The organism is Actinacidiphila glaucinigra (assembly GCF_035918135.1).
Classification (GTDB): domain Bacteria; phylum Actinomycetota; class Actinomycetes; order Streptomycetales; family Streptomycetaceae; genus Actinacidiphila; species Actinacidiphila glaucinigra.
In genome coordinates this window covers 2,449,606-2,676,230 of record NZ_CP109144.1, presented here as the reverse complement: position 1 = coordinate 2,676,230, position 226,625 = coordinate 2,449,606, and the positions used below count along the sequence as shown (strand labels likewise).

General features: G+C 73.3%; 209 protein-coding genes (2 of these 209 only partly in view). 106 read left to right on the top strand and 103 right to left on the bottom strand.

Going from position 1 to position 226,625, the window contains the following annotated elements:
- Positions 1–2,284, bottom strand: partial view of a CHAT domain-containing protein gene (locus OIE69_RS11735; RefSeq protein WP_326571916.1) — the 5' portion only. 1,370 nt of this gene lie to the left of the window's left edge; only the first 2,284 of its 3,654 coding nucleotides appear in the window; the start codon lies at positions 2,282–2,284; its stop codon lies off the left edge, out of view.
- A gap of 220 nt (positions 2,285–2,504) precedes the next feature.
- Between OIE69_RS11735 and OIE69_RS11730 the strand changes: the two genes are divergently transcribed.
- The gene (locus OIE69_RS11730; protein WP_326571915.1) at positions 2,505–2,891 is read left to right on the top strand and encodes a nuclear transport factor 2 family protein; all 387 of its coding nucleotides are present in this window, start codon (positions 2,505–2,507) and stop codon (positions 2,889–2,891) included.
- A 43-nt stretch (positions 2,892–2,934) separates the two neighbouring features.
- Here OIE69_RS11730 and OIE69_RS11725 read toward each other — a convergent pair whose 3' ends face one another.
- From OIE69_RS11725 to OIE69_RS11690, 8 genes are all read right to left on the bottom strand, one after another.
- Positions 2,935–4,011 (bottom strand): carboxylate-amine ligase, encoded by a 1,077-nt coding sequence (locus OIE69_RS11725; protein WP_326571914.1) that lies wholly within the window; start codon positions 4,009–4,011, stop codon positions 2,935–2,937.
- 45 nt (positions 4,012–4,056) lie between these two features.
- A complete protein-coding gene (locus tag OIE69_RS11720; RefSeq protein ID WP_326571913.1) occupies positions 4,057–5,340 on the bottom strand; it encodes a condensation domain-containing protein in 1,284 nt (427 codons plus the stop codon).
- Between the two features lie 28 nt (positions 5,341–5,368).
- A complete protein-coding gene (locus tag OIE69_RS11715) occupies positions 5,369–6,280 on the bottom strand; it encodes an NAD-dependent epimerase/dehydratase family protein (RefSeq protein ID WP_326571912.1) in 912 nt (303 codons plus the stop codon).
- Positions 6,277–7,425, bottom strand: coding sequence for a GNAT family N-acetyltransferase (locus tag OIE69_RS11710; RefSeq protein WP_326571911.1), 1,149 nt, complete (start codon positions 7,423–7,425; stop codon positions 6,277–6,279). The genes OIE69_RS11715 and OIE69_RS11710 overlap by 4 nt, the downstream gene beginning before the upstream one ends.
- The gene (locus OIE69_RS11705) at positions 7,422–8,663 is read right to left on the bottom strand and encodes an aminotransferase class I/II-fold pyridoxal phosphate-dependent enzyme (protein WP_326571910.1); all 1,242 of its coding nucleotides are present in this window, start codon (positions 8,661–8,663) and stop codon (positions 7,422–7,424) included. Before OIE69_RS11705 ends, OIE69_RS11710 begins: the two co-directional genes overlap by 4 nt.
- A gap of 16 nt (positions 8,664–8,679) precedes the next feature.
- The gene (locus tag OIE69_RS11700; RefSeq protein ID WP_326571909.1) at positions 8,680–9,927 is read right to left on the bottom strand and encodes a cytochrome P450; all 1,248 of its coding nucleotides are present in this window, start codon (positions 9,925–9,927) and stop codon (positions 8,680–8,682) included.
- A 303-nt stretch (positions 9,928–10,230) separates the two neighbouring features.
- Positions 10,231–10,962: a hypothetical protein gene (locus OIE69_RS11695; RefSeq protein ID WP_326571908.1), complete on the bottom strand. Its 732-nt coding sequence runs from the start codon at positions 10,960–10,962 to the stop codon at positions 10,231–10,233.
- Positions 10,963–10,986: 24 nt separating this feature from the next.
- Positions 10,987–11,598 carry a hypothetical protein gene (locus tag OIE69_RS11690; protein WP_326571907.1) on the bottom strand — a complete coding sequence of 204 codons (612 nt, stop codon included), beginning with the start codon at positions 11,596–11,598 and terminating at the stop codon, positions 10,987–10,989.
- A 414-nt stretch (positions 11,599–12,012) separates the two neighbouring features.
- On the opposite strand from OIE69_RS11690, the gene OIE69_RS11685 reads away from it, so the two are divergent.
- The 8 genes from OIE69_RS11685 to OIE69_RS11650 all read left to right on the top strand — a co-directional run bounded on the left by OIE69_RS11685 (position 12,013) and on the right by OIE69_RS11650 (position 18,181).
- Positions 12,013–13,119: an LLM class flavin-dependent oxidoreductase gene (locus tag OIE69_RS11685; RefSeq protein ID WP_326571906.1), complete on the top strand. Its 1,107-nt coding sequence runs from the start codon at positions 12,013–12,015 to the stop codon at positions 13,117–13,119.
- Positions 13,120–13,121: 2 nt separating this feature from the next.
- Positions 13,122–13,748, top strand: coding sequence for an FMN reductase (locus tag OIE69_RS11680; RefSeq protein ID WP_326581092.1), 627 nt, complete (start codon positions 13,122–13,124; stop codon positions 13,746–13,748).
- 8 nt (positions 13,749–13,756) lie between these two features.
- Positions 13,757–14,080: a GNAT family N-acetyltransferase gene (locus OIE69_RS11675; RefSeq protein WP_089222942.1), complete on the top strand. Its 324-nt coding sequence runs from the start codon at positions 13,757–13,759 to the stop codon at positions 14,078–14,080.
- 129 nt (positions 14,081–14,209) lie between these two features.
- On the top strand, positions 14,210–15,199 hold the full coding sequence (locus tag OIE69_RS11670) for a pirin family protein (RefSeq protein ID WP_326571905.1): 990 nt from the start codon (positions 14,210–14,212) through the stop codon (positions 15,197–15,199).
- The gene (locus tag OIE69_RS11665) at positions 15,196–15,564 is read left to right on the top strand and encodes a tetratricopeptide repeat protein (protein ID WP_326571904.1); all 369 of its coding nucleotides are present in this window, start codon (positions 15,196–15,198) and stop codon (positions 15,562–15,564) included. The genes OIE69_RS11670 and OIE69_RS11665 overlap by 4 nt, the downstream gene beginning before the upstream one ends.
- Positions 15,565–15,704: 140 nt before the next feature.
- Positions 15,705–16,430 carry a VC0807 family protein gene (locus OIE69_RS11660; RefSeq protein WP_326571903.1) on the top strand — a complete coding sequence of 242 codons (726 nt, stop codon included), beginning with the start codon at positions 15,705–15,707 and terminating at the stop codon, positions 16,428–16,430.
- A 118-nt stretch (positions 16,431–16,548) separates the two neighbouring features.
- A complete protein-coding gene (locus OIE69_RS11655; RefSeq protein WP_326571902.1) occupies positions 16,549–17,934 on the top strand; it encodes a carboxylesterase family protein in 1,386 nt (461 codons plus the stop codon).
- A 49-nt stretch (positions 17,935–17,983) separates the two neighbouring features.
- Positions 17,984–18,181: a hypothetical protein gene (locus OIE69_RS11650; protein ID WP_326571901.1), complete on the top strand. Its 198-nt coding sequence runs from the start codon at positions 17,984–17,986 to the stop codon at positions 18,179–18,181.
- 173 nt (positions 18,182–18,354) lie between these two features.
- Here the strand turns inward: OIE69_RS11650 and OIE69_RS11645 are convergent, their stop codons facing one another.
- Together OIE69_RS11645 and OIE69_RS11640 are read right to left on the bottom strand one after the other, a co-directional pair.
- Complete coding sequence (locus OIE69_RS11645; RefSeq protein ID WP_326581090.1) at positions 18,355–20,577, bottom strand: MMPL family transporter; 2,223 nt, start codon at positions 20,575–20,577, stop codon at positions 18,355–18,357.
- 438 nt (positions 20,578–21,015) lie between these two features.
- Positions 21,016–22,227: a pyridoxal phosphate-dependent aminotransferase gene (locus OIE69_RS11640; RefSeq protein ID WP_326571900.1), complete on the bottom strand. Its 1,212-nt coding sequence runs from the start codon at positions 22,225–22,227 to the stop codon at positions 21,016–21,018.
- Positions 22,228–22,334: 107 nt separating this feature from the next.
- Between OIE69_RS11640 and OIE69_RS11635 the strand changes: the two genes are divergently transcribed.
- Together OIE69_RS11635 and OIE69_RS11630 are read left to right on the top strand one after the other, a co-directional pair.
- Entirely contained in the window at positions 22,335–22,946 is a 612-nt protein-coding gene (locus OIE69_RS11635) for a winged helix-turn-helix transcriptional regulator (protein WP_392567492.1), read from the top strand.
- A gap of 20 nt (positions 22,947–22,966) precedes the next feature.
- Positions 22,967–23,761: a class I SAM-dependent methyltransferase gene (locus tag OIE69_RS11630; protein WP_326571899.1), complete on the top strand. Its 795-nt coding sequence runs from the start codon at positions 22,967–22,969 to the stop codon at positions 23,759–23,761.
- 603 nt (positions 23,762–24,364) lie between these two features.
- On the opposite strand, the gene lepB is transcribed toward OIE69_RS11630, so the two are convergent.
- Positions 24,365–25,036, bottom strand: a complete 672-nt coding sequence (gene lepB / locus OIE69_RS11625; RefSeq protein WP_326571898.1) for a signal peptidase I — start codon at positions 25,034–25,036, stop codon at positions 24,365–24,367.
- Between the two features lie 114 nt (positions 25,037–25,150).
- On the opposite strand from lepB, the gene OIE69_RS11620 reads away from it, so the two are divergent.
- Positions 25,151–26,626: a glycosyltransferase family 39 protein gene (locus OIE69_RS11620; RefSeq protein ID WP_326571897.1), complete on the top strand. Its 1,476-nt coding sequence runs from the start codon at positions 25,151–25,153 to the stop codon at positions 26,624–26,626.
- A 492-nt stretch (positions 26,627–27,118) separates the two neighbouring features.
- Positions 27,119–27,970, top strand: coding sequence for an LLM class flavin-dependent oxidoreductase (locus tag OIE69_RS11615; RefSeq protein WP_326571896.1), 852 nt, complete (start codon positions 27,119–27,121; stop codon positions 27,968–27,970).
- Between the two features lie 39 nt (positions 27,971–28,009).
- Here OIE69_RS11615 and OIE69_RS11610 read toward each other — a convergent pair whose 3' ends face one another.
- From OIE69_RS11610 to OIE69_RS11540, 15 genes are all read right to left on the bottom strand, one after another.
- Positions 28,010–28,765 (bottom strand): sirohydrochlorin chelatase, encoded by a 756-nt coding sequence (locus OIE69_RS11610; protein WP_326571895.1) that lies wholly within the window; start codon positions 28,763–28,765, stop codon positions 28,010–28,012.
- Positions 28,766–28,767: 2 nt separating this feature from the next.
- Positions 28,768–29,661 carry an ABC transporter permease gene (locus OIE69_RS11605; RefSeq protein ID WP_326571894.1) on the bottom strand — a complete coding sequence of 298 codons (894 nt, stop codon included), beginning with the start codon at positions 29,659–29,661 and terminating at the stop codon, positions 28,768–28,770.
- Positions 29,648–30,442 carry an ABC transporter ATP-binding protein gene (locus OIE69_RS11600; RefSeq protein WP_326571893.1) on the bottom strand — a complete coding sequence of 265 codons (795 nt, stop codon included), beginning with the start codon at positions 30,440–30,442 and terminating at the stop codon, positions 29,648–29,650. The genes OIE69_RS11605 and OIE69_RS11600 overlap by 14 nt, the downstream gene beginning before the upstream one ends.
- Before the next feature lie 52 nt (positions 30,443–30,494).
- Positions 30,495–31,571, bottom strand: a complete 1,077-nt coding sequence (locus tag OIE69_RS11595; RefSeq protein ID WP_326581086.1) for an ABC transporter substrate-binding protein — start codon at positions 31,569–31,571, stop codon at positions 30,495–30,497.
- Between the two features lie 275 nt (positions 31,572–31,846).
- On the bottom strand, positions 31,847–33,199 hold the full coding sequence (locus OIE69_RS11590) for a sulfate adenylyltransferase subunit 1 (RefSeq protein WP_326571892.1): 1,353 nt from the start codon (positions 33,197–33,199) through the stop codon (positions 31,847–31,849).
- A gap of 2 nt (positions 33,200–33,201) precedes the next feature.
- The gene (gene cysD / locus OIE69_RS11585; protein ID WP_326571891.1) at positions 33,202–34,137 is read right to left on the bottom strand and encodes a sulfate adenylyltransferase subunit CysD; all 936 of its coding nucleotides are present in this window, start codon (positions 34,135–34,137) and stop codon (positions 33,202–33,204) included.
- On the bottom strand, positions 34,134–34,679 hold the full coding sequence (cysC, locus tag OIE69_RS11580) for an adenylyl-sulfate kinase (RefSeq protein WP_326581085.1): 546 nt from the start codon (positions 34,677–34,679) through the stop codon (positions 34,134–34,136). Before cysC ends, cysD begins: the two co-directional genes overlap by 4 nt.
- A gap of 32 nt (positions 34,680–34,711) precedes the next feature.
- Entirely contained in the window at positions 34,712–35,419 is a 708-nt protein-coding gene (locus tag OIE69_RS11575; RefSeq protein WP_326571890.1) for a phosphoadenylyl-sulfate reductase, read from the bottom strand.
- On the bottom strand, positions 35,416–35,595 hold the full coding sequence (locus tag OIE69_RS11570) for a hypothetical protein (RefSeq protein ID WP_089222926.1): 180 nt from the start codon (positions 35,593–35,595) through the stop codon (positions 35,416–35,418). The genes OIE69_RS11575 and OIE69_RS11570 overlap by 4 nt, the downstream gene beginning before the upstream one ends.
- On the bottom strand, positions 35,592–37,289 hold the full coding sequence (locus OIE69_RS11565) for a nitrite/sulfite reductase (protein ID WP_326571889.1): 1,698 nt from the start codon (positions 37,287–37,289) through the stop codon (positions 35,592–35,594). The genes OIE69_RS11570 and OIE69_RS11565 overlap by 4 nt, the downstream gene beginning before the upstream one ends.
- Positions 37,290–37,459: 170 nt before the next feature.
- Complete coding sequence (locus OIE69_RS11560) at positions 37,460–37,543, bottom strand: putative leader peptide (RefSeq protein WP_322975673.1); 84 nt, start codon at positions 37,541–37,543, stop codon at positions 37,460–37,462.
- A 93-nt stretch (positions 37,544–37,636) separates the two neighbouring features.
- The gene (locus tag OIE69_RS11555; protein WP_326571888.1) at positions 37,637–38,674 is read right to left on the bottom strand and encodes a carbohydrate kinase family protein; all 1,038 of its coding nucleotides are present in this window, start codon (positions 38,672–38,674) and stop codon (positions 37,637–37,639) included.
- Between the two features lie 26 nt (positions 38,675–38,700).
- Entirely contained in the window at positions 38,701–39,279 is a 579-nt protein-coding gene (locus OIE69_RS11550; protein WP_326571887.1) for a GNAT family N-acetyltransferase, read from the bottom strand.
- A gap of 72 nt (positions 39,280–39,351) precedes the next feature.
- Positions 39,352–40,644, bottom strand: a complete 1,293-nt coding sequence (locus OIE69_RS11545; protein WP_326571886.1) for a helix-turn-helix domain-containing protein — start codon at positions 40,642–40,644, stop codon at positions 39,352–39,354.
- A 356-nt stretch (positions 40,645–41,000) separates the two neighbouring features.
- Positions 41,001–42,635: an acyl-CoA dehydrogenase family protein gene (locus OIE69_RS11540; protein ID WP_326571885.1), complete on the bottom strand. Its 1,635-nt coding sequence runs from the start codon at positions 42,633–42,635 to the stop codon at positions 41,001–41,003.
- 18 nt (positions 42,636–42,653) lie between these two features.
- Here OIE69_RS11540 and OIE69_RS11535 point away from each other — a divergent pair, with 18 nt between their 5' ends.
- Entirely contained in the window at positions 42,654–43,814 is a 1,161-nt protein-coding gene (locus tag OIE69_RS11535) for a YihY/virulence factor BrkB family protein (RefSeq protein WP_326571884.1), read from the top strand.
- A 41-nt stretch (positions 43,815–43,855) separates the two neighbouring features.
- Entirely contained in the window at positions 43,856–44,533 is a 678-nt protein-coding gene (locus OIE69_RS11530) for a helix-turn-helix transcriptional regulator (protein WP_326571883.1), read from the top strand.
- 581 nt (positions 44,534–45,114) lie between these two features.
- Here OIE69_RS11530 and OIE69_RS11525 read toward each other — a convergent pair.
- From OIE69_RS11525 to OIE69_RS11505, 5 genes are all read right to left on the bottom strand, one after another.
- Positions 45,115–45,507, bottom strand: coding sequence for a VOC family protein (locus tag OIE69_RS11525; RefSeq protein WP_326571882.1), 393 nt, complete (start codon positions 45,505–45,507; stop codon positions 45,115–45,117).
- 63 nt (positions 45,508–45,570) lie between these two features.
- On the bottom strand, positions 45,571–46,035 hold the full coding sequence (locus OIE69_RS11520) for a hypothetical protein (RefSeq protein ID WP_326571881.1): 465 nt from the start codon (positions 46,033–46,035) through the stop codon (positions 45,571–45,573).
- Entirely contained in the window at positions 46,019–46,537 is a 519-nt protein-coding gene (locus tag OIE69_RS11515) for an RNA polymerase sigma factor (protein ID WP_392567491.1), read from the bottom strand. The genes OIE69_RS11520 and OIE69_RS11515 overlap by 17 nt, the downstream gene beginning before the upstream one ends.
- An 81-nt stretch (positions 46,538–46,618) precedes the next feature.
- Positions 46,619–47,251, bottom strand: a complete 633-nt coding sequence (locus tag OIE69_RS11510; RefSeq protein WP_326571879.1) for a class F sortase — start codon at positions 47,249–47,251, stop codon at positions 46,619–46,621.
- Entirely contained in the window at positions 47,248–47,577 is a 330-nt protein-coding gene (locus tag OIE69_RS11505; protein ID WP_326571878.1) for an LPXTG cell wall anchor domain-containing protein, read from the bottom strand. The genes OIE69_RS11510 and OIE69_RS11505 overlap by 4 nt, the downstream gene beginning before the upstream one ends.
- A 287-nt stretch (positions 47,578–47,864) precedes the next feature.
- Here OIE69_RS11505 and OIE69_RS11500 point away from each other — a divergent pair, with 287 nt between their 5' ends.
- Together OIE69_RS11500 and rsgA are read left to right on the top strand one after the other, a co-directional pair.
- A complete protein-coding gene (locus OIE69_RS11500) occupies positions 47,865–48,929 on the top strand; it encodes a hypothetical protein (protein WP_326571877.1) in 1,065 nt (354 codons plus the stop codon).
- Between the two features lie 231 nt (positions 48,930–49,160).
- Positions 49,161–50,282: a ribosome small subunit-dependent GTPase A gene (gene rsgA, locus OIE69_RS11495; protein ID WP_326571876.1), complete on the top strand. Its 1,122-nt coding sequence runs from the start codon at positions 49,161–49,163 to the stop codon at positions 50,280–50,282.
- 42 nt (positions 50,283–50,324) lie between these two features.
- Here the strand turns inward: rsgA and OIE69_RS11490 are convergent, their stop codons facing one another.
- From OIE69_RS11490 to OIE69_RS11470, 5 genes are all read right to left on the bottom strand, one after another.
- A complete protein-coding gene (locus OIE69_RS11490; protein WP_326571875.1) occupies positions 50,325–50,459 on the bottom strand; it encodes a hypothetical protein in 135 nt (44 codons plus the stop codon).
- A gap of 141 nt (positions 50,460–50,600) precedes the next feature.
- Positions 50,601–52,016 carry a GH1 family beta-glucosidase gene (locus OIE69_RS11485; RefSeq protein ID WP_326571874.1) on the bottom strand — a complete coding sequence of 472 codons (1,416 nt, stop codon included), beginning with the start codon at positions 52,014–52,016 and terminating at the stop codon, positions 50,601–50,603.
- A 1,015-nt stretch (positions 52,017–53,031) separates the two neighbouring features.
- A complete protein-coding gene (locus OIE69_RS11480) occupies positions 53,032–53,937 on the bottom strand; it encodes a carbohydrate ABC transporter permease (protein WP_326571873.1) in 906 nt (301 codons plus the stop codon).
- Positions 53,934–54,878: a carbohydrate ABC transporter permease gene (locus OIE69_RS11475; RefSeq protein WP_326571872.1), complete on the bottom strand. Its 945-nt coding sequence runs from the start codon at positions 54,876–54,878 to the stop codon at positions 53,934–53,936. The genes OIE69_RS11480 and OIE69_RS11475 overlap by 4 nt, the downstream gene beginning before the upstream one ends.
- A 103-nt stretch (positions 54,879–54,981) precedes the next feature.
- Positions 54,982–56,286 carry an ABC transporter substrate-binding protein gene (locus tag OIE69_RS11470; protein ID WP_326571871.1) on the bottom strand — a complete coding sequence of 435 codons (1,305 nt, stop codon included), beginning with the start codon at positions 56,284–56,286 and terminating at the stop codon, positions 54,982–54,984.
- Between the two features lie 474 nt (positions 56,287–56,760).
- Between OIE69_RS11470 and OIE69_RS11465 the strand changes: the two genes are divergently transcribed.
- From OIE69_RS11465 to OIE69_RS11455, 3 genes are all read left to right on the top strand, one after another.
- Entirely contained in the window at positions 56,761–57,795 is a 1,035-nt protein-coding gene (locus OIE69_RS11465) for a MarR family transcriptional regulator (protein WP_326571870.1), read from the top strand.
- 60 nt (positions 57,796–57,855) lie between these two features.
- Positions 57,856–58,296 carry a roadblock/LC7 domain-containing protein gene (locus tag OIE69_RS11460; RefSeq protein WP_326571869.1) on the top strand — a complete coding sequence of 147 codons (441 nt, stop codon included), beginning with the start codon at positions 57,856–57,858 and terminating at the stop codon, positions 58,294–58,296.
- An 85-nt stretch (positions 58,297–58,381) separates the two neighbouring features.
- A complete protein-coding gene (locus tag OIE69_RS11455) occupies positions 58,382–58,771 on the top strand; it encodes a hypothetical protein (RefSeq protein ID WP_326581084.1) in 390 nt (129 codons plus the stop codon).
- Between the two features lie 11 nt (positions 58,772–58,782).
- On the opposite strand, the gene OIE69_RS11450 is transcribed toward OIE69_RS11455, so the two are convergent.
- From OIE69_RS11450 to OIE69_RS11435, 4 genes are all read right to left on the bottom strand, one after another.
- Complete coding sequence (locus OIE69_RS11450; RefSeq protein WP_326571868.1) at positions 58,783–59,832, bottom strand: LacI family DNA-binding transcriptional regulator; 1,050 nt, start codon at positions 59,830–59,832, stop codon at positions 58,783–58,785.
- A gap of 145 nt (positions 59,833–59,977) precedes the next feature.
- Complete coding sequence (locus tag OIE69_RS11445; RefSeq protein ID WP_326571867.1) at positions 59,978–60,784, bottom strand: polysaccharide deacetylase family protein; 807 nt, start codon at positions 60,782–60,784, stop codon at positions 59,978–59,980.
- A 159-nt stretch (positions 60,785–60,943) separates the two neighbouring features.
- Complete coding sequence (locus tag OIE69_RS11440) at positions 60,944–61,426, bottom strand: DUF456 domain-containing protein (RefSeq protein WP_326571866.1); 483 nt, start codon at positions 61,424–61,426, stop codon at positions 60,944–60,946.
- A gap of 79 nt (positions 61,427–61,505) precedes the next feature.
- On the bottom strand, positions 61,506–62,495 hold the full coding sequence (locus OIE69_RS11435) for a helix-turn-helix domain-containing protein (RefSeq protein ID WP_326571865.1): 990 nt from the start codon (positions 62,493–62,495) through the stop codon (positions 61,506–61,508).
- 224 nt (positions 62,496–62,719) lie between these two features.
- On the opposite strand from OIE69_RS11435, the gene OIE69_RS11430 reads away from it, so the two are divergent.
- On the top strand, positions 62,720–64,123 hold the full coding sequence (locus tag OIE69_RS11430) for a protein phosphatase 2C domain-containing protein (protein ID WP_326571864.1): 1,404 nt from the start codon (positions 62,720–62,722) through the stop codon (positions 64,121–64,123).
- Here OIE69_RS11430 and OIE69_RS11425 read toward each other — a convergent pair.
- A complete protein-coding gene (locus tag OIE69_RS11425; RefSeq protein WP_326571863.1) occupies positions 64,081–67,260 on the bottom strand; it encodes an alpha-mannosidase in 3,180 nt (1,059 codons plus the stop codon). The genes OIE69_RS11430 and OIE69_RS11425 overlap by 43 nt on opposite strands.
- A gap of 90 nt (positions 67,261–67,350) precedes the next feature.
- Between OIE69_RS11425 and OIE69_RS11420 the strand changes: the two genes are divergently transcribed.
- Entirely contained in the window at positions 67,351–68,766 is a 1,416-nt protein-coding gene (locus OIE69_RS11420; RefSeq protein WP_326571862.1) for a glycoside hydrolase family 47 protein, read from the top strand.
- A gap of 20 nt (positions 68,767–68,786) precedes the next feature.
- Here the strand turns inward: OIE69_RS11420 and OIE69_RS11415 are convergent, their stop codons facing one another.
- Both OIE69_RS11415 and OIE69_RS11410 read right to left on the bottom strand, forming a co-directional pair.
- Positions 68,787–69,281 carry an OsmC family protein gene (locus OIE69_RS11415; RefSeq protein ID WP_326571861.1) on the bottom strand — a complete coding sequence of 165 codons (495 nt, stop codon included), beginning with the start codon at positions 69,279–69,281 and terminating at the stop codon, positions 68,787–68,789.
- A gap of 2 nt (positions 69,282–69,283) precedes the next feature.
- A complete protein-coding gene (locus OIE69_RS11410; RefSeq protein WP_326571860.1) occupies positions 69,284–69,937 on the bottom strand; it encodes a GntR family transcriptional regulator in 654 nt (217 codons plus the stop codon).
- A 156-nt stretch (positions 69,938–70,093) separates the two neighbouring features.
- On the opposite strand from OIE69_RS11410, the gene OIE69_RS11405 reads away from it, so the two are divergent.
- Complete coding sequence (locus OIE69_RS11405) at positions 70,094–70,543, top strand: ATP-binding protein (RefSeq protein ID WP_326571859.1); 450 nt, start codon at positions 70,094–70,096, stop codon at positions 70,541–70,543.
- 93 nt (positions 70,544–70,636) lie between these two features.
- Here the strand turns inward: OIE69_RS11405 and OIE69_RS11400 are convergent, their stop codons facing one another.
- Entirely contained in the window at positions 70,637–71,674 is a 1,038-nt protein-coding gene (locus tag OIE69_RS11400; protein ID WP_326571858.1) for a DUF2637 domain-containing protein, read from the bottom strand.
- Positions 71,675–72,060: 386 nt separating this feature from the next.
- Between OIE69_RS11400 and OIE69_RS11395 the strand changes: the two genes are divergently transcribed.
- On the top strand, positions 72,061–72,873 hold the full coding sequence (locus OIE69_RS11395; RefSeq protein ID WP_326571857.1) for a GntR family transcriptional regulator: 813 nt from the start codon (positions 72,061–72,063) through the stop codon (positions 72,871–72,873).
- Positions 72,874–72,876: 3 nt separating this feature from the next.
- Here OIE69_RS11395 and OIE69_RS11390 read toward each other — a convergent pair whose 3' ends face one another.
- Positions 72,877–73,671, bottom strand: coding sequence for a hypothetical protein (locus tag OIE69_RS11390; RefSeq protein WP_392567490.1), 795 nt, complete (start codon positions 73,669–73,671; stop codon positions 72,877–72,879).
- A gap of 225 nt (positions 73,672–73,896) precedes the next feature.
- Here OIE69_RS11390 and OIE69_RS11385 point away from each other — a divergent pair, with 225 nt between their 5' ends.
- Entirely contained in the window at positions 73,897–74,280 is a 384-nt protein-coding gene (locus OIE69_RS11385) for a peptidoglycan-binding domain-containing protein (RefSeq protein WP_326571856.1), read from the top strand.
- 40 nt (positions 74,281–74,320) lie between these two features.
- Here the strand turns inward: OIE69_RS11385 and OIE69_RS11380 are convergent, their stop codons facing one another.
- Positions 74,321–77,227, bottom strand: coding sequence for a BTAD domain-containing putative transcriptional regulator (locus tag OIE69_RS11380; protein ID WP_326571855.1), 2,907 nt, complete (start codon positions 77,225–77,227; stop codon positions 74,321–74,323).
- Positions 77,228–77,342: 115 nt separating this feature from the next.
- Positions 77,343–78,989: a PucR family transcriptional regulator gene (locus OIE69_RS11375; RefSeq protein ID WP_326571854.1), complete on the bottom strand. Its 1,647-nt coding sequence runs from the start codon at positions 78,987–78,989 to the stop codon at positions 77,343–77,345.
- Between the two features lie 265 nt (positions 78,990–79,254).
- Between OIE69_RS11375 and OIE69_RS11370 the strand changes: the two genes are divergently transcribed.
- The 5 genes from OIE69_RS11370 (at position 79,255) to OIE69_RS11350 (ending at position 85,806) form a co-directional block, all read left to right on the top strand.
- Positions 79,255–80,142 (top strand): FAD binding domain-containing protein, encoded by an 888-nt coding sequence (locus OIE69_RS11370; RefSeq protein ID WP_326571853.1) that lies wholly within the window; start codon positions 79,255–79,257, stop codon positions 80,140–80,142.
- The gene (locus tag OIE69_RS11365) at positions 80,133–80,693 is read left to right on the top strand and encodes a (2Fe-2S)-binding protein (protein WP_326571852.1); all 561 of its coding nucleotides are present in this window, start codon (positions 80,133–80,135) and stop codon (positions 80,691–80,693) included. The genes OIE69_RS11370 and OIE69_RS11365 overlap by 10 nt, the downstream gene beginning before the upstream one ends.
- A gap of 5 nt (positions 80,694–80,698) precedes the next feature.
- Positions 80,699–83,080: a xanthine dehydrogenase subunit D gene (gene pucD / locus OIE69_RS11360; protein ID WP_326571851.1), complete on the top strand. Its 2,382-nt coding sequence runs from the start codon at positions 80,699–80,701 to the stop codon at positions 83,078–83,080.
- A gap of 144 nt (positions 83,081–83,224) precedes the next feature.
- Complete coding sequence (locus OIE69_RS11355) at positions 83,225–84,691, top strand: NCS2 family permease (RefSeq protein WP_326571850.1); 1,467 nt, start codon at positions 83,225–83,227, stop codon at positions 84,689–84,691.
- Between the two features lie 14 nt (positions 84,692–84,705).
- The gene (locus OIE69_RS11350; RefSeq protein ID WP_326571849.1) at positions 84,706–85,806 is read left to right on the top strand and encodes an XdhC/CoxI family protein; all 1,101 of its coding nucleotides are present in this window, start codon (positions 84,706–84,708) and stop codon (positions 85,804–85,806) included.
- A gap of 1,229 nt (positions 85,807–87,035) precedes the next feature.
- Here the strand turns inward: OIE69_RS11350 and OIE69_RS11345 are convergent.
- Positions 87,036–89,732 (bottom strand): SpoIIE family protein phosphatase, encoded by a 2,697-nt coding sequence (locus OIE69_RS11345; RefSeq protein WP_326571848.1) that lies wholly within the window; start codon positions 89,730–89,732, stop codon positions 87,036–87,038.
- Positions 89,733–89,807: 75 nt separating this feature from the next.
- Here OIE69_RS11345 and OIE69_RS11340 point away from each other — a divergent pair, with 75 nt between their 5' ends.
- Positions 89,808–90,917, top strand: a complete 1,110-nt coding sequence (locus tag OIE69_RS11340) for a winged helix DNA-binding domain-containing protein (protein WP_326571847.1) — start codon at positions 89,808–89,810, stop codon at positions 90,915–90,917.
- A gap of 118 nt (positions 90,918–91,035) precedes the next feature.
- Here OIE69_RS11340 and OIE69_RS11335 read toward each other — a convergent pair whose 3' ends face one another.
- Positions 91,036–91,596 carry an NADPH-dependent FMN reductase gene (locus OIE69_RS11335; protein WP_326571846.1) on the bottom strand — a complete coding sequence of 187 codons (561 nt, stop codon included), beginning with the start codon at positions 91,594–91,596 and terminating at the stop codon, positions 91,036–91,038.
- Positions 91,597–91,713: 117 nt separating this feature from the next.
- Here OIE69_RS11335 and OIE69_RS11330 point away from each other — a divergent pair, with 117 nt between their 5' ends.
- Positions 91,714–92,220 (top strand): MarR family winged helix-turn-helix transcriptional regulator, encoded by a 507-nt coding sequence (locus tag OIE69_RS11330; RefSeq protein ID WP_326571845.1) that lies wholly within the window; start codon positions 91,714–91,716, stop codon positions 92,218–92,220.
- 468 nt (positions 92,221–92,688) lie between these two features.
- Here the strand turns inward: OIE69_RS11330 and OIE69_RS11325 are convergent, their stop codons facing one another.
- Positions 92,689–95,493, bottom strand: a complete 2,805-nt coding sequence (locus tag OIE69_RS11325; protein WP_326571844.1) for a helix-turn-helix transcriptional regulator — start codon at positions 95,491–95,493, stop codon at positions 92,689–92,691.
- 435 nt (positions 95,494–95,928) lie between these two features.
- A complete protein-coding gene (locus OIE69_RS11320; RefSeq protein WP_326571843.1) occupies positions 95,929–96,777 on the bottom strand; it encodes a helix-turn-helix transcriptional regulator in 849 nt (282 codons plus the stop codon).
- Between the two features lie 94 nt (positions 96,778–96,871).
- Between OIE69_RS11320 and OIE69_RS11315 the strand changes: the two genes are divergently transcribed.
- From OIE69_RS11315 to OIE69_RS11300, 4 genes are all read left to right on the top strand, one after another.
- Positions 96,872–98,548 (top strand): AMP-binding protein, encoded by a 1,677-nt coding sequence (locus OIE69_RS11315; protein WP_326571842.1) that lies wholly within the window; start codon positions 96,872–96,874, stop codon positions 98,546–98,548.
- Positions 98,545–100,170, top strand: a complete 1,626-nt coding sequence (locus OIE69_RS11310) for an AMP-binding protein (RefSeq protein WP_326571841.1) — start codon at positions 98,545–98,547, stop codon at positions 100,168–100,170. The genes OIE69_RS11315 and OIE69_RS11310 overlap by 4 nt, the downstream gene beginning before the upstream one ends.
- Before the next feature lie 175 nt (positions 100,171–100,345).
- Positions 100,346–100,870: a hypothetical protein gene (locus OIE69_RS11305; RefSeq protein ID WP_326571840.1), complete on the top strand. Its 525-nt coding sequence runs from the start codon at positions 100,346–100,348 to the stop codon at positions 100,868–100,870.
- Positions 100,871–101,096: 226 nt separating this feature from the next.
- A complete protein-coding gene (locus OIE69_RS11300) occupies positions 101,097–102,197 on the top strand; it encodes a ricin-type beta-trefoil lectin domain protein (protein WP_326571839.1) in 1,101 nt (366 codons plus the stop codon).
- A 34-nt stretch (positions 102,198–102,231) separates the two neighbouring features.
- On the opposite strand, the gene OIE69_RS11295 is transcribed toward OIE69_RS11300, so the two are convergent.
- Complete coding sequence (locus OIE69_RS11295; RefSeq protein WP_326571838.1) at positions 102,232–103,008, bottom strand: LppU/SCO3897 family protein; 777 nt, start codon at positions 103,006–103,008, stop codon at positions 102,232–102,234.
- A gap of 235 nt (positions 103,009–103,243) precedes the next feature.
- Here OIE69_RS11295 and gcl point away from each other — a divergent pair, with 235 nt between their 5' ends.
- Positions 103,244–105,031: a glyoxylate carboligase gene (gcl, locus tag OIE69_RS11290; protein ID WP_326571837.1), complete on the top strand. Its 1,788-nt coding sequence runs from the start codon at positions 103,244–103,246 to the stop codon at positions 105,029–105,031.
- Positions 105,032–105,146: 115 nt separating this feature from the next.
- Here gcl and OIE69_RS11285 read toward each other — a convergent pair whose 3' ends face one another.
- The 4 genes from OIE69_RS11285 to OIE69_RS11270 all read right to left on the bottom strand — a co-directional run bounded on the left by OIE69_RS11285 (position 105,147) and on the right by OIE69_RS11270 (position 108,615).
- Positions 105,147–105,692 carry an EF-hand domain-containing protein gene (locus OIE69_RS11285; protein ID WP_089222876.1) on the bottom strand — a complete coding sequence of 182 codons (546 nt, stop codon included), beginning with the start codon at positions 105,690–105,692 and terminating at the stop codon, positions 105,147–105,149.
- Positions 105,693–105,820: 128 nt separating this feature from the next.
- Positions 105,821–106,549 carry a hypothetical protein gene (locus tag OIE69_RS11280; RefSeq protein ID WP_326571836.1) on the bottom strand — a complete coding sequence of 243 codons (729 nt, stop codon included), beginning with the start codon at positions 106,547–106,549 and terminating at the stop codon, positions 105,821–105,823.
- A gap of 320 nt (positions 106,550–106,869) precedes the next feature.
- Positions 106,870–107,769 (bottom strand): 2-hydroxy-3-oxopropionate reductase, encoded by a 900-nt coding sequence (locus OIE69_RS11275; protein ID WP_326571835.1) that lies wholly within the window; start codon positions 107,767–107,769, stop codon positions 106,870–106,872.
- A 15-nt stretch (positions 107,770–107,784) separates the two neighbouring features.
- Complete coding sequence (locus OIE69_RS11270; RefSeq protein WP_326571834.1) at positions 107,785–108,615, bottom strand: TIM barrel protein; 831 nt, start codon at positions 108,613–108,615, stop codon at positions 107,785–107,787.
- 118 nt (positions 108,616–108,733) lie between these two features.
- On the opposite strand from OIE69_RS11270, the gene OIE69_RS11265 reads away from it, so the two are divergent.
- From OIE69_RS11265 to OIE69_RS11230, 8 genes are all read left to right on the top strand, one after another.
- Complete coding sequence (locus OIE69_RS11265; protein ID WP_326571833.1) at positions 108,734–108,985, top strand: hypothetical protein; 252 nt, start codon at positions 108,734–108,736, stop codon at positions 108,983–108,985.
- Entirely contained in the window at positions 108,982–109,362 is a 381-nt protein-coding gene (locus OIE69_RS11260; RefSeq protein ID WP_326571832.1) for a helix-turn-helix domain-containing protein, read from the top strand. Before OIE69_RS11265 ends, OIE69_RS11260 begins: the two co-directional genes overlap by 4 nt.
- Before the next feature lie 104 nt (positions 109,363–109,466).
- Positions 109,467–109,979 (top strand): 2-oxo-4-hydroxy-4-carboxy-5-ureidoimidazoline decarboxylase, encoded by a 513-nt coding sequence (gene uraD / locus OIE69_RS11255; protein ID WP_326571831.1) that lies wholly within the window; start codon positions 109,467–109,469, stop codon positions 109,977–109,979.
- On the top strand, positions 109,976–110,368 hold the full coding sequence (gene uraH / locus OIE69_RS11250) for a hydroxyisourate hydrolase (protein WP_326571830.1): 393 nt from the start codon (positions 109,976–109,978) through the stop codon (positions 110,366–110,368). Before uraD ends, uraH begins: the two co-directional genes overlap by 4 nt.
- A 7-nt stretch (positions 110,369–110,375) precedes the next feature.
- Entirely contained in the window at positions 110,376–111,263 is an 888-nt protein-coding gene (pucL, locus tag OIE69_RS11245; RefSeq protein WP_326571829.1) for a factor-independent urate hydroxylase, read from the top strand.
- A gap of 11 nt (positions 111,264–111,274) precedes the next feature.
- Positions 111,275–112,660 carry an 8-oxoguanine deaminase gene (locus OIE69_RS11240; RefSeq protein WP_326571828.1) on the top strand — a complete coding sequence of 462 codons (1,386 nt, stop codon included), beginning with the start codon at positions 111,275–111,277 and terminating at the stop codon, positions 112,658–112,660.
- Between the two features lie 283 nt (positions 112,661–112,943).
- Positions 112,944–114,386 carry a hypothetical protein gene (locus tag OIE69_RS11235; protein ID WP_326571827.1) on the top strand — a complete coding sequence of 481 codons (1,443 nt, stop codon included), beginning with the start codon at positions 112,944–112,946 and terminating at the stop codon, positions 114,384–114,386.
- Positions 114,383–115,528, top strand: a complete 1,146-nt coding sequence (locus OIE69_RS11230; protein ID WP_326571826.1) for an ARPP-2 domain-containing protein — start codon at positions 114,383–114,385, stop codon at positions 115,526–115,528. Before OIE69_RS11235 ends, OIE69_RS11230 begins: the two co-directional genes overlap by 4 nt.
- Here the strand turns inward: OIE69_RS11230 and OIE69_RS11225 are convergent.
- Positions 115,472–116,521 carry a hypothetical protein gene (locus OIE69_RS11225; RefSeq protein WP_326571825.1) on the bottom strand — a complete coding sequence of 350 codons (1,050 nt, stop codon included), beginning with the start codon at positions 116,519–116,521 and terminating at the stop codon, positions 115,472–115,474. The genes OIE69_RS11230 and OIE69_RS11225 overlap by 57 nt on opposite strands.
- A 161-nt stretch (positions 116,522–116,682) precedes the next feature.
- Entirely contained in the window at positions 116,683–117,789 is a 1,107-nt protein-coding gene (locus tag OIE69_RS11220; RefSeq protein WP_326571824.1) for a PP2C family protein-serine/threonine phosphatase, read from the bottom strand.
- A 187-nt stretch (positions 117,790–117,976) separates the two neighbouring features.
- Between OIE69_RS11220 and OIE69_RS11215 the strand changes: the two genes are divergently transcribed.
- Positions 117,977–118,297: a nuclear transport factor 2 family protein gene (locus OIE69_RS11215; RefSeq protein WP_326571823.1), complete on the top strand. Its 321-nt coding sequence runs from the start codon at positions 117,977–117,979 to the stop codon at positions 118,295–118,297.
- A gap of 19 nt (positions 118,298–118,316) precedes the next feature.
- Here the strand turns inward: OIE69_RS11215 and OIE69_RS11210 are convergent, their stop codons facing one another.
- The 4 genes from OIE69_RS11210 to OIE69_RS11195 form a co-directional block, all read right to left on the bottom strand.
- Positions 118,317–118,928: a class I SAM-dependent methyltransferase gene (locus OIE69_RS11210; protein ID WP_326571822.1), complete on the bottom strand. Its 612-nt coding sequence runs from the start codon at positions 118,926–118,928 to the stop codon at positions 118,317–118,319.
- Entirely contained in the window at positions 118,918–119,529 is a 612-nt protein-coding gene (locus OIE69_RS11205; protein ID WP_326571821.1) for a 3'-5' exonuclease, read from the bottom strand. The genes OIE69_RS11210 and OIE69_RS11205 overlap by 11 nt, the downstream gene beginning before the upstream one ends.
- Before the next feature lie 122 nt (positions 119,530–119,651).
- Positions 119,652–121,274 carry a malate synthase A gene (aceB, locus tag OIE69_RS11200; RefSeq protein WP_326571820.1) on the bottom strand — a complete coding sequence of 541 codons (1,623 nt, stop codon included), beginning with the start codon at positions 121,272–121,274 and terminating at the stop codon, positions 119,652–119,654.
- A 175-nt stretch (positions 121,275–121,449) separates the two neighbouring features.
- Positions 121,450–122,094, bottom strand: a complete 645-nt coding sequence (locus OIE69_RS11195; protein ID WP_326571819.1) for a nucleotidyltransferase family protein — start codon at positions 122,092–122,094, stop codon at positions 121,450–121,452.
- 44 nt (positions 122,095–122,138) lie between these two features.
- Here OIE69_RS11195 and OIE69_RS11190 point away from each other — a divergent pair, with 44 nt between their 5' ends.
- Complete coding sequence (locus OIE69_RS11190; RefSeq protein WP_326571818.1) at positions 122,139–122,792, top strand: histidine phosphatase family protein; 654 nt, start codon at positions 122,139–122,141, stop codon at positions 122,790–122,792.
- 176 nt (positions 122,793–122,968) lie between these two features.
- Complete coding sequence (locus tag OIE69_RS11185) at positions 122,969–123,277, top strand: DUF5955 family protein (RefSeq protein ID WP_326581082.1); 309 nt, start codon at positions 122,969–122,971, stop codon at positions 123,275–123,277.
- Positions 123,278–123,299: 22 nt separating this feature from the next.
- Here OIE69_RS11185 and OIE69_RS11180 read toward each other — a convergent pair whose 3' ends face one another.
- Together OIE69_RS11180 and OIE69_RS11175 are read right to left on the bottom strand one after the other, a co-directional pair.
- Positions 123,300–124,181 carry an LLM class F420-dependent oxidoreductase gene (locus OIE69_RS11180; RefSeq protein ID WP_326571817.1) on the bottom strand — a complete coding sequence of 294 codons (882 nt, stop codon included), beginning with the start codon at positions 124,179–124,181 and terminating at the stop codon, positions 123,300–123,302.
- 800 nt (positions 124,182–124,981) lie between these two features.
- Positions 124,982–125,746 carry an IclR family transcriptional regulator gene (locus OIE69_RS11175; RefSeq protein ID WP_326571816.1) on the bottom strand — a complete coding sequence of 255 codons (765 nt, stop codon included), beginning with the start codon at positions 125,744–125,746 and terminating at the stop codon, positions 124,982–124,984.
- A gap of 259 nt (positions 125,747–126,005) precedes the next feature.
- Here OIE69_RS11175 and allB point away from each other — a divergent pair, with 259 nt between their 5' ends.
- On the top strand, positions 126,006–127,367 hold the full coding sequence (allB, locus tag OIE69_RS11170) for an allantoinase AllB (RefSeq protein ID WP_326571815.1): 1,362 nt from the start codon (positions 126,006–126,008) through the stop codon (positions 127,365–127,367).
- Entirely contained in the window at positions 127,364–128,473 is a 1,110-nt protein-coding gene (alc, locus tag OIE69_RS11165) for an allantoicase (RefSeq protein WP_326571814.1), read from the top strand. Before allB ends, alc begins: the two co-directional genes overlap by 4 nt.
- 233 nt (positions 128,474–128,706) lie before the next feature.
- Here alc and OIE69_RS11160 read toward each other — a convergent pair whose 3' ends face one another.
- From OIE69_RS11160 to OIE69_RS11140, 5 genes are read right to left on the bottom strand one after another with little or no spacing between them, the layout of a single operon-like run.
- On the bottom strand, positions 128,707–130,662 hold the full coding sequence (locus tag OIE69_RS11160) for an RICIN domain-containing protein (protein ID WP_326571813.1): 1,956 nt from the start codon (positions 130,660–130,662) through the stop codon (positions 128,707–128,709).
- Positions 130,663–130,707: 45 nt separating this feature from the next.
- Positions 130,708–132,066 carry a GH1 family beta-glucosidase gene (locus OIE69_RS11155; protein WP_326571812.1) on the bottom strand — a complete coding sequence of 453 codons (1,359 nt, stop codon included), beginning with the start codon at positions 132,064–132,066 and terminating at the stop codon, positions 130,708–130,710.
- 41 nt (positions 132,067–132,107) lie between these two features.
- Positions 132,108–132,968 (bottom strand): carbohydrate ABC transporter permease, encoded by an 861-nt coding sequence (locus OIE69_RS11150; protein ID WP_326571811.1) that lies wholly within the window; start codon positions 132,966–132,968, stop codon positions 132,108–132,110.
- Positions 132,961–133,971, bottom strand: a complete 1,011-nt coding sequence (locus OIE69_RS11145) for a carbohydrate ABC transporter permease (protein WP_392567489.1) — start codon at positions 133,969–133,971, stop codon at positions 132,961–132,963. Before OIE69_RS11145 ends, OIE69_RS11150 begins: the two co-directional genes overlap by 8 nt.
- Before the next feature lie 14 nt (positions 133,972–133,985).
- The gene (locus tag OIE69_RS11140) at positions 133,986–135,302 is read right to left on the bottom strand and encodes an ABC transporter substrate-binding protein (protein ID WP_326571810.1); all 1,317 of its coding nucleotides are present in this window, start codon (positions 135,300–135,302) and stop codon (positions 133,986–133,988) included.
- A gap of 139 nt (positions 135,303–135,441) precedes the next feature.
- Between OIE69_RS11140 and OIE69_RS11135 the strand changes: the two genes are divergently transcribed.
- Together OIE69_RS11135 and OIE69_RS11130 are read left to right on the top strand one after the other, a co-directional pair.
- Positions 135,442–136,713: an ROK family transcriptional regulator gene (locus OIE69_RS11135; RefSeq protein WP_326571809.1), complete on the top strand. Its 1,272-nt coding sequence runs from the start codon at positions 135,442–135,444 to the stop codon at positions 136,711–136,713.
- A 34-nt stretch (positions 136,714–136,747) separates the two neighbouring features.
- Positions 136,748–137,563 (top strand): AIM24 family protein, encoded by an 816-nt coding sequence (locus tag OIE69_RS11130; RefSeq protein ID WP_326571808.1) that lies wholly within the window; start codon positions 136,748–136,750, stop codon positions 137,561–137,563.
- A gap of 175 nt (positions 137,564–137,738) precedes the next feature.
- Here OIE69_RS11130 and OIE69_RS11125 read toward each other — a convergent pair whose 3' ends face one another.
- On the bottom strand, positions 137,739–138,341 hold the full coding sequence (locus OIE69_RS11125) for a TetR/AcrR family transcriptional regulator (protein WP_326571807.1): 603 nt from the start codon (positions 138,339–138,341) through the stop codon (positions 137,739–137,741).
- Positions 138,342–138,449: 108 nt separating this feature from the next.
- On the opposite strand from OIE69_RS11125, the gene OIE69_RS11120 reads away from it, so the two are divergent.
- From OIE69_RS11120 to OIE69_RS11100, 5 genes are all read left to right on the top strand, one after another.
- The gene (locus OIE69_RS11120; protein ID WP_326571806.1) at positions 138,450–138,932 is read left to right on the top strand and encodes a peroxiredoxin; all 483 of its coding nucleotides are present in this window, start codon (positions 138,450–138,452) and stop codon (positions 138,930–138,932) included.
- Positions 138,933–139,179: 247 nt separating this feature from the next.
- On the top strand, positions 139,180–140,208 hold the full coding sequence (gene tdh, locus OIE69_RS11115) for an L-threonine 3-dehydrogenase (protein WP_326571805.1): 1,029 nt from the start codon (positions 139,180–139,182) through the stop codon (positions 140,206–140,208).
- 62 nt (positions 140,209–140,270) lie between these two features.
- Positions 140,271–141,464, top strand: coding sequence for a glycine C-acetyltransferase (locus tag OIE69_RS11110; RefSeq protein ID WP_326571804.1), 1,194 nt, complete (start codon positions 140,271–140,273; stop codon positions 141,462–141,464).
- Positions 141,465–141,468: 4 nt separating this feature from the next.
- Positions 141,469–142,392 (top strand): LysR family transcriptional regulator, encoded by a 924-nt coding sequence (locus OIE69_RS11105; protein WP_326571803.1) that lies wholly within the window; start codon positions 141,469–141,471, stop codon positions 142,390–142,392.
- An 84-nt stretch (positions 142,393–142,476) separates the two neighbouring features.
- Complete coding sequence (locus tag OIE69_RS11100) at positions 142,477–142,902, top strand: ribonuclease domain-containing protein (RefSeq protein WP_326571802.1); 426 nt, start codon at positions 142,477–142,479, stop codon at positions 142,900–142,902.
- Positions 142,903–142,969: 67 nt separating this feature from the next.
- Here the strand turns inward: OIE69_RS11100 and OIE69_RS11095 are convergent, their stop codons facing one another.
- Positions 142,970–143,791 carry an HAD family hydrolase gene (locus tag OIE69_RS11095; RefSeq protein ID WP_326571801.1) on the bottom strand — a complete coding sequence of 274 codons (822 nt, stop codon included), beginning with the start codon at positions 143,789–143,791 and terminating at the stop codon, positions 142,970–142,972.
- 638 nt (positions 143,792–144,429) lie between these two features.
- Here OIE69_RS11095 and OIE69_RS11090 point away from each other — a divergent pair.
- The 14 genes from OIE69_RS11090 to OIE69_RS11025 all read left to right on the top strand — a co-directional run bounded on the left by OIE69_RS11090 (position 144,430) and on the right by OIE69_RS11025 (position 158,295).
- Complete coding sequence (locus OIE69_RS11090) at positions 144,430–145,722, top strand: ABC transporter substrate-binding protein (protein WP_326571800.1); 1,293 nt, start codon at positions 144,430–144,432, stop codon at positions 145,720–145,722.
- A 2-nt stretch (positions 145,723–145,724) separates the two neighbouring features.
- Entirely contained in the window at positions 145,725–146,621 is an 897-nt protein-coding gene (locus tag OIE69_RS11085) for a carbohydrate ABC transporter permease (protein ID WP_326571799.1), read from the top strand.
- Positions 146,621–147,544: a carbohydrate ABC transporter permease gene (locus OIE69_RS11080; protein WP_326571798.1), complete on the top strand. Its 924-nt coding sequence runs from the start codon at positions 146,621–146,623 to the stop codon at positions 147,542–147,544. Before OIE69_RS11085 ends, OIE69_RS11080 begins: the two co-directional genes overlap by 1 nt.
- A complete protein-coding gene (locus OIE69_RS11075) occupies positions 147,541–149,652 on the top strand; it encodes an alpha-galactosidase (protein WP_326571797.1) in 2,112 nt (703 codons plus the stop codon). Before OIE69_RS11080 ends, OIE69_RS11075 begins: the two co-directional genes overlap by 4 nt.
- 55 nt (positions 149,653–149,707) lie before the next feature.
- Positions 149,708–150,466 carry an SDR family NAD(P)-dependent oxidoreductase gene (locus OIE69_RS11070; protein WP_326571796.1) on the top strand — a complete coding sequence of 253 codons (759 nt, stop codon included), beginning with the start codon at positions 149,708–149,710 and terminating at the stop codon, positions 150,464–150,466.
- Between the two features lie 49 nt (positions 150,467–150,515).
- Entirely contained in the window at positions 150,516–151,277 is a 762-nt protein-coding gene (locus OIE69_RS11065; RefSeq protein ID WP_326571795.1) for a FadR/GntR family transcriptional regulator, read from the top strand.
- Entirely contained in the window at positions 151,274–152,419 is a 1,146-nt protein-coding gene (dgoD, locus tag OIE69_RS11060) for a galactonate dehydratase (RefSeq protein ID WP_326571794.1), read from the top strand. Before OIE69_RS11065 ends, dgoD begins: the two co-directional genes overlap by 4 nt.
- Positions 152,413–153,210, top strand: a complete 798-nt coding sequence (locus tag OIE69_RS11055; RefSeq protein WP_326571793.1) for a hypothetical protein — start codon at positions 152,413–152,415, stop codon at positions 153,208–153,210. The genes dgoD and OIE69_RS11055 overlap by 7 nt, the downstream gene beginning before the upstream one ends.
- Before the next feature lie 26 nt (positions 153,211–153,236).
- Positions 153,237–153,872 carry a bifunctional 4-hydroxy-2-oxoglutarate aldolase/2-dehydro-3-deoxy-phosphogluconate aldolase gene (locus OIE69_RS11050; RefSeq protein ID WP_326571792.1) on the top strand — a complete coding sequence of 212 codons (636 nt, stop codon included), beginning with the start codon at positions 153,237–153,239 and terminating at the stop codon, positions 153,870–153,872.
- On the top strand, positions 153,869–154,759 hold the full coding sequence (locus OIE69_RS11045; protein ID WP_326571791.1) for an SMP-30/gluconolactonase/LRE family protein: 891 nt from the start codon (positions 153,869–153,871) through the stop codon (positions 154,757–154,759). The genes OIE69_RS11050 and OIE69_RS11045 overlap by 4 nt, the downstream gene beginning before the upstream one ends.
- A 9-nt stretch (positions 154,760–154,768) precedes the next feature.
- On the top strand, positions 154,769–155,746 hold the full coding sequence (locus OIE69_RS11040) for a sugar kinase (protein ID WP_326571790.1): 978 nt from the start codon (positions 154,769–154,771) through the stop codon (positions 155,744–155,746).
- 81 nt (positions 155,747–155,827) lie between these two features.
- The gene (locus OIE69_RS11035; protein WP_326571789.1) at positions 155,828–157,039 is read left to right on the top strand and encodes a cytochrome P450 family protein; all 1,212 of its coding nucleotides are present in this window, start codon (positions 155,828–155,830) and stop codon (positions 157,037–157,039) included.
- Between the two features lie 57 nt (positions 157,040–157,096).
- Entirely contained in the window at positions 157,097–157,294 is a 198-nt protein-coding gene (locus OIE69_RS11030; RefSeq protein ID WP_326571788.1) for a hypothetical protein, read from the top strand.
- Between the two features lie 230 nt (positions 157,295–157,524).
- Positions 157,525–158,295, top strand: coding sequence for an SAM-dependent methyltransferase (locus OIE69_RS11025; RefSeq protein ID WP_326571787.1), 771 nt, complete (start codon positions 157,525–157,527; stop codon positions 158,293–158,295).
- On the opposite strand, the gene OIE69_RS11020 is transcribed toward OIE69_RS11025, so the two are convergent.
- From OIE69_RS11020 to OIE69_RS10990, 7 genes are all read right to left on the bottom strand, one after another.
- Positions 158,273–158,941, bottom strand: coding sequence for a hypothetical protein (locus OIE69_RS11020; RefSeq protein WP_326571786.1), 669 nt, complete (start codon positions 158,939–158,941; stop codon positions 158,273–158,275). The two genes, OIE69_RS11025 and OIE69_RS11020, sit on opposite strands and share 23 nt — an antisense overlap.
- A gap of 117 nt (positions 158,942–159,058) precedes the next feature.
- Entirely contained in the window at positions 159,059–160,096 is a 1,038-nt protein-coding gene (locus OIE69_RS11015; RefSeq protein ID WP_326571785.1) for a Gfo/Idh/MocA family protein, read from the bottom strand.
- Between the two features lie 106 nt (positions 160,097–160,202).
- Positions 160,203–161,222 carry a Gfo/Idh/MocA family protein gene (locus tag OIE69_RS11010; protein ID WP_326571784.1) on the bottom strand — a complete coding sequence of 340 codons (1,020 nt, stop codon included), beginning with the start codon at positions 161,220–161,222 and terminating at the stop codon, positions 160,203–160,205.
- A 31-nt stretch (positions 161,223–161,253) separates the two neighbouring features.
- Positions 161,254–162,165, bottom strand: a complete 912-nt coding sequence (locus OIE69_RS11005) for a sugar phosphate isomerase/epimerase family protein (RefSeq protein ID WP_326571783.1) — start codon at positions 162,163–162,165, stop codon at positions 161,254–161,256.
- A 193-nt stretch (positions 162,166–162,358) separates the two neighbouring features.
- Entirely contained in the window at positions 162,359–163,234 is an 876-nt protein-coding gene (locus OIE69_RS11000; RefSeq protein WP_326571782.1) for an ATP-binding cassette domain-containing protein, read from the bottom strand.
- A 5-nt stretch (positions 163,235–163,239) separates the two neighbouring features.
- Positions 163,240–164,313, bottom strand: a complete 1,074-nt coding sequence (locus tag OIE69_RS10995) for an ABC transporter permease (RefSeq protein ID WP_326581080.1) — start codon at positions 164,311–164,313, stop codon at positions 163,240–163,242.
- A gap of 5 nt (positions 164,314–164,318) precedes the next feature.
- Positions 164,319–165,332 (bottom strand): sugar ABC transporter substrate-binding protein, encoded by a 1,014-nt coding sequence (locus tag OIE69_RS10990; protein WP_326571781.1) that lies wholly within the window; start codon positions 165,330–165,332, stop codon positions 164,319–164,321.
- Positions 165,333–165,606: 274 nt separating this feature from the next.
- Here OIE69_RS10990 and iolC point away from each other — a divergent pair, with 274 nt between their 5' ends.
- From iolC to OIE69_RS10925, 13 genes are all read left to right on the top strand, one after another.
- Entirely contained in the window at positions 165,607–166,554 is a 948-nt protein-coding gene (iolC, locus tag OIE69_RS10985; RefSeq protein ID WP_326571780.1) for a 5-dehydro-2-deoxygluconokinase, read from the top strand.
- Positions 166,555–166,586: 32 nt separating this feature from the next.
- Positions 166,587–167,465, top strand: coding sequence for a Cgl0159 family (beta/alpha)8-fold protein (locus tag OIE69_RS10980; protein WP_326571779.1), 879 nt, complete (start codon positions 166,587–166,589; stop codon positions 167,463–167,465).
- Between the two features lie 38 nt (positions 167,466–167,503).
- Positions 167,504–168,409, top strand: a complete 906-nt coding sequence (gene iolB, locus OIE69_RS10975) for a 5-deoxy-glucuronate isomerase (RefSeq protein ID WP_326571778.1) — start codon at positions 167,504–167,506, stop codon at positions 168,407–168,409.
- Positions 168,409–170,280, top strand: a complete 1,872-nt coding sequence (iolD, locus tag OIE69_RS10970; protein ID WP_326571777.1) for a 3D-(3,5/4)-trihydroxycyclohexane-1,2-dione acylhydrolase (decyclizing) — start codon at positions 168,409–168,411, stop codon at positions 170,278–170,280. Before iolB ends, iolD begins: the two co-directional genes overlap by 1 nt.
- A 183-nt stretch (positions 170,281–170,463) precedes the next feature.
- Complete coding sequence (locus OIE69_RS10965) at positions 170,464–171,183, top strand: GntR family transcriptional regulator (protein WP_089223115.1); 720 nt, start codon at positions 170,464–170,466, stop codon at positions 171,181–171,183.
- Positions 171,184–171,317: 134 nt separating this feature from the next.
- Positions 171,318–172,280, top strand: a complete 963-nt coding sequence (locus OIE69_RS10960) for a sugar ABC transporter substrate-binding protein (protein ID WP_326571776.1) — start codon at positions 171,318–171,320, stop codon at positions 172,278–172,280.
- Entirely contained in the window at positions 172,277–173,299 is a 1,023-nt protein-coding gene (locus tag OIE69_RS10955; protein ID WP_326571775.1) for an ABC transporter permease, read from the top strand. The genes OIE69_RS10960 and OIE69_RS10955 overlap by 4 nt, the downstream gene beginning before the upstream one ends.
- Positions 173,296–174,075 (top strand): ATP-binding cassette domain-containing protein, encoded by a 780-nt coding sequence (locus OIE69_RS10950; RefSeq protein WP_326571774.1) that lies wholly within the window; start codon positions 173,296–173,298, stop codon positions 174,073–174,075. The genes OIE69_RS10955 and OIE69_RS10950 overlap by 4 nt, the downstream gene beginning before the upstream one ends.
- A 198-nt stretch (positions 174,076–174,273) precedes the next feature.
- Entirely contained in the window at positions 174,274–175,392 is a 1,119-nt protein-coding gene (locus OIE69_RS10945) for an ROK family glucokinase (protein ID WP_026251715.1), read from the top strand.
- 5 nt (positions 175,393–175,397) lie between these two features.
- Positions 175,398–175,919, top strand: coding sequence for a hypothetical protein (locus tag OIE69_RS10940; RefSeq protein WP_326571773.1), 522 nt, complete (start codon positions 175,398–175,400; stop codon positions 175,917–175,919).
- 84 nt (positions 175,920–176,003) lie between these two features.
- The gene (gene pcaDC / locus OIE69_RS10935) at positions 176,004–177,284 is read left to right on the top strand and encodes a bifunctional 3-oxoadipate enol-lactonase/4-carboxymuconolactone decarboxylase PcaDC (protein WP_326571772.1); all 1,281 of its coding nucleotides are present in this window, start codon (positions 176,004–176,006) and stop codon (positions 177,282–177,284) included.
- Between the two features lie 127 nt (positions 177,285–177,411).
- Entirely contained in the window at positions 177,412–178,059 is a 648-nt protein-coding gene (locus OIE69_RS10930; protein ID WP_326571771.1) for an MBL fold metallo-hydrolase, read from the top strand.
- A gap of 84 nt (positions 178,060–178,143) precedes the next feature.
- On the top strand, positions 178,144–178,923 hold the full coding sequence (locus OIE69_RS10925; protein WP_326571770.1) for an exodeoxyribonuclease III: 780 nt from the start codon (positions 178,144–178,146) through the stop codon (positions 178,921–178,923).
- On the opposite strand, the gene OIE69_RS10920 is transcribed toward OIE69_RS10925, so the two are convergent.
- Positions 178,848–179,729 carry a hypothetical protein gene (locus OIE69_RS10920; protein ID WP_326571769.1) on the bottom strand — a complete coding sequence of 294 codons (882 nt, stop codon included), beginning with the start codon at positions 179,727–179,729 and terminating at the stop codon, positions 178,848–178,850. The two genes, OIE69_RS10925 and OIE69_RS10920, sit on opposite strands and share 76 nt — an antisense overlap.
- A gap of 108 nt (positions 179,730–179,837) precedes the next feature.
- Here OIE69_RS10920 and OIE69_RS10915 point away from each other — a divergent pair, with 108 nt between their 5' ends.
- Together OIE69_RS10915 and OIE69_RS10910 are read left to right on the top strand one after the other, a co-directional pair.
- On the top strand, positions 179,838–180,176 hold the full coding sequence (locus OIE69_RS10915) for a cupin domain-containing protein (RefSeq protein WP_326571768.1): 339 nt from the start codon (positions 179,838–179,840) through the stop codon (positions 180,174–180,176).
- Positions 180,177–180,181: 5 nt separating this feature from the next.
- Entirely contained in the window at positions 180,182–180,622 is a 441-nt protein-coding gene (locus tag OIE69_RS10910) for a DUF6278 family protein (protein ID WP_018563013.1), read from the top strand.
- 27 nt (positions 180,623–180,649) lie between these two features.
- On the opposite strand, the gene OIE69_RS10905 is transcribed toward OIE69_RS10910, so the two are convergent.
- The gene (locus OIE69_RS10905) at positions 180,650–181,504 is read right to left on the bottom strand and encodes a helix-turn-helix domain-containing protein (RefSeq protein WP_326571767.1); all 855 of its coding nucleotides are present in this window, start codon (positions 181,502–181,504) and stop codon (positions 180,650–180,652) included.
- A gap of 141 nt (positions 181,505–181,645) precedes the next feature.
- On the opposite strand from OIE69_RS10905, the gene OIE69_RS10900 reads away from it, so the two are divergent.
- Positions 181,646–182,167: an ATP-binding protein gene (locus OIE69_RS10900; RefSeq protein WP_326571766.1), complete on the top strand. Its 522-nt coding sequence runs from the start codon at positions 181,646–181,648 to the stop codon at positions 182,165–182,167.
- 29 nt (positions 182,168–182,196) lie between these two features.
- Positions 182,197–182,481 (top strand): TfoX/Sxy family DNA transformation protein, encoded by a 285-nt coding sequence (locus OIE69_RS10895; RefSeq protein ID WP_326571765.1) that lies wholly within the window; start codon positions 182,197–182,199, stop codon positions 182,479–182,481.
- 51 nt (positions 182,482–182,532) lie between these two features.
- On the opposite strand, the gene OIE69_RS10890 is transcribed toward OIE69_RS10895, so the two are convergent.
- Positions 182,533–183,279 carry a GntR family transcriptional regulator gene (locus OIE69_RS10890; protein WP_326571764.1) on the bottom strand — a complete coding sequence of 249 codons (747 nt, stop codon included), beginning with the start codon at positions 183,277–183,279 and terminating at the stop codon, positions 182,533–182,535.
- A 457-nt stretch (positions 183,280–183,736) separates the two neighbouring features.
- Between OIE69_RS10890 and OIE69_RS10885 the strand changes: the two genes are divergently transcribed.
- Positions 183,737–184,651, top strand: coding sequence for an SGNH/GDSL hydrolase family protein (locus OIE69_RS10885; protein ID WP_326571763.1), 915 nt, complete (start codon positions 183,737–183,739; stop codon positions 184,649–184,651).
- 51 nt (positions 184,652–184,702) lie between these two features.
- Here OIE69_RS10885 and OIE69_RS10880 read toward each other — a convergent pair whose 3' ends face one another.
- On the bottom strand, positions 184,703–185,458 hold the full coding sequence (locus OIE69_RS10880; RefSeq protein ID WP_326571762.1) for a hypothetical protein: 756 nt from the start codon (positions 185,456–185,458) through the stop codon (positions 184,703–184,705).
- A gap of 88 nt (positions 185,459–185,546) precedes the next feature.
- Between OIE69_RS10880 and ggt the strand changes: the two genes are divergently transcribed.
- Positions 185,547–187,361, top strand: a complete 1,815-nt coding sequence (gene ggt, locus OIE69_RS10875) for a gamma-glutamyltransferase (RefSeq protein ID WP_326571761.1) — start codon at positions 185,547–185,549, stop codon at positions 187,359–187,361.
- On the opposite strand, the gene OIE69_RS10870 is transcribed toward ggt, so the two are convergent.
- Entirely contained in the window at positions 187,343–188,089 is a 747-nt protein-coding gene (locus tag OIE69_RS10870; protein WP_326571760.1) for a phosphodiesterase, read from the bottom strand. The two genes, ggt and OIE69_RS10870, sit on opposite strands and share 19 nt — an antisense overlap.
- Before the next feature lie 91 nt (positions 188,090–188,180).
- On the opposite strand from OIE69_RS10870, the gene OIE69_RS10865 reads away from it, so the two are divergent.
- The 4 genes from OIE69_RS10865 to OIE69_RS10850 all read left to right on the top strand — a co-directional run bounded on the left by OIE69_RS10865 (position 188,181) and on the right by OIE69_RS10850 (position 192,712).
- Positions 188,181–188,774: a CGNR zinc finger domain-containing protein gene (locus OIE69_RS10865; protein WP_326571759.1), complete on the top strand. Its 594-nt coding sequence runs from the start codon at positions 188,181–188,183 to the stop codon at positions 188,772–188,774.
- A gap of 194 nt (positions 188,775–188,968) precedes the next feature.
- Complete coding sequence (locus tag OIE69_RS10860; RefSeq protein WP_326571758.1) at positions 188,969–190,420, top strand: hypothetical protein; 1,452 nt, start codon at positions 188,969–188,971, stop codon at positions 190,418–190,420.
- 130 nt (positions 190,421–190,550) lie between these two features.
- Positions 190,551–191,396, top strand: coding sequence for a nitrilase-related carbon-nitrogen hydrolase (locus OIE69_RS10855; protein WP_326571757.1), 846 nt, complete (start codon positions 190,551–190,553; stop codon positions 191,394–191,396).
- Positions 191,397–191,404: 8 nt separating this feature from the next.
- Positions 191,405–192,712, top strand: coding sequence for an aspartate aminotransferase family protein (locus OIE69_RS10850; RefSeq protein ID WP_326571756.1), 1,308 nt, complete (start codon positions 191,405–191,407; stop codon positions 192,710–192,712).
- 49 nt (positions 192,713–192,761) lie between these two features.
- Here OIE69_RS10850 and OIE69_RS10845 read toward each other — a convergent pair whose 3' ends face one another.
- The 3 genes from OIE69_RS10845 to OIE69_RS10835 are packed head-to-tail and all read right to left on the bottom strand — an operon-like array spanning position 192,762 to position 194,351.
- On the bottom strand, positions 192,762–193,331 hold the full coding sequence (locus tag OIE69_RS10845; protein ID WP_326571755.1) for an endonuclease/exonuclease/phosphatase family protein: 570 nt from the start codon (positions 193,329–193,331) through the stop codon (positions 192,762–192,764).
- Positions 193,324–193,602, bottom strand: a complete 279-nt coding sequence (locus OIE69_RS10840) for an endonuclease/exonuclease/phosphatase family protein (RefSeq protein ID WP_326571754.1) — start codon at positions 193,600–193,602, stop codon at positions 193,324–193,326. Before OIE69_RS10840 ends, OIE69_RS10845 begins: the two co-directional genes overlap by 8 nt.
- Positions 193,599–194,351, bottom strand: coding sequence for a hypothetical protein (locus OIE69_RS10835; protein ID WP_326571753.1), 753 nt, complete (start codon positions 194,349–194,351; stop codon positions 193,599–193,601). Before OIE69_RS10835 ends, OIE69_RS10840 begins: the two co-directional genes overlap by 4 nt.
- A gap of 293 nt (positions 194,352–194,644) precedes the next feature.
- Here OIE69_RS10835 and hydA point away from each other — a divergent pair, with 293 nt between their 5' ends.
- The 6 genes from hydA to OIE69_RS10805 all read left to right on the top strand — a co-directional run bounded on the left by hydA (position 194,645) and on the right by OIE69_RS10805 (position 201,999).
- Complete coding sequence (hydA, locus tag OIE69_RS10830) at positions 194,645–196,051, top strand: dihydropyrimidinase (RefSeq protein WP_326571752.1); 1,407 nt, start codon at positions 194,645–194,647, stop codon at positions 196,049–196,051.
- A 17-nt stretch (positions 196,052–196,068) separates the two neighbouring features.
- Positions 196,069–197,088: a TIGR03842 family LLM class F420-dependent oxidoreductase gene (locus OIE69_RS10825; protein WP_326571751.1), complete on the top strand. Its 1,020-nt coding sequence runs from the start codon at positions 196,069–196,071 to the stop codon at positions 197,086–197,088.
- Positions 197,089–197,105: 17 nt separating this feature from the next.
- On the top strand, positions 197,106–198,644 hold the full coding sequence (locus OIE69_RS10820; protein ID WP_326571750.1) for an NCS1 family nucleobase:cation symporter-1: 1,539 nt from the start codon (positions 197,106–197,108) through the stop codon (positions 198,642–198,644).
- 57 nt (positions 198,645–198,701) lie between these two features.
- A complete protein-coding gene (locus OIE69_RS10815; protein WP_326571749.1) occupies positions 198,702–199,520 on the top strand; it encodes an inositol monophosphatase family protein in 819 nt (272 codons plus the stop codon).
- Positions 199,517–200,947 carry a phytoene desaturase family protein gene (locus OIE69_RS10810; RefSeq protein WP_326571748.1) on the top strand — a complete coding sequence of 477 codons (1,431 nt, stop codon included), beginning with the start codon at positions 199,517–199,519 and terminating at the stop codon, positions 200,945–200,947. The genes OIE69_RS10815 and OIE69_RS10810 overlap by 4 nt, the downstream gene beginning before the upstream one ends.
- Before the next feature lie 68 nt (positions 200,948–201,015).
- Positions 201,016–201,999 (top strand): aldo/keto reductase, encoded by a 984-nt coding sequence (locus OIE69_RS10805; protein ID WP_392567488.1) that lies wholly within the window; start codon positions 201,016–201,018, stop codon positions 201,997–201,999.
- 61 nt (positions 202,000–202,060) lie between these two features.
- Here OIE69_RS10805 and OIE69_RS10800 read toward each other — a convergent pair whose 3' ends face one another.
- The gene (locus tag OIE69_RS10800) at positions 202,061–202,801 is read right to left on the bottom strand and encodes an SIR2 family NAD-dependent protein deacylase (RefSeq protein WP_326571747.1); all 741 of its coding nucleotides are present in this window, start codon (positions 202,799–202,801) and stop codon (positions 202,061–202,063) included.
- A 284-nt stretch (positions 202,802–203,085) separates the two neighbouring features.
- Between OIE69_RS10800 and OIE69_RS10795 the strand changes: the two genes are divergently transcribed.
- A complete protein-coding gene (locus tag OIE69_RS10795; RefSeq protein ID WP_326571746.1) occupies positions 203,086–203,898 on the top strand; it encodes a cupin domain-containing protein in 813 nt (270 codons plus the stop codon).
- A gap of 163 nt (positions 203,899–204,061) precedes the next feature.
- Here the strand turns inward: OIE69_RS10795 and OIE69_RS10790 are convergent, their stop codons facing one another.
- Entirely contained in the window at positions 204,062–204,880 is an 819-nt protein-coding gene (locus tag OIE69_RS10790; RefSeq protein ID WP_326571745.1) for a nucleotidyltransferase domain-containing protein, read from the bottom strand.
- A 41-nt stretch (positions 204,881–204,921) separates the two neighbouring features.
- On the opposite strand from OIE69_RS10790, the gene OIE69_RS10785 reads away from it, so the two are divergent.
- Positions 204,922–206,721 (top strand): gamma-glutamyltransferase family protein, encoded by a 1,800-nt coding sequence (locus tag OIE69_RS10785; RefSeq protein WP_326571744.1) that lies wholly within the window; start codon positions 204,922–204,924, stop codon positions 206,719–206,721.
- Here the strand turns inward: OIE69_RS10785 and OIE69_RS10780 are convergent.
- The 3 genes from OIE69_RS10780 to OIE69_RS10770 are packed head-to-tail and all read right to left on the bottom strand — an operon-like array spanning position 206,703 to position 209,288.
- A complete protein-coding gene (locus OIE69_RS10780) occupies positions 206,703–207,224 on the bottom strand; it encodes an NUDIX domain-containing protein (protein ID WP_326571743.1) in 522 nt (173 codons plus the stop codon). The genes OIE69_RS10785 and OIE69_RS10780 overlap by 19 nt on opposite strands.
- A complete protein-coding gene (locus OIE69_RS10775; RefSeq protein WP_326571742.1) occupies positions 207,221–208,213 on the bottom strand; it encodes a ketopantoate reductase family protein in 993 nt (330 codons plus the stop codon). Before OIE69_RS10775 ends, OIE69_RS10780 begins: the two co-directional genes overlap by 4 nt.
- A 10-nt stretch (positions 208,214–208,223) precedes the next feature.
- Complete coding sequence (locus OIE69_RS10770; RefSeq protein ID WP_326571741.1) at positions 208,224–209,288, bottom strand: ADP-ribosylglycohydrolase family protein; 1,065 nt, start codon at positions 209,286–209,288, stop codon at positions 208,224–208,226.
- Positions 209,289–209,383: 95 nt separating this feature from the next.
- Here OIE69_RS10770 and OIE69_RS10765 point away from each other — a divergent pair, with 95 nt between their 5' ends.
- Positions 209,384–210,487 (top strand): glycerate kinase, encoded by a 1,104-nt coding sequence (locus tag OIE69_RS10765; protein WP_326581078.1) that lies wholly within the window; start codon positions 209,384–209,386, stop codon positions 210,485–210,487.
- A 69-nt stretch (positions 210,488–210,556) separates the two neighbouring features.
- On the opposite strand, the gene pssA is transcribed toward OIE69_RS10765, so the two are convergent.
- From pssA to OIE69_RS10725, 8 genes are all read right to left on the bottom strand, one after another.
- Positions 210,557–211,408, bottom strand: a complete 852-nt coding sequence (pssA, locus tag OIE69_RS10760) for a CDP-diacylglycerol--serine O-phosphatidyltransferase (protein WP_326571740.1) — start codon at positions 211,406–211,408, stop codon at positions 210,557–210,559.
- A complete protein-coding gene (locus OIE69_RS10755; protein WP_018561003.1) occupies positions 211,395–212,051 on the bottom strand; it encodes a phosphatidylserine decarboxylase in 657 nt (218 codons plus the stop codon). The genes pssA and OIE69_RS10755 overlap by 14 nt, the downstream gene beginning before the upstream one ends.
- A gap of 171 nt (positions 212,052–212,222) precedes the next feature.
- On the bottom strand, positions 212,223–213,434 hold the full coding sequence (locus tag OIE69_RS10750; protein WP_326571739.1) for an acyl-CoA dehydrogenase family protein: 1,212 nt from the start codon (positions 213,432–213,434) through the stop codon (positions 212,223–212,225).
- Positions 213,435–213,446: 12 nt separating this feature from the next.
- Positions 213,447–213,950, bottom strand: coding sequence for a MaoC family dehydratase (locus OIE69_RS10745; RefSeq protein WP_089222785.1), 504 nt, complete (start codon positions 213,948–213,950; stop codon positions 213,447–213,449).
- A gap of 55 nt (positions 213,951–214,005) precedes the next feature.
- Complete coding sequence (locus OIE69_RS10740; RefSeq protein WP_326571738.1) at positions 214,006–216,018, bottom strand: protein meaA; 2,013 nt, start codon at positions 216,016–216,018, stop codon at positions 214,006–214,008.
- Positions 216,019–216,032: 14 nt separating this feature from the next.
- Positions 216,033–217,370, bottom strand: a complete 1,338-nt coding sequence (gene ccrA, locus OIE69_RS10735) for a crotonyl-CoA carboxylase/reductase (protein ID WP_326571737.1) — start codon at positions 217,368–217,370, stop codon at positions 216,033–216,035.
- Between the two features lie 397 nt (positions 217,371–217,767).
- Positions 217,768–218,544: a TetR/AcrR family transcriptional regulator gene (locus OIE69_RS10730; protein WP_326571736.1), complete on the bottom strand. Its 777-nt coding sequence runs from the start codon at positions 218,542–218,544 to the stop codon at positions 217,768–217,770.
- A 106-nt stretch (positions 218,545–218,650) separates the two neighbouring features.
- Positions 218,651–220,438 carry a 3-hydroxyacyl-CoA dehydrogenase family protein gene (locus OIE69_RS10725; RefSeq protein WP_326571735.1) on the bottom strand — a complete coding sequence of 596 codons (1,788 nt, stop codon included), beginning with the start codon at positions 220,436–220,438 and terminating at the stop codon, positions 218,651–218,653.
- Positions 220,439–220,761: 323 nt separating this feature from the next.
- Between OIE69_RS10725 and OIE69_RS44750 the strand changes: the two genes are divergently transcribed.
- A complete protein-coding gene (locus tag OIE69_RS44750) occupies positions 220,762–222,249 on the top strand; it encodes a HEAT repeat domain-containing protein (protein WP_392567487.1) in 1,488 nt (495 codons plus the stop codon).
- Here OIE69_RS44750 and OIE69_RS10715 read toward each other — a convergent pair.
- The 3 genes from OIE69_RS10715 to OIE69_RS10705 all read right to left on the bottom strand — a co-directional run bounded on the left by OIE69_RS10715 (position 222,215) and on the right by OIE69_RS10705 (position 225,157).
- Positions 222,215–222,730: a GNAT family N-acetyltransferase gene (locus OIE69_RS10715; protein ID WP_326571734.1), complete on the bottom strand. Its 516-nt coding sequence runs from the start codon at positions 222,728–222,730 to the stop codon at positions 222,215–222,217. The two genes, OIE69_RS44750 and OIE69_RS10715, sit on opposite strands and share 35 nt — an antisense overlap.
- Positions 222,731–222,781: 51 nt before the next feature.
- Positions 222,782–223,828: an Rv2578c family radical SAM protein gene (locus OIE69_RS10710; protein ID WP_326571733.1), complete on the bottom strand. Its 1,047-nt coding sequence runs from the start codon at positions 223,826–223,828 to the stop codon at positions 222,782–222,784.
- 162 nt (positions 223,829–223,990) lie between these two features.
- A complete protein-coding gene (locus OIE69_RS10705; protein ID WP_326571732.1) occupies positions 223,991–225,157 on the bottom strand; it encodes an alanine--tRNA ligase-related protein in 1,167 nt (388 codons plus the stop codon).
- Between the two features lie 380 nt (positions 225,158–225,537).
- On the opposite strand from OIE69_RS10705, the gene OIE69_RS10700 reads away from it, so the two are divergent.
- Positions 225,538–225,981 carry an SRPBCC family protein gene (locus OIE69_RS10700; protein ID WP_326571731.1) on the top strand — a complete coding sequence of 148 codons (444 nt, stop codon included), beginning with the start codon at positions 225,538–225,540 and terminating at the stop codon, positions 225,979–225,981.
- Positions 225,982–226,226: 245 nt separating this feature from the next.
- Positions 226,227–226,625, top strand: the beginning of a protein-coding gene (locus tag OIE69_RS10695; protein WP_326571730.1) for an MFS transporter. 1,989 nt of this gene lie beyond the right edge of the window; 399 of the gene's 2,388 nt are visible here — the first part of the coding sequence; its start codon is at positions 226,227–226,229; the stop codon falls past the right edge of the window.

The following is a 226,625-nucleotide window of genomic DNA, read 5'->3' as shown; positions in this document are numbered from 1 at the left end:
GCGCCGCGGCGCAGCCGGTACGGCCCAGGCTGGTGCCCGCCAACGGGTCGGGCCGGCCCGCCCCCGCAGGGTCGCCGCCGTCCGTCCGCAGGTGCGCCATGGCGTAGCGGCGGCCGAGCAGCGCGCCGCCGACGAAGGCCCGGCGGTCCTCCCGGGCCAGGGCGCGCGAGGCCACCGACGGCAGGGTCTCCAGAGCCCGCGCCGCCGCGTCGGCGGCGGCCGCCCAGTCGTGGTGCTCCAGCGCGTCGGCCATCGCGATGCGCGCCACCTCGAAGCGCAGCGCCGGCAGCTCGCCGCCGGGCTCCGCCGCGAACGCGACCTCGGACGCCCGCGCCGCCCGCAGGTCCCCGCGGACCGTGGCGTCGGTGTAGTCCGCCCAGTGGCCGTAGGAGCTCACCAGCCCGCCCAGCAGGTCCGTCAGGCCCGGGGTCCGCTCCACGCGCTGCGAGGCGTCGGCGATCCTGCGGCGCGCCTCGGCGGACAGAACGGGGTCCTGGGTGAGCCCGGCGAGGTTGGTGAGCGCGTTGGCGTACTCGGCCTCGCCAGCGGCGCGTTCCGGTGCGTCGTCGGGCAGCAGGTCGAGCGCCGCGCGCAGTTCCGCGCAGCAGGCGCGCAGTGCGGCGGCGTCCATGGCGAGCACGGCCCGCATGTGCTGCCACGGCGCCGAGGCGAGGAGCAGGCGGGCGTGTTCCAGGGAGCCGTGGGGGAGTTCGGCCAGGACGCGGTCGCCGAGCGCCGCCGCCTCCTCGATCACGGCCGCGTCCTGGTCGGCCGTGTAGCGCATCGCGATGAGCGCCATCAACAGGCCGGCCGTCTGCGCCCGTTCGGGGCTTCCGGCCGCCGTCCGCTCCAGGGCGCCGCGCAACTGCCGCTCGGCGTCGGCGAGGAAGGCGGGATCGATGCCCTGGGGGGTGCCGGGGCCCTTGGCCATGGCCCGCAGCAGGGGCTGCAGGTCGGGAGGGACGGGGAAGGCCGAGGTGAAGCGCGTGAGGAGGCCGTCGCCCGCGTCGTCACCCGGTTCCGGCCCGGGCGCCGCTTCCGGCACCGCTTCCGGTTCGGGAGCGGGGCCGGCGCGGACGCCGTCCCGCGGCAGGGGGGTTTGCAACCGCACCGGCGGCAGCGCGGGCGCGAACCGCACCATCATCGGCAGGAACCGGGTCGCCACCGAGCCCAGAGCCCGCGGCAAGAGCCGCATCCTGCCGCGGAGTTCACCCACCGCGGCGGCCTTCTCCGCGATGTGCGGCAGCAGCGGATGGCCCGGCGGCAGCCGCTCCAGGAGCGCGCGCAGCATCCGCTCCGCCTCGGCGGCGTCCGCGACCTCCCAGGCGACGACCGCGCGGGCGGCCAGCAGCGAGGCCGTGTTCACCTCGTAGGCCCCGTCCTCGTCCGGCAGTCCCTCGGCCCGGTACGCCTCCAGATGACCCATCGCCTCGTCGATCGTCGCGCGGGCCGGTGCCCAGGGCAGCGTGCACATCAGCGCCACCGCCAGCGCGAAGTGGACGCTGCGCATCTCGTGCCGGTCCCGGAGCCCGCCCATGGTGCGCCCGCTCGCCGCGGCCAGCGCCAGCCGCCCGCCCCGCACGGCGACGTCCACCGCCTCCCGGTCCCGCGGGTGCGCCCGGACCCGGGCGACCCCGGCGAGCACCGCCACCCGGCCCGCGTCCGGGGCGTCGACGTGCCCGGGGGTGACCGCCGCGAAGGCCTCCTGGGCGCGCGCCCACAGCGCCGGCAACTCGTCTGTGGCCCCGCACTCGTAGCGGACGAGCGCGGAGTGCGCGAGCCGGGCGAGCAGCCCGGGGCGGCTCAGGTCGTCCGGGGGCAGTGTCGCCAGCAGCTCCGCCACCCTGCCCTCCAGGGGGTCCGCGGGCCGGAACGGCTGCTGCGCGGGGCCCGACGGGTAGACGGCCGCGACCGCCACGAGGTCGTCGGGCGAGCGGTGCTGGGTCTGCGCCCCCAGGTGATGGCGGACCTCGGGAGCGGTACGGAAGTCGCCGTGCACATGCGCAAGGGTGCGGTCTGCCAGTTGCAGATGCAGGACGAGCCGGGCCCGCGACGGATCGTCGCGGGCCGCCGTGTCCAGGCCCAGCACCATCAGCGCGAGCGCGGCGGCGGCCGGGGCCCGTCCGTCCCCGCCCCGCCACGATTCCCGCAGCAGGCCCTCCGCCGCTTCCAGCAGGCTTCCGGGCGTCGTGCCGGCACCGTCGACCAGGCGCGCGGTGCCCGGCGGCTCCGCCAGCCCGAAGCGCGTCAGCATGCGGTCCACGGCCGCCCGCGCGTCCCCCATCAACCGCCCCCGATCCCCCTCGCCGACGTCGCGGCAGGATAGCGCGCCACCCGTGACCGCCCCCTCGCTCCGCGGTACAGAGGAGCAGGCTTCCGGCTGATGAGAACCCGCGCCCCTCGCCGCTTACGATCGGTGCAGAGCCCACACCTTGTGGCGGCCCTCAAGGCCTCGTCGAGGCCGTCCATGGATCATCCGACGAATCCGCAACCGGAGGGGCGCGATGGAAGACCGCGGTATCCGAGAGGCGCTGGACCGGCACTGGGCAGCCTCTGCCGCCGGGGACCAGGACATCGAGCACGAGATCTATCACGACGACGTGATCACGGACTATCCCCAGTCGGGTGAGCGCATCCACGGCCGCCGCAATCTTCAGGCTCTGCGCTCGGGCCACCCCGCCAAGCTCGACTTCACCGTCCGCCGGATTCTCGGCAGTGGGGATCTTTGGATCACCGAGTACGTGATCGCCTACGACGGGAAACCGACACCGACCATCAGCATCATGGAATTCCGCGACGGCAAGGTCGCGCACGAGACCCAGTACTTCGCGGACACGTTCGCCCCGCCCGCCTGGCGGGCCCGATGGGTGGAGTCGATGCCCCACTCCTGAGTCCGCGGCGATCCGCCCGCGTGGTGCGCTTCCCGGCGCGTGCTCACGCCGCCGTACGGCGCACCGCGTCGCGCAGGACCGCGGAGCCGCCGCCGCGGGCGTACACCTCGCGCTGCCGGCGTGCGCCGGAGCCCTGCGAGGTCAGGCGGTCGACGCCGGCGCGCACGGTGTACAGGTCGCCCGCGTCCTTCAGGGCGTCCTCGACGTGGGCGACCAGGGTCTCGACGACGTCGTGCGCGCCCGCCGGGCGGAAGGTGCGCGGATCGAGCAGGGCGCCGTCCAGCCCGGAGCGGCTGGCGCGCCAGGAGGCGAGCCGGAGCAGGGCCAGGTCGTCGTCGGGCGCCGGGCGGCCGTCGGCCCACTCGCGGGCGGCGGTCTCGACCAGGCCGCGGACCAGCGCGGCGAGCACCACCGCGTCCTGGTACTCCGGGCACACGTCGCAGACGCGCACCTCCACCGTGGGGAACTTCGCCGAGAGCCGGGCGTCGAAGTAGAGCATGCCCTGGTCGATCAGGATCCCCGTGGCCAGCAGCCGCGACACCGCGGCGCGGTACCCCTCGGCGGAGCCGAAACCGCGCGTCGGGCCCGCGGTGGGCCAGCGGCCGAAGACCTGGTAGCGGTAGCTCGCGTACCCCGTGTCGGCACCCTGCCAGAGCGGCGAATTGGAGCTGAGCGCCAGCAGCGGCGGCAGCCAGGGGCGGATGCGGTCGACGACGGCCACGCCCTCCTCGTCCGACTCCACCCCCACGTGGACGTGGCAGCCGCAGGTCAGGGTCTCCTGCGCGGTGAGGCCGAAGGCCTGGGCCATCCTGCGGTAGCGGCCCCGCGGGGTGAGCCGGGGTGGCACCGCCACGGGGGAGGTCCCCAGCGCCGCCACCGCGACGCCCTCCGAGCGGGCGAGGCCGGCCGCCCTCCGGCGCCAGGCGCGCAGCTCCCCCCTGAGCTGGTCGAGGGTGACGCAGGGGGAGCTGTTCAGTTCGAGCTGCTGCTGCTGCAGCTCGGCCACCAGTTCCCGGGTCCAGGGGCCGCCGTCCAGCACAGCGTCCGCCACCGCGCGCGGTTCCCCGGACCGTGCGTCCACCAGGAGAAGCTCTTCTTCCACTCCCACGGTGCGTGCCACCCCCTTCCGATACCCGCTGAGTCCGCCGCTATCCGTCCGCGGGCGTCACTCGGCGGACAGCAGGTGGTCCATGGCCCGCCGGCACAGCGCTCCTGCCTCCTCGCCCGCCGTGGACGTCACGCTGAGGAACAGCCGCCCGCCCAGCCCCACCACGATCACCAGCGGCGCCCCGGACAGGCTGGTGTGCGCGGCGCCGTGGACGGCGGCCAGCCGCAGCGGCCCGTACGCCTCGGGGAGGTCCAGGCGCGTGTTGCTCACGGACACGTCGAACCGGGGGCCGCGCGACTCGCCGCGCCGCAGCAGGGCGCCGACGGCGCGGTGCGGGAGGAACGAGGTCAGCCGGAAGACGCGTACGAGCGGCCGCAGCTCCTGCGGGGTGAGCCGGGCATGGATCCCGGTCCTGGCCTCGCGCGCGGCCGCCCACAGGTCGTCCGCCGCGCCGTCCACGGGCACGACGAAGCTCGCCGCGTACAGGCCCATGGCCTCCCCGGGCGGCGGTTCGAGCACCCGGCGCAGGTCCGCGGCGACGGCGATCCGGGCGGGGCGGCCGGGCGCGGCGGCCCGTGCGAAGGCCGCGCACAGGGCGGCCTGCAGCGTCGCGCCCTGTGCCCGGCACCGCTTGAGCAGCAGCTCCGTCTCCTCGCGCTCCAGCGACCACGCGCGGTAGGCGAGCCGTCCGTCCCGGGGGTACGGCGGCCGTACGGGCCCGCCCAGGGCGCGGGCGGTCTTCAGCAGGTCCCCGGGGCGGGCGCGCGGGCCCGGGATCAGCTCGTCCGCGGGCGCCGCCAGCACCGGCACCGGGCCGGCACCGGACCCGTCCGCCCCCGCCCGCCGGTGCGCGCCGGCCGGCCCCGCGGGGCCGGGCGGGGGAGCGTCCGCCGGGTCCGGCCCGCCGAGGCGGGTCAGCAGGTCGCGCATGACGACGCCCGCGGACACGGCGTCGGCGACCAGGTGGTGGTAGACGGTGACGAGGTCGAAGGCCTCGCCCGCGTCGACGAGCACGAAGCGGGCGAGGGGACCGGTGCGGGTGTCGAAGGGCCGCGGGAGCTCCTCCTCCACCACGCGGGACCAGGCGTCCGCGCCGGCGTCCCGGACCACCCGCACCTCCGGGTCCGGCACCCCGGCCGTGGTCAGCCGTCCCTGCCACCACCCGGGGTCGGCGACACGGACGCCGAGCAGGGGGTGGCGTCGCCGGACGGCGGCCACGGCCGCGCGGACCCGCCCGGGCGTGGTGCGGCCCTCGACGCGGGCCACGGCGGCGATGTTGACCGGGAGCCGCTCACCGGCGGCCCAGATGACGCGTTCGTACGGGGACAGTCGGCGGCGCACGGGGTGCTCCCCCTTCCTCGCGGGGCGGTCAGCGGTTCAGTGCGGCGCGCAGCCCCTCGGGGAGCGTGACGGCGGGGCGGTACGGGAGCCGGCCGCCGGGGGCGCAGGTCCACGCGGGATGCAGCGCCTCGGCGACCTTGTCGGGGTTGAGCGCCGACGCGCGGCCGAACAGCCGCGCCGCGGCCATCGCCAGCGGCCCGGGGATGTGCACCACCCGCGGCGCGCGGCGGCCGAGCGCGGCCGCGACGGCGGCGCCGATGTCCTCCCAGCGGTGCTCGGTGCCGTCGCACACGTGGTAGGTGCCGACCTCCGTGGTGCCGGGGTCGGCGGCGGTGATCAGCGCCCGGCACAGGTCGTCGACGTGGATCAGCGAGTAGTGCCGCGGCCCGGGCCGGCCGACCGCCGGCAGCAGGCCCGTGCGCACCGCCGCCACCAGCCGCGGCAGGAACTCCGGGTCGCCGGGCCCGTAGACGATCGGCGGCCGGACCACGACCGCCGGCAGCCGGTCCGCGGCGTCCCGCACCGCCCACTCCCCGCCGAGCTTGCTGCGCCCGTACGCGGAGACCGGCTCCGGCGGCGCGTCCTCGTGGCGCCGCCGCCCGGGGCCGGAGGCGGCCAGCGACGAGCAGTACACCAGGCGGGGCGGTACGGCGAGCGCCGCGGCGGCCTCGCACAGCCGCCGCGTCCCGGCGGCGTTGACGGCCGCGTAGGCCCGCGGGTCGCCTGCCTTGGTGACCCCCGCCAGGTGGACGATCCGGTCCACGCCCCGCAGCGCGACGGCAAGCCCGGCGCCGGTGACGAGGTCGCCGGGGACGCAGCGGGCACCGGGCACGTCGCGGCCGCCGCGCACCAGCGCGGTCACCTCGTGGCCGCGGGCGGTGAGATGGCGTACGAGGTGGCCGCCGACGAAGCCGGTGGCGCCGGTCACGAGGTACCTCACCGCAGGCCCCCGCCCTCGCGCTCGAACAGCCGGTGCGTCCTGAAGTGCACCCCGCCCATGGCCTGCGCGTGCCGGTTGGAGCCGCGGTTGTCCTCCAGGATCCAGGACAGGTCGGTCTCGGTGTAGCCGAGCCGGAACGCGGCGCGCTGCGCGTCGGCGAGCAGCACCGCGACCAGCCCGCGGCTGCGGTGCTCCTTCCGCACGCCCGACGTGCCGCCCCTGACGCGGGTGATGCGCCCCATCGCCCGGCTGATCCGCAGCATGCCGATCGGCAGCCCCCAGGTGGTGAGCCTGCCCCGCGCGGCGCGCAGCGCCTGGTTCACGTCGGGCACCCACAGGGTGAAGGCGGCCGGCTCCCCGTCCACCTCGGCGATCCGCACCAGCTCCGGGTGGACGACCGACTTCAGCTGCGCGGCCATGTGCAGGAACTCGGCGTCGGTCAGCGGGACGGAGGCGTAGTTCTCGGCCCAGGCGTCGTTGTAGATGTCCCTGATGGCGGCCATGTCGTCCTCGTAGCGGTCCCGGTCGAGCGGCCGCACCCGCACGGCGGGGTCGGCCAGGGTGCGCGCGGCGACCCGGGCGATCGCGGCGGGCGGCTCGCCGTCCGGGGGCATCGGCACCAGCCAGGACAGCAGGTCCTTGGCCTTGCCGAAGCCGCAGCCGGTCAGCAGGTCCGCGTAGTACGGCGGGTTGTACGGGATGCCCACGCTCGGCGGCCCGTCGAATCCGTCCACGAGCACCCCGCACTCGTCGTTGACGGAGAAGCTGAGCGGGCCCAGCATCCGGGTCAGCCCGCGCCCGGCGAGCCACGCCGCCGCCGCGTCGAAGAGGGCCCCGGCGGCCTCGAGGTCGTCGGCGCACTCGAAGAGCCCGAAGTGACCGCACGTGAAGTCGTGCCGCTCCTGGAAGCGCGGGTCGGCGACGGCCGCGATCCGGCCGACGGTCCGGCGCCCCCGGCGGGCGAGGAAGAGCCGTGCCTCGGCCGTGTCGAAGAAGGGGTTGCGGCGCGGGTCGAGGAAGGCGCGCATCTCCCGCTCCAGCGGCGCGACCCAGTACGGGTCGTCGCGGTGGAGCGCGTACGGAAGACGGACGAAGGCCGTCGTGGCGGCGCGGTCATAGACGGGGGTGACGGTGACCGCGTTCACCGGGCCACCGCCTGGGCGGGCAGGTCCGGGACCAGGCCGACCCGGCGCCCGGCGGCGGCGAAGGCGTCCAGGATCCGCTCCAGGTGGACGTCGGAGTGGGTGGCCTGCACCGTCACCCGGATCACGCACCGCCCCTCGGGGACCGCGGGGGCCCCCACCGCGTTGGTGAACACGCCCTCGTCGAGAAGGGCCTGCCACATGAGCGCGCACGTGGTGGCGTCCCCGATGAGGACGGGCACGACGGGGGTGACCGAGTCCCCCGTGTCGTAGCCGAGCGCGCGCAGTCCCGCGCGCAGTGCCTCCGCCAGGGCGAGCACGCGCCGGCGCCGCCAGGGCTCGGCCGCCGCGATGCCGAGCGCGGCGATCCCGGCGGCGAGGGCGGCCGGCGGCATCGACGCGGAGAAGAGGATGGAACGCGCGCTGTAGCGCAGGTAGTCGATGACGTGCGCGGGCCCGGCCAGGAACCCGCCGGTGGAGCCGAAGCACTTGGACAGGGTGCCGGTGAACAGGTCGACCCGCTCCATGAGCCCGAAGTGCTCCGCGACCCCGCGCCCGCCCGGGCCGAGCAGCCCGATGTCGTGGGCGCCGTCCACGACGAGGCGGGCACCGTGCCGGGCGGCGAGCTCCGTCAGCGCGGGGAGCCGGCACAGGTCGCCGTCCATGGAGAACATCCCGTCGGTGACGAGGACCTTGCCGGCGGTCGGTTCGACGGCGGTGGCCTGCTCCAGGAGGATGTCCAGCCGCGCGGTGTCCGAGTGCGGGTACAGCACGCGGCGCCCGGCCCCGAGACGGATGCCGTCGACCAGCGAGGCGTGGTTGGACATGTCGCTGAAGACGATGTCGCCGCGGCCGATCAGGGCGGCCACCGCCAGGTTCGCCTGGAAGCCGGTGGTGACCACGGCGGCCGCCTCGGTGCCCAGGAAGTCCGCGATCCGCGCCTCCAGTTCGCCGTGGAGGGGGAGGGTGCCGTTGAGGGTGCGCGCACCGGAGCAGGACGCGCCGTAGCGGGTCAGCGCCTCGATCGCGGCCGCCGTCACCCGGGGGTCGGTGGACAGGCCCAGGTAGTCGTTGCAGCCCGCCATGACGACGTCCCGGCCCTCGACGACGGCCTCCCCGCCGCCCGTCATGTGCATGGTGCGGTAGAAGGGCCGGACGCCCGTCTCCACCATGGCCCGCACGAAGGTCGACGACGACAGGTCCTTGCGGAACGCGTCCGTGGCGTCCTGGATTTCGGTCACTGGCCTTCGGTCTCCCTTAGGTGAGGGGCGAGTGGATGGTCAGCCGGGCGATGTCGGCCATGCTCGGCCCGGCGTGCCGCACCGGCGGGGCGGCGGCCCGGGCGCCGGGCAGCTCGCGGGCGAAGGCCCGGGCGAACGCGAGCGCCTGCGCGCGGGCCAGATGGGACCCGAGGCAGTAGTGCAGGCCGCCGCCGAAGGCGAGCAGCCGCTGCGCCGGCCGGTCGGGGTCGAAGACGTGCGGGGCGGCGAAGCGCTCCGGGTCGCGGTGCGCCGCGCCGATGAGCGCGTGGACGACCCGCCCGGCGGGCACCGGGCGGCCGCCCAGTTCGGTGTCCGCGCCCGTCACACGGGTCACCACCCGTCCCGGCGGGTCCCAGCGCAGCAGCTCGTCCGTGAGCGGCCCCGCGAACCCCGGGTCCTGGCGGATCCTTTCGGCAAGCGCGGGGTCGGCGGTCAGTGCCAGCGCCGTCCCGGCCAGCAGCGCCGCCGTGGTGGGCACTCCCGCCGAGAACAGCGTCAGCAGCAGGTAGCGGGCCCCCGCCGGGTCCTCCGCGGCCCACCGTGACAGCAGGTCCTCCGCGGGGTGCCGCAGCCGCTCGGCCAGCGCGCGGTCGTACGCGTCGAGCAGGGCCAGGGCGGCGGCGTCCGCGCGCCGTACGACGCTGGGCGGCGCGGCGAGTTCCTCCACCCGCACCATGGCGGCGCTCTCGGCGGCGAGCCACCCCCGGTCGATCCACTCCGGCAGCCCGGTCATCTCCGCCAGGACCGCGGTGGGCAGCGGCCGGCAGACCCGCGCGACGACGTCCGCGGCGCCGTCGCGGCGCACGGCCGCGGCGAACTCGCCGACGTGGCGCCCGGTGAGCGGCTCCACGAGCCGTTCCGCCGCCTCCCGCACGACCCGGGGGGCCAGCACCGCGTTGAGCGGGCGGCGGCGCACGGTGTGCTCCGGCGGATCCTGCTGCAGCGGCGTCTCGCACAGCCCGACCGTGCTCGCGCTCTCCCGCCACCCGGGGCGGTGGGCGTCGCGCCACCGGGCCCCCAGGGTGAGCCATTCGCGCCCCGTCAGCACCTGCCGGCACTCCTCGTACCCGGTGACCAGGAACGCGCCCCACGGCGTCGGCACCAGCGGCCCCGCCGCGGCCAGCGCGTCGTACGCCGCGGCGAGCGCCTCCGGCTCCACGGCCCGGCGCCACTGCCGGACGAGGCCCGCCGCGGAACGCGCGTCAAGGGCGGTGGGCTTCGGGGGCAGCATCACGTGGCTCATGTGTCAGGAACGGACTTCGGCTCGGAGGCGGGCGGGACGCGTCGCGGGGCACGGCGCACGAGGCGGTGTAGGAGCGGTGTACGCCGGGCTGGCGGCGCCCCCGAGAGTGCTCTGCCGGAGGTGTTCCGATCCAGTCACACAGGCGCTTTTCACCCACCCGTGAACGTAATTCGCCTTTCCCTCACGCGGTCCGCTACGGTCGACCGTCCGTGTCCGGACCGCCCCGTGTCCCCCGCAGGTGGTTCGTGAGCGGCCCACGACACGGCCCAGGCACGTCGTCGCGGCAGCTCCTCGCCGGCCCCGTCACAGCCTCACCGACACCTCGACCTGGGTGTGGGTGACGACAAAGCCGTTGACATGCACTTTGATCACCGACATGAAGTCGTCCCCGTCCACGCGCCGAGCCATGTCGAGGAGCGGTGAGCGATCGGTCGCGGCGAGCACGGCCCCCTCCGTTCCGATTCCGTGCAGCCCCATGAACATCAGCAGGGTCCGGGCCTGGGACTGGTAGTGGCGGAACGGATTGGCAGCCTTCACGATGAGCGCGTAGTCCGCGGTGAGGGCACCTGAACCGTCGTACTCCGGGGCGTAGCTGCGCCCGTTCAGATGGATGGTGCGCCCGGCGGGGTCGAAGGATAACCCGGCGGGGCTGAGGGACCGGATGGCGCGCGCGGCCACCACGTTGGCCTTTCCGGACCCCAGGACGATGAGGTTCTTCGAGCGCAGTTCGTCATCGGAGACGTCGGTGCTGACGCGGAAGTAGTTCTGTGTGCGGAACCGTTGGAGGAGCGCCGTCGCCTTCACCAGGGCGCGTACCTCGCTGGCACTGCAGCGGGGCACGTCGTTGGCGTGCCGTGCCGCGCGGGCCGACAGGATGATCAGACTCTCCGCCCGGAAACGAAGCGCCTCCGCCCAGATCTTTCTGTAGCGCCTCGCCCGGAACCTCCACAGGGAGATCGCGATCGTGGCTCCGGCCAGTGAGTAGAGCAGACTCGAGATGATTCCGGTGGCTATAGAGGAGAATGCGGCTCCCACTGGTCGGCTCCTCCTGGGTTGCGTCTACGCGGTGAAGGTCTCTTCCATGCTGTTCCTGACCGTGTTCAGCAGGTGACGCGAGAATTCTCCGGCCTTTTGCTCGGACCGGGGGGAGCGGGAGTCGACGTAGTATTCGGTGGCGTCCAGGATGTGGTCGAAGACTCCGGGATCGGGCCCGTACTCGATGCCGTACAGCGAGCGGAATCTGGCCTGGGAGTCGGCGTCCTTCCTGTCGATGATGTCCGCGTAGTGCCGCAACGGACGCCGCTCGCCCGGTGAATGGGCCAGCCGTGCCTTGCGGCACCGGGTTTCGTGGCTGCAGGAGAGCCAGATCCTGAGCGCGCCCCGGGGGGCGAACCACGGGAGGGCCCAGGAGTCGAACACCGTGTTCTCCTGGATTTCGGCGAGGCGGGTCATCTCCGTGTCGAGCCATCGGTCCGGGTCTCCGGATTCGCGCATGCGGGCGACCGCGTCGAAACCGTCGCCCCAGATGTCGTGCCGCATTCGCGGAGGGATTCCGAGCCGTTGCATCAGGGTTTCGGAGGCGGATACATAACGGAAGCCGAGTTGCCGTGCGAGTTCCAGGCCGAACCGTGTTTTTCCGCTGGCTGTCAATCCGGAGATGACGACATTCAAGCTGGGGACTCCTCGGCTCGTCGCGTGCTCTTGCACCATAGTGTTCCCCAGGCGCGTCGCACGGCAGGCGTCCGACGTGGATTCGCACGACTTCGGTCGGCGGGCCGGGACGCGACGCCCCCGGCGGCGGATCCGGGCGCCTCCGTCCTCCGCCGCCCCCGGATCCCGGTGTCACTCCCGCTCCGCACGCCCCGCGGGCCAGGCGTTTCGGCGCGTGCCCGCGGCCGGAGGCCGGCACCTGCGCCCATGCCGAGGGCCCCGGAAACGGCCCCGGAAGGCGCCGCGCCCCGGGTCGCCGGGCCCGTGGGGCCCCGGGGTGGGGCGGGGGCGGAATAGCCCGGTGGGGCATCCGGTTGAAAGGGGTGGTTGAATAATCAACAAACATTGGTGAGACGACGGAGGAGAGTGAAGCCGGTGCAGTTCGGGATCTTCACCGTGGGTGACGTGACCATGGACCCCACGACCGGCAGGACGCCGACCGAACACGAGCGGATCAAGGCCATGACGGCGATCGCGCTCAAGGCCGAGGAGGTGGGGCTGGACGTCTTCGCGACCGGTGAGCACCACAATCCGCCGTTCGTGCCCTCGTCCCCGACGACCATGCTCGGGTGGATAGCCGCCCGCACGGAGAGGCTGGTCCTCTCCACCTCGACCACGCTGATCACCACGAACGACCCGGTGAAGATCGCCGAGGACTTCGCGATGCTGCAGCACCTGGCCGGCGGTCGCGTCGACGTGATGATGGGCCGCGGCAACACCGGACCGGTCTACCCCTGGTTCGGGCAGGACATCCGGCAGGGCATCCCGCTGGCGATCGAGAACTACGCGCTGCTGCACCGGCTGTGGCGTGAGGACGTCGTCGACTGGTCCGGCCGCTTCCGCAGCCCGCTGCAGGGCTTCACCTCGACGCCCCGGCCGCTGGACGACGTGCCGCCCTTCGTGTGGCACGGCTCCATCCGCTCGCCGGAGATCGCCGAGCAGGCCGCGTACTACGGTGACGGCTTCTTCCACAACAACATCTTCTGGCCGTCCGACCACACCAAGCGGATGGTCGAGCTGTACCGCACGCGCTACGCGCACTACGGCCACGGCACTCCCGAGCAGGCCATCGTCGGCCTGGGCGGCCAGGTGTTCATGCGGAGGAACTCGCAGGACGCCGTCCGGGAGTTCCGGCCGTACTTCGACAACGCGCCGGTGTACGGGCACGGCCCGTCGATGGAGGACTTCACCGAGCAGACCCCGCTGACCGTCGGCTCGCCGCAGCAGGTCATCGAGAAGACGCTGGGCTTCCGCGAGTACGCGGGCGACTACCAGCGCCAGCTGTTCCTGATGGACCACGCGGGACTGCCGCTGAAGACCGTGCTGGAGCAGCTCGACCTGCTCGGCGAGGAGGTCGTGCCGGTGCTGCGCGAGGAGTTCGCCAAGGGCCGTCCCGCGGACGTGCCGGAGGCTCCGACGCATGCCTCGCTGGTCGCGCGCCGTGACGCGCGGGCCCTGGAGGAGAAGGAGGCCGCGAAGTGACCGTGGCACCCCTGAAGCTGGTGGTCGTCTCGGCGGGGCTGAGCACGCCGTCGTCCACGCGGCTGCTCGGCGACCGGCTCGCCGAGGCCGTACGGCGGGCCGTCGCCGACGGCGGCCGTACGGTCGACGTCCGCGTGGTCGAACTGCGTGACCTGGCCGTGGACATCGCCAACAACATGGTCACCGGCTTCCCCGGCCGCGCCCTGGCGGAGGCCGTCGCGGCCGTGACGCAGGCGGACGGCCTGATCGCCGTGACGCCGGTCTTCTCGGCCTCGTACAGCGGGCTGTTCAAGTCCTTCTTCGACGTCATCGACAACGACGCGCTGTCCGGCAAGCCCGTGCTGATCGCCGCCACCGGCGGCACGGCCCGGCACTCGCTGGCTCTGGAGCACGCCCTGCGGCCGCTCTTCGCCTTCCTGCGGGCCGTGGTCGTCCCGACCGCCGTGTACGCGGCGTCGGAGGACTGGGGCGGCGGCGGCGACGCGCTCACCGACACCCTGCCGACCCGTGTCGCCCGCGCCGCGGGCGAGCTGGCGGCGCTCCTGGTGACACGGCCGTCGGCCCCCGTGACCGCGGTGGATACGGTCGTTCCGTTCGAACAGCAATTGGCCGCCCTGCGGCCCGAGTAGGAGAGACGATGGCACTGCGCGTCGCCGACAACCCCGGCAAGTCCCGTTTCGAGATCTTCGACGCGGCGGAGGAGGGCGGTGCCGAGGAGGTGGCCGGCTTCGCCGAGTACCACCTGTACAGGGACCAGATCGCGTTCATCCACACCGAGGTGGACCCCCGCTTCGGCGGCCGCGGCCTCGGCGGGGCCCTCGCCCGCGCCGCGCTGGACGCGGCCCGCGAGCGCGAGCTCGCGGTGCTGCCCTTCTGCCCGTTCATCCGCGGGTGGATCGGCAAGCACCCCGAGTACGTGGACCTGGTCCCGGAGGGCGAGCGCCCGCGCTTCGGCTTCTGAGGCCACCGGCGGCGGCGCCTGAGTCCGGGGGCGGCGGGGCAGGGCGGGCGGAATGGATCCGGTTGGTTGAATGTTAAATCGACTGTGCGGGCCCGGACCGGGCCCGCCGGGACCGCCGAGGAGGGCGTCATGCCTGCCGTGACCGTGGAGAACACCCTGCTGCTGCCCCGGGTCGCCGAACCCGACCCGGTGACCGCGCAGCAGCGCCCCGTCCGCCGGGTGACCTCCGCACCGCAGGGCTTCGAGGGCGAGGGCTTCCCGGTGTACCGCGCCTTCGCGGGCGTGCCGACGCGGGAGCTCGACCCGTTCATCCACATGGACCAGATGGGTGAGGTCGAGTACGCCCCCGGCGAGCCCAAGGGCACCGCCTGGCACCCGCACCGCGGCTTCGAGACCGTCACGTACATGATCGACGGCCGCATGGACCACCAGGACTCGCACGGCGGCGGAGGCACCATCACCGACGGCGCCACGCAGTGGATGACGGCCGGCAGCGGCATCCTCCACATCGAGGCGCCGCCGGAGGACCTGGTCGTCTCCGGCGGGCTCTTCCACGGCGTCCAGTTGTGGGTGAACCTGCCGCGGGCGAACAAGTGGAACGCGCCCCGCTACCAGAGCATCGAGGGCCCGGAGTCCGCGCTGCTGTCCTCGCCCGACGGCGGCGCGCTGGTCCGCGTCATCGCCGGCGAGGTCGCGGGCCACGCGGGACCGGGGAGCACCTTCACCCCGATCACGCTGGTCCACGCCACCGTCAGCCCCGGAGCGCGTCTGGCCCTGCCCTGGCGGCCGGACTTCAACGCCCTGGCCTACGTGCTGTCCGGGCGCGGCACCGCGGGCGCCGAACGACGCCCGCTGGACGCACACCAGATGGCCGTGTTCGGCAGCGGCGACACCCTGACCCTGGAGGCCACCGACCACCCCGACAGCCGCACCCCCGCCCTGGACGTCCTGATCCTGGGCGGCCGCCCGATCCGCGAACCGGTCGCGCACTTCGGCCCGTTCGTCATGAACACCAAAGCCGAGGTCATACAGGCCGTCGAGGACTTCGAGCGGGGCCGGTTCGGACTGGAGCCGGCCGGCCGCATGCCGCACACCGCACCCGGAGAGGAGCTCGCGTGAACACCGTCACCACTCAGGGGTCCTACGCCTCCCACGAGGAGACCACGGCGGAGCGCTGGGCGCGCGCCGGGCTCTACTTCGAGGCCAAGGAGTACACCGAGGCGGCCCGGCTGCTCACGGCCGTCGTCGCCGAGGTGCCCGAGCAGGTCGCCCCGCGCCTCCTGCTCGCCCGCGCCTACTACCACTCCGCCCAGCTCGGCCGCGCCGAGGAGCAGTTGCGCGTGGTCGTCGAACGCGACCCGGTCGAGCACTACGCGCACCTGATGCTGGGCCGCACCCTCCAGCGGCAGGGCCGCGAGGCCGAGGCCGCCCCCTGGCTGCGGCTCGCCGCCGCCTTCGCGGGGGAGCCGCTCCCGGAGGACTGAGCCGGTGCCGGGCCCCGGTGCGGGGCCCGGCGGCATCTCATGGCGCCGCCGTCCTAAAGGCTGGGCAAAGTGCCCGGCAGGACGGCGGCGCCGCGCATATGTTCCCCTGCGGCTTCGGCAACAACTACGGGGGGAAAGCCGTGTCCGAACGGTCAGGCATGTCGTCCGCGCTCGGCTGGGCGCTCACCATCACCTTCAACATCGTCCTGCCCGTCCTCACCTACGGCCGGCTCACCGACGCCGGCTGGAGCGAGTTCTCCGCCCTGCTCGCCTCCGGCGTGTGGCCGGTGCTCGACACCGCCGTCACGCTCGCCTGGCGGCGCAAGGCGGACGAGTTCGCCGTCATCACCCTCGTCTTCCTGGTGATCAGCGCGGTCGTAGCCGTCGTGGGACCGCACTCCACGCGCCTGCTGCTGGTCAAGGACTCCGCCGTCACCGGCCTGTTCGGGGTGGTCTGCCTGGCCAGCCTGCTCGCGCCGCGGCCGCTGATGTTCTACTTCGGGCGGAAGTTCGGCACCGACGGCACCAAGGAGGACGCCGAGCGGTTCGACGGACTGTGGCAGTACGAGGGCTTCCGCCATGTCATCCGCACCATGACCGTCGTCTGGGGCGTCGGCTACGTCCTGGAGGCCCTCACCAGGATCGGCCTTTCGTACCGGTTGTCGACCGCCACCATGGTGACGGTCAACTCGGTGCTGTCGTACGCCGTCACCGGTGTCCTCATCGCCTGGACGGTCCTCTACGGACGGCGTGCCGCAGCCCGCGGCAAGGAGCGGGAGCGGCAGGCCGCCGAGGCGGCGGCAGTGGCAGCCGCCCAGGGAGGTGCGGAGGAGGCCGCCGCGGCGCCCGGCGCACCGGGGGTCTGACGGCAGCGGCCGCGCAGGGCGCGTGTTCGGCAGTCCGGGCGGCTTCGGGCACCCTTGCCGCCGCGTCGGCCGGGCGGGTCGTGGCCACCGGACGGCCGTTGCCGGTAGACCGGCTGCCATGGACGGCGAGAGCGGGACCGAAGGGCAGCGGCGGCCGGTGGTCGCCACGGAGCGGGGCTCCGTGCGCGGGGTGACCGGGGAGCGGGGGGTGGCGGCCTTCCGAGGTATCCCCTACGCGGCGTCGCCGGTCGGCGCGCTGCGCTTCGCCCCGCCCGCACCGCCCCCCGGCCGGCCCGGCGTCCGCGACGCCGCCCACGCAGGACCCGACGTGCCGCAGGCGCCGTCCCGGCTGGCCGTCGTCACGGGCCCGCACGAGACGCACGGGGACGAGGAGGGCTGTCTCACCCTCAACGTGTGGAGTCCCGAGGGGGCGCTCGAGCCCGGCGCCGCCCCCCGGGCGGTGCTGGTGTGGTTCCACGGCGGCGGCTTCACCACCGGTTCGGGCGGCTGGGACTGGTACGACGGCGCGCGGCTCGCCGCCCTCGGCGGCATCGTCGTCGTCACGGCCAACTACCGCCTCGGCCCGCTGGGCTGGCTGTACCTGCCGGAGATCGGTGCGAACAACCTGGGCAGCCGGGACCAGGCCGCGGTGCTGTACTGGGTGCGCGACAACATCGCGTCCTTCGGCGGCGACCCGGCGCTGATCACGGTGGGCGGGCAGTCGGCCGGGGCGTACTGCGCGCTCTGCCTCGCCGTGGACCCCGGGACGCGACCCCTCGTCCGGCGGGTGATCGCCGAGAGCGGGCCGTGGGGGCTCGCACCGCAGGAGCCCGCCGAGGCGGCCGAGGTCGCCGCCGCCTATCTGCGCCTTCGGGGCGTCAGGCACCTCCCGGAACTGCGGGAGATGCCCGCGGAACGGCTGGTGTCGGCGTACGGGCGGCTGTCGGCCGAGCGCGCCCGGCCCGGCGAGGTCGGACCGCCGATGTACCCGGTGCTCGGCGGGGCCGGCCTGCCGATCGCCCCGTTGGCAGCGGTGGCCGCGGGCGGTCTGGACGGCACGGACATCCTGCTGGGCAGAACGCAGGACGAGATGACGGCCTTCCGCGCCGCCTCGCCGGTCTGCTTCCCCATGGAGGGCGCCACCGAGCGGGTCTTCGGGGCCGGGGTGACCGACATCGCGTCCCACTGCCCGGAGCGCGGCCGGCCCGCGTACGCCTACCGCTTCACGCGGCGCCCGCCCGGGGACGACGGCACCCTCGGCGCCACACACTGCGCCGAACTCCCCTTTCTCTTCGGTAACTTGGAGGCGTTCGCGGAGGCGCCGATGCTCGGCGCGGTGGACGAGTCCGACCGGGCCCTTGCCCGGGCCTTCGGCGGGGCACTCGCCTCGTTCGTGGCGACCGGCCGCCCGGACGGCGGGGCGGGTGAGGGGAGCGGGCCATGGCGGGCGTACCAGCCGGGGGCGGGCGCGGAGGTGCGCAGGTTCGGGCCGCCGGTGAGTTGACTCTTTCGGGGGATCGCACAGATATTCGAACACGGGATACGCTGCGGGCATGTCGACTTCAGACGATGAGCGAGACCTCTTCTCGGATCCCGACCGGACCGCGCCGTTCACGGTGCGCGGTCCGGCACCCGTCCTCGACCCGTTCCGGGCCGCCGGCTCCGCGAGTGCGGCCACAGGCCCGGCCGCACGTGCGGCGGACGGCCCGGGGAGCGGGGCCATAGCCCCGCTCCCCGGCGCCGAGGGCTGACCGCACAGCCTCCGGGCGGGCCTGCGCGGGCTTAGGGTGTGGGCACGCTCGTCGTCGAGGCCGTCGCGGCGATGTTCGGCGCCGGCGGTCCCTGAGCGGGCAGCCGGTATGCCGCGGCCCGGCCCCCGTGGCGTCGGGAGCCGGGCTGGAGCGTCCTCACGGGGTCCGCCGGGTCAGCGGCCCACGCCCGAGGGCTCGACCGGTGCGGGGGCGGTGGCTTGCCGTACCGGGGCGGGTGCGACACCTGCCTCGTCGTGGGTCATGTCCGGCAGCCAGCCGAGCCACTTGGGCAGGTACCAGTTGCGCTCGCCCAGCAGGGCCATCACCGCGGGGAGCAGCACACCGCGGATGACGGTGGCGTCGATGAGCACCGCCGCGGCCAGGCCCACGCCCATCTGCTTCATGCTCTGCATGGACAGCGTGCCGAAGATCGCGAAGACCGCCACCATGATGACCGCGGCGCTGGTGACCACACCGGCGGTCGTCGTGATGCCGTGCCGGATCGCGCCCTGCGTGGTCAGCCCCCGCATCCGCGCCTCGCGGATCCGGGAGACCACGAACACGTGGTAGTCCATGCTGAGCCCGAAGAGGATCACGAACAGGAAGAGCGGCAGCCAGGCCACGATGGCGCCCACGCCCTCGGCGCCCACCAGGCCCGCGCCCCAGCCGTGCTGGAAGACGATGGTGAGGATGCCGTAGGCGGCGCCCACCGACAGCAGGTTGAGCACGATCGAGGTGATCGCGATGGTCAGCGACCGGAAGGAGAGCAGCATCAGCAGGAAGGCGAAGGCCACGACGAAGGCGAACACCGGGGGCACCGAGTCGCCGATCTTGTCGGTGAAGTCCATCGACGCCGCGGTCGAGCCGCCGATCGGCGCCGTGAGGCCGGCCACCTCGCCCAGGGTGCCCGGGCGCACCTCGTCACGTAGGACCTTCAGCGAGGCCTCGGCCTTCTCCTCGTCGGTGCCGCCCGCCAGCGGCACCTTCAGGACGGCGACGCCCTCCTTCTCGTGGAGTTCGGTCTCCACCGGGCCGGGGGAGGCGCCCTCGGCCACAGCCGCCCGGGAGAAGGCGTCGATGGCCTGACGCACCTCGGGCGAGGTGATGTCCGAGGCCTTGACGACCACCTGGGCCGGGTCCGGGCCGCCCGGGAACGCCTTGTTGATGTCCTCGTACGCCCGGACGATCGGCAGGCCGTCACCCAGTTCCTGGCTCAGCGTCAGGTTCGCGGTGTTCAGGCCGACCGCGGGGACGGCCAGCGCGACCAGCGCCCCGCCGGCGACGGCCGCCGCCACCACCGGGCGGCGCAGCACGGCCCCGAGGATCGCCCGCCAGACGCGGGACTCCCCGCCCGTCCCCTTGCCCCGGCGGCGCAGGAAGGGGATCCGGCCCTTCTCGACCCGCTCGCCCAGCAGGGACAGCAGCGCGGGCAGCACCGTGACCGAGCCGAACATCGCCACGGCCACCACCATCATCGTGGCCAGGCCCATCGCCTTGAAGTCGCCGATGCCGGTGAAGAGCATGCCCGCCATCGCGACGATCACCGTCACACCGGAGACCAGCACCGCCCGGCCGCTGGTGGCCGCGGCGATCCGCAGCGCGGTCTGCGCGTCGTGGCCCGCCTCCCGCTCCTCGCGCTCACGCCGCAGGTAGAACAGGCAGTAGTCGACACCGACCGCCAGGCCGACCAGCAGCATCACGGAGTTGGCGGTGTCGCTCATGTGGACGGCGTGGCTCACGACGGCCACCAGACCGGTCGTCGCGAGGAAGGCCGTCATGGCCAGCAGCACCGGCAGCAGTGCCGCCACCAGCGCGCCGAAGGCGATCAGCAGGATGCCGAGCGCGACCGGCAGCGCCGAGTACTCGGCGCGCTGGAAGTCGCTGCCGAATGCGTCGTTGAAGACCTTCTCCGAGCTGGCCGCGCCGAACTGCTCGACCTTCAGGTCCTTGTGCTTGTCCTGGACGCCGCCCACGGCGTCGACGACCGGTTCGACCCGGTCGGGCGCCGTCTGCGGGTCGCCGCGCATGTCGAACCTCACCAGTGCGGACCGGCCGTCCTCGGAGATCGCCCCGACGTCGTACGGCGACTCGACGGAAGTGACCTCACCGGTGCCCTCGACCGCGGCGACGACCTCCCCGACCACGGCGCGGAACGCCGGGTCGGTGGCCTTCAGGGAACCCCCGGCCGCCTGGACCAGCACCATCTCGCCGGCCGGTCCGTCGTTCAGCCCCGCGTCGTCCAGGATGGCGACCGCCTGCCCGAACTCCCCGGGCACCTCCTCCCGGTCCGTCAGGTCGACCCGCCCGGCCATCGAGCCGATGACCAGCGCGAGTACGACGAAGAGCAGCCAGCTCCCGACCGCCGTCCAGCGGTGCCGGGCGCTCCAGCCGCCCATCGCGGCGGCGATGCCCTGCCCGCGGACCGTCCCCGCGGTACGTGCCCTGCCGTGTGCGCTTGCCACGGTTGTGAACCCCCTCGAAGCCGGGCGGTGGAACCTCACCACCGCCTCGCCCCCGACGCTATGGGCCCGCGGGACACCGCCCCATCCGGCTGACAGGTGAACCGGCGGTGGGTTTCTCCTCCCCAGGGAGTGGGGAAAACCCCCGCCCACGGGAGTGTTGCCCCCTACAACGACCGCCGTCCCGGTGTCCGGCCGCACGAGAACGGGATGCGGCCGCCCCATGTCTCCCCGTTAGGGTGAGCGGCACGCGGGGGCGGCTCCGTGGTGTGCCTCCTTCTCTGGCTCCTGTGCACAAGGAATTCCAGCGCACCCGCTTCCCGCCCTCGCTTCCCGCCCGGACCTGCCCTCCGGGAACCCGGCCCCGGATCCCGGCTACTGCCGGTAGCCGGCCAGGAAGCGGCCGATGCGGCTGATGGCGGCGTCCAGGTCGTCGGCGCGGGGGAGGGTCAGGATGCGGAAGTGGTCCGGGCGCGGCCAGCTGAAGCCGGTGCCCTGGACGACCTGGATCTTCTCGCGGAGCAGCAGGTCGAGCACGAACTTCTCGTCGTCGTGGATCCGGTGCACCTTCGGGTCCAGCCGGGGGAAGGCGTAGAGCGCGCCCTTGGGCTTGACGCAGCTGACGCCGGGGATCTCGTTCAGCTTCTCCCAGGCCTTGTCGCGCTGCTCGTGCAGCCGCCCCCCGGGCAGGATCAGGTCCTTGATGCTCTGCCGGCCGCCGAGCGCGGCCTGGATCGCCTGCTGGGCCGGGACGTTGGGGCACAGCCGCATCGAGGCCAGCATCGTCAGGCCCTCGAGATAGCTCTTGGCATGCTGCCGGGGCCCGGTGACGACCAGCCAGCCGGAGCGGAAGCCCGCCACGCGGTACGCCTTGGACAGTCCGCTGAAGGTCAGGCACAGCACGTCGGGGGCGAGCTGCGCCGCCGAGTGGTGCACGGAGTCGTCGTAGAGGATCTTGTCGTAGACCTCGTCGGCGAAGACGACCAGGTGGTGGCGGCGCGCCAGGTCGAGCATCCCTTCGAGCAGTGCGCGGGGGTAGACCGCTCCCGTCGGGTTGTTGGGGTTGATGATGACGAGTGCCCGCGTACGGCTGGTGATCTTGGAAGCGATGTCGTCGAGGTCGGGGAACCAGTCCGCCTGCTCGTCGCAGAGGTAGTGCACCGCCTTGCCGCCGGCCAGGTTCGTCACGGCCGTCCACAGCGGGAAGTCGGGGGCCGGGATCAGCACCTCGTCACCGTCGTCCACGAGGGCCTGGACGGCCATCTGCACCAGCTCCGACACCCCGTTGCCGAGGAAGACGTCGTCCACGCCGACGTCGGCGAGCCCGCGCTCCTGGTAGTGCTGGGCCACCGCCCGGCGGGCCGACAGGATGCCGCGCGAGTCGCTGTAGCCGTGCGACGCGGGGAGCGTGCGGATGATGTCCTGCAGGATCTCCTCGGGCGCCTCGAACCCGAACAGCGCCGGATTGCCCGTGTTGAGCCGCAGGACGCTGTGCCCCGCCTCCTCCAGCGCGTTGGCGTGCTCGATCACCGGCCCCCGGATCTCGTAACAGACGTCGGCCAGCTTGCCCGACTGCTTGTACTCCATGCGACGGCCTCCCGATCCGGTCCCGCGGTCCTGCCCGGTGCGCTGCTCTCCTTGGTTTTACCAAGTACGCGCTTGGAAAGTCCAACTCCTTGTCTACACTGGGGATCATGCCGCGCCGAAGTTACGACCAGTACTGCTCCGTCGCCCGGGCCCTGGACACCGTCGGGGAGCGCTGGACGCTCCTGATCGTCCGGGAGCTGCTGGCGGGCCCCCGCCGGTACACCGACCTGCACGCCGACCTGCCCGGTGTCAGCACCGACGTCCTCGCCTCCCGGCTCAAGGAGATGGAGCGCGACGGCCTGGTCACCCGGCGCCGCCTCGCGCCGCCCGGCGCCGCGTACGTCTACGAACTCACCCCGCGCGGCCGAGAACTGCTCGGCGTACTCGGTGCCCTCGCCGAATGGGGCGCGCCGGAGCTGCGGGACCCCCGGCCCACCGACGCCGTCCGCGCGCACTGGGCCGCCGTGCCCCTCATGCGGCACCTCGCCGCGCTCCCCGGGGTCCCCGCGGGGGTCGTGGAGGTCCGTCTCGACGAGGGCGCCTTCCACATCGAACTCGGCGGCGGGACCCCCTCGTACGCCGACGGCCCCGCCAAGCGCCCCGACGCGGTCGTGGCACTGCCTCCGGCAGCCGTCCGCGGCCTCGCCGGCGCCCTGCGGGACGGGGGCGCCGAGATCACCGGCGACGGCCCCCTCGCGGACGCCCTGCGCGGCGCATGAACCGGGGTACGGTGCCGGGCGTGGAGCGTCGCCGCGTGGAACTCGGCCGGGTCCAGGAGACCCTGCTCATACCGCTGCGGGCGCGTGCGGCCGAGACGCACCGCCGGCGTCCGCTGACCCGCGACCCCCGGTCGGTGGAGGTGGCAGAGGCCCTCGACCGCGACCTCACGCGCGTCGGCGGCCGGCTGAGGCTGCTCGGACCCGTGTTCCGCGGCGTCGTACTCGACGACTGGGTACGGGAGTTCCTGGAGGAGCACCCGTCGGGCACCGTCGTCGAGATCGGCGTCGGCCTCAACACCCGTTACGAGCGGCTCGACAACGGCGCCGCCACCTGGGTCGAGATCGACCTGCCGGACGTCATCGCGCTGCGCCGCGAGCTCTTCGCGGAACACGACCGCCGCCGCATGGCCGCGGGCTCCGCGGCCGAACCGGACTGGGCGGCGGCCGTCGCGGCCGCCCCCGGCCCGTACCTCTTCGTCTCCGAGGCCGTGCTCATCTACCTCACCGAGGACGGCGCCCGCTCCGCCGTCGACGTCATCCGCGACCGGTTCCCCGGCTCGGTCCTCCTGATGGACACCGTCTGTTCCGCGGAGGCCCGCCGCCGGCGCGCCGTCAACGTCGGCTGGAGCTGCGACGACCCGGGTGAACTGGCCGCCTGGGGGCTGCGGCTGCGCGACTCCCGCACCCTGTGGGACCTCCCGCCGCAGGCCCGCGCACGGCTCACCCCGGGGCGCCGCCTGCTGAGCGGGCTGCTCGACCGCGCCTCGCGCGGCGGGGGCTCGCGGCTGAGTTGCTTCGACGTCGACGGGCTGTAGGCCTGCTCGGGCGGTGGCTGTGCCGGCGTGGGCAGTTCGGCTGTCCCTCCGTCCGGCGCCCTTCGGGCGCAAAGCGGCTGGCTGCGGAGGGAAGGGTGGGGGCGGGCCCTCGCGGCGGTGTGCGGGCCGGTGGTCGGCGGGGGGTTCAGGCTCCGGAGCGGTTTGCCTTTGCAGGTGGCGGGGGCTCGTGGCCGTCCGCGCGTACAGATGGTCCCTTCCACGCCCATTCCCGGTGGTGGGCGCGCCCGCCGTGACCTGCGTCTGCGGCTATTCGGGGTGCTGTCTAGCGGTCCACGGGAGATCGGGCTCGCTTTCGCCGACTATGTCGGCGGAGCAGGGCCCGAGCGGGTCACGGCGGGCGCGCCACCCACGAACGGTTAGCGTGGCAACCGGCCGTCTGTACCCGCGGAGGGCGATGAGAGGGAACCGTACGAGCAACCGGCCCTGCTCCAGCGCCTGAACCCCCGCCACCAACCGAGCCGCACCGCGTCGAGGGGAGCCGCCCCACCCTCCCCTCCGCAGCCCGCGTCTGTGCGCCCGAAGGGCGCGAGACGAACCCGCACCCACCGGTACCACCACAGGCCCCGCGTCCTCGGCGCCCCTCTAGGGCACCGGCGGTACGGGGCCCCAGACCGGCGGCACGGCCGGGCCGCGCCCGCTGCGGCGGGCGGCCCGCGCCACGATGCCCAGCACCAGGCCGGTGACGGCCGACGCGAAGCCGAAGAGCGCCGCCAGGGCCAGCAGCAGGGGCCCGGTACGGTCCTCCAGCACGCGGGCCCGGACGCCCGCGGCGGGGAGTGTGCCCGACTGCTCCCGGACGAAGTAGCGGGAGTCCATGGAGTCCGCGCGGTGGTCGCCCAGCAGGAACAGCCGCCCCTCGGGCACCGTGATGTCGAACGCGGGCGCCCCGCCGGACGGATCCCCGTCCTTCACGTACGGCTCGGACAGCTCCTCGCCGTTCACCGTCACCGGTCCGCCGCGCCGCTCCGCGACCCGGTCGCCGCCCTTGCCGATCACGCGCTCGAGCACCGGCCCGCCCTGGTAGCGGCTCTGCCCGTCGATCAGCACCACGTCGCCGCGGCGTACCTCGTCCGCCCCGATCCGCTCGAACAGGAGCCGCTCACCGGGGGAGTAGGCGGGCTCCATGGCCGCGCTCGAGACCGTGCCCGTCGTGTAGCCCGTCCGGGACGTCACCACCGCACCGGCCACGAGCACCAGCCCCACCGGTCCGAGCACCCACGCCGCGATGCGCCGCCGTCTTCCCGCGTCCGTCATGGCCCCTCCCGAGAGTCCGTGTACGACGACGGTAGGACACCGCCCTCCCGCCGGAACCATGGCCCCCCGGGCACCGCCCCGGTACCGTCGACGGGGAGCACCGGGGGGTGGGGGATGTCCGCTACGCACGTCCGCGCGCAGGTGGCGCCCTTCGCCACCGCGCCGGTGCTCGGGGTCGCGGCCGCGGTCGCCGCCGTACTGACGGCGCTGTCCGGCCGCTACGGCTTCCACCGCGACGAGTTGTACTTCCTCGTCGCCGGCGACCACCCCGCCTGGGGCTACGTCGACCAGCCCCCACTGACCCCGCTCGCGGCCCGCCTGTCCACCGCGGTCTTCGGCGACACGCCCACCGGGCTGCGGGTGGTGGCCAACCTCGCCTGCGCCGCGACCGTCGTGACCGTCGCCTCCGTCGCCCGGGAACTGGGCGGAGGGCGGGCGGCGCAGGTGCTCGCGGCGGCGTGCACGGCGGTCTCCGGATTCGTCCTCGCGGTCGGTCACCTGGTCTCCACCGCCACCTTCGACGTGCTCGCGTGGGTGGTCGTCTGCCGGCTCCTGCTCAGGCTGCTGCGCACCGGCGACCGCCGCCTGTGGCTCGCGGTGGGCGCGGCCCTCGGCGTCGGCATGCAGAACAAGTACCTGGTCGCCCTGCTCGCCCTCGCCCTGCTCGCGGCGCTGCTCGCCACCGGCCCCCGGCACGCGCTGCGCGGCTGGTGGCCGCTGGCCGGAGCCGCCGTCGCGCTCGCGGTGGCCCTGCCCAGCCTGTGGTGGCAGGCGGCGCACGGCTGGCCCCAGCTGACCGTGGCGGGCGGCATCAGCGCGGACGACGGCGCCGAGAACCGCGTGATGTTCGTGCCCCAGCAGATCGTCTTCCTCTCACCGGTGTTCGTCCCCGTGTGGATCGCGGGCGGGCTGCGGCTGTGGCGCGATCCCGCGCTGCGGTGGGCGCGCGCGTTCGTCCCGGCCTACCTCCTGCTCGCCGTCGTGGTCGTCGTCTCGGGCGGCAAGCCGTACTACTGCCTGCCGTTGCTGCTGGTGCTGCTCGCCGCGGGCTGCGTCACTTCCGTCTCCCGGCCGCGCGCCATGTGGCCGGCCGTCGCGGTGACGGCGGTCATCAGCGCCCTGATCTCGCTGCCGGTGCTCCCGCCGGGCGCGGTGGGGGCGGTGAACGGCGTCAACAAGGAGCAGGGCGAGCAGATCGGCTGGCCGCAGCTCGCCGACGCCGTCGCCGACGCCTGGTCCGGTGTCCCCGCCGCCGACCGGCCCCGCGCGGTCGTGTTCGCCCAGAACTACGGCGAGGCCGGCGCCCTGGCCCACTACGGTCCCGCCCGCGGCCTGCCCGCCCCCTACTCCGCCCACATGAGCTTCGCCGACTGGGGCCCGCCGCCCGACTCCGCGACGGGTCCCGTGCTGCTGGTCCGCCAGAGGGAGGCCGACGGCCTCGAACGGTACTTCGCCGACTGCCGCCAGGTCGGCAGCGTCGACAACGGCCACGACGTCGGCAACGAGGAGCAACTCGCCGCGATCGTCCTGTGCGCCGCCCCGAACGCGCCCTGGTCACAGCTGTGGTCATGGTTGCGCCACTACTACTAGGCCGTGTCGTCACATGAGCTCCCCCAGCTTGTGCTGGGAGGTGCCCCCACCGCCCGGAGGGCGGGCTCGGCGGTTCCCGCAGCTTGCGCTGGGAGGTGCCCCCAGTGCGGCATCGCAAGGCGGAGAGTCGTCCTTGTAGTGGGCTACTCGGACGATTCGACAACTCCCCCTGGCCGAAGGGGGGGGGAGTGCCGTGCCTGGGGGCACCTCCCAGCGAAGCTGGGGGAGCGCCGCGGGGTGGGGGCACCCCCGGCCGAAGGCTGGGGGAGGGCGTTTGACGACACGGCCCAGGCCCGTGGTACCCGCGGCGCCCGCCGACGGCCGCGACACGGGGAAATGACTCGCGGGGGCCGGTCACGGCGCGTTACGGTGAACGGACTCGACGACCACGCTCCCCGGAAGGACGCCGCAGAACGGGAGCGGCCCGCACGGCAGGTGCGTGGTGAGGGAGGGGCGGCACCACATGTCCCTGCCCTTCCGGAGGAGTTCCCCATGAAGATCGGTCTCGGCCTTCCCGTCGACGACCCCGCCGTGCTGACGACCTGGGCCCGCCGCGCCGACGACGGCCCCTTCAGCAGCCTCGGCCTGCTCGACCGCCTCGTGTACGGCAACCCCGAACCGCTGGTCACCCTCGCCGTGCTCGCCGGGGCGACCCGCAGGATCCGGCTGCAGACCGAGGTCCTCATCTCCCCGTTCCGCGACGCCGCCGTCCTGGCCAAGCAGGCGGCGACGCTGGACCGCCTCTCCGGCGGCCGCTTCACCCTCGGCATCGGAGTGGGCGCGCGCGAGGACGACTTCCGCGCCGCGGGAGCCGACTTCCGCCGCCGCGGCCACCTGCTCGACGAGCAGATGGCGGTGCTGCGCCGCCTGTGGGCGGGCGACCCGTACGGCGAGGGGGCCGGGCCGATCGGCCCCGCCCCGGTGACCCCGGGCGGGCCCGAGGTGCTCTTCGGCGGCTTCGTCCCGGCGGCGCTCGACCGGGTCGGCCGCCACGGCGACGGCTTCCTCGGCGCCGGGATGCCGCCCAAGGCGATGGACCGTCTCTTCCGTGAGGCGGAACGGAGCTGGGACCGGCACGCGCGGCCCGGTCGGCCCCGGCTCGTCGCCCAGGCCAACGTCGCGCTCGGACCGGACGAGGTGGTCGCCGCGGCCCGCGCCAACATCCGTGCCTACTACGCCTTCAGCGGGTTCGCCGACCGTGTCGCGGAGGGCCTCCTGACCACCCCGGAGCAGATCCGGGACGCGGTCGCCGGGTACGGCGGCACCGGAGCCGACGAAGTGGTGCTGTACTGCTGGGCGTCGGACCCCGGCCAGGTGGAGCGCCTGGCGGACGTCGTGTCCTGAGGGCCCCGCCCCCCGGCCCGCGCCCCGCCCCGCCCCGCCTCAGGCCAGGGCCAGCGACAGACGCGGCAGCAGCGCCTCGTCGAAGCGCCGCAGCAGCAGCCGGGCGACCTCCGGGGCGTCGCCGAGGACGTCGGCGAGGATGTCCGCCCCGGAGGCCAGGGCGCCGCGGGCGATGCGGTCGGGCAGGAAGCCCGGCGCGATGACGTACGGCGCGACGGCGACGTGCCGTACGCCGTCGGCGCGCAGCGCGCGCACCGCCTCGTCCGTGGTGGGAAGGGATGCGGAGGCGAACGCAGGCCGCACGGCGCACCAACCGGTACGCCGCCACTCCCGCGCGATTTCTGCGATCACTGCGATCGCCTCCGGGTCGGAGGAGCCCGCCGAGGCCAGGACGATCCCGGTCGAGGGGCGGTCGCCGGGGCCGAGCCCGGCTTCGCGCAGCCGCCGCTCCAGCGCGGCCTGCAGCAGCGGTGAGGGGCCGAGCACGTCGGCCCGGCGTACACGCATCCGGGCGTGGCGCGCCGCGGACTCGCCCAGCACCGCGGGGATGTCCGCCTTGGCGTGGAAGGCGCGGGTCAGCAGCAGCGGCAGCGCCACCACGTCGCACACGCCCTCCGCGGCCAGCCGGTCCACGACCTGCGGCACGTTCGGCGCGCAGTGGTCGAGGAACGCCGTCTCCACCCGCAGCCCGGGACGGGCCGCCCGGACCCGCTCGGTCAGGGCGTGGACGGTCGCGGCGTGCCGCGGGTCGCGGCTGCCGTGGGCGATGACGAGGAGGACGTGCCGGGCGGTCACGGTCAGCCCCGTGCCAGCAGGCCGCGGCTGCGCAGCACCGTACGCTCCAGCGGCGCGAACACCAGCAGCTCGATGCCGATGCCGACGACCAGGATCAGCAGGATCGCCGCCAGCACGCTCGGCATGTCGGACAGTTCACGGCCCTGCTCCAGCAACTGGCCCAGGCCCACGCCGAGGTCGGGGGAGGTGGCGATGAGCTCGGCGGCCATCAGGGAGCGCCAGGAGAAGGCCCAGCCCTGCTTGAGGCCGGCGAGGTACCCCGGCAGGGCGGCCGGCAGCAGCACGTGCCGCACCGCGTGGATTCCGGTGGCGCCGATCGTACGGCCGGCCCGCAGGAACAGCGGCGGGATCTGGTCGACGCCCGCGACCAGGCCGTTGGCGATCGAGGGCACCGCGCCGAGCAGCACCACGCAGTAGATGGTGGCGTCCGACAGCCCGAACCAGATGATCGACGCGGGCACCCACGCCACCGACGGCAGCGACTGCAGGCCCGACAGGATCGGGCCGATCGCGGCCCGCACCACCCGGACCCGCGCCACGAGCAGGCCGAGCGGCGTGCCGATCGCGACGGAGGCCACGAAGCCCAGCGCGCCGCGCGACAGGCTGGTCCAGACGTAGCCGAGGAGCGTGCCGTCGAACCACTTGTCCCGCAGGGCGCGCCCGACCTCCGCCGGACTGGGCAGCTGGTAGTGCGGTTTGAGCTCGAAGTGGTACGCGAGCTGCCACACCACCAGCACCAGGGCGATGGCGACGAGCGGGGGAACGGCCTTCTGCAGCAGCACGCGGGCCAGCGGCACGCGTGCGGCGGAGCGCGTCTCCAGGGCGTCGAGCCCGGCCTCGAGTCCCGCCAGGTCGCCGGTGTGCGTGGTGTGCGCCTTCGTCTCAGTGCTGGCCATGTCGGCGGATCTCCCCCCGGAGCTGTTCGGTGATCTCCACCGAGAGCTCGGCGACGGCCGAGTCCTCGATGCGGCGCGGCTGCGGGATGTCGACCGTCCACTCCCGGGCGATCCGTCCCGGCCGCGAGGAGAGCAGCACGACCCGCTGCGCGAGCCGCACCGCCTCGCGGACGTTGTGGGTCACGAAGAGCACCGACAGCCGGGTCTCGGCCCAGATGCGGGTGAGTTCCTCGTGCAGGACGTCGCGGGTGATGGCGTCGAGCGCCGCGAACGGCTCGTCCATCAGCAGCAGCTGGCTGTCCTGGGCCAGCGCCCGGGCCAGCGCGACGCGCTGCCGCATGCCGCCGGACAGCTCGTGCACCCGCTTGCCGTACGAGCCCTTCAGCCGGACGAGGTCCAGCAGCCGCTCGGCCTCCGGGCGCCGCTCGGCGCGCGGCACGCCGCGCATACGCAGGGCGAGTTCGATGTTCCGGCCCGCGGTGAGCCACGGGAACAGGGCGTGCTCCTGGAACATCAGGGCCGGGCGGCCGCCGGGGGTCTCGATGCCCCCGGCGGTCGGCCGGTCGAGTCCCGCGACCAGGTTGAGCAGCGTGGACTTGCCGCAGCCCGAGGCCCCCAGGAGGCAGACGAACTCGCCGGGGGCGACGTCGATGCTGATGTCGTCCAGCACGTGCGTCTCCGCGCCGGGACGGCCGAAGGACTTCGAGACGTGCTCGAGCCGTGCGGCGTACGGCGCCGCGTCGACCGTCACAGCGGGCTGCTTGGTGAGTGCGGTGGCCATGGCGTCACCTCCTGAGGGCTGGGCTGCGGTCTTCGTCGGGTGCTGCCGGGCGTCAGCCGCCGAGACCGGCGTCGTCGATCTCGGTCTTGCCCTCGGCCTTGAGGATCTTGTTGAGGATCGTCAGGTCGTAGATGCCCTTGAGGGAGGGCTTCTCCAGCAGGCCGGCGGTGACGGCGTGGTCGGCCTCGGTCTGCAGGGTGGACGCCAGCGGGTCGTCGATCACCTGGATGCTCTGCCACGCCGGGTCGATGACGTCGGCGGGCAGCGGCTTGCCGGAGAGCTTCTCCAGCTGGGCGTTGGCGTCGGCCTTCGCCTTGTCCGGGTTGGCGTTGATCCAGGCGTTGGTCTTCACCGAGCCGCGCAGGACGGCCTCGACGACGTCCGGGTGCTCCTTGAGGAACTTCTGGGAGACGATCACGTTCGTGATGACGAACTTCTTGTCCGGCCACAGGTCCCGCTCGTCCAGGAGCACCTTCGCGCCCTCGGCGACCAGCTTGGACGCGGTGGGCTCGGGCACCCACGCGCCGTCGATCGACCCGGTCTTGTAGGCGTCGGGCGTCACCTTGTTGTCCGTGCGGACCACCGAGACGTCGCCCTTGCCACTGGTGGCGTCGACCTTCCAGCCCTGCTCGGAGATCCAGTTGAGGAACGCCACGTCCTGGGTGTTGCCGAGCTGGGGGGTGGCGATCTTCTTGCCCTTGATGTCCTTCAGAGTCTTGATCTTGTCCGGGTTGACGACGAGCTTGACGCCGCCGGAGGCCGAGCCGGAGATGATCTTCAGACTCTCGCCGCCGGACTTGGCCCAGCCGTTGACCGACGGGGAGGGGCCGATCCAGCCGATGTCGATGGAACCGGCGTTGAGGGCCTCGATCTCGGCGGGGCCGGCGTTGAAGACCGACTCCTTGATGGTGGTGCCGGAGCCGAGTTCGTCGGCGAAGAAGCCCTCCTTGAGGCCCACCAGCGGAGTGGCGTGGGTGAGGTTCGCGAAGTAGCCGATCTTCACCGTCGAGGCGGACAGCTTCTTGCTGGTGCCGCTGCTCGCGGCCGCGTTGGTGGTGTCGTCCTTCTTCTCGGAGCCGTAGCCGCAGGCGGCCAGCGCCAGCAGCGGCAGAAGGGCGGCGCCCGCCATGAGGCGGCGGCGGGCGGACGTTCTCGGGGCGGTGGTGCGATCGGCAGTCACGGGAGGCGTTCCTCTCGATGGCCCCGGCTCGCGCCCTCTAGGGCGCGCCGGGGTGGTGGCTGTCTGGTTCTCGGTGGTGCGGTGCCGCCTGCGCGGCGCGGGTGCGGTGCTCGGCCGGGGTCAGCGCGCACATCGCGTGACACCGCCCGTGCCGCTGCCCAGACAGCCGCTGCCGACGCGGCCGCCCTCCTTGGCGAATCCCGAGAAGGCGTCGTCGAACGCCATCAGAAGTCCCACCCCTCGTCCTCTCCGGCCGCGTCCGCGGCGGCCGTGGTGGTGCGGGCGGCGAAGGCCTCGCCCGCCATGCCGGCGGTCAGCGTGGTGCCGTCCGCCGGGTCGATCAGCAGGAAGGAGCCGGTGAGCCGCGAGTCGGCGTACGCGTCCAGCGGCAGCGGCTCCGAGGTGCGCAGCACCACCGTGCCGATGTCGTTGACGCCGAACTCGCCCGGATCGTCCTGGTGCTCCAGCCCCCGGGTCAGGTCGATCCGGTACGGAAGCCGCCGCACGATCGCCTTGACGGTGCGCGTGCCGTGCTTCAGCAGCACGCGTACGCCGACCGCCAGCGGCCGCTCGTGCAGATGGCACACGGTCGCCTCGACGTCCCGGGTGGTCGCCGGGGCGGTGCCGGAGGGCGCGATCAGGTCGCCGCGCGAGATGTCGAGATCATCGCTGAGCAGCAGCGTCACCGACTGCGGCGCCCACGCCACGTCGACCGGCGTGCCGAGTACGTCGATGCCGCTGATCGTGCTCGTCAGCCCGGACGGCAGCACCGTCACCGGGTCGCCGACCCGCAGCACGCCCGAGGCGATCTGCCCCGCGTAGCCGCGGTAGTCCGGGTGCTCGGCGGTCTGCGGGCGGATGACGTACTGCACGGGGAAGCGCGCGGGGTGCGCGCCGGGGTCGCTGCCGACGGGGACGGTCTCCAGGTGCTCCAGGATCGTCGGGCCGCCGTACCAGTCCATGTTCGCCGACGGGGTCACGACGTTGTCGCCGGCCAGCGCCGAGATGGGGATCGCGGTGATCTCGGGGACGCCGATCGAGGCCGCGTAGGCGGTGAACTCCTCGGCGATGGCCGCGAAGACCGGCTCCGACCAGTCGACCAGGTCCATCTTGTTGACCGCGAGCACCACGTGCGGCACCCGCAGCAGCGCGGCCACCGCCGCGTGCCGGCGGGTCTGCTCCACCACGCCGTTGCGGGCGTCGACCAGAACCACGGTCAGCTCGGCGGTCGAGGCGCCGGTCACCATGTTCCGCGTGTACTGCACGTGCCCCGGGGTGTCCGCCAGGATGAACCGCCGCCGCGGTGTGGCGAAGTAGCGGTACGCCACGTCGATGGTGATGCCCTGCTCGCGCTCGGCGCGCAGGCCGTCGGTGAGCAGCGCCAGGTCCGGCGCGTCCTGCCCGCGGCGCGCGGAGGCCAGTTCGACGGCCTCCAACTGGTCGGCGAGCACCGACTTGGAGTCGTGCAGCAGCCGCCCCACCAGCGTGGACTTGCCGTCGTCGACGGAGCCCGCGGTGGCGAAGCGCAGCAGGGAGGTGGCCGAGAGCTGCTCGGCGGCGGTGGTACCGGTGGTCATGGCTAGAAGTACCCCTCGCGCTTGCGGTCTTCCATCGCGGCCTCGGAGAGCTTGTCGTCTGCCCGGGTGGCGCCCCGTTCGGTGAGCCGGGACGCGGCGATCTCGGCGATGACGGCGTCGATGCCGGCGGCGTCGGAGTCCACCGCGCCGGTGCAGGACATGTCGCCCACCGTGCGGTAGCGGACCAGCCGGGTCTCCACCGTCTCGCCGTCCTTCGGGCCGCCCCAGTCGCCCGCGGTCAGCCACATGCCGCCGCGCCGGAACACCTCGCGCTCGTGGGCGTAGTAGATCTCCGGCAGTTCGATCCCCTCACGGGCGATGTACTGCCACACGTCCAGCTCGGTCCAGTTGGACAGCGGGAAGACGCGCACGTGCTCGCCGGGGGCGTGCCGGCCGTTGTAGAGCTGCCACAGCTCGGGGCGCTGACGGCGCGGGTCCCACTGCGAGAACTCGTCGCGCAGCGAGAACACCCGCTCCTTGGCGCGGGCCTTCTCCTCGTCACGGCGGCCGCCGCCGAAGACCGCGTCGAAGCGCTGCTCCTGGATGGCCTCGGTCAGCGGCACCGTCTGCAGCGGGTTGCGGGTGCCGTCGGGGCGCTCGCGCAGCCGGCCGTCGTCGATGTAGTCCTGGACCGAGGCGACGTGCAGCCGCAGGGAGTGCTCCGCCACGGTGCGGTCCCGGTACTCCAGCACCTCGGGGAAGTTGTGGCCCGTGTCGACGTGCAGCAGAGAGAAGGGGACCGCCGCGGGGGCGAAGGCCTTCAGCGCCAGGTGGAGCATGACGATGGAGTCCTTGCCGCCGGAGAAGAGGATCACCGGCCGCTCGAACTCGCCCGCCACCTCCCGGAAGATGTGCACCGCCTCCGACTCCAGCGCGTCCAGGTGCGACAGCGCGAAGGGACTGCCGGTGCTCTCGTCGACCGCGACTACCGTGGTCACGCCAGTCCCCTCTCCACCAGCAGCGCCGTCAGCAGCGCCGCCGAGTCCTCGACGGTGTGGTCCTGGGTCTCGATCCGCAGATCGGGGATCTCGGGTGCCTCGTACGGGTCGTCGACACCGGTCAGCCCGGATATCTCGCCCGCGGCCTGCTTGGCGTACAGGCCCTTCACGTCGCGGACGGAGCAGACCTCCACCGGCGTGGCGACGTGCACCTCCAGGTATGTCGTGCCCCGCGCCTCGTGGCGCTTGCGGACGGCCTCCCGGCTGTCGGCGTACGGCGCGATGACCGGGACCAGCACCTTGACCCCGTTGGAAGCGAGGAGTTCGGCGACGAAACCGATCCGCTGCACATTGGTGTGCCGGTCCTCGCGGTCGAAGCCGAGGCCCGCGGAGAGGAACTCGCGGATCTCGTCGCCGTCCAGGACCTCCACACGGTGCCCGTCGCCGCGCAGCCCGGCGGCCAGCGCCTGGGCGATCGTGGTCTTGCCCGCGCTCGGCAGACCCGTGAGCCACACCGTGGCCCCTGTGCCCGTCACGCCCATCCGCCCCTCCAGGGAGTTCCGTTCCGTCGTCATCAGCCGTGCAGCCCGCACTCGGTCTTGGCCCGTCCCGCCCAGCGGCCGGCCCGGGCGTCCTCGCCCTCCTGCACCCGGCGGGTGCAGGGGGCGCAGCCGACCGAGGCGTAGCCGTCCATCAGCAGGGGGTTGGTCAGCACACCGTGCTCGGCGACGTAGGCGTGCACGTCCTCCTGCGTCCAGCGGGCGATGGGGGAGACCTTCACCTTCCCGCGCCGGGCGTCCCAGCCGACGACCGGGGTGTTCGCCCGGGTGGGGGACTCGTCGCGGCGCAGGCCGGTCGCCCAGGCGTCGTAGCCGGTCAGTCCCTCCTCCAGCGGCTTGACCTTGCGCAGCGCGCAGCACAGGTCGGGGTCGCGGTCGTGGAGCTTCGGCCCGTGCTCGGCGTCCTGCTCGGCCACGGTCTGACGGGGCGTCAGTGTGATGACCCGCACGTCCATGACGGCGGCGACCGCGTCACGGGTGCCGACGGTCTCCGGGAAGTGGTAGCCGGTGTCGAGGAAGACGACGTCGACGCCCGGGGCGACGCGCGAGGCCAGATGGGCCACGACCGCGTCCTCCATCGAGGACGTGACGCAGAACCGGGACCCGAAGGTGCCGGTGGCCCAGCGCAGGATCTCGGGCGCCGGGGCGTCCTCCAGGTCACGGCCCGCCTGCTCGGCCAGCGCCCGCAGTTCGTCCGCGGTGTGCCGCTGCGCGGTGGTCACGAAGGGCCTCCCTCGCCGGTCTCGGTCCGCAGCCCCCGGGCCAGCAGGCCCAGGAACTTCAGCTGGAACGCGCGGTTGCACGACCGGCACTCCCAGGCGCCGTGCCCCTGCTCCGCGGGGTGCAGGTCCTCGTCCCCGCAGTAGGGGCAGTGGAAGGGGGCGGCACGCTCGCTCACGACAGTGCCTCCTCGCTCGCCCGCGTCACCCACTGCGCGAAGCGCTCGCCGTCCGTGCGCTCGGCCTGGAAGCGCCTCAGGACACGCTCGACGTAGTCGGGCAGCTCGTCCGCGGTGACCTTCAGGCCGCGGACCTTGCGGCCGAACCCGGCCTCCAGGCCCAGCGCGCCGCCCAGGTGCACCTGGTAGCCCTCCACCTGGCGGCCGTCGTCGTCCAGCACCAGCTGGCCCTTGAGGCCGATGTCGGCGACCTGGATCCGGGCGCAGGCGTTGGGGCAGCCGTTGACGTTGATCGTGATCGGCTCGTCGAACTCCGGGAGCCGGCGCTCGAGTTCGTCGATCAGCGAGGAGCCGCGCGCCTTGGTCTCGACGATGGCCAGCTTGCAGAACTCGATGCCGGTGCAGGCCATCGTGCCGCGCCGGAAGGGGGAGGGCTGCACCTGCAGGTCCAGCGACTCCAGGCCCGCGACGAGCGAGTCGACCCGGTCCCGCTCCACGTCCAGCACGATCATCTTCTGTTCGACGGTGGTCCGCAGCCGGCCGGATCCGTGCGCCTCCGCCAGCTCCGCGATCTTGCTGAGCGTGGTGCCGTCGACCCGGCCGACGCGCGGCGCGAAGCCGACGTAGTAACGGCCGTCCTTCTGGCGGTGCACTCCCACGTGGTCCCGCCACTGCTGGACCGGCTGGTCGGGGGCGGGGCCGTCGGCCAGCGCGCGCCCCAGGTACTCGTCCTCCAGCACCCGGCGGAACTTCTCCACACCCCAGTCGGCGACCAGGAACTTCAGCCGGGCGCGGTTGCGCAGCCGCCGGTAGCCGTAGTCGCGGAAGATCGAGATGACGCCCTCGAAGACGTCGGGGACCTCCTCCAGCGGCACCCACGCGCCCAGCCGGACACCGATCTTGGGGTTCGTGGACAGGCCGCCGCCGACCCACACGTCGAAGCCCGGGCCGTGCTCGGGGTGGCGGACGCCGACGAAGGCGACGTCGTTGATCTCGTGGGCCACGTCCAGCAGCGGCGAGCCGGAGATCGCCGACTTGAACTTGCGGGGGAGGTTGGAGAACTCCTTGTTGCCGACGATGCGGCGGTGGGCCTCGTCCACGGCCCAGGTGCCGTCGACGATCTCGTCCTCGGCGATCCCCGCGACGGGCGAGCCGAGGATGACACGGGGGGTGTCGCCGCACGCCTCGGTGGTGGACAGGCCCACGGCCTCCAGCCGCTGCCAGATCTCGGCGACGTCCTCGATGCGGATCCAGTGCAGCTGGATGTTCTGCCGGTCGGTGATGTCGGCGGTGCCCCGGGCGAACTCCTGGGAGACCTCGCCGATGACGCGCAGCTGCTCGGTGGTGAGCCGGCCGCCGTCGACGCGCACCCGGAGCATGAAGAACTTGTCGTCCAGCTCCTCCGGCTCCAGGATCGCGGTCTTGCCGCCGTCGATCCCGGGCTTGCGCTGGGTGTACAGGCCCCACCAGCGCATGCGGCCGCGCAGGTCGGCGCCGTCGATCGCGTCGAAGCCGCGGTCCCGGTAGATCGTCTCAATGCGTGTCCGCACATTGAGACCGTCGTCGTCCCGCTTGAACTGCTCGTTGGCGTTGAGCGGCGTCATGTGGCCGACCGCCCACTGGCCCTCGCCGCGGTGGCGGCTGACCTTGCGGCGCGGCGCGGCGGCGTTCGGCTGGTCAGGCGTGGAAGCCATGGCGATGCAGTCCTTCTGGCAGGCTGGAAAGAGTCGGTCGTAGCGCAAATAGTCCCCGTGGCCTGCGGATACGCCGGAACGCTGCGGGCAGCGCACGGCGTGGGCGCGTCATTGCGCCCGCGAGACCTGGGGACGGCCGGATCAGTCCTGGACGGGACGGCGGCGAGTGCTCAGCACGCCTGACAGATGGCGCTGGACATGCGTCCGAGATCGACGTGCAGCCGACCTACCAAGGCGATTCCAGTGCGAGACATGTCGAAAGCGTGTCACGCGAATCTCGGGCCAGTCCACCGTTATCCATATGATGGACATCTACATCCCGCATGGTGAGACGTCCGTTGTGGCCGTCACCTGACAGGACTCGCCGGGCGCAGGAAATCGGCCGCGATGGCCCGGAATCCACCGTGCCCACGGGTCCCCACGTGCCGCAGCTTGTGGCCCGCGAGCGCCGAACCCAGCCGTACCCCCGCACCGAGCAGCGCGCGGTCCGCGACCAGCGCCGCCAGCAGACCCGCCGCGAAGACGTCGCCCGCCCCCGTGGCGTCCTCGACCTCCCCGTCGGGCAGCGGACGGTGGGCGTAGCGCTCCACGGTGCCGGGCCGGTGCACCTCCACCCGGTCCGGGTACTTCACCACGGACACGCCCTCCCGCCCCTTCCGCACATGGCCGAGTCGCTCGAACTCCCGCCCGTTGACCAGCAGGAAGTCGCTCATCGCCGCCATGGCCAGTACATCGGAGGTCGGCTCCGCCGACCAGGCGTGCCCGGGGTCGAAGCTGATCAGCGTCCCCGGCGAACGCCGCCGCACCTCCGCCAGCAGCCGGTGCAGCGCCGCCCCGCCGTCCGGATCGAGGAACGAGGTGACGTGGACCGCCCGGGCCGCCGCCAGGTAGCCGGCGATCTCATGGAAGCGCTCCCGCACATGGGCGGCGATCCGCGTGTTCGCCCCGGTGTGGGTCAGCAGCGTGCGTTCCCCTCCGTCGTGCACGGACAGGCAGATCCCGCACAGCCGGTCAGGGTCCGTGGCCACCAGCCGCCGGTCGATGCCGAGCCCGTCGAGTACGGCGAGCGGGCCGGCCGCGCCCAGCGGATCGCGGCCCGCGACGCCCACGTAGCCGAGCCGCAGCCCGCGGCCCAGGCGGCCCAGTGCGTGGAGGGTGTTGAAGGCCGAGCCGCCCGGTTCCGGCGTCAGCGGCACCCCCTCGTCCCGCAGCCACTCCAGGCCGGCGCGGACGGAGGGTTCGTCGACCATGCTCTCGCCGCCGCTCTCCGGCGGCTGCCGCAGCCGCATGTGCGCGCCGAGCCTGGCCAGTACGGGGCTGCCGTTCAGGGCGGACGCCCCTGTGATGAGGTCCAGGTTGAGCGCCCCGACCCCGACCACGTCCATACCCGCCCCTTCCCGCCGGCCGGTCCCTACCGGGCTCCGGGCCAGGGCCCGGTCACGGGCCTCTTCTCCTCTTCCCCCGTCTCGGTGCGGAAGATGCGGAAGCCGCGCTTCTCGTAGTTGGCCAGTGCGTGCGGCCCGTCCAGGCTGCAGGTGTGCACCCACACCCGCTTCGTCGGGGTGCGGTCCGGCAGGCGCTCCGCCAGGTCCCAGGCGCGGGCGATGCCCATGGAGAGCAGGTGCCCGCCGATCCGCCGCCCCCGGAAGGCGGGCAGCAGCCCGAAGTACGCGATCTCGACCTGGCCGTCGTCCTGCGGGTCCAGTTCGATGTAGCCCGCCGGGGTGTCCCGGTCGTACGCCACCCAGGTCTCCACGCCCGGGCGCTCCAGGAAGGCCCGCCACTGCTCGTACGACCACGGCAGGCGGTCCGTCCAGGCGCAGTCCGCGCCCACCGACGTGTAGAGGAAGCGGCTGAACTCCGGGGACGGCACCTCGGCCCGCGCGATGCGGACACCCGACGTCGCGGGGTCCGGCTCCAGGGAGGGCCGCAGATCGGCGTGGGAGGTCTGCTCCAGGGACCACGTGGTCACCGTGACGCTAGTGCTCATGCGCCACATTCTGCGGCCTCGCGCGTCCGGTGGGTCCCCGGCTCGCTGCCGCGGCCCGTCGGGTCCGCCCCCTCACGTCCCGAAGCGCGCCGCGCGCACCGCCGGCGCCGTCGAGTGCGGCAGCAGGTCCGCGGGGTGGGCGGGGCGCACCACCGCGACCTCGACGCCGTCGGCGAAGCGGTAGGGACGGTGGTCGAGCACCCCGGCCAGGGTGCGGCGCAGGCGGGACATCTCGGCGCGCACCGTCACCGTGCGGGACGGGTCGCCGAACAGGTCGCCGGCCAGTTCCGCGGCGCTGCGGCCGTCCCGGTGCAGGGCCAGCACGAAGAGCAGTTCGGCGTGGCGCGGGCTGAGCTCCTGCGACCAGCCGCCGGCCGCACCGGAGACGCTCACCGTCCACGTACGGGGCCGGCCGAGGTCCAGCACGACGTGCCCGGCCCCGGGCGCCACCTCCTCCGGCGGGACGACCCGCACCAGCCAGCCGCCCGGCAGCGGTTCCAGGGTGCAGGTGCCCAGCGCGGGCACCCAGGTGCGCCCGGCGCTCGGCGCGGCGGGCAGCGTGATCCGTTCCACCGGCGGCATCCCGGTCACGGCGGCCGTCCAGCCGTTGGGGTCGACGACCGCCGCCCGGCCCGGCATCCGGGCGAGCAGCGGGGCGGAGACCGAGCGCAGCCGGTCCACGGCCGCCCAGTGCAGGCTGCGCAGTTCGGCCTCGGCGACCTTGGTCACCGCGGTCACCAGCGACAGCACCGCGGGGTGCATGCCGGCCGCGGGCCCGCTGACGTCCACCGCGCCCAGCAGCCGACCGTCGCGCGGGTCTATGAGCGGTGCCGCGGCGCAGGTCCACTGGTGGTGCACCCGTACGAAGTGCTCGGAGGAGTGCACCTGCACCGGCCGCCCCGTGACCAGGGCGGTGCCGATCGCGTTGGTGCCGACGGCCTCCTCCGACCACGAGGCGCCCTCCGAGAAGCCGAGCCGGTCCGCGCTCCTGCGGACGGCCAGACTGCCGTCCCGCCACAGCAACCGCCCCTCGGCGTCCGTGACCACCATGATGTGCCGGGCCTCGTCGGCGACCGAGACCAGGCCGTCGCGCAGCGCGGGCATGACCTCGCCCAGCGGGGTGCGGCGCCTGCGCACCTCGATCTCGTCGGCGGTCAGCATGCCGGCGTGACTGCCGTTGTCGGGGTCGACACCGAGGTCCAGGGCGCGCCGCCAGGAGTCCTGGATGACCGGTCTGGCCTCGGTGCCGCCCGATCCGCCGCCCAGCGCGGCGTCCCGCATGCCGGCCAGCAGCCGTGCGGAACGACGCGGTTCCTGGACGGACTGGACCGACAACGACCGGGCGTCGATCGGAACCTGGCTCATGGTGCTCCCCGCGTCCGTGTGCGCAGCGCTTTGTGCGCCCCGGCAGTGGCCGCGCCGGTTCTCCGCTGCCACACCATGTGCATATGGTGCCGTCGGGCCGGTCCCTCCGGTGGGATATCCGGCCAATACCTTGCAACTGTCTGCAACGGTTGCGAATATGCGCGCATTCGACGGACAGTGACGGCGCATCACGCTACTCGTACGGAACCCTGAATCCGTGCGACGGTGAGGCGAGACCGGGGGTGGTGCCGAGTCGGCGCGGCACCACCCTCAGTGCGGCGCGGCGGCGGAACGTTTCCCCGAGGGTCCCGGTCCTTCCGCCGGGATCACGGGCGGACCGCCGCCGCACCCGCCCCTCACTCCCGCGGCTGTGCCCGCTCCACGATCGCCGCCAGGTCCAGGCCGCGCGGCAGCGTGCCGAAGGTCGCCCCCCAGTCCCCGCCCAGCCGCGAGGCGCAGAAGGCGTCCGAGACCTCCACCGGGGCGAACCGCACCAGCAGCGAGCCCTGCAGCACCAGCGCCATGCGCTCCACCACCCGGCGCGCCCGCGCCTCGACGCCCTCCAGATCCGCCAGTTCCGTCAGCAGCGACGTGATCGCACCGTCCAGCCGGTGGTCCGCGCCGCGCGCCCGGCCGATCTCGCCCAGGAAGGCGTTCAGCGCCCGCGGCTCCCGCTGCAGCACCCGCAGCACGTCCAGGGCCTGCACGTTGCCCGAGCCCTCCCACACCGAGTTCAGCGGCGACTCCCGGAACAGCCGCGGCAGCCCCGACTCCTCCACGTAGCCGTTGCCGCCCAGGCACTCCAGCGCCTCGGCCACCAGCGGCGCGCAGCGCTTGGTGACCCAGTACTTGGAGACCGCCACCGCCAGCCGCCGGAAGTGCCGCTCCTGCTCGTCGTCCGCGTCGTACGCCGCCGCCAGCCGCAGCACGGTCGTGGTCGCCGCCTCCGACTCCAGCGCCAGGTCCGCCAGGACGTTCCGCATCAGCGGCTTGTCGACCAGCGGCCCGCCGAACGCGCTGCGGTGCCCCGCGTGGTGCACCGCCTGCGCCACCGCCTGCCGCATCAGCGCCGCCGAACCGGTCGCGCAGTCCAGCCGGGTGGCCGACACCATCTCGATGATGGTCGCGATCCCGCGCCCCTCCTCGCCGACCCGGCGCGCCCACGTGCCGTCGAACTCCACCTCCGCCGAGGCGTTGGAGCGGTTGCCCAGCTTGTCCTTGAGCCGCTGGATCAGGAAGACGTTGCGCGAGCCGTCCGGCAGCACCCGCGGCAGCAGGAAGCAGGTCAGCCCGCCGGGCGCCTGCGCCAGCACCAGGAAGGCGTCCGACATCGGCGCCGAGCAGAACCACTTGTGGCCGGTGAGCAGGTAGGCGCCCTCCTCCGCCAGCGGCTCCGCGCGCGTGGTGGTGGCCCGCACGTCCGAGCCGCCCTGCTTCTCCGTCATCCCCATCCCGAACAGCGCCCCGGGCTTGTCCCCCGGAGCCACCAGCCGGGGGTCGTACACCCGCGACCCCAGCCGGGGCTCCCACTCCGCGGCCAGGGCCGGGTCCGCCCGCAGCGCCGGCACCGCCGCGTGCGTCATCGACACCGGGCAGCCGTGCCCGGCCTCCGCCTGCGACCACACCAGGAAACCCGCCGCGCGCCGCAGGTGACCGCCGGGGCGCGACCACGCGTCGGTCAGCCCGGACGAGACCGCCCGCCCCAGCAGCCGGTGCCACGCCGGGTGGAACTCCACCTCGTCGATCCGGTGCCCGTACCGGTCGTGGGTGCGCAGCACCGGCGGATGGGTGTCGGCGGCCTCCGCCCACCCCCGCGCCTGCGCCGAACCGGCGACCCGGCCGAGGTCGCCGAGCTCCCGGCCGACCTCCTCCCGGAGCTCGGGCGCGACATGCCGCGCCACCCCCTCCACCAGGGCGGTGTCGGCGGCGTACACGTCATACCCGACCAGGGGCGGAGGCTGGTTGGTCACGGTGTGTGTGGGGGGACTCATGACGGTTACGGTAGGCGCGTGCAGGCAGCAGACGAAACACCCGAGCGGCCCAGGCGAGGCCGTCTCCACCGGGCGCGGGCCCTCTACCGGAACGTGTCCAAGCGCAAGGTGGGCTGGCTGCTGCTCAAGGACACGGTCGACTCCTGCATGGAGTACCGCGTCACCGGACTCGCCGCCGAAGCCGCCTTCTTCGTGCTGCTGTCGCTTCCGCCGCTGCTGCTGAGCCTCGTCGGCGCCATCGGCTACGTCGACGGGATCATCGGCACCGACACGATCGACAACATCCGCCGCAACATCCTCGACGCCGCGGCGACCGTACTGTCCGACAAGGGCGTCGACCAGCTGATGCGGCCGCTGGTCGACGACGTCTTCGGCGGCGGCCGGCCCGACGTGATCTCCATCGGCTTCGTCATCGCCCTGTGGTCCGGATCGCGCGCCCTCAACGTCTTCGTCGACACGATCACGATCATGTACGGGCTGGAGGGCAGGCGCGGCATCGTCAAGACGCGGCTGCTGGCCCTGCTCCTCTACATCGTCGCCCTGGTGATCGGCGCGGTCGTCATGCCGCTGATGGTCGTCGGACCGGACGCGGTGGTGTCGTTCCTGCCGTGGAGCGAGGCCGTGATCCGGATACTGTACTGGCCGGTCGTCCTCCTGCTGTCGATCGCGTTCCTCACCACGCTCTACCACGTGTCCGTGCCGGTGAGATCGCCCTGGTACGAGGACATGCCGGGGGCGGCCGTCGCCCTGCTGATGTGGGTCCTGGGCAGCTTCGTGCTGCGCATCTACCTCACCCAGACCGTCGAGGGCCCGACCATCTACGGCTCGCTGGCCGCGCCCGTCGCCGTGCTGCTGTGGATCTTCGTGTCGGCCTTCGCGGTGCTCGTCGGAGCGGCCGTCAACGCCGCCATCGACCGGGTGTGGCCGTCCATCGAGACCGCGGCCGCCCGCGAGGAGAACGCCCGGGCCAGGGAACGCGCCGCCGCCGACCTCGTCGCCGAGGCCGCCGCCCGCCGCGCCGCGTTCGAGTCCGGCCCGGACGACGAGGTCGGCCCGGAGGACCCGCCTGCCGAATTCCCCGAGCGCTGGGCGGGCTTCCTGCCGCCGGAGGACGTACGGTCCCGGCTGCGCGGCCGCCGCCCCTCGGGCAAGGACGGCGGCAGGCCACCGCGCGGCTGACACGGACCCGGCGCGGTGCCGGCCGGTGTCATGCTGGAGCGGTGTACCGGGAACGGACCTCGACGGTGCCGGGTGCCGTGCTGTGGACGAAGACAGCGGGTGCCGGGGCCGCCCGCGTGCTGCCCGACGGCTGCATCGACCTGATCTGGGGCGAGGACACCGGGCTCTTCGCGGCGGGGCCCGACACCACCGCCCACCTCTCCGGCAGCCCGCCCGGCACGTGTTACGCGGGGCTGCGCTTCGCCCCCGGCGTCGGGCCCGCCGTGTTCGGACTGCCCGCGCACGAACTGCGCGACCGCCGCGTGCCGCTGGACGCACTCTGGCCCGGCGCCGAGGCACGCCGGCTCACCGAGCGTGTGGCCGCGGCCGCCGACCCCGCCGCCGCCCTGGAGTCCCTGGTGCTCGCGCGCGACGTCCGGCACGCGGCGCCCCCGTGGGGCCCGGGGATCGCCGCGAGGCTGGCGGCCGGCGCCCGCGTCGGCAGCGTCGCCGAGGACAGCGGGCTCAGCGAACGCCAGCTCCACCGCCGCTGCCTGGACGCCTTCGGCTACGGCCCCAAGACCCTCGCCCGCATCCTGCGCCTCCAGCGCGCACTGGAGCTGGCCCGGCTCGGCCACGCCTTCGCCGACGTCGCCGTCCGCGCAGGCTACGCCGACCAGGCCCATCTGGCCCGCGACGTCCGCGCCCTCGCCGGCGTCCCGCTCGGCGAACTGCTCTAGGCGTATCCAAGCGGTGGCGGTGGGTGCGCTGTTCGTTCGGCTGTCCCGTCGTCTCGCGCCCTTCGGGCGCAAAGCGTCTGGCTGCGGACGGGAGGGTGGTGCGTGCGGCTGGTCGGTGGTCTACGGGTGGGTTGGTGATGGGGTTCGGGCTCCGGAGCGGGGGCGTTTCCGGTGGTGGGGGTTTCCTTGCCGTCCGCGGGTGCAGATGGTCGCTTCCACGCCTTCGGTGGGTAGTGGGCGCGCCTGCCGTGACCGGCGTCCGCGGGTGCTTCGGGGTGCTGTTGAAGGGGCCGGTGTCGGGGAATCACGCGCAGACGCCGGTCACGGCAGGCGCGCCACGACGAGCGGTGGGCGTGGCAACCGGCCATCCGCACCCGCGGACGGCAACGAGACCCACGTCACCGGACAGGCACCCCGCTCCGGCGCCTGAACCCCGGCCACGTACACACCCGCACACTGCGCACGAGCCCCGGACCGCCACCCTCCCCTCCGCAGCCAGCCGCTGTGCGCCCGAAGGGCGCGAGACGAACCCGCGCCCGACCACCGGCAGTACCTCTTGGTACCCAGCCACAATTACCGGGCTAGGAGAACCTCGCGAAGAGGTCGACCGGGTTCCCGTCCGGGTCCAGGACCACGGCGTACCGCATCCCCCAGGGCGCGTCGAAGGGCTTCAGATGCCCCGCGTACCCGGCCCCGGTCAGCTCGGCGAACGTCGTGTCCACCTCCTCCGGCCCGTCGCAGGTGAAGGCCAGCGCCATCCGGTGACCGCCCTGCGGCGGCGCCCACGAGGAGTCGAAGGAGCGGACCGTCTCCACGGTGTCCCACGCCATCCGCAGCCCCCCGGGCAGCTGCGCCTCCACGTGCGGTTCCGCCTCCGCCCCGGCGGGGATCTCCAGCCCCAGCCTGCGGTAGAAGGCCAGCGAGGCGGCCATGTCGGCCACGACGATCTCGACGACATCGAAACGAAGAGTCATGCCGCAACCGTAGGCGCGCCCCGCCCGGCCCGTCTTGAACGAATCGGACACGCACCGGGCCGGTCAGCGGCGGGGGACGGCCGGGGTGTCCTCCCCGGCGTCGCCGAGCGGGGTGGCCGAGACGGACCGGGTCTGGCGGGCGGTGGAAGCGGCGCGGCGCGGATCGGGGGACCCGGTACGGCGGTCCGGGCCGCGGCTCTCGGACGGCTCCGGTACAGGGGACGTCGTCGGGCGCGATGAAGGCGGCGGATCGGCCGCCGGGGGAACGGACACCGCGGGCACGGTCGGCCCGACCGCGGGCCCCTGCCCCGGGGAGGACAGCAGGTGCAGCGGTACGGCGACCACCGCCGCCACCGCCAGGGACGCCCCGGCTCCCGCGGCCGCCCGCAGCAGCCTGCGCCGCGCCGCCGCGCGGCGGACCTCGCGGAAGCGGCCCGGCGGCGGCCCGAGGAGCACCGTGCCGGACCCGAGCAGGGCGCTCAGCTCGGGGTCGCGTTCCTCGTCCGGACCGTCAATGGGTGTGATCAAGGCTTCTCCTCAGTCCGGCTCGCAGCATTTCCCTGGCCGCGTGGAGGTCGGCCTTCACGGTTCCTTCCTTCCGTCCCGTCGCGGCCGCCACCTCCCGGACCGGCATGTCGGCGTAGTAGTAGAGCAGGATGGGCACCCGCAGCCGCTCGGGCAGCGACTGGACGAGCATCCGCACCGAGGGGTCGGTCTGCCCGTCGCGCCCCTCGCCCTGCCCGTCGACGAGGACCTCCGCGGTGGCGCGCCGCATGGCCCGGCGTTCGCGCTCCACCTTCCGCCAGTGGTCGCGCACGATGTTGGCGGCGGTGACGTAGAGGAAGCCGCGCGGTTCGTCCACGCTCGTCCAGCGCGCCCACAGCCGGGTGAAGGCCTCGGAGGCGATCTCGTGGGCCGTCTCGTCGTCGTCGACCAGCCGCCGGCACCAGCCGGCCAGGCGCGGGTAAAGGGCGGCGAACAGTTCGGACGCCGCTTCCTCCCGGGAAGACCGTTTCAACACTCTCCACATTCCGTCGTTCATCATGCCGCAGGCGTGCCGACGGGCTGCCGGGCCGGGGGCTCGCAGGCCACCGGCCCGGCAGCCCGTCGGCTAGGCGCGGCCCGCCGGGGTCAGGGAGGCGTACACCACGACGTTGTCGCGGTATCCGCTCCCGTCGGCGGTGCGGGGGCCGCCGCAGGTGATCAGGCGCAGCTCGGGGCGGTCCACGTCGCCGTAGACCTCCTCGGTCGGGAACTGCGCCTTGGCAACCGTCTGCACCCGGTCCACGGTGAACCGCGCGGACGCGCCGTCCCGCAGCCCGGCCACGACCCGGTCGCCCGGTCGCAGCCGTGCCAGGTCCCGGAAGACCCCGTCGCCGAACCGGCCGACGGTGACGTGGGCCAGCAGCACCGACGGGCCGAGCTGCCCCGGCGTGGGGGAGTGGCGGTACCAGCCGGCGGGCGAGTGGCGCGCCACCGGCGGGACCTCCACCGTGCCGTCCGGGGCCAGCCCCAGTTCCATGACCGGGGTGTCGACCCCGATCGCCGGGATCCTCAGCCGTACCGGGACCGAGCGGGCGAGCGGGGGCGGCGGGGACGGGTGCGTCCGGGCGGCCGCCGGCGGCGCGGAGACGACGGGCGGCGCGGCGATGGAACCGTCACCGGACCCGCCCGCGCATCCGCCGGCCCAGGGGAGGACCGCCAGGACCGCGACGGCCGCGGCCCACCTCGCGCCCGGGGTCATCCGGCGGTGCTGCGCCTGCGCCGCGTCACCACGAACGTGCCGCCGGCCAGGAGCAGCAGGCCGCCCGCGGCCGCCGCCACCACCGCGTCGTCGGGACCCTGCGCGGCGGCCGGGGACTGCACGCCGGTGTCGGGCGCGCCCGCCGGCACCGTGCCGACCTGGCGCGGGGACGGTGCCGTGGACGGCTCCGCGGACGGCGCCTCGGCGGGCGCGCTGCTGCGGGCCGGCGCGGGCCGCGCGCTCGGCCCGTCGGCGAACGCGGGCGCCGTTCCCGCCAGCACCGCGGTGCACGCCAGGGCAGCGGCGGTGAGAACACTCCTGCGCATCTATCGCTCTCCTTCGTCTCCCGCCCCTGCCCCGGGGCGGGGCACGGACGGGCTCTGGCAACTGATCGCGCGGAGAGACGAGGCGGCCCCGCGGCCGGTTGTAAAGAACGGGCAAAGTCGCTTTGGCGGGGCCCTTGGTGAACGGCGGGCGAAGCGGCGGCGACCGCCCGGAGCCGCCGTCCGGCCGGGCGTCACGGTTGGGCAACACCCAGTTCACGGCCGCGGCCGCACGTCCCCGCGAGCGCATCATGAGATCCGGGTGGGGACGTCAAAGGGGGCGGGGAACGGTGGAGTTCACGGTGGAGCGGACGCTCCGCAGACGCGGCCGGCGGTGGCTGACCGGGGGCCTGGTCGTGATCGGGGCGGCAGTGGTGTGGCTGGTCGCCTCACGGAGTGCGACGGGCCCCTTGACGGTCGGGTTCCTGGCGGGCCTGGCGGCCTGGAGCGGTGCGAAGGACCTGCGGAGGGCGCGGCGGCCGTTCCGGCTGCGGGTCGACGCGTTCGGCATCACCCTGCAGGACGCGGAGCTCGCCTGGGAGCAGATCGACGCGGTCTCGCTGTGGCACGTCCCCAACACCGGTGAGGACAGCGAGACCACCACGCCGCCCAAGCCGCGGCTCACCCTCTGGACGGCGCCCGGCGTCGCCTTCCCCCGCAAGCCCGATCGCGCCCGCGGCGACCGGCCGCGCTACACGCTCGTCGACTGCGAGGACCTCGACCAGAGCGTCTCGGAACTGACGGCCGTGCTCGCCGAGCACGGCGGCGCCGCCTTCGAGACCGCGCCGCGCGGCGTGCGCCCGCCGATCCCGGTGACCGTCTCGGGGCCGGAACTGCGTGTGCCCGGCGGGGAGCGGCAGTTCGTCGACGGGCGGCGGGCCGGCACCTGGACGCTGGTCTGGGCGGCGCTCTCCCTCGTCTTCGGCTACTCGTTCTGGGAACTCGTCCACGGCCGCATCGTCGGTCCCGAGCCCTTCACCGCCTTCGGGCCGCTCGGCGCGATCGGCTGCTGCTATCTCACGGGGCGCTCCTACCGGCGTTGGCGCAAGCCGCTGCGGCTGCGCGTCGGACCCGCCGGGATCGGCATGCGCGAGGTGACCCGCGAGGAGTCGTTCTTCTCCTGGCAGGACATCGCCGCCGTCACGGTGGGCCGCCCGCCGACCACCGGCGACACCCGCCCGTGGCTGGTGGTGTGGCCGCTGCCGGGCAGCCGTCCGAACGACAACCCCTCCTACCTGGTCGACGGCCACAAGGCCTTCGCCCTGGTGCGCCTCGACCGGCTGCCCGGCGGGGCGGAGGCCGTCGTCCCGGTGGTGCGGGAGTACGCGGGGGAGCGCTACGCCGAGACGGCGTGAGCCGTCCGTGGAAAATCGGTTGCGGGGTCTCCCGGAGCACCGGCTAGGGTGTGCCCGTCAGACCGCGAGTGAACCGGGAGGTGTTGGAGAGATGACTGTCGCCGTGATGGGCGCTGCCCGCATCCAGAAGATCATCAACCCCACCTCAGCGGTCGCCGGCTGACCCGGCCCGTCGCGAAGCATCCGACGGCGCAACCCCGCGCGACCGCCCTCCCGAAGGGCTCTCCTCCGTTGACCAACGGATCCGTCCCGCAGCCGTCCACCGCGCTCAGCGCCTACGGCTGGGACTCCGCACTCGACTCCGACTTCGCCGTCCACGCGGAGCGGGGACTCACACCCGGCCGCATCGTCCGCGTCGACCGCGGGCTGTGCGACGTCGTCCTCCCCGACGGCACGGGCGGTCGCAGGACCGTACGCGCCGACACCGAGGACGTCTTCACCCGCGACCCCATGAAGGTCGCCTGCACCGGCGACTGGGCCGCCGTCGACGAGACGCCGGACGCCGGCCCCGCGGTACGCGCCCTGCTGCCGCGCCGCACCACCTTCGTCCGCTCCACCTCCTCCAAGCGCTCCGAGGGACAGGTCCTCGCGGCCAACGTAGACCTGGCGGTCATCGCCGTGTCGATCGCCGCGGAACTCGACCTCGGGCGGCTCGAACGCTTTGTGTCGCTGGCGTGGACCAGCGGCGCGCAGCCGCTGGTCGTCCTCACCAAGGCCGACCTCGTCGAGGAGCCCGCCCACCTGCTGGACGACGCGCGCAGCGCGGCGCCCGGCGTGGAGGTCCTGGTCGTCAGCGCGGCCACCGGCCACGGCGTGCCGGAGGTGGCGACGGCACTGGGCGGGAACACGTCCGTGCTGCTCGGGCAGTCGGGCGCGGGCAAGTCCACGCTGACCAACGCCCTGCTGGGCCGCGAGGTCCAGGAGGTGCAGGCCATCCGCGACAGCGACGGCAAGGGCCGGCACACCACGACCACCCGCGACCTGCTGCCGCTGCCGGGCGGCGGGGTGATCATCGACACCCCGGGGCTGCGCGGGGTCGGACTGTACGACGCCGACGCCGGTCTCACCCAGACGTTCTCCGACATCGAGGCGCTGGCCGGCGCATGCCGCTTCCAGGACTGCTCGCACGACTCCGAACCCGGCTGCGCGGTCCTCGCCGCCCTGGACGACGGCACCCTGACCCACCGCCGGCTGGACAGCTACCGCAAGCTGCTCCGTGAGAACGCGTGGATCGCCTCTCGCACCGACGCCCGGCTCCGCGCCGAGATGCGGCGCGAGTGGAAACTGCGCTCCGCCGCGGGGCGCGAGATGTACGAGCGCAAGCGCGGCGGCGGCCACCGCAAGGTGTACTGACCGGACCCGGCCCGGCTCCCCGACGGGGAGCCGGGCCGGCGGTCATCCGGCTCCGTTGCGGCGCTCGCCCCCGTCGCGGCGCAGGGTCAGCGGGCTGCCCTCGTGCCAGAAGGTGTAGACGATGCTGCCGAGGCCGAGCGCGACGATGACGACGCCGAGGACGATCGAGTAGACCATGGCTCCTCCAGCCCGTTCGCGGTGCGCTTTACCGCACCTTCACCTTCGATGTCTGAACGTGACCTTCCCGTGGCCGTACCGTCTCACACGCGCGGCGGCCCAACTCGCAGTCGTACGGCCCGGGTTGTCCGCATCTGCGGCTCATTTCGACGGCAGGCCGCCCCGGGCGACGACCCCGGCGTACCAGCGGGCGCTGTCCTTGGGCGTGCGGCGCCGGCTCGCGAAGTCCACGTGCACCACGCCGAACCGCTTGCTGTAGCCGTAGGCCCACTCGAAGTTGTCCAGCAGCGACCACAGGAAGTACCCCTGGACGTCGGCCCCGTCCGTGATCGCCCGGTGCACCGCGGCCAGATGCGCGTGCAGGTACGCGATCCGCTCGGGGTCGTGGACCTCGCCCTCGGGGTCGGCGTAGTCGTCGTACGCGGCGCCGTTCTCGGTGATGAGCAGCGGGGTGTCCGGCAGTTCGTCCCGCAGCCGCAGCAGCAGTTCGTGCAGACCGCCCGCGTCCACCGGCCAGTCCATCGCCGTCCGCGGCCCCGGCACCGGCACGAACCGCACGTGCTCCTCGGCCCCCGGCCACGGCGACGGCCCCGCATGGCCGCCCGCGGCCACCACGGTCGGGGCGTAGTAGTTGAGGCCCAGCGCGTCCACCGGGCGGGAGATCACCGCGAGGTCGCCGTCCTCCACGAACGACCAGTCCGTCAGCGCGGCCGTGTCCCGCCGCAGATCCTCCGGGTAGGACCCGCGGAACACCGGGTCCAGCCAGATCCGGTTGGCCAGCGCGTCGACCCGCCGGACCGCGTCCGCGTCGGCGGCGCTCCCGGTGTGCGGGCGCACCGCCGCGAGGTTCAGCGTCAGCGACACCTGCGCCGGCACCGGAAGCCGCTCGCGCAGTACGCCGACCGCCAGGCCGTGCCCCAGCAGCAGATGGTGGGCCGCCCGCAGCGCCGCCTCCGGCTCCGTCCGGCCCGGCGCGTGCACCCCCTGCGCGTACCCCAGGAACGCGGAGCACCACGGCTCGTTCAGCGTCGTCCACAACGGCACCCGGTCGCCCAGCGCGTCCGCGACGAGCCCCGCGTACTCCGCGAAGCGCTCCGCGGTGTCGCGGACGGGCCAGCCGCCGGCGTCCTCCAGCTCCTGGGGAAGGTCCCAGTGGTACAGGGTCAGGACCGGGCGGATGCGGTGGTCCAGCAGCTCGTCGACCAGGGCGCGGTAGAAGTCGAGCCCCTTCTGCACGGCCGGGCCCCGTCCGGTGGGCTGCACGCGCGGCCACGACACGGAGAAGCGGTAGTCCATGAGGCCCAGCTCCGCCATGAGCGCGACGTCCTCGCGCATGCGGTGGTAGTGGTCGGCGGCGATGTCCCCGGTGTCGCCGTTGCGCACCTTGCCGGGCGTGCGGCTGAAGGTGTCCCAGATCGAGGGGGTGCGGCCGTCCTCGTCGGCGGCGCCCTCGATCTGGTACGCCGCGGTGGCCGCGCCCCACCGGAACCCTTCGGGGAAGCCCGGTGTGTCGTGGTGGCGCGGGGCGCTACTTGTCCGGGGTGCGGTCGTGGTCATCGGTGCTCCTTGTGTGCGGGGTGGGTTGTGGTGGCGGTCCGTTGTTGTGTGCGGGTGCGTTGCGCCTGCGGGCGGCTGCGCCGGGCTGCCCGGTGGTTGTGCGCGGGTGCGTTGCGCCTGCGGGCGGGTGCGCCGGGCTGCCGGGTTGTTGTGTGCGGGTTGGTTGCGCCTGCGGCGGGCGGTTTCCCCGCCCGCCCTCCCTCCCCCAGCCTTCGGCCGGGGGGACCCCCATCCGGCGCGGTCAGTGACCGCCTCGCGCGTGCGTGGTGGGCCGGGTGCGGGGCCTCCGGGGCTGCACGTCCTGGACTGGGTTATTTACGTGCATGGCGGGCGGTACTTGTTGTGCCGTCTGTGCCGCACACAAATATCCCGCAGCGTCCAGAACATCCACCCCTCCGACCCCGCCCCCTCCGTATCGCGGGCGACTGACGGCCGGAAGCCCCCGGCCGTCAGACCCCTTTCCAACTGATCACGGACCGGATTGGACGAAGCGGCTACAGGGCGCGCGGGCTGATGCTGGCGGAGGGGTGAGCGGGCGCCAGGTCGGCAGTTCGCTGGAGGCCAGGGGTGCGCCCCCACCCCCACGCTCGCCGTGCCCCCGGCCAGCGGTGCGTACACCCTTACTCGGGCTGCGGCCGGGGGACCCCCTGCTGGGGGCAGTTCCCTGCGGTGCGGGGAGGGGTGCCCCCGTCGCACCTCCCTCCGGCCGTTGGCCGCGACACATACGGAGGGGGCGGGGTCGTAGGGGTGGGCGTTCTGGACGCTGACGTGTATTTGTTGTGCGGCACGGACGGCAAGAACCTGGACCGCCCGTCATGCACATAAATATGCGGTACAGAATGCCCAGCCCCGGAGGCCCCGACCCCGGCCCACCACGAACCGCGCGGGGCCCGCACCAACCATCCGGGATGGGGGGGTCCCCCCGGCCGAAGGCTGGGGGAGGGTGGGGGATGCCCGCCGCAGGCGCACACAAGCCGCACACAACAACGCGCCGCAAGGGGCACCCCCCGGCCCCCTACCCCTTCACCGCCCCCTGCATGATCCCGCCCACGATCTGCCGCCCCAGGAACCCGAACACCACCAGCACCGGCACCGTCCCCAGCAACGTGCCCGCCATGATCACGGACTGGTCGTGCACATACCCCCCGCCCAGCTGCCGCAAGGCGACCTGCACCGTGGGCTCCTGCGACGTCAGCGCGATGATCGGCCAGAAGAAGTCGTTCCAGGACGCCATGAACGTGAGCATCCCCAGTACCGCCATCCCCGGCCGGGCGATGGGGACGACGATGCTCCAGAAGATCCGCGCCGTCGAGGCGCCGTCGACGCGGCCCGCCTCGATCAGCTCGTCGGGCAGCGACTGCGCGAGGTACTGCCGCATGAAGAAGACCCCGAACGCCGAGACCAGCCCCGGGAGGATGACGGACTGGAGCTGGTTCACCCAGTGCAGCTCGGCGATGAGCATGAAGAGCGGGATGACGCCGAGCTGGGGCGGGATCATCATCGTGCCGACCGTGAGCGCGAGCAGCGCGTTGCGGCCCCGGAAGCGGAGTTTCGCGAAGGCGAACCCGGCGAGGGTGGAGCACAGGACGGTGCCGACCGTCACCGAGCCGGAGACGATGAGGGAGTTGAGCAGCGCCTTGCCGATGTCGGCCTGCTCCAGGACCTGGCGGAAGTTGTGCGCGAGGTTGCCGCCGGGCAGCAGCGCCGGAGGGCTCGCGGCGAGCTCCGCGTTGGAGCGGGTCGCGGCGACGATCGTCCAGTAGAAGGGGAAGGCGGAGATCACCGCCGCGACGATCAGGATGGCGTAGGCGAGGCGGCCGCCGTGGTGCTGCCGGCCCGCCCGGGCCGGGCGGAGGCGGGGGAGGGGACGTGCGGTCCCGGCGGGGCGGCCGGACCGCGGTCGTGTGAGGAGCGCGCTCACCGGCGGGTCCCCTTCCGTGTACGGCGCCGTGCCAGCGCGGTGTTGAGCAGTACGAGCAGGACGATGACGACGAACGTCACCCAGGCGATTGCGGCGGCGCGGCCGAGGTGGAAGTAGCCCCAGCCCTGCTCGTACATGTAGAGGCCGAGGGTCTGGTACTGGTGGGAGATGCCGCCCGAGATGCTCCCCTCGAACAGCAGCGGTTCGCCGAAGAGCTGGGTGGCGCCGATCGTGGAGACCACGATCGTGAACAGGACGGTGGGCCGCAGGCCGGGCAGCGTGACGTGGAGGAACTGCCGCCAGCGTGAGGCGCCGTCGAGTTCGGCGGCCTCGTACAGCTCCCCGGGGATGGACTGCATCCCGGCGAGGTAGATCAGCGCGTTGTAGCCGGTCCACCGCCAGGTGACGATCGTGGACACCGCGATCTGCGAGGCGACCGTGTTGGACTGCCAGTCGACGGGCCCGATGCCGGCCAGCCCGAGCGCCCAGTTGACCAGGCCGAAGTCGCGGCCGAAGAGCTGGGCGAAGACCAGGGTCGCGGCGGCGACGGACGTGGCGTACGGCAGGAGCATCGTGACGCGGAAGAAGGTGCGTCCGCGCAGCCTGTAGTTGAGCAGGTGGGCGAGGCCGAGTGCCATGAGCAGCTGCGGCACGGTGGAGACGACCCCGATGGTGAAGGTGTTGCGCAGCGCGGTCCAGAAGAAGTCGTCGCGCAGGAGCGCGGTGTAGTTGTCCAGGCCCCGCCATTCCATCTCGCCGGGGGTCTGGAGCTCGACGCGGTAGAGGGAGACGTACGCGGTGTAGAGCAGCGGGAACAGCCCGAACGCGGCGAACAGCGCGAAGAACGGAGCGATGTAGGCGTAGGGCGACAACCGGGCGAGCAGTCGCCGCGGGGGCGCCTGGGCTGCGGGGGGCACCGGCGCGGTGGCGGTCAGGGTCATGGGGCGGGGCCTTCGGCTCGGGGGAGTACCGGGGCGGTGCGGCCGGGCGCGGAGGACCGGGGGGAGCGGTCCCGCGCGCCCGGTGCCGGCGGGTCGGGGGCCGTCAGCCGACGGCGTTCTCGACGCCCTTCCTGGCGTGGCTCCACGCCGTCGCGGAGTCCGTGCCCTTGCGCTCGACCTCACCGAGCGCGTTGGTGATCTGCTGGTTGACGTCGCCGTCGTGCACGCCGAGCACCTGCACCGGCGAGGCCTCGGCGGCGGCGCCGAAGATCCGCCCGATGGGCGCGTCGCTGAAGTACGGGTCGGTGACGTCCTTGACGGCCTCGATCGCCCCGATGTTGGAGGGGAAGCTGCCCTGCTTCTTGAAGAGCTTGGCCTGCTGCTCCGCGGCCGTCAGCCACTTGACCAGCGCGAAGGCCTCCTCGGCGTGCGCGGAGCCCTTGGGGACGGCCAGGTAGGACCCGCCCCAGTTGCCCGCGGCGCCGCCCGGGAGCGGGGCGATGTCCCACTTGCCCTTGCCCGCGTCGCCCGCCTGGCCCTTGATGTAGCCCAGCATCCAGGCGGGGCAGCCGATGGTGGCGAAGGAGCCGCTGCTGAAGGCCTGGTTCCAGGCGGGGGTCCACTGGGCGAGCTTGGCGCTCAGCCCGTCCTGGGCGGCCTTCACGGAGAGGTCCCAGGCAGCCTCGACCGCGGCGTTGTCGTCGTAGATCAGCTTGCCCGAGGCGTCGTAGTAACGTTCCTTCTCCTGGCCGACGATGACGGAGTAGAGGCTGCCGACGCTGTCGAGCCAGGCGCTCTTGGCCCCGGCCTTCGCCTTGTACTGCCTGCCGAGCTCCAGGTAGCCGTCCCATGTGGCCCACTTCTGCGCCAGCTCGGTCCGGTCGGTGGGCAGCCCGGCCTGCTTGAACAGGTCGGTGCGGTAGCAGACGGCCTCGGGGCCGACGTCGGTGCCCAGCCCCAGGGTGCGGCCGTCGGCGGTGGTGGCGGCGGCCCACTTGGCGGCGGAGAAGTCGCTTTTCAGGTCCTTGGCGCCCAGGGCGCCCAGGTCCTCGAACTTGTCGGCCTGCTGCTGGGTGACCGACGCGATCCGGCCCACCTCGATGCCCTGGACGTCGGCGAGGCCGCCGCCGCCCGCCAGCCGGGTCTGCAGGGCCTTCCAGTAGTCGGCCTCGTTCTCGGTGCTGCTCTGCCTGATGGTGACGCCGGGGTGGAGCTTCTCGTACTCGTCGTACAGGCCGGCTTCCTTGTAGCCGAAGGTGCCGAACAGGTCGACGGTGATCGTGACCTTGCCGTCCTTGTCCGCGGACGTGCCGGTCGAGCCGGATCCGCAGGCGGCGAGGAGTGCCCCGGCGAGTGCGACCGCCCCGAGTCGGAGGGTGGCGCGTCTGGCGGCTCGGGCAGTGGGCATGGAAGCCTCCCATGGCTTCGGGACGGGTGAGAGCACCCCCGGTTGCGGCTCTTGAGAGCGCTCTCAAGCGATGCCCAGGAGAGTGCCGCCGCAGCCGGTGATTCGTCAAGAGTCGAATGGATAACGGCCGGTGGGCGGCTCCGGGTCCCGTGCGGCTCCACGTCCTGACGGCATCGCCGGCCGGTGCCGTGACCCTCCGCGAAGCTCTCCGGATACCTGCGGTCATGGGCGCGGAAACGGTCGCGGAAGGGCACGGAATTGACATCTGTAGGACTCAAGTACGCGTCCTCGGCCATGTCGTGCGATGGCCGGAGAGGTATGTCGGAGGGCTGCTAAAAATTACCCGCCGGCGTGAATGTTCGTGCATGAGTACGGCTTTTCCGCGCCTCCCGTCCGTATCTCCGCGAGCCCGCCCGCCCGTATGCCCGAACAGACGCAGCAAGGGGAGCGATGACCTCGGCACCATCCGGTTCCGTGCCCGCCCGGAATGCCGCTCACGGCCTGCTCGGCCGCGCGCTGTCCAGGTGCCGCGACGAACGGGCCACCGGGGTGCTGCACGTACAGGGCAGCCCCGGCGGGGCCTTCCATCTGCTCGACGGTGCGGTCGTGGCCGTGGAGAGTCCCGGGGCGCCCGGAGTCGGCACCCTGCTCGTCCGTTCCGGGCGCATCGACGCCGACGAGTGGAACGCCGCCCACGACGCCGCCGGTACGGGGCTGTTGCCGGGCGCGGCGATCGCCGCCGGGGGACGGCTCGGCACGGCCGAGTTCCAGGTGCTGCACATGATGGCCGTGCAGGACGCGGTCTTCGCGGTGCTGGCCGGACGGCTGGACAACTGCGCCTTCGACCCCGACGCGCCGGGTGCCCGACCGGCCGCCCTGCCGCCGGGCCTGGCCCCGGGGGTGGAGCCGGAGGAACTGCTGGTGGAGGCCGGTCGCAGGCTTGCCGCACTGGCGTCGCTGCCGCGCCGGGTCTCCCCCGACCGCGACCGGGTCACCGCCGTGGGACCGCCCGCGTGGGCCGACGAGCCGCTGGCCCCGGTGCGCCGCGAGATCCTCGGCTGCGCCAACGGACGGCGCAGCCCCCGGGACATCGCGTTCCTCATCGGGCGCGGGGTGTACACGATCACCGTCGAGGTCGCCCGGATGTGCGCCGAGGGCCTCGTCGAGACCCTGCCGGCCCCGCCGGCGCACCCGCTGCCGCCGACCGTCGCGGACCCGGCGCCGCCGCCCCCCGAACCGTTCGCCCCGGCCCCGGCGGAGCCGGCGGGACCTGCCGCGCCGCGCCCTCCCCTCGCTCCCCCGGAGGACGTCGCGGACCCGGGCCCGTACCCGCCCCTGCCGGAGTGGGAACCGGGGGAGGCCCCCGGCGCGGCCCCGGCCGCCGAGGGCCTGCCCCGCCGTGAACCGGGCGCCAGCGGTATTCGCGAGGCGCTCGACGCGAGCCGCCCGCAATCGGGCTGGAAAGGATTTCTCCGGCCGCGAGGACGGAGCCGGACCGATTCCCCGTGACCGAAATACCCGGGGAGCGACGCAACACCGACCGAAGGGAATTCAAGGAGGTGCAGGTGCATGAATCATGACGCCCTGGTCGCTGAGATGCGCACGTTGCGGGACCAGGTGGTCGGCGTCACCGACACGGCCGTGGCGGCCGTCGACGGCCTGCTGATCGCCGCCGACACCGAGGACGCCATCGACCCCAACGGCCTTGCCGCGCTGGCCGCGGCCAGCCTCGGGCTCGCCCGGCGGATCGCCGCGGCGGCCCTGCGCGGCCCGCTCCGCAGGACCGTGACCTGCAGCAGCGGCGGCTACACCGCCGTCTACGCGGTCGGTGAGACCGCGATCCTCGTCGTCGTGGGCGACGAGGGCATGAACGTCCCCCAACTCCACGTCGAGGCCAGGTCCGCCGTCGAGCGCATCGGCGCGATCCTGCTGGCCCCCGAACCCGAACCCGGACCGGGCGCCGTGCCCGCGCCGGAGTCCGCGTACGACCCGGAGGGAGTCCTCGGATGACGACCCCGCCCCCAGCGAAGACCACCGAAGGAGTGCTGTGAGCACCACCGGAAAACGCCCGCACGGCAACCTGTCCGACCAGGTCATGGGCCTGGTGAAGAACCTGCGCCAGGAGGTCCCCGACTGCCTCGCCGCCGGTGTGGTCGACATGTCGACGGGCATGCTGCTGTCCGTCGACACCGTCGACAGCCATCCGCCGGAGGTCCTGGACCTGCTCGCCGCGGCGACCCTCGACCTCTTCCAGGGGCGCACCGTGGTGATGATCGAGGACGTCTTCAAGGAGCGCCGCGGGGTCACCAGCGACGCGCACTACTTCCAGGAGATCCTCGTCAACAGCGACAACCTGACCCACCTGTTCATGCGGATCAACCTGAACGAGGACGTCGTCGCCGTCGTCGTCTGCCGCCGTTCGGTCAACGTGGGAATGCTCTTCGCCCAGGCCCGCCGTGTGGTCAAGGAGCACAGCACGCTCTGAGCCCCGGCCGGTCAGGCGCTGGCGCGCCGCACCAGCCGGGTCGGTGTGACGAGCGAGGACAGCGGGCGGCCGCCGCTGTCCTCCTCCGACCGCCGTTCCAGGCCCCGTACGAGCAGCCGGACCATCAACCGGCCCATCTCCTCGATCTCCTGACGGACCGTCGTCAGCGGGGGGTCGGCCAGCTCCGCCACCGAGGCCATGTCGTCGAAGCCCACGATCGCGACGTCCTCCGGCACCCTGCGGCCCCGCTCGCGCAGCACCCGCAGAGCACCGCAGGCCATCAGGTCGGAGGCGACGAAGACGGCGTCGACGTCCGGCGCCCGGTCCAGCAGGTCGGCCATGGCGCGGGCCCCGCCCGCCTCGGAGAAGTCGCCCTCGACGACCAGCCGCGGGTCGGCGTCCATCAGGATGTCGTGGTAGCCGTCGAGCCGGTCCACCGACGCGGTCTGGTCCAGCGGGCCGGTGACGGTCGCGATGCGCTCCCGCCCCAGCGAGACCAGGTGGCGCACCGCCTCGCGGGCGCCGCCGCGGTTGTCCGAGTCCACGTACAGCACACTGCGGTCCCCCTCGGCCGCCGGCCAGCCCGGGCGCCCGCCGAAGACGGTGGGCAGCCCTATCCGGCGGGTGATGCCGGGCAGCGGGTCCTCGGCGTGCAGCGAGAAGACCAGCGCGCCGTCCACGTGCCCGCCGGACAGGTAACGGCCCACGCGGTCGTAGTCGGCCGTGCCCTCCACCAGCAGCAGCACCAGCTGCGAGTCGTGCACCGCCAGCTCACGGCTGATGCCGAGCAGCTGCTGCGCGAAGAAGGGGTCCGCGAAGACCCGGCTCTCCGGCTCCGCTACGACGACGGCGACCGCCCCGGTGCGCCGGGTGACCAGCGAGCGGGCCGCCTGGTTGGGCACGTAGCCCAGCTCCTCGACGGCCTTGCGGACCTTCTCCACCAGCGCCTCGCGCACTCCCGTCCCGCCGTTCACGACCCGGGAGGCGGTGGCCCGGGACACACCGGCCCGTTCGGCGACGGCCTCGAGCGTCGGGCGCGCTCCGGAGATCTGGTCGGACAAGGGGTGCTCCTCTCGGGACGGGAACAGCGTAGTCCCTCCCGGAAGGGGGAAGAGAGCGCTCTCGCCGCAGCTCGGAGGCAGTTTCTGAGAGCGCTCTCTTTCTGTTCTGCGCGAGGGGTCGGCCGGTCGGCCGACCCCAGGGCGGTCAGCGCACCGGGAAGCCGAAGGTGTAGCCCTGCTGCTTCAGCCAGGGCAGGACCTGCCGCAGCGCCTCGACGGTCTGGCCGCGGTCCCCGCCCGCGTCGTGGAAGAGCACGGTCGGCCCGTTGGAGATCTCGTTCCTGACGGTGGAGACCAGCGCGGCGGTGCCCGGCTGCTTGAAGTCCTCGGAGTCGACGTTCCAACCGAGCGGACGCATGCCGCGGGACGCCGCCAGCTGGCGGCTGTACGGGGTGAAGGCACCGCCCGGAGCGCGGTAGTAGAGCGGCCTGACGCCACCGGAGGCGCGGGTGATCATGCGTTCGGCGTCCAGGATCTCCTTCGCCTGGTACTCCCGCGGCTTGCCGTTCATCGCCGTGTCGTGTGTGACGGAGTGGTCGCACAGCCGGTGCCCGGCGGCCACCACCGCCTTCACCAGGGCGGGGTGGGCCCGGGCCTGCGTGCCGACCATGCAGAAGGTCGCCTTCACGCCGTTGTCCTGAAGCACCTGGAGGATCCGCGGGGTCCACTGCGGGTCGGGCCCGTCGTCGATGGTGATGTTGACGCCCCGCGGGCCCTTGTCGGAGGCGTGGGCGATGTCCATGTTCACCACGGGGGCCGGCAATGCGGCGTCCGGCACGGAGGTCTGCCCGGGTATCGGCCGTGGCGCGGCGGAGGCCGTGGGCTTCGCCGGACGCTGTGCCGCCTGCCGCCCGTCGGCGGTGCCGGCATGGGCGGTCCACACCGACGCCAGCGCGGCCACCCCCGCCACGCCCAACGCGGCCGCCAGTATCCGGCCGTTCGTCCCCCGCATCCCGCTCCACCCCATGTCCGCACCGCTCCCCGTGTCCTGTTGCTGTTCCGTGTCCCGTACGTGCACACGGGAGGACGGGGGCGGGGCGCCGGCGGATCCGGCTGTTACGGAGCCCTGACCGTTCCGTCGGGGGACGGCGACGGAACGGGCCGCGGACACCTATGAGGTGAGGACGGCCACCAGCCACGCCCCGGCGACGAGCAGGCACGCGAACAGCTCGGCCAGCAGCGCCGTTCCGGCGGCCCGCATCGCCGTACGGGTGGAGGACCAGGCCGCGCCGTGGGTGCCGAGCCGCATCCGCTCGCCGCCGTAGAGAGCGAGGGTGAAACCGGCCGGCGCACCCACGACCGGCAGCAGGAAGAAGCCGGCGACGGCCCACAGCCCGGCGACCTGGAACGCCTGCCGGGGCACGCCGGCCTCCCGTACCGACCGGGCGGGCAGCAGGAGTTGGACGGCCTGGTTGAGCAGCAGCACACCGGTGGCCGCCGCCAGGACGCCCCAGGACAACGGGGTGTGCAGATGCGTCGCCCACCACAGGACGGCGGCCCAGCACATCAGCGGGCCCGGCGCCCCCGGTACGAGCACACCCAGCAGTCCGGACAGCATGACGGCACCGATCAGGCACAGCTGTCCGGTCCCCATGGGCCCAGCGTGCCGGAAGCCGGGCCCCGGCGCCCCCTGGTTTTCCGGCCTCGTCGGCTGCGCCCCAAGTTCTCCTGTCTCAGCGGGGGTTGCGGTCCACCCAGCCCCGCTCGTACGCGTGCCAGCCGAGCTGCAGCCGGGTCGTCACGTCGGCCAGTTCCATCAGCCGCTTCACGCGGCGCTGCACCGTCCGCAACCCCACTTCCAGCTGCTTGGCGACGCTGGCGTCGGTGAGCCCGGCCAGCAGCAGCGACAGGATCTGCAGGTCGACGGCGTCGGGCGCGTCCGGCGACTCCTCGTACGGGGCGCCCCCGGTGTCCAGCCGGAGCGGCAGGGCCTCGCGCCAGACGCTCTCGAAGAGCGCCATCAGCGAGTCCAGCAGACCGCTGCCGTGGACGACCAGCGCGGCCGGGCCGCTCGCGTCCCGGGCCATGGGCACCATCGCCAGCGAACGGTCGGCCACCACCAGTTTGGTCGGGACCCGGTCCACCACCCGTACCCGCTCCTCGCGGCCGAGCGCCGCGGTGAGTTCGGCGATGCCGTGCGGACCGCTGATCACCTCGCGCTCGACGACCACGCGGAAGCCCACCCCGCGTTCGACGGCGCGCTCCTCGGCGGTGTTCTCCATCCCCGACACCACCATCGGGGTGCCCGTCACGAGGGCGCAGACCTCCTTCTCCGCGCCCAGTTGCAGCTGGTTGAAGCGGTGCGCCACCGCGCTCGCCCCGGTCACCACCTCCACCAGGTCGTGCGCGGAGGGCTCCGCGGCCTCGCCTCGGTACTCCTGCGCCAGCACGGCGGCCGTCAGTTCGGCCCGCTCCAGCTGGTGCCGCTGCTGGGTGAGCAGGGCGCCGAGCGCCACCGTGGGCGGGGCGGCCACCCAGCGGCCGGGCCGGGCGGAGGACTGCGCGACGAGCCCCTGCCGCTCCAGCAGCCGCAGGAGGCGGGCCGCCTCGTCCTCGGGCATGCCGAGCCGGCGCGAGAGGTCGACGACCTCGGCGGCGCCCAGCCCCACCAGGGCGCGGTACGCCGCCTCCTGGGCATCGTCCAGCCCTATGGCACCGAGCACGGGCACCCCTTCCGGATCCGGCGAACGCGACACGCGGGTATGGCGGAAATGAGCCATGGCGTAATCCCGCCGCCCGCCATCATCCCTGCTCGAACCCCTGTCCTGGCAAGGTGTCCCCACTGGATCGTCCGACGTGCGGCCCGAGGAGGGGGCCGGCCGCCCGTCGGGCCATTCGCGTTCCCGAACCCTGTTTCGCCGCGCGCCCTCCGGTGGACAATAGGGGCATGAGTCAGCAGGGGGAGACGGACGGCCGCCAAGAGGACGAGTGGTGGCGGCAGTTGTACGGGCAGCCCGACCCCGGGGGCCGCGAGCCCGGTGACACGCTCGACGACCGCTACAGCTCGGCCCTCACCGCCCTCGGCGAGGAGGCGGACGGCGGCGGTACGGTGCCGCGGCAGGCCGCCCCGCAGGACACGGCCCCGTCGGCCGCGCCCGGTGACGGCCGGTACGCCGGCGCCGATCCGGGCACGGCCCCGGGCGGCCGGTCCGGGGCGGGCCCCGACGAGGACGACGCCGGCCCGCCCGACACCCTGCGGCTGCGCCGCCCGGCCCCGCCCCCGGCGACCGCCCCGCGCCCCTGGCAGTACCAGGGCCCGCCCCACCCCCCGGCGGCGCCCGAACCGGTCCCGGAGCCGCCCGGACTGCCCCCGGGCTGGGCCCCGGCCGAACCCGCCCCGGATCCCCTGGTGTCCGAGGTGCCCCCGGCTCCCGCCGCACCGGCCGTCGGGTCCGCACCGACCGCCCTGCCGGAGCCCACCCTCGCCGAGGCGGCGTACCTCGGCGACGGCCCGCCCACGTACGACCCCGAGCCCACCGCCTGGCCGGCGGCCGACCCGGACGGCCTCGACGACCTCGTCCCGGACACCGAACTCGACGGCGCCCGCTACGGCCTGCTGACGGTCCGCACGGCCTCGGTGCGCGGCGACTCCGCCCGCTACCGGGGCGAGCCGCGCCGCGACGCCGTCCTGACCGCCCGCTTCGGCGGCGGCGACGACGCGTTGCTGCTGATCGCCGTCGCCACCGGCCCGCGCACCTCGGACACCGCCCACCGCGCCGCCCGCGACGCCTGCACCTGGATGGCGACGGCGGTGGGCCGCAGCCAGGTGCGGCTCAGCGAGGACATCCGCGCCTCCCGCCGGGGCTCCCTCAAGTCCGGGCTGCACCGGCTGACCGACCGCTGCTACGGACGGCTGCGCGCCCGCGGCGAGGACCTGGGCCTGGACCCGGCCGAGTACAGCGCCACCCTCCGCTGCCTGCTGCTGCCCGCCGACCCCGACTGCCGCATCCGGCTCTTCTTCGGCGTCGGCGACGGCGGGCTCTACCGCATCCGCGGCGGCGAGTGGCAGGACCTCGACCCCTGGCGGCCCGACGAGCGCGCCGAGACGGAGGACAGCCCGGCCGTACGCTTCCGCTTCCGCGCCTCCGTGGCCCGTTCCGGCGACACCCTCCTGCTGTGCAGCGGCGGCCTGGCCGGGCCGCTGCGCGGCGAACCCGGCCTCGCCGCCCGCCTGACGCAGCGGTGGGGTGCCGCCGGGCCCCCGGGCCTGCCGGCCTTCCTCGGCGACACCCAGACCAGGGTCAAGGGCTACGCCGACGACCGTACGGCGGTCGCCGTCTGGGACGCCTGACGCGGCCCGGGGGTGAGCCGCAGCGTCAGGATCTGGAACGGGCGCAGCGTGAGGGCGACGGTGTCACCCTCGCACCCGGCGTCCTCCAGCGGCCGTTCCAGCAGGTCGGTGACCCGGGCGCCGGCGAGCGGGAAGCCCGTGGCGAGCGGGCCCGAGGCCCGGTCGCCCCGCGACTCGTACAGGCGCACCACCACGTCGCCGGAGCGGTCGTCGGCGAGCTTGACCGACTCCACGGTGATGCCGGGGTGACCGACCCGCAGCAGCGGCCGCAGCGACGGCAGTGAATCCGCCCGCCGCAGCGGCAGGTTGAGCGCCAGCCCCTCGGCGACCGCGTCGCCCACCGTCGCGCCGGGGAGCAGCGCGTAGCGGAAGCGGTGCGTGCCCTGGTCGGTGTGCGGATCGGGACTGTGCGGGGCGCGCAGCAGGGTGAGCCGGACGGTGGTGTCGGCGCCGGAACGTCCCGCGTCGTGGCCGTACGTGGAGTCGTTGAGCAGCGCGACCCCGTAGCCGGGCTCGCCGACGTGCAGCCAGCGGTGGGCGCAGATCTCGAACCGGGCCGCGTCCCAGCTGGTGTTGGCGTGGGTGGGGCGGTGCACGTGCCCGAACTGGATCTCGGCGGTGGAGCGCTCGGCGAGCACGTCCAGCGGGAAGGAGGCCTTCAGTACCTTCTCCGACTCGTGCCAGTCGATCTCCGTGAGCACGTCCAGCCGACGGCTGCCGGCGGTCAGCCGGAGCTCCTGGACGACCCGGCTGCCGCCGAAGGCCCGTACGACCCTGACGGCGGCCCGCAGCGGCCCCTCCTCGACGAGCTCGACGGACTCCGCCGACGTCAGGTCTTCGTGCTTGCGCCGGTAGTGCCGGTCGATGTCCCAGGCGTCCCACTTGGCGGGATGGTCGGGGTGCAGCTGCAGCAGGTTGCCGCGCGCCCCCGGCGCCAGCACCTCCCGGCCGGCGGTCAGGTCGCGGACGGAGGCCAGCAGCCCGTCCGCGTCGACGGCGACCCGCAGTAGGCCGTTGCCGAGCACGACGAGCCCGTCCTCGCGCACCGCGCGCACCGGCTCCGCGGCGGAGCCCGCCCGTCGCCCGGCGGCCGCAACGCCGAGCGCCGGGACGCTGACGGGCACGACCGCCCCGCCGTCCGCCAGGGGCTGCGCGCCACTGCCCTCGGGCAGGGCGGCCGCCGTCGCGGAGTCCAGCTCGACGGCCTCCTCCCGCGCGTACGGCGAGGCGTTGAGCAGGACGGGGGAGCCCTGGGAGCCGCCGGTGCCCAGCGCCCGCACCGCCGCCGCGATCAGGGCCTCCAGCTCCTCCCGCACCTCCGCGTAGGTGTCGCGCGCCTCGCGGTGCACCCAGGCGATCGAACTGCCCGGCAGGATGTCGTGGAACTGGTGCAGCAGCACCGTCTTCCAGATCTGGTCCAGCTCCTCGTACGGGTAGGTGTAGGAGGCCGGAGCTTCCAGCGCTGCCGCCGCGCACCACAGCTCGGCCTCGCGCAGCAGGTGCTCGCTGCGCCGGTTGCCCTGCTTGGTCTTGGCCTGCGTGGTGTACGTCGCGCGGTGCAGCTCCAGGTAGAGCTCCCCGGACCACACCGGGGCCCGGTCGCCGTACTCGGCCTCGGCCGCCGCGAAGAAGGCGGCGGGCTTCTCGATCTCGACCCGGGGCGCCCCCTCCAGGGAGCGCAGCCGGCGGGCCTTCTCCAGCATCTCCCGGGTGGGACCGCCGCCGCCGTCGCCCCAGCCGAACGGAACCAGGGACCGGGTGGCGCGCCCCTTCTCGGCGAAGTTGCGTACCGCGTGGGCCAGTTCACGGCCCGCGAGCTGCGAGTTGTAGGTGTCCACGGGCGGGAAGTGGGTGAAGACCCGCGTGCCGTCGATGCCCTCCCACCAGAAGGTGTGGTGCGGCATCTTGTTGGACTGGTTCCAGGACAGCTTCTGGGTGAGGAACCAGCGGACCCCCGCGAGCTTCGCGAGCTGCGGGAAGGCGGCGGTGTAGCCGAAGGTGTCCGGCAGCCAGATCTCCTCGGTCTCCACGCCCAGTTCGTCCAGGAAGAAGCGCTTGCCGTGGACGAGCTGCCGGGCCAGCGCCTCGCCGCCGGGCATGTTGGCGTCGGACTCGACCCACATGGAGCCGACGGGCGCCCAGTTGCCGTTCCCGACGGCCTGCCGGATGCGCTGCCACACCACCGGCTGGTGCTCCTTCACCCAGGCGTACTGCTGGGCCTGCGAGCAGGAGAAGACCAGCTCGGGGTAGTCGCGGGCGAGCGCGGTGACGTTGGCGAAGGTGCGGGACGCCTTGCGGACGGTCTCCCGCAGCGGCCACAGCCACGCCGAGTCGATGTGGGCGTGGCCGGTCGCCGAGACGCGGTGCGCGCTGGCGTGCGCGGGCCGGGACAGCGCCCCGGCCAGTTCGCGGCGGGCGTCCGCGGCGGTGCCGTGCACGTCGTGCAGGTCGAGCGCGTCCAGGGCGTCCTCCAGCGCGCGCAGGATCTCGTGGCGGCGCGGATCGTCGAAGTCCAGTTCGTGCATCAGGCCCTCGAGGACCTCGACGTCCAGCACGAGGTGCCAGACCTCCTCGTCCAGGACGGCCAGTTCGGCGGTGTCGAAGCGGTAGAGCGGATCGGACCCGGCGGTCAGTACGTCGCCCAGCGGGGTCGGCCGCCAGTCGCGCAGCACGGCGGGATTGGCCGCGGCCTCCAGCAGCAGGCTCACCCGCTCGCCCCCGGCGGCGGGAGAGGCCACCGGGACATGGCGGTTGAGCGGGTGGACGCCCTTGACGGGTACCCCCTCGGCGTCGTACACCATCCCCTCGGCCACGAAACCCGGGCCGTCGTTGCCGAACCCCGGGTCGATGACGGCCTCGACCCGGCGGCCCGCCCAGGCAGCCGGCACCGTGCCCTCCAGCCGGAACCAGCTGGTCGACCACGGCGGCCCCCAGGGCGTGCCCACGGAGAACGGTTCGAACGTTCCGTCCGACCATGCCTTCAGGGCCTCACCGACCGGCAGCGGCTCTCCCCGCCGGTCCTCCACGTGCCACACCGACATGCCCAGCGGCACCCGTTCGGCGTAGCGGGCGGGCCGGACGAACTGGTTCATGGCCCTGGTCAGGCGGCCCTCGACCAGCAGACGGTCGTCGTGCATCTCAGCTCCTCGGGTCGGCTCACCGGATGGATCCCCCGTCAATGCGGTGGTGTCCCGTAACGCCCGGAAGGCGGACGGGGTTTTCGGGGCATGAGAAAAATCGCGCGTCCCCGCGGACTCTCCCGGCGCAGATTGCTCGGTGCCGCCGCCCGGCTCGCCCCGCTCGCCGCCGTCCCCACCGTGTCCCTGCCCGGGTCGGCGGCGGCCGCCACCGACCCGTACGCGGCGCTCGCCCGCGCGTCCGTCACCGAGTTCCGCAGCGCCTGGGACGCCTACCGCAGACTCGCCTGGGGCCGCGACGAGTTGCGTCCGCTCACCGGCGCCGGCTCGGACTTCTTCATCCCCGGCAGCACCCTCGGCCTGACGATCGTCGAGGCGCTGGACACCCTCTACCTGATGGAGCTGGACGAGGAACTGGACGCGGGCGTCCAGTGGGTGCGCGACGATCTCGTGCTCGCCCAGGACGCCCCCGTTCAGGTCTTCGAGACGATCATCCGCCTGGTCGGCGGGCTGCTCTCCGGGCACCTGGCCACCAAGGACACGGTCCTGCTCGACCGCGCCCGCGAACTGGCGGACCGGCTGCTGCCCGCCTTCACCCGGTCGCCCACCGGGGCCCCCTACCGCTATGTGAACCTGGCCACCGGCGCCGTCTCCGGCAAGGAGAACCACCTCGCCGAGATCGGCACCTGCATCACCGAGTTCGGCGAGCTGTCCCGGCTCACCGGGGACCGGAAGTACTACGACGCCGCGAAGAAGGCCCTGCGCGCCGTCTACGAGCGCCGCTCGCGGCTGAACCTGCTCGGCACCGGCATGAACGTCGAGACCGGCGCGTGGACCGGAACCACCGCCACCCTCGACCCGCCCGTCGACTCCTTCTACGAGTACCTCTGGGACGGCTGGGAGCTCTACCGCGACGAGGACCTGCGCACCTGGTACTCCACGCTCACCGCGGCCGTGCTCGAGCACCTGACCGAGCGCCGCTCCGGACGGCTCTGGTTCCGCCAGGCCGACATGCGCACGGGCGCCGCCACCGGGCACGCGCAGTCCGAACTGACCGCCTTCTACGCCGGACTGCTCGCCCAGAGCGGCCGTGTCGCCGAGGGCGAGGCCTACCACGACAGCTGGGCGGCCGCCCTGCGCTCCTTCCGGCTGCCGCCCGAGAGCCTCGACTACCACGGCATGCGCGCCCTGGACGCCTCCTACCCGCTGCGCCCGGAGTACGTGGACTCCTGCCTCTTCCTGTGGCTCGCCACGGGCAAGGAGCTCTACCGGCGGCGGGCCGCCGAGATGTTCCGGCGGCAGAAGCGGTACTGCAAGGTGGCCAACGGATACACCGTGGTCCGTGACGTGACCGCCCGTCCTATGAAGCTGGGCGACCTGACCCCGGCCTACTGGTTCAGCGAGAACGCCAAGTACTACTACCTGCTGTTCGCCCGGGCGCGCCGCTTCGACTACCGCTCCAACTACCTCACGACCGAGGGCAACGTCCTGCGCGGACTGCGCTGATCCGGGCCCCCGAAGGGTGCTCAGCCGCCCACCGCGACGGTGACCTCCGCCTCGTGCGCCACGGGGAAGTTGACCGAGCCGGCGATGAAGCACAACCGGTGGGCGTCGGCGTGCAGCCCGACGGCGGCGTCCACCATGGCGGCGGAGGCCACCTCCACCCGGGGCCGCAGCAGGGCCCGCGTGAAGTGGCCGACGCCGTCGCCGGTCTCCTCCATCGTGCCCTCGGCCCGGTCGGTGTAGGAGGTGACCACCACTCCGGCGACGGTGCACACGTGCAGATACGAGAGCATGTGGCACTGCGACAGCGCGGCGAGCAGCAGCTGTTCCGGGTTCCAGCGGGCGCGGTCGCCGCGGAAGGCCGGGTCCGAGCTGCCGGGTATCGGCGGCACGGGCAGACCGGGTGCGGCGACCTCGTGCTCCCGCCCGTACCCGCGGTACGTGCCGGTGCCCGTGCCCCGGTTGCCGGTCCAGACGACCTCGGTGGTGTAGGTGTGGCGCTTGCTGATGTCGGGCACGGCTAACGCTCCTCCTCCGTCCCGTCCCGCTCGTGGGCGGCACAGGTGTCCATGACGTGCTCACGGGCGGCCGTGTGGGCCTCCCCGGCGCGGCCGGCGGCGATCGCGGCGAGCAGTCGCCGGTGCTGCGCGGCGACCCGGTCGGGGCGCTCCGGCGCGGCAAGCGACCGCCGCGTGGAGACCTGGATCTGGTCCCACAGCCGCTCCAGCGACGCGGCGGCCACCGGGTTCGCCGACAGGGTGGCGATCCGGCCGTGGAAGCGCCGGTTGTGCCGGACGGCCTCGACCAGCCGGCCCGCGGCCGTGGCCTCCTGCGCGTCCGCCGCGAGCCGCTCCAGCGCGGTCAGTTCGGCCGGCGCCATCTCCCCGCGCCGCTGCCGCTCGGCGGCCAGCTCCGCCGTCAGACCCTCCAGCACGCCCCGCACCTGGTACGCGTGCCGCAGCGCCTCCGGCCCCAGCTCGACCACGCTCACCCCGCGCCCCGCGGAACGCACGAGCCCGTCGGCGACCAGCGACCGGAACGCCTCGCGCACCGGTGTACGGCTCATGGCCAGCACCGCGGCGGCCTCGAGCTCGGTCAGGCGCTGGCCGGGGGCGTACACCCCGTCCAGGATCAGTTCCCGCAGCCGCGTGCGCGCGGCGTCCGTCTGCTGCACCCCACCACTGTATCCATTGCATCCACTGCATTCAATGCATGCAATGGATACAGAAGCGCTCCGTCCCCGGCCCATGACTGGACGTGGTCGCGGTGGGGCATGCATTGCGCGTAGATGTTCGAACCCGAATGGGCGTCAGCGGCCGGAGCGGAGCCGATGGAACGTCAGCCTGTCCAGCCTGGCGGAAGGGAGGCCGGGGGGCCCGTCGAGGCGCGCCGGCTGCACCGGCCCCTCCAGCATGCCGACCTGCCGGCCGTCGCCGACGTCCGCAGGCTGCTGCGCGAGGCGTTACGGAGCTGGGGTGTGCCCGCCCTCGCCGACACCGCGGAACTCCTCACCACCGAACTCGTCACCAACGCCCTGCGGCACACCGACCGCGGCGCCGTCCTCACCGTGACGCTGCAGCACGGCCCGGCCCACTGCCTGCGCGTGGAGGTGCGGGACTTCACGACCCGTCACCCGCGACTGCGCGCCCCCTCCGACCGCCGTACCTCCGGCCGCGGACTGCTGCTCGTCCAGTCGCTCGCCGACTCCTGGGGGGTCCGCCCGGACGGTGACGGCACCGGGAAGATCGTCTGGTTCGAACTCGACGCCGCGGCCGGCTGATCCGCCCCTGACCGCCGCCCCCGACGCGCCACCGCCCCAGCCGGGGTTCCGGGCCGGGGCAGCGCACCGACGCGGCGTCGCGCACGCGCGTGATCAGCCGTACTGGCGCTCCAGGTCGGCGAGTTTGCGCTCCAGCGAGTCCAGCTTGGGGAGCGCCATGGTGTCGTCCTCGGCGGTGAGGTCGATCGTCGTACGGGCGGTCTCCTCACGCACGGGCGACAGGGCGGGCCGGGAGCGCGCGGGCAGTTCGGCCTTCTCCGGTTCTATGGCAGGCTCCGCGCCGGACTGGGCACCCGCCGCGGCCGGGGAGGACAGCTCGTACTTGCTGCCGCCGCGGTTCCAGATGCGGTGCTGCCGGTTGATCGCCTTGATGCGGGCCCGTTCCAGGCGCTCGTGCCCGCGGCGGCGCATGGCCTCCTGCTCCTGGCGGGCACGCTCCTCGCGGACCTCCTCGACGGCCTCGTCCAGGGTGCGGACGCCCTCGAGCAGCATCAGCGACCAGGCGCCGTACGTCTCGCGGGGCGCGCGCAGCCACCGGACCATGCGGATCTGCGGCAGCGGCCGCGGGATCAGCCCCTGCTCGCGCAGGGCGGCCCGGCGGGTCTGCTTCAGGGCGCGGTCGAAGAGCACGGCCGCGGAGAGCGACATGCCCGCGAAGAACTCCGGGGCGCCCGCGTGGCCGCCGCCGCGCGGCGCGTGGACCCAGTTGAACCATGCCGCCGCGCCCGCGAACAGCCACACCAGCATGCGCGAGCCCAGCGCCGCGTCACCGTGGCTCGCCTCGCGGACGGCGAGCACCGAGCAGAACATCGCGGCGCCGTCGAGCCCGAAGGGCACCAGGTACTCCCAGCCGCCGGAGAGGCCGAGGTTCTGCCGGCCGAAGCCGACCAGGCCGTGGAAGGACAAGGCCGCGGCGACCGAGGCGCACCCGAAGAGCAGGACGTAGGAGGCCGTGCCGTACAGGGCCTCCTTCTTGCGGCGCCGCTCCTCCGCGCGCTCCCAGGAATCGGCCTGGCCCGCGTCCTCCTTGCGGGCCTTGCGGTTGCGCAGGAACACCGCCGCGGCGGCGAGGACCGCCAGACCCACGGCGCACGGGAGCGCCCAGTCCAGCGTTGTGTCCGTAAGTCTCATCGTGCGATTCCTTGCGTCGCAGTACCGTCGCGCTCGGGCCGCGAGACGGCGTCCGCGCGCCATCCTGGCGAACACCTCGGACGTGTGATGCGGTTTCAGGGCAAGAGAACGCCAACGGAGCGGCGGCGTGGGGCGAGATTGCCAGAATGCTCGAACTGGGTAGCGGGACTGGTTCAGTTGGTCGAGTCGAGACCTGTGACCTGACGGGTGATCGGAGGGCATCGGTGAAAGATCCGTACGAGGTGTGCCACACCTCGGACGATCCTGCCGGGGGAGAGCGGGCCCACAGGGGGCTCGAAGCCGGTCGCCGAGCGTGTTGCAATAGATGGCGGCGCACACTCCCCGCGGAAGTGCGCCAGCGCACACGACTGCCCGAAGGAGCCCCTGTGGAGTACGCCCCCCGCGCCCAGCGGCGCCCCGCGGCGCCCGCCGCCGCGGACCCCGGGCTGCCCCCCGGTCACGACGAGCGGGTCCGGGGTGCCCATCCGCACGCCGAGCCCGGCACGGAGGCCGCCCCGGAGCGGGCCGAGGGTCTTCCCCGGCCGCGCCGGCTGCCCGAGCGGTCCACCGTGCGGGACCAGGTCCTGCGCGCCCTGCGCGGCGCCCTGCTCACCGGAGAGCTGCGCCCCGGGGCGGTGTACTCCGCGCCCGCGCTCGCCGAGCGCTTCGGGGTCTCCGCGACCCCGGTGCGCGAGGCGATGCAGCTGCTGGCCCGTGAGGGCGCGGTGGAGGCCATGCCGAACAAGGGCTTCCGGGTCGCCGAGCGCAGCAGCCGGGACCTCGCCGAGCTCGCCGAGGTGCGCGCGCTCCTGGAGGTCCCCGTCGTGCTGCGCATGGCCCGCACCCTGCCCGCGTCCCGCTGGGAGCAGCTGCGCCCGCTCGCCGAGGCCACGGTGGCCGCCGCGGCCCTGGGCGACCGCGCCGCCTACGCCGAGGCGGACCGCGCCTTCCACCGCGCACTGCTGGAGCTCTCCGGCAACCGGCAGCTCGTCGCCGTCGCCGACGAGCTGCACCGCAGGTCGCAGTGGCCCGTCACCGAGGACCACGGCCACGCCCGCCCCGGCGCCGCCCCCGTGCGCGGCATCAGCGCCCGCCTGGTCGCCGACGCCACGCAGCACGCGGCCCTGCTGGAGGCGCTGGTCTCCGGCGACCTCACCGCCGTCGAGTCACTGGTGCGCCGGCACTTCTCCGGGGCGTGACGCTCAGCCGGCGTCCGGCGCCGGCTCCCTGGCCAGCTCCTCTGCCAGCCACACGGGCACCCCGCCCAGCGTCCGGAACAACCGCGCCGCCTCCGCGCGCAGCCGTCCCGCCTCGGGATCCGGCGTCACCCCGGCCAGCGCGGTCAGGGCCGGCGCGACCCCGACGGCGTAGCCGAGCTCCACACGGATCCGCAGCGACTCCGTGAAGCCGTGGCGCGCCTCGGCGACGTCGCCCTCGCGGGCCGCCAGCCCGGCCAGGTGCCGCCAGGTGTACGAGGTCAGCAGCACGTCGTCGTGGGCCACCGCCCCCGCGTGCGCCCGGCGGTACGCGGCCCGCGCCGCGGCCGGGTCGTCACCCAGGTTCTCCGCGACCAGTCCGCGCCGGAAGTCCAGCAGCGGACGCCCCGCCGCACCGGGAGCCAGCAGCGCCGCGCTGCGCATCAGGGCCGCCCGCGCCTCGTCGGCCCGGTCGCGCAGCCCGAAGAGCGTCGCCAGGTACGCCAGGTTGCCGCGTTCGCAGGCGGCCTCGCCGCGCTCGTCGTCCGTACGGGCCAGGGCCTCCGCCGTGCGCAGGGCGTCCTCGGCCTCCGCCCAGCCGTCCAGGGTGAACATGCAGCGCTCGATCAGCAGCGCCGCCCGCCGTGTGGCCGCCGCCGGCGACCGCTCCGCATGGGGCGCGAGCAGCTGCGCGGCCTCCGTCCAGCACCCGCGGCCCCGCAGCCGCGTCACGTCGGGCGGCGTGTCGCCACCCGGCGCGTTCGGTCCCACCTCTGCGTCCGACATGGCGGTGTCCGCCACTTGCCCTCCCCGAAGCGCGTCATCGAGCCGGTTGGGCCGAAGTCCAGCACGACACCGGGTGCCACGCCAAGAGGGCGGACGTCGCCGTGATCGATTTCCTGCCCGTCAATTGATCTCCATCGCCGCAACCGCGGCGCAACCGGCGCGCAACCGCTGCGCATCCGTGCCGCATCCGGTGGGGCGGAGGGTGTTCACCGACCGCCTATGGTGTGGAGGGGACAGACCATGCGCATTTCCCGTGCCCGTATCGGTGCCGTCGGTGCCGCCGTCGCCGCGCTCTGCCTCGGGGGCCTCGTCGCGCCGAGTGCCGCCCACGCGGCGGACACCTACGGCAGATGCAACTACGTGAACGACTGGTACCGCCCGACCCTGAAGAAGGGCCCGTACAACTCGAGTACCGCGGCCGCCGTCAAGCAGGTTCAGTGCCTGATCAACGTAGGGGCCTGGTATCCCCAGCCGCTGTCGGAGGACGGCGAGTTCGGGGCGAAGACGGATGCGGCGGTCCGGTGGGTACAGGACTGCAACGAGACGACCGGCGGCGTGGACGGCATCGTCGGCTCCAACACCTGGCTCGACCTGTACCTCCCCGACCCGGACTGCTCGCTCTGATCCGGGGCGACTCCCGAGCGCCCGGCCGGCACGAAGGCCGTCATGGTGATCCCCACGGCTCGCACGGGGACCGCGGGTGGCCGCCCAGGGCGAAGGAGATCGCCTCGTCGAGGCCGAGCGAGCCGCCGGCGCGGAACGCCTCCTCGTACGCCTCGTCCCCGATCAGCTTGCGCGCCTGCTCCGCACAGAGGTCCTGTGCGGCGCGCAGTTCGGGCGAGCCGAACTGCGGTGGCCCGAACATCTCCCACACGCGGCGGCTGACGGCGAGCAACCGGACGGCGCCGCTCGCGTCGCCCGCGGCCAGTGCGGCATGCGCCAGCGTGTCGACGCACATCGCGACGCCCAGGGTGTCGCCGAGCATGCGCCGTACCGTCAGGGAGGCCCGGGCGTGGGCCACGGCGGACCCGGTCTCCCCGCGGGCGAGGTCCACCGAGCTGCGCAGGCTGCTGCTCCAGGAACGCGTCCAGATCTCGCCGCGGGACGCCGACAGGGCCTGCTGTTCGTCGATGACCTCGGCGGCCGCGTCGAGGTCGCCGTTCATCAGGAGGGCGAAGGCCTCGCCGATCAGGGCCATGGCCAGTGCGCGCTCCCGATCGGCGGTCCGGGGCAGTGCGCGGCTGAGGCGGACGGCGTCGGAGGCGAGGACGACCGCCGTGGCGGCGTCGCCCCGCTGCGCAGCCGCGGCACCGAGCAGATGGGCGGCGAAGGCCGCCGCGACGCTGTCGCCGTGTCCGGCGGCGAGGGACCGGCACTCGCCGGCCACCCGGTCGACGGTCTCGGTGTCGCCCTGGCCGAGGGCCACGTGGCCGCAGGCCCACAGCGCCTTGAGCCGTTCCCGGTCCGGCCCCCGTTCCCGTTGCAGTAGCCGGTCGAGATAGTGCCGGCCCTCCGTGAACAGCCCACAGGCCACCCAGAACGCCCACAGGGTGCCCGCCAGTTCGAGACCGGTACGCTGCTCGTCGGGCCGGGACAGGCAGAAGTCGAGGGCCGAGCGGATGTTGGCGTGCTCCTGCAGCACCCGGCGGTGCCACACGAGCTGGCGCGGCCCGTACCAGTCGTCCTCGAACCGGTGCGCGAGGGCGAGGTAGTGGTCCCGGTGGCGGCGGCGCAGGCGCTCCTGCTCGCCGTGCCCCCGCAGGCGGTCGGCACCGTACTCGCGGATCGTGTCGAGGATGCGGAGCCGGACTCCGGTTGCGTCCTCCTCGCGCAGCAGGACCGACTTGTCGACCAGGCCGGCGAGCAACTCCGGGATCGCCGCCGCGGGAAGCTCCGCGTCGGCGCAGACGTCCCGGGCGGCCTCCCCGTCGAAGCCGCCGGAGAAGACCGACAGCCTTTCCCACAGCAGGCGTTCCGCGGGCGAGCAGAGATGGTGGCTCCATTCGATGGCCGTCTTCAGCGTCTGGTGCCGGGACAGCGCCGTGCGCCGCCCGACGCCGAGGAGCGCGAAGCGGTCGTCGAGGCGTTCCAGGACCTGGTCCACCGACAGGGACCGCAGGCGCACGGCGGCCAGTTCGATCGCCAGCGGGATGCCGTCGAGGAGCGCGCACAGCCGCCCGACCGCCGCCCGGTTGAGCGGAGTCAGCGCGAAGTGCCGGTCGACGGCCCGGGCCCGCTCGACGAACAGGGCGACGGCGTCCGTGATCCCGGTCTGCGCGGCGTCGGGGACCGGCGACGGTACGGGCAGCGGCAGGACCACGTAGATCTGCTCGCCGGCGACGCCCAGCGACTCCCTGCTGGTGGCCAGGACGCGGATCCCGGGAGCGCTCTGCAGCAGGCTCTCGGTCAACAGGGCACAGGCGTCGGCCAGATGCTCGCAGGTGTCCAGTACCAGCAGGAGCCGCTTGCCCGACAGATGGTCCCGCAGCGCCTGCAGCGGCGTGCGGAGGGCCCAGTCGTGCAGGTCGAGGGCCTGCGCCACCGCGTGGGTGACCAGGTCGTCGTCGCGCACCGAGGACAGTTCCACCAGCCATGCCCCGTCGGGGAAGCCGGCACCCGCCTCGTCCGCGACGCGCAGGGCCAGACGCGTCTTGCCGACCCCGCCGACACCGGTCAGCGTCACCAGCCGGGAGCCGGCCAGCAGCGCGCCCACCGCGTCCACCTCGGCTCGGCGCCCCACGAAGCTGGTGGTCCGGGCCGGCAGGGCGCCGTGCCGGGGCGGCGGCCCGTCGGAGCGGTCGAGCGCCTCGCGCGGCCGTGACGGGCCCTCCAGCTCCCCGTCCGCGCGCAGCATGGCCTCGTGCAGTCGCCGCAGCGGTTCCCCGGGCTCGATGCCCAGGTGCTCCGCGAAGAGCGCGCGGGTCTCCCGGAACAGCTCCAGACCCTCCGCACGGCGGCCGCTGCGGTACAGGGCCAGCATGAGGTGCGCCCGCAACTCCTCGCGGTAGGGGTGCTGCCGGACGAGTCCGGCCAGCTCGCCGACGAGTTCCGCGTGGCGGCCGAGCGCCAGCTCCGCGCCCGCGCACTCCTCGTGCACCCGGGTCCGCAGCTCCTCCAGCCGGACGGCTTCGGCGGCGACCAGTGGAGCGCCCGGAACGCCGTCGAAGGCCGCGCCCCGCCACAACGCCAGTGCCTCGCGGAACAGCGCGGCAGCCCGGCCCGGCTCCCCGCGCCGCAGCTCGGCCCGCCCGCGGTCCGTGAGGTCGGCGAAGCGCCACGCGTCCAGCTCGCCGTCCAGGACGGTCAGCCCGTAGCCCTGCGGCCCGTGCCGCAGCCGGTCCCCGATCCCCAGCTCGCGGCGGAGCCGGTGCACGTGGACCTGCAGGGTCTTGCGCGAACTCGGCGGCGGCTCGCCCTCCCACAGCGCGGCCCGCAGATGCCCGACGGACACCGGGCGGCCGCCCTCCGCCAGCAGCAGGCACAGCAGCCGGCGCAGCATCGGGGCCGGCAGCGCCACCGTCCGACCCTCCCGGCGCACACGCAACGGCCCCAGGACATCGAACTCGAACACCCGGCCCCCCGAATCTCTGGGCGAGCCTGCCCGAGACGTGACCCCGGGTCAAGATCAAGCGGCAACCCGGGAACAGCCCCCGCCGAACGGCCCGCGCCGGCCCGGCGTCCCGCCGTCAGCTCATCCGCAGGGCCAGGAAGAAGTCGAGCTTGTCCTCCAGGCGCGACAGGTCGCGGCCCGTCAGTTGCTCGATCCTGCCGATGCGGTAGCGCAGAGTGTTGACGTGCAGATGCAGCCGGTTCGCGCAGCGCGTCCAGGAGCCGTCGCACTCGAGGAAGGCCTCGAGGGTGGGGATGAGCTCCGCGCGGTGCCGCCGGTCGTAGGCCCGCAGCGGGTCGAGGAGCCGGGCGGTGAAGGCGCGGCGGACGTCGTCGGGGACGAACGGCAGCAGCAGGACGTGGGAGGCCAGTTCCTCGTGGCCCGCGACGCAGACCCGGCCCGGGCGGGCGGCGGCGACGCGCCGGGCGTGACGGGCCTCCTCCAGGGCGCCGCGCAGGCCGTCGGCAGAGTGGACGGCGGCGCTGACGCCGATGGTGAGCCGTCCGTCGCCGTCCAGACCCCGGGTGAGGGGGGCGCGCAGGAAGGAGAGCAGGCCCTGAGCGGACAGTTCGGGGTCGGCGCCCTCGGACCCCGGCGACGACAGGGGGACGAGGGCCATCGCCTCCTCGCCCGTGTGGGCGACGGCGATGCGGTCGGCCTGGTCGGGGCCCACCGCGCCCGGGTCGACCAGGGCCTCCTCCAGCAGTGCCTGGGCGACCGGGCCGGCCGCGGGGCCGCCGCCGGCCCAGTCGACGCGGGCGACGACGACCTGCCACTGCGGCGCGGTGCCGAGCCCCGGCACCAGCACGGGCGCGGCCACCCGCAGCCGTGCCGCGATCTCGCCCGGCGGCGCGCCGGCCTGCACGAGGTCCATCACCTCGGCGGCGAGCCGGCGGCGCACGGTGCGCTCGGCGTCCCGCCGGTCGCGCTCGACGGCGATGAGCTGGGTGACGCCGTCCAGCAGGTCCAGGCGCTCGGCCGGCCAGTCGCCCGCGTCGGCTTCGACAGCCAGGAACCAGTCGGAGAGCAGGGTGCCGCGGATGTCGTCGTCGGGGTCGCCGCTGCGGATGGGGAAGAGCGAGTAGCGGCGGCCCGCGGTGTAGGCGCGGTGCGGCGAGGGGCGGCCGGTCCGGGCGGCGGCCAGGTGCTCGGCGGCGAGCTCGGCCGGTACGCCGGCGGGCAGCGGGTGGTCGGAGCCGGCGATCCTGCGCCCCGTCGTGGACAGGACCCAGGCGCGCAGGTCGAGGTCGCTGCCGAGCAGGTCCAGGACGGCGTCGGGACCGCCGCCCTCGGGTCCGGAGGTCATCAGGCGCCGGTGCCGTTCCACCACGGCGGCCAGGTCCCCGGCACGCTCGGTGGACACCTGGCGCACGACGTGCTCGGTGATGGAGGCGAAGGCGACGTCCTCGTCGACCGCGAACAGCGGCAGCCGGTGCCGGGCGCAGGCCAGCACCAGGTCGTCGGGGACGGAGCCCAGCTCGGCCTCGCCCGCCGCGAGCCCGGCGACACCGGCCGCCGTGAGGATCCGCACGAAGCGCTCCGAGTCGTCCGGCCCGCGGCGCCAGGCCAGCCCGGTCAGCACCAGTTCGCCGCCGGAGAGGTAGCGGCTGGGGTCCTTCAGGTCGGTGGTCATCACGCCACGGACCGTGCGGTCCAGCTCCTCCCCGCCGCCGAGCAGCCGCAGGCCGAGGGCATCGGTGTCCAGCAGTGCGCGCAGCCGCATCGTCGTCGCCTTGTCTTGAGCGCTTCCTCGTCCGGGCCGGTACCAGGGTGGCGCCCGAACGGTTGCATCGGTGTTGCCGCGTCGATGCCGACAGGTTTCGGATCCGCGTCTTTCGGAGGAATCTACAAGGCCAGCTTAGCGACCGGCGAAGTGCTTCATGTGTTCGGTGACTGCACCCGGCACCGTACCCGGACGTGTACTGGGTCACACAGCGTGAACAGGACATGAACAGCCATCCCGTCCCCTGACGAAGAAGAGAGCACTCATGGACTTCCTGCGTCCCGCGACCTGGGAGGAGGCCCTCGCCGCCAAGGCGGAGCACCCCACGGCCGTACCCATCGCGGGTGGCACCGACGTGATGGTCGAGATCAACTTCGACCACCGGAGGCCCGATGTCCTGCTGGACCTGAACCGCGTCGGCGACCTGTACGAGTGGGAGGTGGGGGAGGAGACCGTACGGCTGGGCGCCGCGGTCCCCTACACCCGCGTGATCGAGGCGCTGGGCGGGGAACTGCCCGGCCTCGCGCTCGCCGCCCGCACCGTGGGCTCCCCGCAGATCCGCAACCGCGGCAGCGTCGGCGGCAACCTCGGCGCCGCCTCCCCGGCAGGCGACTCGCACCCGCCGCTGCTCGCCGCCGGCGCCGAGGTGGAGGCGGTGTCCGTACGTGGCACCCGGCTCATCCCGGTCGAGGAGTTCTACACCGGGGTGAAGCGCAACGCCCTCGCCCCGGACGAGCTCATCCGCGCCGTGCACATCGCCAAGGCCGACGGACCCCAGCAGTTCTCCAAGGTCGGCACCCGCAACGCCATGGTCATCGCGGTCTGCGCCTTCGGCCTGGCCCTGCACCCGGCCACCCGCACGGTGCGCACGGGCATCGGCTCGGCCGCGCCCACCCCGGTCCGCGCCGGCACCGCCGAGGAGTTCCTCACCGCGGCGCTGGAGGAGGAGGGCCTGTGGGACAGCGGGAGGACCGTCCCGCCCTCCGTGGCACGCCAGTTCGCGGAGCTGGTCGCCGCCTGCGCCAGCCCCATCGACGACGTGCGGGGCAGCGCCGCCTACCGCCGCCACGCCCTGCGGGTGATGGCCCGCCGCACCCTCGGCTGGACCTGGGACGAGTACCTCGGCAACGAGAGGAGCGCCCGATGCGCGTGACCTTCACCGTCAACGGACGGCGCCAGGAGGCCGACGACGTGTGGGAGGGCGAGAGCCTGCTGTACGTCCTGCGCGAGCGCATGGGCCTGCCCGGCTCCAAGAACGCCTGCGAGCAGGGCGAGTGCGGCTCCTGCACGGTCCGGCTCGACGGGGTGCCGGTGTGCGCCTGCCTGGTCGCCGCCGGCCAGGTGCAGGGCCGTGAGGTCGTGACCGTCGAGGGCCTGGCGGACTTCGCCAAGGAGCGCGACACGGGTCAGGCGGGCCCCGGCACCGACCCGGGCGCCGCACAGCGGTGGCAGCCGCGTCCCGCCGGCCCGGCCACGGAGCTGTCGCCGGTCCAGCAGGCCTTCGTCGACGCCGGAGCCGTCCAGTGCGGCTTCTGCACCCCGGGGCTGCTGGTCGCCGCCGACGAACTGCTGGAGCGCAACGCCCAGCCCACCGACGCCGACATCCGCGAGGCCCTCTCGGGCAACCTGTGCCGCTGCACCGGCTACGAGAAGATCCTCGACGCGGTCCGCCTCGCGGCCGCCCGCACGGGGACGGAGGCCTGACCGCGATGGGCGTGACCCGTACCCCCACCCCCACCACCCAGGGCAGCGAGACCAGGGGCGGCATCGGCGAGTCCACGCTGCGCCCCGACGGCGTCCTCAAGACCACCGGTGAGTTCGCCTACGCCTCCGACCTGTGGCACGAGGACATGCTGTGGGGCCACACCCTGCGCAGCCCGCACGCGCACGCCGAGATCGTCTCCCTCGACGTCTCGCGGGCGCTGGCGCAGCCGGGTGTGTACGCCGTGCTCACCTACGACGACCTGCCCACCGACGTGCGGCACTACGGACTGGAGATCCAGGACACCCCCGTCCTCGCCCACGGCCGGGTCCGCCACCACGGCGAACCGGTCGCGCTGGTCGCCGCCGACCACCCCGAGACCGCGCGCCGGGCCGCCGCGAAGATCAGGGCCGAGTACCGGCAACTGCCCGTCGTGGTCGACGAGGCGACCGCCACCGCCCCGGACGCGCCGCTGATCCACGAGGGCCGCACCGACCACCACAGCGGCCACGTCCCGCATCCCAACGTCGTGCACCGTCAGCCGATCGTCCGCGGCGACGCCGACGCGGCCGCCCGGCGCGCCGACGTGATCGTCACCGGGGACTACGAGGTCGGCATGCAGGACCAGGCCTTCCTCGGCCCCGAGTCGGGCCTCGCCGTCCCCGCCGAGGACGGCGGCGTCGACCTCTACGTCGCCACCCAGTGGCTGCACGCCGACCTCCGCCAGATCGCCCCCGTCCTCGGCCTGCCCGAGGAGAAGGTCCGCATGACGCTCTCCGGCGTCGGCGGCGCCTTCGGCGGGCGCGAGGACCTGTCGATGCAGATCCACGCCTGCCTGCTGGCGCTGCGCACCGGCAAGCCCGTCAAGATGGTCTACAACCGCTTCGAGTCCTTCTTCGGCCACGTCCACCGGCACCCCGCCACGCTCCACTACGAGCACGGCGCCACCCGTGACGGGAAGATCACCCACATGCGGTGCCGCATCGTGCTGGACGGCGGCGCGTACGCCTCCTCCTCCCCGGCCGTGGTCGGCAATGCCTCCTCCCTCAGCGCCGGCCCGTACGTCATCGACGACGTCGACATCGAGGCCCTCGCGCTCTACACCAACAACCCGCCCTGCGGAGCGATGCGCGGCTTCGGCGCGGTCCAGGCCTGCTTCGCCTACGAGGCGCAGATGGACAAGCTCGCCGCCGCCCTCGGCATGGACCCGGTGGAGTTCCGGCGGCTCAACGCCATGTCCCAGGGCGCCGTCATGCCCACCGGGCAGGTCGTCGACTCCCCGGCGCCCGTCGCCGAACTGCTGCGCCGCGTCAAGGCGATGCCGATGCCGCCCGCGCGGGAGTGGGAGAGCGCCGGCGGCGGCGTGGACGTCCGCGCGCTGCCCGGCGGGCTGTCCAACACCACCCACGGCGAGGGCGTCGTCCGCGGCGTCGGCTACGCCGTCGGCATCAAGAACGTCGGCTTCTCCGAGGGCTTCGACGACTACTCCACCGCCCGCGTCCGCCTGGAGGTGATCGCGGGGGAACCGGTGGCCACCGTGCACACCGCGATGGCCGAGGTCGGCCAGGGCGGCGTCACCGTCCACGCCCAGATCGCCCGCACCGAACTCGGCGTCACCCAGGTCACCATCGACCCCGCCGACACCCGGATCGGTTCGGCCGGCTCCACGTCCGCCTCCCGGCAGACGTACGTCACCGGCGGCGCGGTGCGGCACACCTGCGAGGCGGTGCGCGAACGCGTCCTGGAACTGGGCCGCGCCAGGCTCGGCACCCACCACCCGGCCTGGGCCACCGCCGAGCTCCTGCTGGAGGGCGGCAAGGTCGTCACCGACGGCGGAGAGGTACTCGCCGGGCTCGCCGAGGTGCTGGGCGACGAGGCGATCGACATCGAGCGGGAGTGGCGGCACCGCCCCACCGAACCCTTCGACCTGCGCACCGGCCAGGGCCGCGGGCACGTCCAGTACTCCTTCGCCGCGCACCGCGCCGTCGTGGACGTCGACACCGAACTCGGCCTGGTCAAGGTCGTCGAACTCGCCTGCGCCCAGGACGTCGGAAAGGCACTCAACCCGCTGTCGGTCATCGGCCAGATCCAGGGCGGCACGACGCAGGGCCTCGGCCTGGCGGTCATGGAGGAGATCCTCGTCTCCGACCGGGCCACGGTCCGCAACCCGTCCTTCACCGACTACCTGATCCCCACCATCCTCGACACGCCGCCCATCCCGGTCGACGTGCTCGAACTCGCCGACGACCACGCCCCGTACGGACTGCGCGGCGTCGGCGAGGCCTCGACCCTGTCCTCCACCCCGGCCGTCGTCGCAGCGATCCGCGCCGCGACGGGCCTCGCCCTCCGGCGCGTGCCGGTGAGGCCGGAGCACCTGACCGGTACGTGAGGCAGCTCCGCCCTGCGCCGTACGGCGCCGGGCGGTCACACCGCACCACTCTCGGGCCGTCCCCCGGTCGTGCTGCGGACCATCCCAAATCCCGTACGGCGCAGGCCGTCCGGGTGTCCCTGTGAACCTTGGGAGTGGCACCGCATGACCCAGTCGACCCCGTCAGCCACGGAAAGAACCGCCCCCGACCCCACCACCGGCGCGCTGCCTCCCCGGCCGGCCGGACGAACCCGGCTCGACCGGTACTTCCACATATCCGAACGCGGCTCGACCGTCGCCCGCGAACTCCGGGGAGGTCTGACGACCTTCATGGCGATGGCGTACATCCTGCTGCTCAACCCGCTGCTGCTGTCCGGCCCCGACGTGGACGGCCACCGGCTCGGGCAGACCGGGCTGATCACGGCCACCGCGCTGGCCGCCGCCGTCTCCACGCTCCTCATGGGCCTGCTCGGCAAGGTGCCGCTCGCCCTCGCCGCGGGCCTGTCCGTCTCCGGTGTGCTCGCCACGCAGGTCGCCCCGCACATGACCTGGCCCCAGGCGATGGGGATGTGCGTGCTGTACGGCGCGGTGATCGTGGTCCTGGTGGTCTCCGGTCTGCGGGAGGTCATCATGAACGCGATCCCGCTGCCGCTGAAGCACGGGATCACCATCGGCATCGGCATGTTCATCGCCCTGATCGGGCTGGTCAACGCCGGGTTCGTGGGCCGGGGCGAGGGCGGCCCGCTCACCCTGGGCGCCGGTGGGCACCTGGCCGGCTGGCCGGTGCTGGTCTTCTGCGTCACCCTGCTGCTGATCTTCATGCTGCAGGCGCGTGAGGTCCCCGGCGCCATCCTCGTCGGCATCGTCACCGGCACCGTCCTCGCCGTGGCCGTCCACGCGGCCGGCGGCACCGACGCGAAGGCGTGGGGGCTGACCGTCCCGGAACTGCCCGGCCACCTCGTCTCCGCACCCGACTTCGGGCTGTTCGGACACGTCGAGTTCGGCGGCTGGGAGCACATCGGGGCCCTGAGCGTCGGCATGATCGTCTTCACGCTCGTGCTGGCGGGCTTCTTCGACGCGATGGCCACCATCATCGGCGTCGGCACGGAGGCGAAGCTGGCGGACGACAAGGGACGCATGCCGGGGCTCGGCAGGGCGCTGTTCGTCGACGGCGCGGGCGGCGCGATCGGCGGCGCCTGCGGGGCCTCGGGACAGACCGTCTTCATCGAGTCCGCGACCGGCGTCGGCGAGGGCGCCCGCACGGGCCTGTCGTCCGTGGTCACCGGAGTCCTCTTCGCCGCGGGGCTGTTCTTCACCCCGCTGGCGCAGATCGTCCCCGGCCAGGTCGCCGCGGCGGCCCTGGTCGTGATCGGCGCCATGATGATGGGCAACGCCCGGCACGTCGACTGGGGCGACCGCTCGGTGGCCGTACCCGTCTTCCTCACCGTGGCCCTGATGCCCTTCACCTACTCCATCACCGCCGGGGTCGGCGCCGGAGTCATCGCCTACACCGCGATCAAGTCGGCCCAGGGCAGGTTCCGTGAGCCCGGGATCTTCATGTGGGTGCTCACGGCCGTCTTCGTCGTCTACTTCGCCCTGCACCCCCTCGAGGGCTGGCTGGGCGTCAGCTAGGAGGAGTCCCCGCCATGCTCGACATCGCCGCCGCGCTCGACCGCTGGTCGGCCGAGGGCAGGCCGTTCGCCGTGGCGACCGTCGTCGCGGTCGGCGGCAGCGCACCCCGGCAGCCCGGCGCGGCGCTCGCCGTCGACGCCGAGGGCACCGCCGTCGGCAGCGTGTCCGGCGGGTGTGTCGAAGGCGCCGTCTACGAGCTCTGCCAGGAGGTGCTGGAGACCGGCGAGCCGCTGCTCAGGCGCTTCGGGTACTCCGACGACGACGCCTTCGCCGTGGGGCTGACCTGCGGCGGCGTCATCGACATCTTCGTCCAGCGGATCGCGCCCGGGGCGCAGTTCGCCGGGGCACTGGCCGCCGCCTCCCGCGGGGAGGCGGCGGCCCTGGCCAGGGTCGTCGCGGGCCCCGCCGGCCTGCCCGGCCGGGCCCTGCTGGTGCGCCCCGGCGGGACGTACGAGGGCACCCTCGGCGACCCGGAACTGGACCGCACCGCCGCGGCCGAGGCCCACGCCCTGCTGGACGCGGGCCGCACCGCCACCGTCGGCATCGGCGCGGACGGCGGGCGCTGCGGCGAGCCGCTCACGCTGCTGGTCGAGACCAGCGTCCCGCCGCCCCGCCTGCTGGTGTTCGGGGCGATCGACTTCGCCGCCGCACTGGTGCGGGTCGGCACGTTCCTCGGCTACCGGGTGACGGTCTGCGACGCGCGCCCGGTCTTCGCGACCGCCCGGCGCTTCCCCGAGGCCGACGAGGTCGTCGTGGAGTGGCCGCACCGGTATCTCGAACGCACCCCGGTCGACGGGCGCACCGTCGTCTGCGTCCTCACGCACGACGCCAAGTTCGACGTACCGCTGCTGGAGCGGGCCCTGCGCATGCCCGTCGCGTACGTCGGCGCCATGGGGTCCCGGCGCACCCACGAGCAGCGGCTGGCCCGGCTGCGCGAGACGGGCCTCGGCGAGGCCGAACTGGAGAGGCTGCGCAGCCCGATCGGCCTCGACCTCGGCGCGCGCACGCCGGAGGAGACGGCGCTTTCCATCGCGGCGGAGTTCGTCGCCGTCCGCTGTGGCGGCACGGGGCGCCCCTTGCGGGGCGCCCACACCCCCGTCCACGGGGTGCGGTGAGCCCGTGCGGGGGGTGCGGGGGGTGCCCCTTGCGGCCGGTGGTTGTGTGCGGGTTGGTTGCGCCTGCGGGCGGCTGCGCCGGGCTGCCCGGTTGTTGTGTGCGGGTGGTTTGCGCCTGCGGCGGGCGGTTCTCCCGCCCGCCCTCCCTCCCCCAGCCTTCGGCCGGGGGGACCCCCATCCGGCGCGGTCAGTGACCGCCTCGCGCGTGCGTGGTGGGCCGGGTGCGGGGCCTCCGGGGCTGCACGTCCTGGACTGGGTTATTTACGTGCATGACGGGCGGTCCACGTCCGAGCCCCGGATGCCGCACACAAATATCCCGCAGCGTCCAGAACATCCACCCCTACGACCCCACCCCCTCCGAATCGTGGGGCGACTGACGGTCGGAGGGTGGTAGAGCGCGGTCCGGGGTTGCCGCACACGTCTTACCGAACGCCCACGGCCATGGGGGTGGTGGCTGAGGCCCGCGCCGGCTCCGGCACGATCGGGTGCTCGGGCCGATGCCCAGCGGTATGGCGCCCTGCTGAGCGACCCGTTGCCGTGTGCGCGTTCCCGCCCTCCCTCAGGCTTCGGCCAGGGGCGGCCTGATGCGGTGCGGTCGGTGTGGTTCCAACGCTGAACCTGGTTGCGAGTCGGCCGCCCGCCGGAGGTCAGGGGTCGTCCCCCCATCGGCAATCGTCGTGATCTGCCGCCTGGCGACCTGCGGCGTCGCCGTGACACAGGCAAGCCCTGCGAGCACCCGTAGGCGAGGTGCGTCAGTCGTCCCGTGGGAGGTGCCGCCCCCGGCCACGGGTGCGTGCACCCTTGCTCGGCCTGCGGCCAAGAGACCCCCCGCTGAGGGCAGCTCCCAACCGTGCGGGGAGGGGCCGCCCCCCATCACCCGCCACCGGCCGTTGGTCGCCCAGCGATACGGAGGGGGTGGGGTCGGAGGGGTGGGCGTTCTGGACGCTGACGTGTATTTGTTGTGCGGCACAGACGGCACCTGCCTGGACCGCCCGTCATGCACATAAATATGCGGTACAGAATGCCCAGCCCCGGAGGCCCCGCCCCCGGCCCACCACGCACGCGCGCAGGCCCGCACCAACCATCCGGGATGGGGGTCCCCCCGGCCGAAGGATGGGGGTCCCCCCGGCCGAAGGCTGGGGGAGGGCGGGAGGGCGGGGGATGCCCGCCGCAGGCGCAAACAACCCGCACCCGACAACCGGCCGCAAGCGGAACCCCACGCCGGAGGGTCACCGCACTTGCTGCTCGGCCCAGATGACCTTCCCCTCGGGCGTGTAGCGCGTGCCCCAGCGTTCGGCGAACTGCGAGACGAGGAACAGCCCGCGCCCGCCCTCGTCCGTGGCGGCCGCGTAGCGCAGATGCGGGGAGGTGCTGCCGGCGTCGGAGACCTCGCAGATCAGCATCCGGTCGAGTATCAGGCGGACCTGGATGGGCTCGGCCCCGTAGCGGATGGCGTTGGTGATGAGCTCGCTCAGCAGCAGTTCCGTCGTGAAGGACGACTCCTCCAGCCCCCAGGCGGCCAGCTGACGCTGGACCGCCGCCCGTACCCCGGAGACCGCGGCCGGGTCGCTGGGCACGTCCCAGTCCGCGACGTTGCGGGGGTTCAGGACGCGGGTGCGCGCGACGAGCAGGGCGATGTCGTCGGACGGCCGGGCGGGCAGCATGGCCTTGAACACGTCCCGGCAGGTCTGTTCGGGGTCGCGGCCGGCCTCGGACAGGGACCGGCGCAGGAGTTCGAGGCCCTCGTCGATGTCCCGGTCGCGGTCCTCCACCAGACCGTCGGTGTACAGCACCAGGCTGCTGCCCTCGGGCAGTGTCAGCTCCACCGCCTCGAAGGGCAGTCCGCCCAGGCCCAGCGGGGGTCCGGCCGGTACGTCGGGGAACTCGACGGTCCCGTCGGGGTGCACGACCGCGGGCAGCAGGTGTCCGGCGCGGGCCACCGCGCAGGTGCCGGTCACCGGGTCGTAGACGGCGTACAGGCAGGTCGCGCCCGCGACGGTGGTGCCGGCGGGGGCGGCTCCGTCGCCGGTGGACCCGGAGTCGTCCTGGTCGATGCGGCCGACCAACTCGTCCAGGTGCCCGAGCAGTTCGTCCGGCGGCAGGTCCAGCGTGCTGAAGTTGTGCACGGCGGTGCGCAGTCGGCCCATCGTGGCGGCCGCGTGCAGTCCGTGGCCCACGACGTCGCCGACCACCAGGGCGACCCGTGCCCCGGGCAGCGGCAGGACGTCGAACCAGTCGCCGCCCACCCCCGCCTGCGCGGGCAGGTACCGGTAGGCGGCGTCCAGGGCGGTCAGTTGCGGCAACTCCCGCGGCAGCAGGCTGTGCTGGAGGGTGACCGCCATGGCGTGCTCGCGGGTGTAGCGGCGGGCGTTGTCGACGCAGACCGCGGCCCGTGCCGCCAGTTCCTCGGCGAGCGAGAGGTCCTCCTCGTCGAAGGGGTCCGGGGCCTGCGAGCGCCAGAAGTTCACCATCCCGAGGAGTACGCCGCGGGCGCTGAGCGGGGCGCAGACCAGCGAGTGGATGCCGAAGTCGACGACCCGCGCGCCGCGTTCCGGGTCCTGCGCCTGCCAGCCGGGGGAGTCGGCGAGCCGGGGTTCCAGGACGGCCCGGCCGCTGACGATGCCGGCCGCCTGCGGGCTGGACGGCACGAAGAGCAGCGGGTGCCCCGTGGGGTACAGCGGGTGGTCGTCGCGGACGCCGCTCACGGCGACCCGGCGCATCTCCACCGACGGGCCCGCCAGTGGTTCGTCGCCGCGCAGCACGCGTACCGCGAGGTCCACGGTGACGTAGTCGGCGAAGCGCGGCACCGCCACCTGCGCCAGTTCCTCGGCGGTCCGGGTGATGTCGAGTGTCGTGCCGATGCCCATGCTCGCGTCGTACAGCAGCCGCAGCCGGGTCCTGGCGGTCTCGGCCCGGCCGGACAGCGCGCGCAGTTCGGTCGCGTCGCGCAGGGTGGCCACACTGCCCGGCGGGCCGCCGTTGCGGTCGGTGTGGCGGTTGTTGAGCACCAGCAGCCGCTCCCCGGCCGGCAGCACCTCGTCGGTGGCGTCCCGGCCGGAGGCCAGCAGTTCGCAGGCCCGCTCCTCGAGTCCGAGCCCGGTGACGGGCCTGCCCTCCGCGTCGGGCGGCAGGTCCAGCAGCCGGCGCGCCTCGTCGTTGGCGAGCAGGAGCCGCCGTTCGCCGTCGAGGATGAGGACGCCCTCGCGCACGGCGTGCAGTACGGCGTCGTGGTGCTCGTACATGCGCGTCATCTCGACCGGGCCGAGGCCCCTGGTCTGCCGGGTGAGGCGTCTGGCGATCAGCCAGGTGCCGGCGGTGGCCAGGGCCAGCACTCCTGCCGCGATGCCCAGCAGGACGGGCAGTTGCTCGTTGACCGCGCCGCTGACCTTGGCGATGGTGATGCCCGAGGAGACGATGCCGACGACCCGGCCCCGGTCGTCGCGGACGGGCACGTTCGCCTGCACCAGGGGGCCGATGGTGCCCACGATGTTCTCCGTGACCACCTGGCCGCGCAGGGCCGGTCCGATGTCCCCGACGAACTTCTTGCCGATGCGGTCGGGCTTGGGGTGGGTGTAGCGCATTCCCTGACGGTCCGTCACCACGATGAAGTCCACCCCGGAGAGCCGGCGCGCCTGCTCGGCCCTCGGCTGCAGCACCGCGGTCGGATCGGGGGACTCCAGCGCCGCCACGATCCCCGGCGAGCTCGCGAAGGTCGTGGCCACCGCCACCGACCGGTTGCGGGCCTCCTGTTCGCTGTCGTGCCGCGCCTGGACGAGGAGTTCGACGACGGCCGCGACGACCAGCAGGACGACGACCACGACCTGCAGCAGGAAGACCTGCCCGGCCACGCTGCGCCCGGCGGGCAGCGCTCGCAGGCCCCGCTCCGGTGGTTTCCTCGAGGCGCGATGATCGCTCGGCCCGCCCATAGGCTATGTCTACACTCCCGGGCACTTCCGGGGCGACTGTTACCCCCGAGTTCTTCGTGGCCGTACGGTGTCCGCATGCGCAGGACGACACCGGGGGCCGTGCTGGGCCGCCGTACGCTCAACCGGGCCCTGCTGGACCGGCAACTGCTGCTGGCGCGCTCGCGGATGGGCCCTTCGGAGGCGGTCGGGCATCTGGTGGGTCTTCAGTCGCAGGCCCCGCACGCGGCGTACGCCGCGCTGTGGACCCGGCTCGACGGCTTCGCCTTCGGCGACCTGTCGCGTCTGCTGCTGGACCGCGGGGTCGTGCGGATCGCGCTGCTGCGCGGCACCGTCCACCTGGTCACCGCGGACGACGCGCTGCGGCTGCGACCGGTGCTGCAGCCGCTGCTGGACCGGCAGATCGCCCAGGGCGCCTGGGGCCCGGGGGTGCGCGGCGTGGACCGCGAGGAGGCCGTCGCCGCCTGCCGGGCGCTGGTCGAGGCGGAGCCGCGCACCCCGGGCGAACTGCGCGACCTGCTCGGCCCGCGCTGGCCGGACGCCGATCCCGCGTCCCTCGCCAACGCGCTGCGCAACTGGCTGCCGCTGGTGCAGGTGCCGCCGCGCGGCGTGTGGGGGGTGGCCGGGCGGACCGCGTACACCACGGCCGAGTCATGGCTCGGGCGTTCCCCTGCCGGCGCCCCCGACCCGCGGGCGCTGGTGCGCCGCTACCTGGCGGCCTTCGGCCCCGCCTCCGTCGCCGACGCGCAGAAGTGGTCGGGGCTCACCGGGCTGCGGGAGGTCTTCGCCTCGATGGAGCTGCGCGCCTACCGCGACGAGGACGGCCGGGTGCTGTACGACGCCCCGGACGCCGCGCCGCTGCCCGACCCGGACCGGCCGGCGGCCGTGCGCTTCGTCGCCGACTTCGACAACCTGGTGCTCTCGCACGCCGACCGCTCGCGGATCCTGGCCCGGGAGCACGTGCGCCGGGTGATGACGGCCAACGGCATCGTCCGCGGCACGGTCCTCGTCGACGGCTTCGTGGCCGGCACCTGGCGCACCGACCGGGCGCGAGGCTCCGCCGTGGTCACGGTCGCGCCGTTCGCGCCGCTGGCGAGCGCCGACCGCGACGCGCTGGAGGCGGAGGGCAGGCGGCTGCTGGCCGCCTCCGACCCGGAGGCCGGCCACCACGACGTGCGCTTCGCCTGACCGGCGCGGGCAGCACTCGGGGCCGGGCGGAGGATCACTCCGCCCGGCCCCGGGTGCTGCCCGTCCCCCCCGCTCGCCGGGCCGGGGTGCGGGCCGGGCGGCAGGGACGGCGCGGAGGTCAGCCGCGCAGCGGCGCCAGGGCGCTGCTCCACTCGATGACCTCGTCGATGAGGGTCGACAGGCTCGCGGCCTGGTGCTCGCCGGGGGCGAACTCGCTGAAGTTGACGAAGTCGGTGAAGAGGGAGAGCGCGACCTGGCTGCGCACGTCGGCCATCTTCAGCTCGCCGGCGATCAGGCGCAGGTGCTCGGCGGCGCGGGCGCCGCCCACGGAGCCGTAGGACACGACGCCCAGCGCCTTGTGGTTCCACTCGGCGTGCAGGTAGTCGATGGCGTTCTTCAGCACGCCCGAGGTGGAGTGGTTGTACTCCGGGGTGACGAAGATGAAGCCGTCGAAGCCGGCGATCTTGGCGGCCCACTCCTTGGTGTGGGCGTTCTGGTACTGGCCCATGGCCGGCGGGATCGGCTCGTCGAGGTGGGGGAGCGGGTAGTCGGCGAGGTCCACGAGCTCGAAGGTGGCGTCGCCGGTGTGCTGGGCGGCCTGCTCGACGACCCAGTGGGCGACCTTCTCGCCGTTACGGCCGGGGCGGGTGCTGCCGAGGATGATGCCGATCCTGGTCATGAGGCGTGATTCCCGATCTGTGTGGTGCGGGGTATGGATTGAAGCTTCAACTTGAAGCTTCAAGTGCACTGTAACAGACCAGCTTGAAGCTTCAAGCGGTCCGATAGCCTGGTGACCATGACGAAGAACACAGCGGACCCGCCCGCGCCAGCCGCCGCGGAGCCACGCTGGCTGCAGGGCGGCGAGCTGACCGGGTGGATGTCGATGGCCCGGGTCATGGCCCGGCTCCTGCCGGCCCTGGAGCGCGAGCTGGAGCGCGACGCGGATCTGAACTGGATGGAGTACCACGTCCTCGCGATGCTCTCCGAGCAGGAGCGGCACACCATCAGGATGAGCGTGCTCGCGGACCGCGCGAGCTCGTCCCTGTCGCGGCTGTCGCACGTGGTGCGGCGTCTGGAGCACCAGGGCTTTGTCCGCCGCGAGCCGGACCCCGGGGACGGCCGCTACACGCTGGCGATCCTCACGCCCGAGGGGTACGAGAAGCTGGTGGCCTCCGCGCCCGCGCACGTCGAGGCCGTGCGCCGGATGGTCCTGGATCCGCTGGACCCGGGCGAGCTGGAGAGCCTGGGGCCTGTCTTCGACCGGATCTACGCCGCCGTCGACGCCGCCGAGCGCGGCCGCTGACGTGGAGAGGGGTCGCTGCGGGCGGCTCGTGGCAGCCCGCAGCGACCCCCGGCTCGGCCTGACCTGACGTCAGGAGTTCATCCGGACCGCCCCCGGCGGCGCGGGTGCGGGCGTCCGCCGGGAACGAGGGCGGCGGCTCGCCTCGCCCGGCTGAGCCGTGACATGGAGCTCCTCGGGGTGCCGGTGGGGGAACGCGCGGGTCGCCGGTGGGGCGGCGCCGCATCCCGCGCGTACGGCACGGCCCGGGCCGGCGTGATCGCCGGCGGCCGTGGACGAGGGGCGTTGGCGCACGCGCACTCGTGGGACGGTCGGCCTGCTTGCTCTGCGCGGGACCCAGGCTAGGGTCGCGGCCCGTGCGTCCCAAGGAGGGAAGCCCCTGGTCCGGTCGCGTCGGGAAACCCCTCGGTCACGCCGCGTGCCCGGCCGGGTGTGCGACGGCGCGCGGGCCGGCCGGTCGCGGTGGTCGCTTCAGCCGGCCCGGCGGCCCGCCGCCAGTCGCACGATGTCCACCCGTGAGCGGATGCCCAGCTTGCGGTACACGCGGGTCAGGGTCGCCTCGACCGTCTTCACGCTGATGAACAGCGTTGCGGCGATCTCCCGGTTGGTGGCGCCCTCCAGGACGAGCGCGGCCACCTGCCGCTCCATCGAGGCCAGCCCGTCCAGCTCCGGTGGCGCGGCCGCCGCGGGGGCCGCCGTGGCCTGGCCCATCTGCTCCAGCCACGGCAGGGCCTTCGACCGCCGGAACAGCCGGCCGGCCTCGTCCAGCGCCGTCCCGGCCGCCCCGTGGTTGCGCCGGTCCGCCTCGACCCGGGACAGCGCGAAGACGGCGCGGGCCTCGTCCAGCCCGTAGCCGAGTGCGGCCGTCCGCTGCCGGGCCCCGGTCAGCACCGCCACCGCCCCGTCGGTGTCGCCGCGCGCGGCGAGGAGCATCCCCTCGGCGCGCTCCAGGACGGCCAGGATGCTCTGCCGGCCGAGCCGCAGGGCGTGCCGGCGCGTCTCGTCGATGACCTCCCGCGCCTCACCGAGCGCGCCGGTCAGCACCAGTGCCTCGGCGAGGTCGCCCTGCCAGCGGCCGCGCGCGGGTTCCGTCACGCCCATCTCGCGTTCGAGCGCGCGCACCCGGCGCAGCGCGTCCACCGCGCCCTGCGGGTCGGCGCCGACCAGCCGGGCGTGCCCGAGCGCGTACAGCGCCCGCGTCATGTACGGCATGTCGCTGTCGGCCTCGGCCCGCCGCACCGCGTCCCCGGCCAGCGACAGGGCGCGTTCCACCGTGCCGCCGGCCGCCTCGGCCAGGGACGCGATCTGCAGCGCGAAGCCCTCGCCGATGCCGATGTCCTCGGCCAGCCGCAGGCTCTCGCGGGCCAGGTCGAGCGCCGTGCCGCAGCGGCCGGAGCGCAGTTCGATCTCGGCGAGGCTGCGTACCGAGTAGACCTCGGTCTCCACCGCGCCGCGCTGCCGCGCCTCTCCTGCCAGCCGGGTCAACGCGGTCCTCGCCTCGTCGAGCTGATCACTCATCAGCAGATAGCGGGAGCGGATGTAGACCGGGCCGTTGTGGTTCATGGCCACGTCCGGGTCCTGCGGCTCGGCGGAGGCCAGGGCCAGGGTCGCGGCGGCGTCGGGGTGCCCCATGGTCGTCTCGTTGAGGGCCTTGAAGGAGAGTGCCAGCAACTCGGTGCGCCGGTCGCCGGCCTGCGCGGCGAGTGCCGCCGAGCGGGCGGCCTCGGCCCGCGCCTCGTGCATCTGGCCGTCCACCAGGGCCCGCCAGGCGAGCTGGTAGCGCACCAGGCCCTGCAGCCGAGGGTCGTCGCCCGCGTCCGCCAGGGCCTGCGGGAAGACGTCGTCCACCTCGGACAGCGCCTGCCCGACCGAGTCGATCACCACACTCCACGCCCGCACCCGGTCCGCCGGGATCGTGGCCCGCGCCAGCACCTCGCGGGCGGTGGCGCGGGCGAGTTCGGGCTCCGCGGCGGTCAGCGCGTCCTCGGCGGCCCGCAGCCGCCGCTCGTCCGCGGTGGGCACCGCGCCTTCGGGACTGTGCCGGGCGGCCAGCAGTCCGAGTTGCGCGGCCACCGAGGGGGCGCCGCGGGACCGGGCCTCGTCCGCGGCCTCGGCAAGGCTCGCCGCGACCCGTTCGTCCTTGCCGCTCGTCGCCAGCGCCAGGTGCCGGGCCCGTTCGATCGGGTCGACGGCGGCCGCGGCCAGCGCGGCGTGGGCGCTGCGCCGGTCCTCCGGGGTCGCCTCCGCGTACAGCGCCGCTGAGATCAGCGGATGTGCGAAACGCACCGGACCGCTGCCGTCGTCGGGGTCCATCTCCACCAGACCGAGGGAGGCGGCCACCCCCGTCTCGCTCTCGGCGTTGGCGCGACCGGCGCCACGCAGCGTCGCGAGGGTCGGGCGGGCCCCCGCGCTGGCGATCAGCAGCGTGCGGCGGGTCTCCGCGGAGAGCATCTCCAGCCGGTTGAGCACCAGGGCGCGCAGCGAGGTCGGCACCGGCAGCGGCTCCCCGGGGCGCGGCGGGGTGCGGCTCTCCGCGAGGGCACGGCCGAGCTCCAGGGCGAACAGGGGATTGCCGCCGCTGGTGCGGTGGATGTCCCGGACGACCGCGCGCGGCAGGCCCGTGTGGCCGCGCCCGTCGAGGAGCTCGGAGACGTCCGGCCGGGACAGCGGCGTCACCCGCAGTGTGACCACGTCCTGCGGGAAGGCGCGCAGATAGCGGTCGTGCTGGTCCTGCGGATCGGCGTCGGTGCGTACGGCACCCAGCACCCGCACCGGCAGCTCGGCGACCCGGCGGGCCGCGAAGGCCAGCAGCTCGGCGCTGGCCGGGTCCACCCACTGCAGGTCGTCCACGACGATCAGCACGGGGCCGTCGGCGGCCAGCGCCCGCAGCACCGACAGCACGGCCAGCCGCAGTGCCAGTCCGTCCCGTTGCAGCGAGGACTCCCCGCGGCCGGTGAGCGCCGACTCCAGCGCGGCCCGCTGCGGAGCGGGCAGGCGGTCGGACACCTGGTCGGCGACCAGGCCGAGCAGATCGACCAGGGCGAGGAAGGGCAGATGCGATTCGGATTCGGTCGCGGAACAGCGCAGCACCGTGGGCTCGCCGCCGTATTCCTCGGCGAGTGTCCGCAAGACGGTGGACTTCCCGATTCCGGCCGGTCCGTACAGCAGCAGGCTGGCACCGTGGGCGAGGTGCCCGCGGGCCCGTGCGAGCACGTCACCGCGCCCGACCACCTGGTCGGGTCGGGGTCTGGCCGGCACGTCGAAGGCCTGCTCCACGGTCGCCGCTCCCCTCGTGTCGTGTCCGGAACAATGTTAAACAAAGAGCCGTGGAAATCCCCGCGTACGGGCGTGGCTCTTCCGCTCCGTCCGGTGCAGGGAAATTCACCGCCGCCGCCGATATGGATGTCGCGCGAGGGGCGGCAGGCCGGGAAATGCGCGGAGGCAGCGACCTGTTGAACACCGGACCATTCGTCAGGCCGGCCCCCGTCCCGTGTGTGCCGGTGGACACACCCCGAATGATCGGTCCGATCCCGCCGGCGGTCAAACCCCGAAATCGCCCTGGGCGGGGCGAACGTGGCGGCTTGTCCGTGGTTCCGGTGCTGCCCCCGATCACGGTGCTTTGCGGGTGAACGCGGTACCGGGGAGCGATCGTGCGCGGCCGTTCCCGCCGCCGGCGTCACCCCGCGGGCACCACCGGTCCGGGTCCGCGTCTCAGGGGAGCAGGCCGGCCCGGCGGGCGGCGACGACAGCCTCGAGACGGGTACGGGCGCCGAGCTTGCGCATGGCCGAGCGCAGATAGCTCTTGACCGTCTCCGGACGCAGTCCCAGCCGGTCGGCGGCAGCGGCGTTGGTGGCCCCCACGGCCACGCACGCCAGGACGTCCAGCTCCCGGGAGGAGACGGCGACCGGACGCCCGGCGGGGAGGCCGTCGCCGCCCCCGGCGGCCCCGGTCGCCGCCGTGAGCCGGCCGCACACGGCGAGCAGTTCCTGCCGCAGCAGCGGATCGGCGACCCGGCCGGCCAGCGCCCGCAGCTCACCGTGGGCCTCGCGGACCTCCTCCCAGGCCGCCGGGTCCCCGGCGGTCGGCTGGCGGCACGTCGACAGCAGGCGGTCGGCCTCGTCCCGTACCGCCAGCCGCTGCTCCAGCTCGCGCGCCGCCTCCACCGCGGCGCTCACCGGTCGGTCGCCGAGCGCCAGCGGATGGCGCAGCGCACCGTAGAGCACCCCGCGCACCCGGCGGCGCACGACCACCGGCACGGCCAGGACGGAGCGCAGACCCTCGGCGGCGACCGCCGCATCGTACTCGTGGCTGATCACCCGCGAGGTGCTGTAGTCGGTGACGGCCAGCGGCCGGGAGAGCGCGATCGTCTTGCCGCCCAGGCCGTTGCCCGTGGTGATGGTGAGCCCCTGCAGGGAGGCGGTGGCCGTGCCGGACAGCTCGGTGATCCGCAGCCGGCGCGGTTCCGGGAGCAGCCCTCCGAAGGCCACCGGCAGACCGCTGGTGCGCCTCATCCGCAGCAGCGCCGCCCGCAGCTCCGCCGCCTCGCCCGGTCCCGTCACGCCCCCGCCGCTTCCTCACCCCCGTTCGGGGGTAGTGAGAGCCTCGTCACTGACCACAGGATGCTACCGAGGGGGCCGGCGACGAGGAGGACACATGACGGCAACCAGCCGGACGGAAGAGTTCCGGGCGGCCCGGGACTTCCTGCTGCGCCACCGCGAGGACTACCGGGCGGCGTACGAGGGCTTCCGCTGGCCGCGTCCCGAGCACTTCAACTGGGCGCTTGACTGGTTCGACGTCATCGCCCGGGACAACGACCGCCCCGCGCTGCACATCGTCGAGGAGGACGGCACCGAGTCCGTCGTCTCCTTCGCCGCGATGTCCGAGCGCTCCGCCCGGGTCGCGAACCGGCTCCGCGGGCTCGGGGTGGGCGCCGGCGACCGGATCGTGGTCATGCTCGGCAACCAGACCGAGCTCTGGGAGACCGCCCTGGCCGCCATGAAGCTGCGCGCCGTGGTCATCCCGGCCACCCCGCTGCTCGGTCCCGCCGACCTCACCGACCGCGTGGAGCGCGGCCGGGCCCGGCACGTGATCGTCCGGGCTGCTGACACGGCGAAGTTCGAGCAGGTGCCGGGGGAGTACACCAGGATCGCCGTCGGCGGCGCGCCCGCGGGCTGGCACGCCTACGAGGACGCCTACGAGGCCCCCGCGGACTTCACGCCCGACGGGGACACCCGCGGCGACGACCCGCTGATGCTCTACTTCACCTCGGGCACCACCGCCAAGCCCAAGCTCGTCGAGCAGACCCACCTGTCCTACCCGGTGGGCCACCTGGCGACGATGTACTGGATCGGCCTGCGCCCCGGCGACGTCCACCTCAACATCTCCTCGCCCGGCTGGGCCAAGCACGCCTGGTCCAACCTCTTCGCCCCGTGGAACGCCGAGGCGACGGTCTTCATCCACAACTACACGCGCTTCGACGCGGGCCGCCTGATGGCCGAGATGGACCGGGCCGGCGTCACCAGCTTCTGCGCGCCGCCCACCGTCTGGCGGATGCTGATCCAGGCCGACCTCGGCGTGCTGCGCACCCCGCCGCGCGAGGTCGTCGCCGCCGGCGAGCCGCTCAACCCCGAGGTCATCGAGCACGTGCGGCGCGCCTGGGGGCTGACCATCCGGGACGGCTTCGGCCAGACCGAGACGGCCGTCCAGGTCTCCAACCCGCCCGGCCAGCCGCTCAAGCCGGGCTCCATGGGCCGCCCCAGCCCCGGCTACGTCGTGGAACTCGTCGACCCCGTCACCGGCAAGCCCGGCGACGAGGGGGAGATCTGCCTCGACCTGTCCACCCGTCCGGTGGGCCTGATGACCGGCTACGAGGGCGACCCGGAGCGCACCGCCGAGGCCATGGCCGGCGGCTGGTACCGCACCGGCGACATCGGCTCCCGCGACGCCGAGGGCTACATCACCTACATCGGGCGCGCCGACGACGTCTTCAAGGCCTCCGACTACAAGATCTCCCCCTTCGAGCTGGAGAGCGCCCTGCTGGAGCACGAGTGCGTGGCCGAGGCCGCCGTCGTCCCGGCGCCCGACCCGCTGCGGCTGGCCGTGCCCAAGGCGTACGTCGTCCTGGCCCAGGGCTGGGAGCCGGGACCGGAGACCGCGGCGGCGCTGTTCGCGCACTCGCGGGCCGTGCTCGCCCCGTACAAGCGGGTGCGGCGCATCGAGTTCGCAGAGCTGCCCAAGACCGTGTCCGGCAAGATCCGCCGCATCGAGCTGCGGCAGCGCACCGCCGAGGGGGCCGTCGGCACCGAGTACCGCGAGGAGGACCACCGGTGAGCACCCCCGCGACGTCCGTCGAGCCGTCCTACGCGAGCGGCACCGGCACCACGCCCCTGCTCGGCGACACCATCGGCCGCAACCTGGACCGGGCGGTCGCCGCCTGGCCGGACCGCGACGCGCTGGTCGACGTGCCCAGCGGCCGCCGCTGGACGTACGCGCAGTTCGGCGCCGCCGTCGACGACGTGGCGCGCGGCCTGCTCGCCAAGGGCGTCGGCAAGGGCGACCGGGTGGGCATCTGGGCGGTCAACTGCCCGGAGTGGGTGCTGGTCCAGTACGCCACCGCCCGCATCGGCGCGATCATGGTCAACATCAATCCGGCGTACCGCGTCCACGAACTGGCCTTCGTGCTCGACCAGGCCGGCATCGAGGTGCTGGTCGCCTCCACCGTGTTCAAGTCCAGCGACTACCGCGCCATGGTGGAGCAGGTGCGCGGCGAGTGCCGCTCGCTGACCGAGGTCGTGTACATCGGCGACCCCACGTGGGACACCCTCGTCGAGGCCGGGGCGAACGTCCCGTACGAGCAACTGGCCGAGCGCGGGGCGGAGCTGTCCTGCGACGACCCCGTCAACATCCAGTACACCTCGGGCACGACCGGCTTCCCCAAGGGCGCGACCCTCTCCCACCACAACATCCTCAACAACGGCTACTTCGTGGGCGAACTGGTCGGCTACACCGAACAGGACCGGGTCTGCCTGCCGGTGCCCTTCTACCACTGCTTCGGCATGGTCATGGGGAACCTGGGCGCCACCTCGCACGGCGCCTGCATCGTCATCCCCGCGCCCGGCTTCGACCCGGCGGCGACGCTGCGCGCGGTCGAACAGGAGCGCTGCACCTCGCTGTACGGGGTGCCGACGATGTTCATCGCCGAGCTCAACCTGCCGGACTTCGCGAGCTACGACCTCTCCTCGCTGCGCACCGGCATCATGGCGGGCTCGCCCTGCCCGGTCGAGGTGATGAAGCGGGTCGTCGCCGAGATGCACATGGCCGAGGTCTCCATCTGCTACGGCATGACCGAGACCTCGCCGGTCTCCACCCAGACCCGCCGGGACGACGACCTCGAGCGCCGCACCGGCACCGTCGGCCGGGTGCTGCCGCACGTCGAGGTCAAGGTCGTCGGGCCGGACGGCGTGACGGTGCCGCGCGGCACGACGGGCGAACTGTGCACCCGCGGCTACTCGGTGATGCTGGGCTACTGGGACGAGCCGGAGAGGACCGCGGAGGCGATCGACGCCGGCCGCTGGATGCACACCGGCGACCTGGCGGTGATGCGGGAGGACGGGTACCTGCAGATCGTCGGCCGTATCAAGGACATGATCATCCGCGGTGGGGAGAACGTCTACCCGCGCGAGATCGAGGAGTTCCTCTACGCCCACCCGAAGATCGCGGACGTCCAGGTGGTCGGCGTCCCCGACGAGCGGTACGGCGAGGAGATCCTGGCCTGCGTCATCCTCAAGGACCCGGCGTCCGCGCTCACCGTGGAGGAGCTCGGCGAGTTCTGCCGCGGCCGGCTCGCCCACTACAAGGTCCCGCGCCACCTGCGGCTGATGGACGCCTTCCCGATGACCGTCAGCGGCAAGGTCCGCAAGGTCGAACTCCGGGAATCCTTCCGCTCCGTGTGAGCTCCGCCGGCCGGCGCGGCCCGCGGAACCAGGCCGCGGCAGGGCCCCGTCGAGCACGTCGTGGTCCCGCCCGCGCCGAGGGTGCCGCTCATGCGGATGATCACGCGCGCCACTGCAGCCGCCGCCGCTACCCTGGCAACACACCTGACACGTACGGGAGACGGGGGCGACGGGGATGGCTCGCTGGGAGGACGTCCGGCCGGGGGGCGATGAGCAGACCGCGATCCCGGAGCTGGTGTCCGCCGTGGTCGGTGCGGGCGGGGTGGTCCTGCTCAGCTCGTTCATGCAGGCGGTGGGGACCAGGCTCGGCGAGATCACCGCGGCGCGCATGGGCGGCCGGGGCTTCTGGCGGCGGCGCGCGGCCACCGAGGAGGAACAGACGGCGGCCGCCTTCATCGCGGCGGTGAGGAAGCTCGGTTCGGTCCGGCGCGAGGGCGGCGGGGTGCTGCGACTGGAGGACGAGGGCTCCGGGACCAAGGTGCAGGTGCACCCGCTGCTGCCGGTCGGGGCGGTCGGCCAGTTCCAGCGGCTCGACCTGAGCCACCCGGAGGTCGCCGGACTGGAGATCGCCTGGACCGACACCCTCGGCGACCACCCCCAGGGCGTCTGGGCCACCACGGGCGGCGCCGAGGGCGCCGGCACCCGCTACCTGTGGAACGACGTCCGCCGCACCTGGGAGCCCCACCGGCGCACGTCCTGAGGGACACCGTCGCCCGCGGGCAACCCGCCGTTCACGCGACGGCCACCGTGCCGTCATGGTGCGGGTCGTCCCGGCCGGGAGCGGTTGCTAGGGTGCGTGCTGCGCTGCCGCGGAGACCCCCTTGCGGGGTGACGGCGCGGCGGGGATGCCCCGGGGGACGGATGTGCCCGCGCCCCGACCCACGCGGCGGGGCGGCTCTCGGCACATCTTGGGTTTGGAAGGATTCATGACGGCTTCTCCCGACGAGCCGGCGGCCGGCGAGGCCCCGGAGGCGGGCTCCCCCGCCGGTACGGCGCTGCCCCGGCGGACCCGGAGGACGTCCGCGATCGCCGACGCCTCCGCCACCACCAGCCGGGCCCCCACGGACTGGAGCGGCGGCGACGCCTCCACGTTGCGGGCCAGGCAGACCGCCGCCGCCCTGCCGGAGCGTCAGGAGGAGGGCGCGGAGCCGGAGTCCACCTACGCGGACGGCTTCGCCGCGGGGCTCGCCTTCGCGTCCCGCCCCGCAGCCGACGCCGACGATGAGGAGCACGCTCCGCCGGCGGCCGCGGGGACGGCCCCGCAGGCGCCGCACCCCGCGGCTCCCGCGGCGAAGCGCCGCAGATGGTCCCGCCCGCTCCTGCTGGTCGGCGGGGGCCTGGCGGTCGGCGTGCTCGTCTGCGTGCCGTTCCTCGTGCGGGGTTCGGGCGAGCAGGAGCGCGGCGGAGCCGCCGTCACCCTCGCGGACGAGGACCCGGCGGTCGGGACCCCCGGGACCGGCCCGGCCACGGCGAGCCCCGACGGCGGGCGGTCGCCGTCCCCCGGCGACACCCCCCGGCGGCGGGTGGAGTCCGGGTCCCCGGACGGGCCGACCGCCACCCCGAGCACGCCCGGGGGCAAGGTCACCCCCCACGCCACGGGCGGGGGATCGGCGCAGCAACCGGCCACCGGGCCCTCGCACTCCGCCGCCGCCTCCGGCACGGCGATCCGGAGCCACGACTCGGGCCGCTGCATCGACGGCAGCCCCCCGTGGGGCAGTCCGCTGCAGCTCTGGGACTGCACGGGCGGCGCGGCGCAGTCCTGGCAGATCAAGCCCGACGGCAGCATCCGCTCCCGGGGCCAGTGCATGGACGTCGCGGGCGGTTCGCGGGACGACGGCGCGGCGGTCCAACTGGTCGACTGCAACGGCACCGGCGCCCAGCAGTTCCGCCTCAACGCCGCTCACGACCTGGTCAACGTCCAGGCAGACAAGTGCGTCGAGGCGGAGGACTCGCCGGGGGTCAACGGCACCAGGCTGCGGCTGTGGAGCTGCAGCGGCCAGGACAACCAGAAGTGGAGCCGCGTCTGACGGCTGCCGGTCCGGCGGTCGGCGCGGGCGGCGGTCAGGTGTTGTCGTTCCGCGCCAGGCACAGCACGTACTTGGTCGAGCCGCGCTCCGCCTGCAACATGGCCACCGTGCGCGGGTAGGCGGCGCACCCGCCGGTGTCGGTGGTGTTGTCGAAGCGCCCGACGACCTCGAACTCGGCCTTCGCGGAACCGCAGTCGACGACCGAGACGTCGGGGAAGAGGACTTCTCCGCTGCTGTGGACGCAGTCGCCGACCTCGGCGTACTCGGGGTCGTCGTGCAGCACCAGCCAGCCGCAGCCGATGAGGATCACGGGTATCAGCAGGCCCAGGGCGGTGGGGCGGAGGAAGATCGGCCGGCCGGGGTCGGCGGGCGTGCCGGGGGCGCCGGGGACCGGCTCGGGCAGCCGGCTGATCCTCCAGCGCTGGAAGAGGTTGACCAGCAGGGTGAGCGGGTTGAGCAGCATCGAGGCCGGGCTCCACCAGCCCTGCACCAGGCTGTCGGAGACCATCTTGCGGTGCGTGGCCGTGCCGCAGCGCCGGCAGAACGGGGCCCGGACCTTCAGGAAACGCATCATCACGACCATGCCCTGATGACCCCGGACGGTGGCCTGGACCGCCGGCACCGAGCCGCAGAACAGGCAGGAGCGTCCGTAGCCCGGCACCTCCTGCCCGAAGGGGGGCAGCGGCCTCGGCCGGGCGGCCGGGGGCGCCGCCGGTGCCTGCGGCTCCGCCTGCGTCTGCACGTGCTCGTGCGCCTGCGGCGGGGGAGCGGACGGCTGGGGCCGAGCGGGCGACGGCGTCGGCGTGGTCAAGGAGATCACCTGGGGTCCGTGTGAAGCCGATGTGAAGGGCGAGCGGAACCCTACTGGTTGGTACCGACATCGATCGACTCCATTACCGAACGGCTTCGGCGTCTCCTCCTTGACCCGCGAGCCGGGGGCGCCCTATGTTCGCAGTAGTTCCGCATGACAAAAGAACACTTCCGCAATGTGGAATGCAGCACCGGGCGCGACAACCTGGACCGCAGGACGACGCAGGAGTGACCGAATGCCTCGAATGACCGCCGCCCGAGCGGCAGTGGAGATCCTCAAGCGCGAGGGCGTGGACACCGCGTTCGGCGTGCCCGGCGCCGCGATCAACCCCTTCTACGCCGCCCTCAAGGCCGCCGGCGGCATCCAGCACACGCTGGCCCGGCACGTGGAGGGTGCCTCCCACATGGCCGAGGGCTACACACGCACCGCCCCCGGCAACATCGGCGTCTGCATCGGCACGTCGGGCCCCGCGGGCACCGACATGATCACCGGCCTCTACTCGGCGACCGGCGACTCGATCCCGATCCTGTGCATCACCGGCCAGGCGCCCACCGCGGTGATCCACAAGGAGGACTTCCAGGCCGTGGACATCGCGGCCATCGCCGCGCCCGTGACCAAGGCGGCCACCACCGTCCTGGAGGCGGCCCAGGTCCCCGGGGTCTTCCAGAAGGCGTTCCACCTCATGCGCTCCGGCCGCCCCGGCCCGGTCCTGATCGACCTGCCGGTCGACGTCCAGCTCACCGAGATCGAGTTCGACCCCGACACCTACGAGCCGCTGCCGGTCTGGAAGCCCGCCGCCAGCCGCCGCCAGATCGAGAAGGCGCTCGCCATGATGGCCGCCGCCGAGCGGCCGCTGATCGTCGCGGGCGGCGGGGTGATCAACGCCGACGCGGCGGGTCTGCTGGTGGAGTTCGCCGAACTGACCGGCACCCCGGTGGTGCCGACCCTGATGGGCTGGGGCGCCATCCCGGACGACCACGACCTCAACGCGGGCATGGTCGGTCTGCAGACCTCGCACCGCTACGGCAACGCGACCTTCCTGGAGTCGGACTTCGTCCTCGGCATCGGCAACCGCTGGGCCAACCGCCACACCGGCCGGATCGACGTCTACACCAAGGGCCGCACCTTCGTGCACGTCGACATCGAACCCACCCAGATCGGCAAGATCTTCGCCCCCGACTACGGGATCGCCTCCGACGCCGGCGTCGCGCTGGGGCTGTTCCTCGAGGTGGCCCGGGAGCTGAAGGCCGCCGGTGACCTGCCGGACCGCTCCGACTGGGCCGCCTCCGCGCGGGAGCGCAAGGCGACCCTGCACCGCCGTACGCACTTCGACGACATCCCGATCAAACCGCAGCGCGTGTACGAGGAGATGAACCGCGCCTTCGGCCCCGACACCCGGTACGTCACCACGATCGGCCTCTCCCAGATCGCCGGCGCGCAGATGCTGCACGTCTACCGGCCGCGCCACTGGATCAACTGCGGCCAGGCCGGCCCCCTCGGCTGGACCGTGCCGGCCGCACTGGGTGTGGCGAAGGCCGACCCGGGGACGCCGGTGGTGGCCCTCTCGGGCGACTACGACTTCCAGTTCATGATCGAGGAGCTCGCGGTCGGCGCGCAGCACCGGATCCCGTACGTCCACGTCCTGGTGAACAACGCCTACCTGGGCCTGATCCGGCAGGCGCAACGGGCGTTCGACATCGACTTCGAGGTCAACCTGGAGTTCGAGAACGTCAACTCGCCCGAGCTGGGCGCCTACGGCGTCGACCACGTCAAGGTCGCCGAGGGCCTGGGCTGCAAGGCGATCCGGGTCACCGACCCGGACGGGCTCGGGGCCGCCTTCGAGCAGGCGAAGAAGCTCGCGGCCGAGTACCGGGTGCCGGTCGTCGTCGAGGCGATCCTGGAACGGGTCACGAACATCTCCATGAGCGTCACCAACGACATCGGCAACGTCGTGGAGTTCGAGGAACTGGCCACCGAACCCGGCCACGCGCCCACCGAGATCATCCCGCTCACGGGCTCCTGAGCCCGGGTTCGACCGCCGTGCCACCGGCCGCCCCGTCCTGACCTCCCGGGCGCGGCGGCCGGACTCCACGCACACCGTCCCGGGGGGCCTCCCGGCGGGCCCGGACCGGTCTGCCCTACAGGGGCCCGAACAGCCAGTTGCCGGGGGCCTCGGGGTCGGTGCCGATGTAGTAGGCACGGATGGCCGCCACCAGTTCGGCGGTGCTCACACAGCCGTCGCCGTCGGTGTCGATGCGGTTGAAGGCGGCGGCGATGTCACTGACGGGGGTGTTGAAGGCCCGCTGCAGGACCTCGAACTCCCCGCGCACGACGTGGCCGTCGCCGTCGGTGTCGCACAGATGCGCGACGGCCTCGGCCGCCGGATGGAAGACGGGGTCGAAGGCGGGTCCCTCGATGAAGGCCTTGGTCATCCCGTGGTGGTACTCCGCGGAGGACAGCCGCCCGTCGCGGTCTCTGTCGGCGTACGCCGCCAGCTCCGCCCAGACGGCGTCCAGGCGCACCGCCACCGCCTTGCCCTTGGGTGAGGTGGGCGACATGCCGAAGCCGTGGATCAGCCGCGCGCCGACGTCCTGGAAGTCGGCGCGCTCGGCATATCCGTTGCCGTCCGTGTCCAGACGGCGGAAGGATTTGTCGAGCTTGCGCTTCAGAAGGGCCGTAGACATCGCTGCGTCCTTGACGTAGTCCTGGGTTGCCGTACGGAGGGGGAACCTCTCGATACTCCCCCGGGAGCGGCGGTCGCGCGACCCGAGTGACCACGGACGGTGAAGGGTTGGGCTGAGCTCGGCCCGGTTCAGGGCCTGGCGTGCGGGCCGGTCCTGATCAGCGCGTCGGCGGCGTCGTTGACCGGCTGCGGCGTGCCGGTGAGGTCCATGACGAACAGCGGCACCCCCAGCCGGTCCGCGCGCAGCCGGGCGTCGTGGGCGTAGCCGGCCAGGGAGAAGAAGGCGCCGGTGGAGTCCTCGTTGAGGCAGTTGAGCCAGAGGGTCTCGACGTCCCGCAGCGGCGTCGGCCGGGTCGTCGGGTCGACCTGGGCCACGACCCCGTCGCCGCGCAGGTCGATGCCGTTTGCCGAGCGGTCGCCCGCGGTGCGCACACCCGCGAAGCCGAGCCACTTCAGGTACTGCGCGGCGGCGGTGACGGCGTCCCGCGCGGTACGGATGGTCACCGGCCGGAACGGCGGCCGCGGTGCCGCGGCCAAGGGCCCCGGGCCGGTCTGCCGCACCGGCGGGACGGGGCGCCGCTCGGGCGCCCGCAGGGCGCGGGTGTCCACCGGCAGCCGGACCACCGCCCCGCAGTCGCAGCCGAGTTCGGGCTGCGGCCACTGGTCGTCGCGTCCGCAGTCCGGGCAGCGCATGGCCACCCAGGAGTCGTCCCAGGACCGGTGGCGGATCTGCAGCGGGACGCCCCCGCGCAGGATCGGCAGGGCCAGCGGCGTGCCGCAGGCGCAGGGGAAGGTGGGTGCGGTGTAGCCGTGCTCCCGGCGGCAGGCCGGACAGCGCACGGGCACGCTCTCTGCCATGGTTCGCGACTCCTGGGCGGTGCGGGCGGTGCGGAGGGACGGCGGTCTCGCCGGAACGGTCCTGCGCTCCATCGTCCCGCACGGGGAGCCCGTCGTGCACCCGTCTTCGCGTCCCCGGTCGCCCCGGGACGCACCGCCGCCCGGGGACCCGGTCCGCGTCCGGCCCGGTCGCGGCTCGGGTCCCCGGGCGGGGCCCGGCCCGCGCCGCCTCGACCTACCCCTCAGAAGCTCTCGGCGGCGCGGACGTTCGTGGTTCCGGGCGGCGGCGCCCCGTCGGGCGCGACAGGACGAGTCGGGGCGCCGCCGCCCGGAAGTCGGGGTCAGCCGGTGACCGGCCGGCCGGACAGGCGCTCCACGCCGCGCAGCAGGGCGGAGTGGTCCAGGCCGCCGTCGCCCTGGGCCCGCAGCGAGGCGACGAGGTTCGCCACCACCGAGCCGACCGGCAGGGCCGCGCCGACGTTGCGGGCGGCGTCGGTGACGATGCCCATGTCCTTGTGGTGCAGGTCGATGCGGAAGCCCGGGGCGTACTCGCGGTCGAGGAAGTTGCGCTTCTTGCGGGTCAGCACCGTGGATCCGGCGAGGCCCCCGTTCAGCACCTCCAGGGCCGCGGCGAGGTCGACCCCGGACTTCTCCAGGAAGACCACGGCCTCGGCGCACGCCTGGATGTTCACCGCCACGATCAGCTGGTTGGCCGCCTTGACGGTCTGCCCGGCGCCGTGCGGACCGCACAGGACGACGGTCCTGCCGAGGGCGTCGAACAGGGGCCGCGCCTCGTCGAAGTCGGCCTGCTCGCCGCCCACCATGATCGAGAGCACCGCCTCGACGGCACCGGCCTCGCCCCCCGAGACGGGGGCGTCCAGGACCCGGATGCCCCTGGCGGCCGCGGCCTTGGCGAGGTCGACCGAGGTCTGCGGGGTGATCGACGACATGTCGATCAGCAGCGCGCCCGGCCGGGCGTTCGCCAGGATGCCGTCCTCGCCGTAGGCGACGGCCTCCACCTGGGGCGAGGCCGGGACCATGGTGACGATGACGTCGGCGTCCCTCACGGCCTCCGCGATCGAGCCCGCGGGAGTGCCGCCGGCCGCGGCCAGCCGGTCGAGCTTGTCCTGCTCCAGCGTGTGGCCGGTGACGGAGTATCCGGCCTTGATGAGGTTCTCCGACATCGGGGAGCCCATGATGCCGAGGCCGATCCACGCGACCGTGGGAAGTGTGCTGGTCATGATGTCCTCTCCGGATTACTTGTCGGCGTCGGCGAGCCAGCCGAACGAGGCGGCGCTGCCCTGCGGGCCCGGCTTGTACTCCAGGCCGACCCAGCCGTCGTAGCCCGCGTCGCGCAGCCGGCCCAGGAGGGCGGCCAGCGGCAGGGAGCCCGTGCCGGGCGCGCCGCGGCCGGGATCGTCGGCGATCTGGACGTGGCCGGTGCGGTCCGCGTAGGCGTCGATCACGGCGGGCAGGTCCTCGCCGTTCATCGACAGGTGGTAGAGGTCGAGCAGGAACCTGGCGTTGCCCAGACCCGTCTCGGCGTTGACCTTGTCGACCACCTCGACCGCGGCGGCCGCGCTGACCAGCGGATAGCGCGGCGACTCCGGCTTGTTGAGGGTCTCGACCAGCAGCACCGCGCCGACCCGGTCGGCCGCGTGCGCGGCCCGGACCAGGTTCTCCAGGGCGAGTTCGTCCTGTGCCTCGGGGCTCACGCCGTCCACGCGGTTGCCGTACAGCGCGTTGAGCGCCGTGCAGCCCACCGAGTGGGCGAAGTCGGCGGCGACGTCGATGTTGGCGCGGAAGCGCGCGGACTCCTCGCCCGGCACGGACAGGGCGCCGCGGTCGGGGCCGGGGAGTTCGCCCGCGTAGAAGTTCAGGCCCACCAGCTGGGTGCCGGCCTCCCGCAGCGCGTCCCGCAGGGCGTCGAGTTCGGACTGCGGGGGGCTCGGCATCCGGGTCCACGGCCACCACAGCTCGACCGCGGAGAAGCCGGCCGCGGCGGCGGCCGCGGGGCGCTCCAGGAGCGGGAGTTCGGTGAAAAGGATCGAGAGGTTCACATCGAAGCGCGTGGAGTCGAAGCCCATCACATGCGCCCTTCCGTAATACGGAAACTTATTTCTGCCTAACGGAAGACTCCACGAGCCCGACGGCGGCTGTCAAGAGGGATGTTCCGGAAAGCCCCTGACCAGCTAGGTTGAAGGCGTGCGCCTGAGACTCGAATTCACCACCGAGCCGTTCGACCTGGACGAGCCCCCGCGGCACGCCGTGGTGGGCCGCGAGGTCCTGGAGACGGCCGGGTTGGAGGCCGTCGACGTGGGGCCCTTCGGCAACTCGGCCGAGGGCGGTACGGAGCAGGTGGTCGCCGTGGTCGGGGATCTGCTGCGGCGCACCCTGGAGGCCGGCGCGACCCGGGTGTCGCTGCAGGTCAACGTCCTCGGCGAGGCGGACCGGTGACCGGGCCGGCCGAGCATCCGTTCAGTGCGGCGATCAAGCCGCTCGCCGACGCCATGGGCGCGGAACTGGTGCCCCCCGGTGAGGCGCGCGGCGACGACGTCGTGCTCAGCTGGCAGGGCGCGGAGGTCGTCGCCGTACGGCTGCCGCACCTCGCGGACTCGCTCGACCACATCCTGGCCGACCTCGAGCGCCGGCACGGCAAGGCGCTGTCCGAGCTGGAGCGCAAGGAGAAGCAGACGGTCGTCCGGATCCTGGAGGAGCGCGGTGCCTTCTCGGTGCGGCACGGGGTGGAGACGGTCGCCTCCGCGCTCGGCGTGAGCCGCTTCACCGTCTACAACTACCTCAACAGGGAGAACGCGGCGAGGGAAGGCCGCTAGGCAGGGCTCAGGTCATCGCGCGAAGGCGTCCGTCCGGGCGTTGTGGGCCGCAACTTTTCAACAAACTGTTGACGCCGCGTGGTGGGCGCTCCTAGCGTGCCCTTGTGACTTCCAGCCCACCCCCGGGCCTGGCCCGGTTCAACGCCGCCGGCGGACCGGAGGCGATCGCGCTGCTGCACGAGGTCTGCGCGAGCCGCTCCTGGGGTGCCGCCGTCACGGCGGCCCGCCCGTACGGCACCCTTGACGCACTGCTCGCCGCCTCCGACGCCGCGACGGCCGGCCTCACCCCGGACGACCTGGCCGAGGCGATGGCGGGCCACCCGCCGATCGGCCGCCCCCGGCCCGGTGACCCGGTCTCCGCCCGCGAACAGGGCGGGGTGCGGGACTCCCAGCGCGAGGAACTGCTCGCACTGAACCTCGCCTACCAGGAGCGGCACGGCCACGTCTTCCTCATCTGCGCCACCGGAAGGACCGGCGACCAGATGCTGGCCGCGCTCAAGGAGCGCATCGGCAACGACCCCGGCACCGAGCGCGAGACCGTCCGCACCGAACTGGGGAGGATCAACCGCCTCCGCCTCACCCGGCTCGTCGAGGCCGCGAAGGAGGACCCCGCATGACCTCTGTGTCCACGCACGTCCTGGACACCAGCGCCGGCCGCCCCGCGCGGGGCGTCGCCGTCACCTTGGCGGTACGTGCCGGAAGCGAGGCCCCCTGGGTGCCGCACGGCACCTCGGCGACCGACGCCGACGGCCGCTGCAAGGACCTGCCCGACCCGCCGCAGGGCACGAGCCACGTACGGCTGGAGTTCGCCACCGAGCCCTACCTCACACGCCAGAGCACCGACCACCGCAGTCGAGCCGAGGACCAGCAGGACGCCCCCCGCACCAGGGACAGCGGAGCCTTCTTCCCGGAGGTGGCGATCGTCTTCGCCGTCGAGCCGGGCGAGCACTACCACGTACCGCTGCTGCTCAACCCGTTCGGCTACTCCGTATACCGAGGGAGCTAGCACCGACATGTCGCCCACCCGACTCGGCCAGAACCAGTACGGCAAGGCGGAGACCCGCGTCGTCCGCGTCACCCGCGACGGCGCGACCCACCACGTCAAGGACCTCAACGTCTCCGTCGCCCTGTCCGGCGCGATGGACGACGTCCACACTTCCGGCAGCAACGCCGCCGTGCTGCCCACCGACACCACCAAGAACACCGTCTTCGCCTTCGCCAAGCAGCACGGCATCGAGTCCGCCGAGCAGTTCGGCATCCACCTCGCCCGGCACTTCGTCACCGGACAGGAGTCCATCGAGCGGGCCAGGATCCGCATCGAGGAGTACGACTGGGAGCGGATCACGCGGGAGCACTCCTTCGTCCGCGGCGGACGGGAGACCCGCACCACCGAGGTCACCTTCGACGGCGCGCGCTGGCAGGTCGTCTCCGGCCTGAAGGACCTCGTGGTCATGAACACCACCGACTCCGAGTTCTGGGGCTTCGTCAAGGACCGCTACACCACGCTGCCGGAGACCCGCGACCGCGTCCTCGCCACCGAGGTCAGCGCCCGCTGGCGGTTCCACTGGAACCGCGACGAGGACCTTGCCCCGCAGTGGGAGGAGTCGTGGGCCGAGGTCCGCCGGCACCTCCTCGACGCCTTCGCCGGCACCTACTCGCTCTCCCTGCAGCAGACGCTGTACGCGATGGGCGACCGGGTGCTCGAGCACCGCCCCGAGATCGACGAGGTGCGGCTCTCGCTTCCCAACAAGCACCACTTCCTCGTCGACCTCGAGCCGTTCGGCCTCAAGAACGACACCCCCGACAGCGCCGTGTACTTCGCGGCCGACCGCCCCTACGGCCTCATCGAGGGCACGGTCCTGCGCGACGGAGCCGAGCCCCGCATCCCGGTGACGGACTGAGAGGCCACACCATGACCGCCCCAGCAGAGCGCATCGTCATCGAGAACTGTGCCGTCGCCACCGTCGACGCGGACGGCACCGAGTACCCGGCCGGCCACGTCGTCGTCGCCGGCGACCGCATCGAGTCCGTCGGCCCGGGACCGGCCCCGGCGGGACTGGACGGCGTCGTACGGCGGGTGGACGGCACCGGCCACCTGCTCACCCCCGGCCTGGTCAACACCCACCACCACTTCTACCAGTGGATCACCCGGGGCCTGGCCACCGACCACAACCTCTTCGACTGGCTCGTCGCCCTCTACCCCACCTGGGCCCGCATCGACGAGGGGATGACCCACGCGGCCGCCCAGGGCTCCCTGGCGATGATGGCCCGCGGCGGGGTCACCACCGCCATGGACCACCACTACGTCTTCCCCCGCGGCACGGGCGACCTGTCCGGGTCCATCATCCGTGCCGCCGCCGGCATGGGCGTGCGCCTCACCCTCGCCCGCGGCTCCATGGACCGCGGCGAGTCCGACGGCGGACTGCCCCCGGACTTCGCCGTCGAGACCCTCGACGACGCCCTCGCCGCCACCGAGGAGACGATCGACAAGCACCACGACGCCTCGTTCGGCGCCATGACGCAGATCGCCGTCGCCCCCTGCTCGCCGTTCTCGGTCTCCACCGAACTGCTGCGCCAGGGAGCCGAACTCGCCCGGCGCAAGGGCGTGCGTCTGCACACCCACGGCAGTGAGACCGTGGAGGAGGAGCAGTTCTGCAGGGAACTGTTCGGCATGGGCCCCACGGACTACTTCGAGTCCACCGGCTGGCTCGGCGAGGACGTGTGGATGGCGCACTGCGTCCACATGGCCGACTCCGACATCGCCGCCTTCGCCCGCACGCGGACCGGCGTCGCCCACTGCCCGTCCTCCAACGCCCGCCTCGCCGCCGGAATCGCCCGCGTCCCCGACATGCTCGCGGCCGGCGTCCCGGTCGGCCTCGGCGTGGACGGCACCGCGTCCAACGAATCGGGCGAGCTCCACACCGAGTTGCGCAACGCGCTGCTCATCAACCGCCTCGGCGCCCACCGCGAGGCGGCGCTGACCGCCCGTCAGGCGCTGCGCCTGGGTACGTACGGCGGGGCGCGCGTGCTCGGCCGGGCCGAGGAGATCGGCTCCCTGGAGGCGGGCAAGCTCGCCGACCTCGTCCTGTGGCGGATGGACACCCTCGCCCACGCCTCGATCGCCGACCCCGTCGCCGCCCTCGTCCTCGGCGCGGCCGCCCCCGTCACCCTCTCCCTGGTGAACGGCCGGCCGGTGGTCGAGGACGGCCGCCTCGTCACCGCCGACGAGGACGCCATCGCGCGCACCACCCGCGACGAGGCCCGGCGGCTCGCCCGGATCGCGGGCCTCAGCGGCTGACCGCCGCGCTCACCCGCAGACCCCGGTCGGGGGAGGGACGGCCCTTCGACCGGTGCCGGGTCCCGCCCCCGCCGGGACGGGACCCGGCGTACCCCGCGCCCGGCGCCGCGCGGGGCGCCGGGCGGCCGGGAATCCCGTTGGAGCACTGCGCACCGGCTCTGTTACGGTCGCCGTGCCGGCCGCGGGACTACGGTGCGACTTCCGGAACCTGCCTCTGAAGCAATGATTCGCTGCTCGTGCCCCCATTCCCCGGCCGGCGTCCATGACAGGGGGAGCCGACGCCATGAGCGAGCGGGGGGCGGCGGTCGCCGCCGAGGACGTGCTGCTGTTCGTCAACGCGGCGATCACCGCGACCGGCCAGCGCGAGTTCCGTTCCGGCGCGGGGGAGCAGCGGCTGTCGCTGGACTTCCTCCACGCGTACATGCTGGGCAACTACCGCGACCTGTACGCCGGGGTCCTCGCCCTCGACATCAACGACCACAACGCGGCACTGATCGTCCGCCGCCTGCTGGAGACCGCCGCCGAGGCCACCGCGGAACAGCGACGCACCGAGGGCCGGCTCATCGCCCGCCGTCTGGCGCTGCTGCCGCCGCAGCGGGTGTACGGGGTCTTCGGTGCCCTGCGCCGGGCCGGGGTGAACAACCGGCGGACGAGGGCGATCATCCGCGACTGGATCACCGCCCGCCCGGACCCGGCCTTCGACGCCGTGAAGTACCGCAGCGGGTTCAAGCGGGCGCTGCGGCACGCCCATCTCGCCCCCACGGGGGAGGAACTGGGCACGTTCGTGTTCCGGCCGCTGAGCCGGGGCCGGTACGACACACCGCTCCTGGAGGCCTGGCGCCGCGCGCACTTCGCGCAGGACGCCCTGTACGAACTGCCCTACACCGTCGCCGAGGGCTTCGCCGCGAAGCACGGTGTGCCGCGCGAGGTGTTCCTGGAGCGCATCGCCCCGCGCATGACGCGCCTGGAGACCCTGCGGCTGCAGGAGTCCGCCCGGCGGCACGAGGCGGACGCGGTGCCGGCCGCCCTGGACCGCATGCCGCTGACCCGGCTCGCCTCCTTCGTGCTCTCGCTGCCCGTCGAGGAGCGCCTGCGGCGGCGCCGGGAACTGACCGGCGCCCTGGACGCGGCCGCCGTCCGGGTGGCCGGGGCGCACCGGGGAAGCTGGGGCCAGGTCGCCGCCGTCCTCGACGACAGCTTCTCCGCCTCGGGTTCGGGCACCAAGCGCCGCCGGCCGCTGGCCGTCGCCCTGGCCTGCCACCACCTGCTCGCCGCGCTCGCCGGCGAGTACTCCGGGCTGTGGACGTCCGGGCGGACCGACGCCCTGCTCGTCCGTCCGTACGGGGCGACGCCGCTGGGCCGGCGGATCCTGGACGCGCTGGAGACCGGGCCGTCCCGGCTGGTGATCGTCTCCGACGGCTGGGACAACGCGCCCCCGGGCCTGGCCGGCGAGGTGCTCCGCGTGTGGCGCACCCGCATCGACCCCGGCCGCCGCACCGAGGTCGTGCACCTCAACCCGGTCTACGACGCCGAGGACTTCGACGTGCGCAGGCTGTCCCCGGCCGTGGCCACGGCCGGCATCCGCGACGCCGAGGACCTGCCCGCGCTCGTCGAACTCGCCCAGTTCGCCGAGGGCCGCACCGGCCCGGCCGAACTGGCCGCCTACCTCGACGCCCGCGCGCGACGACTGCTCGACCGAACCCACCGGGGGGAGCACACCCGATGACCGCACTCGACCTGACCGGCCTGGACACCCGCCCCTCCCAGGTCTGGGGCGCCGTGCGCCTGGTCCCGCTGGTGCGCGAACAGCCCGTCGAGGACCTGCGGCTGCACCCGAGGATTCTCACTGACGGGCCGTCCGCCGTCCAGGTCGGCCCGCGGCACGCGTACGTCTCGTACATCCCGCACGCGTTCGTCGCCACCTGGACCGGTGACGGAGCCCCGGCCGCGGCCTACGGGACGCAGCTGGCCGAGGGCGCGGACGACGCGCGCCCCGCCACGAGCGCCCTGCGCATGCACCGCCGGATGGCCCGGCGCGAGGCCAAGGACCGGCTGCGCTTCCTCCCCCTGCACCTGGCACTGGAGGGCTATCTGGCACTGCACTTCGGCGGCCCTTCGGTCGCGTGGGAGGAATGGTCGCAGCGCGCGCTGCGCCGGGGCCTGTCCCCGCGCGCGGAGGAGGCGTACACAGGGGCCGAGGTGCGCGGACTCGCCGACGCGCTGCGGGTCTTCGAGATCCACCCCGGTCAGTGCGGCGTCCTGCTTTATGTCGCCGACGCCCTGGCCGCGGCCTTCGTCGTGCCGCACCCCGACGACTACCGCGCGCTGCACCCGACCCTCGTGCAGGACCTCTACGGCGAACTCGTCCACCACTACGCCACGCTGATGCCGCCCGTCCAGGAGTTCCGCGCCCGCATCCCCGGCACGGGCATCGGCTCCCTGGCCGAGCTGCGTGCCGCGGCGGCCGGACAGGAGCAGGCCTGGGCGCGGTTCCACGACACGACCATGGCCGCCGTACTCCTGGAGCAGCCCCGCACCTGGCGGACGGTGTACCGGATGGGCCCCTTCACGCTCTCCCGGTTCCTGCCGGAGTTCCGCCCCGGGCGGGAGAACCACATCGGCGAGGCCGTCACGGACCGGCGGGGCCGGACCGTCTACCTCAAGACGTTCCGGCTCTCGGAGAGCCAGGCGCGCCGCGGCCACCTGCTCGACCGCCTCGCCGCCCACGACTGGCACCTGGCCCGCACCGCGGCCGCCCTCGGGGTCGACGAGGCGCACCTGGGCCGGCGTCTGGAGTCCGCGGGCTTCGGCTCACTGCTCCGCCAGGACGTCCTCGACGGCCACCGCGCGCGGGCCCGCACCCGCTGAACCTCCCTGGCGGGCCGGGCCGCGACCCTGGGAGCGGCCCTGGGCCTCGCGCCGGACCGCGCCGCCGCGGGAGACGGTGTACAGGTCGGTCGGCACCGGCCAGCCCTTCTGCCCGGCGTGGTCGCCGTTGAGCCTGCGCGCCCACTTGCTGTAGTCGGTCTCCAGCCCGTTCCCGGTGATGCGGATGCCGGGCGGCACCATCCGGGCCGCCCCCGAGGCAGGTTCGGCCACGGTGTGCCGCAGGGTGACGAACAGGGCCTGGTTCGCGGGATGGTCCGGCCCCGCGTCCAGGTGCCGGGCGACGACCTCCCGGCGCACCGGCAGCCAGAGCCGCAGCGCCGCCCGCGCCGACCGGGGGAGCGCGAAATCCTGCCGGGTCGCCGCTGTCCGGCCGGGCAGGTTCACGGTGAGCCTGATACGGGACTCCTGCGCCGACAGGTCGGTGACGTCCGCGGCCACCAGGCCCTCGCGGGGCACCGCCGTCGCCCACAGCACCTCCAGCGCCGCCAGCAGCCGCAGCCGGTACGGCTCGCGGCGCGGCTCCACGGGGGTGCTCAGGGCCCGGCGCAGCACGATGTGCCCGGTGAAGTCCAGGGGCTCCTTGGTGTGCTTGGACCAGGGGCGCATCCCGCGGGCCTGCCACCCGAACGCGGGGCGCCCGGCGGCCCGGTTGAGGTCGGCGATGCCGTCCATGATGTCGCGTTGGCTCGCGGGGGTGAGCTGCCTGCCCACCTGTCCCGCCCGGGTGCGGTACAGGCCGGCCGCGATGCGGCCGAGAACGGTGTCCGGCCGCCCCGGGTGGCCCAGGACGGTGTCGGCGAACAGCTCGTCGAGGCTGCGCAGCGCCTGGGGCGGGACGTCGGCGGCCGCACGCTCCAGCACCGCGGCGGCCTTCCGCAGCCGCTCCTCCCGGGAGCGGGAGGTGGCGATGGCCGGGTCGGCGAGGGCGCGTTCCAGGGCGGCGCGGAGCTGGCGGAGAGCGGGCGCGGTCACGACAGCAGGTTAGGGGCAGGGTGTGACAGACGTGGAGCGGCAAGTAATGCGAGGGTCGAGAGGACCTGGCGGGCTGCGCGATCCCCGCACTGCGACCGTTGCCGTCGGCGAGGTCTCTCCACCCGGAGCCCACGGCCGCGTTCGGCACGGAGGCCGGCGGGTCAGAAGTGGCAGACCGCCAGGAGTGCCATGTCGTCGCTGCGGGGACCGCCGGTGTGTGCGTGGACGTCGTCCAGGAGCGCGTCGAGCAGTTCGGCGGGGCCGGCGAACGGCACACCGTCCAGCCGGGTGACGGGGTCGTAGAAGGTTCCGTCGGCGTCGCGGGCCTCGGTGACGCCGTCGGTGTGCATGAGCAGGGTGGAACCTGGTGGGAAGGCGACGGTGTCGACGTGGTCGGTGACCTCGTGGTCGGTGACCTCGTGGAGGCCCATTCCGAGGGGCAGGGCATGGCCTGCCGGTTCCGCGGAGCGCACGCTGCCCTGGTGCAGCACCAGTGGGGGCGGGTGCCCGCGGTTGACCAGGCGCAGCCCGGTGCCGTCGGCCGGGAACTCGGCGAGGACGGCGGTGACGAACCATTCCAGGGGGTCCATGCCCTCGCGGCGTTCGGCCTCGCGCCACAGTGCCCGGTCCATGCGGGCCGCCACTCCCGCGAGGGTGGGTTCCTCGTCGGCGGCCATGCGGAACGCGCCGAGCACGACGGTGGCCGCCTCCACGGCGGCCATGCCCTTGCCGCGTACGTCGCCCATGATGCAGCGCAGCCCGTAGGGGGTGTCCTGGACGGCGTAGAGGTCGCCGCCGATCTCCGCCTCGGCCTCCGCGGTCTCGTAGCGGGCGGCGATGCGGTACGGCCCGACGTGCCGCGGCGGCACGGGCAGCACGGCGCGTTGCACGGCGGCGGCGACGCTGCGCGCGGAGCGCAGCCGTACCTCGCGGACGTGGAGCAGGCGGTTGATGAACACGGCCACGACGGCGACGGCGCAGATCGACAGCAGTTCGCTGATGCCGCCGGGGCCGCCGATGTATCCGAAGTGGGCGAGGATGCCCGCGTCTGCGGCGAGGGCGCCCACCCCGACCAGCACGGTGCCGGGCAGGGACATCAGGGGGGCGGCGAGCATGGGGGCGACGGAGTAGAAGGCGGTGGCGCTGAACTGGGCGGGGGTCAGGTAGTCGACCAGGAAGCCGCCGACGAGCAGCACGACGGGGAGCAGCCGGACGTACCGCAGGACGTCGCGTCCTTCGTCGGTGAGGTCCTCGCCCCCACTCGCCACGCGTGTGCTCCTGCCGTCGCTGTCGGGCCGCCGGACTGGATCCCAGGGTCGCCGTGGTCCCGTTGCGGGGCCAGCCGTGGCGGTCCCCGCGGGTGAACGGCGGTCGGGCCGCCGGGCCCCGGGTAGCGCGCCGGGGCCGCTCGGGCGAGGCTGGTGGCACGACCCGTGAGCACAGGGAGCAGCAGCGATGATCCGCACCGACGCCCTCAACGAACCGGCCGTCCGCGCCTTCGTCTCGGCGGTGAACGCCGGGGACCGGGAGGCCTTCGAGGCCGCGCTCACCGAGAACGCGACGATGTCCGACGACGGTTCCGACCGCAACCTGCAGGAGTGGGCGGAGCGGGAGATCTTCGATTCCCACGGCCACATGGACGTGCAGTCCCAGGATTCGGCGGGGCTGACCCTCATCGCGGACTACCGCAACGACGCGTGGGGTGAGATGCGCACGAAGTGGCGTTTCACCGTGGACGGCGGCAAGGTCAGCCGTTTCGACACCGGCCAGGCCTGAGCGGGGCCGGCCGGGCCCGTCAGCCGGCAGCGCCGTCGCGGTACACCAGCAGGTAGCGCCAGAACAGCAGGCGCCTGACACGGCTGCCCGGCAGGAGTTGCGCCGCTTCGGCGCGGATCTGCGGCAGGGGTGTGCCCGGTGGGCGTACGGGGGCCCGGACGGGTTCCGGTTCGCGGCCGCGGATCCGGTCGGCGGCGGCGACGGCGAGCCGGGCGGCGGCGTTGACGGGGACGGCCGCCAGGCTCACCGCCCAGTCGGCGGGGGTGCGTTCGGGGTAGCAGCCCAGGACGAGCAGGGTCCCCCCGGGGGCGAGCGCGGCGCGCAGCGCGGTGACCGTGCCGAACGGCATGTGGTGCAGGCTGGCCAGGCAGGTGATGAGGTCGTAGTGGGCCGTGGGGAGGTCCACACCGGTGACGTCCGCGGTGCGGAAGGTGACCCCGGGTGCGGGTGCGGTTCCGGCCGCGGCCACGGCTTCCGGGCAGGCGTCGATCGCGTCGACCCGCAGTCCGCGGGCGGCCAGGCGCCGGGCGAAGCGGCCGGTGCCGCAGCCGACGTCCAGGGCGGTGAGCGCGCCGGGCGGGACTTTGCGCAGGAGCAGCCGGTGGTAGTGGTTGTTGTGGTCAAAGGGCATGCGCGGTGCCCTTCCAGTTCATGAGGTTGGCGAAGAGTTCGGCCTGTTCGATGGCGTCGTCGAGGGCGTGGTGGGTGTGGCGGCGGCGGGAGAGCAGTTCGCGGGGCATGGTGGCCTTGGCGACGGCGCGCAGCGGCACGTGGGCCTTGGCCGCGTACAGCGTCTTCATGTCGAGGCAGCCGGAGTGCCCGAAGGGGCTGGAGCCGGTGAAGCGGATGAGGTACCAGTACAGGAACATCCAGTCGTAGCCGGCGGGGTAGCCGGTCATGACGGGCTGGGCGCCCTCGCTGACGGTGCGCACCCATGCGGTGAACTCGGCCATCGCGGCGGCGGGTTCGCTGCCCTCGGCGGTCAGGCGTGCCCGGTCCAGTCCGCTGACGGCGAGTGCCTGCGGGTCGGTCTCGGTCCCGGTGGGGCGCAGTTCGCGGTAGAAGGTGTCCCGTTCGGGGTCGGCGGCGGTGAATCCGCCGGCGTCCTGCCGGCCCGCGACGGCGGCCCCGAGGCTGAGCATCGAGTACGGGCCGGGGATGGGCCCGTCCGCCTCGACGTCCACCGAGATGTACAGGCTGGGCCGGACGGCGCGCGGTCGGGGTGCTGGCATGCCGACGATCATGCCAGCGGCCCCGTGTCGGCTGCCCGGCTTTTCCCGGGGGTCGCGGGAAGTCGTGCGTCCCGCGGGGGCGGCGGCTCTCCCCGGCGGTGGCCGGGGAGAGCGCGCGTGGTTCAGTCGAGCAGTTCGTACGCCGGCAGCGTCAGGAAGTCGACGTAGGTCTCGTCGAGTGCCGTCTTCAGGAGCAGGTCGTGGGCCTGCTGCCAGCGGCCGGCGGCGAAGGCCTGCTCGCCGGTCTCCTCGCGGATGGCGGTGAGTTCCCGGTCGGCAAGGGAGCGCACGAGGTCGGCGGTGGCCTTCTCGCCGTTGTCGGCGAAGACGACGCCGGCGTTGACCCACTGCCAGATCTGGGAGCGGGAGATCTCGGCGGTGGCGGCGTCCTCCATGAGGTTGAAGATGGCGACGGCGCCCATGCCCCTCAGCCAGGCCTCGATGTAGCGGGTGCCGACCTGGACGGCGTTGCGCAGTCCCTCGTAGGTGGGTTTGGCGTCGAGGGAGTCGACGGCCAGCAGGTCGGCGGCGGTGACGTGGACGTCCTCGCGCAGCCGGTCCTTCTGGTGGGGCCGGTCGCCGAGGACGGCGTCGAAGGAGGCGCGGGCGATGGGCACGAGGTCGGGGTGGGCGACCCAGGAGCCGTCGAAGCCGTCGTGGGCCTCGCGGTCCTTGTCGGCCTTGACCTTCTCGAAGGCGACCGCGTTGACCTCGGCGTCGCGCCGGGAGGGGATGAAGGCGGCCATGCCGCCGATGGCGTGGGCGCCGCGCTTGTGGCAGGTGCGGACCAGCAGTTCGGTGTAGGCGCGCATGAAGGGCGCGGTCATCGTCACGGCGTTGCGGTCGGGCAGGATGTAGCGTTCGCCGGCGTCGCGGAAGTTCTTGACGATGGAGAACAGGTAGTCCCAGCGGCCGGCGTTGAGGCCTGAGGCGTGGTCGCGGAGTTCGTGGAGGATCTCCTCCATCTCGAAGGCCGCGGTGATCGTCTCGATGAGGACGGTGGCGCGGATGGTGCCCTGTGCCACGCCGAGGAGGTCCTGGGCGAGGACGAACACGTCGTTCCACAGGCGGGCTTCGAGGTGGGACTCGGTCTTGGGGAGGTAGAAGTACGGGCCTTTGCCCTTGGCGAGCAGGCGCTGCGCGTTGTGGAAGAAGTAGAGGCCGAAGTCGACGAGGGCGCCGGGGACGGGTTCGCCGTCGACGGTCAGGTGGCGTTCGTCGAGGTGCCAGCCGCGGGGGCGCATGACGACGGTGGCGAGTTCCGTCTCGTCCTTGAGCGCGTAGGACTTGCCCTCGGGGGAGGTGAAGTCGATGCGGCGCTCGTAGGCGTCGATCAGGTTGACCTGCCCGCCGACCACGTTCTCCCAGGTGGGGGCGGAGGCGTCCTCGAAGTCGGCGAGCCAGATCCGGGCGCCGGAGTTGAGGGCGTTGATGGTCATCTTGCGGTCGGTGGGGCCGGTGATCTCCACCCGGCGGTCGTCCAGCGCGGCGGGGGCGTCGGCGACGCGCCAGTCGCCTTCGCGGATGTGGGCGGTCTCCGGGAGGAAGCCGAGGGTGCCGGTGCGGGCGATCTCGGCGCGGCGTTCCCTGCGCTTGGCGAGGAGTGCGGCGCGGCGGGGCGCGAACCGGCGGTGCAGTTCGGCCAGGAAGGCGAGTGCCCCGTCGGTCAGCACCTCCTCCGCGCGCTCGACGGGGGGTGCGGTGTCGGCGACGACGGCGTGCGGTGCGGGCCCTGATGCGGACATGTACCTGACTCTCCTCTTGCCGATGAGGGGTGGTGCCGTGCGGCCGGAGGAGCCGGGCGGCCACCGCGCCCCGGCCCTGGCACGGGGTGCCGGACCGGGCGGGTTTCGGCTGCGAGGCGCGCCGACCGTACGGGCGCTTCTGCTGGGTGGAGCATAGTTTTTGCATTGCGGAAGTTCAACGTTCTGTGGCACCCGGTGCAGGGGGCTCCGGCGGTCCCGCCAGCAGCCGCAGGTCGTCCGGGGTGTCGATGTCGGCGGGGACCGCGACGTCCCCGCACTCGACGAGTGCGATCGCCTCCTCGTGCCGCCTCAGGTAGGAGCGTGCCCCCTGGTCCCCCACCGCACTCGCGGCGATCGCCGCCCAGTGCGCGGAGCCCAGCAGGATCGGATGGCCCCGCTTGCCGCCGTACGAGGCGGCGGCGAGGGTGCGCGGCGCGGCGTACGCGGCCACCACCCGGGCCACCGCCGTGGCCCCGATCCCGGGCTGGTCCACCAGTGCCACGACCACGGCCGGCGCGCCGGTGCCGGCCAGTGCCTCCAGGCCCGCGCGCAGCGAGGAGCCCATGCCCTGCTCCCAGTGCGGGTTCACGGTGACGGCGTAGTCGTCCAGGGCGGCGCGTTCGCGCACCTGCGCGGCGGCCGCGCCCAGCACGATGTGGACCGGGCCGCAGCCGCCGGCCCGCAGCACCCGCGCCGCGTGCTCGACCAGCGGGCGGCCGCCGTACTCCAGCAGCGCCTTGGGGCGGCCGCCCAGCCGTCTGCCCCCGCCGGCGGCCAGCAGCAGCCCGGCCACCGTGCCCGTGCTCGCGTCGCGTTCCATGCCCCCTGGATACCGTGGACGGGAGGCGGGGGAAAGGACCGGCCATGACGAGCTGGATCATCGCCGTACGCCACGGTGAGAGCGAGGCCAACGCGGCCTTCGCCCGCGGCAGGTCCCTGGACGGGGTCCGGGACGCCGGCGTGGCGCTGACCGCGCTCGGGCGGGAGCAGTCGGCGCGGCTGGGCCGTGACCTGCTGGCGCTGCCCGGTGCGCAGGCGCCCGGCCGTGTCCGCTGCTCGCCCTTCGAGCGGGCCCGGCAGACCCTGCGCGCCGTCGAGGAGGCCGGCGCGGCCGCGGGCCGCGAACCGCTGCCCGTCACCTACGACGAACGCCTCCGGGACCGCGGCATGGGCCTGTTGGAGCTGATCACCCCGCAAGGGGTGCGCGAGCGCTTCCCCGAGGAGGCGCTGCGGCGCGAGCGTGAGGGTGAGGCCGCCTACCGCCCGCCGGGAGGGGAGTCGCCGCAGGACGTCGAGGCCCGTGTGCGGGACTTCCTGGAGGAGGCCGTCGCCCGCCAGGGCCCGCCCCTGCTGGTCGTCACGCACGACGTGGTGGTGCTGGCCCTGTGTCGCCTGCTCGGGACCCCGCCGCCCGGCGGCGCCCGCGTGGTCAACGCCTCGATGGCCTGCTGGTGGCGCGACGGCGCGGGGGACTGGCGGCTCGCGGACTGGAACCGGATCGCGGGTCCCGGACGTTGATGTCGGCAAGTCGTCACGCGAGGAAGGAAGTTACGGCGGATTTCGCTCTCCGTATAGCGGGGGAAGCGCTCCGTCGCGTTTACTGTCCTCCCCGATACGGCGGACCGGATGGGGCCGGCCGGCCATGGGGAATCATCGGGGGTCTACCTGTGGGGGACGTATCAGTGGTGAAGGACATGGCCGCCCGCGCGGCGGTGGACGACGACGGGACCGTCGACCCGAGGGTGACCGCCCTACGGGCCGCGGTCGCCCGCTGTCGCCGTGAACTCGCCGGGTACCGCGGCAACTTACCGGACCGGCACATCGCCGAGGACGAGCTCTCCGCGCTGGCCGCCGCCGCGGACGCCGGTGTCCCGGACGTCCCGCGGCTGCGCCGCGGCCTGCTCGTGATCGCCGGGGCGCTCGGCTCCGTCAGCGCCCTGGCCGGTGCCCTCACCGAGGTGCGCCGGGCGATCGAGCTGTTCGGCACCCCGCGTCCCCAGTGACGCGGGGTGCCCGCGGGTCCGGTCAGCCGAGTTCGGCCAGCCGGGGGACGGCCGGCGCGCAGTGGCTGTCGATCCAGCCGGCCGGCTCGGCGTCCGGCGGCACCACGATGACCGTGTCGACGCCGAGCTTGGCGTAGCCGGCCATGTCGGCGACGAAGGCGTCGGTGTCGCCGTCGCGGATGGAGTCGCCGACGAAGAGCATGGTCTTGCGGATCCGCTCGTAGTCGCGTCCGGCCTCGTCGCAGTGGGCGCGCAGCACGTCCAGCTTGTGCGCGACCTCGGCGGCCGAGGAGGCGAAGAGGTTGCAGGCGTCCGCGTACCGGGCGACCAGGCGGAGCGTCTTGCGCTCGCCGCCGCCCCCGATCATGATCTCCGGGCGGGGCGTGCTCACCGGGGCCGGGGCGCTACGGGTCTCCGCCAGGGAGTAGTGCGTGCCCTCGAAGGGGCCGTCGTCGTCCCCGTCCCACATCTGCAGGCAGATCCGCAGGGTCTCCTCCAGCCGTTCGAAGCGCTCCGCGAGCGGCGGGAAGGGCACGCCCAGGCCCAGGTGCTCACGCTCGTACCAGGCCGCACCGAGCCCCAGGGTCGCCCGCCCGCCGGACAGGACGTCGAGCGTGGTCGCGATCTTCGCCAGCAGGCCGGGGTGGCGGTAGGTGACCCCGGTGACGAGGACGCCGAGCCGTACGGAGGAGGTCCGGGCGGCGAGGAATCCCAGCGTCGTGTAGGCCTCCAGCATGGCGGCCTCGGCGCCGCCGTTGTTCTCCATCTGGAAGTAGTGGTCCATCACCGAAAGCCAGCCCGCGCCGGCCGACTCGGCAGCATCGCCCGCCGCGGCCAGCGCGGGCGCGAGCCCGGCGGATCCCTGGGGGTGGTCGAATTTCGTGAGGTGCAGGCCCAGTTGCATGGTTCTCCCCGTCCGGGGTCGTGGTCGCTACGGTGACGACCGTAGGCCTTGGAGTGCGCTCGAGGTCAAGCCGCCGCGGCGGCACGACGACCCGCGTCCCGACTGTGAGGGTCCGCCCTCACTCCGATGGCGGCCCCGGCATCCACGGCGCCCTCGGCTTCCCGGCGCGGCAGGTTTCCCGGCCTGTACTGCGGCGCCGCGCAAGCGGATTTCCCGCCGTCTCGCGCCCTTCGGGCGGAAAGACGCCGGCTGCGGAGGGGAGGGTGGGGGCGCCGGGCCGTCGCCGCTGTTCGGGCCGGTGGTCGGCCGGAGTTCAGGCTCCGGAGCGGGGCCGGTTGTTCGTACGGTTCCGGTCTCGCTGCCGTCCGCGCGTGCAGATGGCCGGTTGCGACGCCCACTGTTCGTGGGTGGCGCGCCCGCCGTGACCGGCGTCTGCGGGTGTTTCCCCGACATCGGGCCCACTTCCGCCGTGTATGTCGGCGAAAGCGAGCCCGATCTCCCGCCCCACCGCTCGACAGCACCCGAATCACCGCTGGACGCCGGTCACGGCGGGCGCGCCCACCACCGGGAGTGGGCGTGGAAGCGACCGGACGGCGACGAGACCCACGCCACGGGAAAGGCACCCCGCTCCGGCGCCTGAACCCCCACCACGCACCCACCCGCACACGGCCGAGGAGGGCAGTCCCTCACCCCCCGTCCGCGGCCCGCCGCTTTGCGCCCGAAGGGCGCGAGACGAACCAGCGCCCACCCACCGGCCGCGCCCACCCACCGGCGCGGCCGCCGCGCCGACCGCGAGCGCTTCAGGGCGTCCCGTTGCTGGCCAGCGCGGTCGACAGCTGCCGCGCCACGCCCTGCAGCACCGGCACGATCTTCTCCGTGGCCGCCTCGGTCACCCGTCCGGCGGGTCCGGAGATGGAAATGGCGGCGGCCGTGGGGGAGTCGGGGACGGTGACCGCCAGGCAGCGGACCCCGACCTCCTGCTCGTTGTCGTCCACGGCGTAGCCCTGGGCGCGGATGCGCTCCAGTTCCGCGAGGAAGGCGTCCGGGTCGACGATGGTCCGCTCGGTGGCCGCCGGCATCCCGGTGCGGGCCAGCAGGGCGCGCACCTCCTCCGGCGGGACGTGTGCCAGCAGGGCCTTGCCGACGCCCGTGGAGTGCGGCAGGACACGCCGTCCGACCTCGGTGAACATCCGCATCGAGTGCCGTGAGGGGACCTGGGCGACGTAGACGACCTCATCGCCGTCGAGGAGCGCCATGTTGGCGGTCTCGCCGGTCGCCTCGACCAGCTCCGCCAGGTGGGGGCGGGCCCAGGTGCCCAGGAGGCGGGCCGAGCTCTCGCCGAGGCGGATCAGCCGGGGCCCCAGCGCGTAGCGGCGGTTGGGCTGCTGGCGTACGTAGCCGCAGTCGACCAGGGTGCGCATCAGCCGATGGATCGTGGGCAGCGGCAGCCCGCTGCTCGCGGACAGTTCGCTGAGGCCCACCTCGCCGCCCGCGTCGGCCATCCGCTCCAGCAGGTCGAAGGCGCGTTCGAGGGACTGCACGCCCCCGGCGCGGTCTGACGCCACGTTTCCTCCCCAGGCGGACGGTGGTGATGGTGCAGCCTACCGGCCCTGACCAGGCAGGTGACCGCTGTTCGGGGCGGTCGTGGGCGCGGCGGTGGCCGGTGAGTGCGGAAAACGCATTCCATTGGGTGGAATTCTCCAACTGTACTGCCGGGGTCTCGTGCGGCGCCGGGGAAGGGGTTGACGGCGGCTCGCGGGCGAGCGGAGGATGCATTTCAACAGAACGTTGAATTTCTGTGCGATGCCGGTGGAAGGGGAACCCGTGTCCGAGGCCGCTGACGCGATCGAGCTCGTGCTGCGTTCACCACGGGTCGTCACCCCGCAGGGCGAGCGCCCCGCCGACGTGGCCGTCGCGGGCGGCCGGATCGCCGCCGTCCTGCCGTACGGGACCGAGCCCCCGCCCGGTGCCCGCCTGGTCGACCTCGGCACGGACGCCCTGCTCCCCGGCCTGGTCGACACCCACGTCCACGTCAACGACCCCGGGCGCAGCGAATGGGAGGGCTTCGAGACCGCCACCCGGGCCGCCGCGGCCGGCGGCGTCACGACGCTGATCGACATGCCGCTCAACAGCATCCCGCCGACCACCACCACCGCCCACCTGGAGGTCAAGCGCGCCGCCGCCCGTGGCCGGATCCACACCGACGTCGGCTTCTGGGGCGGCGCCGTACCCGGCAACGCCAAGGACCTGCGCCCCCTCCACGAGGCCGGGGTCTTCGGCTTCAAGTGCTTCCTGCTGCCCTCCGGCGTCGAGGAGTTCCCCCAGCTCGGCCCCTCCGAACTGGAGGAGGCGATGCGCGGGATCGCCCGCTTCGACGGGCTGCTGATCGTCCACGCCGAGGATTCCCGGCTCATCGAGGGCGCCCCGCAGCCCTCCGGCCCCGCATACGCCGGCTTCCTCGCCTCCCGCCCCCGCGCCGCCGAGAACGCCGCCGTCGAGGCGCTGATCGCCCTCGCCCGCCGCCTGGACTGCCGGGTGCACGTCCTGCATCTGTCCTCCGCCGAGGCCCTGCCCCTGATCGCCGCCGCCCGCCGCGACGGCGTACGGCTGACGGCGGAGACCTGCCCGCACTACCTGACGCTCACCGCCGAGGAGGTCCCGGACGGCGCGACCCAGTTCAAGTGCTGCCCGCCGATCCGCGAGGCGGGCAACCGGGAGGCCCTGTGGCAGGGCCTGCTCGACGGCACCCTCGACTGCGTCGTCTCCGACCACTCGCCCTCGACCGTCGACCTCAAGCACTTCGACACCGGCGACTTCGGCGCCGCCTGGGGCGGGATCTCCTCCCTCCAGCTCGGCCTGCCCGCCATCTGGACCGAGGCCCGCCGGCGTGGCGCCACGCTCGTCGACGTGGTCCGCTGGATGGCGCGGGGCCCGGCACGCCTGGCCGGACTCACCACCAAGGGCGCCGTCGCGCCCGGCCACGACGCCGACTTCGCCGTCCTGGCACCCGACGAGAGCTTCACCGTGGACCCGGCGGCGCTCCACCACCGCAACCAGGTCACCGCCTACGCGGGCCGCACCCTCCAGGGGGTCGTACGGAGCACCTGGCTGCGCGGTGAGCGGATCGCCGAGCACGGCACCCCGACCGACCCCTCCGGCCGCCTCATCACAAGGGAGAACGCGTGACCGCCATACCCCGGTACACCGGCGCCGCCCAGCCGTACCCCGGAGGGGACCCCTACGCCGACTACCGCGGCGCCGACCTGCCCTTCACGGGCCTCGTCGACCTCGCCGACCGGCGCCTGGGCGCCGGGGTGATCGCCGCCAACGACGAGTTCTTCGCCGAACGGGAGAACCTGCTCGTCCCCGAGCGGCCCGAGTTCCGCGCCGAGCACTTCGGCCACAAGGGGCAGGTCATGGACGGCTGGGAGACCCGTCGCCGCCGTGGCGCCGACGCCGCCGACCCGCACCCCGCCGACGCCGACCACGACTGGGCGCTGATCCGCCTCGCGGCCCCCGGAATCGTGCGCGGCCTGGTTGTGGACACCGCCCACTTCCGCGGCAACCACCCGCAGCAGATCGCCGTCGAGGCCACCTGCGCGCGCCTGTCCGCCGCGCCGGAGGACCTGCTCGCCGACGGCGTGGAGTGGACGGAACTCGTCCCCCGCACGGCCGTCGGCGGCCACGCCGCCAACGGCTTCGAGGTGGCCGTGGAGCGCCGCTTCACCCACCTGCGGCTCAAGCAGTTCCCCGACGGCGGCATCGCCCGGCTGCGGGTCCACGGCGAGGTCGTCCCCGACCCGGCGTGGCTGACCGCGCTCGGCACCTTCGACCTGGTCGCGCTGGAGAACGGCGGCACCGCCGAGGACGTCTCCGACCGCTTCTACTCCTCCCCGCTCAACCCGATCCTGCCGGGCACGTCCCGCCGCATGGGCGACGGCTGGGAGACCCGCCGCCGCCGCGACAAGGGCCACGACTGGGCTCGCTACCGCCTCGCCGGGCAGGGCACCGTCCGCGCCGTCGAGATCGACACCGGCTACTACAAGGGCAACGCCGCCGGCTGGGCCGCCCTGCTCGGCCGCGACGGCGAGGACGGCGAGTGGTTCGAGATCCTGCCCCGGACCGCCCTGCAGCCCGACACCGTCCACCGCTTCGTGGTCGACGTCCCGCCCGCCACCCACGTGCGCCTGGAGACCTATCCCGACGGCGGCATCGCCCGCCTGCGCCTGTGGGGTTCGCCGACCGATGCGGGCGCCGACCGCCTTGTGCGGCGGTGGGAGGCTCTGGCCTGACGGGCTTCAAGAGGCGGCCGGCACGAGCCGCACCAGGCCGAGCGAGGTGCGGTCGCCGGCCCTCGCCTCGACGGCCCGGACCGCCCAGCGGCCGGGAGGCAGCGGGACGGGGGCCTGTTCGGGCAGGCCGCCGCCGACAGTGAGCCCCCTCCGGGGCCCCGGTGCCCCGGAGGGGGTGCTGGTGCCGCGCGGCGCCGGCGTCTCCCTCGTACGCCGGCGCCGCGCGGGGTCGGTCAGCCCGCCGGCGTCAGCCGGAAGGACTGGGCTGCGGTGCCGTTGCAGGTGTACTGCTGCAGCAGGGCGCCGTCGGCCGCCGAAGCGGACGCGACGTCCAGGCACTTGCCGCTGTGCCGGGCCGTCAGGACGTACGAACCGTCCGCCTGGAGCACCGGCTTCCACTGCTGGTTGGCGCCCGAGGACCACTGCCAGGTCTGCAGCGGCACCGAGTCGCCCGTCGCCGACGCGCCGCCGGTGACGTCCCAGACCTGTTCGGTGGCGGTCGCGTTGCGGTTCACCACCCGGTAGTAGCCGCCGTCGGCCGGGCGGAACTGCCACTGCTGGTTGGCCTGTCCGGCGACGCAGCTCCACTGCTGCACCGCCGTTCCGTTGGCGGTGCCCCGGTCCTTGGCGTCCACGCACTTGCCGGAGCCGGCGCCGGCCACCTGGTACCAGGCGGAGGTGCTGATGCCGTCCCCGTCGCCGCCCCCGCCGCCGGTCGGTGCGCCGGACCAGGTGAAGGTGGTCGTGGCGCGGGCGGGCAGGCTGTAGCTGAAGTGCTGCCCGGCCTCGCGGACCGTGACCTGCTGGGTGGACGACGAGGAGTTGTGGGTGACCAGCACCCGCTGCCCGTCACTGTTGACGAAGGCGGTGTTCCACACGGGGTCGGTGGCGTTGCTGCCGATCCGCACCGCGCCCGCGCGGACGAACTTCGTCAGCTGCCCCATCGTGTAGTACTCGACGGTGTAGTCGACCTGCCCGCTGCGCGCGTCCCCGTTGTGCACCGTGACCAGTCCGCTGCAGCTGTCGCAGCCGCCCGCGTGCGGGCCCCTGGCCTGGTCCAAGGCCAGCGACCACTTCACGTACGCGCGGGCCCAGTTGCGGGTGAAGCCGGTGATGTCGCGCAGGTCCTCCAACTGCTGATCGCCGACCCACGTGCCGCCGGAGTGCTCCGTCTCGTACTGCGCCACGCCCGGGTACTGGCCCTGGATCGCGCTGCCCAGTGCGTAGTTCGGCGGGGTCGGGGTGTAGCCGTGCCAGGCGACGCCTCCGAAGAGCGGGTCGCCGCGCAGCGCGGCGTCGGCGAGCTGGCCTGCGCCGGTGGTGTTCCAGTCGCCGTGGTTCCAGTCGTGGATCAGCGCCTTGGTGGTGATCCCGGCCGAACGGAACGCCGGGAACAGGTGGTTCCTGGTGAAGTCCAGCAGCGTGGCCGCCGTCCACTCCATGGTGGGGTAGTTGCTGCCCGCGCCGCAGCACTGGGGCTCGTTCTGCACCGAGACGTAGTCGACGTGGACGCCGCGCTGCTCGTACGCCTGCAGGTACTTCACGAAGTACTGCGCGTACGTGTCGTAGTACTCGGGCCTCAACTTGCCCATCTGGGTCAGCCTGCCGTTGTCCTTCATCCACGCCGGCGCCGACCACGGCACCGCCATGACCTTCAGGTCCGGATTGAGCTGCCGCGCCCGCTGGGTCATCGGCAGGACGTCGGCCAGGTCCCGGGAGATGGAGAAGTCCGACAGGTCGCAGCAGGTGTCGTCGTACGTGTAGTGGCTGCGCGCGATGTCCGAGGCGCCCATCGGGTTGCGCAGGAAGCCCAGGCCGATGCCCTCCGCGGGGGAGAACAGCTTGCGCATGGTGGCGTCACGGGTGGCCTCCGACAGCGCGCCGGAGGAGTTCATCAGCCAGGCGGCGCTGTCGGTGAAGGACGCCCCGCCGCCCTCGAAGGGCTGGTAGCGGGCGGCGGGGTCCACCGTGATGACCGTGCCGCCGCTGCCGTCGCCCGCCTCGAAGGCGGCCGGGGTCTGCGCCTGCAGGCCCTTGACGACGGTCCTGCCGTCGGAGGTGGTGGTCATGGTGACCTGGACGGCCGTGGCGGCGGCCGCCCCAGGTCCGGCGAGCACTAATCCGGCGAAGACCGCCGCGACCGCCGCGAGCACGGCGATCAGGCGTCCGGTGTGGGGGTGGTGTGGCATCGCGGATCTCCTGTGTGGGGGGTGGAGACGGGATGACGAGGGAGGTCAGGCCGCGCTGCGGGCGCGGCTGCGGTGGGCGGTGATGATGTCGGCGTAGCGGCGGCCGCTGCCCTTCACGGTCCGGCGCTGGGTCTCGTAGTCGACGTGGACGAGGCCGAAGCGCTTGTCGTAGCCGTACGCCCACTCGAAGTTGTCCAGCAGCGACCAGGCGAAGTAGCCGGCGAGCGGGGCACCGCCGCGCACGGCGCGGGCGCAGGCCGCCAGGTGCTCCTCCAGGTAGGCGGTGCGCTCGGGGTCGTGGACCTGCCCGTCGGGGCCGACGCGGTCCTCGTACGCCGAGCCGTTCTCGGTGACGTAGATCTTGCGGGCGCCGTACTCCTCGGTCAGCCGCAGCAGCAGCCGCTCCAGACCGCCGGCGTGCACCTCCCAGTCCATCGCGGTGCGGCGGACGTCCGGGACGCGTACGGCACGGGTGTGGGGGACCGGCCCCGACGGGTCGTCGGCAACGATGTCACGGAAGTAGTAGTTGAGGCCCAGCCAGTCCAGCGGCGCCGCGATGGTCTCCATGTCGCCGGCCCGGACGGGCAGTTCGACCCCGTACAGCTCCAGCATGTCCTCGGGGTAGCCGCGGCCGTGGATCGGGTCCAGCCACCAGCGGTTGGTGTGCCCGTCGGAGCGCAGCGCCGCGGCGACGTCCTCGGGCCGGTCGGAGGCCGGCTCGCAGGGGCTGAGGTTGTTGACGATGCCGACCTGGGCGTTCGGGACCGCGGCGCGCAGCGCCTGCACCGCCAGGCCGTGGCCCAGGTGCAGGTGGTAGGAGGCGCGGACGGCGGCCGTCAGGTCGGTGAGGCCGGGGGCCATCACGCCCTGCAGATGGCCGATCCAGGCCGAGCACAGCGGCTCGTTGAGCGTCGCCCAGTGGGTGACCCGGTCCCCGAGCCGCTCGGCCACCACGGCCGCGTAGTCGGCGAAGCGCAGCGCGGTCTCCCGCTCCGGCCAGCCGCCGCGGTCCTGCTGCGCCTGCGGCAGGTCCCAGTGGTACAGGGTGGGGAAGGGGGTGATGCCCGCCTCCAGCAGGCCGTCGACCAGGCGGTCGTAGAAGGCCAGGCCCGCGGGGTTGACCGGCCCGCCGCCCTGCGGCATCACGCGCGGCCAGGCGAGGGAGAAGCGGTACGCGTCCAGGCCGAGCCGGCCCATCAGGCCGATGTCCTCCGGCACCCGGTGGTAGTGGTCGCAGGCGACGTCACCGGTGTCGCCGTTCGCGACCTTCCCCGGAGTGCGGGAGAAGGTGTCCCAGATGGAGGGCGCTCGGCCGTCCTCGGCCACGGCTCCTTCGATCTGGTACGCGGCCGTCGCGGCGCCCCACACGAATCCGTCGGGGAGGGCGCTGAGGTCGAGGGTCACGGACTGCCTTTCGTTCGGGTGACGCTGAGGGGCGGTGTGGCTCACTTGACGGCGCCGGCGGTCAGCCCGGCGACGAGGTAGCGCTGCAGGAGCAGGAACCCGGCGACGACGGGCACGCTGACCACGAGCGAGGCGGCCATGACCTGGTTCCAGTACACGTCGGTCTGCGTGGCGTAGCCCTGCAGGCCGACGGCGAGCGTGCGGGTGGTGTCGTTGGTCATGACGGAGGCGAACAGCACCTCGCCCCAGGCCGTCATGAAGGCGTACACGCAGACCGCGACGATGCCGGGCACGGCGGCCGGGACGACCACCCGGAAGAGCGCGCCCAGCGGCCCGCAGCCGTCGACCATGGCGGCTTCGTCCAGGTCCTTGGGGATCGAGTCGAAGTAGCCCGCCAGCATCCAGATGGAGAAGGGGAGCGAGAAGGTGAGGTAGGTCAGGATCAGGCCGCCGCGGCTGCCGTACAGGGCGATGCCCGTGGCGTTCCCGAGGTTGACGAAGATCAGGAAGAGCGGCAGCAGGAAGAGGATGCCGGGGAACATCTGGGTGGACAGGATCGTCACCGAGAAGAAGCGGCGCCCCTTGAAGTCGTAGCGGCTCACGGCGTACGCCGCGAAGATCGCCACCACGACCGAGCACAGCGTCGCCCCACCCGCCACGAGCAGCGAGTTCACGAAGTACCGGGCGAGCGGCACGGTGTGCCAGATGTCCGCGTACGGGCGCAGGGTGAAGCCGCTGGGGAACCAGCGGAACGGGCCCTGCACATCCTGCAGCGGCTTCAGCGACGAGACGACCATGACGAACACCGGCGCCAGCGCGAAGGCCGTCAGCACGGTCAGCACGATCCGCCGGGTCCACACGAAGGAGCGCGGCGCGGCCATGGGGCTGCGGGCGTCAGGCATCCTTCCTCCTCAGGGAGGTGGCGAGCAGGTAGAGCACCGTCACGACGAGCAGGAACAGCAGCAGGAGCACGGACATCGCCGAGCCGGAGCCGAAGTTCCAGGTCACGAAGGACGACTGGTAGATGTGGATCGAGATCAGGTCCGCGGCGTCCGGCGCGGCCCGCCCGAACAGCACATAGGGCGTGTTGAAGTCGTTGAACGTCCACAGGAACAGCACCAGCACCAGCACCTGGTTGACCGGGCGCAGCGACGGCAGGGTGATCCTGCGGATCTGCTGCCAGATCCCGGCGCCGTCCATCGCCGCCGCCTCGTACAGCTCGCGCGGGATGTTCTGCAGACCGGCCATCAGGCACAGGAACGCGAAGGGCCACTGCCGCCAGACCGACACCGTCACCAGTGCGAAGAAGCTGTTGTCGCCGATCAGCCAGAAGGGCCGGCCGTCGGTGAGGTGCAGCTGGTCGTGGATGACGTGGTTGATCATGCCGGTGTCCCGCTGGAACATGAACGACCAGGTGATCACCGCCGCGTAGACCGGCAGCGCGTACGGCACCAGGAAGACCGCGCGCAGCAGTCCGCGGCCGCGGAAGGCGTCCTGCATCAGGATCGCGGCGGCGGTGCCGAACAGCCAGGACAGCCCGACCGCCAGCACCGTGAACTCACAGGTGACGAGGAAGGACTTGAGCAGGTCCTCGCCGACCGGGGCGTTGAAGTCCACCGCCACGCGGTAGTTGTCCAGGCCCTTCCACGGGGCGGCCGACCAGTCGCTGATGAAGAACTGGGTGAGCTCCTTGAAGCTCATCACCACGCCGACGACCATCGGCACCAGGTGGATGAGCAGTTCCAGCGCGAGGGCCGGCAGGAGCAGGACGTACGGGAGCGACGCGCGCCGCAGCCGCGCCGGCAGGCGCAGCCGCGACAGCGGGGCCCTCCCCCCGGCGGCCCGCCGGCCGCCGGGGGAAGGCGTCTTGGAGCTGTGCCGGACGGGCGGCACGGTGGCGGTCACGGGTTCCTTCACGCTCACGACGCCGGCATCTGCTGCTGGGCCTTTTCGAGGGCGGCCTTGACGCTCTCGGTGGTGACCGGCTTCCCGGCGGCGGCGTCGGCGAACAGGTCCTTCATCGCGGTGCCGACGGCGGTCTCGAACTGGCTCTCGTTGGCGACCTGGGGCAGCGGCGCCGCGCTGTTGGCGAGCGCTTCCGCGAGGACCTTCAGGTCCGGGGTGGCGAAGGCCGGGTCGGACTGGGCGGCCTTGACCGGCGGGAGCGAGCCGTAGGTGCCGTTGAGGATCTTCTGCTCGTCGTCGCTGGTCATGAACTTCACGAACTTCAGCGCGCCGTCGACGTTGTCGGTCTTCTTGAAGACGGCCAGGTTGATGCCCGCGACCATCGAGTTCACGGCGGTGTCGCCGGAGGCGCCCGCGGTCTGGAACGGCACCTGGGCGACGCCGTAGTCCTCGGGCTTCATGCCGTGGGACTTCAGCGAGGAGCCGGCGGCCTGCCACAGCAGCATGGCGGCCTTGCCGGTGGCGAAGTCGGCGACGGACTGGTTGGCGGCGTACTCGGCGTTGCCGGGGGCCGTGATCTTGTCCTTGGCGATGAAGTCGATGTACTGCTTGACGGCCGTGACCGCCTCGGGGGTGGTGAAGGTCGGCTTGCCGGAGGCGTCGAAGAAGTCGGCGCCGTACTGCTTGCCGAAGACGAAGGCGTGGTGGACGTTCTCGGAGAGGTTGCCGCCCTCGACGGCGAGGCCGTACTTGCCGCCCTTGGTGAGCTTCTTGCCGTCGGCGACGAGCTCGTCCCAGGTGGCGGGCGGGTTGGCTATGCCCGCGTCGGCGAACATCTTCTTGTTGTAGTACAGGCCGTACGCCAGCGAGTACAGCGGGACCGCGGCCGGGTCCTTGCCCTCGGCACCCGTCGCGCCCAGGGCCGAGGAGACGAAGCGGTCCTTGCCGCCGATGGCGTCGAAGGCCTTGGCGTCGAAGGGGCGCAGCGCGCCGGTGGCCTGCAGCGAGGCGGACCAGGTGTTGCCGATGTTGAGGACGTCGGGGCCCTGGCCGGAGGTGGCCGCGGCGAGGATCCGGTTGAGCAGGTCGGACCACGGGATGACCTCGAGCTTGACCTTGATCCCGGTCTGCTTCTCGAACTTCTTGAGCTCGGGTGTCAGGGTCGCCTTGTCGGCCTCGAGGCTGGCGCCCTGGTTGCTGGCCCAGTAGGTGAGCTCCTTGGGGCTGCCGTTGCCGCTGCCGTCGGTCGAGGAGCCGCCGCCGCACGCGGTGGCGGAGGCGATGAGCGCGGCCGCGAGCGTCGCGGCGGCCGTGGTACGGGTGATGTGCATGACCGGGGATCCCTCTCCAGGGTGGGTGCCTTCGGGAAGTGAAGAACGTCACGCCTTAATTCAAGGCGTGATTTAACGTCTGAGAAAACCTGGCGTCAAGACTTGGCGCAGCGATAGATTCAGCCGGGGAGGGAGCACCATGGCAGACCGAGGCAAGCGGACCGTACGCGACCTGCGGCGGGGCAACCGTTCGGCGCTCTTGCGTCACCTGTACTTCGAAGGACCCCTCAGCCGTCAGGAGTTGGCCAGGGACACGGGACTGAGCACAGGTTCCATCAGCAACGTCGTGGCCGAGCTCATCGCCGACGGCGTCGTCGAGGAGGCGGGCTCCGTCGAGTCCGACGGCGGCCGCCCCCGCGTCATGCTCAAGGTCGCCCCCCGCCACGGCTTCCTCATCGGCGTCGACGTCGGCGAGACCCGGGTCCGCGTCACCCTCTTCGACCTCGCCCTCGCCGAACTCTCCTCCACCGACCGCCCGCTGGCCGACAGCGGCCACGACGTCGTCCTCGTCGTCCAGCTCATCCTCGACGGCCTCTCCGTCGTCCTGGAGGACACCCGCGTCGACCCCGCCCTCGTACTCGGCGTCGGTATCGGCGTCCCCGGCATCGTCGAGCAGGGCACCGGCGGCGCCGGCGCGGTCGTCCACGGCCAGACCATCGGCTGGGACGCCGTCCCCCTGGGCGCGCTGCTCGCCGAGGGCACCTCCCTGCCGCTCCACATCGACAACGGCGCCAAGACCCTCGGCCAGGCCGAGATGTGGTTCGGCGCCGGCCGCGGCGCCCGCAACGCCGTGATCGCCCTGCTCGGTTCCGGGGTCGGCGCCTGCGTGGTCGCCGACGGCAAGCCGTACCGCGGCGCCAGCAGCAGCGCGGGGGAGTGGGGCCACACCACCCTCCAGGTCGGCGGGCGGCTCTGCCGCTGCGGCGCTCGCGGCTGCCTGGAGGCCTATGTGGGCGCCGAGGCGCTCATCGAGCGCTGGGACGCACCCACCGGGGTGAGCGAGGAGTCCGCGATCGCCGCCCTCCTCGCCGCCGCCGAGGCCGGTGAGGCCGCCGCCGTCGCGCTGCTCGACGAGGCCGCCGAGTACCTCGGCGCCGGCATCGCCGACCTCGTCAACCTCTTCAACCCCGAGCGCATCGTGCTGTCCGGCTGGACCGGCCTGATGATCGGCCCCCGGCTGCTGGACGCCGTCCGGGAGGCCACCGCCGCCTACGCGCTGCACCACCCCTGCGCCCAGACCTCCATCGAGCTGGGCCGGCTGGGGACGGACGCGGTCACGGTCGGCGCCGCCACCCTGCCGCTCGCCCGCTTCCTCGACGCCGGCGGCCGGCCGCCCGCCCCCGCCGCGCGGCCGGAGGAGCAACCGGAATCGAATCGTCCGGGTCGTTCGTTGTCGGGTACATCCGTCTGAACGAGAGCACCACGAGACCACCCGGAGCACCGCAGTGACCCTCAAGCAGCAGATCGTCGGCAACGCCATGCAGATGGCCGTGTGCACTCTCCAGCCCGGCCAGACCGTCTACTGCGAGGCGGGGAAGTTCCTGTTCAAGACCGCGAACGTGAGCATGGACACCCGGCTGGCCGGCCCCGGCGCCCAGCGCCAGGACCAGGGCGGCGCGGCGGGCGGCGGCATGGGCGGCATGCTGCGCCAGGCGATGGGCACGGCCATGCAGGTCGGCCAGCGCGTGCTGGCGGGCGAGAGCATCGCCTTCCAGTACTTCAGCGCGAGCGGCGGCGAGGGCACGGTCGGCTTCGCGGGTGTCCTGCCCGGCGAGATGCGCGCCCTGGAACTGGACGGGTCGCGCGCCTGGTACGCGGAGAAGGACGCCTTCGTGGCCGCCGAGTCGACCGTCGACTTCGGCATCGCCTTCCAGGGCGGCCGTACCGGGACCAGCGGCGGCGAGGGCTTTGTCCTGGAGAAGTTCACCGGCCGCGGCACGGTGATCATCGCGGGCGCGGGCAACTTCATCGACCTCAACCCCGCCGACTTCGGGGGCCGCATCGAGGTCGACACCGGCTGCATCGTCGCCTTCGAGGACGGCGTCCGCTACGGCGTGCAGCGCATCGGCGGGCTCAACCGGCAGGGGATCATGAACGCCGTCTTCGGCGGCGAGGGGCTGTCGCTGGCGACCCTGGAGGGCGACGGCCGCGTCATCCTGCAGTCCATGACCATCGAGGGCCTGGCCAACGCCCTGAAGAAGGCCCAGGGCGGCGACAAGCAGGGCCCGACCGGCGGGCTGTTCTCCACCCACGCCGGCTGACCCCGGCTGTGCCGCTGGGGCACCGCCCCGCGCCCGGTGCAGGGTCGCGGCCCACGCGCGGCGCCCGCCCGTACCTGCGACGGCGGGGCCGCTGCCTTGCGCGGGGCCCGCACAGCCGCGGACGCCGACCGGGTGCCGACCGGGCGGCCCCGGGCCGCGCCGCTGCCGGGAGCGCTCATCCCACCCCGGCCGAGCGCAGGACGTGCCGGACCGCCCGGTCCAGGGAGACGCGCACCGCGTCCGCGTCACCGAGCGCCGCGGTCATCACGGCGCCGTCGCGCAGCATCATCAGCGTCGCCGCGTCCTCGGCGGCCTCGGGGGCGCCCGCCTCGGCGAGCAGCCGGGCGACCAGCTCCCGCAGCCAGTCCCGGTGGGCCACGATCGCGCGCGAGACGGGGTCGGCCGGGTCCGGGTACTCCGCGGCCGCGTTGAGGAACGGGCAGCCGCGGAAGCCCGGCGAGCACAACTGGTCGCCGAGCGCGCCGGCCACCCCCGCCAGGGCCTCCCGGGCGCCCAGACCCTCCAGCGCGGCCGTGGTGAAGGCGCGGATCTGCTCGTCGGTGGCCTGGATGTAGCTCAGGACCAGCTGCTCCTTGCCCAGGAAGTGCCGGTAGAGCGTCGCCCTGGTGGTGGACGCCTCCGTGACGATCCGGTCCATGCCCACCGCGTGGATGCCCTCGGTGTAGAACAGCCGGGCCGCGGTGGCCAGGATGCGGTCGCGCGGCGGCGCGTCCGCGGCGGCGAACGTGACGAGGGGAACGGCGGGAGGGGCACTCATGTCCTTGACGGTAGCGGACGGTACCGCGTAGCGTCCGGCCAAGAACGAACGTTCTGTCTCGTCGCTCCTCGAATCCGCCGAGCCCACCCCCTTGCGAGAGGACCCCCCATGCCCGTGCCCGAGATCGGCACCCCCGCCCCCGACTTCACCCTCCCGGGAGTCCTGCTCGACGGATCGGGTGCCGAGCGCGGCGCCTACTCCCTGTCCGCGCAGCGCGGCGCCCCCGTCGTGCTCGCCTTCTATCCCGGGGACGACTCGGCCGTGTGCACCAAGCAGCTCTGCTCCTACACCTCCGACCTGGACCGCTTCCGCGACCTCGGGGCGACCGTGTGGGGCGTCAACTTCAGCGACCTCGACAGCCACGAGCGGTTCGCCCGCAAGCGCGACCTGCGCTTCCCGCTGCTCGCCGACACCGAGCGCACGGTGGCCAAGGCCTACGGCATCACCATGCCGGGCCTCGGCCTGAAGCGCTCGGTCTTCATCGTGGACGCGGAGGGCCTGGTGCGCTGGAAGCACGTCGCCCGCATCGGTCTGACCTTCCAGGACACCGACACCATCACCGCGCAGCTGGCCGCGCTCGGCCGGCGCTGAGCCGCGGGCGGCCCCGGGCGGCGGCGGCCCGCGTCGCCCTTCCGGCCGAGCGTGAAGCTGCGCTGTTGCCGAGCTTAAGAAAAGATCGATGGACTGAACGCTCGAAGCCGGGCAGATTGCTGTCTGCCCGGCAAACGCGCGAGCCGGCGCCGACGGGCGCCGCCGCTTCCGCCCGGGTCCCCTCGTGCCCGGTCCGCGTCCCCCCGCGCGGGCCGGGCCACCTCGTCTGCCGGCAGGAGTCGCAAGAGTGAAGGCACTGGTGAAGGAGAAGGCCGCGCCCGGCCTGTGGCTGCGGGACGTCCCGGAGCCGGAGATCGGTCCCGGGGACGTCCTCATCAAGGTGCTCCGTACCGGGATCTGCGGCACCGACCTGCACATCCGTGCCTGGGACGGCTGGGCCCAGCAGGCGGTGACCACCCCGCTCGTGCTCGGTCACGAGTTCGTCGGCGAGGTCGCGGCCGTCGGCTCCGGCGTCGCCGAGATCACGACCGGCGACCTCGTCAGCGGCGAGGGCCACCTCGTCTGCGGCAAGTGCCGCAACTGCCTGGCCGGCCGCCGCCACCTGTGCCGCAACACGATCGGCCTCGGAGTCGGCCGCGACGGGGCCTTCGCCGAGTACGTCGCGCTGCCCGCGTCCAACGTGTGGGTGCACCGGGTCCCCGTCGACCTCGACATAGCGGCGATCTTCGACCCGTTCGGCAACGCCGTCCACACCGCCCTGTCCTTCCCGCTGGTCGGCGAGGACGTGCTGATCACCGGCGCCGGGCCGATCGGCATCATGGCCGCCGCCGTCGCCCGGCACGCCGGCGCGCGCAACGTCGTCATCACCGACGTCAGCGAGTACCGCCTGGAGCTCGCCCGCAAGGTCGGCGTCAGCCTCGCCCTCAACGTCGCCGAGACCACCATCGCCGAAGGCCAGCGCGAGCTCGGCCTGCGCGAGGGCTTCGACATCGGCCTGGAGATGTCCGGCCGCCCCGAGGCCATGCGCGACATGATCGCCAACATGACGAACGGCGGCCGCATCGCGATGCTCGGCCTGCCCTCGGAGGACTTCTCCGTCGACTTCGCCAAGATCGTCACGTCGATGATCACCATCAAGGGCATCTACGGCCGCGAGATGTTCGAGACCTGGTACGCCATGTCCGTGCTGCTGGAGGGCGGCCTCGACATCGCCCCCGTGGTCACCGGCCGCTACTCCTACCGCGACTTCGACGCCGCCTTCGACGACGCGGCGAGCGGCCGCTGCGGCAAGGTCGTCCTCGACTGGACCGCCTGACCCTCCCGGCCCCCGAGGCACGGCCCACCCGCACCACCCGCAGCTTCCCAGGGAGAACCCCGATGTTCGACTCCGTCCGCGACGACCTGCGCGGCACCCTCGACGAGATCCGCGAGGCCGGGCTCTTCAAGCCCGAGCGCGTGATCGGCAGCCCGCAGAGCGCCTCCGTCTCGGTCACGGGCGGGGGCGCCCCCGGCGACGTCCTCAACTTCTGCGCCAACAACTACCTCGGCCTGGCCGACCATCCCGAGGTCACCGCCGCCGCCAAGGACGCCCTGGACCGCTGGGGCTACGGCATGGCGTCCGTCCGCTTCATCTGCGGCACCCAGGAGGTCCACAAGGAGCTCGAGGCCCGGCTGTCCGCCTTCCTCGGCACCGAGGACACGATCCTCTACAGCTCCTGCTTCGACGCCAACGGCGGCGTCTTCGAGACCCTTCTCGACGAGAACGACGCCGTCATCTCCGACGCGCTCAACCACGCCAGCATCATCGACGGCATCCGGCTGTCCAAGGCCCGCCGCCTGCGCTACGCCAACCGCGACATGGCCGAGCTGGAGGCCCGCCTCAAGGAGGCCTCCGACGCCCGCCGCCGCCTCATCGTCACCGACGGCGTCTTCTCGATGGACGGCTACATCGCGCCGCTGGACGAGATCTGCGACCTCGCCGACCGCTACGACGCCATGGTCATGGTCGACGACTCCCACGCCGTCGGCTTCACCGGCCCCGGCGGCCGCGGCACCCACGCCCTGCACGGCGTGATGGACCGCGTCGACATCCTCACCGGCACCCTCGGCAAGGCCCTCGGCGGCGCCTCCGGCGGCTACGTCGCGGCCCGCGCGGAGATCGTCGCGCTGCTGCGCCAGCGCTCCCGCCCGTACCTGTTCTCCAACTCCCTCGCGCCGGTCATCGCCGCCGCCTCCCTCAAGGTCCTGGACCTGATCGAGGACTCCGAGGACCTGCGCACCCGCCTCGCGGAGAACACCGCCCTCTTCCGCTCCCGCATGACCGAGGCCGGCTTCGAGATCCTGCCCGGCGAGCACCCCATCGCCCCGGTCATGATCGGAGACGCCTCGGAGGCGGGCCGCATGGCGGAGCTGCTGCTGGAGCGCGGCGTCTACGTCATCGGCTTCTCGTACCCCGTCGTGCCGCACGGCAAGGCCCGCATCCGGGTCCAGCTGTCGGCCGCCCACTCCACCGCGGACGTCGACAAGGCGGTGGACGCATTCATCGCCGCGCGCGAGGCCCTGGCAGGATGAATGGGTGATTGACGCACGACGGCTGCGGACCCTGCGGGCCGTGGCGGACCACCGTACGGTGACCGCCGCGGCCGCGGCGCTGTACCTGACCCCCTCCGCGGTCTCCCAGCAGCTCGCGGCCCTGGAGCACGAGACCGGCCACCGGCTGCTGGAACGCGGCGGACGCGGCGTCCAGCTCACCCCCGTCGGCGAGATCCTGCTCGCTCACGCCAACACGGTCCTCGCCCAGCTCGAACGAGCCGAGGCCGAGTTGGCCGCCTACACCTCCGGTGCCGCCGGCGAGGTGACCGTGGCCTCCTTCGCCACCGGCATCGCGCTGGTGCTCGCCCCGGCCATCACCGCCCTGGCCGGCACCGCCCCGGGCATCCGGGTCCGGGTCCGGGACGCCGAGGGCGACGAGTCGCTGCCCATGGTGCTGGACGGCCGCGCCGAGATCGCCGTCGCCGTCGAGTACCGCGGCGCCCCCCGCGCCGACGACCAGCGGCTCTCCCGCGTCCCCCTGTACGCCGAGCCCTTCGACGCCGTCCTCCCGTCGGGCCACCGGCTCGCCGACGCCGGGACGGGCTCCGTCCGCGTCGCCGACCTCGCCGGCGAGACCTGGATCGGCCCCTACCCCGGCAACCCCTGCCACGACGTGGTCGTCCTCGCCTGCGAGTACGCCGGTTTCCAGCCCCGCCTGGAGCACTCCTCCGACGACTTCCGCGCGGTCGTCGCCCTCGCGGCGGCGGGCGCGGGCGTGGCCCTCGTCCCGCGCAGCGCCCTGCGCGACATGGACCTGTCCGGCGTCGCCGTGCGCCCCGTCGACGACGTCGTCGCCACCCGCCGCGTCTTCGCCGCCGTCCGCCGCGGCGCCGAGGAGCACCCCCTGCTCCGCCCGGTCCTGGAGGCCCTGCGCGAGGCGGCGGAGGGTGCGGGCGGCACGGACTGACGCGGGCCGGAAGGTGTGAACTCCCGGGGAACATCCCGTGATTGTCGTTGACATGACAGGCTCTACGCGCGTCATCCTGGGTGCATGAGAATCCCCCCACGGATCCTTCGCATCGGCGCCCTGGGCGCCCTCGCCTCGGCCCTTCTCGTCGGCGGCCCCGCCGTCGCCACCGCCGCCCCGGCGCCCGCCGGCACCACGGCCACGGCGGTCGTCGCGGCCGCGTCGGTAGGTGACATCTGCTACTCCGGCCTGCCGTCCCAGGCCCACACCACGCTCCGGTTGATCGACCAGGGCGGCCCGTTCCCGTACCCGCAGGACGGGACGGTCTTCCAGAACCGCGAGGGTGTGCTGCCCGCCCACGCGAGCGGCTACTACCACGAGTACACGGTCAAGACGCCCGGCTCCTCGACCCGCGGCGCCCGGCGGATCGTCACCGGCCAGGGTGCCGACGAGGACTACTACACGAGCGACCACTATGTGACGTTCGACCTGATCGACCACGGCTGCTGACGCGGCCCCGTCCACCGTCCTCGGGGCGGCGCCCGGCAGGTCCCACCGGGCGCCGCCCTTCGGTGTGTCAGCGCTCCCGCGCCCCCGCCCCGAAGAGCCGCTCCAGGACGCGGGCCACGCCGTCGTCCTCGTTGGAGGCCGTGCGGTGGGGGACCGCCGCGAGTACGGCCGGGTGGGCGTTGGCGACGGCGCAGGCCGTGCCCGCCCAGGTCAGGACGGACAGGTCGTTGGGCATGTCGCCGAAGGCGACGACCCGCTCGGCGGGGATGCCGCGGTCCGCGCACAGGGCCGCGAGGGCGGCCGCCTTGGTGACGCCGCGGGCGCTGACCTCCAGCAGGCCGCGGCCGCCGGAGTGGGTGAACTGGGCCCCGCCGCCGACGGCGTGCTCCGCGACGGCCAGCAGGGCGTCCGCGTCGAGCGCGGGCGACCAGGCGAGCAGTTTCACGACGGGGCCCGGGATCGTCCACAGTTCGGCGAGCGAGCGCACGGGGAGTTCGGCGTCCGCGTCCTCCGGCAGGTGGTGCCCGTACCCCGGGGCCCAGCGCAGATGGTGGCCCGTCTCCACGGCGAAGCCGACGCCGGGTGCCGCGTCCTGCAGGGCGGCGGCGACCCTCCGCGCGACGGTGGCGGCGAGCGGGGTGGACCCCGTGACGGTGCGGCTGCCGATGTCGTACACGATCGCGCCGTTGGAGCACACCGCGGTCCCGGTGAGGCCGGTGGCGGCGGCCAGGGCATCGAGATGGCGGGGCGGCCGGGCGGTGACGAGGACGACCTCCGCGCCCGCGCCGGCCGTGGCGCCCAGGGCTTCCAGCGTACGGGCGGAGAGCGTGCCGTCGTCGCGCAGGAGCGTGCCGTCGAGATCGGTGGCGACCAGGAGGGGGCGGGACATCGCCGCATCCTACGGAACCCTGCGGGACCGGGTGCCGCGACCCCTTCCAGGTCACCGAAAGATCGCGTTTTTAAGTTAATTAGCAATTAATATTGACAGGCTTCGGGGGCCCGGCCACAGTTTCCGCCGTGGCACCGGCGCCCGGTACGACCGGAGTGGGGTGCCCCGTACCCCCAACTCTCGGGAGAACCCATTGGCTTCGCATCGTGCAGCGACGGCGCGACCGCGGCAGGCCGCAGCGGCCTTCGGCCGTCGTGGACGACGCGGGGCGGCTGCGGGTGACCGCGCGGGCCTTCGACGGCTCGACGCGTTCGTCGCCTCCCGCGAGGTGGGTGGTCGCGTCCGTCAGGCCGCGCTCTGAGCCGCGCGCGACCGTCATCCTGCTGCGCCTCGCAGCGCCCCGTTCCACCCCGCCTTCACCTGCTCCACCCCGCCTCACCTGCGTCAACCCGTGCCATCCGGCACCAACGGGTGCGCCCCCGGGCCGTGTTCGGCCCGGAGGCGGACCCTCCAGAAAATAAATTAGTAATTAATCTTGACGGGACACTGACCCCTGCGACAGGCTCTTCCTGCCGCACCCAGAGCCGGGCCGTCAGGGGGCCTCAGCTCCGTTCCGTGGGCACCAAGGGAGTGCACATATGACCGCCTTCAACGCCAGCCGCCGCCGGTTCCTCGCCGTGTCCGGCGCAGTCGGCACCGGCGCGCTGCTCAGCAGCTGCGTCACCCAGAGCCCGTCCGCCTCCGGAGGAGAGTCCGGCGGCCCGGTGACCCTGCAGTCCAACCTCTCCTCCCCGCAGGCGAAGACCTCGATGCAGCAGCTCGTGGCCGCCTTCAACAAGAGCGGCGGGGCCGAGGCGAAGCTCAACACCGTCGCGTCGGAGACCTTCCGCACGCAGCTGCCGACGTACCTCACCTCGGCCAACCCGCCGGACATCTACACCTGGTACCCGGGCTCCGTCGCCGAGTCGTACGCCAAGAAGGACCTGCTCCTCGACCTGGACGACATCTGGGGCAAGCCCGAGCTGTCAGGCTACTCCGACGCCCTGAAGAAGCTGTGCACCTCGACCTCCAGCGGCAAGAAGGTCTTCGTGCCCACCAGCTACTACTGGTGGGGCATGTTCTACCGGAAGTCCAACTTCGCCAAGTGGGGCGTCCAGGAGCCGAAGAACTGGGACGAGTTCCTCGACCTGTGCGACAAGCTCAAGAGCAAGGGCGTCGCCCCGATCGGCCTCGGCGCCGGCGGCGACACCCCGTGGGTCGCCTCCGCCTGGTTCGACTACCTCAACATCCGTGTCAACGGCGCGACGTACCACCGCGAACTGCTCGCGGGCAAGCACCGCTTCGACGACCCCGAGGTCCGCAAGGTCTTCGACACGTGGGACCAGGCCCGCCCGTACTTCGACCCCAACGGCACGGCGATACCGTTCCAGGACGCCACCACCGCCCTCCTGCAGGGCCGGACCGGCATGATGCTCATCGGCACCTTCTTCGCCGATGCCGCGCCGAAGGACGCCCTGGGCGACCTGGACTTCTTCCAGTTCCCGATCATCGACCCCAAGGTGCCGGTCGCCGAGGAGGCGCCCACCGACGGCTACTTCGCCAGCGCCCGCAGCAAGCGCACCGACGGCGTCAAGGAGCTGCTGAGCTACCTGGCCACCGCCGAGGCGCAGGAGCTCTACCTCAAGAACTCCTCCGGCACCGCGTTGCCCACCAACCCGGACGCCAAGGACGCCGGCACCCCGCTGGTGGTCAAGGGCCGCAAGCTCATCGAGAGCGCCGCCGACGTCACGCAGTTCTTCAACCGCGACTCCAGCGACGCCCTCCAGCCGACTGCGGACACCGCGCTGGTGCACTACCTGGCCAAGCCCAAGCAGATCGGCTCCATCCTTACCACGTGGCAGCGCAGCGCACAGAAGATCTGGAGCCAGTGACAATGGCGCTGATCGGCTCCACACGTCGGTCCAGGGCCACCCGGGTGCCCCCGGTGGTCCTGGCCTTCGTCCTCATCCCGCTGCTCGCCGAGGCCTTCTGGGTCTTCTGGCCGGCCCTCCAGGGCTTCTACCTGTCCCTGACCTCCTGGGACGGCCTGGCGGCCCCGAAGTTCGTGGGCCTCGGCAACTTCAGCGAGATGGTGCACGACCCGGTCTTCCGCACCGCCGCGATCAACACGGTGCTGTGGCTGCTGCTCTTCGGCGGGCTCTCCGCCGCCCTGGGACTCGGTGCCGCGCTGCTGCTCCAGCAGGAGCGGCGCGGCGTCGGGTTCTACCGGGCGGCGCTCTTCCTGCCGGTGGTCTTCTCGCTGGTCGCCACCGCGCTGGTCTGGCAGGCCATGTACCAGCCGGACGGCCTGATCAACAACGTGCTGGACGGCATCGGCCTCGGCAGCTGGAAGCACGCCTGGCTCGCCGACCAGGACACCGCCTTCTACGCGGTGATCGTGCCCGCGCTGTGGCGGCAGGTCGGCTACGTGATGGTGCTGTACCTGGCCGGCCTCAAGGGCGTCGACCCCGCCCTGTACGAGGCGGCCAAGGTCGACGGCGCCACCCGCTGGCAGCAGTTCCGGCACATCACGCTGCCACAGCTGCGCAGCGTCAACGCGGTCGTCCTGTCGGTGATCATCATCGACTCGCTGCGCTCGTTCGACGTGGTGTGGGCGCTCACCCGCGGCGGCCCGTACCACTCCTCCGAACTGCTGAGCACCTACATGTACTCCACCGCGTTCCAGTCCCTGCGCCTGGGATACGGCTCCGCGCTCGCCGTCGTCATCTTCGTGCTGGCCTTCGGCGTCATCGCGAGCTACCTCGTGCGCGCCTTCCGGGAGGCCGACTGATGACCGCCACCCACGCCACCGCGCGCGTCGAGGAACCGTCCGACCGCGACGGCCGGGCCGCCAAGGTACCGACCGCGGCTCCCCGCCGGTCCGTCCTGCGCGGCCGTGCCCTGCGCACGACCGGCTTCCACCTCACCGCGGGCCTGCTGTCCGCGCTGTGGCTGCTGCCGATCGTCCTCGTCCTGGTCACCAGCACCCGGACCTTCGACGACATCGCCGCGCACGGCGTCGGCAGCTGGCCGCACTCCTTCACCCTCGACGGCTTCCGCCAGGCGTGGGTGGACGGCGGCCAGCAGCGCGCCCTCATCAACAGCCTGCTGGTCACGATCCCCAGCGTGCTGCTCTCCCTGGGCCTGGCCTCCATGGCCGCCTTCGGGCTCAGCCGTTACGACCTGCCCTTCCGGCGCGTCCTGCTGCTGCTCATGCTCGGCGGCAACCTGCTGCCTCCGCAGATCCTGCTGATCCCGGTCTCCAAGCTCAGCGAAGTGCTCGGCATCTACGACCAGCTGTACGCCCTGATCGGGGTGCAGGTCGGCTTCGGCGTCGGCTTCTACGTCTTCGTGCTGCACGGCTTCATGCGTGCGATCCCCGGCGAGATCCAGCAGGCCGCCGTCATCGACGGCGCGGGCCCCTGGCAGATCTACTGGCGGATCATCCTGCCGCTGGCCCGCCCGGCGCTGGCCGCGCTGAGCGCCCTGTCGTTCACCTGGATCTTCAACGACCTGCTGTGGGCGATCACGGTGCTGCGCACCGACACCCAGATGCCCATCACCGCGTCCCTCATCGGACTGCAGGGCCAGTACGTCTCCATGTGGAACGTCATCGCGGCCGGCTCGGTGATCGCCGCCGCCCCGACCGTGGCCGTCTTCCTCCGCTTCCAGCGCCACTTCGTGGCCGGACTCAACCTCGGAGCCGTCAAGTGACCGCGCACGACCGGTGGCTGCTGCGCACCGACACCACCACCTACGCCGTCACCCTCGGTGGCGACGGCCGCTGGGCCGAACTCGCCGCCTGGGGGCCGCACGGCGCCGAGGACGGGCCGTCGCCCATGGACTGGTCGCGCCGCACCCACTTCATCACCCCCGCCGACGCCGCCCCGGCCGAGTACATCCCGTACGGGCTGCGGCCGTTCACCGGCGCCGACCTGGTCGCCTCCCGTCCCGGCGGCGACCGCGGCAGCTGGTGGCGGTTCGACGGAGCCACGCAGGACGGCGACCGCGCCCTGCGCCTGGACTTCGCCGACGACCTCCTCGGGCTGCGCACCACGCTGCACTACGAGACGGTGCCCGGCACCGACGTCGTCCTGCGCTGGACGGAGCTGACCTGCACCGGCGAGGACGAGGTGCGGCTGGAGCGCTTCGACTCCGCCGCCGTCAACGTGCCCGTCCAGGGCGGCGCGCGGCTGAGCTACCTGGCCGGCCAGTGGTCCCAGGAGTTCCAGCTGCGGGACGTGGAACTGGAGCGCGGGCGCTTCGAGATGGAGAGCACCCAGGGCTCCGCCGGTCACGCGTACCACCCGTGGCTCGCGGTCCAGGACGCGGCCGCCCCCGCCGAGGGCGCCACCCCCACCTACGGGATCGCCCTGGAGTGGTCCGGCAACTGGCGGATCACCGCCGACGCCGAGCCCGGCGGCGCGGTGCGCGTCCGGGCCGGCCGCGTGCCCCACGAGGGCGCCGTCCGCCTCGCCCCCGGCGCCACCCTCGTCACGCCCCGGCTGGCATGCGCCTTCAGTCCCGACGGCCTCGACGGCCTGGCCCGCGTCTGGCACCGCTACGAGCGGCACCTGACCGGCGAGCGCATGGACCGGCCCCGCAAGGTGCTCTACAACTCGTGGGAGGCCACCGGCTTCGACGTCGACGCCGAAGGCCAGCTGGAGCTCGCCAAGGTCGCCGCCGAACTCGGCGCCGAACTCTTCGTCGTCGACGACGGCTGGTTCACCGGCCGGCCCGACGACACCGGCGGCCTCGGCGACTGGGACCCGGACCCGGCCGAATTCCCCGGCGGATTCGACCGGTTCGTCGAGGACGTGCGCGCCCTCGGCCTGGACTTCGGCCTCTGGGTCGAACCCGAGGGGATCAGCCCCCGCTCGAAGCTCTACGCCGAGCACCCCGAGTGGGTCTACCGGATCGACGGCCGGCCCGCGACGCTCGTGCGCAACCAGCTGCTGCTCGACCTCGGCCGCGAGGACGTCCAGGAATTCGTCATCGGCACGCTCGACGGGTTGCTCGGCTCCCACGCCATCAGCTATCTCAAGTGGGACATGAACCGTCCGCCCACCGAGCGCGGCCGCCCCGGCCACCCGGTGGGCGCCGACCCCGAGCACCAGGACCTCGACGCCGCGCACGTCGCCGGCTACCTCCGCGTCCTGGACCACCTGCGCACCGCCCACCCCCACGTCACCGTCGAGGGCTGCGCGGGCGGCGGCGGGCGCGTCGAGCACGCCACCATCGCCCGCACCGACGTGGTGTGGCCCAGCGACAACACCGCGCCCATGGACCGGCTGCGCATCCAGTACGGCTACCTCCACGCGCACGCCCCGCACACCATGAGCTCCTGGGTCACCGACGCCCCCGGCGTCTTCGACCCGCGGCCGCGCTCGCTCGCCTTCCGCTTCGTCAACTCCATGGCGGGCGTGCTCGGCATCGGGGCCGACATCCGCCACTGGACGCCCGAGCAGCGGTCGGAGGCCGCGCGGTGGATCGCCCGCTACAAGGAGGTCCGCGACGTCGTCCACCACGGCGAGGTCCACCTGCTGGGCAGCCCCGCCGACCCGACCTGCGGCGTCCAGTACGAGGAACCGGGCGGTGACCGCCTGGTGGTGACGGCCTGGAACACCGGTCTCCTCGACGGAGCGCCCCTGGTGCCCGGCCGGGCCGCCCGGCTCCGCCTGCGCGGGCTGCGACCGGACGCCGTCTACGCCGACTCCGCCACCGGTACCCGCTACAGCGGCGCGTACCTCCTCCACTCGGGGCTGCCGTTCGCCTGGACCGCCGAACACGACGCGGAGTTGACCGTCCTGGCACGGCAGTGACAACAGCGGAAGAATCCTCCCCCCACCCCCGCTCGAACAGGAGACGACCCACCCCATGAACCCAGCGGCCCGTTTCACCAACCGCGTCGCCGTCGTCACCGGCGCCGCGTCGGGCATCGGTGCGGCAAGCGCGGCACGCCTCGCGGCGGAGGGCGCGGCCGTCGTCCTCGTCGACATCGCCGCCGAACGCGGCGAGGAGACCGCCGAACTGCTGCGCAAGGAGGGGGCCCGTGCCCTGTTCGTCGCCGCCGACGTCGCGAACGAGGACGACTGGGCGCGGGTGATCACTGCGGCCCACACCTTCGGGCCCGTCGGTGTCCTGGTCAGCAACGCGTACACGGTGGCGGTCGCGCCGGCCCACGAGACCAGCCTCGCCTCCTGGGAGCGGCAGCTGTCGGTCAACCTCACCGGCGCCTTCCTGGGCGTGAAGGCGACGCTGCCCGACCTGCGCGAACACCAGGGGGCGGTGGTGCTCGTCTCCTCGGTCCACGCCCACCGCGGCATCCCCGGCCACCCGGCGTACGCGGCGAGCAAGGGCGCCCTGCTGTCGCTGTGCGGTCAGCTCGCCGTCGAGTACGGCCCGGACGTCCGCGTCAACGCGGTGCTGCCGGGACCGATCCTGACCGCTGCCTGGGACCGCGTCCCGGAGGCCGACCGCGTGACGAGCGTCGCCGAGACCGCGGCCCGCCGCTTCGGCACTCCCGAGGAGGTCGCCGCCGCCGTCGCCTTCCTCGCCGCCGGCGAAGCCTCCTACATCACCGGATCGAGCCTGCTCGTGGACGGCGGCTGGAGCGTCACCAAGGCCTCGGCCTGACGGAACCGAACGCACCGGCCACCGACCGAACAGTAAGAAAGGCAAACACATGACGCCATACGCGCGCCGAGGAGTGCACGGCCAGACCGTGGAGACCCTCGCCCGCCGGGTGCTCAGCGGCGAGATCCCCGAGGGAGCGACGCTCGACATGGCGGCCCTGCAGAGCGAGCTGGACGTCAGCCTGACGGCCCTGCGTGAATCGTTGAAGGTGCTCGCGGCCAAGGGAATGGTCGACGCCCGGCAGAAGCGCGGCACGTTCGTCCGGCCCCGCTCGGACTGGAACCTGCTCGACGCCGACGTGCTGCGCTGGCAGTTCTCCGAGAGCAACGGCACCGGCGCCGACACCGCGCTGCTGCGCAACCTCGGCGAGGTCCGCGGCATCATCGAACCCGCCGCCGTGCGGCTGGCCGCGGCCCGCCGCACCGACGCCGATCTGGAGGCGCTGGAGGCGGCACTGACCGCCATGGGCGAGGAGAGCGGCGCGAACCACGCCGTGGAGGCCGACCTCGCCTTCCACCGGGCGCTGCTCGCGGCCACCCACAACGAACTGCTGGAACGCATGGAGATGGTCATCGAGTCGGGCCTGGCCCAGCGCGACCAGCTCGTGCACAGCGCCCCGCACAGCGAGGACCCGGTGCCCAGCCACCGGGCCGTCCTCGACGCCGTGCGCGACCGGGACCCGGACGCCGCGGAACACGCCATGCGCGCCCTGCTCGACCAGGCGACGCGCGATCTCGACAAGGTCAGCGGCCCGCAGGCGCCCGAGGGCGCGGACGGTTCCACCGAGCAGAAGGACGGCCAGGCACAGTGAAGATCGCGCGCGTCGAGACCTTCCTCGTCCCGCCCCGCTGGCTGTTCTGCCGCATCGAGACCGACGACGGCGTCGTCGGCTGGGGCGAGCCGGTGGTCGAGGGCCGGGCCGAGGTGGTGCGGACGGCCGTGGAGGTGCTCGCCGAACACCTCGTGGGCCAGGACCCGCTGCGGATCCAGGACCACTGGCAGGTGCTCAGCAAGGGCGGCTTCTACCGGGGCGGGCCCGTGCTCTCCAGCGCGGTGGCCGGCATCGACCAGGCCCTGTGGGACATCGCCGGCCGCGCCCTCGGCGTTCCGGTGCACACCCTGCTCGGCGGCCCGGTCCGCGACTCGGTCCGGGTGTACGCCTGGGTCGGCGGCGACGAGCCGGACCGGCTCAAGGAGGAGATCAACGCCCAGGTGGAGGCGGGCTTCACGGCCGTCAAGATGAACGCCGCCGGGCGCACCCCGCCGCTCGGCAGCCCGGCGGAGACGGCCGCCGTCGTGCAGCGCGTCGCGGCCGCCCGCGAGGCCCTCGGCCCGCACCGGGACGTCGCGGTCGACTTCCACGGACGGTTCAGCGCCGCCAACGCGCGGCGCGTGCTGCACGAGATAGCCCCGCTGCACCCGCTGTTCGTCGAGGAGCCCGTCCTGCCCGAGCAGGCGCACCTGCTGCCGGGCCTGGTCGCCGCCTCGTCCGTGCCGCTCGCCACAGGTGAACGGCTCTACGGCCGTGCCGACTTCCTCCCGGCCCTGACGGCGGGCATCGCCGTGGCCCAGCCGGACCTGTCGCACGCCGGCGGGATATCGGAGGTCACCCGGATCGCCTCGCTCGCCGAGACCTTCGGCGCGCACCTGGCGCCGCACTGCCCGCTCGGTCCGATCGCGCTGGCCGCGAGCCTGCAGGTCGCCTTCGCCACGCCGAACTTCCTGATCCAGGAGCAGAGCCGGGGCATCCACTACAACAAGGACGCCGACCTGCTGTCCTACCTGGTCGACACCGAGCCCTTCCGGTTCGTCGACGGCCAGGCGCGTCGCACCGAACTGCCCGGGCTCGGCGTCGTGATCGACGAGAACGCGGTTCGCGCCGCGGACCGTTCCGGCCACGCCTGGCGCAACCCGGTGTGGCGGCACGCCGACGGCTCCTTCGCCGAATGGTGACCGGCGACCGGGTCCCGGTCTCCGTGGTCACCGACCCGGACCACGGCGGCCGCTGGACCTCGCTGACCGCGGGCGGCCGTGAATGGCTCTGGCACCGCGACGAGCCCCGCCGCCCCCGGGTCCGGCCCGGCGACCCCTTCGCCGACGCCGGCGGTCTGGAGGAGTGCGTACCCACCGTGCGCGGGCTGCCCGACCACGGGGACGCATGGCCACGGCCCTGGCGCCGGGAGGGGGACGCGGAGGTCGCGGACTGCCCCGACTTCCGGCTCACCCGGCGCCTGAGCTCGCGGGCGGGGGCCGCCGTCGCCGACTACACGCTCACCGCCGAGCCGGGCTACCGCTTCGTGTGGGCCGCCCACGCCCTGCTGGAACTCTCCCCGGACGCGTGGCTCGGCGTCGACGCGGGCACGGAGACCCGGCTCTACCCGGACGAGGGCGCGGGCTGGGTCACCGGTGCCTGGCCGCGCGTCGAGGGCATCCCCCTCGACCGGCTCGGACCCGACGACGGGAGCGCCGTCGGGGCGGTCGTCCTCACCCCGGGGGTGACCGTGCACGACGGCCCCGACGCGCTGCACCTGGCCGTCGAGGCCGGCGGCGTGCCCGTCGCGGTCGCCCTGTGGCGCAACCTCGGCGGCTTCCCCGAGGACGCGCCGTACCGATCGATCGGCGTCGAGCCGATGCTCGGCCGCGTCTTCGACCGTGCCGGGGCGGACGACGGCGACACGGTCGTCGTCCCGCCCTCCGGCGAGGTCGCCTGGCGGCTTACGGTCACCGCGACCCGCCGCCCCTGAACCCCCATCACCAGAAGGGATGTCGGATGGACCTGCTCGCCGCGCTGCGTGCCCGCCGGCTGCTCGCCATCGTCCGCGGCAGCGACCCGGACGCCGCGCTGACCACCGTGCTCACCCTCGTCGAGGAGGGGATCACCCTCATCGAGGTGTCCCTCAGCGGACGTGACGCGCTCGACGTCATCGCCCGGGCGCGGACCGCGCTCGGCCCGGACGCGACCCTCGGGGCCGGAACCGTGCTCAGCGCGGACGACGCACGGGCCGCCCACAAGGCCGGTGCCACCTTCCTGGTCACCCCCGCGGTCAGCGACGGGATCGCCACCGGGCGGGACCTCGGACTCCCGGTCCTCGCCGGGGTGATGACCCCCACCGACATCCTCCAGGCGCTGCGCCTGGGCGCCGACGCCCTCAAGTTGTTCCCGGCCGGCAGCGCCGGCGGCCCCGGCTATCTGCGGGATCTGCGAGGCCCCTTCCCCGACCTGCCGTTCGTTCCCGTGGGCGGCGTGGACGCGCGGGCCGCCGCGGAGTACCTGCGGGGCGGCGCCGTCGCCGTCGGCGTCGGATCGCCCCTGATCGGTGACGCCGCCGAGGGCGGCGACGTCACGGCCCTGCGTGAACGGGCCCGCTCCTTCCTGGACGTCGTCCGCGCGGAGACCCGCCCGTGACCGCGACCGTGCCCCCGGCGGTCCTGGGGACCGACCGCCTCGAACTCGGCGAGGGCATCCGCTGGACGGACGGCCGCGCCGTGCTCACCGACATCCTCAGCGGCCGGCTGCTGGCCGCCGCCGACGGCCCCGCCGCCCCGCACACGCTTGTCGCACAACTCCCCTGCCCACTGGGCGCGGTGGCGCCGGTCGAGGGCCGCCCCGGCCACTGGATCGCGGCCGCGGGCACCGGCATCTGCATCATCGACCCCGCGGGCCGGGCCGAGTGGATCGCCCGCCCCGAGGACGACGCCCCGGTGCCGATGCGGATGAACGACGGCGTCGCCGACCCGCACGGCCGCTTCTGGGCGGGCAGCATGGCGTACGACACCACCGCGGACGCCGGCTCGCTCTACCGCCTGGACCGCGACGGCCGCGTCACCCGCGTGCTGCGGGACATCACGATCCCCAACGGCCCGGCCTTCACCGCAGACGGCACCGCCATGTACCTCGCCGACAGCGCCCGGGGCGTCATCCGGCGCTACCCGGTCGACCCCGCGAGCGGCGACCTCGGCACCCCCGAGACCTTCGCCGCCCTCGCGGACGGCAGCCCCGACGGCATGACCACCGACAGCGAGGGCGGGCTGTGGACCGCCGTCTGGGGCACCGGGCAGGCCCACCGCTACCGCCCCGACGGCAGCCTCGACCGGATCGTCGACCTGCCCGCCGGACAGCCCGCCGGGCTGTGCCTCGGCGGCCCCGACGGCCGGACCCTCCTCGTCACCAGCGCGCACATCGGCCTGGCCGCCCCGGGACCGCTCGACGGCGCCGTGTTCGCCGTCCGGGTGGACGTGCCCGGCACACCGGCCGCCGCGTACCGCCCGGTGGACCGCGCCGACACCCCCTAGGAAGACACGATGAGCACCCCCCGGACGCTGCGACCCGGACCCGTGGTCTGCGTCGGCGAGACGATGGCCGCCCTCGCCCCCGACCCGCTCGGGCCGCTGGACGACGCGGACCTGCTGCGCGTCGACATCGCGGGCGCCGAGTCCAACGTCGCGCTCTACCTCGCCGACCACGGCATCCCCGCCCGATGGGTCTCCGCGGTCGGCGACGACCCCTTCGGCCGGCGGGTCCGCGCGCGGATCGCCGCGGGCGGCGTCGATGTCGCCGGGGTACGCACCGACCCCGCCCGGCCCACCGGGCTCCTGCTCAAGGACCCGGGCGCGCACGGCACCCGCGTCCACTACCACCGCGCGGGGTCCGCCGCCTCGGCGCTCACCCCGGACGTGCTCGACGACCCGGCCCTGACCGGGGCTGCGCTCGTCCACCTCAGCGGTATCACGCCCGCGCTGTCGCCCGGCTGCCACGCCCTCGTCGAACGGGCGCTGCGCCCCGACCGCCCGTGGCCCGTCAGCTTCGACGTCAACCACCGCCCCGCGCTGTGGACCGGCCGCTCCGCCGCCGACGTCCTGCGGCAGCTCGCCGACCGGGCCGACATCGTCCTCGTGGGTCTCGACGAGGCCCAGGCCCTGTGGGGCGAGGGGATCACCGACGCCCGCTCGGTCCGCGAACTGCTGCCCGGTCCAGGCGTTCTCGTCGTCAAGGACGGGTCCCGCGCCGCCACGGCCTTCACCGGGACCGACGCCCACACCGTGCCCGCCCTCACCGTCCGGGTGGCGGAACCGGTGGGCGCCGGGGACGCCTTCGCCGCCGGCTTCCTCAGCGGTCTGCTGCGGGACCTGCCCGTGGAGCGCGCCCTGCGGCTCGGCCATCTGACCGCGGCCTCCGCCCTGCGCGTCGCCGCCGACCACGGGCCACTGCCGGCCCCCGCCGTCGTCGCCTCGCTCCTGGATGCGGACGAGGAGACCTGGCGTGCCGCCACGGTCGGCTGAGTCCTTCGGATGAGACCGTCCGGGGTGTCTCGTCCCGCAGGGTGACGTGTCGCGGCGGGCCCCCGGGTTACCGTGCGGCACATGGACACGGTCGATCTCACGGTCTACGGCGAGGAGTTCACCGCCGATCCCTATCCCTTCTACGCCAGGCTCCGCGAGAAGGGGCCCGTGCATCGCGTGCGCACCGCCGACGTCGGGGAGCTGTGGCTGATCGTCGGCCACGACCAGGCCCGGGCCGCGCTCGCCGACACCCGGTTCGCCAAGGACTCCCGCGCACTCGGCTGGCTGTCCTACGACGAGGAACTCCTCGGCCGCCACATGCTCGTCTCCGACCCGCCCGAGCACACCCGGCTGCGCAAGCTGGTGGCCCGGGAGTTCACCGGCCGCCGAGTCGAGGGACTGGCGCCGCGCGTGGAGGAGATCACCGCCGGGCTGCTCGACGCGATGCTGGCCCGCCCGGACGGCACCGCCGACCTCGTCGAGGCGCTCGCCTACCCGCTTCCCATCACGGTCATCTGCGAGCTGCTCGGGGTTCCCGACCTGGACCGGGAGGCCTTCCGGGCCTGGTCGAACGAGGTTGTCGCACCGACCGGACCGGAGACCGAGCGCAGGGCCTTCGAGGAACTCGCGGCCTACCTCCACGAGCTGATCGAGGACAAGCGCTGCGCGCCCGGCGACGACCTGATGAGCGCGCTCATCCGCACCACCTCCGAGGACGGCGACCGGCTCTCGCGCTCCGAGCTCAGCGGCATGGCCTTCCTGCTGCTGATCGCCGGACACGAGACCACGGTCAACCTGATCTCCAACGGTGTCCGCGCGCTGCTCACCCATCCGGACCAACTGGCGCTCCTGCGGGCCGACATGGGCCTCATCGACGGGGCCGTGGAGGAGATGCTCCGCTACGACGGCCCGGTGGAGACCGCCACCTTCCGCTTCACGACGGAACCGGTCGACGTCGCCGGCACCGTCATCCCGGCCCGCGAACCCGTCCTCGTCGCCCTGGCCGCCGCCGATCGCGACCCGGGCCACTTTCCCGAGGCGGACCGCTTCGACATCCGCCGGGACACCCGCGGCCACGTCGCCTTCGGGCACGGCCTCCACTTCTGCCTCGGCGCCCCGCTCGCCCGGCTCGAAGGACGCGTCGCCGTCCGCGCCCTCCTGGAGCGCTGCCCCGACCTCGCCCTCGACGCCGATCCGGTGAAGCTGGACTGGCTGCCCGGCATGCTCATGCGCGGTGTGCGCCGGCTCCCCGTGCGCTTCACGCCCACCGGCTCCGGCACGCCCGGCGCCTAGCACGGCCGTGCCCCTCCCCAGGGCGGGCTCGCGGGGCAGGCAGCACAGGAGACCACCGTGACCGTCGCGGTCGTCTTCCCGGCGGCGGCGGCCGAGGGGATGATCTTTCAGCGGCGGCCGCCGCTCTGCGACGACACCGCAGACGACACCGCCGGCTGCGCCGACGGGCTGGGCCGGCTCGGCCCTCGTGTGGACCGCGACCCGGTCCGCGTCCACGAGGCGTTCGCCGCGCTGCACGGAGAGCGGGGCCCGTAGCGGTGGACCGCACCGGCCCGCCGTTGTGATGATCTTCCTGTCCATGCCGGACGTCCTTTCCCCCGTGGCGGCCCTGACGGACGTATCGCCGTGACGGCCCTGACGCCGTGACGGCCGCGCTCCCGTAACAGCCTTGCGAAGAGGGAAACCGCCACCGCCGCGGATCGCGTTGCACGCCCGAGCCGAATTAACCGGATGCGGTGAACCGCCCGTCCTGCGAAGCTGCGCCGATGGACCGACGCCGCGTCTCACGCATCGCGCACACCCACCACCCCATCGCCGCGCCGCTCGACGACGCGGTGGTGCGCCGTCTCCTCGGCAGGGCGCTGCGCCGAGGCGACGAACGCATCCTCGACCTCGGCTGTGGGGAGGCCGCCTGGCTCCTGCGGGCCCTCGACGGGCACCCGGGCGTCACCGCGGAGGGCGTCGACCTGGACACCGGCGCTCTGGCGAAGGCGGCCCGCGAGGCCGCCGCGCTCGGCGTCGGCGACCGGCTGACCCTCCACGAACAGGACGCGGGCGACTTTGCCACGAAGCGCCCCTTCGACGTCGTCCTCAGCGTCGGCGCCGCGCACGCCTTCGGCGGCCTCCTGCCGACCCTGGCCGCGGCCCGCGCCCACCTCGCCCCCGGAGGCACCGTCCTCGTCGGCGACGGCTTCTGGGAGCGCGAACCGACCCCGGGCCTCGTCGAGATGCTGGGAGAGTACGAGGACCTGGCGAGCACCGTGGACCGGATCGTCGCGGACGGCTGGACCCCGGTTTTCGCCCACGTCAGCACCGTCCGCGAGTGGGACGACTACGAGTGGTCCTGGACCGGCTCCCTCTCCGAGTGGGCCCTGGACCACCCCGGCGACCCGGACAGCGGTGCCGCCCTCGAAGCCGCCGCCGTCCACCGCGCCGAATGGCTGCACGGCTACCGCGGCAGGTTCGGCTTCGTCACGCTGCTGCTGCGCCGCACGACCTCCCGACCGCCGGCGCTCAAGCGTCCGGCAGCCCCGTAGGCCGGGAACGGAAGCTCGCCACCACGATGTGGAGGCTGACGACCAGCGCCCAGAGGGGGAAGACCAGCTCGGCCAGCGGCACGTTCGGCACCACGAACAGCAAGGTGACGCCCACGAGGTACCCCAGCAGCACCAGCCAGCGCGGGAACGACCCCAGCCGCATCGCGACGGTCGAGGCCGACAGCACGAACACCGCCGCCATGCGCATCGAGTACGTCGTCAGCAGGCTGTAGGTGAAGTGCTGCCCGAAGTACGACAGCTCGGCCCGTGGGGTACCGGGCGAGGCGATCTCCGTGGTGGCCAGCAGGCTGCCGGCCGCGGCGGCGGCGCCGAAGAGGGTCGCGACGAACACCAGGCCGCTGCCGAGGAACACCGTCGAGAGGAACTTGTCCTCGCCCGGGCCGACGTGCGCGCGCACCGCGCCGATGAACCACAGGAAGAAGATGCCGGCGAAGGGGATGAGGGCCAGCGCCGTCTGCACGCCGCTGCGCGAGGACAGGCTGAGCGGCGAGCCGGTCAGCGCGCCCTCACCGCTGGGGATGGAGGCCCGGACCAGGACGATGGCGGCGCCGATCAGCACCGCGAACGCGATCCCCACCAGTCCCGCCGCTCGAGGCGTGCGCAGCGCCTGGGCCTTCATCGCCATGAAAGGTTCTTCCCTCGTGGACAGCCGGGACCGACTCATCCCAGGAAGCACCGGCGCAGATGATCACGCCACCCGGGGCGGACCGCGGGGGTGACGTGCCCGCGGCGCCCCGCGGGGTCATCCCACGCGCTTGGCGGCGCGCTTGGCGACCTCGGCCGTCTCGGCGATCGTGACCGGCCGCCGCTCGCTGCGCGAGACCTCGCACGCCTCCGCCACGAGCAGCGCGTCGAGCGCCTCGCGCCCGTCGCAGGGGTTCTCCGACCGGCCCGTCACCACCTGCAGGAAGGCGTCGATCTCCGCCCGGTACGCGTCCCCGAAGCGGTCCACGAACCCGGTCCACGGGTCGGGTACGCCCGGCGCCGCGCCCGGTTCCACGGACGTGACCGGCGTACGGGGACCGACGCCGACCGCGATCTGGTCCAGCGATCCGGCGAGTTCCATGCGGATGTCGTACCCCGCGCCGTTGTAGCGGGTGGAGGTGGCGGTCGCGAGGGTGCCGTCGTCGAGGGTGAGGAGTGCCGCCGCGGTGTCCACGTCGCCCGCCGCGCGGAAGAAGTCCGCCCCGCCGTTGGCACCCGTGGCGTACACCTCGACGACCTCACGGCCGGTCACCCACCGCACCGCGTCGAAGTCGTGGATCAGGCAGTCCCGGTAGAGCCCGCCGGACAGCGGCACGAACTCCGGCGGCGGGGGCGCCATGTCGGAGGTCAGCGCCCGTACGGTGTGCAGCCGTCCGAGCCGGCCGGTCCGGACGGCCTCGCGGGCGGCGCGGTAGCCGGGGTCGAAGCGGCGCTGGAAGCCCATCTGGAGGACGGTGCCGGCCTCCTCGACCTCACGCAGCGCGGTGACCGTCGACTCCAGGTCGAGGGCGACCGGCTTCTCGCAGTACGCGGGGAGCCCGGCCCGCACCGCGCGCGAGATCAGCCCGGCGTGGGCGGCGGTAGCCGAGGCGATGACGACCGCGTCCGCGCCGCCCGCGAACGCCGCGTCGACCGAGGCCGCCGCCCGGGCCCCGGTGCCGAGCCGCGCGGCGGCCCCGGCGGCCCGCGCGGCGTCGGCGTCCGCGAGGACCAGTTCGGAGACATCGGGGTGGGCGTGGAGGGTGGCCGCGTGGAAGGAACCGAGGCGCCCGACGCCGAAGAGGACAACGCGCATGTACAGGGGTGCCTTTCTCACGGGTGCGGTGGAGGCGCGGGCGGGGCGGCCAGGGAGTAACCGCCCCACCCGCGCCGGATCGGGGGTGGCCGGCGACGCGCGTCCCTCAGCGGTAGAACGCCGGACGGTCGACCAGTTCGACCTCGACGCGCCCGCCCTCGCCCTGCGAGCGGACGCCGGCCTCGCAGACCGCCGCGGCGGCGTAGCCGTCCCAGACACTGGGGCCGGTGACCTCGCCGCGCCGGGTCGCGTCGACCCAGGCCTGGACCTCGCGGTCGTAGGCGTCGGCGAAGCGTTCCACGAAGTCCTGGGCGATCGTGCCGCCCCAGCGGCCCGCGGTGTTGACGAGCAGGTCGTGCGCGTCGCCGATGCGGGCGCTGCCGCGTTCGCAGACGGCCTCGGCCTGCACCTGGTAGCCGAAACCGCAGTTGAGGTAGACCTCGACGTCGACGACCGCGCCGCCGTCGGTCTCGAAGACCACGAACTGCGGGTCGTCCAGGCCCTCGGGCGCGTTCGCCGAGGGGCGCGGGCGCAGCACGGTGACGGCGGTGATCTCCTGGCCGAGCAGCCAGCGGGTCACGTCCATCTCGTGCACGAGCGAGTCGTTGACGAGGTTGGCGTTGGTGAAGCCGGGCGGGATGCTCGCGTTGCGGTGCCGGTTGTGCAGCATCAGTGTCCGGCCCAGTTCACCGCCGTCCAGCAGGGCCTTGAGCTTGCTGTACTCCGCGTCGTAGCGCCGCATGAAGCCGACCTGCACCCGCCGGTGCCCCAGCCGCTGTTCGGCCTCCATCACACGCAGCGCGGAGGCCGCGTCCGGTGTGAGCGGCTTCTCGCACAGCACCGGCAGGTCGTGCTCGAAGGCGGTGAGCAGCGCCGCCTCGTGGGCGGGGCCGGGAGAGGCGATCAGGACGGCGTCCACGTCGGCCGCGGCCATGGCCGACGCGGGGTCGGTGTAGGCCGTGCAGCCCTCGATGCCGTCGGCGACCGCCTTCACGCGTTCGGCGTCGACGTCGACGACGGCGGTCACCCGGGCGCCGCTCACGACGTCGTTGATGCGGCGTACGTGGTCGGCGCCCATCTTGCCGGTCCCGATGACGGCGACCCCGAGCGGTCCGTGCTGCGTCATGATGCGTGTCTTCCCTTTCGTGGGCGGTGCGTCAGGCACCGCAGGAGCGCAGGAACTTCCGGGTGCGCTGCGCGATGGGCAGCGGCCGCTCCGGCTCGCAGGGGTACATGTCCTGCTCGACGATGGCGAACAGGTCGACGCCCAGGCCCTGGGCGGCGGCCAGCACCGGTTCCAGGGCGGGCACCCCGCCCGGCGGCTCGCACATGACGCCGCGCTGCACGGCCGGGCCGAAGGGGACCCCGTTCTTGACGACGTCGGCGAGGATCTCCGGGTCGACCTGCTTCAGGTGCAGGTAGCCGATCCGCTCCCCGTAGGTCTCGATGAGCTTGACGCTGTCGCCGCCGCAGTAGGCGTAGTGGCCGGTGTCCAGGCAGAGGCTGACCAGGCCGGGGTCGGTGGCGTCGAGGAAGCGCTCGACGTGCTCCTCGGTGTCGATGTGCGTGTCGGCGTGCGGGTGGACCACGATGTCCAGGCCGTAGGTGTCGCGGACCTGGCGGCCCAGCCGCTCCATGCCGGTGGCGAGGTGTCCCCACTGCTCTGCGGTGAGCTCGCGCGGCTCGATGATCTCGGCGGTCTTGTCGTCGCGCCAGAAGGACGGGATGACCACCAGGTGCCGGGCGTCCATCGCCTGGGCGAGCGCCGCGACCTGGCCGACGTGCTCCCACGTGGCGTCCCAGACCGACGGGCCGCGGTGCAGGGAGGTGAAGACGGTGCCCGCGGAGACCTTCAGGCCCCGGCGCGCGGTCTCCTCGGTGAGCCGGGCCGGGTCGGTCGGCAGGTAGCCGTACGGGCCGAGCTCGATCCACTCGTAGCCCGACTGGGAGACCTCGTCGAGGAAGCGCTGCCAGGGCACCTGCTGCGGGTCGTCGGGGAACCAGACGCCCCACGAGTCGGGCGCGGAGCCGATCCGGATCCGGTCCAGAACGGGGGAGGGGGCAGTCATGAGGAGGGCTCCTCTCGCCGGTCGCCGCGGACCGGTCGTGGTTCGGTAGGGCGGCCCGTCAGGGCGGTGGTACGGATGCCCGCGGAGCTCCGTGGTCCCGCTGGAAGCTTCGCCGTCCGGCCGGGCAGCCGTCAAGAGTTGGTCCTGACATACGGACGTCATGTCAGGCTGGGGGAGGTCCGGGGCCGGCCCCTCACGGGGAGGGGCGACCCTTGGCCAGGTCCTCCGGTTCGGGCAGTTCCTCCACGTCGACACCGCGGACCTGGGCCAGTTCGTGCTTGAGCGCGGCCAGCTCGGCGCCGCCCGCCATGTGGTTGGTGAGCTCCTCCAGGGAGACCTCCTTGCGGCCCGCGCTCAGTTCCAGGGTGCCCAGCCGCAGCACGGAGAAGTGGTCGCCCACCATGAACGCGTGGTGCGGATTGTGGGTGATGAAGATGACGCCCAGGCCCCGGTCGCGTGCGGCGGCGATGTACTTCAGGACGACCCCCGACTGCTTGACGCCCAGCGCCGCGGTCGGCTCGTCCAGGATCAGCACCCGCGCGCCGAAGTGGACCGCGCGGGCGATGGCCACGGACTGCCGCTGGCCGCCGGAGAGGGTGCCGATGGGCTGTTCGAGGTCGTCCAGGACGATGCCCATCGCCCGCAGTTCCTCGTCCGCGGTCCGTTTCATCCGGGCGATGTCCAGGCGCCGTACGGGCCAGGGGCCGCGGGTCAGCTCGGAGCCGAGGAAGAAGTTCCGCCAGACCGGCATCAGCGGAACGGTCGCCAGGTCCTGGTAGACCGCGGCGATGCCGCGGTCCAGGGCCTCCCGCGGGGTGTTCAGCCGTACGGGTGCGCCGTCGATGCGGAACTCGCCCTCGGTGTGCCGGTGCAGCCCGGAGATGATCTTGATCAGTGTGGACTTGCCCGCGCCGTTGTCGCCGAGGACGCAGGTGACCTGCCCCGGGCGGACGGCCAGGTCGACCCCGTGCAGGGCGCGGACGTTGCCGTAGCTCTTGCCCACCCCGTCCAGTTCGACGAGGGGCTCGGTGCCGGCGGCGGTGCCGCCGGCAGGGGTGGCAGTGGTCATCGGGCTCACCTCCGGGTCGCCGTGCGGCGGACCCACAGATTGACGAGGGTCGCGATCAGGAGCATCACGCCGAGGAAGAACTTGAACCAGTCGGGGTTCCAGTTGGCGTACACGATGCCCTGCGAGACCATCCCGAAGATGAAGGCGCCGATCACCGAACCGATCGCCGAACCGTAGCCGCCGGTGAGCAGGCAGCCGCCGATGACCGCCGCGATGATGTACAGGAACTCGTTGCCGACGCCCTCACCGGACTGCACCGCGTTGAACGAGAAGAGCAGGTGCATGCCGGTGAACCAGGCGCCGAGGCCCACGGCCATGAACAGCGCGATCTTGGTGAAGGCCACCGGTACGCCGACCGCCCGCGCGCTGTCCTTGTTCCCGCCGACCGCGAAGGTCCAGTTGCCGAACCTGGTGCGCAGCAGCACCCAGGTGGCGAGGGCCGCGAAGCCGAGCCACCACAGCACCGTCACCTTGAGCTGGACACCGCCGACGCCGATCTCCGAGGCGAACACGGCGCGCGCCTGGTCGAAGCCGTCCATGTCGCTGATGGAGTCGGTGGCGACGTTGCCGGTGAAGATCTTGGTGACCGCCAGGTTGAGGCCCTGCAGCATCAGGAAGGTGGCCAGGGTGATGAGGAAGCTGGGCAGCCCCGTCCTCACCAGCATGTAGCCGTTGAGCGCCCCGATGCCCAGGGACACCACCAGGGCGACGACCACGCCCGTCCACACGTTCATGCTGAGCTGGAAGCTGAACATGCTCGCGGTCAGGGCCGAGGCGGTGACCGCGACTCCGGCCGAGAGGTCGAACTCGCCGCCGATCATCAGCAGGGCCACGGGCAGCGCCATGATGCCCATGACCGACGCCTGGTAGAGCACCGTCGCCAGGGAGCCCGCCTCGCGGAAGGACGGCGCCACCGCGAAGAAGAAGAGGTAGACCGCGACGGCGGCGATCAGCGCGCCGATCTCGGGGCGGGCCAGTGTCCTGCGCAGCAGCGAGCGTTCGGCGGTGCGGCCGTCCGCCCCGGAGGCGGGTGTCGCGGGTGGTGAGGGGGACGCCGCGGGGGCGGCTGCCTGGGACACAGGGATCACCGGGTGCCCTTCGCGGCGAACGCGGCCACGGACTCGACGTTGTCCTTGTCGACGAAGGCCGGGCCGGTCAGGACCGGTGCCACGCCGCCGCCGCTGACGTTGCCGTTGGTCTTGTACAGCCACAGGGAGTCGACGGACAGGTAGCCCTGCAGGTACGGCTGCTGGTCGACGGCGAATTGCACCCCGCCGTCCTGGACGGCCTTGACCAGGTCCTTGTTGAGGTCGAACGTGCCGACCTTGGCCTTGCTGCCGGCGTCCGCGACCGACTGGACGGCCGTCAGCGCGAAGGGCGCGCCCAGGGTGACGACGTAGTCGATGCCGGAGTCCTGCTTGAGCTTCGCGGTGATCGTGGACTTCACCGACGGCATGTCCGTGCCGTTGACGTAGAGGTTCTCGGTCTTCCCCTTGAACGTCTTCTTCACGCCGGCGCAGCGGGCCTCGAGGGCGACGTGGCCCTGCTCGTGGATCACGCAGACGTTGTGCTCGGCGCCCAGGTCGTTGAGCTTGTTGCCCAGCGCCTCGCCTGCGACGCTCTCGTCCTGTCCGAAGTACTCCAGCAGCCCCTGGTCCTTCCAGTCGTCCAGGCCCGCGTTGAAGCCGACCACCGGGATGCCGGCGGCCTCGGCCTTGGCGACGACGTCCTTCATGGCGTCAGGCTTGGCCAGGGTGACGGCTATCCCGTCGACCTTCTGGTCGATCGCGTTCTGGATCAGGTTGGCCTGGGTCGCGGCGTTGGGGTCGTTGGAGTAGATCAGTTCGACGTTGTCCTTGGCGGCCGCGGCCTGGGCGCCCTTGCGGATCAGGTCCCAGAAGGTGTCGCCGGGGGCCGCGTGCGTGACCATCGCGATCTTCATCCGCGGGGTGTCCGCCTTGCCCGCGGCGGCGGCGTCCGGCGACTCCTCGGCCTTCTTCCCGCCTGAGCTGCTGGAACAGCCGGCTGCGAGGAGGAGCGCGGCGGCGGAGAGGGCCGCGACGGCGGAGATCCGACGGTTTCTGCGAGAGCGTTCCATGTTCCTGCACCTCACTGCGGTGGGAGGGAGAAGAGGACGGACGTGTTCACATGGCCGGGTGCTGCACGGGAGCAAACCCCTCCTTGGGGTCCCTGTCAAGACTTTGTCAAGACATCAATTCATCTCGACGTAACGACAAGGTAACGACCCGGACTTCCGGCGGGCGGTACGTTCGTATGTAAGGACATAGTGTTGACATCCCGCGACCGGGCGGGCTAGACCTGACAGGGCCGCAGAGCGACCCCCCGGTGACGCACGACGAGGAGTCACGCCCATGACCGAGCCGTACGACCTGATCACGATGGGCCGGATCGGGGTGGACCTCTACCCCCTGCAGACCGGTGTCCCGCTGCCCCAGGTCGAGACGTTCGGCAAGTTCCTCGGCGGCTCCGCCACCAACGTCGCGGTCGCCGCCGCCCGCCTCGGCCGCGGCACGGCCGTCATCACCCGCACCGGCGACGACCCCTTCGGCGCCTACTGCCACCAGGCGCTCAAGGAGTTCGGGGTCGACGACCGCTACGTCACCCCGGTCGCCGCGTACCCGACGCCCGTCACCTTCTGCGAGATCTTCCCGCCGGACGACTTCCCGCTCTACTTCTACCGGCTCCCCAAGGCCCCCGACCTGGAGATCCACGCCGACGAGCTGGACCTGGACGCCGTCCGGGCCGCCCGCATCTTCTGGATGACCGGAACCGGCCTGTGCGCCGAGCCGAGCCGCACCGCCACGCTCACCGCCCTCGAGGCCAGGGCGCGGCGCGGCACCACCGTCTTCGACCTCGACTGGCGCCCCATGTTCTGGAAGGACCCGGAAGAGGCCCGCCCCTACTACGCGCGGGCGCTGGCCTCGGCCACCGTCGCCGTCGGCAACCTCGACGAGTGCGAGATCGCCACCGGGGTGCGCGAACCGCGCGCCGCCGCCGAGGCGCTGCTCGCCGCCGGTGCCGAACTCGCCGTCGTCAAGCAGGGCCCCAAGGGCGTGCTCGCCGTCCACCGCGACGGCACCACCGCCGAGGTGCCGCCGGTACCCGTCGAGGTGGTCAACGGGCTCGGCGCGGGCGACGCCTTCGGCGGCTCCCTCTGCCACGGGCTGCTCGCCGGCTGGGACCTGGAACGGATCATGCGCCACGCCAACGCCGCGGGCGCGATCGTGGCCTCCCGTCTCGCCTGCTCCTCCGCGATGCCCACCGCGTCGGAGGTCCAGGACCTCCTCGGCCGAGGCTGACGGTCCGCCCCCTGCCCGAAAGTGAGCTCCTCTTGAGCATCAGCATCTCCGACCTGGTGAAGGTGCGGACCCACCACCCCGAGGCGATCGCCGAGGCCGCCGCCCGCCGTGGGCGGCGCCGGCTCGTCGGTGACAGCGGCCGGCTGATGATCCTCGCCGCGGACCACCCCGCGCGGGGCGCCTTCGCCGTGGGGGACCGCGAGTTCGCCATGGCCAACCGCGTCGACCTGCTGGAGCGGCTGTGTACCGCGCTCTCCCGCCCCGGCGTGGACGGGGTCCTCGGCACCGCGGACATCCTGGAGGACCTGCTGCTGCTCGGCGCGCTCGAGGGAAAGGTCGTCATGGGGTCGATGAACCGCGGCGGCCTGGCCGGCGCCTCCTTCGAGCTCGACGACCGCTTCACCGGCCACCGCGCCCAGGACATAGCCCGGCTCGGCTTCGACGCGGGCAAGCTGCTGCTGCGCATCAGCTACGAGGACAGCGGCTCGCTGAGCACCATGGTCGCCACCGCCCGCGCCATCGACGAGATGGCCGAACACCGGCTCCCGGTCTTCGTCGAGCCCTTCATATCCCGCCGCGTCGACGGCCGGGTCCGCAACGACCTCAGCGCGGAGGCCGTCACCAAGTCCATCGCCATCGCCTCGGGGCTCGCGGGGACCTCCGCCTACACCTGGCTCAAGGTGCCCGTCACCGATGACGTCGACGACATGGCCACCGTCATGGAGACCTCCACCCTCCCCGCCGTCCTGCTCGGGGGAGAGGTGGGCAGGGAACAGGACGCGGTCTACGAGAAGTGGCGCAAGGCGCTGCGGCTGCCCACCGTCCAGGGCCTGGTCGTCGGCCGCACCCTGCTCTACCCGCCGGAGGGCAGCGTGGAGACCGCCGTCGACACCGCCGTCGGTCTGCTGTGAAGTCCTGGTCGAACCGCGAGAAGTGCGAGGCCCACGCCATGACCAGTACCGAGAACCACCTGGCCGCCGGGAAGGCCGCCGCCGGCCCGTACGCCGTCGACGTCGACCCCGGCCGGGCCGGCTGGGACCACTCCTCCCTGCGGATCCTGGACCTCCCGCCCGGCGGACGGCACGAGTTCGCCACGGGCGACAGCGAGTGGATCGTGCTCCCGCTCTCCGGCGGCTGCGAGGTCTCCGCCCAGGGCGGGACGTTCCGGCTCACCGGGCGCGAGAGCGTGTTCACGGCGGTCAGCGACTTCGCGTACGTGCCGCGCGACGAGACGGTGACCCTGACCACCGCCTCCGGCGGCCGCTTCGCCCTGACCGGTGCCCGCTGCGAACGGCGGCTGCCCGCCCGCTACGGACCGGCCTCCGCCGTCCCCGTCGAGCTGCGGGGCAGCGGCAGTTGCAGCCGCCAGGTCAACAACTTCGGCGCCGCCGGTGTCTTCGAGTGCGACCGCCTGATCGCGGTCGAGGTGCTCACCCCGGCGGGCAACTGGTCGTCCTTCCCGCCGCACAAGCACGACGAGGACCGCGAGGGCGAATCGCGCCTGGAGGAGATCTACTACTTCGAGATCGCCCCGGCGCACGGCAAGGAGGGCATCGGCTACCAGCGCGTCTCGCCCTCCGGCAACGGCCGCAACACCGACGTCCTCGCCGAGGTCCGGGGCGGCGACGTCGTCCTCATCCCCGACGGCTGGCACGGCCCCTCTATGGCCGTCCCCGGCCACGACATGTACTACCTCAACGTCATGGCGGGCCCGGGGGAGGAGCGCGCCTGGCTGATCTGCGACCACCCCGACCACGCCTGGGTCCGTGGCACCTGGCCGGACCAGCCCGTCGACCCGCGCCTGCCCCTGTACACCGCCCCCGCCGCCACCGGCGAAGCCCCCGAGAGGTCCTGATGAGCAGCCAGTCCGTACGCCGCCTCACGGTCGCCCAGGCACTGGTGCGGTTCCTGTCCGCGCAGTACACCGAGCGCGACGGGGTCCGCCGCCGGCTCGTCGCCGGCACGTGGGGCATCTTCGGCCACGGCAACGTCGCCGGCATCGGCCAGGCGCTGGTGGAGTACCGGCAGGAGATGCCGTACCACCAGGGCCGCAACGAGCAGGCCATGGTGCACGCCGCCGTCGGCTACGCCCGCCAGCTCAACCGGCTGTCCGCGCAGGCCGTCACGACCTCCATCGGCCCCGGCGCCACCAACCTCGTCACCGGTGCCGCGCTCGCCACCGTCAACCGGCTGCCGGTGCTCCTGCTCCCCGGCGACTCCTTCGCCAACCGGGTTCCCGACCCGGTGCTCCAGCAACTGGAGCACACCCAGTACGGCGACGTCTCCGTCAACGACGCGCTGCGCCCGGTCTCCCGCTGGTTCGACCGGATCACCCGGCCCGAGGCCCTGATCCCGTCCGCCCTCCAGGCGATGCGGGTGCTCGCCGACCCCGCCGAGACCGGCGCCGTCACGCTCGCCCTCCCGCAGGACGTCCAGACCGAGGCGTACGACTGGCCCGAGGAGTTCTTCGCCGAGCGCGTCTGGCACGTACGCCGTCGGGCCCCCGAGGCCGCCGAGCTCGCAGCCGCCGCCGAGGCGGTGCGTACCGCCCGGCGTCCGCTGATCATCGCGGGCGGCGGCGTCCACCACAGCGAGGCCGAGCCGGTCCTGGAGGCACTGGCCGAGGCGACCGGCATCCCCGTGGCCTCCACGCAGGCGGGCAAGGGCTCGCTGCGCCACGACCACCCGGCCGACATCGGCGGCGTCGGCCACACCGGCACCGCCGTCGCCGACGACATCGCGCGCACCGCCGACCTGGTCATCGGCGTGGGCACCCGCTACACCGACTTCACCACCGCGTCCTCCACGCTCTTCGCCGCGCCCGGGGTGCGCTTCCTCAACCTCAACGTCACCGGCTTCGACGCCCACAAGCTCGGTGCCCGCACCCTGGTCGGTGATGCCCGCGCGAGCCTCGAAGCCCTCGCGCAGGCCGTGGCGGGACACCGCGTCGAGCCGGAGTACGAGGCCGAGTACCGCGCCGGCAAGGAGCGCTGGGAGCGTGTCGTCGACGCCGCGTACGCCGCGGACGACACCGACCGGCCCACCCAGACCCAGGTTTTGGGCGCGCTGGACTCGGTCGTCGGCGACGACGACGTGCTGATCAACGCCGCCGGCTCCCTCCCCGGTGACCTGCACAAGCTGTGGCGCGCCCGCTCCCCGCGCCAGTACCACCTGGAGTACGGCTACTCCTGCATGGGCTACGAGATCCCGGCCTCCATCGGTGTGCGGATGGCGGCGCCCGACCGGCCCGTGTGGGCGCTCGTCGGCGACGGCACCTATCTGATGATGCCGACGGAGATCGTGACCGCCGTCCAGGAGGGCGTGAACATCAACCTCCTCCTCATCCAGAACCACGGCTACGCCTCCATCGGCGGACTGTCCTCCGAGGTCGGCGGCGAGCGCTACGGCACCGCCTACCGCTATCGCGCCGCCGACGGCTCCTTCACCGGCGACCCGCTCCCCGTGGACCTCGCCGCCAACGCCGCCAGCCTCGGGATGGACGTGCTGCGCGCCGAGACGGTGCGCGAACTGCGCGAGGCGCTGGCCGCGGCCCGTGCCTCCGACCGCCCGACCTGCGTGTACGTCGAGACCGACCCCACACCGACGGCCCCCGCCGCCCAGGCCTGGTGGGACGTGCCGGTCGCCGAGACCGCCTCCCGCGAGGCGGCCGTCGAGGCCCGCAAGTCCTATGAGCGGCACCTGGGCGACCGCCGCCGCCACCTGTGAGGAGGCACCCCGGAGCCCGCTCCCGGAGCCCCGCACCACCGACCGCACCGGCCCGTCCACAGGCCCTCGAGAAGGCGTGGATCCAAATGTTCGGACAATGTGATGTCAGAGTTTCCTGAGATCGAGACCGGCGGATACGCTCCCCCTGTGTCCAAAGCAGAGTCCGCGCCGCTCGAGTTCGAGGTGGACCGCTCCAGTCCGGTGCCGCTGTACTACCAGCTCGCCCAGCAGCTGGAGGGTGCCATCGAGCACGGCAGGCTCGCTCCGGGCAGTCTCCTGGGCAACGAGATCGAACTCGCCGGACGCCTCGGCCTCTCCCGGCCGACCGTCCGGCAGGCCATCCAGTCCCTGGTGGACAAGGGGCTGCTGGTGCGCCGTCGCGGAGTGGGCACCCAGGTCGTGCACAGCCAGGTCAAGCGGCCCCTGGAGCTGAGCAGCCTCTTCGACGACCTCCAGGCCGCCGGGCAGAGCCCCGCCACCCAGGTGCTGCGCAACGAGACCGAGCCGGCCACCGCCCAGGTCGCCGCCGCCCTGGGCATCGCCGAGGGCAGTGACGTCGTCGTCCTCCAGCGGCTGCGCTTCACCCATGGCGAGCCGATGGCCCACATGTGCAACTACCTGCCGCCCGGACTCATCCCCCTGGACAACGCCAAGCTGGAGTCCACCGGCCTCTACCGCATGATGCGCGCCGCCGGGATCACCCTGCACAGCGCCCGTCAGTCGGTAGGTGCCCGCTGCGCCACCGAGGCGGAGGGCGAGCTGCTCGCCGAGGAGCCGGGAGCCGCGCTGCTCACCATGAGCCGGACGACCTACGACGACACCGGACGGGCCGTCGAGTACGGCACGCACATCTACCGCGCCTCCCGCTACGCGTTCGAGTTCCAGCTGCTCGTACGGGCCTGAACGGCTGCGGAACCCCCCCTTCCGCAAGCATCGCCCCCTGTGACGGATACTTGGTCGGTTCCAAGACCAGCAGGGAAAGGCACGACGTGGAGAGCGCGAACAGGGGAAAGCGTGCGCTCGGTGCGCTACTGACAGTGGTCATCGGTGTGGCGCTGGCGGGCTGCAGCAGCACCGGGGGCCTGCGCGCGGAGCAGCGGGCCAAGGAGGCCCAGGCCAACGGTTCGGCCGTCGACACACCGAAGTGGACGGTCGCCATGGTCACCCACGCCGGTGCCGGCGACAGCTTCTGGGACATCGTCCAGAAGGGCGCCCGGCAGGCCGCCGCCAAGGACAACATCAAATTCCTGTACTCCAACAGCGACCAGGGCAAGGACCAGGCGCAGCTGGTGCAGACGGCCATCGACCAGAAGGTCGACGGCCTGGTCGTCACGCTCGCCAAGCCCGAGGCCATGAAGGACGTGGTCCTGAAGGCGGAGAAGGCCGGCATTCCGGTCATCACCATCAACTCCGGGTCCGCCCAGTCCAAGGAGTTCGGGGCCCTGGCCCACATCGGCCAGGACGAGACCATCGCCGGCGAGGCGGTCGGCGACGAGCTCACGGAGCGCGGCAGGAAGCACGTCCTGTGCGTGCTGCACGAACAGGGCAACGTCGGCCACGAGCAGCGCTGCGCGGGTGTGAAGAACACCTTCGGGGGCACGACGGAGAACCTCTACGTCAACGGCACCAACATGCCCGACGTCCAGTCCGCCCTCCAGGCCAAGCTGGCGGCCGACCGTTCCATCGACGCCGTCGTGACCCTCGGCGCGCCCTACGCCGCCACCGCCGCCAAGGCGAAGGAGCAGGCGGGCAGCCAGGCCGAGGTCGACACCTTCGACCTCAACGGGCAGGTCGCGGGCGCGCTGGAGGCCGGCACCATCGGCTTCGCCGTGGACCAGCAGCCGTACCTGCAGGGATACGAGGCCGTCGACCTGCTGTGGCTCTACCGCTACAACGCCGACGTCCTCGGCGGCGGCAGGCCCGTTCTCACCGGCCCGCAGATCGTCACCAAGGACGACGCGGCCGCGCTGAAGGACTACGCCAAGCGGGGCACCCGATGACCGCGGACAGCCTCGCGCCCCCGAGGCGGCTCGGGCACCGCCTGTTCGGCCGCCCCGAGCTGGGCGCGGTCGTCGGCGCCGTGGCCGTCTTCGTCGTCTTCTCGGTGGCCGCCGACTCCTTCCTGCGGCCGGCGAGCCTCGGCACGGTCCTGTACGCGGCGTCCACCATCGGGATCATGGCGGTGCCGGTGGCGCTCCTGATGATCGGCGGCGAGTTCGACCTGTCGGCGGGCGTCCTGGTGACGTCCTCCGCCCTGGTGTCGTCGATGTTCAGCTACCAGATGACGGCGAACGTCTGGGTCGGCGTCGGCGTCTCGCTGCTCGTCACCCTCGCCATCGGGTTCTTCAACGGCATCATGCTGTCCCGCACCAAGCTGCCGAGCTTCATCATCACGCTGGGCACCTTCCTGATGCTCACCGGCCTCAACCTGGGCTTCACCAAGCTCATCGACGGCACGGTCAGCACCAAGTCCATCGCCGACATGGAGGGCTTTTCCTCGGCGCGTGCGCTGTTCGCCTCGCACCTGACCATCGGCGACGTCGACCTCCAGGTCACCATCCTGTGGTGGATCGCGCTGGTCGCCGTCGCCACCTGGGTGCTGCTGCGCACCCGCGCAGGCAACTGGATCTTCGCGTCCGGCGGCGGCCCCGACGCGGCCCGCGCGGTCGGCGTCCCCGTCACCCGCACGAAGACGGGCCTCTACATGGCCGTCGCCTTCTGCGCGTGGATCTCCGGGCAGCACCTGCTGTTCTCCTTCGACGTGGTGCAGTCGGGAGAGGGCATCGGCAACGAGTTCCTGTACATCATCGCCGCCGTGATCGGCGGCTGTCTGATGACCGGCGGCTACGGCTCGGCCATCGGCTCGGCGGTCGGCGCGTTCATCTTCGGCATGACCAGCAAGGGCATCGTCTACGCCGAGTGGAACCCGGACTGGTTCAAGTTCTTCCTGGGCGCCATGCTGCTGCTGGCGACGCTGCTCAACGCCTGGGTCCGCAAGCGGGCGGAGGCGGCGAAGTGACGGCCCTGGTGAAGCTGACCGGCGTCAGCAAGGCGTACGGGCACGTGCGCGCCCTGGAGGACGTCTCCCTGGAGGTGCACGCGGGGGAGATCACCTGCGTCCTCGGTGACAACGGCGCCGGGAAGTCCACCCTGATCAAGATCATCGCGGGGCTGCACCAGCACGACCGGGGCAGCTACGAGATCGAGGGCGTGCCCGTGCGCCACGCCTCCCCCCGGGAGGCGCTCGACCACGGCATCGCCACCGTGTACCAGGACCTGGCGGTCGTCCCGCTGATGCCGGTGTGGCGGAACTTCTTCCTCGGCTCCGAGCCGAGGAAGGGCCGCGGTCCCTTCAAGCGCCTAGACGTCGCCATGATGCGGGAGACGACCCGCACGGCCCTGCGCGACATGGGCATCGACCTGCGCGACGTGGACCAGTCCATCGGCACCCTGTCGGGCGGGCAGCGCCAGTGCGTCGCCATCGCCCGGGCCGTGCACTTCGGGGCCAAGGTGCTCATCCTCGACGAGCCCACGGCGGCGCTCGGCGTCCGGCAGTCCGGCGTCGTCCTGAAGTACGTCGCCGCGGCGCGGGACGCCGGGCTCGGCGTGGTCCTCATCACCCACAACCCCCACCACGCCCACCTCGTCGGCGACCGCTTCGTCCTGCTGCGCCGCGGCACGATGACCGGCTCCTACACCAGGGACGGGATCACGGTGGACGAGCTCACCCGGGAGATGGCCGGCGGCACGGACCTGGAGGCCCTCGCCCACGAGCTGCGCCGTCCGGCGCCGTGACGGCGGGCGGGCGGCCCCGGCCGCCCGCCCCGCGCACCCGCCCGCCGTCGCCCCGGGCCGGGGGCCACGCCCCCGCGACCACCGGCACTTAGAATCACTCGGAGAAACGCCCCCGACCCCGGAGAGACGAGCCTTGCGAGCGACGACCGAGCTGCAGTTCGGGACCGAGTCCGGGATCGGAACCACGGGGGTGAACCGATGAGCATGTACCGGGGTGCCGCCCGCACCTCCAGCAGCTCCACACTGCTGAGCACCGTGGGCCGCCGTGAGCGCCGTTCGCACCTCACCGCGCCCCGCGTCCCCACCGTCGGCATCGACATCGGCGGCACCAAGGTGATGGCCGGCGTGGTCGACGCGGACGGCAACATCCTGGAGAAGCTGCGCACCGAGACCCCGGACAAGAGCAAGAGCCCGAAGGTGGTGGAGGACACCATCACCGAGCTCGTCCTCGACCTGTCCGAGCGGCACGATGTGCACGCCGTCGGCATCGGCGCTGCCGGCTGGGTCGACGCGGACCGCTCGCGGGTGCTCTTCGCGCCCCACTTGTCGTGGCGTGACGAGCCGCTGAAGGCCCGCCTCACCGAGCGCCTGCGGGTTCCCGTCATGGTGGACAACGACGCCAACACCGCCGCCTGGGCGGAATGGCGCTTCGGCGCGGGCCGCGGCGAGAACGACCTCGTCATGATCACGCTCGGCACCGGCATCGGCGGTGCCATCCTGGAGGACGGCCAGGTCAAGCGGGGCCGCTACGGCGTAGCGGGCGAGTTCGGCCATATGCAGGTGGTGCCCGGCGGGCACCGCTGCGCCTGCGGCAACCGCGGCTGCTGGGAGCAGTACAGCTCGGGCAACGCCCTGGTGCGCGAGGCCCGCGAGCTGGCGGCGGCCGAGTCCCCGGTGGCGTACGGGATCATCGACCGGGTGGGCGGCCAGGTGCGGGAGATCACCGGTCCGCTCATCACGGAGCTCGCCCGTGAGGGTGATGCGATGTGCGTCGAGCTCTTCCAGGACATCGGCCAGTGGCTGGGCGTCGGCATCGCCAACCTCGCCGCGGCCCTGGACCCTTCCTGCTTCGTCATCGGCGGCGGCGTCAGCGCGGCCGACGACCTGCTGATCGCCCCGGCCCGCGACGCGTTCCGGCGCCATCTGACCGGGCGCGGCTACCGGCCGGAGGCGCGTATCGTCAAGGCGCAACTCGGCCCCGAGGCCGGGATGGTCGGCGCCGCGGATCTGGCGCGGCTGGTCGCGCGCCGCTTCCGGCGGGCCAACCGGCGGCGGGTCGAGCGGTACGAGCGCTACGCGAAGGTTGTCGGCAAGTGAGTGCCATGCCCCCGAGGAAGCCGCCGCGCTGGGTGCAGTGGACGGTCGTCCCGCTGCTGATCCTGGTCCCGATCGGCTATGTGATCATCTCCGCGGAGCAGAGCCGGGACAGCGGCGAGGAGAAGCAGCAGCAGGCCGCCGTCACCACGCTCACCCACCTGTGGCCCACCAAGGTGCAGCGGCGGATCTACGAGGTGACGATCCCGTCCGGCTCGGCGCCGGTGGCGTACCTGGAGACCAACAACTGGGCGTCCAGCTCCTTCTACGTGCAGTTCCGCACCAACCAGGGCGGCCTGGACACCTTCCTCGCCCAGTACGGCAGGAGCCGCTCCGCCCTCGCGGACGGCGACGTGACCGTGAGCCGGAAGCAGGCCCGCACCGTGCGCTGGACCTTCGGCGCGGACCGCCAGTGGGCGGGCCTCAAGCTCAAGCAGCACGGTGACAAGCCGGACCACAACATCACGGTCGACTTCTCCAACACGGACCATCCCGTGGTCTATGTCGTGTCCACGATAAACTTCCGCTGACCGGCGCCCAGGCGCCGCAAGGGTTCCGCGCCGCCGCGGGGCCCGGCCGTCGGCGCCCGCGAACGCCTGGATAGCGTGGAGCGAGTGAGCGACGAGCAGAGCCCCAAGACCCTCCAGCACCGCATCGACGGCCCGCAGGACGCGCCGGTCCTGGTCCTCGGCCCCTCACTGGGCACGACGTGGCACATGTGGGACCGGCAGATACCCGAGTTGACCCGGCAGTGGCGGGTACTGCGGTACGACCTCCCGGGGCACGGCGGTGCCCCCGCCGACCCCTCGATCTCCACCGCGGACCTCGCCGACCGCCTGCTGCGCACCCTGGACGAGGCCGGCGTCGAGCGCTTCGGCTACGCGGGCTGCGCCTTCGGCGGCGCCATCGGCACCCAGCTCGCGCTGCGCGCCCCGCAGCGCGTCGCCTCCCTCGCCCTGGTGTCCTCCGCAGCCCGCTTCGGCACGCCCGACGCCTGGCGGCAACTCGGGGTGGTCGTCCGCGCCAACGGCCTGGAGCAGATCGCCCTGAGCGCCCCCGAGCGCTGGTTCGCCCCCGCCTTCCGTGACGTCCAGGCCGCCATCGTGGACTGGTCCGTCCAGATGGCCCGCGCCGTCGACCCCGAGTGCTACATCGCCGCCTGCGAGGCGCTGGCCGCCCACGACGTGCGCGCCGAGCTGGGCCTGATCACCGTGCCGACGCTGGTCCTGGGCGGCGCCGAGGACCAGGTGACGCCGCCCGCCGACGCCCGGGCCCTGGTCGCCGGGATACCCGACGCGCGGCTCGCGGTCGTCCCCGGAGCCTCGCACCTGGTGCCGGTCGAGCAGCCCGCCGCCGTGGGCGAGCTCCTCGCACGCCACTTCGAGGCCACCTGGACCGAGCAGCCCGCGGCCGTGGCCGTACCCGCGCAGCCCGCCGCCGTCGTCCCTGAGCCGGTAACGGCGGCGGCCCCCGTGCGGCCCGTCCCGCAGCACCGGGGCGGCACCGCGGCCGGGCCGGACCCGTACACCGAGGGCGACCGCACCCGGCGCGAACTCCTGGGCGACGCCTACGTCGACCGGGCGGCCGAGGAGACCGAGGAGTCCGCCGGGGACTTCGAGGACTTCGTCACCCGCTACGTCTGGGGCGAGGTCTGGAACCGGCCCGGGCTCGACCGGCGGACCCGCAGCGTCATCACCCTGACCGCGCTCGTCGCCGGAGGCCACCACACGGAACTGGCCGCGCACACCAAGGCCGCGCTGCGCGGCGGCCTCACCCCGGCCGAGATCGAGGAGGTGCTGCTGCACACCGCCGTCTACTGCGGGGTGCCCGCCGCCACCTCCGCCTTCGCGGTGGCGCGGCGCGTCATCCGGGAGGAGACTCGGCCACGGGAGTGAGCCCGCGCGCACGGCGACCTGGTCGCCCCCTCAGCCCATCGGCATCTCCACCTGGACAGGGCGTGTGCGGCACGCGGGGCCTCGGCCATGATGGCCATGCAAAGGATCACCGCTCCGGAGGAGAGTCATGAAGCTGACGAAGAGGGGCCACGCCTGCGTCCGGCTGGAGAAGGACGGGCGCGCGCTCGTCATCGATCCAGGGGCCTTCACCGAGCCGGACGCGGCGGTGGGCGCGGAGGCGGTCCTCGTCACGCACGAGCACGCGGACCACTTCAGCGAGCAGCAGCTGCGCGCCGCCCTGGAGGCCGCCCCCGCCGCCGAGATCTGGACCCTGAAGAGCGTCGCCGACCAGGTCTCGGCCGCCTTCCCGGGCCGGGTCCACACCGTCGGCGAGGGCGACACCTTCAGCGCGGCCGGCTTCGACGTCGAGGTGCACGGACAGATGCACGCCGTGATCCACCCCGACATCCCGCGCATCACCAACGTCGGCTTCCTCGTCGACGGCTCCCTCTTCCACCCCGGCGACGCGCTCACCGTGCCCGGCCGGTCCGTCGAGACGCTGCTGCTGCCCGTGCACGCCCCCTGGAACAAGGTCTCCGAGGTCATCGACTACCTCCGCGAAGTGAAGCCGGCCCGCGCCATCGACGTGCACGACGGGCTGCTCAACGACCTCGCCCGCACCCTGTACGACCGGCTGCTGGGCCCCGACGGGCCCGGTGTCGGCGGCGCGGAGCACGGCAGGATGGCCCCCGGCGACAGCGCCGACCTGGGCTGACGTCCCAGGCTGACGACCTGCCGCGGACGGTCTGCGGGAACGCCCCGGGACCGGTTGTCGGAGGCGGGCGGTACATTCGGGTCCATGCGCATCGCCACCTGGAACGTCAACTCGATCACCGCCCGCCTGCCGCGGCTGCTGGCCTGGCTGGAGAAGAACAGCCCGGACGTGCTGTGCATCCAGGAGACCAAGTGCGCCGAGGAGCAGTTCCCGTTCGACGATCTGCGCGCCCTCGGCTACGAGACCGCAGTCAACGCCACCGGCCGGTGGAACGGCGTCGCCCTCCTGTCCAAGGTGGGTCTCGAGGACGTCGTCGTCGGCCTGCCCGGCGGCCCGCTGTACGAGGAGGTCGACGAGCCCCGAGCGGTCTCGGCGACCTGCGGCCCGGTCCGGGTCTGGTCGGTGTACGTGCCCAACGGCCGTGAGGTCGGCCACGAGCACTACGCGTACAAGCTGCGCTGGTTCGAGGCGCTGCGCGCGGCGGTCGCGGAGGACGCGGCGGGCGAGCGCCCCTTCGCCGTCCTCGGCGACTACAACGTGGCGCCCACCGACGAGGACGTGTGGGACCCGTCGGTCTTCGAGGGGATGACCCATGTCACCCCCGCCGAGCGGGAGGCGCTGGCGCACCTGCGCGCGGCCGGGCTCAGCGACGTGGTGCCCCGCCCCCTGAAGTACGACCGTCCCTACACGTACTGGGACTACCGCCAGCTGGCCTTCCCCAAGAACCGCGGCATGCGGATCGACCTGGTCTACGCGAACCAGTCCTTCGGCAAGGCGGTCGGCGACGCCTACGTCGACCGCGAGGAGCGCAAGGGCAAGGGCGCCTCCGACCACGCCCCGGTCGTGGTCGACCTCGACGTCTGACCGGTCCGGGGGAGGCCCACCGCGAAGCGCCCGCCTGCCCTGCGCTGGAACTCGACGTAGCCGCGCAGCCCCGGCGGGCAGGGCAGGTGCAAGGTGGCCGGGTGCGCCACCTCGCGCAGGTCCACCACCAAGGCGTCGTCCGGCAGCCCGGTCAGCACGGCGGCCAGCTCCGGGTCGGCCTCCGGCCGGACCCGGCCCACCGGGGTGCCCCTCAGGTCGGGCCGGTAGGAGAAGACGTGCGAGGTCTCGGCGAGCCGCTCCAGCACCGCGGCGTGCTCCGGGACGGTCTCGTCCGCCCGTTCCGGCACCGACGCCGGCCCTGACCCCGGCTCCTGTCCCGCCTCGGGCGGCACGCTTGCCAGGGCGGCGAGCCCCGCCCTGGCGAGCAGGGTGACCCAGTCGACCAGTGAGGGCGCCACGTACGCCCAGGTGTCGAGGAAGACGCCGGTCGCGGCGAACACCCGGCCCCAGGCTCCGGTGTCCTCGTCCACGTCGACGAAGAGCGTGTCCCCGCCGGACTCGTGCAGCAGATGCGCGGTGCCCGGCGGCCCCACGGCCCAACCGCCCGGGTGCAGACCGCGCTCGGGGGCCAGCCGGTACTCCTCCAGCCCGCCGATGCGGATCGACCTCACCCTGCCGACCAGGTGCCGCACCTCGCGGGGCAGCGGCACGCCCCACGCCGCGACCTCGGCGTCGTCCGCGCCGGGGGCCAGCCGCACCGTCCCCGGGGCCCGTGCCGCCAGCTCCTCCAGCAGCCGCCAGGCGCGGTCCGCCGCCCGCACCCCGGCTTCCCGTTCATCCCGCATCGCGTGGCCCTTCTCCCGCCGGGCAGCCTTACGTTACGTATTGTGCGGCAACGGAACGTATACAACGTGTCGTTACCGTTGGCATACGCCCACGCATACGCTCCGGCCATGAAGAGCTTCTCCGTCGACATCGCCACCGCCGTGCTCGAACCCGAGCCCCTGGATCCGGGGCAGATCGTCTCCGGCTCGCCGGAGGTCACCGGGAAGGTGCTGTGGCAGTCGCCCGACGGCACCCGCACGAGGGGGATCTGGCAGATCACCCCGGGCGTGGTGACCGACACCGAGGCGGACGAGATGTTCGTGGTCGTCAGCGGGCGCGCCACCGTCGAGGTGGAGGGCGGACCGACCCTGGAGCTCGGCCCGGGCGACGTCTGCGTCCTCCGAGAAGGAGACAGCACGACATGGACCGTCCACGAGACACTGCGGAAGGCCTACGCCATAGGCTGATGCCCATGGACATCTCCTTCCTGGACAGGTGGCGCAAACGGTACGGCGAGGTCCGCGGCGCGGCCGTACCGGAGTCCCTCGCCGAGGACCCGGAAGGAGTCGCCGAACTGCTCTCGGAGTGCGAGCTGCTGCGTGCCAGGGCCGAGGCCGAGGGAGTGGAACTGGACGACACGTCCGTCTCCTTGGAGCGTCTTGACCAGTTGGTCCCGCGCTGGCGCGACGACCCGGACGAGCTGTCCTGGCTCGGCAACGACGCCGGGCTCTACCTCGGCACGGTCGTCGTGCGCACCGTGCCGGGCGCGAGCTGGCAGATCTGGCCCAACGGCCGGCCCGTCATCCTGCTGGCCTCCGGCCGTGAACTCGACGTCGTCGAGGCCGGCCACGAGTGGGCGGAGAGCGGCACCCCGGAGCTGTCCCAGGTCTACGCCGAGGCCTCCGAGGCCTGAGCGCCGCCAGGGCCCGCGGCCGGGCCCCTAGATGACCCGTTCGGACTCGCCGAGCATGGCCTCGAACCAGCGGTCGAAGCCGTAGAGCACCGAACCGGGCGGGGTGGCGGAGAGCCGGTAGACCAGCGAGCCCCGCGGGTCCGCCGGCGGTCCGATGACGGAGACGAAGGCGGCGCCGTCGAGGCGAACCAGCCGCCACACCGGCGTGGTGCGGTAGCGGTAGACCTCGAGGTGAATCGTTCCTTCTTCGGCGAGGGCGCCGAGCATGTCCTCCGCGAAGCGCAGGCTCGAGGCGAAGAAGTGCGGTGTCTCGCCGACCTCCTCCGCGATCCGGGCGACCGCCGGGCTCTCCGGGTGCAGCAACAGCAGCCGCATCCGGGCGGGGGTCCGCCTCCGGCGGGTCAGCGGCCCGCGCAGCAGCGAGTCGCCGAGCGCCAGCAGCCCCAGGGCGCGCACCCCGACCACGTCCACCGCGTCGGCGCCCGCCGCCACCTCGCGGATCTCCGCGGCCGCCTCCGGCTTGGTCAGCGCGACCGCGGCGACCTGCGGATGGTCCATCAGGTCCCGGACGCCGTACGAGCGCGGACGGCGGGGCGCGAGCCCCATGAGCAGCCGCGCGTGGTCCGGCATGCGCAGGCCCTGCGCGATCCGCTCGAACACGTCGAACCGCACCACCGAACGGCGGCCCCGCACGATCTCGTTGACCCGGCCCTGCAGCAGCCCCGTCGCGGCCGCGATGCGCGACTGGCTCGCGCCGCCGTACTGCTGTGCGAACCGCAGGATCGCTCCGGCGTCGCGGGTCCGCAGGGCCTCCCGTATCTCCTCGCGCTCCCAGGCCCACGCGGGGATCTCGACGGCATCACCGGAAACCGGTCCCGACATCCACGACTCCCGTCCACCCCGTCGGCGGTCCACCGGCGTTACCAGCGGGTATGTCGTGGTGAGAATAGCGCGGGGGTATGGCGTGCACGTGGGCTTCACGGGAATGCTCGGCGCCACCTACGACACCTGTGAGGTGGTCACATGGGGGACAACCTGGCCGCGCGGCCCCCGTTCCGGCGTGTCGCCCCCGGCGCCGACCGGGGTGCGGGCGGCGAGCCGCCTCCGGACACCCTCCCTACCCGCGATCCGGCGGCCGCACCCGTTACGGCCCCGCCCGCCACCGTGCTGCTGGGCGAGGTCTTCCTGCCCGCCGACTACCTGGCGCCCGCCCAGGCGCGCCGCATCCTGGCGGCGACCCTGGATGTGTGGGGTCTCGGGTACCTGCTGGACACCGCGGGCATCGTCCTCGCCGAGCTCGTCTCCAACGCCGTACGGCACGCCGGCGGCCGGCGTGTGGGCGTGATGCTGTCGCGGCGGCTGACGCTGGTGCACCTGTCGGTCCGCGACGGCTCCCGCACTCCGCCCTGCCTGGTGCTGACCGGGCGGGTCCCCGACACGACCGGGAGCACCCGCGGTCTCCAGGTGGTTTCAGCCCTCACGTACCGCTGGGGGACAGAACTCCTCCCGGGTGGCAAGCGTGTCTGGGCCGAGATCGCCGTCTGACGGGGCGTCGGGAGGTGCATGATGGGGTCATGGACTCCCTGCAGCAGATGCCCAACATCGGCGCGGTCCTGGCCGAGCGCCTCCGCAGCGCCGGCGTGCCGGACGCCGACGAGCTGCGCCGACTCGGATCCGGAGGGGCCTTCGCGATGATCCGCGAGGGGCTTCCCGAGGACGCCTGCACCCACACCCTGCTCGCCCTCGAGGGCGCGATCCGCGGCACCCGCTGGACCGCCATCCCCAAGGCCGACCGCGACGCGCTGGTCGGCCGGGTGCTCGGCGAGGGCCACGCGGGCGCTGCCGCCGGAGGCCGATAGCCACAGTACGCACACACCGCCGACGGCGGGGCGCGGCCTCACCGGGCCCGGTCAGGACGAGAAGTCGATGCTGTACGCCACGCGCCAGCGATCGGCGCGGATCACCGTGTCCGAGGTCTCGACGGCGCGGTCGTCGGCGTCGAAGTACGTCCGCTGGACCGCGGTCACGCACTGTCCCTGCGCGCAGCCGAGCGCCTGTGCCTCCCAGCCGGTGGCCGGCCGTGACTCCAGGATCTCGCGGGCCCGTACGACGCGGACCCCGATCGCGGCCAGCCGCCCCCGCACCCCCCGGCGGGCGTAGGGGCCGCGCTCGGGGTGCGCGACGTCCGTGCCGTCGGTGATGGCCAGCGGCTCCCAACTGGTGGCGAGCTGCACGGGCCGGCGGTTCGCCAGGTACTCGTAGCGGGTCATCACCACCGGGTCGCCGACGGTGATGACCAGCCGCTCGGCGATGGCCGGCGGGGCCGTCGTGGTGACGGTCGAGGCCTCCCAGTCCACCTCCGTGGTGTCTCCGACGACCCGTGCGGCGAAGGGCGAGTCCACGGCGCCCGTGCCGCGGTCGAGGGTCGCGCGGGCGGAACGGTCCACCACGAACACCCCGCGCCCGAACTGCCCTTCGACGTATCCCGCCGCCTTCAGTACGCGCACCGCCCGGTCGACGGTCTGGTCGCTCGCCCGGTAGGCCTCCTTGAGCCGGGAACGGGAGGGGATGGGGGACTCGGGCTTGAGGAGCCCCTCGTCGATCTGTCGCATGAGGTCGTCGGCGATCCACTGGTACACCGGCCCCGGCTCGGCCATCCCCGTCCCTTCTCCCGCTCGTGGCACGACCTTAGGTACGCAGGCCACGGCTGCGTACCGAGGTACGCACGCTACGGGAGTGACGGTCGGCGAAGCGGTACGGAGAGCCGCGAGGGTTACGGCGCCGGGGAGAGAAGGCCAGGCCGGAGAGGGCCGGGCCGTGCTCGATGCGGAGGGGGCCGACGGTGTCCGCGGCCGCTGCCGGGCGGTGGTCGGCAGGGACGTCGCTGGCGGTGGAGTACGGCTGGTCCACTCCGAAGGGGCCTTTCGGGGTGCGCTCCCGGCCAGGGAGAGCGAGGGCGTCACCGTCCTGATACGTCCGCATGTCGTGCGCCGGCAGTGGTTGCCGGATCTGAGGGAACGTCAGTCCGTCGAGCGAACTTGCGACACGTCCATTGACTTCGGACACGTGGGGCGCCGAGTCTGAACCCGTCAGCGTCGACAGGGGGAGGGCCCGATGGGTGTCGGACGTGCATCGATCCTGGGAGCGGCCGTGGCGTCGGCCGCGCTCGTGCTCACCGCGGTGAGCGCGGTTCCGGCCACCGCGCACACGCGCGACGGCCACCATCCGGGACATGGCCACGGCAACGGCCACCGGGACGCGTACGTCGCGCTCGGGGACTCGTACACGTCGGGACCACTCATCCCCGACCAGGTGGACGCCAATTGCGCCCGGTCGAACCGCAACTACCCCTCGCTGGTCGCGCAGCGCCTGAGAGACACCTCACTCACCGACGTGAGCTGCGGCGGGGCCACCACCGCCGAGATGTGGAAGGCGCAGGGCAGCAACCCGCCGCAGCTGGACGCCTTGAGCCGCCGTACCTCCCTGGTCACCCTGCAGATCGGCGGCAACGACGTCGGCTTCGGCAGCATCATCCGCACCTGCGCCGGCGCCGCGGTCTCCGACCCGACCGGCAATCCCTGCGAGAGGTACTACTCGGCCGGCGGCACGGACCAGTTGCGGGCCGCCGTGCAGGCGACGGCGCCGAAGATCGACGCCGTGCTCGACGCCATCCGTCACCGCGCGCCGCGGGCCCGTGTCGTGGTCGTCGGCTACCCGGCGCTGCTCCCCGACAGCGGCGTCGGCTGCCGCCCGGCCGTGCCCTTCGCCGACGGGGACTTCGCCTACCTCCGGGACACCGAGAAGCGGCTCAACGCCATGCTGGCCCGGCGTGCCAAGGCCGCCCACGCGACCTACGTCGACACCTACACCCCCACCGTCGGCCACGACATGTGCACGGCCCCCGGCGTCCGCTGGATCGAGCCGCTCACACCCGCTGCTCCGGCCGCGCCCGCCCACCCCAACGCGCTGGGTGAGAAGGCCATGGCCGCCGCCGTCCTGGACCGGCTCTGCGTACGCGGCCGCATATGACGGGGCCGCGGGGGCCCGTGCCCCCGCGGCCGCCCGCCCGGCTCCGGGCCGTCACTCCGCGGCGACGGCCACCGGGCGACTGGCGGGAGTCCTGGCCTCGCGGGTGACGTCGGCGACGACCTCCACCACATCGGGTCCGTAGGCGTCGGAATTGACGACCTTCAGCAGCAGGCAGAAGGTGCCGTCCACCCCGTACTTGCGGGCCAGCCGCAGGTAGTGGCGGGCGAGGTAGCGCACGGCGGCCTGGTTGTTCACCCCGCGCTGGCCGGAGGCGAGGAAGACCGGGCGGTTGTTCCCGGTGTTCTCGTCGGCGGCCAGCCGGGCCAGGAAGACGTACTCCACCTTGCCCTTCTCCATGCGGTAGGCCTCGCCGCCCACGGTCAGCGCGCCCTGGTCCTCGACGGGGCCGGTGAAGTCGTTGACCTGGAAACCGGGCAGCATGGAGCGCAGGTGCGCCGCCATGCGATGGTTGGATATGGGACCGCCGATGCAGAACTCGGTGCGAGCGCCGAAGCCCTGCCAGGCGGTGTCGTGGGGCAGGATCTCGGCGTGCGCCCCGCACTCCTTGATCAGCGCCGACAGTTCGATCAGTGCGAAGACGTCATGGCGCGCCACGCTCCATCCGCGCGTCGAGCCCGGGTCGCGGTTGATCACCAGCAGGCACTCCGAGCCGGTGGGCAGCCCGAAGAAACGCTGTTTGCGGTGCAGCTTGCGCCGCCACAGGTACGTGCGGACGAACCAGCCGAGCGCGGCGCTCATACCGCTCGCGGCCAGTCCCAGGACGATGTTGCGCACGTCGTCGCTCATGGGCCGGGATGGTAGTTGAGGCGTTCCTGACGAGAAAGGCAGGGTGGGGTTAGGCTGCCCGGACGGTCGCCCCAGTGGAGGTCCACGTATGCGTCGTCACGCTGTACGGAGTCTGTCGCTGCTCGCCGTAACCGCCACCGCCGCGTTGTCGGTGGCCGCGGCCCCGCCGGGGGTGGACGCCCGGGCCCGGGACGCCACGCCCGCCAAGGTCCCGCTCGCCGTCGGCTACGGGGGCGCGGTCTCCAGCGTCGACGCCGACGCCTCCGCCGCGGGCATCGAGGTGCTGCGGCGCGGGGGGAACGCCGTGGACGCCGCGGTCGCCACCGCGGCCGCCCTGGGGGTCACCGAGCCGTACTCCGCGGGAATCGGCGGCGGCGGTTACTTCGTCTACTACGACGCCAGGCACCGCAAGGTCCACACCATCGACGGCCGTGAGACGGCCCCCAAGAGCGCCACCGACAAGCTCTTCGTCGAGAACGGCCTGCCCCTTCCCTTCAACGACGCCGTCACCAGCGGTCTGAGCGTCGGCGTCCCCGGCACCCCCGCGACCTGGGACACCGCCCTGCGGTCCTGGGGCAGCCGCAGCCTGCGGGACGTGCTGCGGCCCGCCGAGCGCCTCGCGCACGACGGCTTCGCCGTGGACGCCACCTTCCGCAGCCAGACGGAGGCCAACCAGGCACGCTTCAAGGACTTCCCGGCCACCGCGGCGCTCTTCCTGCCCGGCGGGCAACCGCCCGCCGTCGGCTCCACCCTCAAGAACCCCGACCTCGCCCGCACCTACGCCGAACTGGGCCGCAAGGGCGTCTCCGCCGTCTACCACGGCGGCATAGGCGCGGACATCGTGAACACCGTGCGCAAGCCGCCGGTGGACCCGGCGGCGACCCGCGTCGTCCGCCCGGGCGACCTCACGACGGCGGACCTCAAGGCCTACAAGGCCAAGCCGCAGAGCCCCACCCGCGTCTCGTACCGCGGTCTGGACGTCTACGGCATGGCCCCCTCCTCCTCCGGCGGCACCACGGTCGGCGAGGCACTGAACATCCTGGAGCGGACCGGCAGGCTCTCGCGGCTGTCCGAGGCGCAGTACCTGCACCGCTTCCTCGAGGCGAGCCGGATCTCCTTCGCCGACCGGGGTCGCTGGGTCGGAGACCCGGCCTTCGAGAAGGTCCCGACCGCGGGGTTGCTGTCCCGGTCGTTCGCCGACTCCCGGGCCTGCCTGATCAAGGACGACGCGGTACTGACCAGCCCGGTCGCACCGGGCGACCCGTACCACCCGGCGCGCTGCGACCGCGGGGGCAAGGCCGCCCCGACGACGTACGAGGGCGAGAGCACCACGCACCTCACGGTCGCCGACAAGTGGGGCAACGTCGTCGCGTACACGTTGACGATCGAGCAGACCGGCGGCAGCGCGATCACCGTCCCCGGGCGCGGCTTCCTGCTGAACAACGAGCTGACCGACTTCTCGTTCGTCCCGGCCGGTCCCGCCGTCCACGACCCCAACCTGCCGGGCCCCGGGAAGCGGCCCCGCTCCTCGATGTCGCCGACGATCGTGCTGAAGGACGGCCGTGTCGACTTCGCGCTGGGCTCGCCCGGCGGCGCCACGATCATCACCACCGTGCTGCAGGTGCTCACCGAGCACGTCGACCGCGGTATGCCGCTGGTGGACGCGATCGCCGCGCCGCGTGCCAGCCAGCGCAATGCCGCGGCCACCCAGGTCGAGCCCGCCTTCCTCGCGAGCGACGTGGCGGCGGAACTGAAGAACATCGGGCACGGCTTCGCCGACGCGGGTGAGATCGGTGCCACGACCGGCGTGCAGCGACTGCCGGACGGCCGCTGGCTCGCCGCCGCCGAGACGGTGCGCCGCGGCGGCGGCTCGGCGATGGTGGTTCAGAGCACCACGCGGTAGTGGGTCGTCAGGCGCCGCTCGTCGTCCAGCACATGGAAGGCGACGCCGGGCGGCGCCGAACGGTCGGCCACCGAGCCGTCCTGCTCGGCCTCCCAGGGCATGCGCAGCGTCCACGTCACCCCGGGCGCGGCGATCAGCGGCCGCCCGCCGAAGGTGGTGGCGGCGGGCGTGTGCGCGTGCCCGGTCAGGACGGCGACCACCTCCGGGTGCGCGGCCAGCAGTTCCTCCAGGGCCGAGGGCCGGCCGAGCCGGTAGCCGTCGGGCAGCGGATGGTGCAGCGCGACGGGCGGATGGTGGAAGGCCAGCAGCGCCGGGGTGCCGGGGGCCAGCCCGCCCAGGGTCGCGGACAGCCACCCCAGGGTCTCCTCGTCGAGGAGGCCGTCGTCCTCGCCCGGGATCGTCGAGTCGCACATCAGGACCGCGGTCCCGGCGACGAGGTGCGCCCGGTTCACCGGTCCCGTCTCCTCGGCCTCGCCCAGCAGTGCCTTGCGGTAGGCGGCGCGCCGGTCGTGGTTGCCCGGGCAGGGGAGGACCGGGAAGGGCGCGTCGAGGATCCGGGCGGCCTCCTCGTACTCGGCCGGGGCGCCATGGTCGGCGATGTCGCCGGTGACCAGCAGTGCGTCCGGCGCCCGCGGGAGCCCGCGCAGGTAGGACATGACGCGGGTGGCGCGCTCCGTCGAGCGTTCGGTGCCGTCCAGATGCAGGTCGCTGATGTGAGCCAGCAGCATGGGCCGCTCCCCTCCAGGCTTAATGCTTAATTCCTCTTCTGACGTTAGAACGGTAAGGTGCGGCCCGCGGACGATCAAGAGGAGGGCCGTCGTGGAGCGCTGTCCGACCCTGGAACTGGTGAGCACCATCCGGCACGACGGCGATGGAGGGGTCGCCGACGACCTCGGCGACCCCTCCGCGCTCACGGCCTGGGTCCGCGAACACGTCCCCGGGCACGGCGGCTTCACCGCGGACGGCGCCGCGCTCACCGATGTCCTCGCCCTCCGCCGCGCCGTGCGCGCCCTCTTCGCCCGCGCCGTGGCGCCGGAGCCGCCCAGCTCCGCCGACGTCCGGCGCCTGATGCCCGCCGAGGAGGCCCTCGCGCACCTCAACGCCGCCGCAGCGCGGGTCCCCGTCGTGCCCCGGCTCGTGTGGGAGGCGGAGGAGGCGCCCGTGGCCCGCCTCGTGCCCGCGGCGGAGGGTGACGACCCCGCCGCCCGGATCGTCGCCGAACTCGCCCGCGCCGCCGTCGGCTTCCTCGCCGGTCCCGAGCGCGAACGGCTGCGGGCCTGCACCGCGCCCCGCTGCGTCCGGTACTTCGTGAAGTCCCACGGCCGCCAGGAGTGGTGCAAGCCGTCCTGCGGCAACCGCGCCCGCGTCGCCCGCCATTACCGCCGTCACCACCCGGAGGCGGGCCCGTCCTGAGGCCCGGGGACGCCGCGGTGCCGGGTCCCCGGTGACGGGGCGCGCAACCGTGCCTCCGCGCGGGGTGCGGGCGCAAGTGCAACCTCCGCATCCTGCGCGAAAACCCTCTGTAGCGCCGCCGTAACACAACGGGTGTCGAATGCCGTGCGGACCACACGCTTCCGCCGCCGGGCGGCGGGCAGGGAGGAGCGACAGTGGAACGCGGGGCGCGCAGCCAGGTCATCGGCTCGGTCGACGAGTTCGCCCGGTACCTCCGGGGGCTCGTCGGCGCGGTGGGCGACACGCCCGGCTGGTACGCGGTCTTCGCCGAACGCGATCCCGAAGGCGTCAGGGCCTGGCTCGACGGGTCCGACGTCCCGCCGTGGGACGTCGTCCTCGCCCTGCTCCAGAACGCCGCCGCCGCGCGCGGCACCCACCCGGACGAGGCGGCGGCCGAGCCCGCCCGCAGACTGCACGCCGCCGCCGTCGCCGCCCATGACGCCGCACCGGGCGGCGAGGCGGCGCTGAGCACACGACTGGACGCCTTATCCAGGGAACGCCGGTACGCGGTGCTGCACGAGCGCGACGTCACCGCCGCGCTGCGCGTCGCCGCCACCCCCGCCGAGGCGGAGCGCCTCGGCAACGAGCTCGCCTGGGCCCGCGACGACCGCGAACGGGCCGTCGCGCGCTGCGCGGAGCTCCAGGCGCGCCTCGACGCGGTCCGCTCCCGCCCCGTCGTGCCCGAGGAGTGGTTCCGCCCGCAGGCGGCCCCGGCCCCCCGCGTGCCGGCGCCCCGCGCCCCGGCCGCGCCCCCGCTCCCGGACGAGGGCGCTCCGGCGGCCGCAGCCGGCGGCGGTGACGACGACACCGCCCAGCCCGGGACGGCCCACCGGCCCTTCGCCCGCGGACGCAGGCAACGCCCCCGCGGCGGAGCGCGGTACGGCGGCGCCCGCTTCGCCGGCGCACCCGAGGCCGAGGCGGCCGCACCCCCCGTCGCGCCGCCCGTCGTCGCGGCGCCGGAGGGCGGTGCCGCCCCAGGTCCCCGCGGAGCGCGCTTCGCCGGCGCGGCGGGCCGCGACGCGCCCGGCACCCGTGAGGCCGGGCAGGCGCGCGCCGACGTCCGTGAGGCGCACGCCCGCAGGGAGGCCGCGCGGATGGCCGCGGCACGCATGGCGGAGCTGCGCCGCACCGGCCGCACCGGCGAGGCGTACGTGCTGATGAGCGAGGCCGTGGCGGGCCCGCCCGAGGACGTCCCCGAGCTCGCGGCCGCGCTGGAGCGGTCGGGACTGGCCGCGGACGTGGCCACCCTGCTGTGGGAGCTGGCCGCACAGCCCCCGCACCGTCTGGCGGCCGCCGCGGCGGCCCTGGACTCCGCCGGCCGCGGCGACGACCGGCGGACCCTGCTGCACCAGGCGGCCGCCAGGCCGGCCGCCGAGGTCGCCGCGACCGCCGGGGCGCTCCTCGACGCCGGCCACCGGGACGCGGCGCTGAGCCTGCTGGCCCCCCTCGTCCGCGCCCGCAGCCCGGAGGCGGCCGCCGGCATCGCCCGCGAGGGCGCCGGGCTCGTCGGCCCGCTCCTGGACGCGGCGGGGCTGGTGTCGGTCTCCAAACGCCGCGACGTGGCCGCCGCACTGCGCCGAGCGGGTCTGCCCGACCGCGAAATCTGATCGGCTTCGTTGAGTAACGGCGCCGGTATTGCCACAGTGGGCTGTGGGCTCTTACGTTCGTCCCAGCGCCGGATCTACGTGCGTAGACCAGCCCGCCGTTCCGGCGTGACCTCGCGTCAAAGGAGCTGTCATGCCCAATGTCGTACGCGCCGCGCTCGTCCAGGCGACGTGGACCGGTGACACCGAGTCGATGATCGCGAAGCACGAGGAGCACGCCCGCGAGGCGGCCGCGCGGGGCGCCCAGGTGATCGGCTTCCAGGAGGTGTTCAACTCCCCGTACTTCTGCCAGGTGCAGGAGGCCGAGAACTACCGGTGGGCCGAGCGGGTGCCGGACGGCCCGACCGTGCAGCGCATGCAGACCCTCGCCCGGGAGACGGGCATGGTGACGGTGGTGCCGGTCTACGAGATCGAGCAGGACGGTTTCTACTACAACACCGCCGCCGTGATCGACGCCGACGGCAGCTACCTCGGCAAGTACCGCAAGCACCACATCCCGCAGGTCAAGGGCTTCTGGGAGAAGTACTACTTCAAGCCCGGCAACCTGGGCTGGCCGGTGTTCGACACGGCCGTCGGCAAGGTCGGCGTCTACATCTGCTACGACCGCCACTTCCCCGAGGGCTGGCGGGCGCTCGGCCTCGCCGGCGCGCAGCTGGTCTACAACCCCTCGGCGACCCACCGCGGGCTCTCCTCCTACCTGTGGCAGCTGGAGCAGCCGGCCGCGGCGGTCGCCAACGAGTACTTCGTCGCCGCCATCAACCGGGTCGGCCAGGAACCGGTCTACGGCGACAACGACTTCTACGGCACGTCCTACTTCGTCGACCCGCGCGGCCAGTTCGTGGGCGACGTCGCCTCCGACAAGGAGGAACAGCTGATCGTGCGTGACCTGGACTTCGACCTGATCCCCGCGGTGCGCCAGCAGTGGGCCTTCTACCGGGACCGCCGCCCTGACGCCTACGGCACCCTGACGGAGGCGTGAACACGTCCATGACCATCACCGAGAACCCGCACGCCGCGCTCCACTCCCGCCACCGCGCCGTGATGCCGCAGTGGCTGGCGACGTACTACCGGGAGCCCATCGAGATCACCCACGGTGAGGGCCGCCACGTCTGGGACGCCGAGGGCCGGCAGTACCTCGACTTCTTCGGCGGCATCCTCACCACCATGACCGCCCACGCCCTGCCGGAGGTCACCGCCGCGATCCGCGAGCAGGCCGGGAGGATCCTGCACTCCTCCACGCTCTACCTGAGCTCCCAGGCCGTCGACCTCGCCGAGCGCATCGCCCGGCTGTCGGGCATCCCGGACGCCCGGGTCTTCTTCACCACCTCCGGCACCGAGGCGAACGACACCGCGCTGCTGCTCGCCACCACGTACCGGAAGTCCAACCAGATCCTGGCGCTGCGCAACAGCTACCACGGGCGTTCCTTCTCCGCGATCGGCATCACGGGCAACACCTCCTGGTCGCCGACGAGCCTGTCACCGCTCCAGACGCTGTACGTGCACGGCGGCGTCCGCCACCGCGGCCCGTACGCGCACCTGTCCGACGCCGAGTTCACGGCCGCGTGCGTGGCGGACCTGGAGGACATCCTCGGCCAGGCCAACGGCCAGGTCGCCGCCCTGATCGCCGAACCGGTCCAGGGCGTCGGGGGCTTCACCTCGGGTCCCGACGGGCTGCTGGCCGCCTTCAAGCAGGTCCTCGACCGGCACGGCATCCTGTGGATCACCGACGAGGTGCAGACCGGCTGGGGCCGGACCGGTGAGCACTTCTGGGGCTGGCAGGCGCACGAGGGCTCCGGCCCGCCGGACATCCTGACCTTCGCCAAGGGCGTCGGGAACGGGCTGTCGATGGGCGGCGTCGTCGCCCGCGCCGAGGTGATGAACTGCCTCACTGCCAACTCCATCTCCACCTTCGGCGGCAGCCCCATCACCACGGCGGGCGCGCTGGCCAACCTCCAGTACCTCCTCGACCACGACCTGCAGGGCAACGCCCGGCGCGTGGGCGGTCTGCTCAGGTCGCGGCTGGAGGCCATCTCGGCCGGGCTCCCGGTGGTGCGCGAGGTGCGCGGCCGCGGGCTGATGCTCGGCCTCGAACTGGCCTCACCAGCCGCGGCGGGCGTGGTCCTCGAAGCGGCGCGTGAGGGCGGTCTGCTGATCGGCAAGGGCGGCAGGGCCGGCGACGCGCTGCGCATCGCCCCGCCGCTCTCCCTGACCGTCGCCGAGGCGGAGGAGGGCGCCTCGATCCTGGAGGCGGCGCTCAAGCAGGCGCAGAGCGAGCTGGGCGACGGCCCGGCCTGACGGTACGTGACAGGGCCGGGGCCACGGGCCCCGGCCCGCGCCGTCGCGGTCAGAGCTCCAGGTCGACGACGAGCGGCCGGTGGTCGGAGACCGGCACGGCGGGCGCCCCCGCGGAGCGCACGGCGGCCCGCCCGAGGCCCGCCGCCAGTACGTGGTCGAACTGCACGACGGGACGGTGCGAGGGGTAGGTGCGCGTACGGGCGAGCGCCCGCCAGGCCCCGCCCAGCGCCAGCGGCGGCACCGGGCCCACCAGGTTGAGGTCGCCCAGGAGCAGGTGGGGCCGGGGCAGGCCGGCGATCCAGCGGCGGACCGCCACCAACTGGCCCACGTTCCAGCCGGGGACGAACGACAGGTGCACCGCGACCACCGTGAACGGCCCGCGCGCGCCTTCCAGGACGGCGGCCAGGGCGCAGCGCGGCTGGTCGGCCGTCATCCGGAGCCCGGCGAGTCCGGGCACCCGCAGGGGCATCCCCACGGGCGAGGGGGGCAGCCGCCGGGCCCGCCACTCCCGTACGGGAAGCCGGGTGGCCAGGGCGATCCCGTGCGACGGCGGGCCGTCGCCGTCGGCCGCGTCCCGCGGTCCGTGGACGCGCATCCCGGGTTCGGCCGGATCACGCACCCATCCCGTGCCCGGCACCCGACCGGCCGTGCACCGCCGACGCGTAGCGCCAGTCCCGGGCGCCCGACGCCGCGGCGGCGGTCGCGGCCTGGTCCACCCGGCCGGACCGTTCCTGGAAGCGGTCCAGCTCCTGCAGCGCGAGGACGTCGGCGTCCAGGGACGCGACGGCCCGCGCGAGGGGTTCCCCTGCGGCCTCAGCGCCGGGAAAGGGGGCCGGGCTGCCGTCACTGATCGGCAGGCCGTGCAGCACGTTGAACGTCGCGAACCTCATGGGCCCGCCGCCCGCGGTCCGGTGGCGGCGGGGGAGGGCGCCGGGGTGCCGTCCGACCGCCGTGGACGGCCCGGTCTGCGGAAGTGGGCATACGGCGGGTACGCCTTGAAGGCGACGTCGAGTTCGGGCCCGCGCCCCCGGTCGCCGGACTCCAGCAGCGGTGTGAGCCCTTCGACCAGGGCCATGTGCCCGTTCGCCACGCCTTTCTGACGCGGCCCCTGGCCGGCCGCCCGCGCCAGTGCCATGGCGGCGAAGGAGAAAGCGCCGCGGCTGCCCACCAGGAACAGCGTCCGCGCGTGGCCGACCGGCCGCAGCCGGTCGCGGGAGCCCATGTGGCCGTACCGCTGCCACCAGGCGTCGGCGTCGCGCGCCGTGCGCGCCTCGTCCGTGCGGACGCTCAGGGGCACTCCGCCGGTCAGCCGGCGGCGCAGCCCCGGCCACTCGCTCACCCGCAGGCCCAGTGAGTGGTGGACGAGGACGAGGTCCACGCGGCCGCCGGCCGTATCCAGGTACGCCTCCTCGTCCAGAGGGACGCCGCCGCGCAACGGCACGTGGACGACGGTGCGCCGCGAGCACGCCGCGAAGGAGAACAGCCCGGCCAGCGCCGAGAGCCCCGCATGGTCGCCGACCAGGAAGCCGTACCCGGCCGGGTCGGTGAGGGCCGTGTGGCGCGGGGGATGCCAGGGCTGCACGATCCGGTGCTCCACCGGGCCGGTGCGCGGACGGAAGTGACGCAGCCTCAGCCGCATGCGGAATCCTCCATGCGCCCATCGTCGTCGTGCCACCGCGGCCGGGGCAACGCGATTCCACACCTCGTCACCTGCAGACCCGAACGCCCGGTTCATGGCATATTGTGAGCGTTCGCCGTACGGGGGTGCAGAGTCGCAGCGATCGCCCCCGTCGATGGAGAGCAGCGGTATTGCCACCGTGGGTGACCGGTCGTACGTTTCCACCATGGCGGGGTCTACGTGCGTAGAGCCGTTCCGACATGGCATCGAGGTTTCCGGGGACCCCGCCCTCAGCCATTGGAAGGAGTGGGAGCATGAGCCGCATCGTCATCCGGGGCGGACTGGTCGTCACCGCCGCGGAGGAGGTCCACGCCGACGTCCTCGTCGAGGGGGGCAGGGTCGCCGCCCTCGCGTCGCACGACTCCGACCCGGCACGGGGCTGGACCGAATCCGCCGACCGCGTCATCGACGCGACCGGGAAGTACGTCATCCCGGGCGGTGTCGACGCGCACACCCACATGGAACTGCCCTTCGGCGGCACCCACGCCTCGGACACCTTCGAGACCGGCACCCGGGCCGCCGCCTGGGGCGGCACGACGACGATCGTGGACTTCGCCGTGCAGTCGGTCGGCGAGTCGCTGCGCGCCGGACTCGACACCTGGCACGCCAAGGCCGACGCCCAGTGCGCGATCGACTACGGCTTCCACATGATCCTCTCCGACGTCAACGAGGACACCCTCAAGGAGATGGACATCCTCGTCGAGGAGGGCGTCACCTCCTTCAAGCTGTTCATGGCCTACCCCGGCGTCTTCTACAGCGACGACGGCAAGATCCTGCGGGCCATGCAGCGCGGCGCCGACAACGGCGGCCTGGTCATGATGCACGCCGAGAACGGCATCGCCATCGACGTCCTGGTCGAGCAGGCGCTGGCCGCGGGCAGGACCGACCCCCGCTACCACGGCGAGGTACGGCACGCCCTCCTCGAGGCCGAGGCCACCCACCGCGCCATCCGGCTCGCCCAGGTCGCGGGCTCCCCGCTCTACGTCGTCCACGTCTCCGCGCAGCAAGCCGTCGAACAGATCGCCCTCGCCAGGGACGAGGGGCTGAACGTGTTCGGGGAGACCTGCCCGCAGTATCTGTTCCTGTCCACGGACAACCTGGCCGAGCCGGACTTCGAGGGCGCCAAGTACGTCTGCTCGACGCCGTTGCGCCCGAAGGAGCACCAGGCGGTGCTCTGGCGGGCCCTGCGGACCAACGACCTGCAGGTGGTGTCGACGGACCACTGCCCGTTCTGCTTCGTGGGGCAGAAGGAGCTGGGCCGGGGTGACTTCTCGAAGATCCCCAACGGTCTGCCGGGGGTGGAGAACCGCATGGACCTGCTGCACCAGGCGGTGGTGGACGGGCACATCAGCCGCCGCCGGTGGATCGAGATCGCCTGCGCGACCCCGGCGCGGATGTTCGGGCTGTACCCGCGCAAGGGCACCATCGCGCCGGGCGCGGACGCCGACATCGTCATCTACGACCCGGACGCGGAGCAGGTCGTGTCCGCCGCCACCCACCACATGAACGTCGACTACTCGGCCTACGAGGGCAAGCGGATCACCGGCCGGGTCGAGACCGTCCTGTCCCGCGGTGAGCCCGTCATCGACGGCCGGGAGTACGTCGGAAGGGCGGGCCACGGCCAGTACACCCCGCGCGGAACCTGTCAGTACCTCATCTGAGAAAGGCGCGTGGACCCATGGACTTCGGTCTCGTCCTGCAGACGGACCCGCCCGCCGCGGGGGTCGTGGAGCTGATGCGGCGCGCCGAGCGCAACGGTTTCACCCACGGCTGGACCTTCGACTCCACGGTGCTGTGGCAGGAGCCGTTCGTCATCTACAGCCAGATCCTGGCGCGGACGGAGCGGATGGTCGTCGGCTCCATGGTCACCAATCCGGGCACCCGTACCTGGGAGGTGACCGCCTCGACCTTCGCCACGCTGAACGAGATGTTCGGCAACCGGACGATCTGCGGCATCGGCCGGGGGGACTCGGCGATGCGGGTTGCGGGTCGCAAGCCCAACACGCTCGCCCGCATCGAGGAGGCGATGCACGTCATCCGCGAGCTCGCCGAGGGCCGCGAGGCCGACCTCGGCGGCACGGTCGTCCGGATCCCCTGGATCAAGGAGGGGGCGAGGCTGCCGGTGTGGATGGCGGCGTACGGGCCGAAGGCGCTGGCGATCGCCGGGGCGAAGGCGGACGGGTTCATCCTGCAACTCGCCGACGTCTATCTGACGGAGTGGATGGTCAAGTCGGTCCGGGACGCCGCAGTCGCGGCCGGCCGTGACCCGGCCGAGGTGAAGGTGTGCGTGGCGGCCCCCGCGTACGTCACCGAGGACGACTCCCCGCAGGCGCTGGCCCACGCCCGCGAGCAGTGCCGGTGGTTCGGCGGCATGGTCGGCAACCACGTCGCCGACCTCGTGTCCAGGTACGGGGAGCACTCCGACTCCGTGCCCGACGCACTCACCGACTACATCAAGGCCCGCCAGGGCTACGACTACTCCCACCACGGCCGTTCGGGGAACCCCGACACCGCGTTCGTCCCCGACGAGATCGTCGACCGCTTCTGCCTCATCGGCACCCCCGAGCGCCACGTCGAGAAGCTGCGCGCCCTGCGGGCACTCGGCGTCGACCAGTTCGCGGTCTACGACATGCACGACGCCAAGGAGTCCACCATCGACGCCTACGGCTCCGCCGTGATCCCCGTACTCCGCGGCTGAGGGGGAGCACCGCGCCCATGCCGGCCCCCACGCCGCCCGCCCAGATCACGCACCCCGACGGCCGCGTCGAGCTCCGCCTCGACGCGGCCGTCCCGCACGGCCCGTACGCCAACCAGGACCTGCTGCCGATCCCCATCGCCAAACGGCACTGGACCACCTACAACTTCACCGCGCTGTGGGTCGGGATGGCGCACAACATCCCGTCCTGGACCCTCGCATCCGGGCTGGTCGCCCTCGGCATGGACTGGAAGCAGGCGGTGTTCACCATCGCCCTAGCCAACGTCATCGTGCTGGTGCCGATGCTGCTCACCGGTCACGCCGGCCCCAAGTACGGCATCCCCTTCCCGGTGCTGGCGCGTTCCTCGTTCGGGGTGCGCGGCGCGAACCTCCCGGCGCTGCTGCGCGCCGCCGTGGCCTGCGCCTGGTTCGGCATCCAGACCTGGATCGGCGGCCAGGGCATTTTCGTCCTGCTGGGCAAGATCTGGGGCGGCTGGGCGGGCGCCGCGCACGTGGCGGGCTACCCGTGGACGCTGTGGGTCTGCTTCCTCGCCTTCTGGGCGCTGGAACTGGCGATCATCTACCGGGGCATGGAGACGCTCCGCAGGTTCGAGAACTGGGCCGCGCCCTTCGTCCTCGTCGGCGCCGTCGTCCTGCTGGTCTGGATCACGAACAAGGCGGGCGGCCTCGGCCACCTGCTGGACCAGCCCTCGGAACTGGGCTGGGGCGGGGACTTCTGGAAGGTCTTCTTCCCCGCCCTCATGGGCATGATCGGCTTCTGGTCGACGCTCTCCCTCAACATCCCCGACTTCACCCGCTTCGGGGCCGGGCAGCGCGCCCAGGTCTGGGGCCAGACACTCGGCCTGCCGACCACGATGACCCTCTTCGCCGTCCTGTCGGTGCTCGTCACCTCCGGCTCCCAGGCGGTCTACGGCGAGGCCATCTGGGACCCGGTGGAGCTGGCCGGCAAGACCGACAACGTCCTCGGGCTGCTCTACGCCCTGGTCACGGTGCTGGTGGCCACCCTCAGTGTCAACATCGCGGCCAACGTGGTCTCCCCGGCGTACGACCTGTCCAACCTCGCGCCACGGCACGTCGACTTCCGCACCGGCGCGCTGATCACCGGCGTCGTCGGGGTGCTGATCTTCCCCTGGAAACTGACCTCCACCCCCGAGCTGTACATCTTCACCTGGCTGGGCGTGGTCGGCGGCGTCCTCGGCACGGTGGCCGGCGTCCTCATCGCCGACTACTGGGTCGTGCGGCGCACGCACTTGGCGCTGGCGGAGCTGTACGAGGCGGGTGCCGGGCGCTACTGGTACCGCGGTGGCTGGAACTGGCGGGCGGTGCTCGCCCTCTTCGTGGGCGGCCTGCTGGCGGTCGGCGGCTCGTACTCCACCGTCGACGCCGAGGGCCGCAAGCAGGGTCCCTTCCCCGTCGACGGACTGATCCCGCTGCTGAAGCCGCTCGCGGACTACGGCTGGGCGGTGGGTTTGGTCACCTCGTTCGTGCTGTACACCGCCCTGATGCGGAAGGCGGGACCCGCCGCGCGGACGGCGTGAACCCGCCAAAGCCACGGCGGGTGCGCGGTGCCGCGGCCGATCTGGTCTGATGGAGGAGTGATCGATGACGCACTCTTCAAGGCGGTCGAGGACACGGTGCGCGCGGCCGCCGAGGCGGAGGTCGTGCCGCGCTGGCGACAGCTGAGCGCCGCCGACATCAGCCACAAGACCGGACCGGGGGACCTGGTCACCGTCGCCGACCGCGAGGCGGAACTGCGGCTCGCGCAGGAGCTGCCGGCGCTGCTGCCCGGCTCCGTCGTGGTGGGGGAGGAGGCCGTGCACGCGGACCCGGGCATCCTGCGCCGCATCGGCGGCGACGACCCGGTGTGGATCGTCGACCCCGTGGACGGCACGGCCAACTTCGTCGCCGGCAGGCCCGAGTTCGCCACGCTCGTCGCCCTCGCCCGCGGCGGCGAGGTCCACGCCTCATGGACGTACGTGCCGCGCCTGGCCCTGATGGCCACCGCCCGCCGCGGCGGGGGCGCCCGGCTCAACGGCGAGCCGATCCGCACCGCCCCCGACTCCGGCGGGGCCGCGCTCAAGGTCGCCACCTCGCAGTTCGCCTTCCTCGACGAACAGGAGCGGCGCCGGTTCGAGGGGCTCGGCACCGACGGCGTCGAGGCCCGCCAGTGCACCTGCGCCGGGCTGGACTATCTGGAGGTCGCCCGGGGCGCCATCGACGCCGTCGCCTTCACCTGGGAATCGCCCTGGGACCACGCGGCGGGCGTGCTGCTCGTGGCCGAGGCCGGCGGCGCCAGCGTCACCGCCGGGGGCGTGCCCTTCCGGATCGGCGGCGGCAACGCCTTCCCCTTCTCCGTGGCGCGCGACGAGGCGACCGCGCGACGGGTCGTCGACCTCATGGCGGGTGACCGATGAGCAGGGCACACGTCACGGACGTCATCGTCGTCGGCGGCGGCCCCAACGGCCTGACCGCCGCGGTCGAACTCGCCCGCGCCGGGCACTCCGTGGAGCTCTTCGAGGCCGCCGACCACGTCGGCGGCGGCGCCCGCACCGAGGAACTGACCCTGCCGGGCTTCCGCCACGACCCCTGCTCCGCGGTGCACCCGTTCGGCGCCGGCTCGCCCGCGTTCAACGCGATGCCGCTCGCCGAGCACGGACTGCAGTGGCTCCACCCCGAGCTGCCGCTCGCGCACCCCTTCGACGACGGCACCGCCGCGGTACTGGACCGCACCGTCGGCGCGACCGCCGCCTCGCTCGGACCGCGCGACGCGGGCACCTACCGCCGGCTCCTGGCCCCGTACGTCGGCCGCTGGCCGACCCTCGCCCACGACTTCCTGCGCCCCCAGTGGCGGGGACTGCCGCGCGACCCGCTGCGCTTCGCGGGCTTCGGGCTGACCGGGCTGCCGCCGGTGGCCGTGCTCGCCCGGCTGTTCCGCGGCGAGAAGGCGCGCGGGCTGCTGGCCGGTCTCGCCGCCCACGCCATCGCGCCGCTGACGAGCCCGCTCACCGGCGCGACGGCGCTGCTGTTCGCCGTCTCCGGCCACGAGGTCGGCTGGCCGGTCCCGCGCGGCGGCTCCCAGTCGATCGCCGACGCCCTCGCCTCCTACCTGCGGCTGCTCGGCGGCACCATCCACACCGGCGTCATGGTCCGCAAGCTCGACGAGCTGCCGCCGGCCCGCGCGTACGTCTTCGACACCTCGCCGACCGCGCTGGCGCGCATCGCCGGGCTCGGCGACGCGTACCGGAACTACCGCTACGGCCCCGCGGTCTGGAAGATCGACTACGCCCTGGACGGCCCCGTGCCCTGGACCGCCGCCGAGGCCCAGCGGGCCGGCACCGTGCACATCGGGCCGACCTTCGGCGAGATCGGCGACGCCCTGAACCGGGCGGTGCGCGGCCGCCCGCCGCAGACCCCGTTCCTCATCGGCGCCCAGCCCACGGTCGTCGACCCGGGGCGCGCCCCCGAGGGCAAGCACGTCTTCTGGGTGTACGGACACGTGCCCAACGGCTGGCGCGGCGACGCCACCGAGGCCGTCGAGCGGCAGATCGAGCGCTTCGCCCCCGGCTTCCGGGACCTCGTCCTCGCCCGGGCGGTCAGCGGCCCGGCCGAACTCGCCGCCCGCAACGAGAACTACGTCGGCGGGGACATCGGCAGCGGTGCCTTCGCCGGCCTGCAGATGGCCTTCCGCCCCAAGGTGAGGTGGAACCCGTACGCCACCTCGCGCCCCGGGGTCTTCCTCTGCTCCTCCGCCAGCCCGCCCGGCCCCGGCGTCCACGGCATGTCGGGCCACCACGCGGCCCGCGCCGTCCGCCGCCACCTGGAGGGGGCCGCCCGCCGGTAGCCGCTGCCCCGCCGGCGGCGGCTGCCCCGTCGGCCGTGGTCGGCGGGGCAGCGACTAGCATCGACGGCATGGAGCAGCGCGTATTGGGCAGGACGGGCCGCAAGGTGTCCGTCGTGGGTCTCGGCACCTGGCAGCTGGGCGCCGACTGGGGCGAGGTCCGTGAGGAGGACGCACTCGCCGTCCTCGACGCGGCCGTGGCGGAGGGCGTGACCCTCTTCGACACGGCGGACGTCTACGGCGACGGACGCAGCGAGCAGCTGATCGGCCGCTACCTGCGGGAGCGCCCGGACGCCGGGATCTTCGTCGCGACGAAGATGGGCCGCCGGGTCGCCCAGGTCCCCGAGAACTACGTCCTGGACAACTTCCGCGCCTGGAACGACCGTTCCAGGGCCAACCTGGGCGTCGACACCCTCGACCTCGTGCAGCTGCACTGCCCGCCGACCGCCGTCTACTCCTCGGACGCCGTCTTCGACGCCCTCGACACCCTCGTCGAGGAGCAGCGCATCGCGGCCTACGCCGTCAGCGTCGAGACCTGCGAGGAGGCGCTGACCGCGATCGCCCGCCCGGGCGTCGCCAGCGTGCAGATCATCCTCAACGCCTTGCGGCTCAAGCCCCTGGAGCAGGTCCTGCCGGCCGCCGCCGAGGCCGGCGTGGGCATCATCGCCCGCGTCCCCCTCGCCTCCGGCCTGCTGTCCGGCCGCTACACCAAGGACACGGTCTTCCCGGCCGACGACCACCGCACCTACAACCGGCACGGCGAGGCCTTCGACCAGGGCGAGACCTTCTCCGGCGTCGACTACACGACCGGCCTGGAGGCCGCCGCCGAGTTCGCCGCCCTCGCGCCGGAGGGTGCGACCCCGGCCCAGACGGCGCTGCGCTGGATCATCCAGCAGCCCGGCGTCACCACGGTGATCCCCGGCGCCCGCTCCGTCGAGCAGGCCCACGCCAACGCAGAGGCCGCAGCCCTGCCGCCGCTGCCGCAGAGCACGCTGGACGCCGTCCGGGACCTGTACGACCGGAGCATCCGCGCCCAGGTCCACCACCGCTGGTAGTCGAGGCGCAGGACCTGCCGTGAGCCGTGCCCCCGGGCGATGCCGTCCGGGGGCACCTGCGTCAGCCGGTCGCGGCCTGCCGGGCGATCCTGTCCAGCAGCGCGGGCAGTGAGCTCCCGATCGGCTCGCGCACCAGCTCGTCCGCGATCTCGTCGTACGGCGTCGGCTCGGCGTTGACGATCACCAGCCGCGCGCCGTGCTCCGCCGCCATCCCGGCGAGCGACGCGGCCGGCTGCACCTGCAGGCTGGTGCCGACCGCGACGAGGACCGTGCACCCCTTGGCGATGGCCATCGCGTTGCCCAGGACCACCGGATCCAGCCGCTGCCCGAACATCACGGTCGCCGACTTCAGGATCCCGCCGCACTTCCCGCACGCCGGGTCCGGCTCACCGGCCCGGACCCGCGCCAGCGCCTCGTCCATGGGCGCACGGTCGTGGCACCGCGTGCACACCACGGCACGGGCCGTGCCGTGCAGCTCCAGCACCTTGCGCTCGGGCAGCCCCGCCATCTGGTGCAGACCGTCGACGTTCTGCGTGATCACGCGGACCGGCACACCCGACCGCTCCAGCCGGACGATCGCCTCGTGCGCGGCGTTGGGCCGCGCCTCCAGCGCCGGGCCGTCCATGCGCATCCGCCACGACCTGCGGCGCACGTCGGGATCGGCCATGTAGTGCTCGTACGTCACGAGCTTCTCGGCCTCCGGATCGCGCCGCCACAGCCCGTTCGGACCGCGGTAGTCCGGGATGCCGGAATCGGTGGAGATACCTGCGCCACTGAGAATGGCTACGAGAGGCCTGGCCATGGGCCGAGGGTAGGACGCCTGCAGGCCTCGGAGCGAACGGATATCGCGCCGCGCGTCACGCGCCGCCCGTTCCCACCGGCCTTCGCCGCACGTGCGGCCACCTGCGATTTTGTCTCGATTAACAGCCGTCGAGAACAGTCTCGTAGCACTGGACCTAGCAGGGAAAGGCGACCATGAAGCAGTCAGCAGAGGTCTCGCGAGCTCCCCGATCCTTGAGTGTTCACCGGGGGGACTCTCTCGAGTTCGTCGAGTCGCACCCGAGTGAGCCGGGCAAGGGCGTCCGTGTGGCGCAATTCCTCGGCCCGGACGATGGCGCCAGTCATCTGTCGATCGCGATCGTCGAACTCGAGCCGGGTGGCCACGTCGTCGGACACCGGCACCCGTTCGAGGAGTCGTACTTCGTCCTGGAGGGCAACCCGCTGCTCGCGGTCGCCGACCACCACTACGCCCTGCGTCCACAGGACTTCGGCCTCGTGCCCTATGCCGTCGGCCACGCGTGGAGCAACCCGACCGATCAGCGGGTGCGCATGCTGCGCGTGCACGCTCCCCAGCCGCGCCCCATCGACGGCAGGGGGACGTGGGGGGTGTTCGAGGCGCCCGAGACGCACGTGCCGACACAGGGCGTGCCCGTCGACGAACTCGACCCGGCCAAGCCGTACGCCGGTCACTTCGACCAGGCGGACATGGCGCCGCCCGGGTCCATCTCCATGCCGGGTTACCACGGCGCGAACGTGCAGAACGTCCAGATCCGCATGATGGTGGACGATCTCCTCGGGGCGCGTCACCATGCGATGTTCATCGTCCAGTTCACGCCCGGCGTCGTGGACAACGCTCCTCTCAAGACCGCGAAGGAGCACTTCCACCCGTTCGAGGAGATCTACTACCTGATCTCCGGCCAGGCTCGATCCTTCTGCGACGGCGAGCAGGACCTGGCCGGGGCCGGCGATCTCGTTTTTGCGCCCGTCGGCGCGTCGCACGGCTTCGCCGCGCTGGGCACGGAGCCCCTGTGCTGGATCGAGGTGCAGTCGCCGATGCCGCCGGCGAGCGGCGGATTCACCTTCCACAACGACTGGTCGCAGCAGACCAACATCGGGTGACCGTCGCCGCCGCGCGCGAGACGGGTCCGTGGGGAGGGCGTCGCCGGTTCCGCGCCCTCCCCCGGGGACGCGGCGGGCAGCCTTCCGCACGGCCATGCCGCGATCGTCCGCAGCCGGGCCGGCCGGCGGGCGTCGGGTTGCCGCCCGGGGTTCCGCCTCGGGGTCAGCCCAGTGCCGTCCGGACCTGCGCGACCAGCGCCGACGCGTCCTCCACCGCCGCCACCGGGTCGCCGAGTCCGGCCAGCACCGCCTCGGCGCGGGCCTGGAAGCCGGGTGGGGTGTCCGGGAGGGCGCCCGCGGCGGCGAGGGCCCCCTTCTCGTTGAGGCACCACACGCGGTGGTGGGCGTGGAGCGACTGCGTCAGCACCCCGACCGCCCGCGACAGGCACAGCGCGGCGTGCAGGACGTCCCCGGCACCCGCGGACTTGCGGGCGTTCACCACGAGGAAGTCCGCCTCCCAGGACGCCCCGACGAGCGCCTCGCGCAGCGGCTCCGGGTAGACCAGCGTGCGCTCGCGCAGCGCGGTCAGCTCGCCCGCCGGATCGGCCAGGACACGGCCGAGGGCGACCTCGCCGGCGTACACCGGGGACCAGAAGCCCAGCGGATGGCCGGCCTGGACGCCCACCTCGTAGCGGCCGGCGCGGCAGTCGTCCCACACCCGCCGCACACGGTCCAGGTCCCGCAGGATCCAGTCGACCCGCAGGCCGTCGACGCGCAGCCACGCCCCGCCGTTCACCCAGGGCCCCCAGCCGCCGGGGCCGGCGATCTCCACCGGCCCGCCCGTCGCCTCGGCGGCGAGCGCGGCGAGCGCCTCCAGGTCCGGTTCCCCGCGGTAGTACACGCCGAGGTCCCAGTCGGAGTCGGGGCGGTGCGTGCCGCGCGCGCGGCTGCCGCCGAGCATCACCCCGACCACACCGGGGACCCGGGCGAGAGCCCGCGCCGTGGAGGAGACAGGGGGTACGTGTTCGGGCTCGTGGGGCACCGTGCGAGTGTAGGAGCACCCCCGGCGCGAGGAGTACGGAATTGTTCACGACCCGGCCCACCCTCCAGGGCACCTTCGGCATGGCCTCCTCCACGCACTGGCTCGCCTCGCAGTCGGCGATGGCCGTGCTGGAGAGCGGCGGCAACGCCTACGACGCGGCGGTGGCCGCCGGGTTCGTCCTGCACGTGGTCGAGCCGCACCTCAACGGACCCGCGGGCGAGGTGCCGATCATCGTCGCGCCCGCCGGCGGTCCCGTGCGCGTGCTCTGCGGCCAGGGCCCCGCCCCGGCCGGGGCGAGCGTCGACCACTACCGTGCGCTGGGCCTGGAGTTCGTCCCCGGCACCGGTCCGCTCGCGGCCGCCGTGCCCGGTGCCTTCGACGCGTGGATGGTGCTGCTGCGCGACCACGGCACCAAGCCGCTCGCGGACGTGCTCTCCTACGCCATCGGCTACGCCGAGCAGGGCCACCCCGCGGTGGAGGCGGTCGGCGCCACGGTCGGCTCCGTGCAGGCGCTGTTCGAGGCGGAATGGACCACCTCGGCTGAGGTGTACCTGGCCGGTGGGCGTCCGCCCCGTCCGGGCGCCCTGCTGCGCAACCCCGACCTCGCCGCCACCTGGCGGCGGCTGCTGCGGGAGGCGGAGGCCGCCGGCAGCCGCAGGGAGGTACAGATCGAGGCGGCCCGCAGGGTGTGGCGCGAGGGCTTCATCGGGGAGGCGCTGACCGCCTTCGCCGCCTGTCCCGCGATGGACACCACCGGCGAGCGCCACGCCTCCACCCTGACCGGGGACGACCTCGTCGCGTACGAGGCCCGCCACGAGGACCCGGTGACCTTCGACTGGAACGGCTGGACGGTCTGCAAGGCGGGAGCCTGGAGCCAGGGCCCGGCCTTCCTGCAGCAGCTCGCCCTGCTGCCGCCGGACCCCGCCGACCTGGAGTACGGCACCGCCGACTACGTGCACACCCTGGTCGAGGGCACCAAGCTCGCGATGGCCGACCGCGAGGCCTGGTACGGCGACGCCGAGGACGACGTCCCCCTCGCCGAACTGCTCTCGCCCGCCTACAACGACGCGCGGCGCACCCTGGTCGACCGGGCCAAGGCCTCCCACGAGCTGCGGCCCGGCAGCCCGGGTGGCCGCACACCGCGGCTGCCGCGCTTCCCGCTCCACGACCCGGCGGCGGCACCGGACTTCGACGCCATGGGCGTCGGGGAGCCGACCGTCGCCCACAACGGGGCGACCCGCGGCGACACCTGCCACCTCGACGTCGTCGACCGCTGGGGCAACATGGTCGCCGCCACCCCCAGCGGCGGGTGGCTGCAGTCCAACCCGGTGGTCCCCGGGCTCGGCTTCCCGCTCGGCACCCGCCTGCAGATGACCTGGCTGGAGCCCGGGCTGCCGAACTCCCTCACTCCGGGCCGCCGTCCGCGCACCACGCTCACCCCCTCGCTCGCGCTGCGCGACGGCGTGCCGGTGATGGCCTTCGGCACGCCGGGCGGAGACCAGCAGGACCAGTGGTCGCTGCACTTCTTCCTGGGCGTCGCCCTGCGCGCTCCCGTCCGGGGCGGCCTCGACCTCCAGGGCGCCATCGACGCGCCCAACTGGCACAACGACAGCTTCCCGAGCTCCTTCCACCCGCGGGAGATGCGGCCGGGCAGCCTCACCGTGGAGAGCCGCTTCGAGGAGTCCGTCATCGCCGGGCTGCGCGGCCGCGGCCACGACGTCACCGTCTCCGCCCCCTGGTCCGAGGGCCGTCTGTGCGCCGTGGCCCGCGACCCGGAGACCGGCGTGCTGTCCTCCGCCGCCAACCCCCGCGGGATGCAGGGCTACGCGGTGGGCCGCTGACCGACCGCCGGAGGACGGCCGTTGACCAGTTCGACGGGGCAGGCGCCGTCCTCCAGCGCGGCCAGAGCGGCACGGACCCGGCGGTAGAGGCCGGGGGAGAGGTACTCCTCGGCCTCCTCGGGCGTCGCCATCCGCCAGGCGGACAGCTCCTCCTCCTGCAGCACGATGGCGCCGAGCGCGGCCTCGTCGAGCACCCCGCCGTCGTACATGTACGAGGTCAGCGGCGGGCGCCCCGACGGCCCCTGCACCCAGTCGACGGTGAGCAGGACGCCCGGCTCGACGTCCAGTCCGACCTCCTCCAGGGTCTCCCGGCGTGCCGCCTCGCGGGGCGTCTCCCCGTCGGCCGACTCGATGGTGCCGCCGGGCAGCACCCACTTGCCGTCCTCGCGGTAGGTGGTCTCGGCGATCAGGATGCGGCCCCCGGCGTCACGGAAGAGCGTGCTGGCCCCGGCGAGGATCTTCGGCAGGCTGTCGATGTACGCGGAGAAATCGGTGGTGGTCACGCGCCCCGACCTACGGGGTCGCGGCCCTCGACAGCGGCGGCCACCTGCGCCGGCTCCAGGCTTCCGGGGGCGCGGCGGTCGCGTGCCGCGCGGTTCGCGAGCCGCCGCAGCGTCTCGTTGACCGGCACGGGTATCCCGTGGAGCCGCCCGAGCAGCACGATCTCGCCGTTGAGCCAGTCCGCCTCGACGCTCCCGGTGCCCCGGGTCAGGCTCTGCCAGGACGAGCCGCCGCCCCGGGCGAAGCCGTCGACCGGCCGCAGGCTCACCAGGTCCCCGCGCACCGCCGCCTGCTCCTCGGCGCCCGCGTACGGGATGCCGGCGGCGTCGAGCACCGCGGCGCCCTCGGCCTTCGCCCGTTCGAGGAGGCCGGCGGCGGTGTCGTCCCAGCCGCCGCACAGGGCCTCGACGGCGTTGCCGAGGTTCGACAGCAGCTTGGCGTACTTCCAGCGCATCACGTCGGGCACGACCGGGGCCGCGAAGGAGGACTTCTCCAGGTCCGCGGAGACGGCCCGCGCCAGGTCGTCCGTCCCGTGCGGGTAGCGGCCCAGGTGGAGGATCCCGGTCAGCGGCCCGCAGGGGGCGACCACCTCACCGGGCTCCAGGTGGGTCGAGGGCAGCCACACGCACATCCCGTACACGTCGCGGAAGCGGCGCAGCGCCATGCGTTCGTTGGCCACGCCGTTCTGGGCGCAGACCAGCGGCAGACGGTCCGCGACCGGGGCCCAGGCGTCGAGGGCGGCCTGCGTGTCCTGCGTCTTCACGGCCAGCACCAGTACGTCGTCCGCCCGGAGTGACAGCTCCTGCGGGCCGGCTGCGACCGGGACGGGCAGCTTCAGCGTCCCGTCCGGTGTCCGCAGCGTGAGCCCGCGGTCCCGCAGCGCCTCCAGGTGCGCTCCCCGCGCGACCAGGACGACCTCGTGACCGCTCTCGTACAGCCGTCCGCCGATCGTCGCGCCGACCGCGCCCGCTCCCACAACGATGTATCGCACACGCGAGACCCTACGGCACCAGGAGAACCGTGCGGCGGGCCAGTTCGCTGATCGCCGCCCCGTCGAAACCGAACACGGCGCTGCGCACCCGGTCCTCCAGCGGCTCGGTCCACTGCGGCGGGATCGCGTCCGCGCCGCAGAGCACCCCGGCGACCGAACCCGCTGTCGCGCCGCCGGAGTCGGTGTCCAGGCCGCCGCGTACGGTCAGCGTGATGGTGGCGGTGAAGTCGCCCGCGCCGTAGAGCAGTCCGGCGGTGACGAGCGCGGCGTTGGGGACGGTGTGGATCCAGTGCAGTCCGCGGGTCTCCTCGTCCAGCTCCGCCAGCGTGGCGGCCCAGTCAAGCCCCGCCTCGTGCAGCGCCATGGTCCGCCGCACCGTACGGGCCAGCCGGCAGCCCGGTGGGACGTGCTGCAGCGCCGACTCCAGCGCTGCCCGGGCGTCGGGCGCCGTGAACGCCGCCGCGATCAGCGCCGCCGCCCACATCGCGCCGTACACCCCGTTGCCCGTGTGCGACAGCACCGCGTCCCGGCGGGCGAGCGAGGCGGCCCGGCGCGGGTCGCCGGGGGAGGTCCAGCCGTGGACGTCGGCGCGGATCAGCGCCCCGATCCACTCCTGGTACGGGTTGTCGGCCGTGGCCGTCAGCGGCGGCTTCAGCCCGTTGGCGAGGTTGCGGTAGGCCGCCCGCTCGGCGGTGAAGGTCTGCAGGTAGGGAAGGCGCAGCAGCCACAGTTCGCCGACCTGCTCGGTGGTGAAGTCCGGGCCGTACGTCTCCAGCAGGTCGAGCCCGAGGATCGCGTAGTCGACGTCGTCGTCCCGCGCGCTGCCGTGGATGTTGCCGCGGGTGCACTGCGGCCACTCCGGGCGCAGTGCGAACTCGGCCGGGTCCGCCGGCGGGTCCAGCGCCGGGATGTAGTCGGTCAGCGGCAGCGCCCCGGCCCGGCGCAGGTAGCGGTCGATGCGCTCGCGTGTCCAGTGGTCGCCGCGCTCGACGGGCTTGCCGAGCATGTTGCCGGCGATCCGGCCGAGCCAGCCGCCGAGGACGCGGTCTTCGAGGGAGAGGGCGGAGAGGGCCATGCCTACGGTGTACCGCCCGAGCGCCCCGGGATAGGGTCCAAACGGCGCGACCTGCCGTAAGGGAGATCAAAGTGACGGACGCACGGCCTGTGCGGGTGCTCATAGCAGCGGACAAGTTCAAGGGTTCGCTCACCGCCGTCGAGGTGGCGGAGCGGCTCGGGGCGGGACTGCGGCGGGCCGCCCCCGGCCTCGTCGTCGAGTCCGTGCCGGTGGCCGACGGCGGGGACGGCACGGTGGACGCCGCCGTCGCCGCGGGGTTCGAACGGCGGCTGGTGGAGGTCACCGGGCCGCTCGGGGAGCCGGTCACCGCCGCGTACGCGCTGCGCGAGGGCACCGCCGTGGTGGAGATGGCCGAGGCCTCGGGACTGCGGCACCTGCCGCCGGGTGTCTTCGCGCCGCTCACGGCGACCACCCGCGGCACCGGTGAGCTGCTGCGGGCGGTGCTCGACGCGGGGGCGCGGTCCATCGTGCTCGGCGTCGGCGGCAGCGCCACCAACGACGGCGGCGCGGGCATGCTCGTCGCCCTCGGCGCCCTGCTGCTGGACGACCGGGGCGAACCGGTCGGCCCGGGTGGTGCGGCGCTCGCCGGGCTGGCCTCGGCGGACCTGTCCGGTCTCGACCCGAGGCTCGCCGCCACCGAGGTCGTCCTCGCCAGCGACGTCGACAACCCGCTGCTCGGCCCCAAGGGCGCCGCCGCCGTCTACGGCCCCCAGAAGGGCGCCACGCAGGAGGACGTCGCCACGCTGGACGCCGCGCTCGCCCGCTACGCGGAGGTGCTGGGGGCCGGTGCGGCCGCCGAGTCCCCGGGCGCGGGCGCGGCCGGCGGGGTCGGGTTCGGGGCGCTGGTGGGGCTGGGCGCCTCCTTCCGGCCCGGCGTCGAGGTGCTCCTGGACATGCTCGGCTTCGCGGAGGCCCTGGAGCGGGCCGACCTGGTCATCACCGGCGAGGGCTCGCTGGACGAGCAGACCCTGCACGGCAAGGCCCCGGCCGGTGTCGCGGCCGCCGCCCGTGCCCGGGACGTGGACGTCGTCGCCGTCTGCGGCCGTCTCACGCTGTCCGGACCGGCCCTGGGCGCGGCCGGCATCCGGCGGGCGTACGCGCTGACCGACCTCGAGCCCGACCCGGCGCGCTGCATGGCCGAGGCCGGGCCGCTGCTGGAGCGCCTCGCCGGGGACATCGCGCGCGACCTCCCGGCCTGACGGGGACGCCAGGGGCCCCGAGCCTTCCCGGCTCGGGGCCCCTGTCACGTACCTCGTACGGCTGTTCGGCTACGGAAGCTCTGCCGTACGCGCCTCACGGCGGTTGTTGCGGATCGTGTTGACCCGGCGGGTGGTCGCGAAGAGCGGGATCACCGCCGCGGCGCAGATCTGCAGGGCCGCGCCCGTCTGCAGCAGCACGTCACCGCCGGGGACGGCGAACGCCCAGCAGACCAGGCAGCCCATGCTCAGCACGATCCAGGCGAGCGTGATCGTCGCGAGCCGGCCACGCGGCTTCGGGTACTCGACCCGGCTGACCATCAGCCACGCCACACCGACGATGGCCAGCACCGTCGGGATGAAGGGCAGCTCCAGCAGCACGACCGAGATGACCGTCATCGCCCCGAAGGGGCTCGGCATGCCCTGGAAGATCCCCTCCCGCACCGTCGTGCAGGAGAAGCGGGCCAGGCGCAGGACGACCGCGAGCAGCACCACGACCGCCGCCACCGCCGACACCTTGCCGTAGGCGTCGTCCGAGATCAGGCCCCAGACGACCACGAAATAGGCGGGGGCCAGGCCGAAGCTGATCAGGTCGGACAGGTTGTCCAGTTCCGCGCCCATCGCCGAGCTGCGCAGCTTGCGCGCCACGAGCCCGTCGAAGAGGTCGAAGACCGAGGCCATGAGCATCAGCAGCACGGCGGTGGCGGCGCTGTGGCGCGTCATGCCGCCGTCGGTGTTGCCCATCAGGTGCGGGACGAGCACCCCGGTGGTGGTGAAGTACACCGCCATGAATCCGCAGATGGCGTTGCCGAGGGTCAGGCCGTCCGCTATCGACAGGCGCGTCGACAGCGGCATGTCATCGTCGTCGTCCTCGTCCACCGAGGCGACCCATGGTGCCTGGGTGTCGGGATCAATCACGGTCAAGGCGCGTCACCCCAGCCACGGTGGTCTGGCCGACCTCGACGGCGGGCTCGACGCCCTCCGGCAGGTAGATGTCCACACGGGAGCCGAAACGGATCAGGCCGATGCGCTCGCCCTGCTCCACCTTGGTGCCCTGCGGCACGTAAGGGACGATGCGGCGCGCCACGGCTCCGGCGATCTGCACCATCTCGATGTCGCCGAGCTCGGTGTCGAAGTGCCAGACGACGCGCTCGTTGTTCTCGCTCTCCTTGTTGAACGCCGGAACGAATCCGCCGGGGATGTGCTCCACGGACGTGACCGTGCCGGCGAGCGGCGCGCGGTTCACGTGGACGTTCAGCGGGCTCATGAAGATCGCGACGCGGGTGCGCCCGTCCTTCCACGGCATGATGCTCTGCACCACGCCGTCGGCCGGCGAGATGACGCGGCCCTGGGCGATCTCGCGCTCGGGGTCGCGGAAGAACCACAGCATGCCCGCCGCGAGGGCGGTGGTGGGGACGGCCACGGCCGCCCAGCGCCCGGAGCGGCGGGCGCGGACGAGGCTGACCGCCGCGGTGGCGACGGTCGGGAGGAGCCACGGCGACGCTCCGCGCGCGAGGCGTACGCCGGCCCGGCTGTCGCGTTGTGCAGAGGAATGGCTGTGGGGCATGGAAGACCTTCGTAGCGGAGGGTGCCGCAATGATGGTGCAGGGGACGGCGGCTTTCCGTGAATGGTATCGGGAGTCCCCGGCAACTGGGCAAGCCAGCAGTCGAGTCAGTGGCCGGTATTTGATGACTGGGTGTGACCTTTGGCTCGCACAAAGTGCCACAACCCAGACATTCACCCCTGGATCCGGTACTCCTCGAGCAGCCGGCGGCCGATGATCATTTTCTGGATCTCGGCGGTGCCCTCGCCGATGAGCAGCATCGGTGCCTCGCGGTACAGGCGCTCGATCTCGTACTCCTTGGAGAAGCCGTAGCCGCCGTGGATGCGGAAGGAGTCCTCCACGACCTCCTTGCAGTACTCCGAGGCCAGGTACTTCGCCATGCCGGCCTCGAGGTCGTTGCGCTGGCCGGAATCCTTCTTGCGGGCCGCGTTCACCATCATCGCGTGGGCCGCCTCGACCTTGGTGGCCATCTCCGAGAGCTTGAACTGGATCGCCTGGTGCTGGGCGATCGGCTTGCCGAAGGTCTGCCGCTGCTGGGCGTACGCGATCCCCAGTTCGAAGGCCCGGTGTGCGACGCCGCAGCCCCGGGCCGCCACGTTGACCCGGCCGACCTCGACACCATCCATCATTTGGTAAAAACCGCGGCCGCTCTGACCGCCCAGGACGCGATTTGACGGAATCTTCACATCCTCGAGGATGAGTTCGGTCGTGTCGACGCCCTTGTACCCCATCTTCTCGATCTTGCCGGGCACGGTGAGACCCTTCACCTTCGGGTTCGGGCCGAAGCCCGGCTCCTTCTCGATGAGGAAGGTCGTCATGGACTTGTGCGGGGCCGCGCCCTCCGGCTGACCCTCGTCGGTCCGGCACAGCACCGCGACGAGGTTGGACGTGCCGCCGTTGGTCAGCCACATCTTCTGGCCGTTGATGACGTAGTCGTCGCCGTCCCGGACCGCCTTGGTGCGGATCGCCGAGACGTCGGAGCCGAGGCCCGGTTCGGACATCGAGAAGGCGCCGCGCACCTCACCGGTGGCCATGCGGGGCAGGAAGTACTCCTTCTGCTCCTCCGTGCCGTGCTGTTTGAGCATGTAGGCGACGATGAAGTGCGTGTTGATGATGCCCGACACGCTCATCCAGCCGCGGGCGATCTCCTCGACCGTCAGGGCGTAGGTGAGCAGGGACTCGCCGAGGCCGCCGTACTCCTCGGGGATCATCAGCCCGAAGATGCCGAGTTCCTTGAGGCCCTCAACGATGTCGGTGGGGTACTCGTCCTTGTGCTCCAGCTCGTTGGCGACCGGGATGATCTCCTTGTCGACGAAGCTGCGGACGGTGGAGAGGATCTCCTGCTGGATGTCGGTCAGCCCGTCGGTCTGGGCGAGGCGGCTCATGTCTGCGGTCTCCTAGGCGTTCAGCTCGGGGCGGCCGGGCTGCTCGCCGCCGCGCTCCTTGATGTAGGTGGCGGTGGGGACCATCACCTTGCGGCGGAAGACGCACACCAGGGTGCCGTCCTGCTTGTACCCCTTGGTCTCCACGTGGACGATGCCGCGGTCGTCCTTCGACTTCGACGGCCACTTGTCCAGCACGGTCGTCTCGCCGTAGATGGTGTCGCCGTGGAAGGTCGGCGCCACGTGCTTGAGCGACTCGACCTCCAGGTTGGCGATCGCCTTGCCGGAGACGTCCGGCACCGACATGCCGAGCAGCAGGGAGTAGACGTAGTTCCCCACGACCACGTTCTTCCCGAAGTCGGTGGTCTTCTCGGCATAGTTCGCGTCCATGTGGAGCGGGTGGTGATTCATGGTCAGGAGGCAGAAGAGGTGGTCGTCGTACTCGGTGACCGTCTTCCCGGGCCAGTGCTTGTAGACGGCGCCGACCTCGAACTCTTCATACGTACGGCCGAACTGCATCTCTCCTACGCCTCCGGGGTGTCGAACGTGTTCGTACGGGTGTTCGTCGCGGGGGTCACGCGGCGACCTCCAGCGGGTCCAGCTTGTTGGCCCTGCGGATCTCGTCCACGATCCTGCCGATGATCTCGGTGATCCCGAAGTCCTTCGGCGTGAACACGGCCGCGACACCGGACTCGACCAGCTTGGCCGCGTCCGCCGGCGGGATGATGCCGCCCGCGATGACCGGCACGTCGTCCACCCCGGCCCTGCGGAGCCGGTCCAGCACGTCCGGCACCAGCTCGGCGTGCGATCCGGAGAGGATCGACAGGCCCACGCAGTGGACGTCCTCGGCGACCGCCGCCGAGACGATCTGCTCGGGTGTCAGCCGGATGCCCTGGTAGACCACCTCGAAGCCGGCGTCGCGCGCCCGCACGGCTATCTGCTCGGCGCCGTTGGAGTGACCGTCCAGTCCCGGCTTGCCCACCAGCAGCCGCAGCTTGCCGGCGCCCAGCTCCTTGGCGGTCTGCGCCACCTTGCGGCGTACCTCGGCCAGTGGCGTGCCCGGCTCGGCGGTGACCGCGAGGGGGGCGCCGCCCACTCCCGTCGGGGCGCGGAACTCGCCGTAGACGTCGCGCAGCGCCCAGGACCACTCGCCCGTGGTGACGCCCGCCCGGGCGCACTCCAAGGTGGCCTCCATGAGGTTGCCGGTGCCGGCCGCCGCGGCCTTGAGAGCCTCCAGCGACCGCTGCGCCCGCACCTCGTCCCGGTTGTCGCGCCACTCGTGGAGGGCGGCGACGACCCGCGCCTCGTTCTCCGGGTCGACGGTCATGATGGCGCCGTCCAGATCCGAGGTGAGGGGGCTGGGCTCCGTGCCCTCGTAGCAGTTGACGCCGATGATCTTCTCCTCGCCGGACTCGATCCGCGCCCGGCGCTCGGCGTGCGAGGAGACCAGCTGCGACTTCAGGTAACCGGACTCCACGGCGGCCATGGCGCCGCCCATCTCCTGGATGTGCCCGATCTCGGCGAGGGACCGCTCGACCAGCTCGGCGACCTTCGCCTCGATGACGTGGCTGCCGTCGAAGATGTCGCCGTACTCCAGCAGGTCGCTCTCGTGGGCCAGCACCTGCTGGATGCGCAGGGACCACTGCTGGTCCCAGGGGCGTGGCAGGCCCAGCGCCTCGTTCCAGGCCGGCAGCTGCACGGCGCGGGCCCGGGCGTCCTTGGAGAGCGTCACGGCCAGCATCTCCAGCACGATGCGCTGGACGTTGTTCTCCGGCTGGGCCTCCGTCAGGCCGAGCGAGTTGACCTGCACCCCGTAGCGGAAGCGGCGCTGCCTGGGGTCCTCGATGCCGTAGCGCTCACGGGTGACCTTGTCCCAGATGCGGGTGAAGGCCCGCATCTTGCACATCTCCTCGACGAAGCGGACACCCGCGTTGACGAAGAAGGAGATGCGCGCGACGACGTCGCCCATCCGCTCCTGCGGCACCTGGCCGGAGTCGCGGACCGCGTCGAGGACGGCGATCGCGGTGGACATCGCGTACGCGATCTCCTGCACCGGCGTGGCCCCGGCCTCCTGCAGGTGGTAGCTGCAGATGTTGATCGGGTTCCACTTGGGGAGGTGGCCGACCGTGTACGCGATCATGTCCGTCGTCAGCCGGAGCGACGGGCCGGGCGGGAAGACGTACGTCCCGCGCGACAGGTACTCCTTGACGATGTCGTTCTGCGTCGTCCCCTGGAGCCTGGTGACGTCGGCGCCCTGCTCCTCGGCGACCACCTGGTAGAGCGCGAGCAGCCACATGGCGCTGGCGTTGATGGTCATCGAGGTGTTCATCTCCTCCAGGGGGATGTCCTGGAAGAGCCGGCGCATGTCGCCGAGGTGGGCGACCGGGACCCCGACCCGGCCCACCTCGCCGCGGGCCAGGATGTGGTCGGGGTCGTACCCGGTCTGCGTCGGGAGGTCGAACGCGACCGACAGGCCGGTCTGGCCCTTGGCGAGGTTGCGGCGGTACAGGGCGTTGGACGCCTCGGCGGTGGAGTGCCCCGCGTACGTCCGCATCAGCCACGGACGATCCTTCTGACGCTCGTTCATGGTCCCTCCCGGTCTCAGACGTTCCGGAAGCGGTTGATGGCGTCGATGTGCCTGGCCCGCAAATCCTCGTCGCGGACGCCGAGCCCTTCCTCGGGGGCGAGCGCCAGCACGCCGACCTTGCCCTGGTGCGCGTTGCGGTGCACGTCGTGGGCGGCCTGGCCGGTCTCCTCGAGGCGGTACGTCTTCGACAGCGTGGGGTGGATCCTGCCCTTGGCGATGAGGCGGTTGGCCTCCCACGCCTCGCGGTAGTTCGCGAAGTGGGAGCCGACGATGCGCTTGAGCGACATCCACAGGTAGCGGTTGTCGTACTCGTGGTTGTAGCCCGAGGTCGACGCGCAGGTGACGATCGTGCCGCCCTTGCGGGTGACGTAGACCGAGGCGCCGAAGGTCTCGCGGCCCGGGTGCTCGAAGACGATGTCGACGTCCTCGCCGTCGGTCAGCTCGCGGATGCGCTTGCCGAGGCGCTTCCACTCCTTCGGGTCCTGGGTGTGCTCGTCCTTCCAGAAACGGTAGTCCTCGGCGGTGCGGTCGATGATGGCCTCGGCGCCCATGCGGCGGCAGATCTCCGCCTTCTGCGGCGAGGAGACCACGCAGATCGGGTTGGCGCCGCCGGCCAGCGCGAACTGGGTGGCGTAGCTGCCCAGGCCGCCGCTGGCGCCCCAGATCAGGACGTTGTCGCCCTGCTTCATGCCGGCGCCGTTGCGGGAGACCAGCTGGCGGTAGGCCGTGGAGTTCACCAGCCCCGGGGCCGCGGCCTCCTCCCAGCTGAGGTGCCTGGGCTTGGGCATCAGCTGGTTGGACTTGACCAGCGCTATCTCGGCCAGGCCGCCGAAGTTGGTCTCGAAGCCCCAGATGCGCTGCTCGGGGTCGAGCATCGTGTCGTTGTGGCCGTCCGCGGACTCGAGTTCGACGGACAGGCAGTGCGCGACGACCTCGTCGCCCGGCTTCCAGAGGTTCACGCCGGGTCCGGTGCGCAGCACGACGCCCGCCAGGTCGGAGCCGATCACGTGGTAGGGCAGGTCGTGCCGCTTGGTCAGCGGGGAGAGCCTGCCGTACCGCTCGAGGAAGCCGAACGTCGACACGGGCTCGAAGATCGAGGTCCACACCGAGTTGTAGTTGACCGAACTGGCCATGACGGCCACCAGGGCCTCGCCCGGGCCGAGCTCGGGCACGGGCACCTCGTCCAGGTGCAGCGACTTGCGCGGGTCCTTCGCGCGGCTGTCCACGCCCTCGAACATGCCGGCCTCGTCCCTGTGGACGGTGATGGCGCGGTACGACTCGGGCAGCGGCAGTGCGGCGAAGTCCGCGGCCGTGCTTTCGGACGCCATGATTGCGTCGAGGATGTCCTTCACGGTGATGCCTCCGGCGAAGCGCGACGTAGGGACGCTTGAGGGAACGTCGGGGGTTTGCTGGGGGTGGTGCCGTCGGTTCGGCGGTGGTGCCGGCTGTCCGTGGCGGTCGCACGGATGGAGCGGAGCGCGTGGTGGCGCGGTGAATGCCTGTGACGCAGGCGCCCGGGCCTTGGGGACAGGCGGCGTACGACGGATCCCAGCACGCCGCCCGCCCGGACAGCTCTCACGTTATGGCACCGCGTGCCACCCTGCAAGACACTGGGTGCCAACAATTTTTCTCAGATGGCACCACGACTTCACGTTTGAGCAACACAGGCAGGCGCCCCCGGCACGAAGGCCTGGGGGCGCCGGTGGGATGGCGGAGCTACGGGAGGGCGCCGGAGGCGCGAACGGGCGGCTACGCGCCCTTCAGGGCTTTTTCGATCGTCCGCATGACCTCGGCCGGCGAGGCGTCGGTGCGGGCGACGGCGACGATGATCTCGCCCTGCTGGGAGGCGAGCACCGGGGCGGGGGTAGGGCGCCGGCCGATGCCGGTGCCGAAGGTCTGCTTGATCACCTCGAAGGCGTGGTCGAGCTGCGACTCGACGTCCCCCTTGCCGCCCGCGCGGAGCCAGCGGCGCAGCACATGGTTGTGGGCGGCGACGACGGCGGACGCGGCGACCTCCGCCAGCAGCGGGTCGTCGTCCCCGTCGTGGTGGGCGCCCTCGTCGAAGTGGCCCAGCAGGTAGCGGGTGAACAGCCGCTCGTAGCGGGCCACCGAGGCGATCTCGCGCTCCCGCAGGATCGGGATCTCGCGGGTCAGGCGGTAACGCTCCACCGAGACCTCGGGAGCCTCGGCGTACATGCGCAGCACCTCGGTGATGCCGCGGCACACCGTGTCGAGCGGGTGCTCGTGCGGTTCGGCGGAGTCCAGTACCTGCCCCACGCGCACCAGGGTGTCGTCGTGGTCGGGGAAGATCGCCTCTTCCTTGGAGCGGAAGTGCCGGAAGAACGTCCTGCGCGCGACCCCGGCGGCCGCCGCGATCTCGTCGACCGTGGTCGCCTCGTACCCCTGGGTCGCGAAGAGGTGCATCGCCGCGGCGGCCAGTTCCTGGCGGACGCGATGGCGCTGGGCGGTGCTGGAGGACGCACGGGCGGGCTTCACGGGCTGGGGCATACCGCGAACGTACTGCATTCCCGCTGAGGCGTGGACCGAGCCCGGTGTGCGGAGGCGGTGGGGCGGTCCCAGGAGACCGCCCCAGCCGCCGGGATTGTCCCGGCCGTCCCAGGCGCCCGCGTGATCAGCGGCGGGCATACTCGCGGAAGCCGCGGCCCGTCTTGCGGCCGAGGCAGCCCGCGGACACCAGGTGCTCGAGCAGCGGCGCCGGCGCCAGGCCCGGGTCGCGGAACTCCTTGTGCAGCACCTGCTCGATCGCGAGCGAGACGTCCAGCCCGACGACGTCGAGCAGTTCGAAGGGCCCCATGGGGTAGCCGCCGCCGAGCTTCATCGCCGAGTCGATGTCCTCGACCGTCGCGTAGTGCTCCTGGACCATCTTCACGGCGTTGTTGAGGTACGGGAACAGCAGCGCGTTGACGATGAAGCCGGCCCGGTCGCCGCAGTCCACGGCGTGCTTCCCGATCCGGCCGCAGACCTCGTGGACCGTGGCGCGCACCTCCTCGGCGGTCAGCACGGTGCGGACGACCTCGACCAGCTTCATGGCGGGCGCCGGGTTGAAGAAGTGCATGCCGATGACGTCCCGCGGGCGCGTGGTGGCTGTCGCGACGGCCACCACGGGCAGCGAGGACGTCGTCGTGGCCAGCACCGCGCCGGGCTTGCAGACCTTGTCCAGGGTCGCGAAGAGCTGCTGCTTGACGGGCAGGTCCTCGGCGACCGCCTCGACTGCCAGGTCCACGTCGGCGAAGGCGTCCAGCGAGCCGGCCGCCGTCACCCGCGCCACGGCGGCGTCGCGCTGCTCCTGGCTGAGCCGGCCCTTGGCTACGGACCGGTCCAGGGACCTGGCCAGCGCCGCGACCGCCTTGTCGGCCTTCTCCTGGCCGCGTGCGGCCAGCACGACCTCGTACCCGGCCTTGGCGAAGACCTCCGCGATGCCGGTGGCCATCGTGCCCGAGCCGGCGACGCCCACGCTGCGCACGGGACGCCCGCCGGCGGCACCGGCGGCCTCGGCCGGCGTTTCGGCGTCCGGGACGACCGTCGCGCTGCCGGGGGCCTCGTAGGTGTAGAAGCCGCGCCCGGCCTTGCGGCCCTTGAGGCCGGCGGCGGTGAGCTGCTTCAGGACGGGCGCGGGGGCGTGCAGCCGGTCGCGCGACGCCTCGTACATCGCCTCCAGGACGGTCTGCGCCGTGTCGATGCCGATCAGGTCCAGCAGGGCGAGCGGACCCATGGGCAGGCCGCAGCCCAGCCGCATCGCCGCGTCGATGTCCTCGCGGGTGGCGTACCGGGCCTCGTACATGGCCGCGGCCTGGTTGAGGTAGCCGAAGAGCAGTCCGTCGGCGATGAAGCCCGGCCGGTCGCCGACCGCCACCGGCTCCTTGCCGAACGAGCGGACCAGGTCGGTCACGGCGTCGGTGGTCTCGGGGGAGGTCAGCACGGTGGAGACCACCTCGACCAGCTTCATGGCCGGAGCGGGGGCGAAGAAGTGCAGGCCGAGGACGCGGTCCGGGCGCGAGGTGTGCGAGGCCAGCCCGGTCACCGACAGCGCGTTGGTGCCGGTCGCGAGGACGGCGCCGGGCTTCACGATGGCGTCGAGGGCCGTGAGGACCTCGCGCTTGATCTCGAAGTGCTCGGTGACGACCTCGATCACCAGGTCGGCGTCCGCCGCCGCCTGAAGGTCGGGGAAGGTGCGGAATCGGGCCAGGATGTCGCCGCGCTCGGACTCGGTGATCCGCTCGCGCTGCACGGCGCGGGCGGTGGAGGCCTCCAGGGCGGCGACGGCGCGGCGCGCGGCCGCGTCGTCGATCTCGATGCCGATGACTTCGTGGCCGGCCCGGGCGACGACCTCGGCGATGCCGGTGCCCATGGTGCCGAGACCGATGATGGCGACGGTGGGGAAGGGACGTGGACGGTCCATCGCGGAACTCCGAATGCTGAGGGTCCGCGCCGTGCGTCTCTGCTGCGCAGGCGCGGGCGGGAGGAGGAGTCGAGGAGCCGCGGGGGTGCGTACGCGTGAGTGTGCGTACCCGCGTGAGATCCGGCGAGCCCTGTCCCGGGGCTGCGCCACGATGGTGCCGAACCGACAACGGCTGCACACGGCGGCTGCGTCACCAGGCCGCTGTGTGCGTTGGTTAGAGGGTAACCGGTGAGTAACCTCGGCGCCAGCCCTCCGCCCATGTGATTTGCACCGCCTACAGATGAGCGCGCCATTAGAGTGAGCGCGGGGGGAGAGGGGGAACCGTGGAACGGGTGCAGGGGGGCGCCGGTCACGCGGCGCGGCGCGCGGCCGAGCTGTACGGGGCCGTACGGGCGGGGGAGACGGACGTGGCGCGCCTGCGCGAGCGGCGGGAGCCGCGCCGCGTACTGGGGCTGCTGGAGTTCGCCACCCAGGGGCGTCGCGAGGAACGCGACGCCTATCTGCGGCGGCTCACCGCCTCCCCGGACGCCGTCGCCATGGTGCGGCCCTGGCTGGGGCCCGCCGAGCGTGCGCGTCTCGACGTCGCGGGCGGGCGGGCCCCCGCCGTCCCACCGCTTCTGGCCATGCTTTCCCGTGGCACGGAGGAGGATCGCCGCTACGCCCTGGAGGCATTGGCGGTGAAGCGCCCCATGGAGGCGACGGAACCGCTCTTCGGCCTGCTCGGCGTACTCGGGCCGGACGAGTCCTCCTGGTACCCGGGGTTGATCGAGGACACCGTCAGCCGCATCGTCATCGGCCGGCACCTGCCCTTCTGGCGCCGGACAGCCAGGAGCGGCCCCGTTCCGCCCGCTACCTGCGTGCCACTGCTGCTGCGCCAGGCCTGCCGGGCGGCACCCCGGGCCCGGCGGCTCGCCTTGGCCCTGCTCGGCTGCGACCGCGACCCGGCGCATCTCGACCTGTTCCTCGCGGCCGCGGGCGACCCGGACGAGTCGGCGGCCGCGGAGGCGTTCGTCGCTCTGTGGCGGCTGGACGTGCCCGAGGCCCGGGATCGCCTCGCCGCCGTGCTGACCGAGCCGTCGCGCTCCCCGCAGGAGCGTCTCGTCGCCTCCGTCCTGCTGGGGCGGGCCGGTGACCGGCGGGCCTTCGAGACCCTCGTGCTGTTCCTCAACCACCGCGACCCGTGGAACACCCTTGCCGCGGCCGAAGCACTGACGCGGCTCGGCGACCCGCGGACCGCCCGTGCCGCCGCCGCGCTCGCCACCAACCGGCTCCGGATCGCCTACGCCCTGGCCGCCGTGCGCCTGCTGGGGCGGTTGCGGGCGCCCGAGTCGCTGCCCGCGCTGACGTCCACCCTCACATGGCTGCTGGACGAGGGCCGGACGGGATACCAGGCCGCCGCCGGCTGCGTCGAGGAACTGGGGCGGCTCGGCGACGAGCGGGCCGTTCCCGTGCTGACCCGGGCCGTCGGGGATCCGCGCCTGCGTATCGCGGCGGTGGACTCCCTCGGCCGGATCGGCGGCCCGCATGTACTGGAGACGCTGCTCGGCGTCGCCTCCGGCGAGGACGCGGAGGTGCGGGCGGCCGCGGCGCGCGGCCTGGCCCGCTACGGAGACGAGCCCCGCGCGACCGCCGCCCTCGTCGGGCTGTGCGCGCCGCCGTACCCGAGGCGGATCGTGCGCGCCCTGGTGCGGTCGGGCGACCCGGCGGCCGCACCGGTGCTGGCCGCGGTGCGGGACGGGGCGCCGAGCGCCGCGACGCGCCGGCTCGCGGGGCGCTTCAGGCCGGATCCGCCACGTACCGCAACTCCTTGAGCGGGACGCCGTCGTACGTCTCGATCTGGTCGGTGCCGTCGGACGCGAACCCGGACCGCTCGTAGAAGCGCAGTGCGCGCGCGTTGTCCGCGAGCACCCACAGGCGCAGGCTCCGGAAGCCGCGTTCGCCGGCGCGGGCCCGTACGGCGTCCATGAGGGCGCGCCCGTCTCCCCGGCCGATCCGGTCGGGGCGTACGTATATCGCGTACAGCTCGCCGACATCGGCGTCGTCCGGCTCGCCACGGTAGGGGCCGAGCGCCGCCCAGCCCGTCACCTCGCCGCCGTCCGTGGACACCAGGTTGTCGACCCGGTCTCCGCCGGCGTCGAACCACTCCTTGCGGCGCTCCGCCTCCGCCCCGGCGTCCATCGCGTCGAGGTACGACGGCGGCACGATCCCCGCGTAGGCCGTCTGCCATCCCCGCACGCGGATCGCCGCCACGGCGTCGATGTCGTCGCGGGTCATCACTCTCACATCCGTCATGGCCGCGACGTTAAGGGGGTGGAGCCCGGCGGGCACCCGCTTTTCGCGAGCTCAGATCAGCGTCAGCTGGGTCGGCTGGGCCGGATCGGGTGCGGCGGGCGGACCTGGGGCTTCCTCCTCGGGTGCGGCGATCCGGCGCGCGGCCCCGGAGCGGCTGGGCCCGATCCCGAACTCGGCCGCGAATTCGTGCACTTGGCGGGTGATGCGCCGCTGGTACCAGGTCGGCGCGTAGGCGCCGCCCGCGTAGAGCGCCTTGTAGCGGGAGATCATCCGGGGGTGGTGCACGGAGAGCCAGGCCATGAACCACTCCCTCGCCCCGGAGCGCAGATGCAGCACCAGCGGGGTGACGGACGTGGCGCCCGTCCCGGCGATCGCGCGGACCGTCTCGCGCAACTGCTCCGGGGAGTCGCTGAGGTACGGCAGCACCGGTGCCATCAGGACGCCCGAGGGTATGCCGTGCTCATTGAGCGTGCGGCAGACCTCCAGCCGCTTCGCGGGAGACGGCGTACCCGGTTCCACGGTGCGCCACAGGTCCCGGTCGACGAAGCCGACGGAGACGGCGGTCGACACGTCGGTGACCTCGGAGGCCTGCACGAGGAGGTCCAGGTCGCGCAGGATCAGTGACCCCTTGGTGAGGATCGAGAAGGGGTTGGCGTGGTCGCGCAGCGCGGCCAGGATGCCCGGCATGAGCCGGTAGCGGCCCTCCGCGCGCTGGTAGCAGTCGACGTTGGTGCCCATGGCGATGTGCTCGCCGTGCCAGCGGGGCGAGGCGAGCTCACGGCGGAGCAGTTCGGGTGCGTTGACCTTCACGACGATCTGGGAGTCGAAGTCCAGGCCGCTGTCGAGGTCCAGGTAGGCGTGCGTCTTGCGCGCGAAGCAGTACACACAGGCGTGGCTGCAGCCGCGGTAGGGGTTGATCGTCCACTCGAACGGCATCCGGGACGCGCCCGGCACGCGGTTGACGATCGTGCGGGCGCGCACCTCGTGGAAGGTGATCCCGCGGAACTCGGGGGTGTCGAACGTACGGGTCACGGCGTCCACGCCGAACAGCGCGGGTGTGGTCGCCGCCGTGTCGCGGCTCAGGTTGTCCCACCTCATGCCGCCTCCTTCGTTGCTCTCCTCCCGAGAATAGAACATCTGAGCGAATAGCGTCGAGGGGGATCCGGGGGATTCCTGGGGCCACTGTGCGTGACCGCGTAAGGCACAGGGTCCCGGGCGCCCGCCGACGGCGGCGCCCGGGACCTGTCGGACCGTCCTCCGTCACTGCGGTCGCAAGCTCAGGACGAGGTCGCGCGGCAGGCCGTGGGTGTCGTGGAGGTAGTGGAAGTCCTCCTCGTCCAGCGGACCCCGGAACCGGGGGCGGGCCAGCACCTGACGGCCGCGCTCCAGGAGCCGCCGGAACCGGCGCTCCTCCTCCAGCAGCACCCGTCGCGGCTCGTCCGGGTCCACGCTCTGGCGGAAGTGGTCCAGGGTGTGCCGGACCAGCTCCTGCGGCAGGTCCCCGAGGCTGCGGGAGGGATCGTCCCGCCACAGGGTGGTGAGGACCCGCCGCACCAGGCGCCGCAGTACGTAGCCGCGGCCGGTGTTGGCCGGGCGCACCCCGTCCCCGATCACCACCACGGCCGAGCGCAGGTGGTCGCTGACGAGGCGCAGCGACGGTTCGTCCAGCGGCCACAGGGGCGGTACGAGGCGCCGCCAGGGGGCGAGGACGTCGCACTCGAAGACCGACGTCCGGCCCTGCAGCAGCGAGGCCAGCCGCTCCAGGCCGAGGCCGGTGTCGACGTTGCGCCGGGGGAGCGGCACGAGCGAGCCGTCCCCGAGCCGGCGGTGGCGCATCATGACGTGGTTCCAGATCTCCACCCACCGGTCGTCCCCCGTGGGCGTGGAGCGCGGCGGGGTGTCCCCGGTCCACAGGAAGATCTCCGAGTCGGGGCCGCACGGACCGGTGGGCCCGTTGGACCACCAGTTGTCCTCGACCGTGAGCTCCACCGGGACCCCGTGTTTCTCCCACAGCTCCAGGGAGGCGGTGTCGGGACCGGTGCGGTCGTCGCCGCCGAACACCGTGGCGTGCAGCCGCCCGGGATCGACGCCGAAGCCCTCGGTGAGCAGCCCGTAGCCCCAGTCGAGGCTCTGCGGGCCCTCGTAGTCGCCGAGCGACCAGGTGCCGAGCATCTCGAAGACCGTCAGATGGGTGGGGTCGCCGACCTCCTCCAGGTCCGTGGTGCGCAGACAGCGCTGCACGTTGACCAGCCGGCTGCCCAGCGGGTGCGGGCGCCCCTCCAGGTGGGGGGTGAGCGGATGCATGCCCGAGGTCGTGAACAGCACGGGGTCGCCGGGCGGCGGCAGCAGGGTCGATCCGGTGATCCGGTGGTGGCCGCGGTCCTCGTAGTACTCGACGAACGTGCGGACGATCTCTTCGGTGTCCATGGAGGGTGGCTCCTTCGCGTGGAGGGCGGGGAGGCACCGGGAAGTCGGTCCGCACGATCACCGGGATCGGGGCGGGAGCCACGAAAACCACCGGCGGGCCGTTCCCGGTCGCCGGTGGTGAGGGAGGGGGTACGTCAGGCGGCGGCAACCGGCGAGCTGGTCGCTCGCGCGGTCGCGGTGCTGCTGTGGCCGGTGACGTTCATACGGCCGACGATAACGCGCCGCGAGCCGCCGGGCACGTGATTTCCGGCCGGGCCGCGCAGGACTCCCCGGTGCCTTCGCCCGGGGTTCCGTCATCGGGAGGGCGGCCCGATTTCGCGGGCGCGCGGCCGTGGTGATTGGCTTGTCCGCGACGGCACACGGATCGACGGAGGACGGCGATGGCACAGGTCGAGGCCACCACGCAGCGCGAGATCGCGGCGAGCCCGGAGAGCGTCTTCGCGGCGCTCGCCGACTACACGGGCACCCGGCAGCGGCTGCTTCCCGAGCAGTACAGCGAGTACGAGGTGCGTGAGGGCGGCAGCGGCGCGGGCACCCTCGTGCACTGGAGGCTGCAGGCGACCGAGAAGCGCGTCCGGGACTGCCTCCTCGCGGTGACCGAGCCGACCCCGGGGCAACTGGTCGAGAGCGACCGCAACTCCACCATGGTCACCACCTGGACGGTCACCCCGGCCGGCGAGGGCCGCGCCAAGGCGGTCGTCACCAGCACCTGGACCGGCGCCGGCGGCATCGGCGGCTTCTTCGAGCGCACGTTCGCGCCCAAGGGCCTGAACCGCATCCACGACGCGGTGCTCGCGCGGCTCGCCGCGGAGACGGAGAAGTAGCAGGCGGCACAAGGGAGGCGGCCGGAGCCGGGTGACGCCCGGCCGCCTCCTTTGACGTGCCCACCGTGCCGGCCGTGCCCACCGTGCCGGCCGTGCCGTAGGCGTCCTGCGTGCCGGGCCGTCACCCGGTGGGCGCACGCCGGTGGGCACGTCACTTGAAAGGGTGGATCTGCCGCGCTCCGGCGCATCCCCGGCGCCCCAGATCGTTGTCGCAGGGCAGGCGCGACGAGGGGAGCGGTAGGCAGATGGGCGGCACCACCGGGACGACCCTGTCCGAGGAGACCGGCACCCTCACGGACACGACCGGCGCCGGTACGGGCCCCGAGGGCCGACCCGCAGCCGTCCCGCCGGAACAGGGCGCGCCCGTCGCCGGACTGAGCCCGCGCAGGGTGCGACTGGTCTTCCTCGGGCTGATGTTGACCCTGCTGCTGGCCGCCCTCGACCAGATGATCGTGGCGACCGCGCTCCCCAAGATCGTCGGCGAACTGCACGGCCTGGACAAGATGTCCTGGGCCGTGACCGCCTACCTGCTCGCCTCCACCGTCGGGCTGCCGATCTACGGCAAGCTCGGCGACCTCTTCGGGCGCAAGAGCGTCTTCCAGTTCGCCATCGTGGTGTTCGTCATCGGATCCGCCCTCGCCGGC

What these genes read in the sequence shown, in the direction of transcription:
- OIE69_RS11730 (WP_326571915.1), top strand. Translation starts at nt 2,505, where the DNA reads ATGGAAGACCGCGGTATCCGAGAGGCGCTGGACCGGCACTGGGCAGCC.
- OIE69_RS11700 (WP_326571909.1), bottom strand. Translation starts at nt 9,927, where the DNA reads ATGAGCCACGTGATGCTGCCCCCGAAGCCCACCGCCCTTGACGCGCGT.
- OIE69_RS11675 (WP_089222942.1), top strand. Translation starts at nt 13,757, where the DNA reads ATGGCACTGCGCGTCGCCGACAACCCCGGCAAGTCCCGTTTCGAGATC.
- OIE69_RS11670 (WP_326571905.1), top strand. Translation starts at nt 14,210, where the DNA reads ATGCCTGCCGTGACCGTGGAGAACACCCTGCTGCTGCCCCGGGTCGCC.
- OIE69_RS11655 (WP_326571902.1), top strand. Translation starts at nt 16,549, where the DNA reads ATGGACGGCGAGAGCGGGACCGAAGGGCAGCGGCGGCCGGTGGTCGCC.
- OIE69_RS11650 (WP_326571901.1), top strand. Translation starts at nt 17,984, where the DNA reads ATGTCGACTTCAGACGATGAGCGAGACCTCTTCTCGGATCCCGACCGG.
- OIE69_RS11645 (WP_326581090.1), bottom strand. Translation starts at nt 20,577, where the DNA reads ATGGGCGGCTGGAGCGCCCGGCACCGCTGGACGGCGGTCGGGAGCTGG.
- OIE69_RS11640 (WP_326571900.1), bottom strand. Translation starts at nt 22,227, where the DNA reads ATGGAGTACAAGCAGTCGGGCAAGCTGGCCGACGTCTGTTACGAGATC.
- OIE69_RS11635 (WP_392567492.1), top strand. Translation starts at nt 22,335, where the DNA reads ATGCCGCGCCGAAGTTACGACCAGTACTGCTCCGTCGCCCGGGCCCTG.
- lepB (WP_326571898.1), bottom strand. Translation starts at nt 25,036, where the DNA reads ATGACGGACGCGGGAAGACGGCGGCGCATCGCGGCGTGGGTGCTCGGA.
- OIE69_RS11620 (WP_326571897.1), top strand. Translation starts at nt 25,151, where the DNA reads ATGTCCGCTACGCACGTCCGCGCGCAGGTGGCGCCCTTCGCCACCGCG.
- OIE69_RS11615 (WP_326571896.1), top strand. Translation starts at nt 27,119, where the DNA reads ATGAAGATCGGTCTCGGCCTTCCCGTCGACGACCCCGCCGTGCTGACG.
- OIE69_RS11605 (WP_326571894.1), bottom strand. Translation starts at nt 29,661, where the DNA reads ATGGCCAGCACTGAGACGAAGGCGCACACCACGCACACCGGCGACCTG.
- OIE69_RS11600 (WP_326571893.1), bottom strand. Translation starts at nt 30,442, where the DNA reads ATGGCCACCGCACTCACCAAGCAGCCCGCTGTGACGGTCGACGCGGCG.
- OIE69_RS11595 (WP_326581086.1), bottom strand. Translation starts at nt 31,571, where the DNA reads ATGGCGGGCGCCGCCCTTCTGCCGCTGCTGGCGCTGGCCGCCTGCGGC.
- OIE69_RS11590 (WP_326571892.1), bottom strand. Translation starts at nt 33,199, where the DNA reads ATGACCACCGGTACCACCGCCGCCGAGCAGCTCTCGGCCACCTCCCTG.
- cysC (WP_326581085.1), bottom strand. Translation starts at nt 34,679, where the DNA reads ATGGGCGTGACGGGCACAGGGGCCACGGTGTGGCTCACGGGTCTGCCG.
- OIE69_RS11565 (WP_326571889.1), bottom strand. Translation starts at nt 37,289, where the DNA reads ATGGCTTCCACGCCTGACCAGCCGAACGCCGCCGCGCCGCGCCGCAAG.
- OIE69_RS11560 (WP_322975673.1), bottom strand. Translation starts at nt 37,543, where the DNA reads ATGTCTCGCACTGGAATCGCCTTGGTAGGTCGGCTGCACGTCGATCTC.
- OIE69_RS11555 (WP_326571888.1), bottom strand. Translation starts at nt 38,674, where the DNA reads ATGGACGTGGTCGGGGTCGGGGCGCTCAACCTGGACCTCATCACAGGG.
- OIE69_RS11550 (WP_326571887.1), bottom strand. Translation starts at nt 39,279, where the DNA reads ATGAGCACTAGCGTCACGGTGACCACGTGGTCCCTGGAGCAGACCTCC.
- OIE69_RS11545 (WP_326571886.1), bottom strand. Translation starts at nt 40,644, where the DNA reads ATGAGCCAGGTTCCGATCGACGCCCGGTCGTTGTCGGTCCAGTCCGTC.
- OIE69_RS11540 (WP_326571885.1), bottom strand. Translation starts at nt 42,635, where the DNA reads ATGAGTCCCCCCACACACACCGTGACCAACCAGCCTCCGCCCCTGGTC.
- OIE69_RS11525 (WP_326571882.1), bottom strand. Translation starts at nt 45,507, where the DNA reads ATGACTCTTCGTTTCGATGTCGTCGAGATCGTCGTGGCCGACATGGCC.
- OIE69_RS11515 (WP_392567491.1), bottom strand. Translation starts at nt 46,537, where the DNA reads ATGTGGAGAGTGTTGAAACGGTCTTCCCGGGAGGAAGCGGCGTCCGAA.
- OIE69_RS11510 (WP_326571879.1), bottom strand. Translation starts at nt 47,251, where the DNA reads ATGACCCCGGGCGCGAGGTGGGCCGCGGCCGTCGCGGTCCTGGCGGTC.
- OIE69_RS11505 (WP_326571878.1), bottom strand. Translation starts at nt 47,577, where the DNA reads ATGCGCAGGAGTGTTCTCACCGCCGCTGCCCTGGCGTGCACCGCGGTG.
- OIE69_RS11490 (WP_326571875.1), bottom strand. Translation starts at nt 50,459, where the DNA reads ATGGTCTACTCGATCGTCCTCGGCGTCGTCATCGTCGCGCTCGGCCTC.
- OIE69_RS11485 (WP_326571874.1), bottom strand. Translation starts at nt 52,016, where the DNA reads ATGACCACGACCGCACCCCGGACAAGTAGCGCCCCGCGCCACCACGAC.
- OIE69_RS11475 (WP_326571872.1), bottom strand. Translation starts at nt 54,878, where the DNA reads ATGACCCTGACCGCCACCGCGCCGGTGCCCCCCGCAGCCCAGGCGCCC.
- OIE69_RS11470 (WP_326571871.1), bottom strand. Translation starts at nt 56,286, where the DNA reads ATGCCCACTGCCCGAGCCGCCAGACGCGCCACCCTCCGACTCGGGGCG.
- OIE69_RS11460 (WP_326571869.1), top strand. Translation starts at nt 57,856, where the DNA reads ATGAATCATGACGCCCTGGTCGCTGAGATGCGCACGTTGCGGGACCAG.
- OIE69_RS11455 (WP_326581084.1), top strand. Translation starts at nt 58,382, where the DNA reads ATGGGCCTGGTGAAGAACCTGCGCCAGGAGGTCCCCGACTGCCTCGCC.
- OIE69_RS11445 (WP_326571867.1), bottom strand. Translation starts at nt 60,784, where the DNA reads ATGCGGGGGACGAACGGCCGGATACTGGCGGCCGCGTTGGGCGTGGCG.
- OIE69_RS11440 (WP_326571866.1), bottom strand. Translation starts at nt 61,426, where the DNA reads ATGGGGACCGGACAGCTGTGCCTGATCGGTGCCGTCATGCTGTCCGGA.
- OIE69_RS11430 (WP_326571864.1), top strand. Translation starts at nt 62,720, where the DNA reads ATGAGTCAGCAGGGGGAGACGGACGGCCGCCAAGAGGACGAGTGGTGG.
- OIE69_RS11425 (WP_326571863.1), bottom strand. Translation starts at nt 67,260, where the DNA reads ATGCACGACGACCGTCTGCTGGTCGAGGGCCGCCTGACCAGGGCCATG.
- OIE69_RS11420 (WP_326571862.1), top strand. Translation starts at nt 67,351, where the DNA reads ATGAGAAAAATCGCGCGTCCCCGCGGACTCTCCCGGCGCAGATTGCTC.
- OIE69_RS11405 (WP_326571859.1), top strand. Translation starts at nt 70,094, where the DNA reads ATGGAACGTCAGCCTGTCCAGCCTGGCGGAAGGGAGGCCGGGGGGCCC.
- OIE69_RS11400 (WP_326571858.1), bottom strand. Translation starts at nt 71,674, where the DNA reads ATGAGACTTACGGACACAACGCTGGACTGGGCGCTCCCGTGCGCCGTG.
- OIE69_RS11385 (WP_326571856.1), top strand. Translation starts at nt 73,897, where the DNA reads ATGCGCATTTCCCGTGCCCGTATCGGTGCCGTCGGTGCCGCCGTCGCC.
- OIE69_RS11375 (WP_326571854.1), bottom strand. Translation starts at nt 78,989, where the DNA reads ATGCGGCTGCGCGCACTGCTGGACACCGATGCCCTCGGCCTGCGGCTG.
- OIE69_RS11370 (WP_326571853.1), top strand. Translation starts at nt 79,255, where the DNA reads ATGGACTTCCTGCGTCCCGCGACCTGGGAGGAGGCCCTCGCCGCCAAG.
- OIE69_RS11365 (WP_326571852.1), top strand. Translation starts at nt 80,133, where the DNA reads ATGCGCGTGACCTTCACCGTCAACGGACGGCGCCAGGAGGCCGACGAC.
- pucD (WP_326571851.1), top strand. Translation starts at nt 80,699, where the DNA reads ATGGGCGTGACCCGTACCCCCACCCCCACCACCCAGGGCAGCGAGACC.
- OIE69_RS11355 (WP_326571850.1), top strand. Translation starts at nt 83,225, where the DNA reads ATGACCCAGTCGACCCCGTCAGCCACGGAAAGAACCGCCCCCGACCCC.
- OIE69_RS11350 (WP_326571849.1), top strand. Translation starts at nt 84,706, where the DNA reads ATGCTCGACATCGCCGCCGCGCTCGACCGCTGGTCGGCCGAGGGCAGG.
- OIE69_RS11345 (WP_326571848.1), bottom strand. Translation starts at nt 89,732, where the DNA reads ATGGGCGGGCCGAGCGATCATCGCGCCTCGAGGAAACCACCGGAGCGG.
- OIE69_RS11340 (WP_326571847.1), top strand. Translation starts at nt 89,808, where the DNA reads ATGCGCAGGACGACACCGGGGGCCGTGCTGGGCCGCCGTACGCTCAAC.
- OIE69_RS11335 (WP_326571846.1), bottom strand. Translation starts at nt 91,596, where the DNA reads ATGACCAGGATCGGCATCATCCTCGGCAGCACCCGCCCCGGCCGTAAC.
- OIE69_RS11330 (WP_326571845.1), top strand. Translation starts at nt 91,714, where the DNA reads ATGACGAAGAACACAGCGGACCCGCCCGCGCCAGCCGCCGCGGAGCCA.
- OIE69_RS11315 (WP_326571842.1), top strand. Translation starts at nt 96,872, where the DNA reads ATGACGGCAACCAGCCGGACGGAAGAGTTCCGGGCGGCCCGGGACTTC.
- OIE69_RS11305 (WP_326571840.1), top strand. Translation starts at nt 100,346, where the DNA reads ATGGCTCGCTGGGAGGACGTCCGGCCGGGGGGCGATGAGCAGACCGCG.
- OIE69_RS11300 (WP_326571839.1), top strand. Translation starts at nt 101,097, where the DNA reads ATGACGGCTTCTCCCGACGAGCCGGCGGCCGGCGAGGCCCCGGAGGCG.
- gcl (WP_326571837.1), top strand. Translation starts at nt 103,244, where the DNA reads ATGCCTCGAATGACCGCCGCCCGAGCGGCAGTGGAGATCCTCAAGCGC.
- OIE69_RS11285 (WP_089222876.1), bottom strand. Translation starts at nt 105,692, where the DNA reads ATGTCTACGGCCCTTCTGAAGCGCAAGCTCGACAAATCCTTCCGCCGT.
- OIE69_RS11280 (WP_326571836.1), bottom strand. Translation starts at nt 106,549, where the DNA reads ATGGCAGAGAGCGTGCCCGTGCGCTGTCCGGCCTGCCGCCGGGAGCAC.
- OIE69_RS11275 (WP_326571835.1), bottom strand. Translation starts at nt 107,769, where the DNA reads ATGACCAGCACACTTCCCACGGTCGCGTGGATCGGCCTCGGCATCATG.
- OIE69_RS11270 (WP_326571834.1), bottom strand. Translation starts at nt 108,615, where the DNA reads ATGGGCTTCGACTCCACGCGCTTCGATGTGAACCTCTCGATCCTTTTC.
- uraH (WP_326571830.1), top strand. Translation starts at nt 109,976, where the DNA reads ATGACCTCTGTGTCCACGCACGTCCTGGACACCAGCGCCGGCCGCCCC.
- pucL (WP_326571829.1), top strand. Translation starts at nt 110,376, where the DNA reads ATGTCGCCCACCCGACTCGGCCAGAACCAGTACGGCAAGGCGGAGACC.
- OIE69_RS11240 (WP_326571828.1), top strand. Translation starts at nt 111,275, where the DNA reads ATGACCGCCCCAGCAGAGCGCATCGTCATCGAGAACTGTGCCGTCGCC.
- OIE69_RS11235 (WP_326571827.1), top strand. Translation starts at nt 112,944, where the DNA reads ATGAGCGAGCGGGGGGCGGCGGTCGCCGCCGAGGACGTGCTGCTGTTC.
- OIE69_RS11230 (WP_326571826.1), top strand. Translation starts at nt 114,383, where the DNA reads ATGACCGCACTCGACCTGACCGGCCTGGACACCCGCCCCTCCCAGGTC.
- OIE69_RS11215 (WP_326571823.1), top strand. Translation starts at nt 117,977, where the DNA reads ATGATCCGCACCGACGCCCTCAACGAACCGGCCGTCCGCGCCTTCGTC.
- OIE69_RS11210 (WP_326571822.1), bottom strand. Translation starts at nt 118,928, where the DNA reads ATGCCCTTTGACCACAACAACCACTACCACCGGCTGCTCCTGCGCAAA.
- OIE69_RS11205 (WP_326571821.1), bottom strand. Translation starts at nt 119,529, where the DNA reads ATGCCAGCACCCCGACCGCGCGCCGTCCGGCCCAGCCTGTACATCTCG.
- aceB (WP_326571820.1), bottom strand. Translation starts at nt 121,274, where the DNA reads ATGTCCGCATCAGGGCCCGCACCGCACGCCGTCGTCGCCGACACCGCA.
- OIE69_RS11195 (WP_326571819.1), bottom strand. Translation starts at nt 122,094, where the DNA reads ATGGAACGCGACGCGAGCACGGGCACGGTGGCCGGGCTGCTGCTGGCC.
- OIE69_RS11190 (WP_326571818.1), top strand. Translation starts at nt 122,139, where the DNA reads ATGACGAGCTGGATCATCGCCGTACGCCACGGTGAGAGCGAGGCCAAC.
- OIE69_RS11185 (WP_326581082.1), top strand. Translation starts at nt 122,969, where the DNA reads ATGGCCGCCCGCGCGGCGGTGGACGACGACGGGACCGTCGACCCGAGG.
- OIE69_RS11180 (WP_326571817.1), bottom strand. Translation starts at nt 124,181, where the DNA reads ATGCAACTGGGCCTGCACCTCACGAAATTCGACCACCCCCAGGGATCC.
- OIE69_RS11160 (WP_326571813.1), bottom strand. Translation starts at nt 130,662, where the DNA reads ATGCCACACCACCCCCACACCGGACGCCTGATCGCCGTGCTCGCGGCG.
- OIE69_RS11150 (WP_326571811.1), bottom strand. Translation starts at nt 132,968, where the DNA reads ATGCCTGACGCCCGCAGCCCCATGGCCGCGCCGCGCTCCTTCGTGTGG.
- OIE69_RS11140 (WP_326571810.1), bottom strand. Translation starts at nt 135,302, where the DNA reads ATGCACATCACCCGTACCACGGCCGCCGCGACGCTCGCGGCCGCGCTC.
- OIE69_RS11135 (WP_326571809.1), top strand. Translation starts at nt 135,442, where the DNA reads ATGGCAGACCGAGGCAAGCGGACCGTACGCGACCTGCGGCGGGGCAAC.
- OIE69_RS11125 (WP_326571807.1), bottom strand. Translation starts at nt 138,341, where the DNA reads ATGAGTGCCCCTCCCGCCGTTCCCCTCGTCACGTTCGCCGCCGCGGAC.
- OIE69_RS11120 (WP_326571806.1), top strand. Translation starts at nt 138,450, where the DNA reads ATGCCCGTGCCCGAGATCGGCACCCCCGCCCCCGACTTCACCCTCCCG.
- OIE69_RS11110 (WP_326571804.1), top strand. Translation starts at nt 140,271, where the DNA reads ATGTTCGACTCCGTCCGCGACGACCTGCGCGGCACCCTCGACGAGATC.
- OIE69_RS11100 (WP_326571802.1), top strand. Translation starts at nt 142,477, where the DNA reads ATGAGAATCCCCCCACGGATCCTTCGCATCGGCGCCCTGGGCGCCCTC.
- OIE69_RS11095 (WP_326571801.1), bottom strand. Translation starts at nt 143,791, where the DNA reads ATGTCCCGCCCCCTCCTGGTCGCCACCGATCTCGACGGCACGCTCCTG.
- OIE69_RS11090 (WP_326571800.1), top strand. Translation starts at nt 144,430, where the DNA reads ATGACCGCCTTCAACGCCAGCCGCCGCCGGTTCCTCGCCGTGTCCGGC.
- OIE69_RS11085 (WP_326571799.1), top strand. Translation starts at nt 145,725, where the DNA reads ATGGCGCTGATCGGCTCCACACGTCGGTCCAGGGCCACCCGGGTGCCC.
- OIE69_RS11080 (WP_326571798.1), top strand. Translation starts at nt 146,621, where the DNA reads ATGACCGCCACCCACGCCACCGCGCGCGTCGAGGAACCGTCCGACCGC.
- OIE69_RS11070 (WP_326571796.1), top strand. Translation starts at nt 149,708, where the DNA reads ATGAACCCAGCGGCCCGTTTCACCAACCGCGTCGCCGTCGTCACCGGC.
- OIE69_RS11065 (WP_326571795.1), top strand. Translation starts at nt 150,516, where the DNA reads ATGACGCCATACGCGCGCCGAGGAGTGCACGGCCAGACCGTGGAGACC.
- OIE69_RS11055 (WP_326571793.1), top strand. Translation starts at nt 152,413, where the DNA reads ATGGTGACCGGCGACCGGGTCCCGGTCTCCGTGGTCACCGACCCGGAC.
- OIE69_RS11050 (WP_326571792.1), top strand. Translation starts at nt 153,237, where the DNA reads ATGGACCTGCTCGCCGCGCTGCGTGCCCGCCGGCTGCTCGCCATCGTC.
- OIE69_RS11040 (WP_326571790.1), top strand. Translation starts at nt 154,769, where the DNA reads ATGAGCACCCCCCGGACGCTGCGACCCGGACCCGTGGTCTGCGTCGGC.
- OIE69_RS11035 (WP_326571789.1), top strand. Translation starts at nt 155,828, where the DNA reads ATGGACACGGTCGATCTCACGGTCTACGGCGAGGAGTTCACCGCCGAT.
- OIE69_RS11025 (WP_326571787.1), top strand. Translation starts at nt 157,525, where the DNA reads ATGGACCGACGCCGCGTCTCACGCATCGCGCACACCCACCACCCCATC.
- OIE69_RS11020 (WP_326571786.1), bottom strand. Translation starts at nt 158,941, where the DNA reads ATGGCGATGAAGGCCCAGGCGCTGCGCACGCCTCGAGCGGCGGGACTG.
- OIE69_RS11015 (WP_326571785.1), bottom strand. Translation starts at nt 160,096, where the DNA reads ATGCGCGTTGTCCTCTTCGGCGTCGGGCGCCTCGGTTCCTTCCACGCG.
- OIE69_RS11010 (WP_326571784.1), bottom strand. Translation starts at nt 161,222, where the DNA reads ATGACGCAGCACGGACCGCTCGGGGTCGCCGTCATCGGGACCGGCAAG.
- OIE69_RS11005 (WP_326571783.1), bottom strand. Translation starts at nt 162,165, where the DNA reads ATGACTGCCCCCTCCCCCGTTCTGGACCGGATCCGGATCGGCTCCGCG.
- OIE69_RS11000 (WP_326571782.1), bottom strand. Translation starts at nt 163,234, where the DNA reads ATGACCACTGCCACCCCTGCCGGCGGCACCGCCGCCGGCACCGAGCCC.
- OIE69_RS10990 (WP_326571781.1), bottom strand. Translation starts at nt 165,332, where the DNA reads ATGGAACGCTCTCGCAGAAACCGTCGGATCTCCGCCGTCGCGGCCCTC.
- iolC (WP_326571780.1), top strand. Translation starts at nt 165,607, where the DNA reads ATGACCGAGCCGTACGACCTGATCACGATGGGCCGGATCGGGGTGGAC.
- iolB (WP_326571778.1), top strand. Translation starts at nt 167,504, where the DNA reads ATGACCAGTACCGAGAACCACCTGGCCGCCGGGAAGGCCGCCGCCGGC.
- iolD (WP_326571777.1), top strand. Translation starts at nt 168,409, where the DNA reads ATGAGCAGCCAGTCCGTACGCCGCCTCACGGTCGCCCAGGCACTGGTG.
- OIE69_RS10955 (WP_326571775.1), top strand. Translation starts at nt 172,277, where the DNA reads ATGACCGCGGACAGCCTCGCGCCCCCGAGGCGGCTCGGGCACCGCCTG.
- OIE69_RS10945 (WP_026251715.1), top strand. Translation starts at nt 174,274, where the DNA reads ATGAGCATGTACCGGGGTGCCGCCCGCACCTCCAGCAGCTCCACACTG.
- OIE69_RS10940 (WP_326571773.1), top strand. Translation starts at nt 175,398, where the DNA reads ATGCCCCCGAGGAAGCCGCCGCGCTGGGTGCAGTGGACGGTCGTCCCG.
- OIE69_RS10930 (WP_326571771.1), top strand. Translation starts at nt 177,412, where the DNA reads ATGAAGCTGACGAAGAGGGGCCACGCCTGCGTCCGGCTGGAGAAGGAC.
- OIE69_RS10925 (WP_326571770.1), top strand. Translation starts at nt 178,144, where the DNA reads ATGCGCATCGCCACCTGGAACGTCAACTCGATCACCGCCCGCCTGCCG.
- OIE69_RS10920 (WP_326571769.1), bottom strand. Translation starts at nt 179,729, where the DNA reads ATGCGGGATGAACGGGAAGCCGGGGTGCGGGCGGCGGACCGCGCCTGG.
- OIE69_RS10915 (WP_326571768.1), top strand. Translation starts at nt 179,838, where the DNA reads ATGAAGAGCTTCTCCGTCGACATCGCCACCGCCGTGCTCGAACCCGAG.
- OIE69_RS10910 (WP_018563013.1), top strand. Translation starts at nt 180,182, where the DNA reads ATGGACATCTCCTTCCTGGACAGGTGGCGCAAACGGTACGGCGAGGTC.
- OIE69_RS10905 (WP_326571767.1), bottom strand. Translation starts at nt 181,504, where the DNA reads ATGTCGGGACCGGTTTCCGGTGATGCCGTCGAGATCCCCGCGTGGGCC.
- OIE69_RS10900 (WP_326571766.1), top strand. Translation starts at nt 181,646, where the DNA reads ATGGGGGACAACCTGGCCGCGCGGCCCCCGTTCCGGCGTGTCGCCCCC.
- OIE69_RS10895 (WP_326571765.1), top strand. Translation starts at nt 182,197, where the DNA reads ATGGACTCCCTGCAGCAGATGCCCAACATCGGCGCGGTCCTGGCCGAG.
- OIE69_RS10890 (WP_326571764.1), bottom strand. Translation starts at nt 183,279, where the DNA reads ATGGCCGAGCCGGGGCCGGTGTACCAGTGGATCGCCGACGACCTCATG.
- OIE69_RS10885 (WP_326571763.1), top strand. Translation starts at nt 183,737, where the DNA reads ATGGGTGTCGGACGTGCATCGATCCTGGGAGCGGCCGTGGCGTCGGCC.
- OIE69_RS10880 (WP_326571762.1), bottom strand. Translation starts at nt 185,458, where the DNA reads ATGAGCGACGACGTGCGCAACATCGTCCTGGGACTGGCCGCGAGCGGT.
- ggt (WP_326571761.1), top strand. Translation starts at nt 185,547, where the DNA reads ATGCGTCGTCACGCTGTACGGAGTCTGTCGCTGCTCGCCGTAACCGCC.
- OIE69_RS10870 (WP_326571760.1), bottom strand. Translation starts at nt 188,089, where the DNA reads ATGCTGCTGGCTCACATCAGCGACCTGCATCTGGACGGCACCGAACGC.
- OIE69_RS10855 (WP_326571757.1), top strand. Translation starts at nt 190,551, where the DNA reads ATGCCCAATGTCGTACGCGCCGCGCTCGTCCAGGCGACGTGGACCGGT.
- OIE69_RS10850 (WP_326571756.1), top strand. Translation starts at nt 191,405, where the DNA reads ATGACCATCACCGAGAACCCGCACGCCGCGCTCCACTCCCGCCACCGC.
- OIE69_RS10840 (WP_326571754.1), bottom strand. Translation starts at nt 193,602, where the DNA reads ATGAGGTTCGCGACGTTCAACGTGCTGCACGGCCTGCCGATCAGTGAC.
- OIE69_RS10835 (WP_326571753.1), bottom strand. Translation starts at nt 194,351, where the DNA reads ATGCGGCTGAGGCTGCGTCACTTCCGTCCGCGCACCGGCCCGGTGGAG.
- hydA (WP_326571752.1), top strand. Translation starts at nt 194,645, where the DNA reads ATGAGCCGCATCGTCATCCGGGGCGGACTGGTCGTCACCGCCGCGGAG.
- OIE69_RS10825 (WP_326571751.1), top strand. Translation starts at nt 196,069, where the DNA reads ATGGACTTCGGTCTCGTCCTGCAGACGGACCCGCCCGCCGCGGGGGTC.
- OIE69_RS10820 (WP_326571750.1), top strand. Translation starts at nt 197,106, where the DNA reads ATGCCGGCCCCCACGCCGCCCGCCCAGATCACGCACCCCGACGGCCGC.
- OIE69_RS10810 (WP_326571748.1), top strand. Translation starts at nt 199,517, where the DNA reads ATGAGCAGGGCACACGTCACGGACGTCATCGTCGTCGGCGGCGGCCCC.
- OIE69_RS10805 (WP_392567488.1), top strand. Translation starts at nt 201,016, where the DNA reads ATGGAGCAGCGCGTATTGGGCAGGACGGGCCGCAAGGTGTCCGTCGTG.
- OIE69_RS10800 (WP_326571747.1), bottom strand. Translation starts at nt 202,801, where the DNA reads ATGGCCAGGCCTCTCGTAGCCATTCTCAGTGGCGCAGGTATCTCCACC.
- OIE69_RS10770 (WP_326571741.1), bottom strand. Translation starts at nt 209,288, where the DNA reads ATGGCCCTCTCCGCCCTCTCCCTCGAAGACCGCGTCCTCGGCGGCTGG.
- OIE69_RS10755 (WP_018561003.1), bottom strand. Translation starts at nt 212,051, where the DNA reads ATGCCCCACAGCCATTCCTCTGCACAACGCGACAGCCGGGCCGGCGTA.
- OIE69_RS10750 (WP_326571739.1), bottom strand. Translation starts at nt 213,434, where the DNA reads ATGAGCCGCCTCGCCCAGACCGACGGGCTGACCGACATCCAGCAGGAG.
- OIE69_RS10745 (WP_089222785.1), bottom strand. Translation starts at nt 213,950, where the DNA reads ATGCAGTTCGGCCGTACGTATGAAGAGTTCGAGGTCGGCGCCGTCTAC.
- OIE69_RS10740 (WP_326571738.1), bottom strand. Translation starts at nt 216,018, where the DNA reads ATGAACGAGCGTCAGAAGGATCGTCCGTGGCTGATGCGGACGTACGCG.
- OIE69_RS10730 (WP_326571736.1), bottom strand. Translation starts at nt 218,544, where the DNA reads ATGCAGTACGTTCGCGGTATGCCCCAGCCCGTGAAGCCCGCCCGTGCG.
- OIE69_RS10725 (WP_326571735.1), bottom strand. Translation starts at nt 220,438, where the DNA reads ATGGACCGTCCACGTCCCTTCCCCACCGTCGCCATCATCGGTCTCGGC.
- OIE69_RS10715 (WP_326571734.1), bottom strand. Translation starts at nt 222,730, where the DNA reads ATGACGGATGTGAGAGTGATGACCCGCGACGACATCGACGCCGTGGCG.
- OIE69_RS10710 (WP_326571733.1), bottom strand. Translation starts at nt 223,828, where the DNA reads ATGAGGTGGGACAACCTGAGCCGCGACACGGCGGCGACCACACCCGCG.
- OIE69_RS10705 (WP_326571732.1), bottom strand. Translation starts at nt 225,157, where the DNA reads ATGGACACCGAAGAGATCGTCCGCACGTTCGTCGAGTACTACGAGGAC.
- OIE69_RS10700 (WP_326571731.1), top strand. Translation starts at nt 225,538, where the DNA reads ATGGCACAGGTCGAGGCCACCACGCAGCGCGAGATCGCGGCGAGCCCG.